The organism is Psychrobacter sp. H27 (genome assembly GCF_059072655.1).
The window spans coordinates 115,344-346,029 of the sequence record NZ_JCACRX010000001.1; the positions used below are offsets into that span (position 1 = coordinate 115,344).

The 230,686-nt window shown below is 44.4% G+C and carries 175 protein-coding genes, 1 tRNA gene and 2 pseudogenes (2 of these 178 only partly in view); 95 read left to right on the forward strand and 83 right to left on the reverse strand.

Features of this window, described 5'->3' with window-relative positions:
- A protein-coding gene (gene katG / locus AC5JPY_RS00455; RefSeq protein WP_443524822.1) for a catalase/peroxidase HPI crosses the window boundary here: on the reverse strand, positions 1-1,520 show its 5' portion. It extends 673 nt beyond the left edge of the window; 1,520 of the gene's 2,193 nt are visible here — the first part of the coding sequence; it begins with the start codon at positions 1,518-1,520; its stop codon lies off the left edge, out of view.
- 801 nt (positions 1,521-2,321) lie between these two features.
- On the opposite strand from katG, the gene AC5JPY_RS00460 reads away from it, so the two are divergent.
- The 5 genes from AC5JPY_RS00460 to AC5JPY_RS00480 all read left to right on the forward strand — a co-directional run bounded on the left by AC5JPY_RS00460 (position 2,322) and on the right by AC5JPY_RS00480 (position 7,761).
- Complete coding sequence (locus AC5JPY_RS00460) at positions 2,322-4,217, forward strand: AmpG family muropeptide MFS transporter (protein WP_443524116.1); 1,896 nt, start codon at positions 2,322-2,324, stop codon at positions 4,215-4,217.
- A gap of 44 nt (positions 4,218-4,261) precedes the next feature.
- Positions 4,262-5,134, forward strand: a complete 873-nt coding sequence (gene prmC, locus AC5JPY_RS00465) for a peptide chain release factor N(5)-glutamine methyltransferase (RefSeq protein ID WP_443524114.1) — start codon at positions 4,262-4,264, stop codon at positions 5,132-5,134.
- Between the two features lie 48 nt (positions 5,135-5,182).
- A complete protein-coding gene (locus AC5JPY_RS00470; RefSeq protein ID WP_493851716.1) occupies positions 5,183-5,974 on the forward strand; it encodes a HesA/MoeB/ThiF family protein in 792 nt (263 codons plus the stop codon).
- An 84-nt stretch (positions 5,975-6,058) separates the two neighbouring features.
- The gene (locus AC5JPY_RS00475) at positions 6,059-7,402 is read left to right on the forward strand and encodes an ABC1 kinase family protein (RefSeq protein WP_493851717.1); all 1,344 of its coding nucleotides are present in this window, start codon (positions 6,059-6,061) and stop codon (positions 7,400-7,402) included.
- A gap of 164 nt (positions 7,403-7,566) precedes the next feature.
- Complete coding sequence (locus AC5JPY_RS00480; protein ID WP_493851718.1) at positions 7,567-7,761, forward strand: hypothetical protein; 195 nt, start codon at positions 7,567-7,569, stop codon at positions 7,759-7,761.
- On the opposite strand, the gene AC5JPY_RS00485 is transcribed toward AC5JPY_RS00480, so the two are convergent.
- Complete coding sequence (locus tag AC5JPY_RS00485; RefSeq protein ID WP_493851719.1) at positions 7,742-8,230, reverse strand: Lrp/AsnC family transcriptional regulator; 489 nt, start codon at positions 8,228-8,230, stop codon at positions 7,742-7,744. The two genes, AC5JPY_RS00480 and AC5JPY_RS00485, sit on opposite strands and share 20 nt — an antisense overlap.
- A gap of 220 nt (positions 8,231-8,450) precedes the next feature.
- Here AC5JPY_RS00485 and leuA point away from each other — a divergent pair, with 220 nt between their 5' ends.
- Positions 8,451-10,235 carry a 2-isopropylmalate synthase gene (leuA, locus tag AC5JPY_RS00490; RefSeq protein WP_493851720.1) on the forward strand — a complete coding sequence of 595 codons (1,785 nt, stop codon included), beginning with the start codon at positions 8,451-8,453 and terminating at the stop codon, positions 10,233-10,235.
- A gap of 312 nt (positions 10,236-10,547) precedes the next feature.
- Positions 10,548-11,165: a hypothetical protein gene (locus AC5JPY_RS00495; RefSeq protein WP_493851721.1), complete on the forward strand. Its 618-nt coding sequence runs from the start codon at positions 10,548-10,550 to the stop codon at positions 11,163-11,165.
- A gap of 203 nt (positions 11,166-11,368) precedes the next feature.
- On the opposite strand, the gene accC (AC5JPY_RS00500) is transcribed toward AC5JPY_RS00495, so the two are convergent.
- The 4 genes from accC (AC5JPY_RS00500) to AC5JPY_RS00515 form a co-directional block, all read right to left on the reverse strand.
- Positions 11,369-12,724 carry an acetyl-CoA carboxylase biotin carboxylase subunit gene (gene accC / locus AC5JPY_RS00500; protein WP_493851722.1) on the reverse strand — a complete coding sequence of 452 codons (1,356 nt, stop codon included), beginning with the start codon at positions 12,722-12,724 and terminating at the stop codon, positions 11,369-11,371.
- 122 nt (positions 12,725-12,846) lie between these two features.
- Positions 12,847-13,278 (reverse strand): acetyl-CoA carboxylase biotin carboxyl carrier protein, encoded by a 432-nt coding sequence (accB, locus tag AC5JPY_RS00505; protein WP_493851723.1) that lies wholly within the window; start codon positions 13,276-13,278, stop codon positions 12,847-12,849.
- Between the two features lie 239 nt (positions 13,279-13,517).
- Complete coding sequence (locus AC5JPY_RS00510; RefSeq protein WP_319050438.1) at positions 13,518-14,885, reverse strand: MATE family efflux transporter; 1,368 nt, start codon at positions 14,883-14,885, stop codon at positions 13,518-13,520.
- A 408-nt stretch (positions 14,886-15,293) separates the two neighbouring features.
- Positions 15,294-15,788 carry an EVE domain-containing protein gene (locus tag AC5JPY_RS00515; RefSeq protein WP_319050350.1) on the reverse strand — a complete coding sequence of 165 codons (495 nt, stop codon included), beginning with the start codon at positions 15,786-15,788 and terminating at the stop codon, positions 15,294-15,296.
- A 316-nt stretch (positions 15,789-16,104) separates the two neighbouring features.
- Between AC5JPY_RS00515 and hemW the strand changes: the two genes are divergently transcribed.
- Positions 16,105-17,406: a radical SAM family heme chaperone HemW gene (gene hemW / locus AC5JPY_RS00520; RefSeq protein WP_493852704.1), complete on the forward strand. Its 1,302-nt coding sequence runs from the start codon at positions 16,105-16,107 to the stop codon at positions 17,404-17,406.
- A gap of 122 nt (positions 17,407-17,528) precedes the next feature.
- Here the strand turns inward: hemW and AC5JPY_RS00525 are convergent, their stop codons facing one another.
- Positions 17,529-17,669: an entericidin A/B family lipoprotein gene (locus AC5JPY_RS00525; protein ID WP_057759705.1), complete on the reverse strand. Its 141-nt coding sequence runs from the start codon at positions 17,667-17,669 to the stop codon at positions 17,529-17,531.
- A 261-nt stretch (positions 17,670-17,930) separates the two neighbouring features.
- Here AC5JPY_RS00525 and AC5JPY_RS00530 point away from each other — a divergent pair, with 261 nt between their 5' ends.
- Positions 17,931-18,491, forward strand: coding sequence for a tRNA (cytidine(34)-2'-O)-methyltransferase (locus tag AC5JPY_RS00530; RefSeq protein WP_493851724.1), 561 nt, complete (start codon positions 17,931-17,933; stop codon positions 18,489-18,491).
- An 87-nt stretch (positions 18,492-18,578) separates the two neighbouring features.
- On the opposite strand, the gene AC5JPY_RS00535 is transcribed toward AC5JPY_RS00530, so the two are convergent.
- From AC5JPY_RS00535 to tusD, 4 genes are read right to left on the reverse strand one after another with little or no spacing between them, the layout of a single operon-like run.
- Positions 18,579-18,905 carry a TusE/DsrC/DsvC family sulfur relay protein gene (locus AC5JPY_RS00535; RefSeq protein ID WP_319050440.1) on the reverse strand — a complete coding sequence of 109 codons (327 nt, stop codon included), beginning with the start codon at positions 18,903-18,905 and terminating at the stop codon, positions 18,579-18,581.
- 32 nt (positions 18,906-18,937) lie between these two features.
- The gene (locus AC5JPY_RS00540) at positions 18,938-19,267 is read right to left on the reverse strand and encodes a hypothetical protein (protein ID WP_493851725.1); all 330 of its coding nucleotides are present in this window, start codon (positions 19,265-19,267) and stop codon (positions 18,938-18,940) included.
- A 48-nt stretch (positions 19,268-19,315) separates the two neighbouring features.
- Positions 19,316-19,639: a hypothetical protein gene (locus AC5JPY_RS00545; protein WP_319050353.1), complete on the reverse strand. Its 324-nt coding sequence runs from the start codon at positions 19,637-19,639 to the stop codon at positions 19,316-19,318.
- Positions 19,640-19,691: 52 nt separating this feature from the next.
- Entirely contained in the window at positions 19,692-20,150 is a 459-nt protein-coding gene (tusD, locus tag AC5JPY_RS00550) for a sulfurtransferase complex subunit TusD (protein ID WP_493851726.1), read from the reverse strand.
- A 429-nt stretch (positions 20,151-20,579) separates the two neighbouring features.
- Between tusD and glnE the strand changes: the two genes are divergently transcribed.
- From glnE to AC5JPY_RS00580, 6 genes are all read left to right on the forward strand, one after another.
- On the forward strand, positions 20,580-23,444 hold the full coding sequence (glnE, locus tag AC5JPY_RS00555; protein ID WP_493851727.1) for a bifunctional [glutamate--ammonia ligase]-adenylyl-L-tyrosine phosphorylase/[glutamate--ammonia-ligase] adenylyltransferase: 2,865 nt from the start codon (positions 20,580-20,582) through the stop codon (positions 23,442-23,444).
- 308 nt (positions 23,445-23,752) lie between these two features.
- Complete coding sequence (locus AC5JPY_RS00560) at positions 23,753-24,682, forward strand: branched-chain amino acid transaminase (RefSeq protein ID WP_493851728.1); 930 nt, start codon at positions 23,753-23,755, stop codon at positions 24,680-24,682.
- 106 nt (positions 24,683-24,788) lie between these two features.
- Positions 24,789-25,625, forward strand: a complete 837-nt coding sequence (locus AC5JPY_RS00565; RefSeq protein WP_493851729.1) for a glycosyl transferase — start codon at positions 24,789-24,791, stop codon at positions 25,623-25,625.
- A gap of 108 nt (positions 25,626-25,733) precedes the next feature.
- Positions 25,734-26,600, forward strand: coding sequence for a glycosyltransferase (locus tag AC5JPY_RS00570; RefSeq protein ID WP_493851730.1), 867 nt, complete (start codon positions 25,734-25,736; stop codon positions 26,598-26,600).
- A gap of 64 nt (positions 26,601-26,664) precedes the next feature.
- Positions 26,665-27,744 carry a glycosyltransferase gene (locus tag AC5JPY_RS00575; protein ID WP_493851731.1) on the forward strand — a complete coding sequence of 360 codons (1,080 nt, stop codon included), beginning with the start codon at positions 26,665-26,667 and terminating at the stop codon, positions 27,742-27,744.
- Positions 27,745-27,809: 65 nt separating this feature from the next.
- The gene (locus tag AC5JPY_RS00580; RefSeq protein WP_493851732.1) at positions 27,810-28,919 is read left to right on the forward strand and encodes a glycosyltransferase; all 1,110 of its coding nucleotides are present in this window, start codon (positions 27,810-27,812) and stop codon (positions 28,917-28,919) included.
- Positions 28,920-28,989: 70 nt separating this feature from the next.
- Here AC5JPY_RS00580 and AC5JPY_RS00585 read toward each other — a convergent pair whose 3' ends face one another.
- The 4 genes from AC5JPY_RS00585 to AC5JPY_RS00600 form a co-directional block, all read right to left on the reverse strand.
- Entirely contained in the window at positions 28,990-29,757 is a 768-nt protein-coding gene (locus tag AC5JPY_RS00585) for a hypothetical protein (protein WP_493851733.1), read from the reverse strand.
- 83 nt (positions 29,758-29,840) lie between these two features.
- Positions 29,841-30,854, reverse strand: coding sequence for an NAD-dependent epimerase (locus tag AC5JPY_RS00590; RefSeq protein ID WP_493851734.1), 1,014 nt, complete (start codon positions 30,852-30,854; stop codon positions 29,841-29,843).
- Positions 30,854-32,020 (reverse strand): nucleotide sugar dehydrogenase, encoded by a 1,167-nt coding sequence (locus AC5JPY_RS00595; protein WP_493851735.1) that lies wholly within the window; start codon positions 32,018-32,020, stop codon positions 30,854-30,856. Before AC5JPY_RS00595 ends, AC5JPY_RS00590 begins: the two co-directional genes overlap by 1 nt.
- A 110-nt stretch (positions 32,021-32,130) precedes the next feature.
- Positions 32,131-33,132 (reverse strand): capsular polysaccharide biosynthesis protein, encoded by a 1,002-nt coding sequence (locus AC5JPY_RS00600; protein WP_493851736.1) that lies wholly within the window; start codon positions 33,130-33,132, stop codon positions 32,131-32,133.
- Positions 33,133-33,444: 312 nt separating this feature from the next.
- Between AC5JPY_RS00600 and AC5JPY_RS00605 the strand changes: the two genes are divergently transcribed.
- A complete protein-coding gene (locus AC5JPY_RS00605; protein ID WP_493851737.1) occupies positions 33,445-34,572 on the forward strand; it encodes a glycosyltransferase in 1,128 nt (375 codons plus the stop codon).
- Positions 34,573-34,580: 8 nt separating this feature from the next.
- Here AC5JPY_RS00605 and AC5JPY_RS00610 read toward each other — a convergent pair whose 3' ends face one another.
- The 4 genes from AC5JPY_RS00610 to aspS all read right to left on the reverse strand — a co-directional run bounded on the left by AC5JPY_RS00610 (position 34,581) and on the right by aspS (position 39,295).
- Complete coding sequence (locus AC5JPY_RS00610) at positions 34,581-35,438, reverse strand: WaaZ-like lipopolysaccharide core biosynthesis protein (RefSeq protein WP_493851738.1); 858 nt, start codon at positions 35,436-35,438, stop codon at positions 34,581-34,583.
- A 52-nt stretch (positions 35,439-35,490) separates the two neighbouring features.
- Positions 35,491-36,291, reverse strand: a complete 801-nt coding sequence (locus AC5JPY_RS00615) for a glycosyltransferase (RefSeq protein ID WP_493851739.1) — start codon at positions 36,289-36,291, stop codon at positions 35,491-35,493.
- A gap of 156 nt (positions 36,292-36,447) precedes the next feature.
- Complete coding sequence (locus AC5JPY_RS00620; protein ID WP_493851740.1) at positions 36,448-37,401, reverse strand: lysophospholipid acyltransferase family protein; 954 nt, start codon at positions 37,399-37,401, stop codon at positions 36,448-36,450.
- Between the two features lie 67 nt (positions 37,402-37,468).
- Positions 37,469-39,295, reverse strand: coding sequence for an aspartate--tRNA ligase (gene aspS, locus AC5JPY_RS00625; RefSeq protein WP_493852705.1), 1,827 nt, complete (start codon positions 39,293-39,295; stop codon positions 37,469-37,471).
- 374 nt (positions 39,296-39,669) lie between these two features.
- Between aspS and sohB the strand changes: the two genes are divergently transcribed.
- From sohB to AC5JPY_RS00650, 5 genes are all read left to right on the forward strand, one after another.
- Complete coding sequence (gene sohB / locus AC5JPY_RS00630; RefSeq protein ID WP_493843279.1) at positions 39,670-40,650, forward strand: protease SohB; 981 nt, start codon at positions 39,670-39,672, stop codon at positions 40,648-40,650.
- 270 nt (positions 40,651-40,920) lie between these two features.
- Complete coding sequence (locus AC5JPY_RS00635; protein WP_493852706.1) at positions 40,921-42,168, forward strand: acyl-CoA dehydrogenase family protein; 1,248 nt, start codon at positions 40,921-40,923, stop codon at positions 42,166-42,168.
- A 183-nt stretch (positions 42,169-42,351) separates the two neighbouring features.
- On the forward strand, positions 42,352-43,593 hold the full coding sequence (locus AC5JPY_RS00640; protein WP_493851741.1) for a phosphotransferase family protein: 1,242 nt from the start codon (positions 42,352-42,354) through the stop codon (positions 43,591-43,593).
- Between the two features lie 37 nt (positions 43,594-43,630).
- Positions 43,631-44,395, forward strand: coding sequence for a histidine phosphatase family protein (locus tag AC5JPY_RS00645; RefSeq protein WP_493851742.1), 765 nt, complete (start codon positions 43,631-43,633; stop codon positions 44,393-44,395).
- A gap of 143 nt (positions 44,396-44,538) precedes the next feature.
- Positions 44,539-45,408 carry an SDR family oxidoreductase gene (locus tag AC5JPY_RS00650; protein ID WP_319050374.1) on the forward strand — a complete coding sequence of 290 codons (870 nt, stop codon included), beginning with the start codon at positions 44,539-44,541 and terminating at the stop codon, positions 45,406-45,408.
- A gap of 98 nt (positions 45,409-45,506) precedes the next feature.
- Here the strand turns inward: AC5JPY_RS00650 and AC5JPY_RS00655 are convergent, their stop codons facing one another.
- The 5 genes from AC5JPY_RS00655 to AC5JPY_RS00675 all read right to left on the reverse strand — a co-directional run bounded on the left by AC5JPY_RS00655 (position 45,507) and on the right by AC5JPY_RS00675 (position 52,568).
- On the reverse strand, positions 45,507-47,207 hold the full coding sequence (locus AC5JPY_RS00655) for an AMP-binding protein (RefSeq protein WP_493851743.1): 1,701 nt from the start codon (positions 47,205-47,207) through the stop codon (positions 45,507-45,509).
- 647 nt (positions 47,208-47,854) lie between these two features.
- The gene (locus tag AC5JPY_RS00660) at positions 47,855-49,552 is read right to left on the reverse strand and encodes an AMP-binding protein (RefSeq protein WP_319050376.1); all 1,698 of its coding nucleotides are present in this window, start codon (positions 49,550-49,552) and stop codon (positions 47,855-47,857) included.
- A gap of 584 nt (positions 49,553-50,136) precedes the next feature.
- A complete protein-coding gene (locus AC5JPY_RS00665; protein ID WP_493851744.1) occupies positions 50,137-50,931 on the reverse strand; it encodes an ABC transporter permease in 795 nt (264 codons plus the stop codon).
- A 194-nt stretch (positions 50,932-51,125) separates the two neighbouring features.
- Positions 51,126-51,887 carry an ABC transporter ATP-binding protein gene (locus AC5JPY_RS00670; RefSeq protein ID WP_493851745.1) on the reverse strand — a complete coding sequence of 254 codons (762 nt, stop codon included), beginning with the start codon at positions 51,885-51,887 and terminating at the stop codon, positions 51,126-51,128.
- 78 nt (positions 51,888-51,965) lie between these two features.
- Positions 51,966-52,568 (reverse strand): hotdog domain-containing protein, encoded by a 603-nt coding sequence (locus AC5JPY_RS00675; RefSeq protein ID WP_493851746.1) that lies wholly within the window; start codon positions 52,566-52,568, stop codon positions 51,966-51,968.
- Between the two features lie 219 nt (positions 52,569-52,787).
- Between AC5JPY_RS00675 and xthA the strand changes: the two genes are divergently transcribed.
- The 3 genes from xthA to AC5JPY_RS00690 all read left to right on the forward strand — a co-directional run bounded on the left by xthA (position 52,788) and on the right by AC5JPY_RS00690 (position 55,704).
- Entirely contained in the window at positions 52,788-53,612 is an 825-nt protein-coding gene (gene xthA, locus AC5JPY_RS00680) for an exodeoxyribonuclease III (protein WP_493851747.1), read from the forward strand.
- 68 nt (positions 53,613-53,680) lie between these two features.
- Positions 53,681-54,904: a bifunctional glutamate N-acetyltransferase/amino-acid acetyltransferase ArgJ gene (gene argJ, locus AC5JPY_RS00685; RefSeq protein ID WP_493851748.1), complete on the forward strand. Its 1,224-nt coding sequence runs from the start codon at positions 53,681-53,683 to the stop codon at positions 54,902-54,904.
- 401 nt (positions 54,905-55,305) lie between these two features.
- Complete coding sequence (locus AC5JPY_RS00690; protein ID WP_319050382.1) at positions 55,306-55,704, forward strand: DUF4377 domain-containing protein; 399 nt, start codon at positions 55,306-55,308, stop codon at positions 55,702-55,704.
- Between the two features lie 154 nt (positions 55,705-55,858).
- Here the strand turns inward: AC5JPY_RS00690 and AC5JPY_RS00695 are convergent, their stop codons facing one another.
- Complete coding sequence (locus tag AC5JPY_RS00695; protein ID WP_493852707.1) at positions 55,859-57,295, reverse strand: L-serine ammonia-lyase; 1,437 nt, start codon at positions 57,293-57,295, stop codon at positions 55,859-55,861.
- Between the two features lie 537 nt (positions 57,296-57,832).
- On the opposite strand from AC5JPY_RS00695, the gene AC5JPY_RS00700 reads away from it, so the two are divergent.
- A complete protein-coding gene (locus tag AC5JPY_RS00700) occupies positions 57,833-59,281 on the forward strand; it encodes a solute carrier family 23 protein (RefSeq protein WP_493851749.1) in 1,449 nt (482 codons plus the stop codon).
- Between the two features lie 131 nt (positions 59,282-59,412).
- Here AC5JPY_RS00700 and AC5JPY_RS00705 read toward each other — a convergent pair whose 3' ends face one another.
- A complete protein-coding gene (locus AC5JPY_RS00705) occupies positions 59,413-60,345 on the reverse strand; it encodes a DMT family transporter (RefSeq protein WP_493851750.1) in 933 nt (310 codons plus the stop codon).
- 411 nt (positions 60,346-60,756) lie between these two features.
- Between AC5JPY_RS00705 and AC5JPY_RS00710 the strand changes: the two genes are divergently transcribed.
- Positions 60,757-61,788, forward strand: a complete 1,032-nt coding sequence (locus tag AC5JPY_RS00710; protein WP_493851751.1) for a WG repeat-containing protein — start codon at positions 60,757-60,759, stop codon at positions 61,786-61,788.
- 117 nt (positions 61,789-61,905) lie between these two features.
- On the opposite strand, the gene AC5JPY_RS00715 is transcribed toward AC5JPY_RS00710, so the two are convergent.
- A complete protein-coding gene (locus AC5JPY_RS00715) occupies positions 61,906-62,955 on the reverse strand; it encodes an alpha/beta fold hydrolase (protein WP_319050386.1) in 1,050 nt (349 codons plus the stop codon).
- Positions 62,956-62,982: 27 nt separating this feature from the next.
- On the reverse strand, positions 62,983-63,147 hold the full coding sequence (locus tag AC5JPY_RS00720; protein WP_057759803.1) for a rubredoxin: 165 nt from the start codon (positions 63,145-63,147) through the stop codon (positions 62,983-62,985).
- 423 nt (positions 63,148-63,570) lie between these two features.
- Between AC5JPY_RS00720 and AC5JPY_RS00725 the strand changes: the two genes are divergently transcribed.
- Positions 63,571-64,086 (forward strand): adenine phosphoribosyltransferase, encoded by a 516-nt coding sequence (locus tag AC5JPY_RS00725; protein ID WP_493852708.1) that lies wholly within the window; start codon positions 63,571-63,573, stop codon positions 64,084-64,086.
- A gap of 104 nt (positions 64,087-64,190) precedes the next feature.
- Here AC5JPY_RS00725 and AC5JPY_RS00730 read toward each other — a convergent pair whose 3' ends face one another.
- Positions 64,191-64,643: a surface-adhesin E family protein gene (locus AC5JPY_RS00730; protein WP_493851752.1), complete on the reverse strand. Its 453-nt coding sequence runs from the start codon at positions 64,641-64,643 to the stop codon at positions 64,191-64,193.
- 105 nt (positions 64,644-64,748) lie between these two features.
- Positions 64,749-65,690 (reverse strand): transaldolase, encoded by a 942-nt coding sequence (locus AC5JPY_RS00735; protein ID WP_493843267.1) that lies wholly within the window; start codon positions 65,688-65,690, stop codon positions 64,749-64,751.
- Between the two features lie 518 nt (positions 65,691-66,208).
- On the opposite strand from AC5JPY_RS00735, the gene pheA reads away from it, so the two are divergent.
- The 7 genes from pheA (at position 66,209) to AC5JPY_RS00770 (ending at position 74,104) form a co-directional block, all read left to right on the forward strand.
- The gene (pheA, locus tag AC5JPY_RS00740; RefSeq protein ID WP_319050389.1) at positions 66,209-67,381 is read left to right on the forward strand and encodes a prephenate dehydratase; all 1,173 of its coding nucleotides are present in this window, start codon (positions 66,209-66,211) and stop codon (positions 67,379-67,381) included.
- A gap of 92 nt (positions 67,382-67,473) precedes the next feature.
- Positions 67,474-68,616 carry a histidinol-phosphate transaminase gene (hisC, locus tag AC5JPY_RS00745; protein ID WP_493851753.1) on the forward strand — a complete coding sequence of 381 codons (1,143 nt, stop codon included), beginning with the start codon at positions 67,474-67,476 and terminating at the stop codon, positions 68,614-68,616.
- 165 nt (positions 68,617-68,781) lie between these two features.
- The gene (locus tag AC5JPY_RS00750) at positions 68,782-71,070 is read left to right on the forward strand and encodes a bifunctional prephenate dehydrogenase/3-phosphoshikimate 1-carboxyvinyltransferase (protein WP_493852709.1); all 2,289 of its coding nucleotides are present in this window, start codon (positions 68,782-68,784) and stop codon (positions 71,068-71,070) included.
- Between the two features lie 225 nt (positions 71,071-71,295).
- Positions 71,296-72,249: an EamA family transporter RarD gene (rarD, locus tag AC5JPY_RS00755; protein WP_493851754.1), complete on the forward strand. Its 954-nt coding sequence runs from the start codon at positions 71,296-71,298 to the stop codon at positions 72,247-72,249.
- 54 nt (positions 72,250-72,303) lie between these two features.
- Positions 72,304-72,729, forward strand: coding sequence for a dihydroneopterin aldolase (gene folB / locus AC5JPY_RS00760; RefSeq protein ID WP_493851755.1), 426 nt, complete (start codon positions 72,304-72,306; stop codon positions 72,727-72,729).
- Between the two features lie 19 nt (positions 72,730-72,748).
- Positions 72,749-73,252 (forward strand): 2-amino-4-hydroxy-6-hydroxymethyldihydropteridine diphosphokinase, encoded by a 504-nt coding sequence (locus AC5JPY_RS00765; protein WP_493851756.1) that lies wholly within the window; start codon positions 72,749-72,751, stop codon positions 73,250-73,252.
- Positions 73,253-73,660: 408 nt separating this feature from the next.
- Positions 73,661-74,104 carry a hypothetical protein gene (locus AC5JPY_RS00770; protein ID WP_493851757.1) on the forward strand — a complete coding sequence of 148 codons (444 nt, stop codon included), beginning with the start codon at positions 73,661-73,663 and terminating at the stop codon, positions 74,102-74,104.
- Positions 74,105-74,609: 505 nt separating this feature from the next.
- Here the strand turns inward: AC5JPY_RS00770 and cysE are convergent.
- From cysE to ggt, 5 genes are all read right to left on the reverse strand, one after another.
- Entirely contained in the window at positions 74,610-75,521 is a 912-nt protein-coding gene (gene cysE / locus AC5JPY_RS00775) for a serine O-acetyltransferase (protein WP_493851758.1), read from the reverse strand.
- 188 nt (positions 75,522-75,709) lie between these two features.
- Positions 75,710-76,594: an RNA methyltransferase gene (locus AC5JPY_RS00780; protein WP_493851759.1), complete on the reverse strand. Its 885-nt coding sequence runs from the start codon at positions 76,592-76,594 to the stop codon at positions 75,710-75,712.
- A gap of 2 nt (positions 76,595-76,596) precedes the next feature.
- Positions 76,597-76,974 carry an Hpt domain-containing protein gene (locus AC5JPY_RS00785; protein WP_493851760.1) on the reverse strand — a complete coding sequence of 126 codons (378 nt, stop codon included), beginning with the start codon at positions 76,972-76,974 and terminating at the stop codon, positions 76,597-76,599.
- A gap of 71 nt (positions 76,975-77,045) precedes the next feature.
- Positions 77,046-80,765, reverse strand: coding sequence for a DNA polymerase III subunit alpha (dnaE, locus tag AC5JPY_RS00790; protein ID WP_493851761.1), 3,720 nt, complete (start codon positions 80,763-80,765; stop codon positions 77,046-77,048).
- A 294-nt stretch (positions 80,766-81,059) separates the two neighbouring features.
- Positions 81,060-83,009, reverse strand: coding sequence for a gamma-glutamyltransferase (gene ggt, locus AC5JPY_RS00795; RefSeq protein WP_493851762.1), 1,950 nt, complete (start codon positions 83,007-83,009; stop codon positions 81,060-81,062).
- 325 nt (positions 83,010-83,334) lie between these two features.
- Here ggt and AC5JPY_RS00800 point away from each other — a divergent pair, with 325 nt between their 5' ends.
- On the forward strand, positions 83,335-85,359 hold the full coding sequence (locus tag AC5JPY_RS00800) for a hypothetical protein (RefSeq protein ID WP_493851763.1): 2,025 nt from the start codon (positions 83,335-83,337) through the stop codon (positions 85,357-85,359).
- Between the two features lie 55 nt (positions 85,360-85,414).
- A complete protein-coding gene (locus AC5JPY_RS00805; protein WP_493851764.1) occupies positions 85,415-87,004 on the forward strand; it encodes a hypothetical protein in 1,590 nt (529 codons plus the stop codon).
- A 150-nt stretch (positions 87,005-87,154) separates the two neighbouring features.
- Here the strand turns inward: AC5JPY_RS00805 and AC5JPY_RS00810 are convergent, their stop codons facing one another.
- Positions 87,155-87,667: a Spy/CpxP family protein refolding chaperone gene (locus tag AC5JPY_RS00810; RefSeq protein ID WP_493851765.1), complete on the reverse strand. Its 513-nt coding sequence runs from the start codon at positions 87,665-87,667 to the stop codon at positions 87,155-87,157.
- A gap of 247 nt (positions 87,668-87,914) precedes the next feature.
- Between AC5JPY_RS00810 and AC5JPY_RS00815 the strand changes: the two genes are divergently transcribed.
- From AC5JPY_RS00815 to AC5JPY_RS00830, 4 genes are all read left to right on the forward strand, one after another.
- Positions 87,915-88,601: a response regulator transcription factor gene (locus AC5JPY_RS00815; protein WP_443524028.1), complete on the forward strand. Its 687-nt coding sequence runs from the start codon at positions 87,915-87,917 to the stop codon at positions 88,599-88,601.
- Complete coding sequence (locus AC5JPY_RS00820; protein WP_493851766.1) at positions 88,601-90,244, forward strand: sensor histidine kinase; 1,644 nt, start codon at positions 88,601-88,603, stop codon at positions 90,242-90,244. Before AC5JPY_RS00815 ends, AC5JPY_RS00820 begins: the two co-directional genes overlap by 1 nt.
- Before the next feature lie 411 nt (positions 90,245-90,655).
- The gene (locus tag AC5JPY_RS00825) at positions 90,656-97,450 is read left to right on the forward strand and encodes an ESPR-type extended signal peptide-containing protein (protein ID WP_493851767.1); all 6,795 of its coding nucleotides are present in this window, start codon (positions 90,656-90,658) and stop codon (positions 97,448-97,450) included.
- Between the two features lie 270 nt (positions 97,451-97,720).
- Entirely contained in the window at positions 97,721-98,893 is a 1,173-nt protein-coding gene (locus AC5JPY_RS00830) for a TonB family protein (RefSeq protein ID WP_493851768.1), read from the forward strand.
- On the opposite strand, the gene AC5JPY_RS00835 is transcribed toward AC5JPY_RS00830, so the two are convergent.
- From AC5JPY_RS00835 to maiA, 5 genes are all read right to left on the reverse strand, one after another.
- Positions 98,890-100,035, reverse strand: a complete 1,146-nt coding sequence (locus AC5JPY_RS00835; RefSeq protein WP_493851769.1) for a HupE/UreJ family protein — start codon at positions 100,033-100,035, stop codon at positions 98,890-98,892. The genes AC5JPY_RS00830 and AC5JPY_RS00835 overlap by 4 nt on opposite strands.
- Positions 100,032-101,336: a tetratricopeptide repeat protein gene (locus tag AC5JPY_RS00840; protein ID WP_493851770.1), complete on the reverse strand. Its 1,305-nt coding sequence runs from the start codon at positions 101,334-101,336 to the stop codon at positions 100,032-100,034. Before AC5JPY_RS00840 ends, AC5JPY_RS00835 begins: the two co-directional genes overlap by 4 nt.
- 78 nt (positions 101,337-101,414) lie before the next feature.
- Positions 101,415-101,684 carry a hypothetical protein gene (locus AC5JPY_RS00845; protein WP_493851771.1) on the reverse strand — a complete coding sequence of 90 codons (270 nt, stop codon included), beginning with the start codon at positions 101,682-101,684 and terminating at the stop codon, positions 101,415-101,417.
- Positions 101,685-101,711: 27 nt separating this feature from the next.
- The gene (locus AC5JPY_RS00850; protein WP_493851772.1) at positions 101,712-103,244 is read right to left on the reverse strand and encodes a DUF4331 domain-containing protein; all 1,533 of its coding nucleotides are present in this window, start codon (positions 103,242-103,244) and stop codon (positions 101,712-101,714) included.
- A 163-nt stretch (positions 103,245-103,407) separates the two neighbouring features.
- On the reverse strand, positions 103,408-104,052 hold the full coding sequence (gene maiA / locus AC5JPY_RS00855) for a maleylacetoacetate isomerase (RefSeq protein WP_493852710.1): 645 nt from the start codon (positions 104,050-104,052) through the stop codon (positions 103,408-103,410).
- A gap of 203 nt (positions 104,053-104,255) precedes the next feature.
- Here maiA and AC5JPY_RS00860 point away from each other — a divergent pair, with 203 nt between their 5' ends.
- Positions 104,256-105,113: an IclR family transcriptional regulator gene (locus tag AC5JPY_RS00860; RefSeq protein WP_493851773.1), complete on the forward strand. Its 858-nt coding sequence runs from the start codon at positions 104,256-104,258 to the stop codon at positions 105,111-105,113.
- Between the two features lie 42 nt (positions 105,114-105,155).
- Here AC5JPY_RS00860 and AC5JPY_RS00865 read toward each other — a convergent pair whose 3' ends face one another.
- The 4 genes from AC5JPY_RS00865 to AC5JPY_RS00880 form a co-directional block, all read right to left on the reverse strand.
- Complete coding sequence (locus AC5JPY_RS00865; protein WP_493851774.1) at positions 105,156-105,731, reverse strand: VOC family protein; 576 nt, start codon at positions 105,729-105,731, stop codon at positions 105,156-105,158.
- A gap of 172 nt (positions 105,732-105,903) precedes the next feature.
- The gene (gene fahA / locus AC5JPY_RS00870) at positions 105,904-107,193 is read right to left on the reverse strand and encodes a fumarylacetoacetase (RefSeq protein ID WP_493851775.1); all 1,290 of its coding nucleotides are present in this window, start codon (positions 107,191-107,193) and stop codon (positions 105,904-105,906) included.
- A gap of 295 nt (positions 107,194-107,488) precedes the next feature.
- Positions 107,489-108,685 carry an amino acid aminotransferase gene (locus AC5JPY_RS00875; protein WP_493851776.1) on the reverse strand — a complete coding sequence of 399 codons (1,197 nt, stop codon included), beginning with the start codon at positions 108,683-108,685 and terminating at the stop codon, positions 107,489-107,491.
- A 169-nt stretch (positions 108,686-108,854) separates the two neighbouring features.
- Positions 108,855-109,802, reverse strand: a complete 948-nt coding sequence (locus AC5JPY_RS00880; protein ID WP_493851777.1) for a LysR family transcriptional regulator — start codon at positions 109,800-109,802, stop codon at positions 108,855-108,857.
- 181 nt (positions 109,803-109,983) lie between these two features.
- On the opposite strand from AC5JPY_RS00880, the gene hppD reads away from it, so the two are divergent.
- From hppD to AC5JPY_RS00900, 4 genes are all read left to right on the forward strand, one after another.
- Positions 109,984-111,099 (forward strand): 4-hydroxyphenylpyruvate dioxygenase, encoded by a 1,116-nt coding sequence (hppD, locus tag AC5JPY_RS00885; RefSeq protein WP_493851778.1) that lies wholly within the window; start codon positions 109,984-109,986, stop codon positions 111,097-111,099.
- 149 nt (positions 111,100-111,248) lie between these two features.
- Positions 111,249-112,178 (forward strand): phenylalanine 4-monooxygenase, encoded by a 930-nt coding sequence (phhA, locus tag AC5JPY_RS00890; protein WP_493851779.1) that lies wholly within the window; start codon positions 111,249-111,251, stop codon positions 112,176-112,178.
- A 137-nt stretch (positions 112,179-112,315) separates the two neighbouring features.
- A complete protein-coding gene (locus AC5JPY_RS00895; protein ID WP_443524006.1) occupies positions 112,316-112,657 on the forward strand; it encodes a 4a-hydroxytetrahydrobiopterin dehydratase in 342 nt (113 codons plus the stop codon).
- Positions 112,658-112,773: 116 nt separating this feature from the next.
- Entirely contained in the window at positions 112,774-114,171 is a 1,398-nt protein-coding gene (locus AC5JPY_RS00900; RefSeq protein WP_493851780.1) for a Na+/H+ antiporter NhaC family protein, read from the forward strand.
- Between the two features lie 76 nt (positions 114,172-114,247).
- Here AC5JPY_RS00900 and AC5JPY_RS00905 read toward each other — a convergent pair whose 3' ends face one another.
- Both AC5JPY_RS00905 and AC5JPY_RS00910 read right to left on the reverse strand, forming a co-directional pair.
- The gene (locus AC5JPY_RS00905; RefSeq protein ID WP_493851781.1) at positions 114,248-114,994 is read right to left on the reverse strand and encodes a siderophore-interacting protein; all 747 of its coding nucleotides are present in this window, start codon (positions 114,992-114,994) and stop codon (positions 114,248-114,250) included.
- A gap of 205 nt (positions 114,995-115,199) precedes the next feature.
- Complete coding sequence (locus AC5JPY_RS00910; protein ID WP_493851782.1) at positions 115,200-117,449, reverse strand: TonB-dependent siderophore receptor; 2,250 nt, start codon at positions 117,447-117,449, stop codon at positions 115,200-115,202.
- 368 nt (positions 117,450-117,817) lie between these two features.
- On the opposite strand from AC5JPY_RS00910, the gene AC5JPY_RS00915 reads away from it, so the two are divergent.
- Positions 117,818-119,311 carry a PepSY-associated TM helix domain-containing protein gene (locus AC5JPY_RS00915; RefSeq protein ID WP_493851783.1) on the forward strand — a complete coding sequence of 498 codons (1,494 nt, stop codon included), beginning with the start codon at positions 117,818-117,820 and terminating at the stop codon, positions 119,309-119,311.
- A 101-nt stretch (positions 119,312-119,412) separates the two neighbouring features.
- On the opposite strand, the gene AC5JPY_RS00920 is transcribed toward AC5JPY_RS00915, so the two are convergent.
- Together AC5JPY_RS00920 and AC5JPY_RS00925 are read right to left on the reverse strand one after the other, a co-directional pair.
- Positions 119,413-121,194 (reverse strand): ATP-binding cassette domain-containing protein, encoded by a 1,782-nt coding sequence (locus AC5JPY_RS00920; protein WP_493851784.1) that lies wholly within the window; start codon positions 121,192-121,194, stop codon positions 119,413-119,415.
- An 83-nt stretch (positions 121,195-121,277) separates the two neighbouring features.
- Positions 121,278-123,569, reverse strand: a complete 2,292-nt coding sequence (locus AC5JPY_RS00925) for a TonB-dependent receptor (RefSeq protein ID WP_443523999.1) — start codon at positions 123,567-123,569, stop codon at positions 121,278-121,280.
- A 504-nt stretch (positions 123,570-124,073) separates the two neighbouring features.
- Here AC5JPY_RS00925 and AC5JPY_RS00930 point away from each other — a divergent pair.
- The 12 genes and pseudogenes from AC5JPY_RS00930 (at position 124,074) to AC5JPY_RS00985 (ending at position 142,921) form a co-directional block, all read left to right on the forward strand.
- The gene (locus AC5JPY_RS00930; RefSeq protein WP_319052366.1) at positions 124,074-125,042 is read left to right on the forward strand and encodes an OmpA family protein; all 969 of its coding nucleotides are present in this window, start codon (positions 124,074-124,076) and stop codon (positions 125,040-125,042) included.
- Positions 125,043-125,124: 82 nt separating this feature from the next.
- Entirely contained in the window at positions 125,125-129,327 is a 4,203-nt protein-coding gene (locus AC5JPY_RS00935) for a cadherin-like domain-containing protein (RefSeq protein WP_493851785.1), read from the forward strand.
- A 28-nt stretch (positions 129,328-129,355) separates the two neighbouring features.
- A pseudogene (locus AC5JPY_RS00940) lies at positions 129,356-129,430 on the forward strand (hypothetical protein); the annotation flags it as partial.
- Positions 129,431-129,489: 59 nt separating this feature from the next.
- Positions 129,490-129,789 carry a hypothetical protein gene (locus AC5JPY_RS00945; RefSeq protein ID WP_493851786.1) on the forward strand — a complete coding sequence of 100 codons (300 nt, stop codon included), beginning with the start codon at positions 129,490-129,492 and terminating at the stop codon, positions 129,787-129,789.
- 105 nt (positions 129,790-129,894) lie between these two features.
- Positions 129,895-130,917 (forward strand): tandem-95 repeat protein, encoded by a 1,023-nt coding sequence (locus AC5JPY_RS00950; protein ID WP_493851787.1) that lies wholly within the window; start codon positions 129,895-129,897, stop codon positions 130,915-130,917.
- A 14-nt stretch (positions 130,918-130,931) separates the two neighbouring features.
- Positions 130,932-131,504, forward strand: a pseudogene (locus tag AC5JPY_RS00955) (Ig-like domain-containing protein); the annotation flags it as partial.
- An 8-nt stretch (positions 131,505-131,512) separates the two neighbouring features.
- On the forward strand, positions 131,513-133,138 hold the full coding sequence (locus AC5JPY_RS00960) for a tandem-95 repeat protein (RefSeq protein WP_493852711.1): 1,626 nt from the start codon (positions 131,513-131,515) through the stop codon (positions 133,136-133,138).
- Complete coding sequence (locus AC5JPY_RS00965; RefSeq protein WP_493851788.1) at positions 133,089-133,628, forward strand: cadherin-like domain-containing protein; 540 nt, start codon at positions 133,089-133,091, stop codon at positions 133,626-133,628. Before AC5JPY_RS00960 ends, AC5JPY_RS00965 begins: the two co-directional genes overlap by 50 nt.
- Positions 133,561-136,392 (forward strand): beta strand repeat-containing protein, encoded by a 2,832-nt coding sequence (locus AC5JPY_RS00970; protein WP_493851789.1) that lies wholly within the window; start codon positions 133,561-133,563, stop codon positions 136,390-136,392. The genes AC5JPY_RS00965 and AC5JPY_RS00970 overlap by 68 nt, the downstream gene beginning before the upstream one ends.
- 56 nt (positions 136,393-136,448) lie before the next feature.
- Complete coding sequence (locus tag AC5JPY_RS00975; protein WP_493852712.1) at positions 136,449-141,140, forward strand: cadherin-like domain-containing protein; 4,692 nt, start codon at positions 136,449-136,451, stop codon at positions 141,138-141,140.
- Between the two features lie 238 nt (positions 141,141-141,378).
- The gene (locus AC5JPY_RS00980; RefSeq protein WP_493851790.1) at positions 141,379-142,026 is read left to right on the forward strand and encodes a glutathione S-transferase; all 648 of its coding nucleotides are present in this window, start codon (positions 141,379-141,381) and stop codon (positions 142,024-142,026) included.
- A 79-nt stretch (positions 142,027-142,105) separates the two neighbouring features.
- Positions 142,106-142,921 (forward strand): hypothetical protein, encoded by an 816-nt coding sequence (locus AC5JPY_RS00985; RefSeq protein WP_319051859.1) that lies wholly within the window; start codon positions 142,106-142,108, stop codon positions 142,919-142,921.
- Positions 142,922-142,951: 30 nt separating this feature from the next.
- Here the strand turns inward: AC5JPY_RS00985 and AC5JPY_RS00990 are convergent, their stop codons facing one another.
- The 7 genes from AC5JPY_RS00990 to AC5JPY_RS01020 all read right to left on the reverse strand — a co-directional run bounded on the left by AC5JPY_RS00990 (position 142,952) and on the right by AC5JPY_RS01020 (position 152,104).
- Positions 142,952-143,929 (reverse strand): glycosyltransferase family 2 protein, encoded by a 978-nt coding sequence (locus AC5JPY_RS00990; RefSeq protein WP_493851791.1) that lies wholly within the window; start codon positions 143,927-143,929, stop codon positions 142,952-142,954.
- A 46-nt stretch (positions 143,930-143,975) separates the two neighbouring features.
- The gene (locus AC5JPY_RS00995) at positions 143,976-145,268 is read right to left on the reverse strand and encodes a hypothetical protein (RefSeq protein ID WP_493851792.1); all 1,293 of its coding nucleotides are present in this window, start codon (positions 145,266-145,268) and stop codon (positions 143,976-143,978) included.
- On the reverse strand, positions 145,268-146,566 hold the full coding sequence (locus AC5JPY_RS01000) for a glycosyltransferase (RefSeq protein WP_493851793.1): 1,299 nt from the start codon (positions 146,564-146,566) through the stop codon (positions 145,268-145,270). The genes AC5JPY_RS00995 and AC5JPY_RS01000 overlap by 1 nt, the downstream gene beginning before the upstream one ends.
- 130 nt (positions 146,567-146,696) lie before the next feature.
- Complete coding sequence (locus AC5JPY_RS01005; RefSeq protein ID WP_493851794.1) at positions 146,697-148,205, reverse strand: glycosyltransferase family 2 protein; 1,509 nt, start codon at positions 148,203-148,205, stop codon at positions 146,697-146,699.
- 612 nt (positions 148,206-148,817) lie between these two features.
- Complete coding sequence (locus tag AC5JPY_RS01010; RefSeq protein WP_493851795.1) at positions 148,818-149,744, reverse strand: homocysteine S-methyltransferase family protein; 927 nt, start codon at positions 149,742-149,744, stop codon at positions 148,818-148,820.
- 423 nt (positions 149,745-150,167) lie between these two features.
- On the reverse strand, positions 150,168-151,295 hold the full coding sequence (locus AC5JPY_RS01015; protein WP_493851796.1) for a zinc-binding dehydrogenase: 1,128 nt from the start codon (positions 151,293-151,295) through the stop codon (positions 150,168-150,170).
- A 131-nt stretch (positions 151,296-151,426) separates the two neighbouring features.
- Complete coding sequence (locus tag AC5JPY_RS01020) at positions 151,427-152,104, reverse strand: glutathione S-transferase family protein (RefSeq protein ID WP_493851797.1); 678 nt, start codon at positions 152,102-152,104, stop codon at positions 151,427-151,429.
- A 205-nt stretch (positions 152,105-152,309) separates the two neighbouring features.
- Between AC5JPY_RS01020 and AC5JPY_RS01025 the strand changes: the two genes are divergently transcribed.
- Positions 152,310-153,224: a LysR family transcriptional regulator gene (locus AC5JPY_RS01025; protein ID WP_493851798.1), complete on the forward strand. Its 915-nt coding sequence runs from the start codon at positions 152,310-152,312 to the stop codon at positions 153,222-153,224.
- Positions 153,225-153,307: 83 nt separating this feature from the next.
- Positions 153,308-154,396, forward strand: a complete 1,089-nt coding sequence (locus AC5JPY_RS01030) for a hypothetical protein (RefSeq protein WP_443527253.1) — start codon at positions 153,308-153,310, stop codon at positions 154,394-154,396.
- A 71-nt stretch (positions 154,397-154,467) separates the two neighbouring features.
- On the opposite strand, the gene AC5JPY_RS01035 is transcribed toward AC5JPY_RS01030, so the two are convergent.
- The 3 genes from AC5JPY_RS01035 to AC5JPY_RS01045 all read right to left on the reverse strand — a co-directional run bounded on the left by AC5JPY_RS01035 (position 154,468) and on the right by AC5JPY_RS01045 (position 158,126).
- Complete coding sequence (locus tag AC5JPY_RS01035; protein WP_319051849.1) at positions 154,468-155,313, reverse strand: IclR family transcriptional regulator; 846 nt, start codon at positions 155,311-155,313, stop codon at positions 154,468-154,470.
- Positions 155,314-155,599: 286 nt separating this feature from the next.
- Positions 155,600-156,850 carry an MFS transporter gene (locus AC5JPY_RS01040; RefSeq protein WP_493851799.1) on the reverse strand — a complete coding sequence of 417 codons (1,251 nt, stop codon included), beginning with the start codon at positions 156,848-156,850 and terminating at the stop codon, positions 155,600-155,602.
- A gap of 121 nt (positions 156,851-156,971) precedes the next feature.
- Positions 156,972-158,126 (reverse strand): acyl-CoA dehydrogenase family protein, encoded by a 1,155-nt coding sequence (locus AC5JPY_RS01045; protein ID WP_493851800.1) that lies wholly within the window; start codon positions 158,124-158,126, stop codon positions 156,972-156,974.
- A 373-nt stretch (positions 158,127-158,499) separates the two neighbouring features.
- On the opposite strand from AC5JPY_RS01045, the gene AC5JPY_RS01050 reads away from it, so the two are divergent.
- From AC5JPY_RS01050 to AC5JPY_RS01075, 6 genes are all read left to right on the forward strand, one after another.
- The gene (locus AC5JPY_RS01050; protein ID WP_493851801.1) at positions 158,500-159,276 is read left to right on the forward strand and encodes an enoyl-CoA hydratase; all 777 of its coding nucleotides are present in this window, start codon (positions 158,500-158,502) and stop codon (positions 159,274-159,276) included.
- Between the two features lie 74 nt (positions 159,277-159,350).
- Positions 159,351-160,928 carry a 3-hydroxyacyl-CoA dehydrogenase gene (locus AC5JPY_RS01055; protein WP_493851802.1) on the forward strand — a complete coding sequence of 526 codons (1,578 nt, stop codon included), beginning with the start codon at positions 159,351-159,353 and terminating at the stop codon, positions 160,926-160,928.
- Positions 160,929-160,993: 65 nt separating this feature from the next.
- Positions 160,994-162,196 (forward strand): 3-oxoadipyl-CoA thiolase, encoded by a 1,203-nt coding sequence (locus tag AC5JPY_RS01060; RefSeq protein ID WP_493851803.1) that lies wholly within the window; start codon positions 160,994-160,996, stop codon positions 162,194-162,196.
- A gap of 168 nt (positions 162,197-162,364) precedes the next feature.
- Positions 162,365-164,038, forward strand: a complete 1,674-nt coding sequence (locus AC5JPY_RS01065; protein ID WP_493851804.1) for a fatty acid--CoA ligase — start codon at positions 162,365-162,367, stop codon at positions 164,036-164,038.
- Positions 164,039-164,202: 164 nt separating this feature from the next.
- Positions 164,203-164,682 carry an acyl-CoA thioesterase gene (locus AC5JPY_RS01070; protein WP_493851805.1) on the forward strand — a complete coding sequence of 160 codons (480 nt, stop codon included), beginning with the start codon at positions 164,203-164,205 and terminating at the stop codon, positions 164,680-164,682.
- 221 nt (positions 164,683-164,903) lie between these two features.
- A complete protein-coding gene (locus tag AC5JPY_RS01075; protein ID WP_493851806.1) occupies positions 164,904-165,938 on the forward strand; it encodes a hypothetical protein in 1,035 nt (344 codons plus the stop codon).
- 145 nt (positions 165,939-166,083) lie between these two features.
- On the opposite strand, the gene AC5JPY_RS01080 is transcribed toward AC5JPY_RS01075, so the two are convergent.
- Entirely contained in the window at positions 166,084-166,998 is a 915-nt protein-coding gene (locus AC5JPY_RS01080; RefSeq protein ID WP_493851807.1) for a LysR family transcriptional regulator, read from the reverse strand.
- Between the two features lie 321 nt (positions 166,999-167,319).
- Between AC5JPY_RS01080 and AC5JPY_RS01085 the strand changes: the two genes are divergently transcribed.
- The 4 genes from AC5JPY_RS01085 to AC5JPY_RS01100 all read left to right on the forward strand — a co-directional run bounded on the left by AC5JPY_RS01085 (position 167,320) and on the right by AC5JPY_RS01100 (position 172,268).
- Positions 167,320-168,879, forward strand: coding sequence for an ABC transporter substrate-binding protein (locus AC5JPY_RS01085; RefSeq protein ID WP_493851808.1), 1,560 nt, complete (start codon positions 167,320-167,322; stop codon positions 168,877-168,879).
- Positions 168,880-168,948: 69 nt separating this feature from the next.
- Positions 168,949-169,884, forward strand: a complete 936-nt coding sequence (locus AC5JPY_RS01090; RefSeq protein ID WP_493851809.1) for an ABC transporter permease — start codon at positions 168,949-168,951, stop codon at positions 169,882-169,884.
- A gap of 108 nt (positions 169,885-169,992) precedes the next feature.
- A complete protein-coding gene (locus AC5JPY_RS01095) occupies positions 169,993-170,796 on the forward strand; it encodes an ABC transporter permease (RefSeq protein WP_493851810.1) in 804 nt (267 codons plus the stop codon).
- Entirely contained in the window at positions 170,793-172,268 is a 1,476-nt protein-coding gene (locus AC5JPY_RS01100; protein WP_493851811.1) for an ABC transporter ATP-binding protein, read from the forward strand. Before AC5JPY_RS01095 ends, AC5JPY_RS01100 begins: the two co-directional genes overlap by 4 nt.
- An 80-nt stretch (positions 172,269-172,348) precedes the next feature.
- Here the strand turns inward: AC5JPY_RS01100 and AC5JPY_RS01105 are convergent, their stop codons facing one another.
- The gene (locus AC5JPY_RS01105) at positions 172,349-173,344 is read right to left on the reverse strand and encodes a phosphatase PAP2 family protein (RefSeq protein ID WP_493851812.1); all 996 of its coding nucleotides are present in this window, start codon (positions 173,342-173,344) and stop codon (positions 172,349-172,351) included.
- A gap of 441 nt (positions 173,345-173,785) precedes the next feature.
- Between AC5JPY_RS01105 and accB (AC5JPY_RS01110) the strand changes: the two genes are divergently transcribed.
- From accB (AC5JPY_RS01110) to AC5JPY_RS01155, 10 genes are all read left to right on the forward strand, one after another.
- Positions 173,786-174,298, forward strand: a complete 513-nt coding sequence (accB, locus tag AC5JPY_RS01110; protein WP_493851813.1) for an acetyl-CoA carboxylase biotin carboxyl carrier protein — start codon at positions 173,786-173,788, stop codon at positions 174,296-174,298.
- A gap of 68 nt (positions 174,299-174,366) precedes the next feature.
- Positions 174,367-175,713 (forward strand): acetyl-CoA carboxylase biotin carboxylase subunit, encoded by a 1,347-nt coding sequence (accC, locus tag AC5JPY_RS01115; protein WP_493851814.1) that lies wholly within the window; start codon positions 174,367-174,369, stop codon positions 175,711-175,713.
- Between the two features lie 200 nt (positions 175,714-175,913).
- Positions 175,914-176,567, forward strand: a complete 654-nt coding sequence (pxpB, locus tag AC5JPY_RS01120) for a 5-oxoprolinase subunit PxpB (protein WP_493851815.1) — start codon at positions 175,914-175,916, stop codon at positions 176,565-176,567.
- Between the two features lie 52 nt (positions 176,568-176,619).
- Positions 176,620-177,543: a 5-oxoprolinase subunit C family protein gene (locus AC5JPY_RS01125; protein WP_493851816.1), complete on the forward strand. Its 924-nt coding sequence runs from the start codon at positions 176,620-176,622 to the stop codon at positions 177,541-177,543.
- Positions 177,533-178,270, forward strand: a complete 738-nt coding sequence (gene pxpA, locus AC5JPY_RS01130) for a 5-oxoprolinase subunit PxpA (protein WP_493851817.1) — start codon at positions 177,533-177,535, stop codon at positions 178,268-178,270. Before AC5JPY_RS01125 ends, pxpA begins: the two co-directional genes overlap by 11 nt.
- 41 nt (positions 178,271-178,311) lie before the next feature.
- Positions 178,312-178,743 (forward strand): acetyl-CoA carboxylase biotin carboxyl carrier protein, encoded by a 432-nt coding sequence (locus tag AC5JPY_RS01135; protein WP_493851818.1) that lies wholly within the window; start codon positions 178,312-178,314, stop codon positions 178,741-178,743.
- 368 nt (positions 178,744-179,111) lie between these two features.
- Positions 179,112-179,567: a DoxX family protein gene (locus tag AC5JPY_RS01140; RefSeq protein WP_493851819.1), complete on the forward strand. Its 456-nt coding sequence runs from the start codon at positions 179,112-179,114 to the stop codon at positions 179,565-179,567.
- Positions 179,568-179,720: 153 nt separating this feature from the next.
- Complete coding sequence (locus tag AC5JPY_RS01145; protein ID WP_493851820.1) at positions 179,721-180,545, forward strand: DODA-type extradiol aromatic ring-opening family dioxygenase; 825 nt, start codon at positions 179,721-179,723, stop codon at positions 180,543-180,545.
- Between the two features lie 411 nt (positions 180,546-180,956).
- On the forward strand, positions 180,957-181,259 hold the full coding sequence (locus AC5JPY_RS01150; protein ID WP_493851821.1) for a carboxylesterase family protein: 303 nt from the start codon (positions 180,957-180,959) through the stop codon (positions 181,257-181,259).
- Positions 181,260-181,359: 100 nt separating this feature from the next.
- Complete coding sequence (locus tag AC5JPY_RS01155) at positions 181,360-181,539, forward strand: hypothetical protein (RefSeq protein WP_493851822.1); 180 nt, start codon at positions 181,360-181,362, stop codon at positions 181,537-181,539.
- A gap of 26 nt (positions 181,540-181,565) precedes the next feature.
- On the opposite strand, the gene AC5JPY_RS01160 is transcribed toward AC5JPY_RS01155, so the two are convergent.
- Complete coding sequence (locus AC5JPY_RS01160; protein WP_442967672.1) at positions 181,566-181,658, reverse strand: transposase; 93 nt, start codon at positions 181,656-181,658, stop codon at positions 181,566-181,568.
- Positions 181,659-181,679: 21 nt separating this feature from the next.
- Here AC5JPY_RS01160 and AC5JPY_RS01165 point away from each other — a divergent pair, with 21 nt between their 5' ends.
- The 5 genes from AC5JPY_RS01165 to AC5JPY_RS01185 all read left to right on the forward strand — a co-directional run bounded on the left by AC5JPY_RS01165 (position 181,680) and on the right by AC5JPY_RS01185 (position 187,354).
- Entirely contained in the window at positions 181,680-182,987 is a 1,308-nt protein-coding gene (locus AC5JPY_RS01165) for an RNA-guided endonuclease InsQ/TnpB family protein (protein ID WP_493851823.1), read from the forward strand.
- 26 nt (positions 182,988-183,013) lie between these two features.
- A complete protein-coding gene (locus AC5JPY_RS01170; protein ID WP_319051827.1) occupies positions 183,014-183,568 on the forward strand; it encodes a carboxylesterase/lipase family protein in 555 nt (184 codons plus the stop codon).
- A gap of 300 nt (positions 183,569-183,868) precedes the next feature.
- Positions 183,869-184,996, forward strand: a complete 1,128-nt coding sequence (locus AC5JPY_RS01175) for a M14 family metallopeptidase (protein ID WP_493851824.1) — start codon at positions 183,869-183,871, stop codon at positions 184,994-184,996.
- Positions 184,997-185,344: 348 nt separating this feature from the next.
- On the forward strand, positions 185,345-186,199 hold the full coding sequence (locus tag AC5JPY_RS01180) for an SDR family NAD(P)-dependent oxidoreductase (protein WP_493851825.1): 855 nt from the start codon (positions 185,345-185,347) through the stop codon (positions 186,197-186,199).
- A 105-nt stretch (positions 186,200-186,304) separates the two neighbouring features.
- Positions 186,305-187,354 (forward strand): zinc-binding alcohol dehydrogenase family protein, encoded by a 1,050-nt coding sequence (locus AC5JPY_RS01185; RefSeq protein ID WP_493852713.1) that lies wholly within the window; start codon positions 186,305-186,307, stop codon positions 187,352-187,354.
- 142 nt (positions 187,355-187,496) lie between these two features.
- Here the strand turns inward: AC5JPY_RS01185 and AC5JPY_RS01190 are convergent, their stop codons facing one another.
- The 7 genes from AC5JPY_RS01190 to pqqA form a co-directional block, all read right to left on the reverse strand.
- Positions 187,497-188,453, reverse strand: a complete 957-nt coding sequence (locus AC5JPY_RS01190) for an EamA family transporter (protein WP_493851826.1) — start codon at positions 188,451-188,453, stop codon at positions 187,497-187,499.
- 117 nt (positions 188,454-188,570) lie between these two features.
- The gene (locus AC5JPY_RS01195) at positions 188,571-189,620 is read right to left on the reverse strand and encodes a dipeptidase (RefSeq protein WP_493851827.1); all 1,050 of its coding nucleotides are present in this window, start codon (positions 189,618-189,620) and stop codon (positions 188,571-188,573) included.
- Between the two features lie 2 nt (positions 189,621-189,622).
- Complete coding sequence (pqqE, locus tag AC5JPY_RS01200) at positions 189,623-190,780, reverse strand: pyrroloquinoline quinone biosynthesis protein PqqE (protein ID WP_493851828.1); 1,158 nt, start codon at positions 190,778-190,780, stop codon at positions 189,623-189,625.
- On the reverse strand, positions 190,777-191,073 hold the full coding sequence (gene pqqD, locus AC5JPY_RS01205; RefSeq protein WP_493851829.1) for a pyrroloquinoline quinone biosynthesis peptide chaperone PqqD: 297 nt from the start codon (positions 191,071-191,073) through the stop codon (positions 190,777-190,779). The genes pqqE and pqqD overlap by 4 nt, the downstream gene beginning before the upstream one ends.
- Complete coding sequence (gene pqqC, locus AC5JPY_RS01210; RefSeq protein WP_493851830.1) at positions 191,070-191,828, reverse strand: pyrroloquinoline-quinone synthase PqqC; 759 nt, start codon at positions 191,826-191,828, stop codon at positions 191,070-191,072. Before pqqC ends, pqqD begins: the two co-directional genes overlap by 4 nt.
- Positions 191,829-191,870: 42 nt before the next feature.
- On the reverse strand, positions 191,871-192,782 hold the full coding sequence (pqqB, locus tag AC5JPY_RS01215) for a pyrroloquinoline quinone biosynthesis protein PqqB (protein ID WP_493851831.1): 912 nt from the start codon (positions 192,780-192,782) through the stop codon (positions 191,871-191,873).
- Positions 192,783-192,861: 79 nt separating this feature from the next.
- Positions 192,862-192,936, reverse strand: a complete 75-nt coding sequence (pqqA, locus tag AC5JPY_RS01220) for a pyrroloquinoline quinone precursor peptide PqqA (protein WP_075107140.1) — start codon at positions 192,934-192,936, stop codon at positions 192,862-192,864.
- 258 nt (positions 192,937-193,194) lie between these two features.
- Between pqqA and AC5JPY_RS01225 the strand changes: the two genes are divergently transcribed.
- The gene (locus AC5JPY_RS01225; protein ID WP_493851832.1) at positions 193,195-194,058 is read left to right on the forward strand and encodes a LysR substrate-binding domain-containing protein; all 864 of its coding nucleotides are present in this window, start codon (positions 193,195-193,197) and stop codon (positions 194,056-194,058) included.
- Between the two features lie 518 nt (positions 194,059-194,576).
- Entirely contained in the window at positions 194,577-196,001 is a 1,425-nt protein-coding gene (locus AC5JPY_RS01230; protein ID WP_493851833.1) for an aspartate ammonia-lyase, read from the forward strand.
- A 202-nt stretch (positions 196,002-196,203) separates the two neighbouring features.
- Here AC5JPY_RS01230 and AC5JPY_RS01235 read toward each other — a convergent pair whose 3' ends face one another.
- The 5 genes from AC5JPY_RS01235 to AC5JPY_RS01255 form a co-directional block, all read right to left on the reverse strand.
- Positions 196,204-197,025, reverse strand: coding sequence for an alpha/beta fold hydrolase (locus AC5JPY_RS01235; RefSeq protein ID WP_493851834.1), 822 nt, complete (start codon positions 197,023-197,025; stop codon positions 196,204-196,206).
- Between the two features lie 416 nt (positions 197,026-197,441).
- Positions 197,442-199,085: a BCCT family transporter gene (locus tag AC5JPY_RS01240; protein WP_493851835.1), complete on the reverse strand. Its 1,644-nt coding sequence runs from the start codon at positions 199,083-199,085 to the stop codon at positions 197,442-197,444.
- Positions 199,086-199,181: 96 nt separating this feature from the next.
- On the reverse strand, positions 199,182-201,689 hold the full coding sequence (locus tag AC5JPY_RS01245) for a CoA transferase (RefSeq protein ID WP_493851836.1): 2,508 nt from the start codon (positions 201,687-201,689) through the stop codon (positions 199,182-199,184).
- A gap of 216 nt (positions 201,690-201,905) precedes the next feature.
- Entirely contained in the window at positions 201,906-203,396 is a 1,491-nt protein-coding gene (locus tag AC5JPY_RS01250) for a CoA-acylating methylmalonate-semialdehyde dehydrogenase (RefSeq protein ID WP_493851837.1), read from the reverse strand.
- Between the two features lie 74 nt (positions 203,397-203,470).
- The gene (locus AC5JPY_RS01255) at positions 203,471-204,652 is read right to left on the reverse strand and encodes an iron-containing alcohol dehydrogenase (RefSeq protein ID WP_493851838.1); all 1,182 of its coding nucleotides are present in this window, start codon (positions 204,650-204,652) and stop codon (positions 203,471-203,473) included.
- A gap of 241 nt (positions 204,653-204,893) precedes the next feature.
- Between AC5JPY_RS01255 and AC5JPY_RS01260 the strand changes: the two genes are divergently transcribed.
- Positions 204,894-205,667, forward strand: a complete 774-nt coding sequence (locus AC5JPY_RS01260; RefSeq protein WP_493851839.1) for an IclR family transcriptional regulator — start codon at positions 204,894-204,896, stop codon at positions 205,665-205,667.
- Between the two features lie 218 nt (positions 205,668-205,885).
- Here AC5JPY_RS01260 and AC5JPY_RS01265 read toward each other — a convergent pair whose 3' ends face one another.
- The 4 genes from AC5JPY_RS01265 to AC5JPY_RS01280 form a co-directional block, all read right to left on the reverse strand.
- A complete protein-coding gene (locus AC5JPY_RS01265) occupies positions 205,886-206,782 on the reverse strand; it encodes a 3-hydroxyacyl-CoA dehydrogenase (RefSeq protein ID WP_493851840.1) in 897 nt (298 codons plus the stop codon).
- A 474-nt stretch (positions 206,783-207,256) separates the two neighbouring features.
- Positions 207,257-207,332: transfer RNA gene (locus tag AC5JPY_RS01270), tRNA-Arg, on the reverse strand.
- Positions 207,333-207,400: 68 nt separating this feature from the next.
- Entirely contained in the window at positions 207,401-208,210 is an 810-nt protein-coding gene (locus AC5JPY_RS01275; protein ID WP_493851841.1) for a hypothetical protein, read from the reverse strand.
- 72 nt (positions 208,211-208,282) lie between these two features.
- Positions 208,283-208,741 (reverse strand): hypothetical protein, encoded by a 459-nt coding sequence (locus AC5JPY_RS01280; RefSeq protein ID WP_493851842.1) that lies wholly within the window; start codon positions 208,739-208,741, stop codon positions 208,283-208,285.
- 491 nt (positions 208,742-209,232) lie between these two features.
- On the opposite strand from AC5JPY_RS01280, the gene AC5JPY_RS01285 reads away from it, so the two are divergent.
- The 3 genes from AC5JPY_RS01285 to recD all read left to right on the forward strand — a co-directional run bounded on the left by AC5JPY_RS01285 (position 209,233) and on the right by recD (position 220,530).
- Complete coding sequence (locus tag AC5JPY_RS01285; protein ID WP_493851843.1) at positions 209,233-213,726, forward strand: exodeoxyribonuclease V subunit gamma; 4,494 nt, start codon at positions 209,233-209,235, stop codon at positions 213,724-213,726.
- Between the two features lie 60 nt (positions 213,727-213,786).
- On the forward strand, positions 213,787-218,268 hold the full coding sequence (locus AC5JPY_RS01290; RefSeq protein WP_493851844.1) for a UvrD-helicase domain-containing protein: 4,482 nt from the start codon (positions 213,787-213,789) through the stop codon (positions 218,266-218,268).
- 69 nt (positions 218,269-218,337) lie between these two features.
- Positions 218,338-220,530, forward strand: coding sequence for an exodeoxyribonuclease V subunit alpha (gene recD, locus AC5JPY_RS01295; protein WP_493851845.1), 2,193 nt, complete (start codon positions 218,338-218,340; stop codon positions 220,528-220,530).
- Between the two features lie 92 nt (positions 220,531-220,622).
- On the opposite strand, the gene AC5JPY_RS01300 is transcribed toward recD, so the two are convergent.
- A complete protein-coding gene (locus AC5JPY_RS01300; protein ID WP_319051655.1) occupies positions 220,623-221,186 on the reverse strand; it encodes a hypoxanthine-guanine phosphoribosyltransferase in 564 nt (187 codons plus the stop codon).
- Between the two features lie 102 nt (positions 221,187-221,288).
- Positions 221,289-221,957 (reverse strand): hypothetical protein, encoded by a 669-nt coding sequence (locus tag AC5JPY_RS01305; protein ID WP_493851846.1) that lies wholly within the window; start codon positions 221,955-221,957, stop codon positions 221,289-221,291.
- 299 nt (positions 221,958-222,256) lie between these two features.
- Between AC5JPY_RS01305 and AC5JPY_RS01310 the strand changes: the two genes are divergently transcribed.
- From AC5JPY_RS01310 to AC5JPY_RS01320, 3 genes are all read left to right on the forward strand, one after another.
- Positions 222,257-223,939 (forward strand): carbon starvation CstA family protein, encoded by a 1,683-nt coding sequence (locus tag AC5JPY_RS01310; RefSeq protein ID WP_443526499.1) that lies wholly within the window; start codon positions 222,257-222,259, stop codon positions 223,937-223,939.
- Between the two features lie 115 nt (positions 223,940-224,054).
- Positions 224,055-224,348, forward strand: a complete 294-nt coding sequence (locus tag AC5JPY_RS01315) for a cory-CC-star protein (RefSeq protein ID WP_493851847.1) — start codon at positions 224,055-224,057, stop codon at positions 224,346-224,348.
- Positions 224,349-224,400: 52 nt separating this feature from the next.
- Positions 224,401-225,444 carry an ArsA family ATPase gene (locus AC5JPY_RS01320; RefSeq protein ID WP_493851848.1) on the forward strand — a complete coding sequence of 348 codons (1,044 nt, stop codon included), beginning with the start codon at positions 224,401-224,403 and terminating at the stop codon, positions 225,442-225,444.
- Positions 225,445-225,492: 48 nt separating this feature from the next.
- Here the strand turns inward: AC5JPY_RS01320 and AC5JPY_RS01325 are convergent, their stop codons facing one another.
- The 3 genes from AC5JPY_RS01325 to AC5JPY_RS01335 all read right to left on the reverse strand — a co-directional run bounded on the left by AC5JPY_RS01325 (position 225,493) and on the right by AC5JPY_RS01335 (position 229,808).
- Positions 225,493-227,169 carry a DUF3482 domain-containing protein gene (locus AC5JPY_RS01325; protein WP_493851849.1) on the reverse strand — a complete coding sequence of 559 codons (1,677 nt, stop codon included), beginning with the start codon at positions 227,167-227,169 and terminating at the stop codon, positions 225,493-225,495.
- 115 nt (positions 227,170-227,284) lie between these two features.
- Positions 227,285-228,259 carry a sterol desaturase family protein gene (locus AC5JPY_RS01330; RefSeq protein ID WP_493851850.1) on the reverse strand — a complete coding sequence of 325 codons (975 nt, stop codon included), beginning with the start codon at positions 228,257-228,259 and terminating at the stop codon, positions 227,285-227,287.
- A 172-nt stretch (positions 228,260-228,431) separates the two neighbouring features.
- The gene (locus AC5JPY_RS01335; protein ID WP_493851851.1) at positions 228,432-229,808 is read right to left on the reverse strand and encodes a DUF2868 domain-containing protein; all 1,377 of its coding nucleotides are present in this window, start codon (positions 229,806-229,808) and stop codon (positions 228,432-228,434) included.
- A 158-nt stretch (positions 229,809-229,966) separates the two neighbouring features.
- Here AC5JPY_RS01335 and AC5JPY_RS01340 point away from each other — a divergent pair, with 158 nt between their 5' ends.
- On the forward strand, positions 229,967-230,686 hold the 5' portion of the coding sequence (locus AC5JPY_RS01340) for an SDR family oxidoreductase (RefSeq protein WP_319051663.1). 30 nt of this gene lie beyond the right edge of the window; 720 of the gene's 750 nt are visible here — the first part of the coding sequence; the start codon lies at positions 229,967-229,969; the stop codon falls past the right edge of the window.

The window sequence follows — 230,686 nt, forward strand, 5'->3', positions numbered from 1 at the left end:
TCAAGTACACGTTGTAGCTGCTCTGGCTCATTACCCGCCCAGTCTTTTTGAGGGGCCAAACGGATACGTGCACCGTTGGCACCGCCACGATAGTCTGAGGCACGGAATGTACGTGCGCTATCCCATGCGGTAATGATAAATTCACGGCGGTTCAACTCACTATCTAATACCTGCGATTTTAGCGTTGCAATATCATCAGCAGTTAACTCTGCATTGCCTGCTGGGATAGGATCTTGCCAGATAAAATCTTCGCTTGGTACATCGGCACCTAAATAGCGAGCTTTAGGTCCCAAATCACGGTGAGTCAGCTTGAACCATGCTTTGGCAAATACTTCATCAAAATACTCTGGGTTGTTGTGGAATTTCTCAGAGATCTCACGATAGATAGGATCTTTAATCAACGCCATATCGGCATCAGTCATGATTGGATTGCGGCGTACACTTGGATCATGAGCATCTAATGGACGATCTTCTTCTTTGATGTCGGTTGGTTCCCACTGCCATGCACCTGCTGGACTTTTGGTCAATGCCCAGTTTTGGTTTAATAATAGCTCAAAGTAGCCGTGATCCCACTGAGTAGGATTGGTCGTCCAGGCGCCCTCAATACCACTTGAGACCGTGTTACCTGCATTGCCGTTACCTTTAGGGTTGCGCCAGCCTAGACCTTGCTCTTTCACATCAGCGGCTTCTGGCTCATCCTCTAGGGTTGTTGCATCACCATTACCATGACATTTACCCACGGTGTGACCACCAGCTGTTAATGCCACAGTCTCTTCATCATTCATTGACATACGAGCGAAGGTAGTACGCATATCTTGAGCTGTTTTTAGTGGGTCAGGGTTGCCGTCCACACCTTCAGGGTTAACATAGATCAAGCCCATTTGTACTGCTGCTAGTGGGTTTTCGAGCGAGGTACGGTCTTCATCATTGTCGTAACGGTTCTCTGTATCTGCTAACCATTCACGCTCAGAACCCCAATAGATGTCTTTTTCTGGATGCCAAGTATCAGCGCGACCACCAGCAAAACCTATGGTTTTGAAACCCATAGACTCATAAGCCATGTTACCTGCCAAAATCATCAAGTCAGCCCAAGATAGTTTGTTGCCGTATTTTTTCTTAATAGGCCATAATAAACGGCGCGCTTTGTCTAGGTTGACGTTATCTGGCCAGCTGTTCAATGGCGCAAAACGCTGGTTACCCGTGTTAGAGCCACCGCGACCATCAGCACCGCGATACGTACCGGCTGAGTGCCATGCCATGCGAATCATCAAACCGCCATAGTGTCCCCAGTCTGCTGGCCACCATTCTTGTGACTCAGTCATTAGGTTCTTTAGATCTGTTTTTACCGCTTCTAGATCAAGTTGCTTAAATGCTTCGTTATAGTCAAAATCCGCTCCCATAGGATCGGTCTTTTTGTCTTGCTGATGCAATATGTCTAAATTCAAGCTGTTTGGCCACCAATCGGTTGCAGCAGAAGCAGTAGTGGTGTGAGCTTGGTGTATGACAGGACAGCCGCCCATGCTAGGACGCTGAGGCGCGTGTGTTTTGTCAACGTTTTCACTATGAATCGTTGGTCCCTTGTCATCTCCTTGATCATAAGTGGTATTGGTTGGTGCGTTGTTGTGATCCACAGGGCAACCAGCAGTATCCTGCGTAGCGTCTTTGTTAGTTGGGGTATTGGTCGAATCGGACATGGTAAAACTCCTGGGCTATGATAATAGAAAGAACAAACAGTTAATCGAAATAATCATTGTTTATACATAGAGCATAGCGAAGCACTGTGTATTTATAAAACTAATATATAAGAATTATAAGTTTTAAATTATTAATCGTAAAAAGCTTGATGTTTTGTTTATCTAAATCGTCATTAACGCCTGTACTCGTTATCGCTAGTTGAGAATAAACCAGCAGATTACGCTCAATCAATTAGATCTATTTCAATTTTATAGCTACCTTTATATTACCTATATATCATGACGTTGTCAGGTATGGCTTAAGAGAGAATGTAGCAAGAAAAATAAGGGATAATTTAACCTTAGAGAAATATTGTTATAATCTGCGTGACTACTACGAAACATAAGCTATCGTACAAGCAGTATAGTCAGTGAGTTAGTGCAAAAACATCTAGTCAAGGTGAAGGTTCTCAAGTACCATAACTGGATTTTGTTGTCATATCTATATTGGTACAACTTTATATTGGTACAACGTCGAGCAGTTTCTATCGATTCTTTTTTATCGCTACTTTATTGAGTAACTGATTTTGAAGAGTGATAAGAATTGTGTGCAGTTGTGTTCCTTGTCTCAATTGTTGGTGAGTTATTATGTCTGCTGTCAAATCTGTGCCGCCCAATCAATCAATTGCTAAAAAATCATGGGGCGAGGCGACAAAAGCCTATCTAGACCCTCGTGTGATTATCATGTTGTTTTTGGGTTTTTCAGCGGGTATCCCTATTCTGCTTATTTTCTCAAGCTTATCATTATGGCTCAGAGAGGCAGGAATTGATCGTAGCGTCGTTACCATGTTTAGTTGGGCGGCATTAGGATATTCATTTAAGTTTATTTGGGCACCATTAATCGATGCGCTACCTGTACCATTTTTGACAAAATGGCTCGGGCGCCGCCGCAGTTGGATGGTGGTATCACAGCTGCTCATTGTGCTGGCCATCGTTCTAATGGCAAGGGTAAACCCTGTCAGTGAAGATGTTTTGGTCTATATGGCAGGTGCGGCCGTGTTGCTTGGCTTCTCTTCTGCGACGCAAGATATTGTGATTGACGCCTACCGTATCGAGCTTGCACCGCCGTCTATGCAGTCTATTTTGTCTTCTATTTATGTGTCAGGTTACCGTATTGGTATGATCGTTGCTGGGGCAGGCGCGTTGTATTTGGCGGACTATTTTGGCTCAAATGAGACTTTTTACAGTTACGAGGCATGGCGCAATACCTATTATATCATGGCAGGGGTCATGACTTTAGGGGTCTTGACGACATTTGCCAGTTATGAGCCGACGGCTGACGTTTTACAAAACAACAAGCAAAAAGGCAATTTGAAAGTATTTCTTATTTATTCTGCGTTACTGCTGATACCAGGGCTGCTATTCGGTTTTATTTACTTAATTAATATCTTAATCAATACAGTATTTGATAGCACAGTGGCGTTGATACCGTTAATGATAATGCCGGCTATCAAGTTTTACTTTTTGGCTTTGGTTGCTTGTGCCCCATTATTACTACTGTACTTCATCGTCAACCAACCCAAAATCATCAACAAAGCCCCACTGGTCGCTGAGACTCGTGAGGATTACGTCAGACTGGTGGCGTTGTTTGTGTTTTCAGTGATTGCCTTTATTGCTGCTTACATAGTGATGGGACAAGTCCTACCAGAATTTGAAGGCGCGTTTTCTAGTTTCTTTGTAGAAACTTTCCATTTACTGGTGAGTTTAGGGGCGGCGATGGTAGCAGGCTACGCATTGGTACAAGTAGGATTAGTCAAAAAAGAAGTGGCGATGGCCACATGGATTGAGCCTGTTTTAGACTTCTTCCGTCGTTATGGCAAAAAAGCCCTGTTGCTGCTGGCGTTGATTGGTCTGTATCGTATATCTGATATCGTAGCCGGCGTGATCTCAAACGTCTTTTATCAAGACATGGGCTTTAGTAAGACGGACATTGCGAATGCCGTGAAGCTTGTCGGTGTGATTATGGCGATTGGAGGTGGGTTTTTGGGCGGGATTTTAGCCCAGCGCTTCCGTATTATGCACGCTATGATGATTGGTGCTATTTTAGCCTGTGCGACCAATTTGTTATTTGTACTATTGACGTATAATCCAGGCAGCTTACCATTCATGTATTTGGCGGTCATTTTTGATAACTTAGCTGCAGGACTGGCAAGTGCTGTATTTATTGCCTTCTTGTCGGCACTGACTTCTATTCGCTTTACTGCCGTACAGTATGCTATTTTTTCTTCACTGATGACGCTTATACCTAAGGTCATGGGTGGTTATTCTGGTGCTATCGTCGATAATATGGGCTATCCGTTCTTCTTTATTTTTACCTTTGCGATTGGTATTCCTATCTTGGCACTGATTTATTTCGTTGATAAACATATTGTCATTGGTGATAACGATGACATTTATGGCGACGATGATGGCAGCGGTGATAAATTAGCCAAGGCAAACCCAAACCTGACTGATACCAAAGAGCCACCGCGCGCATCAGAGTAGTTTAGGCTCTTTACTGATCTTTCTATTATTTTTAAGAGTGACTTATGTCAGCATCAACCATCGGTCAAATTAAGCAACACATTGGACAACTGACGAATGATAATACGAGCAACCGGCTGCCGTCGTTTTGGCTAACTGACTGGTTGTTACATGTCACTGATAAGCCCGCGATAGCGTTGATGACGGATGAAGATTACCAATTGAGTGACAGCGAGCTTGCACAGTTCAGTGATGGTGTGAATAAGATGCAGCAAGGCATACCGCTTGCGTACTTGACTGGGCAGCAAGAATTTTGGTCACTTAATTTTAATGTCAATGAGCATACTCTGATTCCTAGACCGGATACCGAGGTATTGGTCGAGCAGGTACTACAGTGGATCAATGCTCAGCCGACATGTATTAATAATAAGCGTTTGCTAGATTTGGGGACGGGTTCAGGTTGTATTGCTATCAGTCTTGCTCATGAACTTAAGCACGCTAACTGGCAAGTTGTTGCGGTCGATTTATCGCTCGACGCGCTGAAGGTTGCTCAGCATAATGCTGTGAGCAATGACGTTGCTGATATTGAGTTCGTCCAAAGCAGTTGGTATCAGACACTCGCTACTGGTGCTGAACAGCAGTTTGATGTGATTGTCTCTAATCCACCATATATCGATGAGACAGATGAGCATTTGGCTGCGTTAAAGGCAGAGCCGATAAGCGCACTGAGTGCGCCCAATCATGGCTTGGCGGATATTGAGCATATTATCCAGCAGGCACCGATATACCTATGTACAGATGGGTTATTGGCTATCGAACATGGCTATGATCAAGGTGCTGCTGTTCGACAGTTGTTTTTGGATAATGATTTTGAGTCGGTGCATACGGTACAAGATTATGGTGGTAATGACCGTGTCACGTTAGGGCAAGTTCAATAGACAAGTTTTTTGGTAGTAGATTTCTTTGATTATAGGTTGTAGATAAATATGGTAGAAGAGGTGGTACCGCTATCCGATGATGAGCTGCTCCGTTATGCTCGACACGTTTTATTAGACGGTTGGGATATGGATGCTCAGCTGCGATTAAAATCAGCACGCGTGGTTATGATAGGGGCAGGCGGTCTTGGATGCCCAGCGTCTGAGACACTAGTACGTGCAGGGGTAGGCTATGTTCATCTGATTGACGATGATGAGATTGAGGCGAGTAACCTACAACGACAAACGTTGTTTTTGCCAGAAGATATTGGCAAATCTAAAGCACTGAGTGCAGCTGCCATGTTAGCGCGTATCAATCCTCTGACACAAGCTCACGGGACAGTCGCACGTTTAGATGAAAACAATGCTTATGAGCTGCTAGGTATGGCAACAAACAAGCCTGATTTACTTTTAGACTGTACTGATAATTTTGCGACGCGTGATAGTATCAACCGTATCAGCGTCCGCTATCAAATCCCGCTGTTATCAGCTTCAGCAATTGCAATGCAAGGACAGTTGGCGTTGTTTGAGCCTCAGCTCGATACAGGCTGCTACCACTGCGTGTTTGGCTCAGTTGTGCGCGATGATGCCGCTGATGAACGTACCTGTGCCAATTCGGGTGTGCTCGCCAGTACTACAGCCGTCATGGGTAATCTGCAAGCCAATGCCGCCTTACAGTATTTGGGATTAACCAAAAATCCACTGACAAACAAGCTGCTCATATGGGATGGTAGTCAAATGCAGCAGCGGCTGATGGGTTATAGAAAAGACCCCCAATGCCCTGTCTGTAGCAGTGTTAATTAATATGCTAGTGCTGTAACCCTTTATAAATACTTTTATCATATTATCTATTTTCAAACATCCTTCTTATTACCATAGTTGTTTTTTATGAAAATTCATCGTCCGCATTTATTAAAACATACCTTTAATGTCGTCAACCGTGTTCGCCAGACAGCGAGTGTGGCAGGTCTGTCTGCGCTGAGAGTAGCAAAAGGGGAAAAACCTGACGCGATGCTCCTCAAAGAAACCTTTGAGCAACTCGGCACTACTTATATTAAGATTGGTCAGTTTATTGCCAGTACACCGTCGCTGTTTCCACGAGAGTATGTCAAGGCATTCCAGAGCTGTCTGGATCAGACCACGCCATTGTCTTATGCTTATATTGAGCAAGTGTTAAAAGAAGAACTAGCGACTGAGGGTATGACCCTTGATGATACGTTTGCACATATTGACTCAGAGCCCCTCGCATCAGCTTCTATTGCCCAAGTGCATGCAGCACGGTTGCATAACGGTGATGAAGTGGTGCTAAAAGTGCAAAAACCTGGCGTCGAGACCATCATGCAGACCGATTTGGGTGTCTTGCACGGGGTGACTAAACTGCTCGAAATTGTAATGCCGTCGATGAAATTTGCCAGCATCGCACCGATCATTGATGAGATTCGTCTGCGTATGCTTGCCGAAACTGACTTTATCGCTGAAGCACAAAATATCCGTGATTTTCAGCAGTTCCTAACGGTGTCAGGTAATACGCGCGTAGTGGCGCCGCAAGTATACGAAGCGTTGACGACTAAGCGTGTACTCACAATGAGCCGACTATATGGCGTCTCGATGGTCGATGAGTCACTCATGCGTCAGTACTGTAGCGATCCTGCGCAAGTGATGGCAGATACTCTAAACACATGGTTTGCCAGTCTCATGCTGTGCAACAGTTTCCATGCTGACTTACATGCTGGTAATTTGATGCTATTGACCGACGGCCGTATTGGCTTTTTAGATTTTGGTATCGTTGGTAAACTAAAAGCTGAGAGCTGGCGCGCGTGCATGGGTATGATGCAAGCGATGCAAGACAATGACTATCAAGCGATGGCCCGTCATATGATTGATATGGAAATGACGCATGGCGACAACAAAGTCGATGTGGCTGCATTGGGCAATGACTTACAGCGCATGATGACAACCATCATGGCAGAAGATAAGGCGTTTACCAGTGGCGTGCCTTTCAACAGCAAAGAACAAGCAGATGAGCTGAATCAAATGATGCTTGAGATCGTCGAAGTGGGTAAGCGTCACGGTATTCATTTCCCGCGTGATTTTGCGCTGTTGACCAAGCAGATGCTGTATTTTGATCGGTTTATGCGTACGTTAGCCCCTGATATGGATATGTTCAGTGATCAACGTGTACAGATGCTAGGACAAGATGAGACAGAAATGCCAACGCTAAACGTCTCGTAAATGTTGATTCGATTAGTGAATCATAGGTTTGTCGTTTTTGCTATTGATGAGTGCCTGAATATCTGGTTTGATGGGACATTTAGGCTACATGGTAATGCCGCTATTGTAAGGTTGAGATTTTTGTAATTAATCTTTGTTGGTAGGGTAGCGATGATACTCACATTGTGTCAAATGTCACTGCTGCCCACTCTGACTTAGTGATTGCATTGGTGACGCTGTTCTATGCACTAGGGCAGTTTTTTGGCTTATTGGTCACAGCCTTGCTGGCAGGGCAGGATAATAATGCTAACACTCCGTCGTCCTACACTAGCAGTGGCTTGGATCAGTGGCTTAGATTCTCTAAACCACGCTCCGACTAAACACTTCTCGCAACTCAAAGCTGGTATGTACTTGGGCAACGCCTTCGATACGATTGAGTCGATGTAACAAAAACTCTTCGTAATGTGCCATATCGCGTACTCTTACCTTAATCAGATAGTCCTCTGTGCGTCCTGTGACAATACTACAGCTAATCACTTCCTCAAAACTTTGAACTTTGCGCTCAAACTGCTCGAAACGCTCGGCTGTATGACGATCCATACTAATAGCGATAAACACAGCAAGTGGATAACCGAGTTTTTGTGCATCGGTCTTGGTTTGATACCCTGTGATAACATTTGCATCTTCTAAGCGTTTGATTCGCCGCGCGCAGGGCGTGGCAGATAGATTAACGCGCTCAGCAAGTTCAGTCACACTCATGCGCGCCTGTGTCTGTAATAAGCGCAGTAGTTGCCTATCGATCTCGTCTATATCTGCTACTACTGTATTCTCGATCTGGTTGTCTTGCATTTTTATTGTCTCAATAGTGAATTAACTCCATTATAGAGCCTACTATAGTATTATCCACTAAAATAACAATAAATAGAGTGAAAAAAAGCAGGTTTCTGAGCATCAAACTTTGCTATTATTGTGATATAAACACTAGCTATCTTGTATGATTAGTATTGATCTAACCAGCAGCTAATCGCCCACTAAATATACAAATAACGATACCGTCTAAGGATTGATTATGTCTGACCAAGCCACTCGCACTGCAGTCTCAGGGACTGTAAAGATCACACCAAAAAGTGCTGCTTTTGACTTTCGTAAATACCGTCCATTTGCATTTGCACCCTCGTTGCCAGATCGGACGTGGCCGAGCAAAACAATCGAAAAGTCACCGATATGGGCAAGCGTAGATCTGCGTGATGGTAACCAAGCATTGATTGACCCGATGACTATTGAACAAAAAATGCGTTTTTTTAAGACGCTAGTCGATGTTGGTTTTAAAGAAATTGAGATTGGTTTTCCATCAGCGGCACAGGTTGAGTTTGACTTTGCTCGTAAGCTCATTGAAGAAAACCACGTACCTGATGATGTGACACTGCAAGTATTGGTACAAGCGCGAGAGCATTTGATTGCCCGTACCTTTGAATCATTGAAAGGCGCAAAACGCGCAGTCGTTCATGTTTATAACTCAACCAGTCGTGTACAACGCGAAAAAGTCTATGGCAAAGACAAAGCTGAAATCAAAGAGATTGCTATTGCCGGTGCCAAGCTACTACAAGAGTATGCGGCAAAGTATCCTGAGACGGATTGGGTATTTCAATACTCTCCTGAGAGTTTTAGCCAGACAGAGACTGAGTATGCTGTAGAAGTCTGCGACGCAGTTTGTGATGTGTGGCAGCCGCAGAACGGTCAAGAAGTTATTTTTAACCTACCAGCGACTGTTGAGGCATCTATGCCCAATGTCTTTGCTGACCAAGTCGAGTACTTCTGTCGTCATCTTGCCCAGCGTGAGCATGTCATTATTAGTTTGCATACGCACAACGATCGCGGATGTGCAGTAGCGGCAGCTGAATTGGGTGTACTTGCAGGCGCTGATCGTATCGAGGGTACTCTGCTTGGCAATGGCGAGCGTACCGGTAATATGGACATCATGGTCATGGCTATGAACTTGTTTAGCCAAGGTATCGATCCTGATCTTGACTTTAGTAATATGAGTGAAATCGTACAAGTCGTGAGTGAGTGCAATAATTTACCGTTGCATCCACGTCATCCTTATGTAGGCGAGTTGGTCTTTACGGCATTTAGTGGCTCACACCAAGATGCCATCAAAAAGTCTCTCGATTATAATGAAAATCATCAAAACGAGACGGATAACGTTTGGGATGTGGCTTACTTGCCAATCGATCCTGCACATATTGGTCGTAGCTACCAAGATGTGGTGCGTATCAATAGTCAGTCAGGAAAAGGTGGCGTTGCTTATATTCTACAGCGCAATTATGGCTTTAATTTACCGCGCTGGATGCAGATTGACTTTAGTCGCGTGGTACAAAAGCAGGCTGAAGCGGTGGCCCGAGAATTACAAAACGATGAAATCCTACAGACCTTTGAAGATACTTACTTACAGCAAGGTAAATTTGAGCTATTAGACTATAGTGTCAATAACAAAGGCGGCGAGGTGTATTTTAGTGGTCAGGTACAGATGAATAGTGACACTATTGATATTGATGGTACTGGTAACGGCCCATTATCATCGTTTATTGATGGTCTTGCACAGCATACGGGTAAGTCTTTGCATATCATTAACTATGCTGAGCATGCGATTAACCCGCACCATAACAGCGGTAATGGCATCGATGACGATACCAACAGTGACAACAAGACTAATGCCAATGCTGCTGCCTATATTCAGCTAAATGTAGATGGTGAAGTATACTCTGGTATCGGTACATGTAGTAGCACGGTATCAGCGATGCTCAAAGGGGCGCTGTCAGCTTTTGCTCAAGCATTGAGTACAGAGGTAGCCTAATACTAAAAAGTGTACTAAACAGCAATCACTGAGTAGTCCGGTGACCTGCGCTGATCTTAACTTCATAAATATATAGCGCCATAGCTCCTTGTGTCTAACAAGCAAAGTTATGGCGTTATTTTTTGGGTAAAAAGAAGACTGAGCGTTGGTCAATGTTCTATCTTCTTATGGATATAGCCTACGGTTATGCAGATATTTTTGAATACTTTTTATATATGATGCTGCGACTAATAGCATAATGTTACTTGTGTTTTTGGTGTCTACGACTTACGCTAATGTATATATTAAAACATTATAAATAAAAGGTTAACCATGGAACCTACCACATTTGCTTCGTTCACATTGGCATCTATTCTAGCTTCATTACCTGCAAACGGTGAAGCGGTTACTGAGCCAACAATCACTACTCATATCAGCCCTGCTATTGCAGGACAATGGGAGATTGATTTGGATAGTCCTATCACTATGACTAAAGAGGCGAGGGCTAAGCAACCGGCTGTGAGTGAGCAAAAACCCAGCAGCGTAGAGCCTAAAGTGATGGCTAGGATAGATGGCGGTATACTGACCCAAAACGAAGAGCGAGTTTTAAAGATTCCGCCCACTACTAACAAGAACCTTATTAGTTCAGCAAATAAGTCTGCGCAGTGCCGCGAGTTGTACAATTTTGGTGCTGATAACGAGATGCGAGCGTCTAGTGGCAAGGAGTGGACCTATGGTCGTTACTTAATCACTCATCGCGAAGAGGGGCTGCCTATTATCGCGATCAAGACCGTCTATGATAATAACGAGGTAGACTGCTCGGGCAATCAGATAGACCAGACTGATGAAGCGTTGATTGCCTTTATCAATCATGATGGCAATCAGATGCAGTGGTGCGCTGACCCTGATGGAAAAGAATGCTTTATGAATTTCAATAGAGTTTTGCCATAGTAGGTGGTATTAATAGTAAATTATCTATCACATAGAATTCTAATCGTCCTGTTCTAAAACGACAGAAAAAAGCCGCTATCGATATAGCGGCTTTTTCGTATTAAGTTTCTAATAAGTCTGGTTTACAGATTACTAATAAGCGGATTAAAGTCTTTAACTATCTAGCCTCTAGCTATCAAAGCTCTAACTATTGTAATTTATGATTATTTCTTGGTTTTGTCCGCATTCAACATCTCTCTTTCAAGATAGTGAATGTTTTGTGCTTCTTGAACAAACTGATCATCCGCCAAAATCACATCACGATGAAGTGGGATATTGGTCTTGATACCTTCGATGATTAATTCATCAAGGGCATGTACTGTCTTAGCGATAGCTTGCTGACGCGTTTGACCGTGACAGATAAGCTTACCGATCAGTGAATCATAATAAGTCGGTATTTCATAACCAGGATATAAATGCGAGTCAAAACGAATACCAGAACCACTTGGTGTGAACAATTGGCTAATAGTACCAGGGCACGGCACAAAGGTCGCTGGATCTTCAGCATTAATACGGCACTCGATCGCATGACCTTGGATTTCAATCTCACTTTGGCGATAAGATAGACCATAACCAGCGGCGATTTTGAGCTGCTCGACAACGACATCGATACCAGTAATCATCTCAGTTACGGGATGTTCAACCTGCACTCGAGTGTTCATCTCAATAAAGAAAAACTCGTTGTTTTCAAATAAAAACTCAAACGTACCAGCACCGCGATACTTCACAAGCTCACAGGCTTTCACACAAGCTTTTAGAATTGGTTCGCGTACATCATCTGGGATATCTGGTGCAGGCGCTTCTTCTAGTACTTTTTGGTGACGACGCTGCAATGAGCAGTCACGGTCATACAGATGGATGGCATTACCATTCCCATCACCAAGTACCTGTACTTCTACGTGGCGTGGGTTTTGTAGATAGCGCTCCATATAGACCGTATCATCACCGAACCATAGCTCAGCTTCTTGTTTTGCAGCTTGTACTTGACCAACCAACTCATCAAAGCGCTCAACCACACGCATACCGCGTCCACCGCCACCAGAGGCGGCTTTGATCAGTAATGGAAAACCGATATTACGTGCCTGCTCTTCAGCATTGTGGAGTGTCACAGCGCCAACAGAGCCCGGCACAGTCGGTACGCCTGCTTTTTTCATCGCGTTGATAGCAGAGACTTTATTGCCCATCAAGCGGATGTGATCAGCATTTGGACCAACGAAAGTCAATCCTGCTTCTTCTACTCGTTCAGCAAATTCGGCATTTTCAGACAAAAAACCATAGCCTGGGTGGATAGCATCTGCGCCAGTGATTTCAGCAGCGGTTAAGATGGTATTGATATCCAGATAGCTTTGGTTGGCATTAGGTTTGCCAATACAAATTGCCTCATCAACAAAGCGCAGGTGCATCAAATTGGCGTCAGCGGTAGAGTAGACACCTACTGTTTCAATACCTAGCGCTTTACAAGCTCGAACGATGCGCAGGGCAATCTCACCTCTATTGGCAATGAGCAATTTTTTTATCATGGGTTCATCCTTGTCGAAGCGTCAGTCATTGACCAAGTTTAATATAGCATCGTGTTATTCAATATTGATACGATAAGTACACCAAAACTCAGCCATTATGAAATAAAGTATGGCAAATATCGTTACGCTTTATAGCGTATGACAGGTTGGCCGAACTGTACGACTTCAGAGTTGTCTACCAAGATTTCATCAATGATACCGCTTTGAGTCGCTTCAAGTGGATTCATGATTTTCATGGCTTCGATAATACCTAAGGTATCACCTGCTTGAACTTTTTGCCCGACTTTTACAAATGGTGGATCATTCGGCGTTGGTGCTGAATAGAACACACCTACCATAGGTGAGCTTTCGACGTTTCCAGCTCTTGCCGCAGGTTTTGCATCAGCAGCTGCCATTGGTGCAGTGCCAGCAGTAGGGGCTGCCATCATAGCTGGTACAGGCGCATCATAGTGACGAGTCAAACTAATATGTTCATCATCTGAACTGATTTCTAAATTCACCAGTTCACTTTCTTCCATAAGGGCGATGAGGGTGCGTATTTTTTCAATATCCATAGTTTTTATCTGGCCTTGTACTAAATTCGAGAAATAGTGTAACTAAATATTGTCTAATTAGTTGCTAATGATACCTAGATTCAGGTCAATGAGCAATCAATGTACAGTTGTTAACTGAGAATTTTTACATATTTTGACGTAAGCGCTTTGTTTAGCAAGAAATCTTCTACGATTTATCATAGTCTATGTCACTAAGTAGCGCCAGTCATGTTGTGAGATAAGGTGCTCTATCATCGATGTTAGCCCCACAGTGCTGTCAGACGTTTTTGTTGGTAACGTAGACGCAGTGTCAATAGGATAGAGGATAAAAACAGACCAGTTATGAGTGCCATCCAAAACCCCTGTGCACCAACATCAGTGAAACGCACTAAATAAATACCCAGCGGTAATGCAACCAACCAATAGCAAAAGAGCGTCACCCACATCGGTATCGTCGTATCTTGCATACCGCGTAATATGCCAGCGACATTGACCTGCCAGCCATCAAAGAGCTGGTAGGCAAGGGCAAAGATAAGCAGGTGCATAGACTGAGCTCTCACAACGGGGTTATCAGTAAATGCAGCTGCCAATTCTGGCCTAAATAACCATATACCGAGCATGCAAACAACAGCAATCAGGACTGTCCAAATAAGCCCAGTAGCTTGCACTTGGCGTAGTGCCAAGAGATTTTTTTGACCAAATCGATTTGAGATCATGATAGTGAGTGCCATAGCAACGGATATAGGTATCATGAACAGTTGTGAGGTCACGGATAGAGCCACCTGATGCGCTGCTGTCGCAATCTCACCCAATGGACTAATAACCAAGGCTCCCAAACTAAATAAGCTGGCTTCAAAAAAGATAGAAATACCAATAGGTATACCAAGCTTTAAAAGTTTTTTAATCTGTGTACGATTTGGACGTGTAAAACCATAAAAAAAGCGAGTAGTGGCAAATTCTTTTCGCTTGGTAAAGCCCGTATAAGCGGCTAATAAAAGCACATTTATCCATAATACTAATGCGGTCGCTACACCGCAGCCAGCTCCGCCCATCTCAGGCATACCAAATAAACCATGAATAAAGATATAGTTGAGCGGTATGTCGGCCATCAGACCAATAATACTAATGACAGTCACAGGCTCAGGTCGACCCAGTGCCTCACAGTAGCTGCGCAGTACGGCATAGACTGCTAGTGCAGGGAAACCAAAGGACACACCATGCAAATACTGTGTTGCGATCGGCTGAATATTCTCAGGTACACCCATGAGACCCAGAACATTGGGTGCCAAATTGACAACAATAAACCCAATAATCCCAATCACCCCTGCGGTCCATAAGGACTGCTGCGTGATATGTGGAACCTGATCATGCTGGTTTTGACCAACCGCCTCACCAATCAGAGGGGTCGTCGCGATTAATATACCTGTCGCTAACAAAAACAGTGGGAGCCAAATACCAGACCCAACTGCCACTGCTGCCAAATCAAGCGCAGACACCTGGCCTGCCATGATAGCGTCAACAACACCAAGTGCTGCTTGGCAAAACTGAGTGATCAAGATAGGTAGGGCGAGTACGCCTAGGCGTAAACTGTAGCTTTTAAAATCTTTGAAAGACAATGGAAAAACCATGGTGAGCAACTTTTTATTCTTTGCGGTAATTGTTATTAAGAGCGTTATTATGAATAAGCCAACACTGTTATGAATCCTAAGAGAGCAATGCATCAAAACTAAAGTGGTAGCATGAGCAGAAAAGTGGTGCCAATGATGATGCCCTGATAAACGATATGAGTAAGCTTATAGAGACCACGCACAGCAATGAAAATCAAGGTCTTAAAATAAGGGTTCTAAAATAAAGACACTAAAATAAAAATAACCCGTCGATCCAAGCAGTGGATTGACAGGTCATATATAGATAAGATGGTAAAGAAGCGGCGCTACGATGTCAACGCTTTGAAGGGTCTATATACATATTAATCATAGACGCTTTGTACTTCACTGCTTATCACAGATAAGTGATATGTTGAATCAATAAGTTAATCAATGATTCGTTGTCTGCTCTGGTAATATCTCAAGTGTCTCCGCCATATTCATAATCGCGCGCCAGTGCTTGGGTTCTAATGGGATCACTGTTAATTGTTGACAGCCTTTTCTCAGTAGTAAGGAATCTTCGAGCGCAGGCAAGAATTTTAGCTCTGATAAGGGCAACACCTCGGTAAAAGCGTGCTCAAAAGTGAGATCTACCATGTACCAACGCGGCGCTTCTTCGGTCGCAATAGGGTCGTAGTGTCGATGCTCAGGGTGAAACTGGCTAGGGTCAGGATAGCCTGCTTGGCTCACGGTCATAATACCAGCCACACCAGAGGGTTTGGCACTAGAGTGATAAAAGAAAACCTTGTCACCAACTTTCATATCATCACGCATAAAGTTACGCGCGCGGTAGTTACGAACACCGTCCCAACCGTCGGTGCCCAAGCGCTGCAAATCTTCAATACCAAAAAATTTAGGGTTGGATTTCATTAACCAATACGCCATATATCTATCCTTTGAATTTTTGTTTATTCTTTAATTCGTTCTTAAAACTATTAGGGTTAGTTTCTATTAACTCACCCTCAAACATGTTTTAAATCGTGTCTATTCTTAGTAGAGGCTGTTTTTAATAGAGTCTCTATATACTGCCCATAAGTTGTCATGGTGAATAGAGCGTTTATACGTGTTTTTGTTAATAGTTTTATGATAGATAGGCTTTTCTTTATCCCATCTAGTCGCTATCCTAACGTTACTTTTGATATCGATTATTATTGCTCACTACAAAATAAGTTTATTTATGCCCAAAGTGAATACAGAAAGCATGCCAAACGACCTAAATACATTAAGTCTTACTGAACCAACGACGGCTACTATCGCGGTAGACGTGACTGACATTCCATTGTCTCTTTACATTCACATTCCGTGGTGTGTGAAGAAGTGTCCTTATTGTGATTTTAATTCGCATGAGTTGCCTGTAGACAGTCAGATCTCCATGTATGATGACTATGTCGATGCGTTACTGCTAGATGCCGCAATGCAGCAATCACTGGTGCAAGGTCGCAAAATTTCTTCTATATTTATCGGTGGTGGCACGCCATCTTTGTTACCTATTGCTCAGTATCAGCGATTGTTCTCTGGTTTACGGTCATGTTTTGAGTTTGCAGCAGATATAGAAGTCACGATGGAGGCCAATCCAGGTACGCTTGAGCATGCGCCATTTGCGCAGTATCTAGAGGTTGGCATCAATCGGCTGTCTATCGGCGTACAGAGCTTCGCTGCTGATAAGCTGACAGCGCTTGGACGTATCCATGACCCTGTGCAAGCATTATCAGCAATTAAAGCTGCCAAATCTGCTGGATTTACGCGTGTTAATGTCGATTTGATGCACGGTCTACCGCAGCAAACCATGAAAGAAGCTCTTAATGACATTCAAATGGCACACAACGCTGGCGCCACACATATTTCTTGGTATCAATTGACAATTGAGCCCAATACCGTGTTCTATCGCAGTCAGCCGGTCTTACCTGATGAAGACAACTTGGCAGATATTGAACAAGCAGGTCAGTCGCTATTGCAGCAATTAGGCTATAGCAACTATGAAGTGTCGGCATGGGCAGGCGCATCAGACAAGCCATGCCGTCATAATATAAACTATTGGCAGTTTGGCGACTATTTAGCAATAGGTGCAGGGGCGCATGGCAAAGTGACGGTTGGTTATAACCTAAACAATGAGCCGTCAACGCAAAGCAATATGCTAGAGACTGACCTAGTAGCAGAAGCAGGTATTTATCGATTCAGTAAGTCACGTATGCCGAAGGATTACGTGGGTTCTAAAGATATCACTGAGCAGTCTCATATCAAGCAAAGCGCACCCAAAACGGTTGGCTGGCAAGAGATTGATCGTGATGAGCTGGTAAGCGAGTTTATGTTGAATGCGCTGAGGTTGCATGGAGGTGTGGCTTGGTCATTGTTTGAGGAAAGAACGGGGCTGAATCTTGATAGTATCAATGAGCAAGTGGCTGGTTTGATAAAACAAAGGTTGCTGATAGACAGTGATACGCAGTTACAACCGACACTGTTAGGGCAGCGCTACCTTAATCAGATACTACGTGCTTTTTTATAATGTTTAGTATTCACTTTCGTGTGACAAGATGTACTCAAAGGCCATGTAAGAATAAGTGGTCAAAAATAAAAAAGGCTTACCAAAAAATGGTAAGCCCTTAACAAATCTAAAAAAATCAGACCTTAGATTTTGTTTTGTACTTCTTGTGCGCCACCAGTGACAGCATCGCCAGCACTTGATACGTCTTGACCAAAGCCTTTGAACGTGTTGCAACCAGTTAGAACGAACATAGCAGTTAAAGATGCGATGATTACTTTTTTCATAATAGTATCCTCAAAGATAAATGGATGGTTATAAATAACAACAGTGATGCAAAGCGGTCTGCTTAAGCGTCACTGAAGGGGTATTGGATGAGACAGTCACACTTAAATGCTATCGCGTTATCCATTACAGACATCATAGAGAAAGTTAAAAACGCTGCACAGTATCAAAATGTAATTATTGGCAGTAAACTGTAACTTTTAATTACCTGTCGCTCATAAACTTAAATAACAGAGCGTTAACCATTTTTGGAGTAAATAAACATGATCATTCATATCGTGCTGGTTGGCCCAAAGATGCCGAGTAACACAGGCAATATCATTCGCCTGTGTGCCAATAGTGGTGCCCAACTACATTTGGTAAAACCGCTAGGGTTTGAGCTTGATGATAAAAAACTACGCCGCGCAGGACTCGATTATCACGAATATGCGCATCTACAAGTACATGATGACTGGGCAGCAGCGAAGCAGGCGTTACAGATAGCGGACTGCCATGTCATTACCGCGTTGACGACTAAGCTGAGTAAGCCCTTTTACGATTATGATTTTGGCGGGCGAGTAGCTGCTGAAGAGGCTAATGACGACGTAGTACCTAATATCGCACTGGTATTTGGTTCTGAAACGGCAGGCCTTACAGAGGATATACGTGAGGATATTGGTGCTGATAATTGGCTAAGACTACCCATGCTGGCTGATTCGCGCAGTTTAAATTTATCCAACAGCGTTGCTATCTGCCTGTATGAAATATGGCGACAGCAAGGGTTTTTGGGTGATGAAGGTCGTAGTGTCGGTTATGAGAGTTTGACAGTCTACGACCCAAAGTAGTTACTTTAACGAATAGCGATTTGTCTGATAAGACCGATAGGATTGATTATCCTTGTTTCATAAAAACAGAATAAGCAATGATATGTATTATAGGCAGTTTGGCGGTTTGGGTAGACCCGCTAAGCGGTTGACATGACGTGCAACCAAACCAGTATGAAACAGCTGCTGCAACTTTTGATTGCTAATGTCATGTTCTGGCAAGGTTTTTTGTAGCCATTTTATCAATGGGCGTGTGGCTGGCGCGTGGTTGAACTTGTCAAAAAATGCACGCACTTGCTGCAAAACCTGTAAATGCTCAGCTTTCAAATGAACGTCTAATGTGTCAGCCAGTTGCTGCGCGATATCAGGCGTCCAAATGGTGTGGTCACATAAGTGACCATCTTGATCCAATGCAGCCTCAGTGGCTGCTATCATCACGTTGTTACTAGTTTTGGAGTTGTGATCTGTCATAAGGCAATGGTCACCACTTTATCAAATTGACGGTCCTGAGTCAGATTGACCCATTCAGCGTCTGTTAAAGTGCCCGCTAACTTGGTATCTAAATTTAGCTTGCCAGTAGTATTCGCCGAGAGCTGCGCGACATCATCCGTCAAGGCATAAATAGCAGTGATGCCATCTATCTCATTATCATTTAAATAAGCACTTAGCCAGTCGATAAAAGCGACTGTTGTACCAAGTAAAACAATGCTGTCGCCATTGTGCCAAGTGCGAGACATCTCTTCAGTGCTACGTCTGAGCGTGTCCATCGTACTGTGTAATTGATATAAAGTCGCCATAAAAGTATCCGATGATGTGTTTTGTTATTTTTCTGATGATATAGTCATTTAAAAAGTTAAAATCTGCTCAAAGTCTTGCGAGCTGATGATTTCTGGTACCAGTGTAAGCTGTGATGCTAGATCTGTCGGTAGCATACCAATGACCCAACCGCTAAAGACATCGTCAGGTAGCCAAGCTGCGGGCATATCGTAAAGATCAAGCGACTGAATCATACCGTGCAAACGGGACTCCGTTTGCATCAACAAACCAAATACAGGCGCATCCAATGATAACTGCACCTCATGCCCAAATGTTGCTAGTGTTAGCGCCAGTGCACAGCCCTCATAACTAGCCGCTTCAGTGGGCGTATGCAACTGAATTAATAATTTCATGTTATATTCCTAAATAGGTTTGTCGCTGTTGACAGTCGTCATCGTAATGCGATCAAAACTGTATCAATCGGCAGTCATCTTGCATCATTAGAGCAAGCTCACTGAGTCCTACTAGCGTAAATCCTGCAGCAAGATTGGCACCCTTTAGCTGATGTCGTGTGCTGTTGTCAGCGTCACTCACACCGCGGCTCAGTGCAGTGCTGACACAAACGGGTAGTGATAATTGATACTGCTCAGCCAACGATTGCCATTCTTTTGTTAAATCTATTTGATCTGCTGACTGCCAACGTAGACGGTTGGCAGTATGAGCTGAATCGCCGTAAAAAAAGACATTGAGCAACGCCCGTTTGGTGTTAGGATTGTCACTATCGTTTATGTCGTTATCGTCAATTCTACTATTCTCAGAATGGTTTGAGGCCTCTATAAGATAAGCGTGTGCATAACGTAGTGCTAGGTGCGCCAGTGGGTGGGCGGGATCAGCAGTGATGAGCAGTAATGGAGTAGTAGTCATAAGGTGCGGTATCACATATTGTCAATAAGAGTGTTATGAGAATTAGAAGATAGTAGTGAGTGGTTGCGACTGTTTTGTAGACAGCAGTTTGTTTCTTTGATTTGCTTCATTGGTTTATGGTCAGGTATATAGTCTTTAAACACTATTATATCAAAATACTATTTTTATTGGTGAGAAGAGCATTTAGATACATTGCCACGTCGCTATAGTGGTGTAACGACAGTGACGGATCAGCGACGCATTTTAGTATGCTACCATAAAGCGCTTCACATCAAATAGAGCGACTAATTACTAAACGCGCCTTTATCTTTTGTGCTGATATACCGAGTATATCTATTTGACGTTGTGACTGTCTCGTAAGAAAAAACAATAAACTTATGAGCTTGGTTCACGTAGTCTTACCATTCTATGTAAGGAGTTTTTGTCACTATGTTACCTGCTATGCCCTCACGTATGAACAGTGGTACAGATTATCAGCCGACAGCGGAGCAACTACAAGTACTACAAACAGCAAGTGAATTTGCTTATCAGATTTGGGAGAGCCGAACGGTTTCATGTCAGACGTTTTTGCGTAGTTACCCTTTGAGTAGTACGCTGACTCGTCAACAAATTGATGATCTGATACAAGATTATACGCTGGATGAAAACTACCAACTCGCTGATGAAGCCAAAGTCATGAGCGGCTTGCGTAATCTGCGTACACTGTTGATGATGCGCTGGATTTGGCAAGACGCCTTACAGATGATCAGTCTTGAGCAATTGACCGATGAGTTGTCTGAATTTGCAGATGGTTGTATTTCTTTTGCTAAAGGCTATACCTACCAGCACTTAGTTGCCAAATATGGTGAGCCAACCTTTATCAATGTCCAAGGTAATGTACAGATTGATGACATGGCAATCATGGCTATGGGTAAGCTTGGCGCTCAGGAGCTGAATTTATCAAGTGATATCGACCTAATTTTTGTGCATCAAGCGCGCGGTGAGACCAATGGTGACAAAACCAAAGGCACACGTAGTATAGACAACAAGCGTTTTATGACTAGGCTTGGTCAAGGCATTATTAAACTACTCGATAACAAGACGGCTGATGGTTTCGTGTTTCGAGTGGATATGCGCCTGCGACCATGGGGTGATGGTAGTGATTTGGCCATTCACCTGTCGGCATTACAAAAATACTTCACGATGCATGGGCGGGCGTGGGAGCGTTTTGCTTGGTTAAAGGCGCGCGTCGTTGGACAAATAGAACAGCCGTTTTATGATGAGATACAGGCACTGATTAAACCCTTTGTGTTTCGTTATTACGTTGACTATAGTGCATTCTCGGCACTTAGAGAGATGAAGTCTCTCATTCAAAATCAAGTAGCACAGCGTGAAGATCTAGACAATATCAAGCTTGGTGCGGGCGGTATCAGGGATATTGAGTTTATTGTACAAGCATTTCAGTTGATATATGGTGGCCGGCATCCACAGCTACAAACAAAACCTTGTCTACAAGCAATGAAAGTGTTGCGTGAGCTTGGATATCTAGAGCAGTCAACCTACGATAACTTACAAGCTGCGTATCGTTTCTTGCGCCGGCTTGAGCATGGCATTCAAGCCATCAATGATCAGCAAACCCAGCGCTTACCACATGATATGCAGTGGCAGCATAATCTAGCCGTGACGCTCAATTTTGAAAACTGGCGTGCATTGCTAGATCAGCTTAATTGTCACCGAGAGCTCGTCAACGTACCATTTGAGCGTATGGTCACCGAGCGTCAAGTACCTGATAACGAAGACACTGATCTCGAGCCCGAACGCTTAGATGAACAAATTGCTCGTTTAAATGAGGTATTAACAGAAGATAATCGCGAGCTATTGCAGAGCTTTTGGCAATCAAAGATGGTGGTGAATTTAAGTGAGGAAGCAAGAGAGCGCTTAGATGATGCTTACCCTGTTATTGTCCATGCGCTACTGGCCCATCAAGAGCAGCAAAAACTTGCTAATGCCGCCTTGCCTCGACTGATTTCATTGCTTGAAGCGATTTGCCGTCGTTCCATCTATCTGGTCATGATTGCAGAAAACCCCAATGCAACGATTGAGCTGATCCCGATGCTGTCTGCCAGCCCATGGATTGCAAAAGAGCTGGCACAGTATCCTGTATTGCTAGACACCTTTTTACAGCAGCGCTACCGTCATTTGCCAGACAAGCGTGAACTGCGTGATATTTTGCGTCAACAGCTACTGCGCGTCGAGCCGAACGACGAAGAAGAGCTACTAAGCGTTTTACGACTATTCAAGAAAAACCAAATATTGGCTGTGGCTGCGAGCGATGTATTGGCTGAGCGCCCAATCATGAAAGTATCGGACTCTTTGACGTATATTGCCGAAGTAGTACTGGAGGCTGCACTAGAGCGTGCTTTTGCCGAGATCGTCAACCGTTATGGTTATCCTATCGGCCAAGATGGAGACCCTGTCACTGAAGCTGATTGCGGATTTGCTATCATAGGCTACGGAAAGCTTGGCGGCTTAGAGCTCTCATACTCGTCTGACTTGGATTTGGTGTTTTTGCATAAGATAAAAGAGCGGGGCATGACCACAGGCGAAAAATCAGTGAGCGGAATGAAATTTGCTGCGCGCTTGGTACAGAAATTGATGAACTATCTCAATACCCAAACGCGAGATGGCAGAGCATACGAGATTGACATGCGTCTACGCCCTTCAGGCAATGCTGGCATGATGGTGGTGTCTTACCATGCGTTTGAAACGTATCAAATGGACAAAGCCTGGTCGTGGGAGCATCAAGCACTGGTACGTGCCCGAGCAATTTGTGGTGACAGACGGGTGACGGCGCTTTTTTGTGATATTCGCCGAGATGTGTTGGCGCTACCACGGACATTGGATCAAGTACGTAGTGAAGTCACCAGTATGCGTATCAAAATGCAGAAGCATTTGGGTACCAATCAATGGCAACAACAAGCAGGCAAGTTCCATCTTAAACAAGATGCAGGCGGTATCGTAGATATTGAGTTCTTGGCACAGTTTGCGGTATTGGCTTATTCGCATGAGTATCCAAGCTTGACCAAGTGGAGCGACAACGTTCGTATCTTCGAAGAGGTGGCCTTACTTGGTATATGGCAAGAGCAGGTCTGTCAAGACTTAAGCGATGCTTATCTCAGGATACGTGCTGCCACGCATCAACTGGCATTATCGGAGCAGTCGTTGCTGGTCGATGAGTCACTTTGGCAGGAGACACGTGCATTGGTACAAGCACAGTGGCAACACCTAATGGGTGTCGAATCTGCCAACAAGTGATACCGAGGTTTGTATTATTAGGGTCTTGCTGATAGCTACAGAGACGCTTACACTGTAGAGCCCTATGATAATTTAAAAGCGTAATTAAAAGCCATGTGCTCCCAAACCAAAAGATTTCATTTGCCAACACGGCCAGTGATATAATCGGTCGCGCATCGTCATAGCACTGTCAGCCATTTATCATAATAATGCTGGATTTTAAGCAATAAATAAAAGCACTGCAGTGTTATCATAGGGTGTTAATCACTACTGTTAAATAAAACCTACCTAAAAAAGTTAGACGTCAGTGCTAGCATAAGGACTATAAAATGAATATGGCAACACAAGATGGTAAGCTTTGGATGAATGGCACAATAATTGAACAGCCAGATGCTAAAGTTCACGTGCTTACACACAGCTTGCATTACGGCATGGCTGTGTTTGAAGGTGTGCGCGCTTACCAAACGGCTGACAATCGCACGGCTATTTTTCGCCTAAAGGAGCATACTGAGCGTCTGCTTGGTTCAGCAAAAATCTTCCAAATGGATGTGCCTTTTGATGCGGCGACACTAGAGCAAGCGCATAAGGACGTAGTCAAACAAAACAACTTAGCAGAAGCGTATATTCGTCCACTCATTTGGGTTGGTGCAGAAAAACTTGGTTTGTCTTCACGTGAAAACAGCATCAATGCTATGGTTGCCGCTTGGCATTGGGGTGCTTATCTTGGTGAAGAAGGTATCAAAAACGGTATCCGCGTAAAAACCTCTTCATTTACGCATCACATGACCAACGTGACCATGTGTAAGGCAAAAGCATCAAGCAATTATCCTGTTTCTATTATGGCAAACCAAGAAGTTACTCGTAATGGTTACGACGAAGCTATCTTGATGGATCCGCAAGGGTATGTTTGCCAAGGTGCTGGTGAAAACTTGTTCTTGGTAAAAGATGGCGTGTTACATACACCAGATCTAGCGGGCGGTGCACTTGATGGTATCACGCGTCGTACTATTATTCAGTTTGCTGATGACTTAGGAATTAAAGTCGTTGAGCGTCGTATTACTCGTGATGAGTTTTACCTAGCAGATGAGATCTTTATGACAGGTACAGCCGCTGAAGTGACCCCTATCCGCGAATATGATGATCGCATCATCGGTAACGGTGGCCGCGGTGAAATCACTGAAAAACTACAAACCTTGTATTTCGATGTGGTGCATGGTCGTAATGAACAGTATATGGACTGGTTAAGCTTTATTGATTAACAATGTCACTACTTTGAAGACCGAAAAGGCTGAACATAATTGTTCAGTCTTTTTTTTATGCTAATATAGCCATCATATTTATTCATAAGATTAAAGCGAGCAGTCAATGCCAACAGATTCTAATATAGTAGATAATAAAAACATCAAGCAAATTATTTGTATCAAATGGGGCACAAAGTACGGTGCTGATTATGCCAATAAACTTTATGGTATGGTGTCTCGCAATATCACACCGCCGTTTCGTTTTGTTTGTTTTACCGATGATACAACCGATGTGCGTCCAGAGATTGAGTGTCAAGAGTTGCCACCACTTGATGTTAGTATGCCAACCAATACACTTGGTAAATGGCCAAAATCTCGTTTGTGGGGTGAAAAGCTAGGTGATTTGACAGGCACAGTACTGTTTGTAGATTTGGATGTCATTATAGTAGATAGTCTTGACCCTTTCTTTGAATATGGCGCGCCAGATGACGTGATTTTATCTTATAACCCAAGTAATCCATTAGAGCGCTTGGGACAGACGTCTTGCTTTAGATTTCAGGTAGGCTCACTTGTGTCACTACAAGAGAAGTTCAAAGCAGATCCACAAGGTATCGCTGATGAATATCGTTTTGAGCAGCGTTTTGTTACTCGTAATGCGCCAGGTGGCGTGAAACTGTTTCCAAAGGCATGGGTCGCCCATTTTAGACGTAAGTGCCGTCAGCCATTTCCACTTAACTATATTAAAGAGCCAAAGATTCCTAAAGGCGCTCGTATTGTTATCTTCCCAGGCGACTTGTATCCAACCCATGCTATTGAAGGTAGATACAACAAAAACGCGGCCAATAATGCCAAAGACCATCTAAAAAGACTGACTGAGCCCAAAAACCTAAAAAGACCACTACGTCATTTGCGTCATTTTATTTTGCCAGTAGGATGGATTGAGAAGTATTGGAAAGAGTAGGCTGAACGTTATATTTGAGCGTTATTGCATTAGTAGAAGTCAGTATTGAGGTGCTTTATTCTAATGGAAATTAGAATAGAACAAACTCTCCAGTAAGCGGATAAAATTATGAACACAGAAGATACTATTAAAGTCTTTGTTGGCTGTGACCCAAATAACTGTGATCTAGAGCAGATGATGGTATTAGATTATAGTATTCATAAACATACCAGTGTACCTGTTGAGATAGTGTGGATGCAGTTGTCGCGTGATCCTAGCAGCTATTGGTATTCCAATCCTGAGACTGGTGATGGTTGGAATACCATCAAATGGTCAACGCCGTTTTCAGGATTTCGCTGGGCAATTCCGGAATACTGTAATTATTCTGGACGAGCTATCTATATGGATGCCGATGTTGTCATATTAGATGATCTAGTAAAGTTATGGCAGCACCCTATTGAAGGGCAGTCTATAGTAGCTGCCAAGACAAATGCTGATATGACACGACTATGCACGTGCGTATGGGATTGTAAAGCTGCAAAAAGTATTGTTCTACCAACACAAAGGCTCAGGAAAGATCCTAAAAGCCATAAAGAGATGATGGCTGTCTTCAAAAAAAATACACAACTGATTGAGCCTTATCAAGACAGTTACAACTGTATAGACGGTGAGGACCTAGCATTAGAAGATATTAGGATTTTGCATTACTCAGATATGGGTACGCAATTTAGTCATAAATATGCACTGCCAAGAGTGAAAAAAGAAGGGATTGAGCATTGGTTTGATGGTGAGGTAATGCCGCACCCAAGAGAGGATTTGTCCGAGGTTTTTGATATCTATTATAATGAAGCGCTTGATAATAAATATTGTTTAGATAATTATCGGGTTGAGCCTTTTGGTGATTTCCCTAAAAAATCTCAGCAAGGTTATATTGGCAATAAGGTAACTCGTCCACATGCCTCTAAGTCATTTTTCTCAAAACTATTCAAACGCTAGTTTTTAATGAAGCAGTGATAAACCTTTTTAAAAAGTCAAAGATTTATTCTATAGGTTGTCGTTTATGAAGCAGCATAAAAAAATAGCGTTACTCGTTATTAATTGTTTACAAGGCGGCGGTGCGGAACGTGTTGTGTTGACATTGGGGCAAGGGTTTTATGAATTAGGATACGAAGTACATATTCTAAGATTCAAGCCACTGGTACAGTATGATTTGAGCCAGAACCTTAATTATCATGTCCTAAAATTTAAGCCCTACAAATTAATACCAGGGGCACAAAGACGCGATAGAGTGTTTGCGCGCGCTGTTGATAAATACGTTCTGCAACATATCGGTCAGCCTGACGTCATTTTGTCTAATCTAGATCGTGCAGATAGTATTCTAAGTAGTAGCAAGCTGTCTAATATCACTTATATTATTCATAACACAGTGTCATTACTCTACAAGTTTAATAAAAATCACGATGCTGAGCAATTAAAGCAAAGAATGGTGGAGATATACGCAAAGCACCCATGTGTGTGTGTGAGTGAGGGCGCGCAAAAAGATTTTATCAAGAGCTTTGGTCGTATTACGCCAACCACTGCCATTCACAATCCAATTGATAGAGAAAGTATTCAAAAGCAGGCTGATGCTTTTGTTCCTGAATATCAAAACTATATTATTCATGTTGGCAGTTTCAAAGACGCAAAACGTCATGATATCTTAGTAAAGGCTTACGCACAGACTGATCAATCTATGCCGTTATTACTCTTAGGTCAGGGCAAGCACAAGACTGAGACAGAGCAGCTGGTGGCAGAGTTGAGTTTAGTAGGCAAAGTGGTATTTCTAGGGTTTCGTGACAACCCTTTTCCCTATATTAAGCATGCGCAATTCAAAATATTAACCTCTGACTGGGAAGGCTTTGCTTTGGTTATTGCCGAAGCCCTCGTACTAAATACGCCTGTTATTAGTACCAACTGTCCATCAGGTCCAAGTGAGTTACTGCCAGAAAGTAACTTGATGCCAATGGGTGATATTGATGCCATTGCTGAAAAAATGCGTCAAGCTATGAGTGATCCACAAGCATTTTGTGCGCCATTTGATGAAGCGCTGCTACCAGTCAAAATAGCAGAAAAATACGCAGAGTTCACTCAGAAGCAATAACTGAAAAAACAGTGATATCACTGTTTTTTTAAATCGAAATACTTATCTTTAAGAATACCTGATACATGATTAATAATACTATAGAAATAAAAGAAGATCTGAATAAGAAAGAAAAAGTGTTACTTGTGATTAATTGCCTACAAGGCGGGGGTGCCGAACGTTCGGTTTTAACTCTTGGGCAAGGTTTTCATGAGTTAGGTTACGACGTCCATATTCTACGCTTCAAATCTAAAACATCTTACGAACTCAGCGATGATATTTCCTATCATCAGATTGACTTGAACGACTATAAGTCTATACCTACTAAACAACTGAGGCACTGGTACTTTGCAAAAGTATTAGACAGATACGTGATCAAAGAGATTGGCACTCCAATACTGACGCTTGCGAATTTAGACAAAGCTGATATGGTCTTGCGCCACAGCAAGCTACCTAATATTGCACACGTAATTAGAAATAATCTTTCTAAAAAAATTGAGTTGTTTAGAAGCCAAGGCAAAAAAGCAAATGAGAAAAGGTTAAGCAATATATATTCTCGGCATCCTTGCATATGTATTAGCAAAGGAGTCGAAAAAGACTTTCAGTCTACATTAGGTGTTACAAATACCACGACAATATATAACCCGATTGACCAAATACAGATCATGCAATCGGCGTCAGAGTTTGAGCCAGAGTTTAATAGTTATATTATTCATGTCGGTAGTTTTAAGACTCAAAAAGCTCATGAGGTCTTACTTAGAAGCTATGCAAAAACAAGAAAAATGGTTCCGCTTTTGTTGTTAGGTGAGGGAGCGTTGTTAGAGCAAATGAAGATGTTGGTTGCCTCTTTAGATCTAGACCATCATGTACATTTTTTAGGTTTTCAAAAGAATCCGTATCCCTATATCCGGAAGGCAAAGTTTATGGTGTTATCATCAATATTCGAAGGGTTTGGACGAGTCATTGCTGAGTCACTGGCTTTAGGCACGCCTGTCATCAGTACAGACTGCCCATCAGGTCCAAGTGAGCTATTACCATCATACAATCTTGTTCCTGTAGGAGATATTGACGCTTTAGCAGAAAAAATGGATGAGGCAATGATAGATGCTAGTGTGTATGAGTCCACATTCGATAATGAGCTGCTACCAACGAATATTGCTCAACAATATATAGAGTTTATGGCAAGCAGTAATTAGGTTCTTCTTAGTCGTAGCATCGATAAAAATCGAAAGCAGTGGTTCTGAGTAAAAGTATAAAAAAGGTAGCCTAATCCAACCACCATTTAGACCAATCGTCTCTGTGTAATGCTCGTAATGTGGCAAACGCACTATCAGTATGCTGTAGTTTCTCAAAAACAGATAATAGTATTCTAGTGGCTAATTTATCGACTTTCTGAAATTTACTATAACGTTTGCGCATGTTTCTCAAGCTGTCATCAGTGCCGATGCGAAAATAAGTAAGACCATCGTATAGAGGCAGATCACCTGCATAAAGCATATCGGTTTTTTCAGTTAGCAATGGCAGAGATTCAGAAGTAGCGGGTAACTGCAGGAAGTTTTTGGTTTCGTAAGTGCGCAAAGTATTCATGAGAGTCACGACATTCATCAAGATAGCTGCTCTACAAGTATCGTCTGAATGGTCAATGAATGTGTCGCAGGCAGAAACAATCCAGCGTAGCGAGAGGTGCTCTAATAAGTAGCCGCTTTCCGCCTCCCATAATCTCTCAAATTCAGCAAACGTTTTAGCTATCTTATATTTACGGCGTATCAAGATAACAAGAGTATTATGATAAAAGCAGAGCTCAGATTCACCAAGTGATTTATATTTCAAATTATTTAAATGACTTTCTAAATCTGTGCTTTTGCGCTCATCGGTTAACGCTTTAATATCACACATCGACTCAGTAATCGTTGTCGCTTTCATCTCATCAAAACTTTTGTCATTATAGTTATTGACAACCTTACCTGCATTTAGTCTTTTTTCGCTTCGAAACAGTAATAGCAGTTTTTTTTGCCAGTTTGCAGGTGTGGTCATGTCATCAAAATCCTTTGAAAAAATACAAAGATGCTAGCGTTTTAATCTCTATAATATAAGTCTTAAAGATTATCACTGCTTATCTAAACTGAATAATATCGTTGATACCAATCGACAAATTGTTTAATACCCTCTTCGATACTAGTCTCAGGTTTAAAGCCGATATCCTCTACTAACTCATCTATATCAGCATAGGTAATAGGCACATCACCTGCTTGCATGGGTAATAAGTTTTCCTGCGCTTTTTTACCACATGCGTCTTCGATAGCAGTAATGAAACGCCGCAGCGTGACTGGCTGATTGTTACCAATATTATAAATCTTGTAGGGGGCGGTTGCTGTTGTGATAGTAGAACACTGAGGAGAGGGCGCTTTGTTGATTGTACGAATAATGCCGTTGACGATATCATCAATATACGTAAAGTCACGTTGCATAACACCATTATTGAAGACGTTGATGGGTTCGCCCGCCAAAATTTTCTTAGTAAAAGAAAAATATGCCATATCTGGTCGACCATAAGGGCCGTAAACCGTAAAAAAGCGCAGACCTGTGGTAGGGATATTGTATAAATGACTATAGCTATGTGCCATCAGCTCGTTTGATTTTTTCGTAGCCGCATACAAGCTGATAGGAAAGTCAACGCAGTCAGCGGTGGTAAATGGTTGTTTGATATTCATACCATAAACAGAGCTCGAGCTTGCATAAATCAAGTGCTTGATATCGTGGTGACGGCACCCTTCTAATATATTGACGAATCCAACCACGTTTGAGTCGATATAGGCATTTGGGTTTTCGATAGAGTAGCGTACGCCTGCTTGAGCGCCCAGATTAACAACGGTATCGAATTGATGGGTGGCAAAAAGCTCAGACATGGCTTCGCGATCAGCAAGGTCTAACTTGATGAACGTAAATGTGTCTGGCGATGCTATCTCACCTAATATTCTTAAACGCTCTTTTTTTAAATCTACATCATAATAGTCATTGATATTATCGATACCAATAATACAATATTCGCTATCAGATACGCCCATTTCCAATAATGCTTTGATTAAGTGGAAACCAATAAAGCCCGCCGCACCAGTGACCAAAATTTTCATTAATCGTTCCCAAATAGATCTCTAGTAAATACTTTGTCCGCCACATCTTTTATCTCATCAGATAAGCGGTTGGCGACAATCACATCACTCATTGATTTAAAGGTTTCTAAGTCCTTAATAACCCGCGAGTTAAAGAAATTATCTTCTTTCAACACAGGTTCATAGACAACGACTTCAATCCCCTTTGCTTTGATACGCTTCATGATACCTTGGATCGCAGACGCTCTAAAATTATCTGACCCGCTTTTCATTACTAAGCGATGTATGCCTACGATCTTTGGCTGTCTTTCGATAACTTTATCAGCAATAAAATCTTTGCGAGTTCTATTAGAATCGACAATAGCCTTTATCAGGTTGCTTGGTACTTCATCGTAATTTGCCAGTAGCTGCTTGGTATCTTTGGGGAGACAGTAACCGCCATAGCCAAATGAAGGATTATTATAATGATCACCAATGCGTGGGTCTAAGCCGATACCTTCGATGATTTGTTTGGTGTCAAGTCCAAAGGTTTGAGCATAAGTGTCAAGCTCATTAAAATAAGCCACGCGCATCGCTAGATAGGTATTAGAAAATAACTTAATCGCTTCAGCTTCGGTAGATTCTACAAATAATAGCGGTACGTCCTTTTTGATTGCGCCTTTAAGCAATAAGTTGGCAAACACGTGAGCCTGCTCAGACTGTGCACCTACAATGATTCGAGAAGGGTAAAGGTTGTCATGTAGTGCTTTACCTTCGCGCAAAAATTCAGGTGAAAAAATAATGCGATCAGTCGCGTAACGTTCTCTGATACTTGCTGTATAACCCACTGGTACTGTAGACTTTATGATAATAGTCGCTTGCTGGTTGACTAAGAGTACTTGTTCAATGACCGCTTCTACTGTGGAGGTATTGAAATAGTTGGTCTTAGTATCATAATCAGTTGGTGTGGCAACGATGATAAAGTCAGCATCTTTGTAAGCTGTACTGGCATCCAGCGTCGCAGAAAAGTTGAGGTTTTTATGCGATAAAAAGTCTTCAATATCTTCATCTTCAATAGGAGATTGCTTGGTATTTAACATCTCTATCTTTTCAGCAACCACATCGACAGCGATAACTTCATTGTGCTGTGCCAGTAGCATTGCATTTGATAAACCTACGTAGCCTGTACCTACGACTGTTATTTTCATAATATATCCAAGTAATGTTTATGCTTTTATTGGTTCAAACCAAAATTGGCTAGTTCTTATAGTTGTTTAAGATTGGTAGCTGCTCAAGCTTGAGCTAACCTGCTTTAGACTTATTCATTAATGCTTGCTACCACAGACGTAGGTAGATAAGCTGCGAGTTTATGTGTCATGGCTTGGCTGATTTTATTGTGCAAATCTGGCTTGAGTAGGTCCAAGCTTTGAATGCAACCATATTTGATGGTTTTGTCTTCTAATGCAAGAACAAAATCTTCTACGCTACTCTCATTTTTTAGATAATTGACAGAGGTATCAGATTTTAAATGTACTTCACTCTTTTGAATTTTCAGATGATTCATCAGGGTTATAGGATTGACCTGTGCAACATCCCTGAATTTATATTTTATCTGTTCTTCTAGCAGTTTAGGGTTATTTAACAGGTGAGCTTTTAAAATATTTCTATCAACAATATGAGGGTAGTGGTGTATCTCAAAAAATTGATCCATACCTAATATTTTAGCACTTAACATTTGGGCTATAGTATGGCGTGGTTGAACGGGGGTACCAAATAATTTCAAGCGAGATTTTCGGAAATTAAGCTTAGCGCTCAAAACAGCATTATTGCGCCACTGACCGTGAATGATCAGGTGGTTACCATCTAAGAAGTCATCTATCGTCACAGGCTGATTAAAAAAGAAATCATCGTTCATATAAATAAAATAGTCAGATAGCCCTTCGATATTCCATATCATTGTCTCAATTGACCGAGTATTAAACGTAGGCAAAAACTGCTCATAACCTGAAAATATTTCTTTATGATCGACGATACGTATTTTATCTGTCGAGCAGATATTCTGCTTGGCAAACTCATCGATAAATGCAGGTTTCTGTTCATCGGTGACAATATAGATATGACGGCAAAAAGGCATGTATTTGATGATAGAGGCAATATTATAATATATCTCATCGTCGCTTGCGAAACGCGTCGCAGATGTCGCATCTGACGCTACTGCCTTACCTAACTTATAATGCTCTCTTTTTTGTTTGAGGATAGGATCTGCGCCATCCACCCAAGCGATGACAACGTCTACTACTTTTTCATTAAACTGCTTCATAATAGATCCTACCTTTTGGGAATACATTTTATCAAAATGCTATTATTTTTAGTAGTGACGTTAGCTCAGCTACGATATTTACTGATATCAGTGTTACCAAGGCTTCATCAATTTATAAGAACAATGTTTATCACAAGTTTGCTATGGGCAGGCAGACCAGTTACGCCTATACTTAATTAATTAAAATCAGGAGGATAAAGGTAGATGAGACTAGCATATAAAGCCAGAATGCTGCAATAAATATGGCTATTGATACACTTATTTGGTCAATCAATCATACTAATACGCTTACCAAGCTAAGCTGAGACACGCATGCCACCCGTTATTTTATTTATTCTAAAAGCGCTTGAAGGTCGCGGTGCTGAGCGTATGGTTACTACGCTAGCGAGTACTTATGTACAGATGGGCTATAACGTACATATACTATGTCTGGAAGGGACTCAGGATATGCCGTTAGATACTGGTATTCACTATCATGTCGTACCATACGATGAAGTGTTCATTGAGCAAAATCTTGATCCAGGTTCCAAACAGGCACAGGCTTATAAGAAAGTTGCGACGCGTATTGACGATTATGTGCTTAGTCAAATAGGAACACCAAATCTAACCTTGGTTAACATTTATAAATTGAACTGGATCATGACGTATAGCCGATTGCCAAATGTCGTAAACGTGCTACATACAGCGCTATCTAAACAGTTCGAGCATCAGTTATTAGACACACCAGTACAGACTCTTAATCATTTAAAAATGGTGTATGGTGCACACCCTTGTAGCTGCGTCAGTGAAGGTGCACGTAAAGACTTAGTCTCGCTTTTAGGAGAAGTGACTGCTACCACAACAATCTATAATCCTTGCGACGCTGCTTGGATCAAAAGCAAATCATCGCAAACATCACATATTGAAGCATTTGGTTTAACCCATAAACAGTATATGATTCATGTTGCCTCATTTGACACTATGAAGGGGCATCGCGAGCTATTACAGGCCTATGCACAGACGGCGCAGAAGCTGCCGCTAGTACTGGTGGGTAAAGGCACGCTTGAAACAGAGATTAAGGCGTTAGCAGTTGAGCTTAATATTAATAACCATGTTAGGTTTTTGGGTTTTCAGACCAATCCTTATCCTCTGATTGCGTCAGCGGCATTGATGTTAGTCACCTCTAAGTTCGAAGGTTTTGGCTATGTTATTGTCGAAGCGCAAGCACTTGGTGTACCCGTGATCAGTACCGACTGTCCTTTTGGTCCAAGGGAGCTGTTACCAACTAAAAACTTGATAGCTGTTGGAGACATTGAAGGATTGGCCATACTTATCGATCAAGCGGTAGACAATCTTATACGTTATATAGTGCCATTAAATGAGCAACTATTGCCGAAACATATCGCGCAGCAATATTTGGAATTTGGTCTCATATCGAATTTACTAGGTAATGAAAGTTAGAAAAAAGATTATAGACCATTAAATAAGTCTTTGGAGACGGGCGAATGATTGATAACAGTAACCCCATGTGCTCTGTACGCTCTACCCAGTAAGTTAAAGGAAGGCACAATGCGCTCGCTCATAACTTTACTCAATGTACTTGGCGCACTGTTGCCATCGTTTTCATAAAAACGCGGTTGATCACTATTGAGTAAGTCAATACCGTATAGATGAATAGTAGCTGCAAGACGAGAAAAAGCCAGTTGGGTGGCGACATAAGCAACGGTACCTGCCTCGACAAATCCATGAGTGACATTAAGAGAAACGCCAATTTCAGCAGCGCTATGAGTGCTCGCAATGACAAAGTTTGGATGGTTTATAAAGTAAGACAATGGCGTTTTTTTATTCAGTCGTTTTTTCTTAAATATAAGCTTATTGAATGATAGCTTATTTGACTTAACCCCCCACGGTCTATCCACCGGATACAATACTCGCATGGCATGATGGTAAGTGCGCATGATGTCCGGGTGAGTGGTTGCCATTGCTTCAAAGACAGCCAATGTCGCGTATAAAGGTTGCCCCGTATAATGCTGCCGTAGAATTTCAGGTTGATGATTGATAAAGCGGGCATCACTGATAACATAGCCGACGATATCATTGAAATCATGCTCTGCGGTAAGGCTGATACTGCCGTTTACAAAGATAGTTGGTGTGTCTGATAAATCTGACAATACCAGCTGCTGTATTGATGGACCTGAGGCGATAATATTGACGTCTTTTCCAAGCAAACTTTGCTCTGCTTCATTAGCATTAAAAGCATTAATAACGACGAGCTCGTTATCAATATTGAAACTAGCAGTGGTCGGTAACCTTAAATACAACGCCATACCATTTTCCAGTAGTTGACCTCAATTATTTGATATTTTAATGACTAAACGTTTACTGCCAGTGTTCTTTTAACCAAGGACTTGGCTTCACATGCCGATACCATTTGCCGCCGCTACCAGCAATGGCGTCTGGTGGATTAATCTCGCCATGGAATATAACAACCTTTGCATCGTCAGGTAGTGTGGGCGCTCGCACAAAGTTAAACGGAATGGGCGCGATACATTGGTATTTAAAACTCACGCACCATGTTTTATCCCAATACTCTAGATGATGATGCTCACGCAGGTAGTTAGACAGGTAGGCCTGTTCATGACGTACTTGAGTGCGAATGGTCTCAAAATTTCGCTCAAAGTTTGCCAATAGATCAGGGTAGGTGTTCATACCAATATTGAAACGATAGACAGAGCTATTACCAATCATACGCCATGGTTTTTTCCAATCGCGAATGATGACCACACTATCTTCATGCTTTGCTACATAAGTAAAAAAAGCATCGATATTATCAACAATGACGATGTCAATATCCAAAAATAGTGCCACACCTTTTAAATCATACAGCTCAGGCTTAAAGGTTGTGAGCTTTTTCCAGCCACGTTCAGGACCTGCAGGCAAATCCATCTCAGGTATGGGGTAACAAGCAATCGCAGGATCGATACCTGTACTGTCATCGGTCAAACAAACCATTTGAAAATCTAGTGTCAGATGACGGCTTACCATGTTGTAGAGACGATTGACGTATTCGGGACCATATTTATCGCCCCATTTCATACAAATAATATAACGCTGTTCAGTAGTGCCGCTACTGCGCTGCGCTGGGTCTGTAGGTACGGCTTTGGTTACGTCAGATGTCATAATACACTCGTGATGAGATAATGATAAGGTGGATATAGGATCAATAAAAAAGAAAAGAATTTGAAAGTTAGGCAATACTAGCATAACTGTGATTGATGATATGTCTAAATCATTACATGATAGCACGGTTGTTGCTAGCGATTATTAAGCTCGGTGCTATCGCTGAGAGCCGTTAAGATCATTGTTGGAACGATCAGTAGTAGCATGATGTGCTTGAATAAAAGCTGCTAGTTTTGCTTTATCCTTTCGGTAAGGGTTGCCTAAATTAGGTATACGTTTAAACCGTCGGTAGCCCCACATATAATGACTGCAATGATCGTTGATCATGTGCTCCATAGCCTGATTGAGCGCATGAGTCGCCACTTCAGCATTACGGTCGTATAAAGCAGAATTATCGAGCTGATAGCAGTAAATATCAAAACCGCGTCCATCAGTACGACGAATACATGCGAGACCAACTAAGGCGCATTTGGTTTTGCTCGCCAATTTTGAGGCAAGGGTGCTGGTTAATGTTTTGACACCAAAGAAGGGCACGACAACGCCGCCTGAGGGATCTGGGACATGGTCTGGCAGTACAATACTAAAGCCCCCTTGCTTGAGGGTTTTAAAGACGGCTTTTACGCCGCTACCATCGGTAGGTACCAACGTGGCATTAAGACGCGCACGACCTTGCAGGATAAACTCATTAGCGAATCTGCCGTCTACAGGCTTATACATAATAGTTGGCGAACCAAACTGATTGAGCCAGGCGTTCATCATCTCCCAGGTACCAAGATGGGGTACGATGGCAAGCATGCCATTGGGATTGGCAAGCCCTTCTAATAGAATGTCTTTATTATGGACGTCACGAATCTGAGCAATGCTCCATTCAGGTGGCATCGCCCAGCTTTTGATAGATTCGATACTGGTCAAACATTGATGGTAGATGATGTCTTTAGTTAGTGCGCGCTTTTGCTGCTCAGACAAGGTACCAGTAATCAGCGCCATATTGATACGAATGGTGCGCATGATACTTAGATTAGGTATCTTAACGATAACCCAAGCGACAAAACGTGCCAGCATCTGCAGTACAGACAGTGGCACGAATTTGAAAATATGATACGGATTCATAACCACTCACATGGCAATGAATCACGTAACAAGCACGGTAGATAGCAACTACGCATCATCAAAGGTTTTATTGAGCAGGTTTGTTGGCATCAGCCTGTGCTTTTTCACGCACACGGATACCAAGATCACGTAACTGTTTGCTATCAACTTCAGCAGGTGCTTGGGTCAATGGGCACTCAGCAGTTTTGGTTTTTGGGAAGGCAATCACATCACGGATAGAGTCTGCACCTACCATAAGCATAATCAAGCGATCCAAACCGAAAGCCAAGCCACCATGCGGCGGCGCACCGAATTTCAATGCATCAAGTAAGAAGCCAAATTTGTCTTCTGCTTCTTGCTCGCCGATACCTAAAGCATCAAGGACAGCTTGCTGCATATCGTAAGTATTGATACGCAAGCTACCACCGCCAACTTCTGTACCATTCAATACCATGTCATAAGCGATAGAAAGCGCAGCTTCTGGGTTGTTTTTCAACTCTTCAACTGAGCCTTTAGGCTTAGTAAATGGATGATGCATTGATGTCCATTGACCGTTGTCAGTTTCCTCAAACATTGGGAAGTCAGTCACCCAAAGCGGCGCCCACTCACAAGTTACCATTTCAAGGTCTAGACCGATTTTTTGGCGTAATGCGCCGATTGCGTCATTTACGACACTGGCTTTATCTGCACCAAAGAAGATAATATCGCCATCTTCTGCAGCAGTACGCTCAATTAGACTAACAAGCACATCATCAGTCATGTTTTTGATGATCGGAGACTGTAGGCCAGACTCTTTATCTACGCCATTGTTGATGCTACTTGCATCATTGACTTTGATATAAGCCAAACCGCGTGCGCCATAGATACCAACAAACTTAGTATAAGCATCGATTTGCTTACGGCTCAATGAAGCACCGCCAGGTATACGTAGGGCAGCAACGCGACCTTTAGGATCGTTAGCAGGGCCAGCAAATACCTTAAAATCAACGTCTTTCATCAAGTCTGCAACGTCGACCAGTTTCAATGGAATACGTAAATCAGGCTTGTCTGATGCATAGTCGCGCATTGCTTCAGCATAAGTCATGCGAGGGAACTGCTCAAACTCAACGTCCATCATGGTCTTGAACAAATGCTTGATCAGACCTTCGTTGATGTTCATGATCTCTTCTTCGTTTAAGAAAGACGTCTCGATATCCACCTGAGTAAATTCAGGCTGACGATCAGCACGTAAGTCTTCATCACGGAAGCATTTAGCGATTTGATAATAACGGTCAAAACCTGACACCATTAATAATTGCTTAAATAGCTGTGGTGACTGCGGCAGGGCAAAGAAGTTACCAGGACGCGTACGTGATGGTACGAGATAATCACGCGCACCTTCAGGCGTTGCACGAGTCAAAATAGGCGTCTCGACATCCAAGAAACCATGATCGTCTAAATAGCGACGAATTGCTGAAGTTGCCTTGGCACGGAACACCATACGCTCTTGCATTTGCGGACGACGCATATCAAGATACCGATACTTTAGACGCAAGTCTTCTGATACCGTGGTTTTTTCGTCATTCAATGGGAATGGCGGTGTTTCAGATTTAGCCAATACTTCAATTTCTTTGCACAATAGCTCGATCTGGCCACTGGTCATATTATTATTTTCAGTACCTTCATAACGACGACGTACGCGGCCAGTGATTTTTAGTACGTATTCAGGACGTACCGCATCAGCGGTTGCGAAAGCTTCTGGTGTGTCAGGGTCGACCACGACCTGCAAGATACCAGCGCGGTCACGCATGTCTAAGAAAATCACACCACCGTGATCGCGACGACGATGTACCCAGCCCACGATGCTAATGGTTTGCTCAAGTAAGCTCTCAGTTACGGCTCCGCAATATTCGTCTCGGTATTCGCTATGCGTCATAGTGCTTTGCGTCATAATATAGTTATCCAGTTATCAGCCCAATTCGAAATACAGTAATGCAGCCATTGCTGTGCGTTTCAAGCGATTTGCAAAAAAAACACACAAACAACGCGATCAAGACAAAGGGTCATCACGTTGGCTGCAGAAAATTTGATATAAACGCATATTATGCCTAATATGCCCTTGTTATACAACCAGCTGAGTTCAATCAAAGTGCAGCCATGCACTGGTATCGGCTGTATTCATTGAGCGATATCTAGATTAGGTTAAATATTGTCATTTTGCTTGAAAACACCAACAAGCGTGCGCATATCAACCGCACCTGAATAAAAACATCTATATTGATATATCTACTGACTTGAGGATTTGTAATCATGCTATTTCATCCCCCTAAAAACCCGGTTGAGCTAAAAGTAAGACATCTAAATGAAGCCCAAAAACAGCGTCGCGAAGATTTGATGGAAGCGACCCAGGGCAAAGCCGCGCTTAAAGCATTCAAAAAAGCAATGGCAAAAAAAGCCAAGCAAGCCCTAAAGACAAAAAGCAAAAAGCAGAAAAAAAATACTGACACTGCGTCACAAGTTTTTGTACTTGACTTTGACGGTGACATCAAAGCCACTGCCGTCAATCATTTACGTGAAGAAATTAGTACCCTTATCAGTACAGCTAATAAAGGCGATGAAGTGATCGTACGTCTTGAGTCAGGCGGCGGTTTGGTGCATGGTTATGGTCTAGCAGCCGCGCAATTGGTGCGCTTAAAGGACGCCGGTCTAAAGCTGACAGTATGTGTTGATAAAGTGGCAGCGAGCGGTGGCTATATGATGGCGTGTGTGGCAGACAATGTTGTGGCCGCACCATTTGCGATTATTGGCTCAATCGGCGTGGTATCACAATTGCCAAATTTCCACAAATGGCTCAAAAATCACGACGTCGATTATGAAATGTTTACCGCTGGCGACTACAAACGTACGGTGACTGTGTTTGGAGAAAACGACGCCGAAGATCGTGCTAAGTATCAAGAAGAGCTAGAGCAGACGCACGAGCTATTTAAGCATTTCGTTAATGCTTACCGCCCAGAGTTGGATGTTGCCAAAGTAGCCACAGGTGAGCACTGGTATGGCGAAGACGCGTTGAAGCTCAACCTCGTTGATAGCTTGCAGACCTCTGATAGCTATATTTTGGAGCGTATGGAAAACAGTGAAGTGTATTCATTGCATTCACGCCAAAAGCCAACGCTTGCAGAGAAGCTGGGTCTGGCGCAAGCTGCCGAAGCAACCCTTAGCATTGCAGTGGATAAATTACCGGATGCATTAGCACGTTTTGAGTTAAATAGTCGTCTGAATATCTTAAAATAGTGTTAGATATCATTATGATGTCTAATAGTTAGTGTTTTAGTCGCTTTACTCTTAACTACGCATTGTTTGTATTTTGTAAAAGGCGTGTCCTAGCTGGTCGCGCCTTTTTGCTGTTTATTCATAATTGCTGTGTTATAAATGTAGCATACTAAAAACAGTATACGTCCGTACACTAAAGCTTGCGCTAAAGGTCTAACAGCGCTTTTTATCAAAACTCGATTTAGACAATCAATAAAGAAAAGGAAGTCATTTATGTCTAACGACAATTTAATGTTTACCGCAACAGAACATGGTCAAGCCATGCATGCCAAAGTCAAAGCGTTCATTGAAACGCATATTGAACCCATCGAAGCCCAGTTCTGGGAAGAGTGTCATAAGAAAAACCCTGACGGTAACTGGGAGAACTGGGAATGGCCAGAAGCCTATGAAAACTTACGCAAACAAGCGCGTGAGGAAGGATTGTGGAACCTGTTCTTGCCAGATGATACTTTAGGTGCAGGTCTTTCGGTTACTGATTATGCGCCTATTGCAGAGCTGACTGGTCGTAGTTTGCTTGCGCCACATGTATTTAACTGCAATGCGCCTGATAGCGGTAACATGGAGCTACTATGGCGTTATGGTACACAAGAGCAGCAAGACAAATGGCTCACGCCGTTGTTAGAAGGTGAGACACGTTCTGTCTTTTGTATGACTGAGCCTGATGTGGCGTCAAGTGATGCCACCAATATGCAAGCCACTGCTGTGGTTGATGGTGATGAAATCGTTATCAACGGTAGTAAATGGTGGTCATCGGGTCTTGGTGATCCTGCAGTTGATATCTTGATTGTTATGGCATATACCGCTGACGAAACTGCCGGTCGCCATCATCAGCATTCGATGGTATTAGTTCCAGTCAATACTGCGGGTGTTAAGATCAAGCGCATGCTCAAAGTATTCGGTGATTATGATGCGCCGCATGGTCATGGTGAAATTAGCTTTGAGAATGTACGTGTGCCAGTCAGTCACTTTATCGGTGGACCAGGTAAAGGTTTTGAGATTGCACAAGGCCGCCTAGGACCAGGTCGTATTCACCATTGCATGCGTTGTATCGGTGCGGCTGAAAAATCACTAGAATTGGCTGTTAAGCGCGGTATGTCACGTACCGCTTTTGGTAAGCCATTACTACAATTGGGCAGCAACTTTGAGCGTATCAGCGATGCCCGTATCAAGATTGATCAAGCACGCTTATTAACCCTTTACGCGGCGCAAAAAATGGACGCCCAAGGTACCAAAGCGGCATTGACTGAAATCTCTGCTATTAAAGTAGTCGCGCCAACTGTACTACAAGAAGTGGTCGACATGGCGATTCAAATTCATGGCGGCATGGGTGTATGTCAAGACACGATGCTACCAGGGTTCTATGCCCAAGCTCGTGTATTACGCCTCGCAGATGGCCCTGATGAAGTACACCAAACGATGATCGCCAAGCTAGAGCTAAAGCGTCAAGGTTTTAGTCGTTCTAAATCTGACAAAGCTTAAGACTCATCAATAGGTGTGAGTAAACCTAAAGTTGCTCATACCACTATTGCCGAAAATAAAAAAATTGAAAATTCACTATTAACGATTTAGTAGTGAATTTTTCATCACTAACAGTAGCTCATTGCTATTAAATAGTTGACTACTGGCTATAAAAATACATGATCACACGATAAGGAATGTCTCATGGCAACTGATAGTAAAGTACTTGATAAAGGCGGTGCCGTACGTGAAGGTGAAGAGCTTGATGCTACAGCAGTGAGCGAATGGCTTCGCAGTCAGGGTGTCGATGTCGTAGGCGAGCCTAAAGTTACTCAGTTCTCTGGCGGAGCGTCAAACTGGACGTATCGATTACAATATGAAGGTGAAGGTAAAAACCAGGATCTTATCTTACGCCGTCCACCAAAAGGTACCAAAGCAAAATCTGCTCATGATATGGTACGTGAGCATACAGTTCAAAAGGCATTGAAAGACGCTTATCCTTATGTACCTGAAATGGTTGCATTATGCACTGATGAAGCTGTCATTGGTGCTGATTTCTATGTGATGGAGCGTATGGAAGGTATCATTCCTCGAGCCAACTTACCAAAAGGCGTTGAGCTGGATCCTGCCCAAACTCGTCTGCTTTGTACCAATGTTTTAGATGCGTTGGTAGAGCTACACCAGATAGACTATACAGAGCATCCTGATTTGGTCGATTTAGGACGCGGTGATGGTTATTGCGAGCGCCAAATTAGTGGCTGGGATAAACGTTACGTCAAAGCAAAAACACCTAACGTACCGAGCTTTGCATTGGTCAGACAGTGGCTTAAAAAACACACACCTGCGGATAGCAAAACGTGCATTATTCACAATGACTGGCGTTTTGACAATGTCATACTCGATGCGGATGAGCCGACCAAGGTGATTGGTGTACTTGATTGGGAGATGGCAACCCTTGGCGATCCATTAATGGATTTGGGTAGTGCATTGGCCTACTGGATTGAAGAAGATGACAATATTGTTATGCAGCAGTTCCGTCGCCAGCCAACTCACTTAGAAGGCATGATGACGCGTGATGAAGTAGTTGCTTATTATCTAGAAAAATCTGGACTCAAGATAGATAACTGGACCTTTTATGAAGTATTCGGTCTATTCCGTCTATCAGGTATTATTCAGCAAATCTACTATCGCTACTATCACAAACAAACCACCAATCCAGCATTCAAAAATGCATGGCTTGCTATACACGTCATGCACGCCAAATGTCTCAAACTGATTGCGCAATATGAAGGCGAAGCGCTGTTCAATACACACGTTCAGCCGCATTTAGAAGACAGAGGGGTAGACGCTGCTACCATCGAGCAGCTGCCAAGCCCTGTACAGAAGGTTGTTAAAAGTATTTTACCAAAGGGGTATTTTGCAAAATCATCTCACACTCCTGAATAAACTGTACTTTGGTAAATATGATAAAAGGTAGTAAGTTATGACAACCATACTTTTAGCCCGTCACGGCCAGGCTTCTTTCGGTCAAGAAAACTACGATCAACTCTCAGAGTTAGGTAGTATTCAAGCAAAAATGCTAGGTCAGCACTACGCTGCAACGCAGCGCCGTATAGATGCAATATTCACTGGTAATTTGGTTCGCCAGCAAGATTCAGCACGCCATTTTTGGGAGGGCTATCAGCCCTTTGTTTGTACCAATAATGGCGATGGCAAACCTACGATGCCAGCAATCGATTTTGATCAGCCCAATAGCTATATCGTGCCACAACTCGATGAGTTTAATCACAAGGACGTCTTTATTAAGTCAACTGACGGACTCAGTAATCGAGCCGATATCTCAGCTGAAATTGCTAAAGCGGAATCACCAGCCACGCGACTGGCAGAATTATTCGATCAGGCAATGCAGCGCTGGCACGGTGGTAACAATGATCAAGATTATGTTGAAAGTTGGCCACAGTTTAGTGAGCGTGCGCAGCAAGCGCTTGAGCAAGTACGTACAAAAATAGCAAATATGAGCTTAGATCAGGACAGTACAGTACTTGTATTTACGTCAGGCGGTGTTATTGCTGCAATCACTGCGCAGTTGTTACGTCAAGGTAGCCAGACAGCCTACCAGTTGAATAAAAGCTTGGTTAATACAGGTGTGACATCGATCACTCTAAAAAAACAGAGTACTCGCTTGCTGTCTTTAAATGAATATAGCCATTTATTCTCTGAAGGCAAGCCGTTTGTGACATGGCGATAAACTTGTTAGTGATACAATGTTGTGTATACCTAAATGAAGTACATTGTTTGTGCGTGAAGTACACCGTCTGTGCTGATAAGATGCACTGATACAAGCGGACATGACGTTAACGCTATTCATTACTGATATTCAAAGGACTGTATATGCAAAATAAATTGATAAATTTGGTTGCCAAAAGTGCCCGCAATAGTAAAAACCAGTTAGTCGGTGCAGTTCAACCTGCACGTTACTTAAAAGGTCTGAACAGGCAGCAAGTAGGCAAGGGTAAAACGGTACTTATCACAGGGGCAAGCTCAGGTTTAGGCGAGGGGATGGCGAGACTTTTTGCCAAATTAGGGTATAACCTGGCAATATGTGCGCGCCGTACGGATCGTTTAGAGCAGCTAAAGTCAGAGCTAACGGCGCAATACCCTGATATCCGTATTGAGTATCGTGCTTTAGATGTCAGTGACTATGATGCGATTTTCCAAGTATTTGCGGCTTTTACAGAGGACTTCGGTAGTATTGAGCGCGTAGTAGTCAATGCTGGCATTGGTGACAGTCGCCGAATTGGTCAAGGGCATTTTGAGACCAATCGCCGTACCGCAGATATCAACTTTGTGGCAGCATTGGCACAATGTGAAGCGGCAATGAGCATCTTTCGTGCCCAAAACAGTGGACACTTAGTAGTGATATCAAGTATGTCAGCCATGCGCGGACTGCCTAGACATCTAACTACCTATGGCGCGAGCAAGGCTGGCTTGGCTCACTTAGCAGAAGGTATTCGCGCGGATATGCTATTGACTAAATTGCCCATCAAAGTATCTACTATCTATCCAGGGTATATCCGTACAGAGATCAACGAGGGCTCCAAGCCATTGCCATTCGAGGTCGATGCAGATACTGGTACCAAAGCGATTGTGGCAGCGATTGAAGCGGAAGTAGATGAAGCCTGTGTACCAAGTCTACCGTGGTCAATGGTCAGTCATGCGATGAAACATTTGCCATTGCAAGTAATGAGTAAATTAAGCTAGTAGAGAAAAATGACAAAATACTAGATATGACAAACAAAACAGCCCACTATTATGATAGTGGGCTGTTTTGTACTTATCCAAAAATCATAGTATGAGTACTATAGTGTTTGTGGGTTGTCTGCAATATGCTGCTCACGCAGCTTTTGACGTAGTACTTTACCCACATTGCTTTTTGGTAGTTCACTGACAAACTCAATATGACGCGGGCATTTGTAACCGGTCAAATTATCCAATGCAAACTCTTTAATGTCCTCTTTAGTGACATTATTGTCTGCAGGTATGATATAGATTTTGACGGCTTCACCCTGGTTTTCATCAGGAATACCAATCACGGCACAGTCAAGAATACCATCATAATCAAGCATGACCGCTTCAATCTCATTTGGAAATACATTGAATCCTGACACCAAAATCATATCTTTTTTACGGTCTAGTAAAGTGAAGTAGCCTTTTTCATCCATGCTCACAATATCGCCAGTACGGAAGTAACCATCGCTTGTGAAATCATTGGTATTGTCTCGATTGAAATAGCCTGACATGACGTTTGGGCCTTTGATGCACATCTCACCTGCCTCATGCATGGCGACACGTTCACCATTTTCGTCGACGACGATGATATCGACACTAGGAACTGGTATGCCGATTGTACCGTTGAACTTACGATCAGTAATGACGTTGGCGGTACCGCCAGCAACCCCTTCTGTCATACCCCAGCCCTCGACCATAGGGCAACCAGTCACCTCTAACCAACGGGCTGCTGTTTGCTCGGTTGCCGCCATACCACCGGCTTGCGTGATACGCAATGAGCTAAAGTCCAAATCTTTGAAATTTGGCTGATCAAGTAAACCTTTAAACAAAGTGTTTACAGCAGGGAAAATATGGAACGGTTGTTTTGACAAGGTTTTGATAAACCCTGGCATATCACGTGGGTTAGGTATCAGCACAAAGGTATAACCTGAACGCATACCAAGCAAGCTAAGCATGAATGCAAAAATATGATATAGCGGCAATGCCATTACCATATTGATATATACCTCGTTGATATCCGAGGTAACAGGACGATACCATGCTTCTGATTGCATAGCAGCAGCGACGACGTTACGCTGAGTCAGCACGGCACCTTTAGATAACCCTGTTGTTCCACCAGTATATTGCAAAATAGCTTTCTGCTGCATGGTGGCTTTAGGTGCTTGAATAGGGAGGTTCTTACCTTTCTTAAGCACTTCAGGAAATTTGGTAACATGGTACTTAGGATCGTTAAGGTTGTATTTAGGTACTAAGCGTTTCACCTGACGGATAACGGTATTTACCAAAATACCTTTCAAGCCCATCATATCGCCCATTTTTGAGAGGACAATACGCTTGATATTAGTCTCTTCAATGACTTGCTCTAGCGCTTGAGCGAAGTTGTCAACGACAAAAATAACTTGAGCACCAGAGTCGTTTAATTGATGACGCAGCTCACGGCCAGTATATAGTGGGTTGATCGGGGTACAGACGTAACCTGCGCGTAAGATACCAATCATGATTGGTAAATATTGTGGGACGTTTGGCATCATGAGTGCCACGACGCTGCCTTTAGGTAAGCCTTGAGCTTGTAACCATGCCGCCACTGCAAGTGATGCCTTATCAACGTCACCATAAGTATGAGTAACACCCATACAAATAGTCATAGGATGCATACGAAAACGGTTAAAGCACTCTTCATATAGCTCTATGAGGCTTTCATATTGGTCAGGATTAATGGTCTTGGGTACATTGTCTGGGTATTGAGCAAGCCAAGGTTTATCTACTGTCATGCCAAGCGTCCTTAAATTAAAATAAGCTAAGGTTCTATAGAGAAGTAGTCACATCCATGTCAACAATATAAGTCACTGCCTTATAAGCAGTGCATTGTCGAGTGCTATCCTTTGTTTTCACATACTGCTAACGTACAGAGGCCTTTATAAAGTTTTATTTAACTACTAAGAGTAAGCCGTTCGAACAACAGACATCTGAGTAGATTAAACGACTGGTTACTGATTCTACAATCAAAACATTCATTTAGAGCGGTAGCAATAATTTGTCCTGTTTTTAGCTTAGAATCAAATTAAATCGATAGAAAGCATAGTGACACATTGCGGCATTACATTAACACAACTACAACTAATTTTGTTATTGCTATACAAGAACTTAATAGTTTATATTTGAGTTTGATATAACAAAAAAAATATGTTGCAAGCTAAAGAAGATAAGTGGTTATTTTGAATGGATAAAATTATTGTTGAGATCTGAAAGCCTAAAAATTAATACGAGCCAGAAATCAACAGCATCGTAGAGCTGTTACAGCATTATAAGTTCTTGTATATAAAAAATCACTACGAAAAAAGCCCCGCATTTAATGTGAGGCTTTTTTTCTGAAATCATGAATTAATATGACATGATGTTCGGGATCAATATAGACCACTTATAGCTGAGGGTGCTCAGCATTATGTTTTTCACGTAGTTTTTGACGTAGTACTTTACCGACATTACTTTTCGGCAATTCGCTGACAAACTCAATATGACGCGGACATTTATAGCCAGTTAGGTTGTCTAGTGCAAAATCTTTGATAATTTCTTTAGTCACATTGTTGTCTTCAGGAACCACGTATATTTTGACAGCCTCACCCTGATGGCTATCAGGAATACCGATTACTGCACAGTCAAGGATACCATCACAGTCGAGCATGACAGATTCGATCTCATTTGGGAACACATTAAATCCTGATACCAAGATCATGTCCTTTTTACGATCTAATAGTTTGATATAGCCCTTATCATCCATACTAACGATGTCTCCAGTACGGAAGTAACCGTCACTAGTAAAATCACCACTACTGTCTCGGTTTAGATATCCAGAAGTTACATTAGGCCCTTTGATACATAATTCGCCGCCTTCGTTCAGTTTTACCTGATTGCCTTCTTCGTCGATAATAATGACATCTACGCCAGGGGCAGGCACGCCAATGGTGCCATTAAACTCACGGTTTGTAATCACGTTCGCTGTACCGACGGCGACACCTTCCGTCATACCCCAACCTTCAATCATTGCGCAGCCAGTCACCTCTAGCCAACGTTTGGCAGTTTGCTCGGTTGCAGCCATGCCGCCAGCCTGTGAAATACGAAGCGAGCTAAAGTTTAAGTCTTTAAAGTTTGGATTATCTAATAGCCCTTTAAAGAGAGTGTTGACGGCGGGGAAGATATGAAACGGTTGTTTTGATAAGGTTTTGACAAACCCAGGAATATCACGCGGATTGGGTACCAATACGAAGGTATAACCTGAGCGCATACCCAGTAGACTAAGCATAAAAGCAAAAATATGATACAGCGGTAGCGCCATAACCATATTAATATATACCTCATTGATCTCCGAGGTGATAGGTCGTGTCCATGCTTCTGATTGCATTGCCGCTGCCACAACATTGCGCTGCGATAAAATAGCACCTTTAGAAAGCCCTGTGGTACCACCTGTATATTGTAAGAATGCTTTTTGGTCTAACGACATTTTTGGCTGCTGGAAAGGTAGGTTTTTACCTTTCTTCAATACGTCAGGAAATTTGGTGACATGATATTTAGGGTCGTTGAGGTTGTACTTAGGAACTAAGCGTTTGACCTGACGGATAATGGTATTCACTAAAATACCCTTTAGTCCCATCATATCGCCCATTTTCGATAAGATAATACGTTTGATAGAGGTCTCTTCAATGACTTGCTCAAGCGCCTGAGCAAAGTTATCGACCACAAATATTGCTTGTGCACCAGAGTCATTAAGCTGATGTCGTAGCTCTCTTCCAGTATATAGCGGGTTGACAGGGGTGCAAATGTAACCTGCACGCAGGATACCGATCATTGTGGGTAAGTATTGGGGTACGTTTGGCATCATAAGTGCCACGACACTACCTTTGGGTAAACCTTGCTCTTGTAGCCATGCTGCTACTGCCAGTGATGCTTTGTCGACGTCATTATAGGTATGGGTCACACCCATGCAGATGCTCATCGGATGACCGCGAAACCGGTCAAAACACTCTTCGTACAGCTCCATAATGCTACTGTATCTATCAGGATCAATAGTTTTTGGTACACCTGCGGGATATTGAGAAAGCCAAGGTTTGTTCGGCATCATGGTCAGCGTCCTTGCAATTTAGGATGGGTTAAAGTGTTGTAAGAAAGCAGCCATCTGCACGTAAATATAACAAAACAGCAGTAACCTACTTTATCTTCTGCTGTGTTCGACAACGTCCTTGTCTATCGACTGGCTACTCACTTGTGTTGCTGTTGTTCAATGCTTCTTAATTACCAAAGCAATTGGCTAATTAATTAAGTAACGTTGAACGAGTAGATAATCACCTAAGAGAAATTATAGATATTTCAGGTAAGTATTATCTGCTCTTTGCAACTCAGGTATCAAAAAAACGATACATTTAAGCAATACATTAGCATGAATAGCGTTGAAAACAACAACAGAAAGCAAAACTGAGCAGTCTATACATAAAGCTAAAAAAACTGAAAAATATATGACGTACAAGTATCTGGCAGATATGAGAGGTGCTTTTTTATCACAATGGATGTGCGAATAGGAAGTGACTATTCTATAAATCGGCCTCACGATGAGATTTGTCACGGAGCCAGTACTACTCGACGATATTATAAACGCTTTAGAGCGGTGAAGTCTGATCGTTAATTCATAGAGAGGAGAGAAAGAGGAAGCTACTGGGGGAGCATAAATTGCTTGCGCTTATTAAAAAAGCGTCGATAAATCAATAAAGCACTGATAGTACAACCAAGCGTGCTACTTGCACAGATCAAAAACATAGTGACAATCTGATAGCGAACAGCCTGTGTAGGATCAGCACCTGCCAGTATCTGACCGGTCATCATACCTGGCAAGCTGACAATACCGACGACTAGCATAGAATTCAGTGTTGGGGTCATACCATTGGTTATTGCTGCGCGTATCTGTTCATGTACTGCCTCAAATGGCTTCGCAGAAAGGCTGAGCATCATCTCAATACGCCCTTGCTGCTCGTGAAAAGCTTCAATCAACTGGTTGCTGGTCAACGAGATAGCCGTCAAAGAATTGCCCAGTATCAAACCTAGTACAGGAATGATGAATTGCGGTGTATACCAAGGCTGAACCCCTAAAATAACCACAATAGCTATCGCGGTAACGAGCACAGCCGAGGTGCTCACTGCTAATAAGGTGTCAGTTAGTAAACCCTTATAGCTGCGTTTAACACGATTTTTTGCAGCACTGCCGGCAATAAGCGTCATGATGGTCAAAATCAGCAAAACTTCATACCATTGTTCACGTGCAAAAATCCACGCCAGGATCAGACCAATAAAGCTCAACTGCACGATGGTACGGACAGCCGCGATTAAGAGTGTCTTTGTCAGTTTTAAGCGCAGCTGCCATGACACCAAAAGCACGATAATAATTAGACCGCTGGCAAGAGCGATATCACCATAAGTTAGTAATACTTGCATGTCATCTGTACCAATCATAGGTGCTCATTATATTGTTAATCCACTATAAAAGAGCTACAGCGTTAACCTCGCTTAAAGTATGACATATATATCTGTACTCGGTTGTCTTGTAGCAGTCTTAAATTGGATCAACTCTAGATACGAAAAAATAAACGAGTAAAAAAGTGGGGGCAAGGGGGATTAAACTGCTTATCTAGCGTTGGATAATTGTCTCAAGATATCTCAGTTAAGACACCCGCCTGCATTTGCCAATGTCTATTGGCCAGCGGCATGATGTCTTTAGTATCGTGAGTGACCCATAATAATGTGCGCTGTTTATTGGCCTGTAACCAGCTCATCAGCAGAGTTACCAATTGTGCTGAGGTATCAACATCCAGTGCAGCTGTTGGTTCATCTAGTAATAATACTCTTGGATTCAGTTGTAATAGACGCAACGTATTGACGAGTTGACGCTCACCACCAGATAGATGATAGGCCTCTTGCTGCAAAAACTCTGCATTTCTATTGAGCGTCTCAAGCTGGGCAACATGCCAGTCGATATCAAAGCTTTGAGACTGATGTGCTTGTAGTTGATAAGGCATCTTTAGGTTGTCAAGGACACGACCTTCCATCAGTTGCGGGTGCTGAGCAAGTAAAGCAACTTGTTTGCGCCATTCTGTAGGCTCAATGACTTCAATACTGTCACTGCTACAAGACGCGCTGTTACTCTGTAAGAGAATATCACCAGCACTCATTGGCAGTAAGCCTGCAAGTACGCGTAACAATACGGATTTCCCACTACCAGAAGCTCCTGTCAAAACAGTTATTTGACCTGAATGTAGTTCGCCACTTGCGCCATTGATTAGTGCGCTGTTATGGGTCGACCGGTCATCGGGCGTCGTATTGTTCTTTAGCTTATCTGACCAGTTCTGATATATTTTTTGCAGAGCAAAAGCATTTGTTCGTGTGCCTGTTGTAGCTTCATTATCAGACATGCTGACTGCTCGTCTGCCACATACCCAAAGAGTGTCAAATGTAAGTAAGGGCTTACTAGTATCTATACTCATAAAGTACTATTGGTGTCCATTCATTTGCACGCTAATCGCTTGCCCAATACTATCGCGCAGTTGTTTTGGTACACGAATAGGGCGCATTGGTGTTGTATTCACTGTCGTGTCAGTTTTGTTATTGTCTGTTTGCTCATTGGCCATTGGCTCTGGTTTGACAAGATTCTGTACACAGGCGATGACGATCTTGGTGCTGCTTAATAGCTGACTACGGGTTGTTTTGGCAGTGTCATCATCAGATAGGGTTCGATGAATGCTTTGATAAAATATCATGCTGGCAGGTTTTAGCTCTACTTTATCGATACGGACACTGATGATTTCATCTAAGAGAATGGCTCTTTTGTATTGTAAATCTGCCTGACTCACGACAAAATGCTGTACATCACCATCATCAGTCTGCAAAAAATAACCATTAAGACCCAGCTTGGTAAACCAATCGCGGCGACAGTTTTCAAAAAATACTAGGTGGTTGGCGTGATAAACTATACCGCCAGCATCAGTGTGGTTGATGTAGACGTTATAGTCTTTAGCAAACAGTGGTTCGATATTGTTATTAGGGGCTGTGTTATTAAGGGCTGCATTTTTATTTTTTTGATCAGTCATTGTCATAATAGTGCTCAGTATTTTAATAAGTATTGTTTGATGAAGACGCTATATATGTTTGTGCCAATAAAAAAGCGTCTATTATATTATTATAATAAGAGCTACTCTAGCTTAAGATATAAGGCCATGCAACTGCTCGAACAGACGAGGTCTGTTATCATAGACATTTATAGCGCATTCGTTTTTATTAGCATCGTATTTTAACCAATCAGTATAGGACAATTTATGACCCGTTTTGTCAGTTTTAATATTAATGGTATCCGTGCTCGCCAGCATCAGCTTGAGGCGGTGCGCGAAGTAATCGATCCTGATGTCATGGGTCTACAAGAGACCAAAGTTCATGATGATCAGTTTCCACTTGATAATATAGAAGGCTTGGGCTATCACGTAGAGTATTTTGGGCAAAAAGGACATTATGGTGTGGCACTACTATCGAAAACTGCCCCTATATTTGTACAAAAAGGTTTTCCTGGTGAAGATGTAGAGGCGCAAAAACGTTTTATCCATGCGCGCTATGAGATCGAAGGACGTGAGATAGATGTGCTCAATGGCTATTTTCCACAAGGAGAGAGTCAAGATCATCCGACCAAGTTTCCGATGAAGCGCGCTTATTATGCCAATTTGATGGCTTATATTGATACGCTAAAGGCAGAAGGTCGCTCACTCATTGTAATGGGTGATATGAACATTGCACCAGAAGACATTGATATTGGTATCGGTGAGGTTAATGCAAAGCGCTGGCTGAAAAATAGAAAGACCTCGTTTTTGCCAGAAGAGCGTGAGTGGTATTCAGCATTGATGTCACGTGAATTGACTGATACATACCGTTTGCATTATCCCGAGAGCACAGAGTTATATAGCTGGTTTGATTACCGCAGTCGCGGTTTTAATGATGAGCCTAAGCGCGGTTTACGTATTGATCATATTCTATGCACATCTGATCTTATTAGTGAGTGTATCGATGCTGGAATCAGCTATGAGCTACGCGCTATGGAAAAACCCTCTGACCACGCACCAATTTGGTCGGCATTTGATCTAAAAAAACCGTAATATGCCTATAGTGTTTATTACGTTACCCTTAAAAACAACGATAACAATTAAAAAGTAAGGATTTTATTATGGCTGTTGGAAACGTAGCAGTACCTGATACCATCTATCCGATTGACGGCATTAGACTCAGTGCGACCGCAGCAGGCGTGCGCTACAAAAACCGTGATGACTTGGTTGTCATAGAAATTGCGGAACAAGCGACCACGGCAGTTGTCACGACCAAAAATACATTTTGTGCCGCACCTGTACGCATATTACGTGAGCACTTTGCCAAGTCCACTCCTCGTTATTTAGTCACGAATACTGGTAATGCGAATGCAGGTACAGGCGCTGATGGCAAACGCCGCGCCGTTGACATCTGTACAGCCTTAGCTGATAAAGCAGGCGTAGATAATCATGCGATATTGCCGTTTTCTACTGGTGTGATTGGCGAGCCGTTAAATAGTGATGCAGTCATTGCGGGTTTAGATGATGCGTTGGCAACTTTAGCTGATGATAGCTGGCTGGCTGCCGCTAATGGTATTCGAACGACAGATACTATTCCTAAACTTACTAGCCAAAAGATTGATGTGTCAGGTACCAGTTATCATATCACTGGTATGTCAAAAGGCTCAGGCATGATACGCCCAAATATGGCAACCATGCTTGGCTACGTAGCAACGGACGCCAATATTGCCGCTGACTTATTGCAAGAGATGTTGAGCGCTATTAATGAGCAGTCTTTTAATCGCATTACCGTCGATGGTGATACCTCAACCAATGACTGCTGTGTATTGATTGCAACAGGGGCTGCCAGCTCAGATGTTATTGATAGTCCAGCACATCCACATTATCAGCCCATCTTTGACGCATTGACCCAAGTCTTTGTGCGTCTGGCACAGTTGATTGTACGTGATGGTGAGGGTGCGACTAAGTTCATGACGGTCAAGGTAACTGGCGGTCAGACCACGCAAGAGTGCTGCGATGTGGCTTACGCAGTGGCGCATTCACCGCTAGTAAAAACCGCCTTTTTTGCAAGTGATGCAAACTGGGGACGTATCCTAGCAGCAGTTGGTTATGCGGGTATCGACGACCTAGACACTGAGCAAGTTGATGTATATTTAGATGAGGTCATGATTTGCCAAAATGGTGGTGTTGCGCCGAGCTATACGGAAGAGGCGGGCAAAGCTGTCATGAGCCGCGCTGAGATTACTATTCATATTGATCTTGCTCGTGGTGAAGCTAGCGACACAGTCTATACCTGTGATTTGTCTTACGACTATGTCAAGATCAATGCTGATTATCGTAGCTAACAACTCTAACCCAAAATAATTCTCGAATACGTTAAAAAAAGGCCAAAGCAATACTTGCTTTGGCCTTTTTAGTTTCTAATCCTTTTTGCATTCTAATGTATGCCGAGTATCAAAACACTCTGTTATTTAATACGTACTATTAACATGAGTTGCAAAAGCTGACGTTAGTTTACAAAGCAGTCATAGAGAGTAGGTCGGTTTGCAGCATATACTTGCCTAAGTAAATAAATGGCACTGTTTATAAGATACTTATAATATCGATAATAAAAAGAGACTTTGTGAAAAAGTATACTTGGATTGTTATCGCTTAATTAGCAACATAGCTGTCATAGAAAAATAGTTTCAGTAATAAATCTAGACACACAATAAATAATTATTACCACTCACTTGAGGAACACACAATGAAAAAACTAGCACTCGCAGCATTGATGACAACTTTCGCCCTTTCTGGTTGCTCTACTATGAGCATGGATGACGAGCGCACGATGGTTGTTGAAGGGCAGCCTATGAATGTAAAAGTGGTTAATATCCCAAGTTTTGAAGTTGAGATCGCACCGCGCAAAGCAGTTTGTGATCTGACTGCAACAGATGGCAGTATGGTAGAGTCACAGTGCTTACAGTATCGTCAAACCTATCAGAAAAACTACACGACTCTAAATGGTAACATTCAAGGCTTTACTTATGAGCCAAACTATCGTTATGTTCTAGATGTACGCCAAGAAGCAGTCGTTGCTGAAGGATCGAACATGGTGCAGCCTGTTTGGATTCTAAATGAAGTGGTTTCAAAAACTGCTGAGTAATTCTAATACTTAACGTCATGATTTAGTTTTATGAACTTGATGTCATGATGCTATCCATAAAAAAGACCTCTAATTTTTTAGAGGTCTTTTTTTATTGTTAGTACGGTATCTTTTTTCAGTTATTATCTACTATTAGCACAACCAATAACTCAGATTAGCATTGACTGTAGTTAACACTAACACCGCGAGTGGCAGTAGGAATTCTGTTATCAGCGTAAACAGCAAGCCCACCACGTGCAGTCTCTTTATATTTATCAGACATATCTGCGCCTGTCTGCTTCATGGTTTCTATGGCCTTGTCCAAAGAGACAAAGTGCTGACCATTCCCTCTACAAGCTAGGCGTGCAGCATTAATCGCCTTGACCGCACCCATCGCATTACGCTCGATACAAGGTACTTGTACCAGACCACCAATAGGGTCACAGGTTAGGCCTAGGTTGTGTTCAATACCGATTTCGGCGGCGTTTAAGCATTTGGCTGGTGTGCCGTCCATGATCTCTGCTAATGCAGATCCTGCCATCGCACAAGCAGAGCCCACTTCACCTTGACAGCCGACCTCGGCACCAGATATAGATGCATTTTGTTTGATTAGACTACCGATAGCGGTGGCGTTCAGCAAGAACTTACGAACGCCGTCTTGGCTATAGTTGGGCAAAAAGTCACGGTAGTAGTGCAGTACGGCAGGAATAATACCTGCGGCGCCGTTGGTTGGTGCTGTCACGACCTTACCGCCATTGGCGTTTTCTTCATTGACGGCGAGTGCGTATAAGTCTACCCAATCCATAGCGGCGAGTTTATCCGTTTTGGTGATAGGCTGATCTTTTTCAGCGCACAGTTGTACGTGCAAATCTTGTGCACGGCGCTTAACATCTAAGCCACCTGGCAAGATACCACCATTTTCACAGCCTTGCTTTACACAGTCTTGCATGACCTCCCAAATACTATCTAAGTAAGCAAATATCTCTGTTTTATCATGGAAGTGGCACTCATTTGCCAGTACCAATTCGCTAATACTCAAGTCATGCTGACGACATTGCTCTAGAAGTTCTGCTGCGTTGTTGAACGGGTAAGGCACGCTATCGATGGTTGGGCTGGCGTGATCTTCGTCTGGGTCGGTAGCATCTTCTTCATTGATAACAAAGCCGCCCCCAATCGAATAGTAGGTCTGTTGATAGCGAGTGCCATCGTTTGATATGGCACGCAGTGTCAGTGCGTTAGGATGGTAGGGCAATACAGTGTCATCGTACCAATGAATATCCTGCTCTGTATCAAAGGCAATGGTGTGAGTACCTGATATGTTCAATATTTTGTCAGAAAAAATAGGGGACAAGTAACTGCTACTCATACGCGTATCAATAGTGCTTGGCGTATGACCTAGTAATCCTAGTAATATAGCCGTATCTGTGGCATGCCCTTTTCCTGTTGCCGCCAGCGAGCCATAAAGCTCGATTTCTATCTTAGCAACGGCAGTCAATGCTATCTGTTTGGTTAATGAGTCCAAAAACAGGTTGGCGGCTACCATTGGCCCGACAGTATGTGAGCTTGATGGACCAATTCCGATTTTAAATAAATCAAAAACACTAATCATAATAAGTTACCGAAAAATTTAAGAGCCTTAGCAATCCTCACGATTACATTGAGCACTTTTATTGAGAATATAACAGACGGTTATCGCCCGCAGCCACCATTAATAGGGGCATGCGAGACACTGTCTATAAAAGGTTTAACACGAAAGAGTACAAGTGATGACTGAATAATAACTTTTATTTATTTTGAAACTCCGCTATCATGCTCGGAGCCAACGACTATGTAACATCCTGTAAGTAAATATCGCTACTGAGTATGCTAGCGTGCAAAAGGGTAAGTATGTTTTTGACAACACTTTTCAACCTTATGCAGCTATCAAGACTTGGCTATCATACCAAATAATACTTTTGGTTTGTCATATTACAACATAAATGAATGAATTAAGATGACATATTATTGATAGGGGATGTTAGGTTTCTTCGATTTAAATCATCTGTAACTTACGCGGTTTTGTTGGTCAGTCTATCAACCTCATTCAGTTTTTATCTCATTAGTTATTTTAGCCTATTACTTTAGCTCAGCTCACATAGGACAAGCGCGCATGCCATCACAAAAAGATCCATCATCAGCTTCAGAGAACAGCGCTCAAGATCAGTCAGCTCACAATGCATTAGAGGCTGCAGGTATTGATTCAACAGCCATAAACTACCCACACAATCCAGATTTTGAAAATGGTCGCTGGTTTCCGACATGGCGAGCCTATAAAGGTAACTTAGACCGTGATCCAGTTGGTATTAATGAATATCTGCCACCATCAAAGAGTGTCTTGCTAGGGATACAGCATACGTTTGCAATGTTTGGTGCGACCGTACTTGCGCCATTATTGATGGGGTTTGATCCTAACCTGGCTATCTTGATGTCTGGTATCTGTACGGTGATGTTCTTTATGATCACTGGTGGACGTATGCCAAGTTACTTGGGATCGAGCTTTGCGTTTATTGGGCCCGTCATTGCGGTGACCGCTTATGCAGGGGCAGGGTTCAATGATAATTTGAATGTCGCGCTAGGCGGCATCATGGCTTGCGGTATTATTTATGCGCTAATTGGTTTGCTGGTGATGAAAACGGGTACAGGCTGGATTGAGCGTTTGATGCCGCCCATTGTGACTGGTGCCATCGTTATGATTATTGGTCTGAATTTGGCACCAGTGACCATTCAGGGTGTCTCTGCCAATCAGTTTGATGCTTGGATGGCCACGTTGACGGTATTACTCATTAGCAGTGTAGCGATATTTACGCGCGGCATGTTACGTCGTCTGTTATTACTGGTAGGTTTGGTGCTGTCCTATTTTGCTTATTTTGTCATGACCAATATCTTAGGGTTTGGTACGCCAATTGATTTTAGTACGGTCGCCGCTGCCTCATGGTTGGGGTTACCCAGTATTCATACCCCAAGTTTTGAGATGAGCGCTATTATTTTAATTGCTCCTGTTGCCTTTATTTTGGTAGCTGAAAATTTAGGGCATTTTAAGGCAGTAGAAGGCATGACTAAGGCTCGTGTCACCCCTTATATGGGTCGAGCGTTTTTGGCGGATGGTTTGGCCACGACTTTTTCGGCTGGATTTGGTGGTACAGGGGTAACCACTTATGCGGAAAATATTGGTGTGATGGCAGTTACCAAAGTATATAGCACAACAATATTTGTCGTTGCAGGTATCGTTGCAATTATATTGGGTCTATCACCAAAGTTTGGGGCGATTATCCAAACGATACCAGCTGCGTTATTGGGCGGTGCGTCTATTGTGGTATTTGGTCTTATCACGGTGGCGGGGATAAAAATATGGATAGACAGCAAGATCGACTTCAGTAAAAACAGCAACCTCATTATCGCGGCAGTGACCATAATCATGGGTACGGGAAACTTTAGCTTGCACTTAGGTGGTTTTGATCTGGGCGGTATTGGTACGGCTACTTTGGCTGCTATCGTATTAAATGCGTTATTTAACCAAAGCGCTGAGACCAAAGCAACTAAGCAATCATTGGCTAAATAATTAGACTATATAATAAGTAAATCTGAAATGCTTAAATAAAATATAATGTATTATGCCAATAAAAAGCGCCCATACTATTGATAGTGTGGGCGCTTTTTATTGGCTGACCGTATTCAGTCAAAAAAGCAGTTTTACTTATAGTCCCGCCTATAAAATTTTGAGAAAAACCCATAACGACGTAGTGCGCGAGGCTTGGGTTTTAGTGATCCTAAATAAATGGCAAACATAGTCAATAAGGCGCCGCCCCATTGTAAGCTATTGATAGGTTTGTCCAGCCAACTGTAATCAATCACGAGAGCAGCGATAGGTTCAGTCAATAGTAATAATCCAGTCAGTGCCAGAGACAGCTTCGGAATCGAGTAGGCAATCAGACCCCATGCCAAGCACTGCATCACTGTACCGTAGACAAGTACCCAGCCAATCTCAGACCATGTATTGGGCAATATATGACCAGTATCAAATACGAACATTGGTATGATCATCGCTAAAACACCGCCAATACTGATCAGCTGCATCAGCATAAAGATCGGTACAGGTTCGGTATCGTGTGTCTTACGAATAAAGGTCATTGATGCGGCCAGCATCGCGCCTGAAACAATACCAGTAACAAAGCCCCAAGTAGCAGCTGTATTATGCGCAAACTCAGGACTGCCAATCATGGCCACGCCCAACATCGCCAAAAACAAACTGATGATCTGTACGATAGATTGGCGTTCATTGAAATATAAGAACCCGATTGCAGCCAAGAAAAAGATCTGTAAGCTGTTGAGTAGGGTCGAGATACCAGGACCAACGGCATAGATACTCTCGTGCCAAAGCGCCAAATCTAATCCCAAAAAGGCACCTGATAACAAACCATAAAAAATAGCACGCCTTGATTGAGGTATTCGTTGTCCCATTACTTTAGCTAAGATGGCAAATACGACACCTGATATGGCCAGTCGCCAAAACGACATCGCCCAGCCACCGATATCGACATGAGCGACAATCAGACTGCCCAAACCAAAAATAATACAACCAATAACCAATCCAATAGGGGCGGCGCGTGAAGAAGCAATTGCCATAAATCGTCCTTATATTATTATTTTAGCCGGCACATATGTCGGTTGACCAAAGGCATATTGTCGTGGTTTTGGGCGAGAAATGAAATGGTAAAACCAAAATTTATTTTAGTTTTAGAAAGATTACTACGATAGGTAGTGAAAGTGCTTAAATAAAGGGCAGATACAAAGTCAGACATTCACGAGCATTAATTTCCAAAAGTTCAAGTTTTTAAGAACTTATAAACTATTTGAGAGTTTATGCGCTATGTGGCGGTGTTGATATTTATACAACAGCGCTTATATAATCGAGTCACATCCTTACAGGAATGGCGTTGGCGTGCACATGACTATTTGTTAGTCTAATGCCTTATGATGTGGCTAGCGCTCAATGTGCTATACCAAACACTCTATACTATTTGCCTAGGTTTGCTCATGCTCCGACATTTTTTGTCAAATATACCGTCAAATGTAACCTCTAAATCTTCCCTAAGAGTATCGCAGTTTAGCGTTGCTATTGGTGTTCTCTCTAGTGCTATACTTTTGATACCAAGCGCACAAGCAGCCAGCTGTAAGCTTCCCAAAAGCTACTACAAAAATGTCTCCTGTACAGCTAGTAGTCGTTACTTTTTAGCAGAGAAAGATTTTGGTGCGCCAGTGGCTTTGATTGATAGCAAGGGCAAAAGAGTTGTCGACTTATCACGTTATCAAAAAGTTGATGCCAATAAGATATCAGGCGGTCTACTACCTGTGCTACGCAACAGCCATGTCGGTTATCTCAATATGCAGGGCCGTGAGGTTATACCGGTAATGTACGATATGATCACAGGAAACCAAGGATGGGCGCGCCCAGTATCCGATGGGCGTATCGTGGTAAAAAAGGACGGCAACTATGGCGTTATTGACACGTCCAACAGTACCGTTGTCTCGTTTTCAGCGACAATCGATGAGATTGATGACTATCGTAATGGTGTGACGCGCGTCCGCAAAAACAGCACAACCAGCTGGTTGGACAAAAACGGCAATGCGACTAACGATCCAAACGCTCGGAGTAGCAGTCAGACAACTAAACAACCGACCACGTCTAGCAATACCAATGTATCATCATCACAATCGGAGCGACCCACACCTAGACCCTTTACGACGTTGCAACCCCGACAGCAAGATGGAAAGTGGGGTTTTGTAGATGATAGTGGCGTTACGATGATTACCTATTCATTCGATGAAGCCCGAGCATTTTCTGAGCAATTAGCTGGTGTACGTATTGGTGATGAGTGGGGGTTTGTTAATCTTGGCGGTGAGCTGGTCATTCCCTTTCGCTTTACGAGTGATGAGGTATTGGCTAATGATAGCTACAAAGGCAAGCCGTCATTTTTATTCACAGATGGCAAGGCATGGATTGGTAACCTGAAAAATGGCAATAAGATGTGCATTGATAAAGAAGGTACTGCCATCAGCTGTGAGTAGAGTAGCGCCGTGCCTATATAGATAGGCAAAGAAAGAGTGTACCCCCTATCAGCCATAGAATGGGGTACACTCTTTTTCACAACAGCTAGTCGTCAGCTCTTTATCATAGATAAATGATTATTTATCTGATAAATGATTGCTGATCAAATCGACCATATAAGGCTGATAGTACTCCGGAATATCATGCGCCATGCCTTCGATCAGATGAAACGTAGCATTAGGAATGGTTTTGGCGACTACTCGGCCTTGTGATGCAGGTAATAGCCCATCAGCACTACCGTGCAGTACGATAGTCGGTGCTTTGACTTGCTTACTGAAGCGACTGATAGAGCCTGATGCCAAGATCGCGTTGAGCTGCTGTACAGTACCAAGGGGATGAAAGTTGCGTTGATAGCGAATTTTAGCGATTTCGCGGACCATACGCACATTGACATGACCGGGCGTGCCAACTGTCTTCATAAACCAAACACTATGGCGTACGATATCACGCTCAGAGTGGCTCTCTGGGCGATTGATGAGCGTATATAGCTGCTTGGGCTTTGGCGGTTTTAAAAAAGCACGATTGGTTGTGGTGAACATCAGTGCCATACGCTGAACCAAACTTGGATAACGCGCGGCCACAATTTGTGCAATCATACCGCCCATAGAGGCCCCAAGCAGGTGCGTTCTACCGAGTTTTAGAACTTTAATCAGACGTGCGGTATCCTCTGCCATATCAGTCAGGTTATAGGCAACCTGAGTGCTCTTATTTGACAGCCCCGTTTGTAGGCGCATCATCATTTTGAGCTGGCTAATACGGGGCAGACCATCGATCTGAACTTTAGAGGACAGGCCAATATCACGATTATCAAAACGAATCACAAAAAAACCAGCATCAATAAAGCGTTTGATAAAATTATCTGGCCAAAATACCATCTGCGATCCCAACCCCATAATCATTAACAAAGGTGGGTTGTTGGGGTTGCCGCCAGCTTCGATACATAGCTCAATACCATCACCAATATCAATCATCGCTTGGTAGAGGTGTTTGCTAAGATCGGAGTCTCGCCATTGGTGATCCCCAAACTTTTGCCACTCAGGCGCTGGATAAAAATCTGGCGTATTGTCTAGATCTGTGTCTGAAGTTTCACGCAATTTGGCACTATTGATGTCATCTGATTTTGTCATGAAGTGTCCTAATTAGAGGGTCGTCTATTACAGCTCAAGCATCTCAAAATCAAGCTTGCCGACACCGCACTCAGGGCACGTCCAGTCATCAGGGATATCTTCCCATTTGGTACCAGGTGCAATACCTTCTTCAGGGCAGCCAAGCGCTTCATCATATATCCAGCCGCAGACAATACATTCATAACGTTTCATAAATAGTCCTATCGATCATTACTAGTGTTATAGTGCGTCATAAACACTCATGTGTAGCATCACAGCCATCATATTAGACTGCAAAAACGCACGTAGTTTAGCATATAACCGTTATTTTCATAGTTAAGTTTACACTTGTATATTGAGATGACTTGCCTTTTATCAAGGATAGCATATGCTCTATTTTGCTGTGATGTAATACAATCTAAGGCGCCAGTCCGCAATACGAAAGCCAGTTATGCTATAATAATCGCCGCTAAATTCACAGAGTCACCCGTTATTTAACGCTGATATACGATTAACCAATTAGTATAGAAGCCATACCCATTCATCATTCAAACCAGATAAACACATAAGTTAAGGGTTAACATGAGTATTAATGCCGCCGCCGCATCTGCCACTACTGAAAATGAGACGACTACCATGCTCAACACTGACCATCCGTTTTGGCAGATTATTCGCACAGTACCAGACTTTCCAAAACCTGGCATTGATTTTTATGATATTACCCCGTTACTGCGCAGTCATGTTGATGCTGTCATCGATGCACTACTTGATGCGTTACCAGAAGGTTTGATGGATGAAGTGGACTGTTTAGGCGCTGTTGAGGCACGCGGTTTTGTATTTGCCAGTATGTTGGCAGGCCATTTGGGTAAAGGTATGATCTTGCTCCGTAAACCAGGCAAGCTGCCACCACCTGTTGCCAATAAGGCATACGCGCTTGAGTACGGTAAAGATACGCTTGAGATGCAAAACAATCTGCCACCTGAGCGTGTACTATTGGTCGATGATATTTTGGCGACTGGTGGTACGCTGACGACAGCGTATGAGCTGTGTCAATCAGCGGAGCATACGGTAGTAGGTGCATTGGTATTATTAGATTTAGTAGATCTGCATGGCGCGTTTCCAGTCCCCGTCTATACGGTACTAAAAGCCTAAAACCAATACTAAAAGACCAAGATCAATCGCAAGTCATTGCTGTCAGCCACAAAAAAGCGCCCTGAAAATAATCAGGGCGCTTTTTTTATGATTGGTCTAATGTATTATGCTTCATCTTGTTCGTAGCTTTTGCAAGCGCGTTCAACCAGTGTGCGTCCGACTGTCTTTGGTGTCGTGACTTTAAAGTCTTTGGTGGTCAGTATGGGTTTTTCTGATTGCCATGACTTGATGACCTTGTTGTCAGCACCATAATTGACATAAGCCCTTTTGTAGTAACTGGCGTCTTTACAAGAAATCAGGAGCTGCTGGTCACTATGATGAATGGTTTTTTCTTTCACTGTATCTTTTTCTTTTTGCTTAGGATAGGTTCTTAGCATAGAGACAGTGATATTTTCGACCTCTTTTTCATCAATGATCTTGATGTCAGAGCTCTCAATAGAGTCCAAATCTAAACTAAAAACCGATCCAGAGCCGCTCTTGGACACTTCTACCCAATTGGCTGCATGGGCGCTGAACGCTAAAGCACAGCCTGCCAATAACATTGATAGCCGTTTCATACTTAAGCCTTGCTTCTTGTTATCTGAAGTCGCTCATGATAGCCAACTTACTGTGGGCAGGCAAATATCTTTTGTGTGACACCAGTGTGAATCTTGTCTCTTTTATTACCCACGGATTGCAGTTAGTGCTTTGGCAAGCTCATCACGTGCACCAATAAAGCCATCGATACCTTTAGGCAATAAGTCTTGTGTGACTTTATCTTTTTGGTAGGCGGCGCTAAATTCCTCATGGGTTAAGCTGACTTGGGTCATTGCTTGTACGTCCATTGACATACTAGGCGATAGCTGGCGTGTCACCTCAGTGTCCATGGTTGCTAGCTCATCAATGAGATTGGGCGCAATAGTTAACAAATCACAGCCTGCTAATGCCAAAATTTGCTCAGTCGAACGGAAGCTGGCACCCATTACTTGCGTCTGGTAACCATGCTGTTTGTAGTATTGATAGATGAGCTTGACTGATTGTACGCCCATGTCGTCAGAAGCTGGTACGTTTTGACGGTTCTGTTGGCGTTTTTGCCAGTCTAAGATACGTCCCACAAAAGGTGAGATTAGGGTCACGCCAGCATCTGCACAAGCGATAGCCTGATGTTGTCCAAACAACAGAGTCAAATTACAGTGAATACCTTGGGTCTCAAGATAGCGTGCTGCTTCAATGCCTTGCCACGTTGCTGCCATTTTTATCAAGACTCGCTCTGAGTTGACGCCAGCTTTTTGATACGCGTCCATAAAGGCAAGTGCTTTATCTATCGTCGCCCCAGTATCGTAAGACAAACGCGCATCAACTTCGGTTGAAACCCGTCCTTCAATCAGCTCTAAAATATCACAGCCCACTTGAATGGTCAGTGCATCAATCACGGCATCAACATCACCATTATGACGGCTCATTGTCTCTGATAGCATGCCTTGATTGTCAGGGTGAATCATAGCCTTGGTAATTAGACTTGGATTGGTGGTCGCATCGATAGGTTTTAAACGTGCAATGGCCGAAAGGTCACCAGTATCAGCAACAATGGTAGTCATGGTGCGTAGCTGTTGTAATGCGCTCATTAGGTATCCTTTTTTTTGGTAATGATATGATGCTCCTCTTATATGTAGCAGGGTAGGGAGCTGAGTTGAGACTGTAACACAGTTTTGAGCATGTGTTTGTCCAGAGTTGTGCGGTGTGACGCTGTTATGTGCCTTAACTGTGCTAATATTAATGGCATTGGGATATTTATGCGTATTTACGAATGGGCACTGACTCAAGTTTTTGTTATAGTAGAGCCGGCTATATATCGAGCAGCTGTATTTGATGATGCATATAGTATCAGCAGCAAATGACGCTAATGCGTAACTGACTTTCGAATGACTCCATCATGGGGCTATACACAAATACCATTGTATATAGTCATTGATATGTAAAGACAGTCAAAGCACCTAATAGTTAAAACATTTAATGATTGAAGCACCTAATAATTGAGGCGCCTAGCAATTAGAGTATATAAAAGACAGTAAGATTAAGCAGTATTGACACCTAAACAATAGCAATACCTAACAGTGATAAAATCTAAAAAGGATGGGCGGTAATGAGCGAGCAGTCACCAGATCAAAATATGGACAATCTAAATCAAACCACCGCAGGCGCTAGCGATACCGCAACTGAAAAAGAGTTTTTAGACAATATTCGTCAAAATATTGACGCAGTCGACTGCGAGATCCAAACACTCATCAATAACCGCGCCAAGCTGGCTCAGCAAGTCGCTACAGTAAAGAAAAACCATATTGCCACTGATGATACCAGTAACCCTATCTTTTATCGTCCTGAGCGCGAAGCACAAGTACTAAAAGCAGTAATGGAGCGTAATACCGGTCCTATCGCTGACGAAAAAATGGCGCGTTTGTTCCGTGAAATCATGTCAGTATGCTTGGATTTAGAAGCGCCGCAGCGTATTGCTTTCTTGGGACCAGTCGGTACCTTTACGCATGCCGCCGCGCTCAAGCATTTTGGTAAGGCCGCAGATACCGTGCCTATGACGACGATTACGGATGTGTTCCGTGAAGTTGAAGCGGGTACCGCGATGTATGGCGTGGTCCCTGTCGAAAACTCTTCAGAAGGGGTGGTCAATCATACCTTAGATGGATTCTTATCTTCTACCCTAAAGATCATTGGTGAAGTTGAGCTACCGATTCATCAAAACTTCTTAGTTGCTGAACACACCAAAATTGATGGCTTGAGCCGCATTTACTCACATCAGCAATCGCTTGCTCAGTGTCGCCATTGGCTAGATGTGAACTTTCCCAATGTTGAGCGCGTTGCCGTATCGAGCAATGGTGAAGCCGCCCGCCGTCTAAAAAACGAGTGGCATTCAGCAGCGATTGCAGGTGATGTGGCAGCGGCAGAGTATGACCTGCACAAGCTTTACTCAAACATCGAAGACAACCCAAGCAATACCACGCGCTTCCTAATCATCGGTCATGAAGCCATCGCGCCATCTGGGCAGGACAAAACCTCTATCGTGGTGTCAGCGCATGATAAAGCTGGTGCGCTCATCGAGATATTAAAGCCTTTGTCCTATCACGGCGTATCGATGACCAGTATCGAGACCCGTCCTGAGCGTCCTAACAAATGGGCGTATGTGTTCTTTATTGATATGAATGGTCATATCAATGATCCAAATGTCAGTGCAGCTATTAATGATATTCGCCCATTGGTGAAAGATTTGCGCATATTAGGCTCGTATCCAAAAGCCGTCCTATAAAATACTTAGGCAGCACTTATTGGTATAAATATACAATAAGTGGGTATTGTATTTTAAAGGCAGCATTTAGAGACAACATCTAGGAATGAACCATGCAAGATTCTCAATCGACATCGTCAGATTTACTACCACTTGTGCCTGCTTACGACAGTATTCTGGCACTGACACCTTATCAAATAGGTAAGCCGATTGAGGAGTTGACCCGCGAGTATGGTGTCTCAGATGTGGTCAAGCTGGCTAGCAATGAGAATCCAATGGGGTGCTCACCGCGTGTGACCCTAGCAGTGACCGAGCAATTGGGTCAACTGGCACGATACCCTGATGGCAATGGCTATTACCTAAAGCAAGCTTTGGCTGACTTTAATGATGTCAGTGCTGATCAGATTACGCTTGGTAATGGTTCTGACGATTTACTTGATATCTTGGCGCGTAGTTTTGTTGGCACTGATGACGCTATCGTCTATAGCCAGTATGCTTTTGTGGTGTATTCGATGTTAGCGAAGATGCAAGGCGCTATGGATATTGAAGTGCCTGCCCAGCGTTTTGGTCACAATCTAAAAGCCATGAGCCAAGCGGTTCAGGATAATCCTAATACCAAAATTGTTTTTATTGCCAACCCTAATAATCCAACGGGTACTCAGCTAGAGCAAAAAGCACTACGTCAATTTGTTGCCAGTGTGCCACCCTCAGTACTGATCGTATTGGATGAAGCCTATATCGAATATAGCCCTGAAAGTAATAACCGCGCACTATTAGATGAGTTTGATAATGTGGTTATCGTCCGTACGTTTTCTAAAGCTTATGGACTAGCAGGGTTGCGCGTGGGTTATGCCCTAAGCTCAGTCGCTGTTGCGCACTTATTAAACCGTATTCGTCAACCGTTCAATGTCAGCCGTATAGGTCTAGCAGCAGCAGCAGCGGCACTTGCTGATCAAGACTTTATCGAAGAGACTCGTGTGATGAACGACGAGCAAATGCGCTGGTTAGAAAAGCAGTTTGATGCGTTAGGTCTGGGTTTTGTGAAGTCGCATGCCAATTTTATTATGGTTGAGGTAAAAGTTGAGATGGAAGATATAACTGCTGATTCCATTCATCAAGCACTACTTGAGCAAGGTGTCATCGTCCGTCCACTGGCAGCTTATGATTTACCTAACTGGTTACGCATTACGGTAGGTTTGGCTGAAGACAATCTGCGTTTGATAGATACGCTGCGCTCTATATTGACCGAAGATTAAGCTGCCTGATAGAGGGTTTTAACCAAATAATATGATAATGAATCATTAAATTTTATAACGTTAGGGTATGCTTTATCTAAGTTTATCTTAGCGTGTTCAATGAGAAAAGCCGTGAGTCATCAGAAAAAAAACAACATTCGACCATCTTTGAATATACCCCAACCTATGTTTAAACAAGTTTGTGTGATCGGTCTTGGGCTGATTGGTGCCAGCTTTGCGCAGGCCATCAAAGACAATGGTCTCAGTGAGCGTCTGGTAGCAGTGGACAGACATGCACCAAGTATTGCTGAGGCTATTGAGCACGGCTTACTAGATGCTGGTAGCGCCACCCTTCTAGATGTTGCTCGCGGCAGTGATTTGATTATAATTGCTGTGCCAGTACAGGCAGTACAAGCAGTGTTTGTCGATATCAAGCAAGCAATGGATGATGGACAGCTTGCTACCGATTGCATCATTACGGATGTTTGTAGTACCAAGGTCAATATCATTGATGCTGCAAAAGTCGTGTTTGGTTCGTTGCCAGTAGGGCTTGTGCCTGCGCATCCGATTGCTGGGGCTGAAAATTCAGGGTATCATGCCAGACGCGCCAACTTGTTTGTCAACCATAGCGTCATTGTCTGCGAACTACCGACTACCAACACAAGGTCAATCGCAAGGTTGCGTCTATTGTGGGAAGCCGTAGGTGCCAATGTGATGTCCATGCCAGCCGATCATCATGATCGTATACTGGCACATACCAGTCACTTACCGCATTTGCTTGCCTTTAACTTGGTTGAGCAGTTGGCGAGCCATGATGATAATTTAGATATGTTTCGATATGCCGCTGGCGGGTTTCGCGATTTTAGCCGTATTGCCGCCAGCGACCCTAAAATGTGGCATGATATATTTTTTGCCAATCAAAGCGCCATTGTGAGTGCTCTTGATGAGTATGGTGTCTATCTGCAAACCATGCGTCAGCTCATCATTGATCAAGATTCAACCGCCCTGATGGGACTTTTAGGCCGTGCGCAAGCCGCACGGCGACATTTTGGCCATATGTTAGCCAGCACCCCTTATACGGATACTTCTGCCATGTCAGCTTCTTATAATATTACCCCTAGCAACACTGTCTCTGGCACCATTGCGATCCCTGGTGATAAATCCATCTCGCATCGCAGCATTATGCTTGGCAGTCTTGCCACAGGCATAACCAATGTGACCGGATTTTTGGAAGGAGAGGATGCCCTTGCAACGCTGCAAGCATTCCGTGATATGGGCGTCACTATCGAAGGTCCTGACAATGGAAACTTGATCATCCATGGTGTCGGTATGAATGGCCTAAAGCCAAGCAAGACCCCACTATATATGGGCAACTCAGGCACCAGTATGCGTCTGCTATCTGGTATTTTAGCGGCGCAATCGTTTGATAGTGTGTTGACGGGTGATACCAGTCTAAATAAACGCCCGATGGAGCGTGTGGCGGCACCGCTACGGTCAATGGGGGCAGTGATTCAGAGTACGGGTCACAGTGGCACCGCGCCGCTCAGTGTCACTGGTCGTGACACGGTCGGTAAGCCATTGCAAGGTGCTGAGTATGATATGCCAGTTGCGTCAGCGCAGGTCAAGTCTTGCTTGCTCCTAGCAGGACTGTGGGCAGAGGGTACGACAACCGTCACACAGCCTGAGGTCAGCCGCGACCATACCGAGCGTATGTTATCGGCTTTTGGTTATCCTGTGACTGTAGAAGGCAATCGTATCAGCGTCACTGGCGGCGGTGAGTTAACAGGTGGTGATATTGCGGTTCCTGCTGATATATCATCTGCTGCATTTTTTATGGTGGCTGCTGCTATCAGTCAAAATAGCGAACTGACACTGACACAAGTCGGTATCAATCCGACACGTACGGGTGTCATTGATATTCTAAAATTAATGAATGCAGATATTAGCCTAAGCAATGAGACCCACGTTGGCGGTGAGCCAGTGGCTGATATTACCATTCGCAGCTCAAACTTGGTCGGTATTGAGATACCAGAGCATCTGGTACCACTAGCGATTGATGAGTTCCCTGTGCTGTTTGTCGCGGCTAGCTGTGCGCAAGGGCGTACCGTATTGACTGGGGCTAAAGAGCTACGCGTCAAAGAGTCAGACCGTATTGCCGTAATGGCAGAAGGGCTACACACACTTGGTATCGATTGTACCGTGACTGATGATGGGCTGATTATCGAAGGCAAAGGCACTGCTACTGAGAACGGCGATATAAATAACAGCCAGCCTGTTTTTGGTGGTGGTCACATTGTCTCGCATCATGATCATCGTATTGCGATGAGTTTCTCTGTTGCCAGTTTACGTGCATCCAAGCAAATTACCATTGAAGGGGTTGAGACAGTTAATACCAGCTTCCCAGGTTTTGCGACGCTTGCCAACCAAATCGGTATGTCTATTGACGTTGATCAAGTGGATACTGGTGCCCAATAGATTATCAAATGCCAGTTAGTGTCATCTTCTTGATTGACAACACAGCGCATCAATAAAAATTTAATATTACATCGTTAGCAATGTACTCATGTCACTACTGACATGAGTACATTGCTTTTTACCTTATAATCTCACTGTAGTAACCCTGCGCTTTCACCATGGTATCGATAATAGCAATCGAAACTAGGTGAGGGCGCGCTTTGCTCTAAAAAGTTGTCCTATATTATGACTACCCAAAATGTCATCAAAAAACCTGTTGCTCCCATTACTACCACCAGACGCGGTATCGTCACAGCGCTTATGGCGTTTTTTATCTGGGGCGGATTTCCGTTATACTTCAAAAAACTGTCTGACTATGATGCGACTGAGATCATTGGGCATCGTATCGTCTGGACATTTTGTTGCCTACTAATTGTGTTAGTGGCTACCAAACGCTGGGGATGGATAGAGACACTCAAACAAAACCCAAGATGGATTGCGCTATCACTAGTATCTGGTCTGATTATCGCCACTAATTGGCTCACCTATGTGTGGGCGGTCAATCATGACCGTATCCTTGAGGCTAGTTTGGGATATTTTATTGGACCGTTGGTAGGCGTCGCCTTATCAATGGTATTATTCAAAGAGCGCTTGCGCCCTTTGCAGTGGGTTGCTATTGGGTTTGCATTATTTTCTGTCGTCATTCAAGTGGTGATGATTGGTAGCCTGCCATGGATATCATTGATTTTGGCGTTTAGCTTTAGCACTTATGGTACCATCCAGCGACAAACGCCATTAACTGCTGTGGATGCTATGTTTGTTGAGACGGCGATGTTGGTACCGTTATGCCTGTGGTGGTTTTGGCAGTCTGATGTGGTTAGTCACCAGCTAAGCTTTTGGTTTAGCGCAAATATTTGGCTGCTTATGATTGCAGGTCCGATCACCCTGATACCGCTGCTATTGTTTAATAAGTCTACCAAGCTTGTCGCGTATAGTATCTTAAGCTTTATGAATTATCTGACGCCGACGTTTATCTTCTTCTTAGCGGTATTTTATTATAAAGAACCGTTTGATTTACATCGTTTAGCAGTATTTGGGCTGATTTGGTTAGGTCTGCTATTATTTAGCATCGATCTATGGCGACATCGTCCAAGTAAAGTGTTAAAGGCGGCGCGCTTACGAGAAGAAGCTTTGCAATAGTTTTGGACAAAAGATTCATCACTCAAATAAAAATTCGCAAATAAGGATAGACGTATGTTCCATACCCAGTCTGATGTCGTATTTATAAAGGGTTTAAAAGTTGAAGCCGTGATTGGCGTTTTCGACTGGGAGCGAGCCATTACTCAGCCTTTGCTCATTGATATCGCACTTGAGACTGATATTAGCGCTGCTGCACTGTCAGATGATGTGAGCGATGCGCTAAGCTATAAAGAAGTTTGCGATGATGTGAGCGAGTGGTGCAAAGAGATACAAGCAAAGCTGCTTGAGCATTTGGCGGGACAGATCTCTGATAAGCTATTTGCAAAATATGACTGTCAAAAAATCACGTTAAGTATTGCCAAGCCGACTGCTATCACTCAAGCCGACGCGGTCGGGGTGCAAATAACACGCTATGCACCACCGTCAATCAACGAGCCAGCTACTACAGACGCTGATGACAGCCAAGCCGATGATGCATAAAACGTCGATGGAGTTGAATGTGGCAACGCTAACACAATGCGCACCTGAAACTCTGCAAGCGCAGTCTGTGGTAGAGGTGGTGTTAGCGCTGGGTAGCAACTATCAAGCCGAGAAGTATCTACCGCTTGCTCGAGAGAGTTTGGCAGCGCTGGGTGAGGTAAAGCTATCTACTGCTTTTCAAAACCCTGATTTTACCGCGACTATCGAGCTACCAAAACCTGACTATACCAATCAATGTGTCCATCTAACATTGACCACACCGATAAGCCTGCAACAACTACAGCAAACTTTTAAAACGCTTGAAGGCGATTGTAATAGATGCCGACAGACTAAACCGAATCAAGTGCGCCGGGTGACAATGGATATTGATATTCTGATGATTAAATTGGCTAATATAAAAAATAGCCTAAGCAGAAAATTAGCATCCAAACCAATGCCTAGTTGGATAGTAATGGCAGATCGTTATCCGTTTAAAGCGCATGAGGAAGCAGGGGTTGAAGAATTGATTTTAACCAAGCTCTAATTTTTCTAATGAGTAGCCATATCTTAACTGCTATTATATCTTTTCACCTAAAACTATCGCTATTCAGCATTCACTCTGCCTCAGCCCATCATTTTCCTAGACAAAAATCTAATAAAAACTATGCGATTATATAGGCAATTGTTAGTATAAGTGACGATGTAATCTTCAAGACACTACTACCTATGCAAAAACCAATGAACTTTTCGAAGAAAAAGATAGTCACGAGTTTATTAGTAATAATAATCTCTACTTTATCTGCCTGCGATAACACGCCTTCCGAGCACCTTAAAACCCTTACCGAAGATAAATACCCTGTGGTAAAGAACGTTGGTCTATTACATTTAAATATAGCTAGTTTTAAACTAACCCCAGTTATTGATGAAACCTAAAAATTATAAGAAGAGAAGGATGAAAAGTTATAGTAAAAAAATCCGCGGTATCTATCTCGGACATCAAAAACTTATCATCATAACTTTATTATGCGGATACTTTATTTTTGAGGTCTGGGGTGTGCGCTATATCGCTGAAAGAAAAGCAGAAAAACCAAATAATATAAAGGAAGGGTGTTTGTATCTACGAAGTAGTTATACCGACACAAGTAAAATGAAGATATTAAGATTGACCATAGATGGTCATAAAGTTGAGAGTCATAGAACGTTTTCAGGAAATATGCCTTATGGATATAAGTGGAATGGTCAACAGAGGGACGAGTTTTATCAATATCTTGAATACAATAAAGAGAAGTGCCACCCCATTCAGTATGTCGATATCAATTTATTAATTACTAAAAAGATTTTTATTTACGATTACTTGGGCGATTTCAAACCTACTACTAATACTAAAAAGTACTAAATACATGTCGCAGACGGTTAAAATGAAATAATTGATAGCTTTAGTGAAGTAAACAGTGCGGAAAGGCTGCTAAATAATTTTTTCTAATTTTAACAATATGATAAATCAAAGCTCACAAGAAGCGGTGAGGTCAGGATATATTTATTTAGTAAAAACTATTAAATATCTGGTATAGCGCAGGCACAGAGATATAGCACAATCTAATTTTGATTATATCGTTGTTGTATACATTGAGTAATATTGGATATACAGGACGAACAAAGGTCTTCTAAGTTATCAACTCATCAGAGAACTTCTTAGCTTGTGCAGCTTACTCTGAGATGAAAGTCAGCGATTCGAAAGATTGGAATTTGCTAGGAAGTCAAGCAAGTCAATCTACCATGTATGCGGATATGGTAGATTTTATCTAAGACCGCCTTGAATTTATTGTGTCTTTTCTACAATTCGTATAAGCATTTGTTATCAGTTTATACGGTAACAGTACTGCCTACTTCTAACGATTGTCTTAGCGATTTTTTTCATCATTGATATCTTCTACATCAGCACGACCAATCACATCTAAATCCTCTAGACACAGTTTGTCATACTCTTTTTTACAAAAATTGGGATCGATATCGCACATCGCTGACTGTAGTTGATCGAGGCGATTTTCTGACTGTTGGATATGTTCAAGCATTTTAGCAAAAGCTTCCGCAACAGGGTCTTGTGAATAGGGGTCAATACCGTAAGCACGGAAGGTATTAGTGCGTTTGGCAGTAGGGGTAGTATCTTTAGTTTGATCGTTGCTGTCACCTGCTTTCGCAACTTTTTCTTGCTGCTTGGCATCTTGTACCTTAGTCGTAAGCGGATTGCCTTTTTCATCGTGGTAATCTGAGATCATACGAGCCGCACTGCCGACCATCGTTGCACCTGCTGGCACCGGTTTGACTACGACTGCATTTGAGCCAATTTTGGCATTTTTACCGACCGTAAATGGTCCCAAAACTTTTGCACCAGCACCAACGGTCACGCCATCTTCTAGCGTTGGATGTCGCTTGCCATTATTCCAAGATACTCCGCCTAGAGTGACACCGTGGTATAAGGTCACATCGTTCCCAATCTCAGCGGTCTCACCGATAACGACACCGACACCGTGATCGATAAAAAAGCGCTTACCAATCTTGGCGGCAGGGTGAATCTCGATACCGGTAATAATACGTGAGCCATAAGAGATAACACGAGCCGCCAGTTTCTGTTCATGATTCCACAGACAGTGCGCACCGCGATGCAATATCAGCGCATGAATACCAGGGTAGGTCAAAACAACCTCCAAGCTATTACGTGCTGCAGGATCACGGGTAAATACTGCTTCAACATCTTCTTTTAGATCTTTTTTGATGCTGGCAAGTGTTTTGAACAATTTGGCTGGCACTGACATAAAGCGTCCTATCTATTTGTCTATAGAGCACCGTTGCTAACATAGCAGGGTCTCTCATCTGTGGTCATGATATTCGGATAACAATGGAAACGTATAGCCGCTAGTCTCTCTCAAGTTATAACAGCTTTATGCCCTAAAATATAGTAAGGCGCTATCAAATAAACTGAGGTAATGAGCAATAACTTACCTTAGTCTTTTGAGAGTTTCGCAATCAAAGCACTTAATAGTTGATACTCTTTTTGATCAAGCTGCAAACGCGAGCCAAGTCGAGACAGGCGCGATGGCAATGATTTTAGATGTTCGCTATTTGCCAGACCACGATTGATCATAAGATCCGTAGTACGCTGAGTGAGCTGTTGTAGCTGCTGCTGAGTGATAGCAGGCTCGTCCCATTGCTGACGTAAATGCACATTAAGTGTCGGCTGAGTAGTATCATCTGACTCTGTATCTAAATCATCTGCTGTCTGAACGTGTGTCTGAGCATAAGCAAAAATAAAGCTAGCGATAACTTGCACTGCGGAGGCGACATTTAGTACTGGATAGGCAGGATTGGCATCGATTTGGATGTGGTAGTCTGCATAAGCCAATTCTTCATTAGTCAATCCGCGGTCTTCACGTCCAAATAGTATAGCGATATTTGGTTTACTAGAAGGTGCAGCAGATACAGTATCACTATTGCTATCATCTGTACTTAAAGCTGCCTGTGCATCAATAAAGTCAAACATGATCTTGGCGGCCTGCGTGGGTGTCACGACAGGGCGAGGCAGATGACGACTGCGACTGCTAGCAGCAAATACCAACTGACAATCCGAGATAGCAGTCTCTAGGGTAGGCGCGATCGTAGCAGAGGACAACAGATCGCTACCACCTGCTGCGTGCGAGACACTGGTGTCATCAATCGGTAGTTTGGGATCGACAACTGTCAAGCGAGACAAGCCCATTGTATGCATTGCACGGGCCGCCGAGCCAATATTAGCAGGCAAGGTCGTATTGACCATAACGACTTGCAAACAGTCAAGATAATCATTCACTGTATGAGTTTGTTCAGCAGGTAATAAAGCGTCATTACTCATTATTACCCCAATCTTTGATTGATTTCTTGTTCGGCGCGTTGTAATGCGACAGCGATGTCTTCAATCAGATCTGCGTGCTCACTGATATGGCGCTCACGGCAGTGTTCTTGTAGCTCGCTGCTCAGGCGGACTAATTGAGTGGTACCTAAGTTTGCACTCGCACCTTTTAAGGCATGAGCTGCCTCAAAACCAGTAGCATTATCATTCTCTTGCTGGGCAGTGCGTAATGTCTCAATTCTTTGACGACTGTCCACAAAATATACGTGGATTAAATCGACAAAATCTTCTTCTAGTAAGTCACGCATGTCTTCAAACTGTTCATGATTGACAATCTCTTCATCAGTCTGACCAGTTGTATTATTATTTGTCATGTCAGTCATGGCTTTTATCCAATTATTAAAAGTTAAAGCTATAAGATTACTATAGTAAATTTTTGAGGGTATTGTACATTTTAGCTGTAATGAAAGTGTAAATTATCTTCACTAACTAACGTCTTCAGTTGTTGCAAGTTGTCATCATTTGGGTAGACGCGCCAGTGCTCGGACAGTCCTACATTGGCAATACCATATACGTCATAGATGCTTAGTCCAAGTGGTAGGCAGTTGTCATTGATAGAGGCATCCGTATTACTTAATGCATTGTTTGCATAACTTTGGAGCAGGCCGTTTTGGTTCATTGCATCATGGTTCATATCGTTCTCTAGTGCCAACAGATCATTGCCATTTTCATCATATAAGCTGCCGCCCATGGCAGGATCGTAGGCGTTACTGCCAGCACCGCCTTGTTCGTCTTGTTCTTGATTATAAGTTAATCGCGGTTCAGGTATGATGTCAGCTTGGGCTGACTTGAGTAATGGCTGCAAGCGCGTGAGCAGGTCAATGTCACTGCCATGAACTTTGATACTGATTTTTTTGAGCCAACGCAAGCGGGCATCGACCATACTCATGGCACTATCAAGGCGCGCAAACAAGCGCCCGTCACGCTCGCGGATGCTGCCTTTGATGATGACGACTTCATCGATTTTCAATTGTTCTTTGACACGGTTGAATCGCTCAGCGTAGCAACTGACTTCTAGCCTTGATGTGCCATCATCTAACGTAATCACGTTGCGATTACCGAAGTTTGCGATATCTATAATGAGTCCTGAAAAATAGCAGCTGCCGTTGTAGCCAGTATCTGCCAGTTTATTGAGGCGAGCGCCTGAGGTATAGCGTTTTAACTCATCCAAGTATTCATTAATTGGATGACCGGTTAAGTATAGCCCCAGCGTATTTTTTTCCGCTTTTAGGCGATGTTTGTCACCCCAAATCAGCTCTGGCGTCATCACGAGCGGCGGCGCGGCAACAACCCCATCCATCTCACCAAACAAGTCCATCATGCCAAGCTCATTGTTTTGACGGTCTTGTTCAGCCGCTTGTACTGCGCTTGGTAGCTGGCTCATCAATGCACCGCGAATCTCGAAAGCTTCGTCGGCTGGTAAGTCGGGTCGTAGCGTCGCTGCAAAGTCATCAAAACAGCCTGCGCTGACCAATGCTTCGAGCGTACGCTTATTGACCTTTTTGATGTCCACACGGCGGCAAAAATCATATAAGTCTTTAAAAGGTCCATCCGTGCGACGAGCATTAACGATGGACTCGACAGCCCCTTCACCCACGCCTTTAATCGCTCCAAGACCATAAATAATATTGGTTGGGGTGTCTGCGACGAAGTGCCATTCACTGCGATTGACCGATGGATTGACCACCGTCAACTCAAAATTTTCGCGGCAATCATTGATAAAGAACACCACGTTGTCGGTGTTGTTCATATCTGACGTTAATACCGCTGCCATAAATTCGGCAGGGTAGTACTGTTTTAGATAAGCCGTTTGGTAGGCGAGCACCCCGTAAGCGGCAGAATGTGAGCGGTTAAAGCCATAACCTGCGAATTTTTCCATCAGATCAAACACGCCGCCTGAGGTGACCTCGTCGATACCTTGCGAAGTTGCCCCAGTCACAAAGATATCGCGCTGCTTTGCCATCTCTTCAGGTTTTTTCTTACCCATCGCACGGCGCAGCATATCAGCACCGCCCAAACTATAGCCTGCCATCACCTGTGAGATCTGCATCACCTGTTCTTGATAGACAATAACGCCGTTGGTGTTTTCTAAAATTGGCTCGAGATTCGGGTGATCATAAATGACTTCCTCACGGCCGTGCTTACGGTCGATATACATCTCTACCATGCCTGCATCAAGTGGACCAGGACGATAGAGCGCACACATGGCGATCACATCTTCGATGTTGGTCGGCTGCAGTTTGGCCAGATACTTTTTCATGCCCATACTTTCTAGCTGAAAGACGGCTGTTGTTTTGGCATCTTGCAGTAATTTGTAGGCTTTGACATCGTCTAATGGCAAGTCTTCTAAAACTAAGGCGGGCACGTTTTCTTTGACACGGCGCAAGTTGATGTTCTCAACCGCTGCGTTGATGACGGTTAAGTTACGTAGACCCAAAAAGTCAAATTTTACCAGACCGACGGCTTCGACATCGTCTTTGTCGAACTGACTGACGCGGTGCCCATCATCATCACAATAAATGGCGCTAAAATCCGTGATCTTATGCGGTGCAATCAGTACACCACCAGCATGTTTGCCGACATTTCGACAGACACCTTCAAGCTTAATTGCCATCTCCCAGATCTCAATGGCATCTTCATAATCCATATTATCAGGGTTAGAGATTAAGTCTTTAAGCTGCGGCTCTTGTTCAAGCGCTTGGCTGAGGGTGATGCCGGGTGTTTTGGGAATCAGTTTGGATATTTTATTGGCCAAAAAGTACGATTTGCTTTGTACACGTGCCACATCGCGCACCACCGCTTTTGCAGCCATGGTACCAAAGGTAATAATTTGTGAGACCGCATCACGACCATAGGTCTGCGCCACGTAATCAATCACGCGATCGCGACCCTCGATACAAAAGTCGATATCGAAATCGGGCATGGATACCCGCTCAGGGTTCAAGAAGCGCTCGAACAATAGATCGTAATGAATGGGGTCGAGATCGGTAATATTGAGCGCGTAGGCGACCAGAGACCCTGCACCAGAACCACGTCCAGGTCCAACAGGCACGCCATTGGCTTTTGCCCAGCGGATAAAGTCCATTACGATAAGGAAGTAACCGGGAAAGCCCATCGATAGAATAATATCCAGCTCATATACTAGGCGCTCGTCGTATCTTTGACGAAAGTCGCTCCAATTGTCTGTACGTGCCTCGACTGGAAAGAGCTTATCTAAGCGCCGCTCAAGACCGCGCTGGGACTCTGCACGGAAAAACGACTCAATCGTCTCGCCTTCAGGGACAGGAAAGTCGGGCAATACATTAATGCCTAGCGTCAAGGTTACATTGCAGCGAGTGGCCAAACTTAAAGTGTTATCAACCACTTGCGGAATATCAGCAAACAGCTGCGCCATTTGGTCTTGGGTTTTTAGATACTGCTCATCTGAATAGGTCTGCGGGCGGCTGGGGTCTGCTAAGACATAAGAACCTGCAATACACACGCGTGCTTCATGTGCATCAAAATCCTCTTGCGCTAAGAAACGTACATCGTTATGAGCAATGATAGGAATGTTGTGCTTGGCACCTGAGTGAATGGCCGCCCTAATAAAAGCATCTTCGCCTGAGCGGTTGGTACGCTTGATGGCAAAGTATAAACGATCGTCAAATTTTGCTTGCCATTCAGTGAGCAGCTCATCGGCTTTTTCTGGCATCGAGCCAACTAGTGCTTGGCCTACGTCTGATTTTTCGGTCAGTAGTACAATGACACCTGCCGCATGCTCCAGAATATGACTACGCTTAATCACAGGTGTGCCATGATTGACAGGATCAGCGCGACCTTCGGTAAACCCAAGCGACACGATACGGGTAATGTTTTGATAGCCCTCATTGTTCATCGCAAGTAGGGTCAGGCGTGTGTCTTCATTGTCCATGATGACGTCACTACCGATAATGGGCTTGATACCCGCGCCTAGGCAGGCACGATAAAACTTCACTGTGGCGTACAGGTTAGACAAATCAGTCAGTGCTAGCGCGCGCTGATTGTCGGCTGCGGCCGCTTTTACGAGCGGTTTGATACGCACGATAGAATCGGTGATGGAGTATTCGCTGTGGATGCCAAGGTGTACAAATGCCATAGAAGACTCTTACTAGTACGATCAAGAACAAGCTTTAACTATAAATAAATGATTATTATCAATCGGTTATAGCGATGTCGAAAAGTAATTAAGACTTCGACAGCCATCTTGATACGTTTTAAATGGGGTCGTTAATAATATCATTATTTGCGGCAGACAGCCACTGATTGCAAGGGTTTAATCTGAGTGAAATAAGTCACTATACGACTTCCAATAGGCCAAATGGCATATTAAAAAGCCCTCTATACATAATGTATAGAGGGCTATGTTATTGATAATTAAAAACAGTTTGATCTAGTATCCAACCACCGCTGCATCAACTATACGGGGATCAGAAGAGCCATAAACGCCGTTTGGTGTGAGCATAATCGACTGCGTGGAGCCCATGGCTGATTTTGGACTGACCGTGTGACCCATAGATTCCAATTTTTTGATCGTATCGATATTCAGTGCCTTTTCGACTCGAATCTCGTCAGGCAACCACTGGTCATGAATGCGCGGCGCGTGCGTTGCTTCCGCGATATTCATGTCGTGGTCGATGACGTTGGAGATGATTTGGGTGACCGTGGTAATGATACGACTGCCACCTGGACTGCCCGTGACGATATAAGGTTTACTGTCCTTAAACACCAGCGTCGGACTCATCGAGGAGAGCGGACGTTTATTGGCTTCAACGGCATTTGCTTCGCCGCCTAGCAGTCCGTAACCATTGGGTACCCCCGGCTTTGCAGAAAAATCATCCATTTCATTGTTTAACAAAATACCTGTGCCGTCAGCCACGAGACCAGTGCCATAAGAGAAGTTCAACGTATAGGTGTTGGCGATGGCATTGCCGTCTTTATCAACGATAGAGAAATGCGTGGTTTGATCGCTCTCATAAGGTAGCGGGTTGTTGGCTTTGATGGTCGATGCTGGCGTGGCTTTGTTCAGGTCGATTAACGTGCGCAGTTTATCCGCATAGGCTTGTGACGTTAGGCCGCTAGCAGGGACATCGATAAAGTCAGAATCCCCTAGGTACTCAGCACGATCCGCATACGCCAGTTGCATGGCCTCGCTCATCAAATGAATAGTCTGTGCGCTGTTTTGACCGTAGTCCTTGAGGGGATAACCTTCTAAAATATTTAATATCTCAATAATGTGAATACCGCCAGAGGAGGGCGGTGGCATTGATACAATCTCATAATCACGGTAGTTGCCTCTGACAGGTTCGCGGGCGATGGCATCGTAATCGGCTAAGTCCTGCATGCTCATAGTACCGCCTGCTTCATTGACCGCGTTGACAATTTTACGTGCGGTTTCACCTTTATAAAATCCGTCTACTCCCTGTGCCGAAATCCGTTTTAATGATTGCGCAAGCTCAGGCTGCTTTAACCGCTCGCCTGGCTGATAAGCGCTGCCATCTGCTTTGAAAAACACTTTTTTGGTGCTTGGCCATTTTTGCAAGCGATCACTCAAAGCAGTGAGCGACTCGGACAAGCCTGCGGTGACTGTTATACCATCTTCTGCCAAGGCAATCGCTGGTGCCATAACTTGCTCGCGGCTCATCGTACCATGCTCTTCTAGTGCTTTTAACAGCCCCGCTACTGTCCCTGGCACGCCAACGGCTAAGCCATGATAACGAGATAAGTCACTAACTGCGTTGCCCTCATCGTCGAGATACATATCACGAGAGGCGCTACTTGGGGCTTTTTCACGGTAATCAAGGGCGACTGTTTTGCCTTGTTTGGCATCATAAATCATCATAAAACCGCCACCGCCAAGATTGCCTGCGCGCGGTAAGGTCACTGCTAAGGCAAAGCCAACCGCGACCCCAGCATCGACGGCATTGCCACCGTCTTTTAAAATCTGCAAACCAATATCAGAGGCAAGTGCTTCTTGGGTGGCAACCATGCCGTTTTTTACCCATAGCGGATGGTGAATCGCATCTTCAGAGTAGATGGCCTGATCACTATTGGCATTATTGGACGTGGTTTTGAGAGTGCTGGTTTTGGCTCGTGTGATGCGTTTGGTTTCAGATAGGACGGTTGGATTGTCCGCCATAATGGCTAAATTTATTGCACTGGTATTGATAGAGGTATTATTGACCGTCGCGCTATTTGCCGGAACGGTTGGCTCAAGTGCATGGGCTGAAACAGACAGTAGCAAGGCGCTTGTGATTAGCAATATATTAGTTTTTAGCTGGTTTCTAGTTTTTGAATGAATCTGCTGAACAGTCTGATCAGCATGAAAAGGGAGTCGTGACATCGCAAAGTCCTTTTTGGGCGAGTAAAGATAAACCATTAGAGAGATGTCTGAATGATAGCGAAAATAACGAATAGTAGAAAGTTGTTTATTAGCTTCTACAATGAGGTGTTGATACAAGATGAGCAACTCTGTCAGTAATTTCAGTTGTTTTCATTCAAGCACGACCTAGCATAATTGCCTCGTTGTATAGAGGAGATTACTTCTCATTGAAGTTTTCCTTTAAAAAATATACGCTACGCTTACTAAACTGTAACGTCTTGTGATATAAATAACAGTACTACTGTACACTCATTATTGATGAGTCTATCTATAAAAAGAGACTGCTATGCCATTACGTCATTTGAACACCTGCAATCAACAGCGTTTTACTGAGGCTGCACCTACCTGTTTTTCTAATACTAAGCGCCATAATGATCGTTTATATCAAACCTGCAAACTGACTTCTATCGCACTGTTAGTGAGTAGTGCATCGCTTGTGCTCGCAGGTTGTCAATCTGCATCTCTTATATCATCGAATACAGGGTCGACCAGCACACTGATAGACTTTAGCAGTGCAGATACCGCGCAGAGTCAACGCCAAGGACGCGCCTTTACAGCCAGTCAAGACGCTCAGGCCGAGCATTACGCGCAATTGTTTGATCAAGAAAAATACCCTAGTACTGAGAACCAAGCCAAGACGCATTTACTAGCTGCGATTCGTCAGCACTTAGCGACAGAGCATGTGGCCGTCGCCCAAGCGAACTATCAGTCAGTACCGTTCATCGATGCAGACAGTATCGATGCAGGATCAACCAGCTTGCTCAGAACGATCATAGAAACCTATGCCTATCAGCCTGAAGGGATGGCCGATGAATATCAGCCTTATAGCGATGATTATGACGATTCATTGCAGTCTGACTATTACAAAGACAAATACGGTGAGAGTGATCCTGCCGAGGTAGAAAGAAAAGCCATTGCCGCGATATTGGCCGAAGCCGGTGAAAATGAACCAGTAGGTGATCCCAACGCTGACAATAAGTATGGCTATGATAAAGACGGTTATGGCAGCGATGACTACTATAGCAGTGACAACTATGAGGACTATGACTACTATGGCAGTGGCGCAGGAGGTGCGCTCTCAGGTATGTCAAGGTTAAACCCAAAGACAATGGCTGCAAAATATGAAGCCATGCAATTGGCAAAACAGCAGGCTAAGACAGAGGCATCAGCTGATGATAAGCCCTCGATGTCTTCTACTGGGTTGATTGGTAATATACTGACCATGTTCCACCGTACGCCAGAACAAATCGCCGCAACTAACGCCTATCAGTATCAGAACTTGACGTTCAATAGCGTCAGCCAATACAACCCCAAGCAGCGAAAATTACAAAGTGTCTATAGCTACGATTACGCCACACCAACGATCAGCTCATCTATACAGGTTCCTCTCGCATTTGATTTTAATAACAGCAAGGTCACAGTCGACCCATCGGCCATTATGCCACTTGTCGCCATAGTCAATCCTGAAAACACCCCTTTACCTGAACAAATGGCTGCACATACGGTAAGTTTTGGTTTACCTGAAAGTATTACCGCTCAGCTGCCACCAGCAGTACTGTATGACGCCGTGCTCAACGCTATACAACAAAGCATGGCAGAATTGGCACCTGAGCATTTTAGCGCGGTAGATATTGATGGTGATGCATTTGCCAAAGAAGTCGGCGCGACCCGCGTAGTAAAAGTCTATTTTGGTAGTCAGCAAAGCGGTGAGATGATTGGTAAAGTGCTAAAGTATGTGACGCAGTCGCTACAAGCGCATGTCGATGCCAATCCAAAACAATACCCTGATGGCGCTATGCTAAAGACTGCACTTGCCAAAGCGCAGCTGTACAACAAAGGCTATCAAAGTGCTGATGTGGGCTCACTGTTGCAGCTCATCGAAGCTATTGGCCCCATCTCATTTAATCAAATCAATTACTACTACTTAGACAGCTCAGATCGCCTACTTGCCAAGCAGCAGCGTGTCAATATTGGTAGCGATTTTATGGGCTCTACGACGACTATGCTCAGTCAAATACGTTATGACAAAACCAGCTTTAATCGTCATGCATTAACGCCATTATTAGTGGAATCGTTTGGTCCAAAAGCAGCCGCTCCTATCGATGGTAATGCATGGATAGCCGCACAGCGTGAGAAAAAAGACAGACTACAGCTGGCACGCTATGCCCGTTATGACTATCAGAATGGTGAGCTAGAGAATTATTATAATAGTGATGACTATAACAGTGGTGACTATGAGCGTAACTATGGCGAAGAGGCCATCGAGCAGAGCCGTACTGACAACGGCGAAGATGATACAGATAATAAATAACGACTCAGCTGCATTATCTCACTGCATTTACGCTCATATCTATTAGGAATAAATAATGAAAACAATATATAAAACCATCACTCTACGTTTGCCATCTATGATGAAAGCCAATCATTTATTGACCAGTGCCTGTCTATCAGGGGCACTACTACTAACAGGTTGCCAAGCAACTAATATCAGTCAACCAAATACGGCAGCTAAGCCATTACCTAGTACTGCAAAAAAGACATTGGCAAATGCGTTGCAAAAACAGCGCCGTCAATCATTTAGCTACCATAGCAACCTTGAAATAAGTAATGGAATCAGCAATAACCGACCGTTGACTGCTACAGAGCGCCGACACATGGCTGAAGCAGACTATGTGGATCAACACTGTGAGGAGGCGCATGACCAAACGTATGCAGCGCTAATACTGCAGGCAGAAAAACAAAACAAAGAAGTTCTAGCGACTGATTACGATGCTGAGCGTGATAAAATCAAGCAGTCGTACGTCGAATGCGTAAAGGCTTACAATGCTTGGAACGATCATCATTATGATAGCACTATCAAGGTTGCACCAGAGTATCAGGCGCTATTCGATGATTATGAGGACAAACCAAAACCACTAGATAACAAAAAAGCGCAATTGCTTGATGAGTATTTGCTACAACCATTATCTATCGATGCGCAAGGAATCTACCAACCACTCGCGGGTAAGACGACAATGCTCGCCAGCGCCCAGTATCAGGCGCGCAACCACCATAGTAGTATCAATCAGCCTATTTACGTTGATTTAAAAAACGGTGATATTTATCTATGGGCAGATAACCTTGCGCTGATCAACTCTGAGCTGTTAGACGATAAGCTTGGAGAAAAATGGCGTAACAAATGGCTAAAAATAGCCATCGATGATGGTACATTGCCCAAAGGGTTTGGTCGTGCGGTAATAAAAAGCCACTTTGCCGCGTTAGATATGACTTATGATGCAGCCCCAGTTGGTCAGTTTGATTATGTCGCGCCCAACACACTTACGTCGGTATCCCCGAAGCTACCTGCCCATCAGCTATCAGCAATGTTGCCAAGCGAATCCATTATTCGCCGAGTACAGAGTTTTGATGATTATCGTGACGATTATAAGAGTTATATGCAGATTTTCTATGATCGTATCAGCAAGCAATATCCAGAACTCATTGAAGAAGCGGCGCCTATGACAGCCTTTGAGACGATTCAAAACCCACAGGCATTCACTAGCAAAGCGATGGTACAAAAAATACTAGCGATGATAAAAGAACAAATGAACGATGACGTATCAGAGGCGCAAGCAGCTGCCCACACAGAGGTACAAGAGCTATATGGTTTTGATAAAAAGGGTCAGCTCAAATGGCAGCATGTCCATCGCAAGCTTGATATCGACAACGCCTCTGATAAAAGCAATCATATGATGATAGACGTGTTGCAGCAGTACGCTGCTATCAATACCAAAAATATGGCGTTCCCAAATCTACCACGTGATGTTCAGTCGCCGAATACAAGCAATAGTATCGATCTTAGAGAATACGCGCCAGAGTTACTGCAATATTACCGTGATGGTAATGGCACGGTAGTGGGTAAGATGATATTTAACATGCTACCGATGGCCAAAGAGCGTCTTAGTTCGATTGATTAATGCGTAAGACCAGTCGTTGATGAGCAGAAAGATTTTCAATAAAAAAGCGCACCGTTTGTACGATGCGCTTTTTTGTTCATATAGTGATGGGTACTATGTCGATAAGCAATACAAAGACAAATTAGTACCGATCAGTACAGGGGTAACCGCTTACATACCTGGACGTTGCTCATCATGACCTTTACGGTCTTTTGAGTGCTTGCGTCCTTTTTCTTGTCTTTCTGATTTCATTTGTTCCATTTTTGCACGCTGTTCAGCCGTTAGGACTTGAGAGATAGCATGCTGAGTTTGTACACGCTCGATAAAACGTTGTTTGGTTTTGGCAGCTTGTTGATCAGCCAAGCGGTTTAGCGCAGCGTTATTTAGCGTACTTGCGTTGGTCAAAGCTTGTATTTGCTGATCCATCTGCGCGCGCTCTGCTTGATGCTGTGCACGATCAGCAGTACGATCGCCACGCTTTTCTTGCATGATGGCTTTGATTTGGGCTTGCTGTGTGACCGTTAGATCCAGCTTTGACATTGGACCTTTCATAGCGCCATTTTTATGTTTCTGTTGCATTTGAGTCGCGGGTGTTGTATCGGTGGTTGCATTAACACTAGTACAGGCGGTCACGGTAAACACGCTAGAAGCTGCTAATACTGAACCTAATAATAATTTTTTCATGATGAGATCCTTTATGAAGTTGAGTGTGGTTTAGTAGACACTAAAATCTTATCTTGCGAGCATCCTTTTCCAGACTGCGGCACTCGCTGCTGATAGGAGCTATATTACGACAGTTGAAGGTTACGAACATTTATGAAGTATTAAGAAAGGTAACGTTTATAGCGAACTGATACGCGCATGCCTGATAATATGGGTAACCGGACCAATGAAAGCCAATTGAAATCATCAAAAGTAAAAGGAGAGGCGTATGCCAAATATACTGATAGGTGATGATGACGAAGAGTTAACTCAGTTATTACAAGAGTATTTGTACAATCATGGCATCCATTGTGACTGTGTTCACGATGGCGCTGCGGTTATACAGCGATTAAAAGCGGTGGCGCACGACGATGCTGCCTACGATTTACTCGTGCTCGATATCATGATGCCCAAAATAGATGGGCTGAGCGTATTGCGTCAACTGCCAAGTATCAGTGATATTCCTGTGATTATGCTGACGGCAAAGGGGGAGGAGATCGATCGTATTATTGGCTTGGAGTTAGGCGCTGATGATTATATCACCAAGCCCTGTAACCCGCGCGAACTGCTGGCACGTATCAATGCGGTGATCAAACGAACCAATACCACCACATCTGAGCATACACCGCTACCAGAGAGTCGCTTATATCTCGACCAAAACCAGCGTGTCTGCGAGATAGACGGCGTGGCGTTACAAGTGACTGGAACGGAGTTTGACTTGCTTGTGGCACTACTTAAGCAAAAAGGAGAAGTGGTAAGTAAGGCATGGTTATCAGAGAATGTCTTGCAACGTGAGTTGCAGCCTTTTGACCGTAGCCTCGATGTGCATGTGTCTCGTTTGCGCAAAAAATTACAGCCTTTTCATGACGAACCAATTAAAGCGGTGCGTGGAAAAGGCTATCAACTGGTGCTCTAATGACAAACTCATCAATAAAAGCGCCCCAGCAGGACACTAACAAAAACGCTCAAAAGTCACCCAAGCTAAAGGTGCGTGTGACGCTGTTTTGGCGTTTGTTTTTGAGCTTATTGCTGACGATCCTGATTACCTCTATTTTATCCATTGTGGTCGAGCGCTGGTTGGCCGAAAAGGAGCTGACTGCTCGGATGGATGTCCAAATTGAGAGCCTATTAATTAAACGTCAAGAGATGGCTGCAGCACTACGAGTAGGCGATTTGACCACGGTCACGCAGATGTATCGTCAGGACAGACGGCTGATGAATCAAATCAGAGTCTACGACGAGCAGGGCGCTATTATATTCCCGCGATATCGAGACCGAGAGGATCGAACACAAGAGCGGCTACAGAACGGTCAGCAGTCAGTTGAGCGTGCTATACCACCGATGCCGCAGCCCAGAATGGACAACAACGATAGACCAAGAAATTATAATGACGAGGTACCAAAAAAACCGCCAACGGTCTTGCATGAGATTTTGAAGCCATTAACCTCGAGTAGTGCTGCAATTGCAGAGATAGATGCTCGTCCTGAGCTGGCCGATATCTCGGTTGAGCTACCCGATGGACAGTCAGTTATCATACAGCTGCGCCCGCACTTGCGTTTCTCAGATGTCGTTGCGTTGCAACACGGCAATTTTCCTATACGTCTGCTCTTGATTATCGTTTTTAGTGTGTTGATCTGTGTATGGCTTAGCCGTACATTGATCCAGCGTATCGGGCGTGTACAAAGCACGGTTCACCGTATGATTGATGGGGATTATCAAGCCAATCCAGCATTGTCAAAAATGGGTGATGATGAGCTTGGGTTACTGGCCAAAGACGTGGCGCATTTGTCGACGAGACTGGCTGAGAGTGAGCTAGCGCGCAAACAAATGCTAAGCGACATCTCTCATGAGCTACGCTCACCACTTGCACGACTTGATGTGGCAACTGAGCTGACTCGCGACTTTGCCCCTAATGCCAATCGCTATCTTGACCGTATTGACAAAGAGTCCACGCGGATGAATGAGCTGATTGAGCAAATCATTCATATTCAATCACTACAAATGCAGCAATATACGATCGACAATCTAGAAAGTGACGCCGTCGATTTGACTGAAATCATCAGTGATATCGGACAAGATGTGTGTTTTGAGTTTCAGCATAAAGAGGTTTACTGGCAGTGGCAGCCACCTGAAGGTTTGATGTCTACGGGTACAAAAAACGCAAAAGATGCTTGGACAATACAGGGCAATCAGGAGCAATTGCATAGCGCGCTCGAAAACATCATCCGCAATGCTTTTATGCATACTGCTGCAGGTTCGACAGTCATTGCTGAGATGAAAGCAGTTCAGACAGATGATGGTCGATCTGCCATTCAAATCAGCGTAAAAGATGAAGGCGGCGGTATAGCGGATAAAGACCTAGAACGTATCTTTCAGCCATTTGTGCGGTTAGACTCTGCGCGTCATCGTGATACTGGGGGGTATGGGTTGGGATTGGCTATCGTTCACGCTGTTGTGATGGCGCACAAAGGCTCTATCACGGCCTACAACCGACAGGATGGTATCAAAGGATTGATAGTACAAATCGTTTTGCCTATGAAAGAGAAAATAAAGTATTAAAAAGCAGCTTAAATGAATCGTTTTCGCTCATGCATATATGTAGTGTACATAAGTCCATAACCTGTATGAGATTATGGACTTATGTTTATAAAGAAGCATCGTCTTGACAAATACACTCAATAATAAAAGTCTGTTATATTCACTAATATGAATATAAAAGACAAACGGTATTAAATAACGGACGAACGGTATTGTCTCTCTCTATATATTCGGTAATACTAATATATAAGAGAGTGATACATAACTTACAAAACGAAACGTCTTACTTCTTAAACCTTAATATCAGTAATACTTAAAAAGGCTTTACTACCGCACACATAACTCGTCTTATTTTGTCATATCGACTCTCTTGCAAGATGGATTTTATCTCTGATTTTTTAAATCTGACAAATCTGTAAGGGAGTACATATCATGAACCGCATCTATAAAGTCATCTGGAATGAAGCCCTAAATTGCTTTACCGCAGTCGGTGAGTATGCAAAAGGGCATGGCAAATCTTCCAAATCTAGTGTCAGTGCTAACACAACCATCAGCACGACATCTCGTTCATCTACTATCAATACACTACGCCTGAGTGCCATAGCACTTGGGCTCATAACGGCTGGATTCGGCATGCAGGCAAGCGCTGTAGGCACAGAAAATCACCATAATGGTAACTATAGTCACAGTCATGGTAGTCATGGTGTCCATAGCCACACCGCTGGTAACAACAGCCATAACAATTCAGGTCAAGGCAACCCCGGAAGTTCAATAGCACTAAAATTTGAAGGCGATAATGCTACAACTATTACACGCAGTAATGGTGAGACGCTCAATATTTTGGGCGGTGCAACAGGAGCGCTAACGAATGGCAACATCGGGGTCTTTGGTATAGGTGATACTTTGACCGTTAAACTAGCAGAAGATTTGACGGGTTTGGAAAGTACTACCTTTAACAGCGGTATTGTTATTTCATCCACTGGTATCAATGCTGGTAATAAGAAAATAACCAATGTAGATAATGGGCTGGTTAGTGCTAGTAGTAAAGAGGCGGTCAATGGCTCACAACTGCATAGTTTAACCAATACCGTCGCCGCTCACAAAACCAAGTACTATAGTGTCAATTCAACTGCCTCTGGCAATGCCAATAACGATGGCGCAACCGGACCCAATGCTATGGCAATGGGTGGTAATGCTAGTGCTACTGGCGGGCAAGCTATTGCTATTGGTAGCGGTCAAAGCGGTCAGAACACCGTAGCGAGTGGACAACAGTCTATCGCCATCGGTGCAAACGTCGTGTCAACAGGGCATTCTTCTATCGCCATTGGCGGCGATGATCTAGATGATGCCTCAAAAGCCAATATCGATGGGACCTCAGTATCCACAATCAATGGCGGCGATGTCAATACTACTTTCTTCTCCTATACAGGACGTGATTTGGTTGAGACGCCGCGCTATAAGGTAAACACCGAGTCAGGTGGTGCCGCCTCTATAGCTATTGGGGCAAAGTCGTTATCTGAAGGTGCACTATCTACCGCTGTTGGCGTACAGTCCTCTTCATCTGGTGTTGCGTCTTCTGCCTTTGGTATCGGCGCCTCAGCAAGCGAAAAAGGAGCAGTCGCACTAGGTGCAGGTTCAGTGGCTAATGTTGCAGGCGGTGTGGTAGGTTACATCCCAACAGGCGTAAGTACAGCAGATACGATGGCAATCAAAAACACTAAAAGTAATGCAAATTCTGGTGCAGTCTCGATCGGTAGTGCCAACGGCACTCGTCAGATTGTAAATGTTGCAGCAGGTAGTCAAGACAGTGATGCAGTGAACGTATCTCAGCTAAAAGCGTTAGATGCTGTCGTTGCTGACATTGATTTTCCTATCCGCTCTAGCAATGCACAGCCATACACCACATCAGTAACAGGTACTGATGCTCTGGCCGTTGGCTCTAATGCCAATGCAGACGGTAGTAGCTCAACCGTTATTGGAGAAAATGCGTTTGGAAAAGGAAATGCGACCGTCATTGGTGAAGGTGCACGATCTTCATTCAATGGCTTCGCGGGTGGTCAAGATGCAAAAGCAGGTGTTAATTCAGTTGCGATAGGTCAACGAGCCACAAATGGAAATGCAAGTCGTGCAGTTGCAATAGGCTATGAAGCAAAAGCAACTGCCCAAGACACCGTTGCACTTGGTCTTGGTGCGCAAGCTCAGGCTGTAGGCGGCGTTGCACTAGGTAAAGGTTCTAGTGCCAATGCTCTAAACAGCGTGTCTTTAGGTCAAAACTCTATTGCTGCAGTACAAAGTGGTGCTTCATTTTTAACCAACGTTGCTGCTGATGCCAATAACGGCACAGTCTCAGTGGGCGCTGTTGGAAGCGAACGTCGTATCATCAATGTGGCAGGTGGCTCAGCAGACACTGATGCAGTGAATGTATCTCAGTTAAAAGCGGTTGCAGACATTGCAAATGAAGGCTGGGACATTAGCGCACAAGGTAACAGTACTACCGCAAGTACGGTAGAACCTGGCGACGCAGTGGACTTCAATAGTAAGAATAGCAACATCACTGTCTCCAAAACCGCAAACAGTAATGGTGTCTCGTTCGAGCTTAATAACAACCTAGACCTAGGCAATAACGGTAGCGTGGAAATGGGATCAAATGTTCCCTTTGGATTTGGTAGCACTACGACACTTGATCGCTCTGGTCTGACAACAGGCAACTCGTACTTTAGTACAACGGTAGATGGCTTAGGGGTCAAAACAGGTAGTGTACTAGCTAGTACGACAGTCAATGGTGCAGGAGTATTTGTAAATGGTCCATTGGGTATTCCTAGTACTGCTTTAACTGGGAATGGCTTAACCATTATCGGTGGCCCAAGCGTAACAAGGTCTGGTGGTATCAACGCCGGAAATAAAAAGATTGTAAATGTTGACGATGGTGAGAGTCCAAATGACGCCGTCAATGTCAGCCAGCTCAACAGCTCATCTGCTGCTGCTAGAACCAAAGTGGTCAAAGGCACTAATGTGGCCAGTGTGGACTTTTCAACTGACAGTAATACAGGCCAAGACGTTTACACCGTCAATGCTAATGGTACCAAAGTATCAGAAGGATCGTCAGCAGTAAAAGTAAGCAATACTACTGATGGCAATAACTTGACTGACTACGCCGTTGACTTAAGCGATGACAGTAAAGCCAGTTTGGGTAAAGCGGATAGCGCGTTACAAACTGTCGTCACCCAAATCGATGGTAACGAGGTTAAAACCCTGAACCAAGCGGACAATACTGCCAACTTCTTAGCCGGTAAGAACATCGTTCTCACCGATAAGAATGGTGATATCGAAGTTGCAACAGCCGCTGTAGTTGACTTCACTAGCGTCACTACAGGAGACACCTTACTCAATACAGGTGGTGTGAGCTTCTTAGGTGGCAGCAGCGTCAGACTGAGCAGTACCGGTCTTAATAATGGTGGTAACAGAATCACTGAGGTGGGTGATGCTATTGAGTTAGATGACGCAGTCAACCTCAGTCAGCTAAACAGTGTCACAGAAACAGCCAGTAGAGGCTGGGACATTAGTGCACAAGGTAACAGTACTACCGCAAGTACGGTAGAGCCTGGCGACTCAGTAGACTTCAATAGTAAGAATAGCAACATCACTGTATCTAAAACCGCAAACAGCAATGATGTCTCGTTCGAGCTTAATGACAATCTTGATCTAGGCAACAACGGTAGCGTTAGTACAGGTAATATCTTTGGTGGTACTCAAGTTAATCGCTTGGGTATGGTCACAGGTGGCCTAGCTATGGGCGGGGTGACAACGGTTAGCGGGCTTGGCGTGAAAGTAATAGGTACAAATCCACTATCTAAGGCAACGTTGACCAGTGATGGTCTAAGTATGTTCAATGGCCCGAGTATCACGAAAAGTGGCGGTGTCGATGCGGCTCACAAAAAAGTTGTGAATGTGGATAATGGTGATGTCACGGCGACGAGTAAAGATGCTATTAATGGCAGCCAGCTGTTTGATACAAACAAAGAAGTTGCTAAAGGCATCAAATTCAACGTTGATGGTATAGAAAGAACTTATGCCCTTGGTCAGACAATTGGGGTGACAACTGACGACAACATTGACGTGACAGCGACTGCAGACGGTGCCAAATTTGGCTTAGCCAACGTTATCAATATCGGTATGGCTAATCCTGTGCAAATCGACGGTATAGCAGGGACTATCTCAGGTTTGACCAACACAACTTTTGATCCAAACACTGCTTACACTGGTGGTCAGGCGGCTACCCAAGAGCAATTGAATGATCTGAACGACGGTATCAATACTGCGGTCAAAAAAGGTCTGAACTTCGACGGTGATACGGGTATGCCCGTTAACCGTCAACTCGGTGAAAAGCTAACGATAAAAGGTGGTGCAACCACGGCATTATCGGACAATAATATTGGCGTAAATGCTGATGGTAGTGATACCCTAAATATCAAACTAGCTAAAGACTTAACCGGCCTTACCAGCGTAACCACAGGAGATACCTCACTCAATACAGGTGGTGTGAGCTTCTTGGGTGGTAGCACCGTCAGGCTCAGCAATACCGGTCTGGATAATGGTGGCAATCAAATCACCAACGTCGCAAGCGGAGTAGGTGATGAGTTCAATGCCGCAAACATCGGTGATGTGAATCGTGCATCGAGCGCTGCTAGAACCAAAGTGGTGAAAGGCACCAATGTCGCCAGTGTGGACTTTTCAACTGACAGCAATACAGGTCAAGATGTCTACACCGTCAATGCTAATGGCGTCAGCGCTTCAGCTGGATCTGCTGCAGTCACCGTCACAGCGGGTGAAACAGACGAGATGACCAACATCACTGATTATGCCGTTGACTTGAGCGATGACAGTAAAGCCAGTTTGGGTAAAGCGGATAGTGCGCTACAAACGGTGGTCACCCAAATCGATGGTGACGAGGTCAAAACCCTGAACCAAGCGGACAATACTGCTAACTTCCTCACAGGCGACAACATCGTTCTGAGTGCCGAGGATGGTGGTATTAGAGTCGCTACAAAAGATGACGTCACCTTCACTAGTGTCAGTTTCACTGACAGTACAGTTCGTTTGAGTAATGAAGGACTGGGTAATGGCGGTAACAGAATCACTGAGGTAGCCGATGGTGATGAAGATACGGACGCTGTCAATGTTAGACAGTTAAATGCAACCAACAGTACAGTTGACTTGGGACTGAACTTCACAGGAGATGACACCGAAGTCACTGTCAATCGTAAATTAGGACAAACCTTAACGATTAAGGGAGGTGCAACAGCGCTAACTGATAATAACATCGGTGTGGTCGCTGATGAAGATGGTAACCTAAACGTTAAGTTGGCTGAAGATGTGAGACTTGGTCGAAACGGCAGTGTGAGAATGGAAAGCACTGTACTTAACAATGCAGGTGTGACCATCACTGATGGTCCTAACGAAACCATTACCTTAAGCAACGAGGGTCTTGATAACGGTAATAATAGAATCATTAAAGTTGATAAGGGGATTGCACCAACTGATGCCGTAAACTTTGCACAGCTCACTATGACCAATGATGAAATCGCCAAAGGTATCAGGATTGGTGATGGCAATAGTGATAACGATCAGCAGTTTGCATTAGGCGATACGATCAATGTCACAGGTGATAGCAATATAACCACTACTGCTTCTGCGACTGGTGTTGCAGTCCAGCTCAACAACCAGTTAGATCTTGGTAATGATGGTAGTGTGCAAATAGGCAATAGCATCATGAATAACGCAGGCTTTACTTTCATTGATAGTGGTCTGGGCAGAACGGTCACACTCAGCAGTCGTGGTCTGGACAATGGCGGCAACCCTATCAGCAATGTTGGTAGAGGAGAGCTAAACTCTGATGCTGTAAACGTTGGGCAATTGAGAGAAGTGACCATTGCCTTGGATCGAGGTTGGGATATCACCGCTCAAGGTGATATTGCGACTCAGGTAAGACAAGGAGATGCAATCGACCTAAATAGTAGAGATGGTAATATCAAAGTATCTAGAACGTTAGTCAATGATACGGCCACCTTGGATGCTAGCACAGGTTTACGTGCAGCAGCTGTACCTGGCAATCCTAATGACATCAGTTTTGATCTAAATCCAGATATTACCTTGGACAGTGTCACTACTGGTGATACCACCATCAGTGATAATGGACTGACCATAACTGATGGTCCAAGCATCACGAAAAGTGGTATTGATGCTGCTAATAACAAAGTCACCAATGTTCAAAATGGTGAGGTTTCAGCGACCAGTCAGGATGCGATCAACGGTAGCCAGCTCTACACCCAAGGAGTTGGTATCAGTAGCATCATTGGCGGCGGTACTGTCTACAATGCTGAGAGTGGCACCTTCACTAATAGCGATATCGGTGGAACAGGTCAGAGCAATATAGACGGTGCCATTGCTTCTATTAGACAAGGGACGATTGAGATCAACGAAAGTGTGCAAGTGAATACCACAAGTATAGCTACTAACTCGACCAGTATTGCCACCAATACGACGAATATTGCTAATAACACCAGCAATATCACAACCAATACTACCAACATTGAGACCAACACAGATAGACTCGATGCAGGACTTAGCTTTGGTGCAGACAGTGGCGATGACATCAATAAATCAATCGGAGACAGCAGTGTCCTAAGCTTCACAGGTGGCAGTAACATCACCACCACAGCAGAGGGCAGTAGCATTAAGTTTGATCTGAATGGTAATATCAGCGTTGATAGTGTCACAGCTGGGACGACAGTTATTAATAGTAATGGTATCAGTATGCAAGATGGACCGAGTATGACAGCCCAAGGTCTATATGCTGGCAATCAGCGCATGACTGGAGTCGCTGATGGTGTCGAGGCAACAGATGCCGTCAACTATAGTCAGCTGAGTGCGCTCGATAGTAGACTAGGTCGCAATATGAGCGATCTTGGCTATAAGATCGATGAAGTAGAAGATGATGCCAATGCAGGTATATCGGCTGCGATGGCCATGTCTTCACTACCTCAAGCCTATATCTCAGGTAAGTCACTGATCGGCGGCGGTATCGGTACGTACAATGGAGAAAGTGCCGTAGCGATTGGTTTCTCTAAGCTATCTAACGATGGTCGCTGGGTTATCAAAGTGAACGGAACAGCAGATACCCAAGGCAACGTAGGCGGCGCAGTGGGTGCAGGTTTCCATTTTGACTAAAAGGTTTCGGATTATGATGCTTAGTAACCTATAAAAAGCAAGATATTAGATATCTTGCTTTTTTTGTGGCTGATGGATAGGTGTTTAAACCAACGATGGCATAACGATTCTGCTATTAGCTGTTATTGGTTGTTATATTGGTGTTTCTTGCTCAGTCTGCTACGTCTTGTCAGCTGAGTTTATTGAAAATGCAAGAGAATGGGCAGTAGATCTCGCACGCTTTTTTATTTATCAAATCATCAAACAAATCCATATACAGGGTTGTTTTTAATGCGTATTCTATTAGCTATGATGATACCAAACCCATTTGCCCGTCCTATCACTGCTTGGATCACTGTGTTCGTTATTTTACTGCACGGGGTTACGGTGTGGGCAATGGTATCTATGGACAGTCCACCACCGCTGACAGACACTAGCAGCGCCAATGCTATAGAGGTGGAGTTTATTACACTGTCTTCACAGCCCAAAAAACCGCCACAGCCCAAAGAGTCAATCAGTACGGACATGCAACCTAAAACAGCGACGACAAAGCCTGCACAGCCTAATGCGCCTACTATGCAGTCGCCTTCAATAGAGCGACAACCTATTGAAACCATATCAACAGAAGCGCTAGCGCCTACTCAGCCATTGTCAGTTGCAAAAACACCCGAAACCTCTGAGACTGAAACTTTAGAGGTTGAGTCCTCTATGCCTAAATCCTCGACACCTGAACCTTTCATACATCATATACAGCAACAGCAACAGCAACAAAACAAAAATATACTGTCATCAGAAGAATCAGCCAAAAAAAATATGCCGCCTGATACATCATCATCGGTAGCAAACCTCACGATAGTAGAGTCCAAAAAAGTAGCGAAGACCTCTAAGCAAGCAAACCAAGCAGAAGCCGAAGAAGAGGATTATCTGTCCTATATGATTCGTGCTGTGACAGAGAAATACAATAGGGAACAAGCCGTACAGAAGCAGGCAGCAGCCAAACGAGCCAATAGAAAACGCAACGAACAGGCGCAGTGGCAAGAACAAGCAGCTAACGAAACGGTCAGAAAAATGCTAGCGCTGGCTGCTGCTCAAGCTGAAGAACAAACTATGGATCGATCGGCATCAGACAATGATGCTAGTCAGGCAATTGACGAGACTGTTTTTTTGGCAGAGTATGGCAGCTGGATTGAGGGACAGGAACCTATTACTAGTATTCCATCGCTAGTATGGCGTAGTGTCGATAGGGAGTTGGGTGACGTCTTTATTGTAATGCTTGAGCTACACGTCGACACAGCGGGCAGTATTACCGAAGTGCAGTTACTTGAATCGTCGGGCAGTCCTATCATCGATGCCATAGCAACGACCCAAGTAAGAGCAGGGCAACTCAATCCAATACAACAAAATGACGTAGCAGTCGATGCTATCGTACCGATGTCATTGGTCTATGAGCGAGCGAAGCGCTAAAAGGCCCGCTCAAAAAACCACCATAGCGCCACCAAAATACCAATCAATGATCCTATATAAAACACACCCCATTTATAGAACTGCGTGTGACGTAGTAATAGTGCTATCGGAAAGACCACAGCGATAAATACTAGCTGTCCCAATTCGATACCAATATTGAAGCTCAATAGCGCCAATACGCGTGCGCTTGTGGCAAGTGGTAAATCGACCAGTACATTGGCAAAACCAAAACCGTGAATGAGTCCAAAAAAGAAAGCCAAATAAACAGCTCGAACGCGTAGCATCGGTACCAAATTATTTAGCGCAGCAAACGCAATAGACAGCGCGATGACAGACTCAATAAAGCGCGCAGGAATACTAACGATTTGTAATGCTGCTAAGCTCAATGTGATGGAGTGGGCAAGCGTAAAAGATGTGGCGATCCAAAAAACTTCGATTAACGCCGCTTTTGGGTTGGAGACAGCTACCAACTGTTTTTGTTGACGTATGTATACGGCAGGAATGAGGAGTATGAACAAAAACAGCAAATGGTCCAAACCGATTAGCAAATGGTGTATGCCACTTTTTAGGAAGTTTGTTACTATTGCCATCCAACCAGAATCTGCTTCTGTGCCCAATGGGCTTTGTCCGACCGTCAGTACTTGCAAGGGTGTGTCAGTGTTCGCTTGTGTCAATATTAAGCGATGATTGGCATCAATACCTGCCAATATCTGATAATCAAGACTATCGATTGGCTGATCACAGTTCAATGAAAAACGAGTATATAAGTAATTAAAACCGCCACGAGTGTTGACAGCTAATGGTGCAAAACGTGCTACTTGACATGCTTGCGCTGCGTGAGCCAATGTTACTTTAGAGGTTATAAGCTGCTCTATGAGCGGCGTCTGTGACGTCACTTCTGCCCAGCTCACTTGATTATCAGAGTTTGCATCGATATCTATTAATAATGCCAAATCGCGTAGTGATAGCTCATAGGTAGCATCGTATATAATATCAGTCGTGCTGTCAGCATCCTCAAGTGCGAGATTTAGGTAGGCGGTACTAGACTCATGCGCTTGTGCTAGGGTGCAGGTCAGCATGAGCAGTAATACAGTCAAATAGCGGTACGTATGATGCCAAATAAGTCTACAAAGAATGGTCATAAAGTCTCATCCTTAGGCTCAACTGGTATCCATGTATACGCTTTGGTACTCACTTGGTTACTGTGAACTTGGTTGCCGTGAACGTGGTCATTGTGAACAGAAGCGTTTGCCGCTTGTAGGCTTGATTGTCGTTCACTTGCAGCTTGGCAATGTAGACAATCGCTTATGTTGCCCTCACGTAGAGCACGCTCTAATGCAGGATATTCAAACTGCGTATCGGCCATAAACTCGCGTATCAGTTCGATATCTTTTTGGCTGTCAGCTTTTATCGCTGCGGTAGCGTACAGTACGATGTCTGCCGTTTCGCGCTGCTGTTGCCAATTTTCTTTTGCCAGTTGTAGGGCTGAGTCCACTTGATTGGCAAGTAGCGCATAGGTGGCCTGTTCGCGCATATGGGCATCTTCTTGACGTATTTGCCAGACGTTAATGCGCTCTTTCATTAATGCTAAATTTTGCTTGGCTTTTGGGTCATTGAGCGCCATTTGAGCAGTAATCAGACGTAGTAGCAGGGCATCTTTTTCGGTATGCGTCTTTAGCAGCTCACGGACTTTTTTGTATTCACCAATACTGAGTAGCCAATCAGCGCGCGCCATAAGTGCAGGTACGGTCTGATCATCTATCGCATCAAATACTTGAGTGGCAAGCACTGTATCGTGGCTACGTAATGCAGCGTCAGCTTGAATCAGATACACCCAGCGCGCTGTCGAAGCGTCCAGACCAGGTGCAATAGTGGCTAGACCATTGAGCGTTGTTTTTGCAGTGTCAAGCTCTCCTGTCATGGTTTGTATCTGAGCGGCACATGCCAGCTCATAGACACGCAGGTCAGGATCGTCAAGTTTTTTACAGTAGCGCATCGCTTCTGTAAATTGCCCTTGTACAAGCAGTAATGAAGAAAGCGTCAGCAGAGCATCTGGATGAGCGGGTTCTTGATTTAGTATTTGCTGCAACGTCTGTTTTGCTTCAGCGAATTTGTGATCCGATTGGAATGCTCGCGCCTGTAGCATCAAAGCATCTATACTGTTGTCTGTACTCTGGTCTAATTGCGCACGTGCTTGCCCGAGTGCCCTTGGGTCACCTTGTAAATAAGCACGCTCGAGCAATTGACTGGTCTGATTAAGGTTGCTTTCTTGTTTGTCAGAGGCAAAGTCAGCTGAGCTTAGGTAGCGAGGTGGCGGCGAGTTTTCTGGTAGAGTGGCGAGAATTTGTTGATCGTCCGTGGGAATAAATGGGGCAGCATAAACCGCTTGGCTACCGACAAATACTAAAAACAGTAATTTGACAAGTGTCTTAATCCAATGCATAGAAATTACCTTGGCTCAATATATAAAGAAACACCTAATCAGTAGGCTGATTAGGTGCTGGAACAATCTCATATCACACTATAGTGAAGCGTTGGCGTCTGTGACAGCAACAGGCTCAGCCAAATTGGCTTCAGGAAGAATAATTCTATCGATATCCTGAGGCTCATCAGTGTCTGGACGGTTACTAGCGTCAATCACATCAGAGGTTCTTTTAGCAGCCAGCTCAGCTTTTGCCTGGTCTACTGCAACGTCACTTTTCCCTATATTTGATGAACTATCGTTATCATTGAAACAACCAGCAAGCGCAGCTGATCCAGTGATCAATACGGCTAACATTACATAGCGCATAGTATTTCTCCTTGGTTGAATTTCAGCTTATTGGTCATCTGTGGTAGAGCTTCGGGCACCTGGGGTTGGGGTTTTCAGATATGGAAAGACTGAATCAAACCCTTTAGCAGTTTTGAGTGCGCCATCTGTGAACAGACCTTTGCCAGCTTTGGCATCAGTAGGGGCGCAGGGAATAACCTTGGCATCTAAACCAGAATGGCAGAGTGCGCCCATCGATACTCGCAAGGCAATATCAGTGACATCATCACCAGGGCGTCGACCGTTCGGGAATCCGGCAGTATCTGCACCAGCATTGGGGAGACCATCGGTTTGAGCATCAATAATACTGAGTAAGCCTAAGTCATTTTGATTGTCAGCCGCCACAGCTGCGATATTGGTATTCAAGCGTAGCATATCTGCAGGTACTTGATTGTCATTAGCAGGCTTGTTGACAGTAGGTATACCCGTCAAAAATGCCGTGACTAAATCCTGACGTGGGAAGTTCGTTGGCGCTACTGCACCGACATCGCCATACAAAATTTCAATCAATTTTGGCAGCGTTGGATAAAATACATAAGGGGCAAAATTATCTACATCATCTTTTGGCTCTGAGGCATTAAACTTGTCTTTGTCTTTTAGACCAATGACCACTTCGTTGACGAGCGGCATACCCAATCTGGAAACTTGCGTCCAGGCGCCGCCTTTTTTGGCAGTTGTGCTAATACCAGATTCAGGAGATGGATTGACTAGGGTCGCTTGACGGACACTAGCCGTCGTCCAAGCGCCAATCACAGGGTCGTTACCGGTGCTATTGACGAGACAAGATTTGGGTACTTCCATCGCAATAGAGGTGACGTTTTTGTCCGCCAGTATGTTTGTTCCGGAAGTACGCGTGTCTAACGGGTTTAGATTTACTAAGTCAAATACTTTACCTAAATCAATAGCAAAACCTTCAGCGCGCTGACCGACGAATACTTTACCTGTACCACAGCTACCTAGGTTTAATGGTTTAATAAAACTTCGCGCGTATGTAGGGTAGTCTATCTCTTTAAAAGACTTAGTACCGATATAATCGAATGGTTTATCAAAATTGCCTAGTGAGGTGCGCGAGCCACTACGGCGATCGCCTTTGACCATCGTGACATTATAACTTTCACTGGTTTGTACATTGGCAGAGTTTGAAGCATCACCCGCATTAGATAAAGGAATAGCGACATTTGCTGTTGATGGATCGTTATCCGTATCAAGTTCAATACTGTTTAGGTTTTGCGTGAAATCAAACTGAAAGGTAATGTCTTCGACCGCATCGCCGTTATTGTCGATATGAATTTCATAAAGGGCATCTGGATCTAGAGCAAAGTAGTTGGGCCCGCCATACGCATCTTGTAGAGGCAGGTAGTTGGCAATAATCGTCACGTAGTCCGATCGATTATTCTCATAGCTATTGAACATATAAAAGTCAGACGCGTCGACTTTTGGGGTCTTGGTGATGGAAGGGGCTTCGCGGTGACTGGAGGCAAAGGCGCTTGCACTCATACATAATGTCATCGCGGCTATTAGCGCTTTGGTAGTATATTTCATACGGATCCTTGTAGAAAAGCTTTAAGTGATGGGGCAGTTGATATTGAGTCTCACTTGCAATTACCAGTTAACGAAATAATGTCCTTATTAAGTTGGTTTTAACTATACACTTGTTTGCTGTATTGTGTCTACGATTTTATCCGTTTTAACTTTTTGATATCTCTTAATTTTTTGGTGCGTCAGGTTGCATCATAGGAGCGGCATCCATAAAGGCTTGTATGGTTTGGCAATGCGTATCAATAGCCACAATGTTGGGATACGCAGTGAGGTCTACCTTAAAACGTCGGGCAGAGGAAACCTGTGGAATCAAATAGCAGTCTGCGAGAGTCGGTCTATCACCGTAGCAGTAGTTTCCGCGATTTTTATCTGCTGCTAAGCGTGTCTCTAAAGCGGTAAATCCTTCAGTAATCCAGCGATTACACCACGCAATCACCTTTTCCTCATCTACTGATAACTCATTACGTAAATACTGTAAAATGCGGCGGTTATTGATCGGATGAATATCGCAGCCAATCATCGCACTAAGCGCCCGCACGTGCATACGCCCAGTAGTGTCATTAGGCAATAACGCGTGCTCAGGATAGACGTCCTCTAACCACTCCAAGATAGCTGGACTTTGGTATAATAGTAAGTCATCAGCTTGCAGGACAGGCACCAATCCTTGAGGGTTAATAGCTTTAAAGGCTGCTTCTAATTGCTCATCTTGAGCTAGATTGATGGCGATATTCTCGTAATCCAAACCCTTTAGATTCAGGGCGATACGAGTACGATAAGCGGTGCCACTACGAAAATAGCCATAAAGTGTCATCATGATTTATGTCCTTATTGTGATAGGTTATTGGTATATCAAATGAGTGCGTGACGAGTATGTACTGTAAAAAATGACTACTATAGAATGGTCATACAAAAACTCTATGTAGATGAAACTTATCTCTCATTGTTGGTTGGCTAAGTAGTCCATCAGCAAACAACCATCACGCATATAATCAAATAAACATAATTGAGCCCATCATGCCAGCAGCCAAAAACGCTTTAGATAACCTAGGCATCAGTAAAAACCAGAGCGGGGTGCAGTCGCTTGAGATTGGGCTATCGATACTTGATGTGCTCATTGATCACAATGAGCCTATGATGCTAAAAGACATCGCTGAAACCATGAACATGCATCCAGCAAAATCGCATCGTTACTTGGTCAGTCTCATCCGCAAAAACTACGCGTGTAAGCTTGAGGATGGGCGTTATGGGCTCGGTGATAGAGTGCAGGCATTGGCTGCATTGGGATACACTGGACTGAGCCAAAACAATATCTTGGCACGTCTCACACAGGTCGCCAATGAAATCAAAGACACCCTAAACTGCGGTGTACAAATTGCTAAATGGTTTAGCGAAGGCCCAATTATTATTCAGTCCGTTGAGCCTGATAGTCCCATTAGTATCATTACGCGTATCGGCTCACGGATGCCCTTGACGACATCAGCCACAGGGCAACTGTTTGCCAGCTATCAACCTCAGAGTGTGATCCAGCCGCTGGTCATGGCTGAATGGCAAGCGGATGAAAACTCAGCCGATAGCCTAGAGAAATGGCAGCGCTTTACCCATCTACAAACCAAGATACGTACTCAGGGCTATGCGACCGTTACGGGTGATATGCTCATGGGTATTAACGCCATTACCATTCCTGTGATCCTGCCGACGATTGCCAGTCATACTAAGAGTCAGTCCGCGACTGAGAGTAAGATGCCTAGTGACAACCTACCTATAGAGTATGCCATTACTATTATCGGTACCACAGAGCAGTTGCCGATAAGCACGCAAAGCAATGTGGTTGAGCAGATATTGACAATTGCACAGCGCTATCAAATTGCGTAGCCACTATACTAAAGTGCTTTGAGAACACTACAGTATAGCGTGCTACTCACCAACGGGTGCAACGTCGCGTGCTTCGGCCAGCTCATCACTGTGTAAAAACTGCGTATGTGCTGGCGCGCGTTTAGTACGTGACCACTCATCTAACATGTCTTGTTTGATGGCATCTGTAATCATCGAGACCTTATCTTCTGAGGTCGGATCATCATAGGTCAGCTCTAAACGATGGCCATTTGGGTCAAAGAAATAGATGGAGTGAAAGATACCGTGATTGGTTACGCCAATGACGTCAATACCTGCAGCCTCGAGATGTTCTTTGGCAACCATTAGCTCATCACGGTCTTTTACCTTTAGCGCTAGGTGCTGTACCCAGTCTGGAGTATTGGGATCAAAGCCCATTTCTGGTTGGTTAGGTACTTCAAAAAACGCCAATACGTTGCCATTACCAGCATTCAAAAAGACATGCATATAAGGGTCAAAGGCTTTGGTTGACGGCACATGATCTTCTGCGAATGCCAAGATGAAATCCATGTTGAGGTTTTTTTGGTACCACTCGACCGTTTCTTTGGCATCTTTGCAGCGATAAGCCACATGATGGATTTTCTCAATTTGAAAGCTCATATCAAACTCCTTTTGATAGGGCGTGTCACTCATTTGGCTTGATTCACATAACTATGATTAAGTGAATGCGCTTCTCTTCCTATCAGCCTACATGAGCTTTTACACGCCTTTTTACTATTTCTATATCAGTGTCATTCGATGAATACTCTTCTCAGTTACTATTCATCAACTGCTATTTGTTAAAGTCAAAGTTAAGCGCAGGCAGCACGGTGCCGCGTACTTCACCAAACCCAACACGAATGCCGTCTTTTTCGCTATAGCCCTTCATAATGACTGTGTCACCATCTTCGATGAAGCTACGGGTTGCCCCACCTTCAAGTGTGACGGGCTTGGTAGCATTCCATGCAATCTCTAGCATCGAGCCATAAGAATCAGGCGTTGGCCCTGAAATAGTGCCTGAACCCATCATATCGCCGACTTCTACTTTGCAGCCCGTTATAGTGTGGTGCGTCAACTGCTGTGCCATTGACCAGTACATATATTTGAAATTGGTCTCGCAAATGACCGTAGCCGTTTTTACATTTTCAGGCAGTAGCTCAACGGATAGAGTGATATCAAAACTGCTATCGCTGTCTTTTTCGTTTAGATAAGCAAGTGGCTTAGGTTCTTGGACTGGGCACGCGGTACTAAACGGCGCCAATGCCTCCATAGTGACAATCCAAGGGGAGACTTGGGAGGCAAACGTTTTGGCATTGAATGGTCCTAGCGGTACATATTCCCACTTTTGAATATCTCGAGCAGACCAGTCATTGAGTAGTACCATGCCAAAGATATGACTAGCTGCCTCATCGACAGCGATTGGTTGACCGATACGATTGCCTTTGCCCACGATAAACGCCGTTTCTAACTCAAAATCTAAGCGCTTACAGGCAGAAAAAACAGGACGCTCATCAGGGTTTGGCTTTAACTGACCTGATGGACGCACGATATCCATGCCGCTAACGATGACAGTACTGGCGCGCCCGTTGTAACCGACTGGCATTTCGGTCCAGTTGGGGAGTAGGGCATTGTTTGGGTCGCGAAACATAGTACCGACATTGGTGGCGTGCTCTTTAGACGAATAAAAGTCAGTAAATCCTGGTACTTGAACGGGCAGATGCATGGTGACGTCTGCTTGCTTGAGCAGCACCTTTTTTTGCAATTCGGCATCGTCACGCAAGGTGGCATTGTCGCTAGACAGTAGCGTTTGAATAGTCGTGCGTGCGTGCGCCCAATTGTCTGGGCCAGAGTCAATAAAGGCGTTTAAGGTAGGTTGGTCAAAGTAAGGGCCGCCTTGTAAACTCAATAACCCTTCTGTCTCTAGTACGGACAAATCAAGCACATGCTCACCAATGGCAACGCCTGCACGACGAGTGCTATCTTGAGTGTCGCTAAAGATGCCATAAGGTAGATTGTGAATAGAAAAGTCAGAGTCAGCAGCTATATCTATAAAAGAGGTGAGGTTGTTGTCAATCGTTGACATGATTTGCTCCTTGCTAAAAATATAGTGAATTACGTTATAGTTAATTACTTACGTATAATGTAATTTATTGATATATTGATTGCAAGCTTTTTGTGGATTGTGCTTTATGACTCATCCTACGAGGGGCTGTCATTACGCTATTGTAAAAATAGCCTAAGTAAAACGAGTGTTATTTTTAGCATTAACTCTGCTTGGTTGATCAAACACTTCGATTAGAAGGGCAAAAGGTAAGCACAAAAAAGCCGAGCAATTGCTCGGCTTTTTTATTATTTATTACGATAGCTTTCTGATAACGCTAGCCTTTTAGGACGTCTGCCATTGCGTTGGCGACATAGTCGATGTTGCTGGTATTTAGGCCAGCCACACACATACGCGAGTTAGATACCATATAAATACCAAACTCGCTTTGCAAGCGCTCGACCTGCTCAGGCGTCAGACCAGTAAAGCTAAACATACCGTTTTGACGAGTGATGTAGTCAAAGTTACGGTTAGGAATTTTTGCTTCTAAGACTGATTTTAGTTTTAGACGCATGGCTTTGATACGATCGCGCATGGCATAGACTTCGCTCACCCATTGCTCATGTAAGGCTTCATCGTTCATGACGATATCGACCACACGACCACCATGTGATGGCGGGCTCGAATAGATACGACGTACCATCGCATTTAGCTGACCAAATACGCGCTCGGTTTCATCTACGGTGAGACAGACGACTGACAGACCGCCAACACGCTCGCCATATAGCGACAAATTCTTAGAGAACGAGTTGCTGACAAAAAGTGGCAGCTTCATTTCAACGGCTTTACGAATAGCGTAAGCATCGCTGTCCATATCTTCGCCAAACCCTTGGTAAGCGATATCCATGAATGGAATCAATTCACGCGCTTTGATGACATTAAGTACCGTATCCCATTGTGCTTGGGTTAAATCCAAGCCCGTTGGGTTGTGGCAGCAAGGGTGCAGCAAGACGACATCGTTTTTGTTCATTGTTTCAAAAAACGCAATCATTTCATCAAATTTGATGCTGCTATTGGCTTTGTCGTAGTAGGGGTATTTGCCTACTTCAACGTCAGAACCTTCAAAAATAGCGATATGGTTGCCCCACGTAGGATCGCTCACATAGCATTTAGATTGCGGGAACCATTGATTGATAAATTCGGCACCTACTTTTAGAGCGCCAGAACCGCCGATAGTGGCAATCGTTGCGACCAGACCGTCTTTTAAAATTTGGGCGTCTTTACCGAACAATAATTCCTGACAGCCTTTGCGGTGTCCAGGCAAACCCGCCATTGGTAAGTAGGGACGAGGAGAGACAGGATCAGCAATACGCGCTTCGGCTGTTTTTACACAGTCGAGCACAGGTAGTACGCCATTCTCATCATAATAGATGCCAATACCTAAGTTGACCTTGTTAGGATTGCTATCTGCTGAGTATTTTTCCATCAGACCCAAAATTGGATCACCAGCGTAATAATCGATACGTTCAAACATGCCATTTCCTTATAAGAATATAAACCAAGCAGCCGAAAATCATAGAGCAAATTGCCGATGAACTCAACACGAGAGTGCGCTATCTTTGATAATTAACCAAATAAATCACCAAATATCTTTTTTGCGCATCTGTCCATCTATCTAGCAGAAGCGTTTGAGTCGTGATTTATCACTTAATCGCCAGTGTGTCAGACTGATGCAAGTCGTTGTAGTGGGTGGCAAAGTACGTTTGCAAAAACTGCTTAAAGGCAACCGTAGCCGGAGACAAAGCCCGAGAAGCTCGTTGATAGATAAAGAATTGCCGCATCTTGACAGGCTGCGTGAGTGGTCGCATTTGTAGACCATTAGCGCTGACCCAATCAATAACCTCAGGCATATAGGGGAGGCATAAGGTAATGCCAAACCCTTGGCGGGTCATCTCAAGCGCGGTGGACATAAAGTTCACCTTGTATCTAGCTTGTTGAACGTGAGCGGAGATAGAATCATCGAGCTCTGCGGTCACTTGCTCAAGAAACGGACCTTGTAGGGTGATGAGTGGAATATCTAATAAATCCTGCCAAGTGATTTCATTTTGCTCGGCCAATACATGACTATCTGGCATGACCACACAAAAGGGTAGCTGATACAACAAGTCAGCGCCAATATCGTCTTCTACCTCAAAGACACCCAGCTCAGTCCCCACGCCCAAATCAACCTCAATATCTTGAACATGCTTGAGCAAATTTTCTGCTGAACAATCCAATAATGACACGCTGATATTGGGATGCTGTTTGGCAAACTGAGCGATGACCGCCGGCAGGGAGGACGCGGCAAACTGTGATACTGCCAAGCGTACCTGACCTTGTGCCAAGCTGGTCAAGCTGCTCGCTTCGTTTTCGAACAACTGCATCTCATTTAAGATACGCCGCGCTTGTGGCAGTAGGTGCCGTCCCACTGCCGACAGAGACAGCTGGCGGGTAGTGCGATCAAACAGCACGATACCAAGACCAGACTCAAGCTCTTTGATCAGTCCACTGACAGCAGACTGGGTCAGATACATCTGCTCGCTGGCACGAGTGAAACTGCCATTGTCAGCGACTTTGATAAAGGCGTTTAATTGGCGAATGCTAATATTCATAAGTAAACCTGATAAATAAATCATAAAAAACAATTAGTCTTATAAATAAAGCTAATCTAATATAAATACAACGTCAACAATAAAGATTCATTACGAACCGTTTTAGCGACTTTCATTATTGATTGACTATTTACTACTCATTAATCGACTTTACTACTAATTGACATTAAGGATGATTGCAATGGCAGATTTATTTGACAACCCAATGGGACTAAATGGGTTTGATTTCGTCGAGTTTGCATCCCCGCAGCCTTATGCGGTCGATGCATTGTTTAAGCAGCTTGGCTTTTCTCATGTGGCCAATCACAGATCAAAAGACGTTGCGTTATATCGTCAAGGGGACATCAACCTTATCCTAAACCGTGAGCCAAAAAGCCAAGCCAGTTACTTCGTTGAAGAGCACGGCGCAGGCGCTTGCAGCATGGGATTTCGGGTAAAAGACGCCAAAAAAGCCTATGAGCGTGCTATTGAGATGGGCGCGCAGCCCGTAGACGTGCCAACAGGCGTAATGGAGCTCAGGCTACCAGCGATTAAGGGTATTGGCGGCTCATTAATCTATTTGATTGACCGTTATGAAGAGGGGGCGTCTATCTATGATGTTGACTTTGAGTTTTTTGCAGATGTGGACAGAAATCCCGTCGGACATGGTTTTAAAGTCATCGATCATCTGACACATAATGTCTACCGTGGACGCATGGCGTACTGGGCAAAATTCTATGAGCGTATCTTTAATTTCCGTGAGATTCGCTATTTTGATATTAAGGGTGAGTATACAGGACTGGCCAGTAAAGCCATGACCGCGCCAGATGGAAAAATCCGTATTCCACTCAATGAAGAAGCCAAGCAGGGCGGTGGACAGATCGAAGAGTACTTGATGCATTTCAATGGTGAAGGCATTCAGCACATTGCGCTGGCTAGTGATGACTTGTTTGCCAGTATCGATAAGCTAAAAGCCGCTGGTATTCCGCTTATGACTGCACCTACTGCCTCTTATTATGAAATGCTTAGTGAGCGCTTGCCAAACCACGGTGAAAACGTCGCGGATCTACAAACGCGCGGTATCTTGCTAGACGGCACGACAGAGGGCGGCGCACCGCGTCTACTGCTACAGATTTTCTCCGAAACTATCTTGGGTAGCCCAGTGTTCTTTGAATTTATCCAGCGTAAAGGTGACTATGCAGATGGGTTCGGTGAAGGTAATTTCAAAGCGTTGTTTGAATCGATAGAGCGTGACCAAGTGCGTCGTGGCACGGTCGGTCAGCAAGAGACCAATCAATCAGAAACAGAAACGCCGTAGGCCACGCTACATCTAGAAAAAATTTAAAAAACAAACGGACAAGGCAAAAGGAGTTTGGCTTGTCCGATATAAGCACTCTTCAATAAGTACATTACTGACAAGTGTAAGTATAAAGGTAATGTACTCACTGCGATAAAAGGAACACAGGCATGGAACGCCTCTCACAGATAGATTCTCCTAATACAGCCATCGGTGTCAATAGTTCTGTGGCCAATCAGCAGGGCGGTGATACGTCTGCTCATCATAACGCGACCGATAAAAAGCAGCCCTATATCTCACATCAGCCAGATGCCAACGGTCATATTCATTATAGTGATAATGAAAATTCAATGTGGCAAGCGTTGCTTACGCGTCAAGCTGAGCAAATCCCCAACCGCGCATGTAATGCGTATCTAGAGGGTTTGACCAAATTGAATCTATCGGCGACTCGTATCCCGCAACTGCAAGACATCGATGAGGTATTGCAAGCGACCACAGGTTGGCAAACCGCAGCGGTGCCTGCATTGATTAGCTTTGGTAAGTTTTTTAAACTGCTCGCCAATAAATCTTTTCCTGTGGCGACGTTTATTCGCAGGCCCTGCGATATGGACTATATCGAAGAGCCAGATATTTTTCATGAAATTGTTGGCCATTGTCCGCTATTGACCCATCCAGCATTTGCGACGTTTAACGAAACCTATGGTAAGTTGGGTCTGAGTGCGACCAAGGAAGAAAGATGGTTTTTAGCACGGCTCTATTGGTTTACTATCGAGTTTGGGTTGGTCGGTAGTCAGCTTGAGGACCGTAGAATCTATGGCGGCGGTATCTTAAGCTCACCTTCTGAAACAATCTATGCGCTTGATCAGACGGTACAAGATACATCCAAACAGCAGCCTAGCCCCCAACCTGAGCACCGTGCATTTGATTTGCTTGATGTATTGCGTACGCCTTATCGTATCGATCAAATACAGCCGATTTACTATGTGATTGACGAATTAGACATGCTATTTGATATCGTCGATAGTGACATCATGGGGACGGTCAAGCAGGCGATGTCACTTGGGTTGTTTCAGCCGACTTATCCAGAAAAAACTCGTTAAAATTCAAATATAAACATAAACATCAATGCAGTCATTTCAGTACGGAGTATTGAAGTAGCGCTAAAGCTATTTCAATATGGATATACGAGTATTAGAGAAACAGCTATTAAAAACAAACAACTTAAAAGGATTTTATTATGACAGCACTATCGCAAAGCAGCTGCGAAGCCTGCCGCATTGGCGCACCGAAAGTCGACGATGCTGAGGCACGTGAGCTATTAACACAAATTCCTGATTGGTCATTGATTGAGATAGATGGCATCCAGCAATTGCAGCGTCAGTACAAATTTAAAAATTTCGTCGCAGCGATGGCATTTGCCAATCAACTGGCAGATATCGCTGAAGCAGAAGGGCATCATCCGGGCATACTGGTAGAGTGGGGCAAAGCGACCGTCACATGGTGGTCACATAGCATCAAAGGGTTGCATCGTAATGACTTCGTCATGGCGGCTAAGACCGATAAACTACTTGATAAGTAACGCATAAGCCATTCGGTTATTCGCTAGCAAACCCGTTTTTTAACGCTATAAAATTAACACTCCCAAATTCAAACCCACTCTAATGCCAGTATCTACTGGCATTTTAAGGATGTGTCATGCCACCAAAACCACTTACCGAGATCAGTGCCAAGCTCGCCTTTATCATCTCCGCCATCGTCATCGGTATCATGGGCATCACCATGATCGGCTTTGGCTGGGTACCACACCTGTCTCTTATCCTTGCCATCTGTGTGCTACTGGCTATCGGTATGACTAAAGGTCTCAGCTTTGACGACATGCAAGCGCAAATGGCCTCAGGGGTCATGCGCGGTATCGGTGCCATCTATCTGTTCTTCTTTATCGGTCTCATGGTGGCAGCGTTGATGATGTCAGGGGCTATTCCAACGCTCATGTATGTGGGCTTTGAGCTGATCTCACCTGAGTACTACTATATCTCTGCCTTTGTCTTAACCTCTATTATCGGTATTGCTCTAGGCAGTAGTTTGACGACTGCTGCAACGCTTGGTGTGGCATTTATCGGCATGAGTAATGCCTTTGATGCCAATGTGGCGATAGCGGCTGGGGCAGTGGTATCAGGGGCGTTCTTCGGTGATAAGATGTCGCCCTTATCTGATACTTGTACGATTGCGTCCTCAGTAGTCGGTATTGATCTGTTTGAGCACATTCGCAATATGATGTATACGACAGTCCCTGCATGGATACTGACAGTGATATTGTTTTGGATGTTTTCAGACCAGACGACCGGCGCTGATCTGAGTCAAGTGACTATATTACAAGGACAGCTGATAGACAGTGGTTTGGTACATGGGTATTCGGTACAGCCGTTTATCATACTAGTTGGATTGGCACTGTTTCGGGTCAATGCGATTTATACAATTATCTGTACGATTGCAGCAGCATTGATTATTACTTATATCCACAGTTCACCAAGCTTTGGTCAATTGGGTGGTTATTTGTTTGCAGGCTATGCGCCTGCTGAGTCATTAGAGCTGGGTGAGGTGGGCGGTATGCTGTCGCGTGGCGGTGTACAGAGTATGTTCTTTACACAGGCGATTGTGATATTGGCGCTGAGTTTAGGCGGTCTGTTAACGGCACTGGGTATTCTGCCAGCATTACTGTCTGGTATTAAGAATACACTGACGACATCAGGACGAGCGATCTTTGCAGCAGCGATGTCGGCACTCAGCATCAATGTGCTGATTGGTGAGCAGTATTTAAGTATTCTATTATCCGGTACAGCATTTCGTTCGACGTTTGAGCGCCTGCAATTGCATCCTAAGAATTTGTCGCGGACGATTGAGGATGCAGGGACGGTGATTAATCCACTGGTACCATGGAGTGTGTGCGGGGTGTTTATCAGTCAGGCATTAGGAGTGCCAGTATTAGAGTATCTACCGTATGCGTTCTTTTGTTATTTGTCACTGCTACTGACGCTGCTATTTGGTTTTACGGGGCTGACGATTAGTCGGGTGGAAGAGGGGGAAGGTGATTGAGGCATGATAGGTGAGGTTTAATAAAAAAAGGCGTGACTCATATGAGCTACGCCTTTTTTGAATTTAAAATCTGTATTTATTGCTCTGCCGTTTGGGCATCCTGACTTTTCACCACTTTATGCTGATCCTCTGTGCTGTCGACTTTCCAGTAGCTAGACACATATAAATGCGTCTTTGGTATGTCGCGCTCCATTTTAAAATACTGGCGCAGTGCGCGCATGCTATGGAACTCGCAAGCCGCCCAAGCTGCAGGCTGTCCCTTAAGCCAAGTCAATGATTTGACCGAGTCAAACAAAGGGCTGCTATCTGCATTTGGATGCGCGTTAATTACCCAATGAATCTCGACGTTATCTGGTTTTTTGAGTGCTTGCTTATCAGCTTCAGAGGTGATCTCAAGTACCGCATAGCCACGTGCATCAGCAGGCAATTGTGCCAGATTGACCGTGATTGCTGGTAGCGCCGTCATATCACCGACTAACAAAAACCAATCGGCGTCACTGTTGATGAGTTTTTTGGGTCCGGGTCCGCCTACTAGTACTTGATCACCAGCTTGAGTGTTGCGTGCCCACGTCGATGCAGGGCCTGCAGCCTCATGTAAGGCAAAATCAACGTCTATCTCATCATCGCGCTGAACGCTGACGGTGTAGGTACGTACCACTGGCTTTGCATCCTCGCCTTGAGGAAACATCAGTTTGATATAAGCGCTTTCTTGATCCACTGGAAAATCAGTCAGTCCTGTGCCACCAAGCGTGACACGGCACATGTTTGGGGTGAGGTATCTGCTACCAATAACATCAAGTAATCTAGGGGTTGGTTTTGCCATATATTATCTTCCTTCTTTTAGCGCGTGTAGCTTTTCGCGTATAACATTGGTGCTCAAACTATTATGTACGTTCGTTTGATAGTTTATAAGGCAAGAGCACTGCTTTGATACTCTATTATCTTAAAAATCTATATTATCTTAAAAACACATCGCTAGAATGGTCGACTGCCAAACACCATTCTAACGATAACTGAGCTCATAAGGTTTAAAAATTGGCTTTTAGACTGACGGACATTTGGCGTTCAGGTCCCATCCAGCAGTTCTCGGTATCGTAACAAGCGCCGACGTAAGTCTTGTCAAACAGATTATTGATACTAGCACCCAGCGCGAGCATAGGGTTAATCTGATAACTACCACCAATATCGACCAACGTCACGCTTGGGAGCTCGTCTGAGTTTTGCTTATCGATCTGCATGCCATCTTCATAGCGAACGCCAGCATTTAGAGTCAGTTTGTCTGTCGCATAGTAGTCTGCCCATAGCGTGGCTTTGTGCTTCGCCGTTTGGGCAGGAGTGTTGCCGACCACATCTGGATTGAACTCATCTTCGGTAATCTCAGCATCGGTATAGCTGTAGCTTGCAGCCACGTCTACCCAGTCATTAAGCATGCGACTGCCTGATATCTCAAACCCTTGTGATTCAATCTCACCCGTTTGAACTTTCTGTCGATAGTCAGCGGGATTGGTGACGACGACATTTTGCTGTGTGATATCGAATACGGCTAACGTTCCTTTGGTCGCACGATCTGGAGACAAGTACTTCACCCCAGCTTCGAGCTGATCAGCAGTGCTAGGGTCAAAGGGTTCATTGGTAGTAAAGTTGCTACCAACCACAGGCTGGAACGACTCTGAATAGCTGACAAATGGGGAGAGTCCATTGTCAAAATCATAAATCGCAGCAAAACGGCCGCTGGTCTCTGATGCATCATTACCAAACGTCTCGTTATTATAAACTGCACCTTGAGAGGCGTCAGTTTGCTTAGTCGTACTCTCAAAGTTGTCGTGACGTAGTCCAGCGACAACGGTTAAATCTTGCCACTTCATTTCGTCTTGCACATAGAATCCAAGCTGGCTTTGTTCGATATCTTGTGTCTGACGATAGGTATCCAGCGGTAGCGTAGCCGTATTTATTTGTGAAAAGTCTGGATTAGACAAGTCAAGATTTGGCGTGCCATTTGCACCAGCATCATAGTAAATCGCGCTGCTGTCTGTCTCTTGATATTCAGCACCAAACAATAAGTTATGTGAGGTGTTGCCAGTATCAAATGTATAGGCCAGTTGATTGTCTGTGGTCCAGTTATTCATGTTCTCATCAGTGGTATAGGCGACGCGATTGAGAATCGTGTCACTACCTTCTACAAACCCTCTATTGTACATATTGCGCTGCTGCGCCTCAGCATCGGTATAGCGCGTGATGTGTTTAAAGGTCAACTGATCATTGATATCCCAGTTCACGGTGACACTTGGCATAAAGACTTCTTTGCTAAATTTATTCCATTCATCACCTGCATAGGCGTCACTGTTCAATTTGCCATAGCTTGCTTTGTAGACCGTACCGATAGCAGGTAATGGGGTAGAGGGCACCATCTCTGGATCATCTTGATAAAACAAATTAGCAAGTACAGAGACATCGTCGGTCGCTTGCCATTCAAGCGATGGGTTAATCAGCAATCGCTCTTCTTCAGTGGTTTGCATTTGACCGTCTTTTTGACGTTTTAGCGCCACTAGTCGGTAGTTCAGCGTGTCTGTGATGGGACCTGTGCTATCGACGGCGACTTCCTTTAGGTTTTGATTACCGAATCGCAGCTGTACTTCATTTTCTTGTGTGCTTTTGGGTGTCTTGGCTATTTGGTTGACCATACCTCCAGGTGCTGCGTAGCCATAAAGCGAGGATGCTGGTCCTTTGATAATTTCTACTGCCTCTGTCGCATAGACGTCGACTTGCGGCATAAGGTTCCAAGCGCCATCGTAGGGTAGTCTCAGTCCATCATAAAAATTAGAGTAAGTTTTGAACCCGCGGATGTTGTACTCATCAAATATCGATACTGTGCCACGGCTTTCAGTGCTCACGCCTGGCTCATAACGTAGAGCCGCATTAACGCTATCTGCTTGTCGTTTTTGTAATAAGTCTTGATCGATTCTGGTATAGCTCATTGGCGCATCGTCTGGGTCCAATGCAGTTTTGGTACCGGTACTGCGATAGCCATCTGAATAGACGGTAATAGCGTCTAAGGTAGTCGATGGCGCTATGTCATTGCCCACTTTATTAGTATCTAGAGAGTTTTCTACGCTTGTCTCAATTACGTTATTTTCAGTATTGTTAGCCGTATTGTTTTCGATACTGTTTGTGGGGTTCTCAGCATAGGCTGAATGGCTCAGACCCATTGCTAGTCCCAGTTGGACGGCTAAGGTTAAACGTTTTTGGCGAATGGATTTGGACGTTGAGACAGAACGCATCATGTTTCCTTGTAAGGTGTTATTGAGTACCAGAAATAGAAGAAAAGGAATAATAACATTAACGATAATCATTATCATTAAAATTTACAAATAAAAAGGTTGTAGAGGGATATTAAGCGAGATGGTGCTGTGTCTATAGTCTGTACATGACCAGTAGTTATCATCATCAACGCTAGTAGGTACCGTCTATCCGCTAAAAGGCGTAACTTATCGATAATTACTGCCACAAGTAATAGCGTTTATAGGGCTTTTCTCGTATGATGCAGGCGTCTATTTGGGCTTAAGTAAACCAGTAAGCATTGTTAAGGGCAACTACTGATAGAGCGCTCTTGTTTATCAGTGACTAAAAAGCGCTAAAGGCCATATTTATGAACGAACCTATGCCGAAACCCACGAACAACCAACGCTACTTTACGGTATGGCGTTGGCACTTTTATGCTGGGATATTCGCGGCGCCTTTTTTGATTGTTTTGGCCATCACTGCACTTGGTATGCTGTTCATGTCCAACACTGCAGGCCGTGATGATGATCGTCTCACCGTGGCTATACCAGAGTTGACCAGCCAAGCACCTGTTTCTATCCAAGCCAAAAACGCGCTGAGCACTTTGCCCAATAGCACACTGGTTAAGTATATCGCGCCTCGCGATACAGATACGGTCGCCTTGTTTCAGATAAAATCAGACGAACACAGCAACATGGTGGCGGTCAATCCCTATACGGCTGATATCGTCCAAAGTACACCGTCTAATAGCGGGCTATATAGCACCTTTAATGATATTCACAGTGATTTGTTGATTGGAAAAGTTGGTGATTACCTCCTAGAGACCGCGGCGTCCTTGACTATATTGATGATATTGTCTGGCTGGTACCTCTGGTGGCAAAAACGCAAGTCCGTCAAAGCGATGTTAATACCTAACGATACGGCAACCAGTAAGAAAAAACGGTCTTTTATGCGTACCATTCATGCCACGCTCGGCAGTTGGGTCTCTATATTACTGCTGTTTTTTTGTATTTCAGGAATGGCATGGGCAGGCGTATGGGGCGAGAGAGTCGTGCAAGCATGGAGCCAGTTCCCTGCGGGTAAGTGGGGTGTGGCACCAGTGCCAGTATCTATTGATCATAGCCAACATAGCACCATGCAGGAATCTGCAGCAGCACCACATGTACATGGTGCAGCCGCGTCTGACGTACCTACACATGGTAGCGCCTTAAACTCAGGAAGCACTAAAGAAGTGCCTTGGGTCCTTGAACTGACGCCGATGCCAGCATCAGGCACAACTATGGGTGAAAATGGTATCGCTACCAATATACCTATTATGATAGATACGGTAGATCGGTTCGCTCGTGAGATGGGGTTTGTAGGGCGCTATCAACTAAACCTACCACAAGGCAGTAGAGGCGTCTGGACCATTAGCCAAGATTCAATGAGCTATGATATGAAAAGTCCAACAGCAGACCGTACGGTACATATCGACCGCTATTCGGGCAATATCTTGGCGGATATACGCTTCGATGATTATAATGCTTTTGGTAAATTTATGGCGGCTGGTATTGCGCTGCATATGGGTACGCTTGGATGGTGGAGTGTACTTGCCAATGTGCTATTTTGCCTTGCAGTAATCGCTATCTGTGTCAGCGGTTATGTCATGTGGTGGCAACGTCGCCCGCGTCATGCTAGTCAGAGCAGTGGGTTAAACCCGCCAGCACGTGGGCAGCACTTTACAGTGTGGTGGCCGCTCGCCATTCCTTTATTAATAGTGGCTATCATATTCCCAACCGCTATTATTGCGATTGTGGTGATTGTGCTATTAGACTTTTTAGTGATTTCTCGTGTTGGGTTTTTGCACAGATTATTAAAATAAATGGTTCAAAAAATTATTCTTATTTAAAAAAGCGGGGCATCTTGTTAAGAGACGCCCCGCTTTTTTCTATTGTTTAAGTTGGCTCTGTACCGAGATGGTCTTTATGACAACATAGCAATGGCGTCCTTACTAGCGCGTTGTCTTTCTTCAGCATTGAGCTCAGTGAGGCGACCTTCTTTCATTAGCAGTAACCGATCAGCGTGCTCAAAGTAACCATCATCGTGGCTGATGATAAACAGCGTTTTACCCAATGCTTTTAGTTCAGGTATCAGTGTCTGGTAGAACACGCGGCGAAACGCAGGATCTTGGTCAGCCGCCCACTCATCGAGTAGTAAGATATCTTTTTGTTCAGCGACCGCGATGAGCATAGCCAAGCGTTTGCGTTGTCCTTGTGACAGCTTGTCTGTAGACAATTGATTGTCAGTCACACTGACTTTGTCTTGTAAGTTCAACTTATGCAGCCACGCACTTACTAGAGACTCATCAGGCTGCTGTCCTTGCTGACCAATCAGTTGCTTAAATAGATGCTGATCGCTAAAGATAGCAGAGTATAGCTGTCTATAGTCAGCATTGTTGTGCGGCTCAACGCGCAGTGTATCGATATACACTGCGCCCGTAGTAGGGGTAAAGATACCCGTAATAATCTTGGCAAGCGTAGATTTCCCGCTTCCGTTAGCCCCAATAAGGAACACCACGTCGCCTCGTTTGAGCGTCAGATTAACACCTTTTAAGATATTGCTAGTAACGTTGCCAGTGGTATGGTCACCCTCGCTGTCATTGAAAGCGGTATTGTTCGAGGTACTGTCACTAGGAAGACCGTTACTGGAAACACCGTTACTGGAAACACCGTTACTAGAAACATGGTAGCGATAGTTTACATCAGTTAGCGAGATGGTCTGCCAATGCTGGCTAGTACCACTTGTTTGAAATGTAGGCTGGTGCTCAGCTAACGCTAGTGATTGTATTTTGTCTAGGGCAACTTGAGCTGTTTGTAGGGTTGGATAGGCACCGACAGCATGGAGCAGTGGTGACTGCATAAATAGGATGGTCAAAGAAAAGGTAGTGGCGATACCCATCGAGATACCCAGGTAATTGGCCACCGCAAATACCACACCAATCGCGGCAAACATCATAATATTAGACCAGTTCACGGCTGACAAATGATAAGTGTCAGACTTGATCACTCGTTCTTTATAAGCTGCCGCGTGTTCTAAAAAGTCATGCGTGTATAGTTGCTCGGCACGGTGATGGTTGAGTGCCAGCTCTTTACGACCATCGATGATTGACTGATAGTCTTGATACAGCGCATCGTTAATCTCTCTAATGGCTCTTAGATGATGATACACATGCTTGACCAAAATAGTGCTGATCCAAATCGTCATTGCAATCCAAAACATCACGATCAGTAATAGTGGTAGCGAAAGCCAGCCCAGATAAAACCCAACACCAACAGCCAAAATAACACCTTGTACCAACTCCGGCATACGCACGAAAGCGACGGTAATAGACTGAATATCTGCGGATAGACTGGCGAGTAGCCGTGCACTACCCAGATGATCGATTTGAGGAACTGTGGTATCGATGATTTGCTTGACCAGTTTGGTTCTGAGCTCATAGACGAATTTGTGCCCCAAGCATGTCAGTGCATATTGCGATACAAAGGTGGTCATCAACAATAATAGTACCAGTAATACAAACTGTCCTAAACTTGCCCACGATAAGGTATTGAATACAGGCTGGCTGATAAAGGTATGATTGATATAAGCAATAATACCGACACTAACAGCAGCATTGATTAAGTTGAGTAAGATGACTTTTAAAAAGGGCGAGCGATACTTTGCCCAAATCATATGATACAAAGAAGTGCTGGCACGAGAAGACATAATGACTCAGTAATAGTATAAATTTTTGATAGCAGAAAAGGGAGTAGGTCGCGCCTAGTCCCTTCTATGGAACTCAATGATGTCTAGAAATCGAACGTTGCGGATACTTTTAATGCAGTGGGTTCGCCAGCATTTAAGTAACCATAACCTGGCAGACCACCGACTGATTGCCAATAATCTTCATCCGTGACATTAGTGACCATGCCTTTGAGGGTGACATCTTGTCCGCCAAGCATCGTGCGATAGCGGGCCCCTAAATCTAAGGTCGTATAACCATCAACTTTTAGAGTATTGGCAGCATCTGCGTAACGTGCCCCTGTGTGGATAATATCGCCTGTTAACGTTAACCCTTCAACTGCGGCTAAATCATACTCTAGGTTGACATTGCTTTGAAGCGTAGGAATGCCGATGACTCTATTGCCATCTAGTGCGTCATTGCCCGTGTCTCTTTGCTTAGCACTTAAGTAGCTGACACCAGCATTGAGGCGCATGTTCTCACTTGGACTACCAAAGACCGTCAACTCAGCACCTTGGTGACGGTTTTCACCCGCTTCGACAAACGTACTGGCGTCATTGATATAGGCACGTGGCTCATCAGTACTAAATAATGCTAGACTGCTGCCAATCATACCATTGTCATATTTAACGCCCACTTCAGTTTGTTTACTGACATATGGATCTAAGTTTTGCCCGGCATTAGTCAAGGTATTACCATCGATGTCATTCAATGGTGCTGTAGCACCTTTAGCCAAGCTTTCGATGTAGTTGCTATAAATAGACCAATCCATACTCGGCTGATAGACAATGCCGATACTTGGGGACCATTTACTCTCATCATATGCAGACAGTTGAGCTTGAGTATTATAGTCATAGCTTGTCGTTTTTATATTCTGATGACGCACGCCTACCGTAGTCTTTAGCTTGTCATCAAAAAATGAGAGCGTGTCAGCGAGCGCAACGCTCTGTAGCTCGGTCTCAGACGTACGTTTGGGATTATCTAGATCACCACCAAAAATAGCAGCACTTGACCACGCGTTATTAGCATAATCAATAGGATCATAGAGGTTGGTCGCGAGTTGGTTACCAAAGTCAAAAGCGTAAGCGCCTTTTTCTTCTTGATCATAAAGATCAGCGGCTAGTACCCAATTGTGATCAATCTTACCTGTTTGCCACTTACCCCGTAGTCCAAGCTGGGCACTTTGCACCAGATCTTCACGAGTATTATCGAAGCGATAAGTCGTGCCTGTGCCGTCGGCATCCGTGACGGTGAGGTTTGCCAAGGAGTTGGACTCGTCACTGCTTCGAATACCATAGGCACCGTAGCCTGTGATACTGTCATTAAAGTCATACTCACCTCTAATAGTACCAAAGATGTCTTCCTCGTTAGAGTAGGTCCAAGGCTGTGCCCAGTTTTTCGTACCTTTTGGCGCTTTTGGCACATCTGTGACACCATCTAACGTGACATTGGTACGCGTCTCATTGAGCTTATTATCTTGCCAACCAAGATCGGCGGATAAACGGTACTTGTCGGCTCTGTAATCCAAACCAAGCGCTGCTAGTCCTAAAGTTGAGGATTCATCATCGATAGCGCTGTCACCATCTTGATAGGCGGCATTGAAGCGCACACCAATGGCGTCACCCGTACCAAAGCGATTACCGACATCTATTGCGACTTTACCTTGATCACCTTGACCATAGCCAACCGTTATCTCACGCAGAGGATCATTGTCAGCCCGTTTAGGTAGTAGGTTGATAGTACCGCCCGCATTATTACCGCTAGGTGCAGCACCATTTAACATCGCTGATGCTCCGCGTTGAACCTCAACGCGCTCGAACAGTTCAGTTGCGATGTATTGTCTTGGTAGAATACCGTATAGACCATTGAACATGGTGTCATCTGAGGTAGTCACAAAGCCGCGCATAAAGTACGCTTCTTGGAAATTACCATAACCTCTAGCGACACGCACGGTTGGGTCTTTTTTGAGTAGATCGCCTACGCTTTGTGCTTGCTGGTTGGTGATGTATTCATTGGTGTATGAGGTGGTGGAGAAAGGAGTATCCATAATATCTTGATTACCCAAGAGTCCAACACGGCTACCGGTTGCGACTTGTCCGCCCTCATAAGCGCTCGGTAGTCCAGACGCTGACGCATCGGCGCTACTGGTGACGACGATGGTATCAAGCACCACACTGGGAGAGACAGACGAAGAATCAGTGTTTATATCTGTCTGCGCCCATGCTGCATGACTTGCGCCTAATAATAGTATTGATGTAGACAGATAGGCTGAGTGCCGCGCGCTTGATGATCGCGTGTGGCGAGATGTTTTTACAGTATTGATGCGAGATAAAGCAGAATATAAGCGAGACAGTTGCATTGGGTTTTCCAGCAAGTATGTTAAGCGTCTATTGTAATGATAATCATTTTCGTTATCAATATTATTACGGCATTAATGCTAAATATACTTTTAGGTTGTAGGGTAGAGTCTTTTACCATTGGGGTTTGAGAAAGTCACCAATCATAAGCAGGCTGTAGTTTGTGGGAAGTTAGCTATGCATTGGAATGGAATAGTATAGTTCTGGCGCTAAAACCTTAGTAAATTGCCAATTGCTAAGTATCAGTGAATGCGGCTCAGTCTAAATGCATAAGATCCGTTTTATAGTGTTGATGACACAGTGATGGACTTACCATAAGAGTACATAACAGTCGGTTAGTTTCTTTTATTTGTATCGTCTATGTCAGATAATGAACCGCGAATATTTTGCAGCTTGCGTATATTTAAAGGTTTTCATCACACAAACACATGGCATGATTTGTGCAACAACTGAAGTTAAAGTAAGACTTAAATACCTACCCAAAAATTATTAATCAGGAAATCATCATGGAAAAAGTACTAAAGAAAGCTATGGCTACTATTGTTTTACCTACTATTCTACTTGGTGTTTCTGGCTGTGCTGTCACAGGCAACAGTGGTATTGATAATGAAGGTGACAGTCGTAGAGTGAATAACGTCATGTGGAATAATCAAGTCGACATGGATTTTCGTGATGTGCTAGCAAAAGAAGTCAATGCTAATGAAACGAGACTGGTGTTTATTCGTAAAAGTGATGATGACCTAGAACAAACCAGTGCCAATATTTCTGTCAATAATAGATATCAGGTGAGCTTGCACCCTGGCAATTATACGGCCGTTAACTCTTGCGTTGGTAGCAATCAGTTAAGTGCTCATGCTACTGGTTTTAAAGACAATGATTTGTTGGCAGATAAGACAGACTATAAACTTGATGGTGGACAAACATACTTTTTCTATGTTGACATGGATGCTTTTGGCAAAAGCACACTGGAACAAATAACGAGTGATAGTGCTTTACCATTACTAGAAACCAAACGTTATCAAACTCATCAAATTAGCCGAGTGGTACCCAACTGCGCAGTACCAACAGCAGTTATAACGCCGATACCTGAGGCTTTGCCAGTAGTACCAGTATTAGCTGAAAAAGTGACCATCGAACTTGAAGTGCTGTTTGAAACGGACAAATCTGTAGTACAGCCTGAATACTATTCTAAAATATCTGAAGTCGCAGAATTCATGGCTCAATACCCAAACACTATGGTTACTATCGAGGGGCATACCGATAGTCGGGCAAGCGAACGCTATAATCAATCACTATCACAACGACGCGTAGATGCCGTAAAAGAAGTATTGATTACTCAGTTTGGTATCGATCCTGAACGTCTAAATGCTATCGGTTATGGTGAACTACAGCCTAGAGCTACCAACGATACAGCTGCTGGCCGTCAGCTTAACCGCCGTGTTGTCGCTGTGGTCGAAGAACGCGTGGGTAATTGATACAAGTATATTTATATTATAAATAAAGCCGCATCATAAAAGTATTTCAAGCGGCAACAAAGCATTTAAAAAAGGGTAACCAATGAATACTATCATCGTAAAAACTAATAATACTACTGAGACTGTAAGCCAGATAGAAGTCGTCACAAAAGATGGCATACCTACAGTTATTCAAGCCTCAGAAAGAGTGAATTACGAGTTTCATGACAATGCCATAAACCGTGCTCCTAACCATATTATTACTAAACGTATTAAGAACGACCTCCATGTCTCATTTGAAAAAGAAGGCGAAGAGAGCGATCTTATTGTTGAAGGTTTTTACGACAGTGCAGATAGTGCTCTACTAGGTATTGCTGAAGATGGTGAGTATTACTACTATATTCCAGATACTGGTGAAACCTATGATTATGTTACTCAATTAGAAGTGGGTGACGTGGAAGGGCAAGCATTGGGCGGGGAAGTCTATGCAGCTGTCATCCCTTGGTGGATACCTGCTGCTGCTGGATTGGGAATTGCCGGACTATTAGCGAGTACAAGTAGCAACAGTCGAGATGACACCCTCATTGAAGATAATACGCCGCCATTGGTAGAAAATGAAGTTATAGCTGGTAGTTTGGGGCAGTCGGTTACTATTACTTTGTTAAGTAGTGCTATCGACCTTGAGGGCGATATTGACCCAACTAGTGTCAAACTAATCAATCTAAACACTGGACTTGAAGTCACCAGTCTAACCGTACCGGGTGAAGGCACATGGAGCGTGAATCCAGAAACAGGAGCAGTCACTTTTACCCCAGAGGCGGGCTTTACTGCTGATCCAACTCCAGTGGCATATATAGTGTCTGACTTGACTGGCAACAAATCCAATCAAGCCACTATAACCGTCGACTACCCACCAACGGCGCCAAACGTTGAAGATGAGATTCAAACAGGCAGTGTTGGTCAGCCAGTCGTCATCAATGTGCTAGATAACGCCACCGACCTTGAGGGCGATATTGACCCAACTAGTGTCAAACTAATCAATCCAAACACTGGACTTGAAGTCACCAGTCTAACTGTACCGGGTGAAGGCACGTGGAGCGTGAATCCAGAAACAGGAGCAGTCACTTTTACCCCAGAGGCGGGCTTTACTGCTGATCCAACTCCAGTGGCATATATAGTGTCTGACTTGACTGGCAACAAATCCAATCAAGCCACTATAACCGTCGACTACCCACCAACGGCGCCAAACGTTGAAGATGAGATTCAAACAGGCAGTGTTGGTCAGCCAGTCGTCATCAATGTGCTAGATAACGCCACCGACCTTGAGGGCGATATCGACCCAACGACCGTCAAGCTAATTGACCCAGACAATGGTGATGAAGTAACTACGTTGACGGTCACAGGCGAAGGAGAATGGGTCGTTGATCCTACCTCAGGCGCTGTGACCTTTACACCAGAGGACGGTTATACAGGTGATCCAACACCTGTAGACTACATCGTAGTGGACAGCACCAACTTAAAGTCTGACCCAGCTACCATCACCATCGACTACCCACAAACCGCCCCAGTGGCACAGAACGATGCAGACACTGGTGACTCTGGTGAGACTGTCGTGGTAGACGTGGTGGCCAACGACACCGATGCTGAAGAAGATCTTGACCCAACCACCGTCATCATCACCCAATCACCAGCCGGTGGCATCATTGCCGCTGATGGCAAATCAGTCGTGGTAGATGGCGAAGGCAGCTGGAATGTGGATGCAGACACTGGGGCAATCAGCTTTACCCCAGAAGATGGCTTTACCGCAGACCCAACCCCAATCAGCTATAGCGTTGAAGACATCAACGGTTTGGTATCGAACGAAGCCACGGTCACCATCGACTACCCACAAACCGCCCCAGTGGCACAGAACGATGCAGACACTGGTGACTCTGGTGAGACTGTCGTGGTAGACGTGGTGGCCAACGACACCGATGCTGAAGAAGATCTTGACCCAACCACCGTCATCATCACCCAATCACCAGCCGGTGGCACCATTGCCGCTGATGGCAAATCAGTCGTGGTAGATGGCGAAGGCAGCTGGAATGTGGATGCAGACACTGGGGCAATCAGCTTTACCCCAGAAGATGGCTTTACCGCAGACCCAACCCCAATCAGCTATAGCGTTGAAGACATCAACGGTTTGGTATCGAACGAAGCCACGGTCACCATCGACTACCCACAAACCGCCCCAGTGGCACAGAATGATGCAGACACTGGTGACTCTGGTGAGACTGTCGTGGTAGACGTGGTGGCCAACGACACCGATGCTGAAGAATATCTTGACCCAACCACCGTCATCATCACCCAATCACCAGCCGGTGGCATCATTGCCGCTGATGGCAAATCAGTCGTGGTAGATGGCGAAGGCAGCTGGAATGTGGATGCAGATACTGGGGCAATCAGCTTTACCCCAGAAGATGGCTTTACCGCAGACCCAACCCCAATCAGCTATAGCGTTGAAGACATCAACGGTTTGGTATCGAACGAAGCCACGGTCACCATCGACTACCCACAAACCGCCCCAGTGGCACAGAATGACGTAGGCGTCGGTCCTTTGAATGCCCCTGTGACTGTCGACATCTTGAATAACGATAGCGATGCTGAGGGTGACCTTGACCCAACGACCGTCAAGCTAATTGACCCAGACAACGGTGATGAAGTAACAACGTTGACGGTCACAGGCGAAGGGGAATGGGTCGTTGATCCTACCTCAGGCGCTGTGACCTTTACCCCAGAGGCGGGCTTTACTGCTGATCCAACTCCAGTGGCATATATAGTGTCTGACTTGACTGGCAACAAATCCAATCAAGCCACTATAACCGTCGACTACCCACCAACGGCGCCAAACGTTGAAGATGAGATTCAAACAGGCAGTGTTGGTCAGCCAGTCGTCATCAATGTGCTAGATAACGCCACCGACCTTGAGGGCGATATCGACCCAACGACCGTCAAGCTAATTGACCCAGACAATGGTGATGAAGTAACTACGTTGACGGTCACAGGCGAAGGAGAATGGGTCGTTGATCCTACCTCAGGCGCTGTGACCTTTACACCAGAGGACGGTTATACAGGTGATCCAACACCTGTAGACTACATCGTAGTGGACAGCACCAACTTAAAGTCTGACCCAGCTACCATCACCATCGACTACCCACAAACCGCCCCAGTGGCACAGAACGATGCAGACACTGGTGACTCTGGTGAGACTGTCGTGGTAGACGTGGTGGCCAACGACACCGATGCTGAAGAAGATCTTGACCCAACCACCGTCATCATCACCCAATCACCAGCCGGTGGCACCATTGCCGCTGATGGCAAATCAGTCGTGGTAGATGGCGAAGGCAGCTGGAATGTGGATGCAGACACTGGGGCAATCAGCTTTACCCCAGAAGATGGCTTTACCGCAGACCCAACCCCAATCAGCTATAGCGTTGAAGACATCAACGGTTTGGTATCGAACGAAGCCACGGTCACCATCGACTACCCACAAACCGCCCCAGTGGCAATTCCAGAAGTAGAGAGTATTAATGAAGATGTCACTTTAATAGATAACGTATTGACCAATGACACTGACGCGGAGGGTGGTCTATTGATCGTACAATCAGCCACCGTAGACGTTAATGGCAGTGGCGACCAAGTTGCTTTAGAGCTGGGTGTTGCAACAACCATCACTGATGACAATGGTGATGCAATTGGTGACTTGACCCTAAGCGCAGATGGCAGTTACACCTTTGATCCAGCGCCTAACTTCAACGGCACCGTGCCCCAAGTGAGCTATACAGTGACCGACCCTGAGGGCAACACTGACAGCACCACCTTAGACATCACTGTAACGCCAGTAGAAGATATACCGGTCGCGAGCCCTGAAGTTGAAAGCACGCCTGAGGACACTGACTTAACCGGCAATGTCCTTACTAACGATACTGATGGTGACGGTAACAACACCCTAACTGTAGATTCAGCCACCGTAGACGTTAATGGCAGTGGCGACCAAGTTGCTTTAGAGCTGGGTGTTGCAACAACCATCACTGATGACAATGGTGATGCAATTGGTGACTTGACCCTAAGCGCAGATGGCAGTTACACCTTTGATCCAGCGCCTAACTTCAACGGCACCGTGCCCCAAGTGAGCTATACAGTGACCGACCCTGAGGGCAACACTGACAGCACCACCTTAGACATCACTGTAACGCCAGTAGAAGATATACCAGTCGCGAGCCCTGAACAACACCCTAACTGTAGATTCAGCCACCGTAGACGTTAATGGCAGTGGCGACCAAGTTGCTTTAGAGCTGGGTGTTGCAACAACCATCACTGATGACAATGGTGATGCAATTGGTGACTTGACCCTAAGCGCAGATGGCAGTTACACCTTTGATCCAGCGCCTAACTTCAACGGCACCGTGCCCCAAGTGAGCTATACAGTGTGGATGCAGACACTGGGGCAATCAGCTTTACCCCAGAAGATGGCTTTACCGCAGACCCAACCCCAATCAGCTATAGCGTTGAAGACATCAACGGTTTGGTATCGAACGAAGCCACGGTCACCATCGACTACCCACAAACCGCCCCAGTGGCAATTAATGGCAGTGGCGACCAAGTTGCTTTAGAGCTAACAACCATCACTGATGACAATGGTGATGCAATTGGTGACTTGACCCTAAGCGCAGATGGCAGTGATCCAGCGCCTAACTTCAACGGCACCGTGCCCCAAGATATACAGTGACCGACCCTGAGGGCAACACTGACAGCACCACCTTAGACACTGTAACGCCAGTAGAAGATATACGGTCGCGGCCCTGAAGTTGAAAGCACGCCTGAGGGTGGTCTATTGATCGTACAATCAGCCACCGTAGACGTTAATGGCAGTGGCGACCAAGTTGCTTTAGAGCTGGGTGTTGCAACAACCATCACTGATGACAATGGTGATGCAATTGGTGACTTGACCCTAAGCGCAGATGGCAGTTACACCTTTGATCCAGCGCCTAACTTCAACGGCACCGTGCCCCAAGTGAGCTATACAGTGACCGACCCTGAGGGCAACACTGACAGCACCACCTTAGACATCACTGTAACGCCAGTAGAAGATATACCGGTCGCGAGCCCTGAAGTTGAAAGCACGCCTGAGGACACTGACTTAACCGGCAATGTCCTTACTAACGATACTGATGGTGACGGTAACAACACCCTAACTGTAGATTCAGCCACCGTAGACGTTAATGGCAGTGGCGACCAAGTTGCTTTAGAGCTGGGTGTTGCAACAACCATCACTGATGACAATGGTGATGCAATTGGTGACTTGACCCTAAGCGCAGATGGCAGTTACACCTTTGATCCAGCGCCTAACTTCAACGGCACCGTGCCCCAAGTGAGCTATACAGTGACCGACCCTGAGGGCAACACTGACAGCACCACCTTAGACATCACTGTAACGCCAGTAGAAGATATACCGGTCGCGAGCCCTGAAGTTGAAAGCACGCCTGAGGACACTGACTTAACCGGCAATGTCCTTACTAACGATACTGATGGTGACGGTAACAACACCCTAACTGTAGATTCAGCCACCGTAGACGTTAATGGCAGTGGCGACCAAGTTGCTTTAGAGCTGGGTGTTGCAACAACCATCACTGATGACAATGGTGATGCAATTGGTGACTTGACCCTAAGCGCAGATGGCAGTTACACCTTTGATCCAGCGCCTAACTTCAACGGCACCGTGCCCCAAGTGAGCTATACAGTGACCGACCCTGAGGGCAACACTGACAGCACCACCTTAGACATCACTGTAACGCCAGTAGAAGATATACCGTCGCGAGCCCTGAAGTTGAAAGCACGCCTGAGGACACTGACTTAACCGGCAATGTCCTTACTAACGATACTGATGGTGACGGTAACAACACCCTAACTGTAGATTCAGCCACCGTAGACGTTAATGGCAGTGGCGACCAAGTTGCTTTAGAGCTGGGTGTTGCAACAACCATCACTGATGACAATGGTGATGCAATTGGTGACTTGACCCTAAGCGCAGATGGCAGTTACACCTTTGATCCAGCGCCTAACTTCAACGGCACCGTGCCCCAAGTGAGCTATACAGTGACCGACCCTGAGGGCAACACTGACAGCACCACCTTAGACATCACTGTAACGCCAGTAGAAGATATACCGGTCGCGAGCCCTGAAGTTGAAAGCACGCCTGAGGACACTGACTTAACCGGCAATGTCCTTACTAACGATACTGATGGTGACGGTAACAACACCCTAACTGTAGATTCAGCCACCGTAGACGTTAATGGCAGTGGCGACCAAGTTGCTTTAGAGCTGGGTGTTGCAACAACCATCACTGATGACAATGGTGATGCAATTGGTGACTTGACCCTAAGCGCAGATGGCAGTTACACCTTGATCCAGCGCCTAACTTCAACGGCACCGTGCCCCAAGTGAGCTATACAGTGACCGACCCTGAGGGCAACACTGACAGCACCACCTTAGACATCACTGTAACGCCAGTAGAAGATATACCGGTCGCGAGCCCTGAAGTTGAAAGCACGCCTGAGGACACTGACTTAACCGGCAATGTCCTTACTAACGATACTGATGGTGACGGTAACAACACCCTAACTGTAGATTCAGCCACCGTAGACGTTAATGGCAGTGGCGACCAAGTTGCTTTAGAGCTGGGTGTTGCAACAACCATCACTGATGACAATGGTGATGCAATTGGTGACTTGACCCTAAGCGCAGATGGCAGTTACACCTTTGATCCAGCGCCTAACTTCAACGGCACCGTGCCCCAAGTGAGCTATACAGTGACCGACCCTGAGGGCAACACTGACAGCACCACCTTAGACATCACTGTAACGCCAGTAGAAGATATACCGGTCGCGAGCCCTGAAGTTGAAAGCACGCCTGAGGACACTGACTTAACCGGCAATGTCCTTACTAACGATACTGATGGTGACGGTAACAACACCCTAACTGTAGATTCAGCCACCGTAGACGTTAATGGCAGTGGCGACCAAGTTGCTTTAGAGCTGGGTGTTGCAACAACCATCACTGATGACAATGGTGATGCAATTGGTGACTTGACCCTAAGCGCAGATGGCAGTTACACCTTTGATCCAGCGCCTAACTTCAACGGCACCGTGCCCCAAGTGAGCTATACAGTGACCGACCCTGAGGGCAACACTGACAGCACCACCTTAGACATCACTGTAACGCCAGTAGAAGATATACCGGTCGCGAGCCCTGAAGTTGAAAGCACGCCTGAGGACACTGACTTAACCGGCAATGTCCTTACTAACGATACTGATGGTGACGGTAACAACACCCTAACTGTAGATTCAGCCACCGTAGACGTTAATGGCAGTGGCGACCAAGTTGCTTTAGAGCTGGGTGTTGCAACAACCATCACTGATGACAATGGTGATGCAATTGGTGACTTGACCCTAAGCGCAGATGGCAGTTACACCTTTGATCCAGCGCCTAACTTCAACGGCACCGTGCCCCAAGTGAGCTATACAGTGACCGACCCTGAGGGCAACACTGACAGCACCACCTTAGACATCACTGTAACGCCAGTAGAAGATATACCAGTCGCGAGCCCTGAAGTTGAAAGCACGCCTGAGGACACTGACTTAACCGGCAATGTCCTTACTAACGATACTGATGGTGACGGTAACAACACCCTAACTGTAGATTCAGCCACCGTAGACGTTAATGGCAGTGGCGACCAAGTTGCTTTAGAGCTGGGTGTTGCAACAACCATCACTGATGACAATGGTGATGCAATTGGTGACTTGACCCTAAGCGCAGATGGCAGTTACACCTTTGATCCAGCGCCTAACTTCAACGGCACCGTGCCCCAAGTGAGCTATACAGTGACCGACCCTGAGGGCAACACTGACAGCACCACCTTAGACATCACTGTAACGCCAGTAGAAGATATACCGGTCGCGAGCCCTGAAGTTGAAAGCACGCCTGAGGACACTGACTTAACCGGCAATGTCCTTACTAACGATACTGATGGTGACGGTAACAACACCCCTAACTGTAGATTCAGCCACCGTAGACGTTAATGGCAGTGGCGACCAAGTTGCTTTAGAGCTGGGTGTTGCAACAACCATCACTGATGACAATGGTGATGCAATTGGTGACTTGACCCTAAGCGCAGATGGCAGTTACACCTTTGATCCAGCGCCTAACTTCAACGGCACCGTGCCCCAAGTGAGCTATACAGTGACCGACCCTGAGGGCAACACTGACAGCACCACCTTAGACATCACTGTAACGCCAGTAGAAGATATACCGGTCGCGAGCCCTGAAGTTGAAAGCACGCCTGAGGACACTGACTTAACCGGCAATGTCCTTACTAACGATACTGATGGTGACGGTAACAACACCCTAACTGTAGATTCAGCCACCGTAGACGTTAATGGCAGTGGCGACCAAGTTGCTTTAGAGCTGGGTGTTGCAACAACCATCACTGATGACAATGGTGATGCAATTGGTGACTTGGGTGTTGCAACAACCATCACTGATGACAATGGTGATGCAATTGGTGACTGACTTAACCGGCAATGTCCTTACTAACGATACTGATGGTGACGGTAACAACACCCTAACTGTAGATTCAGCCACCGTAGACGTTAATGGCAGTGGCGACCAAGTTGCTTTAGAGCTGGGTGTTGCAACAACCATCACTGATGACAATGGTGATGCAATTGGTGACTTGACCCTAAGCGCAGATGGCAGTTACACCTTTGATCCAGCGCCTAACTTCAACGGCACCGTGCCCCAAGTGAGCTATACAGTGACCGACCCTGAGGGCAACACTGACAGCACCACCTTAGACATCACTGTAACGCCAGTAGAAGATATACCGGTCGCGAGCCCTGAAGTTGAAAGCACGCCTGAGGACACTGACTTAACCGGCAATGTCCTTACTAACGATATTGATGGTGACGGTAACAACACCCTAACTGTAGATTCAGCCACCGTAGACGTTAATGGCAGTGGCGACCAAGTTGCTTTAGAGCTGGGTGTTGCAACAACCATCACTGATGACAATGGTGATGCAATTGGTGACTTGACCCTAAGCGCAGATGGCAGTTACACCTTTGATCCAGCGCCTAACTTCAACGGCACCGTGCCCCAAGTGAGCTATACAGTGACCGACCCTGAGGGCAACACTGACAGCACCACCTTAGACATCACTGTAACGCCAGTAGAAGATATACCAGTCGCGAGCCCTGAAGTTGAAAGCACGCCTGAGGACACTGACTTAACCGGCAATGTCCTTACTAACGATACTGATGGTGACGGTAACAACACCCTAACTGTAGATTCAGCCACCGTAGACGTTAATGGCAGTGGCGACCAAGTTGCTTTAGAGCTGGGTGTTGCAACAACCATCACTGATGACAATGGTGATGCAATTGGTGACTTGACCCTAAGCGCAGATGGCAGTTACACCTTTGATCCAGCGCCTAACTTCAACGGCACCGTGCCCCAAGTGAGCTATACAGTGACCGACCCTGAGGGCAACACTGACAGCACCACCTTAGACATCACTGTAACGCCAGTAGAAGATATACCGGTCGCGAGCCCTGAAGTTGAAAGCACGCCTGAGGACACTGACTTAACCGGCAATGTCCTTACTAACGATACTGATGGTGACGGTAACAACACCCTAACTGTAGATTCAGCCACCGTAGACGTTAATGGCAGTGGCGACCAAGTTGCTTTAGAGCTGGGTGTTGCAACAACCATCACTGATGACAATGGTGATGCAATTGGTGACTTGACCCTAAGCGCAGATGGCAGTTACACCTTTGATCCAGCGCCTAACTTCAACGGCACCGTGCCCCAAGTGAGCTATACAGTGACCGACCCTGAGGGCAACACTGACAGCACCACCTTAGACATCACTGTAACGCCAGTAGAAGATATACCAGTCGCGAGCCCTGAAGTTGAAAGCACGCCTGAGGACACTGACTTAACCGGCAATGTCCTTACTAACGATACTGATGGTGACGGTAACAACACCCTAACTGTAGATTCAGCCACCGTAGACGTTAATGGCAGTGGCGACCAAGTTGCTTTAGAGCTGGGTGTTGCAACAACCATCACTGATGACAATGGTGATGCAATTGGTGACTTGACCCTAAGCGCAGATGGCAGTTACACCTTTGATCCAGCGCCTAACTTCAACGGCACCGTGCCCCAAGTGAGCTATACAGTGACTGACCCTGAGGGCAACACTGACAGCACCACCTTAGACATCACTGTAACGCCAGTAGAAGATATACCGGTCGCGAGCCCTGAAGTTGAAAGCACGCCTGAGGACACTGACTTAACCGGCAATGTCCTTACTAACGATACTGATGGTGACGGTAACAACACCCTAACTGTAGATTCAGCCACCGTAGACGTTAATGGCAGTGGCGACCAAGTTGCTTTAGAGCTGGGTGTTGCAACAACCATCACTGATGACAATGGTGATGCAATTGGTGACTTGACCCTAAGCGCAGATGGCAGTTACACCTTTGATCCAGCGCCTAACTTCAACGGCACCGTGCCCCAAGTGAGCTATACAGTGACCGACCCTGAGGGCAACACTGACAGCACCACCTTAGACATCACTGTAACGCCAGTAGAAGATATACCGGTCGCGAGCCCTGAAGTTGAAAGCACGCCTGAGGACACTGACTTAACCGGCAATGTCCTTACTAACGATACTGATGGTGACGGTAACAACACCCTAACTGTAGATTCAGCCACCGTAGACGTTAATGGCAGTGGCGACCAAGTTGCTTTAGAGCTGGGTGTTGCAACAACCATCACTGATGACAATGGTGATGCAATTGGTGACTTGACCCTAAGCGCAGATGGCAGTTACACCTTTGATCCAGCGCCTAACTTCAACGGCACCGTGCCCCAAGTGAGCTATACAGTGACCGACCCTGAGGGCAACACTGACAGCACCACCTTAGACATCACTGTAACGCCAGTAGAAGATATACCAGTCGCGAGCCCTGAAGTTGAAAGCACGCCTGAGGACACTGACTTAACCGGCAATGTCCTTACTAACGATACTGATGGTGACGGTAACAACACCCTAACTGTAGATTCAGCCACCGTAGACGTTAATGGCAGTGGCGACCAAGTTGCTTTAGAGCTGGGTGTTGCAACAACCATCACTGATGACAATGGTGATGCAATTGGTGACTTGACCCTAAGCGCAGATGGCAGTTACACCTTTGATCCAGCGCCTAACTTCAACGGCACCGTGCCCCAAGTGAGCTATACAGTGACGGTAACAACACCCTAACTGTAGATTCAGCCACCGTAGACGTTAATGGCAGTGGCGACCAAGTTGCTTTAGAGCTGGGTGTTGCAACAACCATCACTGATGACAATGGTGATGCAATTGGTGACTTGACCCTAAGCGCAGATGGCAGTTACACCTTTGATCCAGCGCCTAACTTCAACGGCACCGTGCCCCAAGTGAGCTATACAGTGACCGACCCTGAGGGCAACACTGACAGCACCACCTTAGACATCACTGTAACGCCAGTAGAAGATATACCGGTCGCGAGCCCTGAAGTTGAAAGCACGCCTGAGGACACTGACTTAACCGGCAATGTCCTTACTAACGATACTGATGGTGACGGTAACAACACCCTAACTGTAGATTCAGCCACCGTAGACGTTAATGGCAGTGGCGACCAAGTTGCTTTAGAGCTGGGTGTTGCAACAACCATCACTGATGACAATGGTGATGCAATTGGTGACTTGACCCTAAGCGCAGATGGCAGTTACACCTTTGATCCAGCGCCTAACTTCAACGGCACCGTGCCCCAAGTGAGCTATACAGTGACCGACCCTGAGGGCAACACTGACAGCACCACCTTAGACATCACTGTAACGCCAGTAGAAGATATACCAGTCGCGAGCCCTGAAGTTGAAAGCACGCCTGAGGACACTGACTTAACCGGCAATGTCCTTACTAACGATACTGATGGTGACGGTAACAACACCCTAACTGTAGATTCAGCCACCGTAGACGTTAATGGCAGTGGCGACCAAGTTGCTTTAGAGCTGGGTGTTGCAACAACCATCACTGATGACAATGGTGATGCAATTGGTGACTTGACCCTAAGCGCAGATGGCAGTTACACCTTTGATCCAGCGCCTAACTTCAACGGCACCGTGCCCCAAGTGAGCTATACAGTGACCGACCCTGAGGGCAACACTGACAGCACCACCTTAGACATCACTGTAACGCCAGTAGAAGATATACCGGTCGCGAGCCCTGAAGTTGAAAGCACGCCTGAGGACACTGACTTAACCGGCAATGTCCTTACTAACGATACTGATGGTGACGGTAACAACACCCTAACTGTAGATTCAGCCACCGTAGACGTTAATGGCAGTGGCGACCAAGTTGCTTTAGAGCTGGGTGTTGCAACAACCATCACTGATGACAATGGTGATGCAATTGGTGACTTGACCCTAAGCGCAGATGGCAGTTACACCTTTGATCCAGCGCCTAACTTCAACGGCACCGTGCCCCAAGTGAGCTATACAGTGACCGACCCTGAGGGCAACACTGACAGCACCACCTTAGACATCACTGTAACGCCAGTAGAAGATATACCGGTCGCGAGCCCTGAAGTTGAAAGCACGCCTGAGGACACTGACTTAACCGGCAATGTCCTTACTAACGATACTGATGGTGACGGTAACAACACCCTAACTGTAGATTCAGCCACCGTAGACGTTAATGGCAGTGGCGACCAAGTTGCTTTAGAGCTGGGTGTTGCAACAACCATCACTGATGACAATGGTGATGCAATTGGTGACTTGACCCTAAGCGCAGATGGCAGTTACACCTTTGATCCAGCGCCTAACTTCAACGGCACCGTGCCCCAAGTGAGCTATACAGTGACCGACCCTGAGGGCAACACTGACAGCACCACCTTAGACATCACGGTTGAGCCGGTGAATGATGCCCCAGTAGCGGTAGATGATAAAAAGTTAGACCAAACATTTGGTTCTGATGTGACTCTTGATGTATTAAGTAACGACACCGACCCTGAAAATGACATTGACCCAGCAACCGTCATTATTACCCAGGCCCCAGTTGGAAGCATCATTGCCACTGATGGTAAATCGGTTGTTGTAGCGAATGAGGGTAAGTGGAGCGTTAATGAAACTACAGGTGTCATTACATTTGAGCCAGAAGAAAGATTTGTAGGTAACCCAACACCTATTAGTTATACCGTATCTGATAGTACGAACCTCACCTCTGATCCCGCTACCGTCACCATCGACTATGATCAACCTACTAGAACTGAAGTTGCGACTCCTGGTCGTGTTTCTGAAGAGGGGCTAGAAGGTGGCAATCCAGATAGCGATCCAAACTCAACATTAGATACCACTGACTCTGCATCTGATACGGTTGATAATTGGATTAGAGTAACCGACACCGATACAGACTTAGCAGATGCCGTGGTTGGATTTACATTGCCAACAACTGGCAACAATATTATGAGCCAAGGTAACCCTGTTATTTTTAGAATTGATTCAGCCACAGGAAATATCATTGGTGAATATGAATACATAGACAGTAATAACGTCACCCAAATACAGAATGTCCTGACCATAAGCCTAAATGGTAATAAAGAAGTCATTACTGACGGTTATCAATTTGGTTATGATGTTACATTGGCCGCTCCTGTAGATCATACGCAAGGTGATGATGTAGAAGGTATATTGTCTATCAACTTCGGTGTTGAGGTGTTCGAAAATGCGTCGGCTATTGAGTCATTAGTACAATCTGATGAGCTGTTAGCTATCATTGAAGATGACTCTCCAGCGTCTCAACCTGTGGTGTGGAATATTGATGTACAGCAAGAGACTATTACTATTAGTGGTTTACAAACGGGCTTTACTGACTCATTGTTTACTGAGCCAACAACTTCTGGTTATTTGATTGCTAATAATCCGTCATCTGCAAACCCTGGTAATACTGTCTCATCTAGAGATTATGGCGGTACAGTTGGTGAATTGTTTGCTGAACTAGATGCCACATATCAGGCGGCAGATGGTAATACTTACGTAGATACGCTCGACGAAGCTATTTATTGGGGTGTACCAGCTAATCAAAATGGAGAAGAGACACCTCCTGCTGGTTATACAACTCGTGAAGATCTTGACTATCAAGGTGCTGGTGAAGAGATTAAGTTCGAAACCGATCTTGATTTGGGTGACTTCTCACATATCAACTTTGGTGTATTTGGAAATGGTGGTGTTTTAATTGAGACAACGCTAAACATTGATTTCACAATGGATGTAAATGGTAACTCTGAGCCGGTAAATGTCGATTACTTATTAAAACACAATGAAACAATTAATAGCTTCACGACTGCTACCTTTGGGTTGGACACTGACACTTACTCAGATGTTTTTGTACAGAGCGATTTTATTGTGATACCAAATGCTTCGAAAATTATTGATATCGCTGGTCAACAGTATCAACTTGATATCACACTTGCCAATCAAGATACAGATTCCAGTATTGACTCCGATAAAAACAAAGATTTCCTGAAAATATATCAAGGCTATGATGGTGTTGATAATGACGGTGATGGTAGAGTCGATGAGTCAATATATTCTGCAGTCGGGAACTCAATAGGTGGGTTTATTGATCAAGCCGCGAATGGCACTTTCTACTATGACTTAAATGGTAATGGTATTTTGGGTGATAGAGGAGATGCAGAATATACACGTAATACACCAGATGGTTATAGATATACTATTCTTGGCAATAACGATATTGCTTATATTGATGCTGATAGAGACTTAGTTTCAGATGGTATTGATTTTGACGGTGATAACATAAATGATGCTGTCGATATTAATGGTGATGGCAGACTTGACTATATTGTGTATAGTACTACAGGTCAGCGTGCTGAGGACACTGATGGTGACGGAGTCATAGATAGAGTTGATACAAATAATGATGGCATCGTTGATACGGATCTCGTGTTAGATGGTTCTGACTATAACCCTGCATTGGATGACGCAGGTACTTTCGTGGTCAATAGTGAAGAAGGTCAAGAAAATACTTATGATGTTATTGGCAAGTTAACGCCGCTAAATCCGCTACCAAAGTTAAGTAATAATATTGTCGTTGAAGGAAAAGTTGCAGTTGGTGCTGATACAGTTAACTACCTTAACTCGACTGGAACTGGTATTGTTTGGTCTGGTGTATCGACAACAGATAGTGATGGCACAATTACCACCATTAATACTGACAGCGATGCAACTAATTATGAGTTCCAAACTGATTATGGTGTGTTTATTGGTTATGCCGATGGGAGCTATACATTTAATGCAGCAGACAATATCGCTGATATCGTGAATCCCAATGCAGACGACATTGATGTATTCTCGTTCGAATATCAGGACTCTGATGGTGACACAGCCAGCTCAACGGTAACGCTAAACTACAATGAGTACGCAGCGCCTCAAAGCCCAGACTCAATTAACAGTATTCCATCGCGCACTACTGCCGATAATGATTACTTAGTAGGAACTAACCAAGCTGAAGTGATAGAAGGTGGCGATGGAGACGATACTCTAATTGGTTTGAGCGGTATAGACTCGTTGTTCGGTGGTAGTGGTAGCGATACTGTAGTATTTGACAGGAACGATCTTGTCGTTGATGGAGGCGAAGGCGAAAGCTCAGCCAATATTCAAGATAATGATACGTTGTTAATTAATGATCTCAATGTTGTTGCTGGTAATGATATGACTCAAGTCGTTAATTTTGAGACTATCGATATGACCAATGACACCTCTCAAACCCTGAGCTTGGGACTGAGTGATGTGGTTAGTATCACTGATAATAACAATGAGCTATTCATCAAAGGCGATAGTACAGACACGGTTAATATATCGGGCATGACTAAATCAGCTACATCTGATCAAGTGGGTTATGACTTATATCAAGATGGTGCTAACTCTGCCAAGCTATATGTACAAACTTCTATAGATGACAATGTGATTTAAGAATCATTAGCCACTAGTAAATAACAAAGAAAGCGCTCCCAAATGGGGGCGTTTTTTGATATGTGCCTACAGAGATATTATAATTTGATAAGATTACTCAAAATCTATCTTACTTATAGTCAAGAACAGTTATAACTAGAGGTAAAGACAGTACTACCTTTGCTGTAAAATAGAGTCTATAAACTCATACAATAAAAAGTCAGCGAAATATAACCCGTTGTTTATTATGGAAATAACTATGAATGCTTCACTGCCACGCCTATACACCTTTCGCCGTTGCCCCTATGCTATGCGCGCTCGTCTTGGTCTAATATTCGCCGAGCTGTCCGTAGAGCTACGAGAAATCACGCTAAAGAACAAACCAGAGAAAATGCTAGCGATTAGTCCAAAAGGCACGGTCCCTGTGTTACAGCTTTTAGATGGATCCGTCATTGAAGAGAGTGCAGAGATCATGACGTGGGCGCTTGAGCAAAACGATCCTCAGGGGCTGCTCGACGAAAAGGTTTCATCTGAGGCTAATGCACTGATAGCACAAAACGATAATGAGTTTAAACAGTGGCTTGATCGGTACAAATATGCCGATCGTCACCCTGAGATGACTCAGTCCGAGTACCGAGAGAAGGGAGAAGTGTTTTTACAAGTCTTAGAGAGCTTGTTGACTGATAATATCTATTTATTAGGAGATAGTCCAACCATTGCAGACATCGGTATCATGCCTTTTGTGCGTCAGTTTGCCCATGTGGATCGTGAGGTTTTCTATAATTTGCCCTATCCAAACTTACAGCGGTGGCTACAACATTGGCTTGAGCATCCATTATTTGTCCAAGCTATGACTAAGTTTCAACCATGGCAGGAAGGTGATGAGGTGGTTGTTTTTCCTACTTAGTATGGGTGCCAAATCGATCCATGAAAAATTACAGTGAGAGTAGAGTAGTATATAAAACGCTATATCAAATAAGGCTACTATGTCTAATATAAATACCCCAATGCACCAACGCAGCGTATCGATATCGGATAAAAATAAATATATATCCAGCACCACAGATAAGGTGAAAGAGGCTTTTTTAACGCTACCAGTCGTCATACAAACAGCACTAGAACAATCCAAGCGAGTTGTCGTAATTGCAAACAATCCTGCAATCACGACAGCGCAGCTTGAGAGATTGTTACAACCTGATGATGTCCTAGTGCTATTTAACCATTTTATCCACGCTGATTTCTTTGCCAACCATCAGGCAATAAGTTTATTACCTAAGCTCTTATTTTTTCGGCAAATTGGCGATAGCAAACTGCATTTTGGCTTACCGCCTAGAAGCAATAACCTCTCCATGATGGAGCAAATGGCAAAAACAGCCCCGTTAGGTATATTGACGAGCAATCAATCTTATCCGTTTCCATCGCTGACTGACGACCCAAACCCTGACGATGACCCTATTGTCACTCATCGCGTTTTGAATGTTCCTTTGCCAATGCAAGAGTTGTTGATGAGCCCTACTTATTGTAGCGTGCTATCAGAACGTCATGCAGTTGTTGCTGACTATCCATATTTTGTAGATATTCATTCGTCAGCACCTTCGTCAGGTTTTTTGTTATATCGATTGATGCTAGCAGCTCGAGAGTATGTGCATCATACCCAAAAAACAGAGCTACCGTTAGAGCTACTCTTAATCGGCTTTAACAACAATGATAAAACGGCTCATTTTTGGCACGGTCACAACTGGGCGTTTGAACGTCAGGAGATGAGCGCATTACCGCCTAGGGTATCTATCCATCGATACTAAGATCGTTATCACCGAGCGTGTCGGTTACAGTTAAACATAAGGCGCATTTGGACAGTGGGCATGCTTTACTTCATCGTCGCTAGGCTGCCGTCTCACAGCTATGGGTGAAGACTGTTCTTCTGCCCAATCAATCAGCCCCATGTCAGCAAATTGTGACAGCCATCCTGCCATGGGCCAACACTGCCATTTTTGATAAAAACGATCGGCATTGATAATGATACTATCTAAGTGATTGAGGGGCGGTCGATACACACTATGCTGCTGATGATAGATCACATCGGCAGTAAGGTAAAAATCAATATTCAACTGACGCGCGCTAAAGGCAAAATCTGTGTCCTCTGCTCCGTAGCCTGTATATTGAGTATCAAAGCCACCAATATCGTCGAAAGTCTGTTTTTTAATAGCAAAACATAAGCTCCAAAACGCCCCGTAATCATCAGTTCTCTTGATCGCTGTTATCCCAGTTTCGGTAGGAATTGAGTCTGCCTCATCGAAGTTATACCGATAAGGGTTATAAACAGACAACTCATTTAGAAAAGAAAGAGACAAGTGATTGCTTTGTAATTGTACACTCTCTACATCTGACAAAGGTCGGGTAAGATAGCGTGGTTGTCCCATCAGTAGCGCATCGGGATGTTGCATGAGCTTGTGATACATGTGCTCAATAAATGTAGGGACGACGATACAATCGACATCTAAGAATATCAGGGTGTCATGAATAGCATGCTGCGCCCCAAGATTGCGATTGTGACCGATATCAAACGCTGCAGTCTGTGTATCGCAGTTATCATTCGTAGATGATTGAATAGTAGTCGGTAACTTTATGATATTCAATGAAAACTCAGCAAGTCGGTCACAATCGGCATCATCATTGACGATGATGACTTCAGCTGGTTTTATGCTACTGTTCTCTAGACTGCTGAGCAAGTTATAAAGGTGGCGGTTACGACCATAGCAAGTCGTGATGACAGTTATTGGTGCTATGCTGGCATTATTAATAGTGGTCATTGTGTATGCTCGTCTCGCTATTATATTACTTATTGTGTTTGATGCATTAGTACTCAGTGGTTGATTCAGGCTTTAACCGAATATTAGTAAGTAGCCAATTCTCAAACCAGAGTTTTGTACTAGGATAAGCATATAGACTGTTCATAAAAACTTGAGCAGCCATCAATGTACGAGTCTCATCTATGTCATCATTACTCACTGGTTCCCTATATTGTTTTTCTGATGTTTGGCTCAATGCTTGGCTAATAGGATCAGAATATTCAGATTTACCGTGTTGAGCTATCATCAAGGCTTTAAACTGCTCCCAGTTCAATGCCTTGTCTTGTGCGAGTAATGCCTGTGCCATGACCACTTGTTCTTGATGTGGTCGGTCATCAGGTATAACGACAAGAGGGGTTGCATAATGATACGCCTGCGCCACGGCATTCAAGCCGCATGCCATAATCAAATAATCGCTATGATTAATAAATGGTGTGACGTCATCTACTTGCGCTGAGATATCGACATAACCTCGTTTATCATCATCAATAGGACCAAGAGAGACAATCAGTGCTTGAGGCAGCAGTCCACGAAGTTCGGGCAACTTTTCATCGATTGATTGATGTCCACCATAGCCTTTTATAACCGTGACGATAGGCTGAATAGTCGCTATAGGTATGGCCGATATCGTAGGCTCGGACTCATATATTGATGCAGGTTTGGTAGATTGAACCGTTGTAGAGAGATGCTTATTCGTGTCTAGCTGCGTCAGTATGTCTATAAAGTCTTCACGAGTGTGTGACTGGGTGTTGTGTGTATAGATAAAATCAAGATATAGCGTCTTATCGCAGACCCACTCAGCAGTATGGGTGGATTCCAGGCTCTGAGGATAAGGTGCCAGCAAGGCAAGCGCGCCCGCGAATGTCTCTAGATGGGCAGTATCATCGCGGATACCTGGCAGTCTAACGTACAGATAAGGGACACTGGCCACACGGCATAGCATAGCGATTTCGGCACTGACATCAATAATCATGAGATCAATATCATAGTGATGAATAGCATCGAGTATTTGATGGCTGCGTCTTTGAATATCAGTATTACCTACAGGAGAGTAGTGCAGACCTGCAGGTTTCCAGTATTCTCCAGCCCGTCCTGTTAGCACGTCATCACGACGCTCATCTTCTGGGTACAGCCGCATGATCTGCTGCTCATTGATCGAAGTGAAGCGATAAGTATCCGCTTCTAAGCTTGTGAATACTATCAGTTGTTCTCTGACATCATCAGGTAGTAGCGCTGCGAGTTTGTCGGCTTGTCGGCAGTGCCCTGAGCCATGATGATGAGCATAATAACCAATACGCATTATGCTCCTCCTGCAATACTGACCAGCTCATGGTCTGTTGCAACGGATGAATGAGTGTCATCATTAGAAACCTCAAAAGAGTCATGCACCATATCAGACTGTATTTGATGGCTACTGGTTTGATCACTACTATCAGCGCTCGGATAATCTTTTATGGAATTATCTTTTTTTAGCGCTGCTTTATAAAGTGTCAAGTAACCTTCGACCATAGCCGCCACGGAACAAAATTGCAATGCGCGTTTGCGACAAGCCTTACGTGATATTTGCTTAATCATAGAAAAGCCACTAATAAAAGCAGCTTTATCGCCTTTAGGTACAATGATGCCGGTATCTGGGGTAATGATTTCGATACTGGCGCCAACATCAAAACCAATGACTGGCGTACCACATGCTAAACTCTCAGCCAAGATCAATCCATAAGGCTCGTCCCAAGTACTGGTGAACAGCATGGCGGTTGCTTGACACAAATAGTGATTAATCTCGTCTTTAGTGGCGTGACCGACGTAGCTAAATAGTTTGTTATTGCCACGTTCACTGTCTTTAGATAATAAGGGAGCGACATATTGATCGAAGTACGCTTCGTTGCTTTTAGGTCCTGCAATGACGAGATTTTTTCCTGCTTCTAGGCAGTACTGCATGGCTAAGTGAGTGCCTTTTTCGGGGCAGATACGTCCATACCAGAAATAGGTTTCTTTATCACTATTTTTACTCGATTCAGTATTGGCAACAAAAGACTCGACGTCGATACCGTTATAAACGGTGTGTGAGGGGACAAACTCAGAAAATAGTCGCTGTTGGTGGTTGCTCACGGCTGTAAATTGAGTGGTTGTACCAGCACGAAGGGTCAACAGTGCCAACCGCAGTTGCGGGAAGATAGGCGTATGAAAAGTGGTGAAAAACCTTTTGCCAAGCGCTTGACCTGTCATCATTGGGATGTGATGCAAACTATGGTTGTGTACGATATCGATCTCACCGCGCTCGTCACGTTCGATGATATCTCGTAGGGCTATCTGATAAGCAAGATACTGATACATCTCCTCGCGATCCATAGCTACTGCTTCGTGCTCATTGTCATAGACCATGTCATCAAATTCATGACGAGTCAATAATGGTACCAGCGTTGCGTTGGTCTCGCTATCTTCGTGCGCATAAAGTAGTACGTCATGCCCTTGTGCCACCAGTTCATCACAAATGAGTTGGGTGATCATCTCTAGACCCCCCGCATAGGGCTGGGCAATAGGATACAGTGAGTGCGCAATGATAGCGATGCGTAATGGCGAGGTTGAAGACCGAGTCATGTTATTAAGACCTTTATAATGATAAACGTTTTGGCTATCGGTAAGACGATACACAGTAGCCCTAATATACAAACAATAAAAAACAGGCTGATATAGTAAAAAACAAGCTAATAATGCTTAAAATCCACCTCTATGAGTCGATGGTTTTTTTGTCTTTGAATAACGCTGACATATAAGAAGTGGTTACGACTTTGTTCCTATTATGCGCTGTTCTCAAGGTGTACTTGAGCGTTTCATTCATACTAGGCGTGCCTGATGCGATATCAGTAAAATTGTTTATGGCTACACTGGCTGCTGCAAGCTTCAAAATACAAACCAGCATGGCACATATGAATAAGACAGGGGAGTAAAGCGGTGAGAACGGGGCAACAGCCACTGCGGTAATGATATTTACGATCAGCAGTAATTTTGGTAAGGCTGTGATGTTCTTTAGAAGTAATGAATAACGGCTACGGACGTCCTTGTGCTTTGGTGTACAGACAAACGGTTTGTTCTGACCCCACAACACAGGTAGCCATGACAATGCACCAATCTCCCAAAAATTTAAGTGCATCAGCCAGGCTCGTACGCCTTTTACAAAGCGTGGTTGATGACTGCGGTCTAGTTGTTTATTCAAAGGCGTCTGATCACGGCAGTATGCCCATAGACGCCTGATAATAAAAAACGCGTACCCTGCATAGACTAGGTATAAGGGGGCAATCATAGCTGTATCAGAATTACCCATCGAAAGTAGATTGGCGATTAAAAACAAAGAGCAAACATGCAAAAGGATAAAAGATCCTGTGAAATTTACCCAAGCGCTCAGCTGAGACAGATGAGCCCGTATGTATCCTAGATGGTCACCAATGCTTTTGTACTTAGAAAGAGGTGTTGATTGAGAAGAGTGTGGCGTTGATAGATAATCAGTAAGCACTTGCATATTGCCATATATCCAGCGTCGTCGCTGACAGATGAGATCATGTAGTGTATTGGGCAGTAGACCTGTGGCAATCACCTCTGGTATGAACTGACTGCGAAACCCTTGTTGATGCATGAGGACGCCCATCTGAGCATCCTCAGTAATAGACGCCCCTGACCAGCCACCTATGGTCAGAAGATCCGAACGCCGAATCACTGCGTACGTACCCGTTGATAAAGCACGTGTACGATTAAAAGGGCGATATAAGTGATGATTAAAGTAATGATTTAACTCGCTATGGGCATCTACTTGTCCCTCATTACGATAGAACTGCGGAAACTGGAGTAGCGTATGGTCAGGGTGCTGTGCGATAGCTTGCGCGATAGCATGTCTAGCATGTGGTAATGCCTGATAATCACTATCGACAACGACAATATGAGTACATCTTGGATCCATCAACCCCAGTGCTAAGTTCAAAGCCCCTGCCTTAAATCCTGCGACATGATCGACATGATAAAAATGAACATTTAGCGCATCATCCAAGCCGTTACAAAATGCTGCTAAGGGCTCATATAGCGCCGACTCTGTATTGTTGTTATCGATAATAAGTATTTCATCGTGAACGTTTTTAACTGCTAATAAAGACTTGATAGTGGCAATAACTAGCTCTGGAGGCTCAGCCCGCGTCATCAATTGAAAACTGAGCATTGCTGTTGTCAAAGCTTCTGGTTTGGCAGTCATATCTAGTCCTTAGGCATATGAAGCAGGTGAAAGTTATGTATAGAAATAGGGCTTTTATAGACATAATGTGCTTGTAGCAAAGGTAGGGGTGTGTATCTCCAACGACTCAATCAATATCAATGAATACTAATACAAAATTAGGTAACTATTTAGCCGATAATTGTTTATGGTGAATTAACGGTGTAAGTCTGTGTAATATGACTGGACGACAGTCGATGTTTGGTCAAATAGAAAAACAGGAAGTTGGTCTATAGAAAATTGATCTATAAAAAGTTGGTCTATAGGGAATCAAGCTATGTAGAGGAAGGTGTATTGAAGTTCTAGGTTATAGCGTTGAGTTTGTGAGAGATGCAAGAGTAAAAGGGTTGTCAGGCAGGCAGTATCAGTTAGTGATAAATATCGGAATAATTATTGTATTGTTTATCGAAAGCTAAAATACTGGTACTTGCCACTTTGAGCACGTCTTGTCATCAGCCAAAATATCTATACTGCCATCGATCTAACCGCGATGGCAGTGAGGGTAATCAGCTTCGATATTATAGATATTGTGAATTGTAGAGAGTCATACTCAATAGCATTGTGCTTAAGCATTGTGCTTAAGGGGTGTTGTATCTATGCAGAAGGCGTACCCGAAAAGTAGCTGCTCAACTCCTGAATGTGCTCAGGACCAATACCGCAGCAGCCTCCGATTAATGAGGCACCTTGTGCTTGCCATTTTTGTGCCCAATGCAGATAGGCAGGTGGCGTTAGGTCATCACGTACCTGATTGAGCGTATCATTTGCTGCGGCGTTTTTCGGTTGCGGCGGAAAGGCATTGGCATAGGCACCAAGCTCAATATGGGTCGCATTTTTATCTTGCAACGTGCTTTGGGCAACATCTAATGCTTGATCGATAACATCAGGCTGACAGCAGTTAAACAGGATCGCTTCGACGTCGCGGTCTGCCATTGCCGCAACTGCTTCTGCTACTGTCTCTCCTGAACGCAAGCGTGGTACATCGATATCCATGTTATCTTCTAAAGTAAAAGCAATCCAAATTGGCTTATTATCCGTGTCTAGCGTACTTAGTAATTCACGAACAGCGATAGATTCTGCGATCAGACTTTGGGTTTCAGCGAGCCAAAAATCTACATACGGGCTCAATCCATTTATAAGCGGAGCCCCAATGTCTTCTACATGGTCAGCATCAAACAAATCGGCACGGTAAGAGCCAAATAATGGCGGGATAGACCCTGCTATTTGGGTTGTAGTGCCTTCTAGGATAACTGCTGCACGTGCCATTTCGCCTGCTGATGCGGCTAACTCTTGCCCCTGCTGCGCAAAGCGTTCTGCGCCAATATGAAAGGGCACAAGAGCGTAGCTGTTGGTGGTGATAACATCGGCGCCGCTTTTGATATAAGCGCGGTGTACGTCGCGAACGACTTCGGGCGCTTCTATCATCGCCAGTGCTGACCATTCAGGTTGACGAAACGGTGCGCCGCGCTTCGCTAATTCTCGTCCCATGCCGCCATCGATAATTGTGGTTTTTTTGGTTGGCATAACGCATCCTTCTTGATAATAAATGTATATATCTATTGAGTCTGTATCTTAAAAAATAGAGTGTTTTGACGGGGCGAAATACTAGGCGCTATATGCAATAGATGCAACCAAAAGTTTGGTAAGAATGTTAACGGATGGTTTTTCAAAGATAGTATGACGCTGGTTACAGTAAAATGGCGATGAGAAGTGCTTGGTTAAACTTGTTATGCCGACTTGTCATGTCGACGCTGTTTGGTTGATTGAGCGCATAAGACAGCGTTAGAGTAAGAAAGTTTTAAAGTAGGACAGTGTTAAGGAATTTTTAGTCCAAACACAAAATAAGGCAGATACTATGATCAGTATCTGCCTTATCTCACTTTAGGTGTATCGTTTCACTCTCTATAGGTAGCAACCTGTTGCTAGGGGCTTAATGTATAGATGTGATTAGCCTTGAGGTGTGATCAAGTATTTCTCACCAGTGGCTTGCTTGCCATAAGTGGCGATTGACTTTAGCTGCAGTGTTTCCTCTAACGTCACTTCATGGGTATAGCTGCTTGCAAACGTGGTGGTGATTTCTTCTGCAACTCTCTGACGCATCGACATAACGGTTTTGGTGCCTAGTTTGCCGAGTGCATTGAATAGTAAGAAACCATTAACACCCCAAGCAAAACCAAAGTTACGATTTAGCGTGATAGGTCCACGGTTGAGAGCGCCATAAATATAGGCTTGTTTGAAGGTGTTTGAGCCGTATACGCTATACTCTTCCACATCGCGAGTGATGGCCGCTTCCATGCAGTTTAGGATATCGCTGGTCAATTGACCACCGCCCACAGGATCAAATGAAATAGTAGCCCCTGTTTCGACAATCGCTGCTGTCAGATCTTTCAGGAACGTATCATTGCTTGAGTTGACCACGTACTTTGCGCCCATATCACGCAGTAGTTTTTCTTGTTCTTCTTTACGCACGATGTTGATCAAATCGATACCATCTGCCATACAGATGCGGTTGAGCATTTGACCTAGGCTAGAGGCAGCGGCGGCATGAATAATGGCTTTGTGACCTTCAGCGCGCATGGTTTCGACCATTGCTAGCGCAGTAAGTGGGTTCACAAAAGAAGACGCACCTTCTTTGGCAGTCGTGCCTTCTTTTAACTCAAGGCAGCTCTTTACATTGACACAGTGGTACTGACGATAAGTACCACCGCCGATCACAGCAACCATCTTACCCATCAATGTTTGCGCCGCCTCTGACGACCCTGCTGCAACGACGGTACCGGCGCCCTCATTACCTACTGGAGTGTCTTCATTGACACGTGTTTTCAGCGATGGCATAAATTTGGCAGGTATATCGGCAGTAACGACTGGGCTTTGCTCGGTGCCTGACTGCACAGCAGTTGACATATCAGCGGCGCTGAACATCACCCCAAAATCAGAAGGGTTCAATGGGGCGGCTTCAATGCGTACAACGACTTCATCTGCACCAGGGGTTGGCATCTCGATATCTTGTAGCGCTAGGGTTAATTTATTGTCATCACTAACGGTCGAGGTCAGTTGGATATTTTTATCAGTCATAAGATTTGCTCCTGCAAATAATTATAGGTATTGGGCCACTTATATTAGTGTGTTGGTTAGGTCTTGAATGTTGTTTAATCAACGCACTTATTTTAATAGTGGGTGTTTTTGTTGCTCATTACTTTCATACTTTATTTAGCTTGGGTCGCTTGTATCTGAGCTTGTACATGCTGCATAAATTCAGGCATATTTGCCAAACGATCTTTTTCGACAGTCTGGGCAATATCAGACTGACTCATAGAGGTGCTCCACTCTTTCATACCAGGGATTTGTGCCAGTACATCCCATTCGAGCTGGCTTGAGGCAAAGGTGTTAACAATAAGGTTCACGTAATGGACGTAGATGTCAGCCATGGTGAACTGCTCGCCTGCAATCCAAGGTGAGAACTGGCACAAGCTATTTAAAGCGCCGATACCGCGCTCCAACACTTGGCGTACTTCAGCTTTGAGTGGCTCAGGCGCTGCAGCACCCGAAAACACATACGGTATGAGTCGGCGACTTGGCAGCTCAAAGTAAAGCTCTGCTATTTTCATAATTTGACGTACCACAGCACGCTCACCAGCATCTGCAGGGTATAGCGGTATATCAGGGTGAGTCTCTTCGATAAAATCACAAATCACGCTCGACTCTGAAATGTTGAGTCCGTCATCAGTGGTGATGGCTGGTACTTTACCCACGGGGCTGACTGACAGTAGCTCGTCGCTACCAGCGAAGATTAGGTTTTCTTCAAAAGGTATCTGTTTGTACAGTAAGGTATGTTTGACGATGTTGTAATAGTTGCTTGCAGCAAAACCGTGCAAAGTAATCATATGTCATTCTTCCATTGTTGACGTGATGGGTTATTTTTAGTCGTGTTTTAATCGCGTTTTAGTCGTGACGCTCAAGTTAACCACATTATTACTGGTTTTAACATGGTTATATATAGGATAAAACGTCAATCACTATTGCTTTTAAGACAACAATAGAGCCAAAATACTTGGCTACTCAAGCTTAGATAGTGAATGGAGAAGTTAGTTGGATCAATTACGTGCAATACGATATTTTAGTAAAGTGGTCGAAACGGGAAGCTTTACCGAGGCTGCAAAGGCATTCGACGTACCGCCATCTTCACTATCAAGACGCGTGTCTGATTTGGAGAAGAGTTTGGGCGCGACTCTATTACAGCGTTCGACTCGAATGGTTAAGCTGACCGAAGTGGGGCATGTCTACTATAATGATGTGCAGCATATACTGAACCAACTAGAGCAAAGCAAAGAAACGGTTCGGAGTTACCAAACAACGCCAATGGGGCGTTTGCGCATCAGCTCAATGGTAGGGTTTGGTGAAAGGATATTGCTGCCTTTACTAGATGATTTTAGTGCTCTATATCCTCAGATTATATTGGATGTCAGCTTGAGTGACGAGCTATCGGCACTCGGACGTGATGACGTTGATATTGCGATTCGCGGTGGCTACGCGCCAAACGAGCGTGTGCTGGCCATCAGGCTTATGGACAATAGCTTTATTCCCGTTGCCTCTCCTAGCTACCTAGAGAAGCATGGTACTCCCAAACATGTGATGGAACTCAAGGATCATCGTGGTCTATACTTTAAAGCGCCAAACGGCCCAACACCGTGGCTGTGTCATGTAGATGATCAGTGGCACGATGTCTCAGGGCCTGCGGTTGCGATCTCAAATAACGGACCATGGCTGGCACAGAAAGCCAGTAATGGCGAAGGTATCTTAATGTCCACTCGGTGGGCGCTGGCGTCGTATCTTGAGTCAGGCGCACTGCAAGAGCTAACCTTTGAACACAAGTTAACCATCACTCAGCATTCGGATATGGCGGTTTATCTGCTGTATCAAAAACAGCGCTACCTAGTACCCAAGGTAAAAGCGGCGGTAGATTTTTTGGTTGAGAGAATACAAGTAGCAGGTGTAGATAAATAGCCTAAGTAATGTTATGAGTTAAAGTTTAGCTAGTCCGAGCTGAAGGATGTATACCTTTTAACCAATTATAAGGTTAGTAATAAATGGGAAATGTCATTAGTATTGATAAGATCGGAGACTTCCGTGATTTAGTAAATTCTAACTCAAGCTTTGTATATCAAATATATAAAGATAAAGGTGGTAAGAATCTATTTAATCTAGTCTGTTCTTGTTTGGACTGGATCACAGTATCAGTTCGTCATTTGGAAAACATAATTGAGTTTGATAAAAATATAGATAGAAAATCTATGCAGGTCTATTCTCTGATATCTTCGATTGACCTTATATTTGAATCAATCAAACAGCTACACAGAGTATTTATAAGCGAAAAAAGTATACCATTTTCAGGTGAGAAGAAGTGTTTTGATGAGCGATTGTTCCCTAATGAAGATGATAACAATTATTTCAAGACAATAAGAGCTTGTTTTGGCGCTCACCCCGTATCTTTAAATCAATCGAACTCGAAACGCTTTGCTAGTTGGCCTTTTGAAAGTTTTTCCAATAACGGGGATTTATGTGTCCACTTATACAGTAGAGACGTAAACGAAGAGGATCTATTGCTAAGTCTTAACATAAATGAGTTATTAGAATTTCTCCTTATTCGGTATGAATATCTAGATGTTATTGCTGACAAAATAGAAAGTTTATTCAGTGAATATCAGAAAAGCCTTTCAAGCCAAACGATTGAAATAAAATCCGATCCACTTGAACAGCTTTATATTCTTAGGAATGAGTCTAAAAAACGCTTAGACAACGATTATTATAATGGCGAAATTAATGATCTAATTATGATCTTCGAAGCGAAAGTTACTGATCCTAAACTTATGGAAATAGCTGATAATTACAAAGATTCCCTCTTGCCTATAATTGAAGAAATTAAGACTAATCTTCAAGTAATGAACATCGTTGATTTAGAAGATGATGCTATGCTTAGAGTTCGCTCAAATCTTAGCATGCAGTTAGGCTATGAACTGTCAAAGTTCTATAGTTGGGTACACAGTGATAAATATGACCCACTCCTTAACTATTATTTTGAAAGATTCAATGAAGTCACAAAGGGTAAGTTTAACTTCACCAGCAGTGATGAAACTAACCTTACATTTCTCAAAGTAAAGTTGATGTTAGCTCTATAGAATGTGCTATGAAAGAGTAAGTACCAACTTCTAGTCAGCTACTGATACGAAGGCGATCTTACTATCAACAACTAACTAATATACAAATTACTCTCAATCATGTTTTTCATATGCAGTAGACGAGGGGCAATATCTTCTTCTAGCTTGGTACGGCTCAGGATAAAACTGGGCGCGCCACAGTTAAAGGTGAGTAGCCCTTCCGTCGGATGCATCAGCGCAATAGCGACCGCATTGACGTCCTTTTGCCATTCACTAATCGAAAAACAGTAGCCGTACTCTTCGTAATCTTGAAAGGCTTTATCTAATCCTCGTCTGATTTTGAGCCAATCATCCTTATACTTACTACGAATAGCATTTAAGATAAACTCTTGCTCAGCAGGTGGCATGCTGGCTAGGCAGGCCCGTCCCATCGAGCTTAAATGAATAGGTAAATAAGAGCCGACATTGCGCTGCATGGTGGTGCTACCAGCACCTTGTACGACATTGAGGTAGACCATCATCAGACGATCGCGGGTCGCCATGGCAACAGCGCTATTGGCATAATCTGCCAGCTCTTCCATATAAGGGGTGGCAAGGTTATTGATAGAGATGTTGGTCATCATCGTATAACCAAACCCAAGTACACCTGTAGAGAGCTGGTACTTACTGCTATTGGTAGACTGTTTTAGATAGCCTAATTTGACTAAGGTATAAGTCAGACGAGTGATGGTCCCTTTGGGTAGCCCTGTCAGCTGACTTAAGTCTTGATTGCCCAGATAGGGACGCTGCGGGGTAAAACAGCGCAGCAGCTCTAGCCCTCGAGCGAGCGCAGTGACAAACTGTCTGTCGTTTTTGTCACGCATCTCTGCAATGGGCTCTAACAGCTCGATATGCATCTCATTGTTAGCATCTTCATTGGCAAGGGTATCATTCGTCATATGCAGTCTACTATTCCCAATTAAGTCCATACGAACATCATAATTTCACTACCTAGCGCATCTATGAGCCAATACAAGCGTTTATATTGATTCTTACAATGGCTGATAGTATAAGTCTATAGCCACGTGCTGAGGGCAGTCTATCCATCCAATTATACTATAATAAGTTATCATTGAACCCTCAGCATAGCACGATATGTATAGATTGTTTCGCTATGCGGTATGAGTGGTAGCGATATAAGCTACTAAGAGCATCGTTACAAATGCTCCTACACTCAACGTGCGACTACGCTTGTTGCGGGTCATACTGCTTTTCTTTGATGAATAGCGTTGGGATAAGACCACATAAGAAATAAGCACCTGCCATCAGTAGTAGACCAGCACCGATAGAATTGTGCATCGCCATATAACCAATCGCAACAGGCGCAATTACAGAACCCAGTCGACCAATATTGAACGCACCACCAATAGCCGTACCTCGAATAGCAGTAGGGAAGCTTTCGGTTAAATAAGTGGCGTTAATCGCATAAGGAATACCATATAAGAAACCAAAGGTGATCATGAGCCAACCAATATTGGCTGGGGTATGCATATAGACCAATATCGGGATAAACAATGCGGTACCCATGGTGCCAAAGGCAAAGACGATTTTGCGACCGATCTTATCTGCCATGTATCCTGCGACTACTTTGGCAAACATCATGGTCAAGTACGTACCGGCCATATATAACGCCATTTCTTTAAACTTAATTCCAAGCTCGGTCTCTAGGTAAGAGGGTAACCAGTTGCTTACGCCAAAATAACCGAACAGTAATAGCCCTGAGCTCATCGACCACAGAATAAACATGATACGGTGTCTTGGGTTGTCTAATATTGCCTTGTATGGGTTCTCGGCTTTTTTGAGTGGGTCTTGTGCGCCGCTCAACTTCAATGCTCGAGCGTCCTTCCAAGATTGAGGTTCAGGAACCAGAAAATACATCGCGACGGCGAGAATAAGGGGCAAGAAAGTCAACAGATATAATGTGCGCCAACCATAACTGGGGATGATCCAAGCGGATACACTGGTGATAACCAATGAGCCTAAAGTAAATCCAGTCATCAAGGCAGCAAGGACAGTAGTACGATGCTTGGTAGGCACCATCTCTGACATCAGTGTATTAGTAGCGATATAAAGACTGCCCAGACCCAAGCAAGCAAAGGTCCGTAGGGCTATAAACTGCTCGTAGCTCTGTACCATGCCACTAAACCCAGACAGTATTGAGAACATCCCAGTAGCCAGAACAATCACCCGTACTCGGCCAAACCGATCGCAAGCCCAGCCACCAAAAAACCCACCGATAGCCATACCAAATAGAGACCAGCTGCCGAGCGCCCCTGCCTGCACATTGGTCAATGCAAACTCCAGTTTTAGGCTGGATAAGGTAAAGGCGAGAATACCAATATCAGCCCCATCACATAACAGAACCAAAAAACAAAATACAAAGGCCAGTTTCCAAGGTTGTTTTTGGACAGCGCTTGCGCTTGGGTCTGACGTCATAACCGCACTTTTCACAATGTATATCCTTATCGTTGTGAGAACAAAAGAGTAACGAAGTACAAAAAAAGACGGTACCGGCATCCTAGCCAATACCGCGATACATCCTAATGGTCAATCAAGACTACTCGCTGGCTTCCTTGATCATGTTGCGAGCGATGATAACTTGCTGGATCTGAGTGGTACCTTCATACAAACGATAGAGACGCACATCACGATAAAAACGCTCGATACCGTAGTCAGCGATATAGCCTGCGCCGCCATGAATCTGGACAGCTCGGTCAGCCACACGGCCACACATCTCGGTGGCAAACATCTTGGCACACGACGATTCGGTGATGACGTCTTTGCCTTCATCGCGCAGACGTGAGGCATCTAACACCATAGAACGAGCCGCATAAATTTCTGCTTTTGAGTCAGCAAGCATGCCTTGGATCAGCTGAAAACTGGCAATAGGCTGACCAAACTGTTTGCGATCGACGGCATAGTGTAGGGCGTCGTCCAACATACGAGTGGCAGCACCAGTACTGGCGGCAGCAATATGTAGGCGACCTTTATCAAGCACTTTCATTGCGGTCTTAAACCCAACACCTTCAACACCGCCAATTAGCGCGTCTGCTGGCACGACACAATTATCAAAGATCACATCGCAGGTATGCGCGCCTTTTTGCCCCATTTTTTTGTCTATCTTGCCCAAGGTAATACCAGGTGTGTCACTCTCAACGATAAACGCTGAAATCCCGCCAGAACGTTTGTTTTGTGGATCTGTGCGTGCCATGACGGTAAATATGCCAGCCTGCGGGGCGTTGGTGATATAGCGCTTGGTACCGTTGATGATATAAGTATCGCCATCTTTTATAGCAGTCGTCTTCAGTGACGCCGCGTCTGAGCCCGACTCAGGTTCAGTCAAACAAAACGAACCGATAATCTCACCACTGGCCAACCTGGGTAAGTATTTCTGCTTTTGTGCTTCAGTACCGTCGATCACCAGTCCAGATGAGCCGATACCGTTATTGGTCCCTATAAGCGAGCGAAACGCAGGGGAGGTGCGGCCTAGTTCAAACGCCAATGTAACCTCCTCTTCCATCGTGACACCTAGTCCGCCGTACTCTTCAGGAATAGTCAGCCCAAAAAGCCCCAGCTCACGCATCTGCTCAATAATCTCTTCTGGGAGACGATCGTTCTCTGCCACCCAATGCTCCAATGGGACGAGTTGATCGTTTACGAAGTTACGAATGGTTTGGGTAATGTGGTCGAGAGTTTCTTTATCTCTAATCATGTGAATCTTCCTTGTTTGATTAACCGTTACTCTTAGTAGTGGTTTTATGAGCGTCCTGAGTTGGGAGAAATCTTAGATTTTGATAAACAATATGATTAATACTGAACAACAATCTAATTGTCTTAGGCAAACAGCATAATCGATGATTTATTAAATTACAATAGTTTTGGTTTAAAAAACCGCATTGCGGTTTAAATACAAGTAGTATTCATAAGAGATTGAACAAATATTTTGAAATTTAGCCAGTTTTTACTTCACAAATGAAAATAAACGCTATATATTGGTATCAAATATCGCTGTGCGGTATTATTAATTTTGAAGAGATGGTTTTTATTATCTTGGATAAAGTAAACAAATGTAAAAAGAGGCAATCATGGAAGAACAACTCATTATTTGTGAAAAACAAGGAGAGGGTGTCAGTGTTATCACATTGAATCGCCCCAAAGTGCGCAATGCACTAAATACTGAATTGCGCCAACAAATGGCAGAGCTGTTCATTCAATTAAATGACGATCCACAAACCAAAGCGATCGTGCTGACGGGTGGTGATAAGGTGTTTGCCGCAGGTGCTGACATCAATGATTTCTTAACGGCTAAGACAGTCGATGTGTACTTACGTCGTAGTGAGCGATATTGGCGTGCGATTACTGATTGCCAAAAGCCGATTATCGCCGCGGTGAACGGCTATGCGCTTGGCGGTGGCTGTGAGCTTGCCATGCATGCTGACATTATTGTGGCAGGACAGTCTGCTAAATTTGGACAGCCCGAGATTAAAATAGGACTTATGCCAGGTGCAGGCGGCACTCAGCGATTGTTTCGTGCTATTGGCAAACACAAAGCCATGAAGATGATACTGACAGGGGACATGATTGGCGCTGATGAAGCTGACCAAATGGGATTGGTATCTGAAGTGGTCGCAGACGACAATACGCTCACCCGTGCGATTGAGATTGCTAAGCAGCTGGCAGGTTATTCGCCTATTGCATTGACTCAGATTAAAGAAGTATCGATGCTCGGTCCCGACATGCCTTTAGATAGTGCGCTGGCGTTAGAGCGTAAGGCATTTCAAATCCTATTTGATACTCATGATCAAAAAGAAGGTGCCAAAGCTTTTTTGGAGAAGCGTCCTGCAGAGTATAAAGGCTATTAAACGCCATCACGCCCCTTATTTCTGTTGAGGTCCACGCCGACCAAATCCTATTATAAATTATATAGAGAACGATTATGACTGTGAACACATTGGCCATTGTTGGCACTGGCATCATGGGCATGGGCATTGCCCAAATTGCTGCCCAAGCGGGTATCCAAGTCCTTTTATATGATGCCAAAGCAGGCGCAGCTGAACAAGGGCGAGCATCACTACAGGGTACACTTGAAAAACTGGCTGCCAAAGGAAAATTCAGCGATGATGAGCTACAGTCGATGTTAAGCAACTTAACCGTCGTCCAAGAACTGAGTCAGATTGCTACCGCTGAAATTGTGGTTGAAGCCATTATCGAAAATCTAGACATAAAAAAACAGCTGTTTGCCCAGTTAGAAGAGGTTGTTAATACCGATGCTATTTTGGCGACCAATACCTCATCGCTATCTGTCACAGCGATTGCCGCTGACTGTGACCATCCAGAGCGCGTGGTCGGTTTTCATTTCTTTAACCCAGTGCCACTGATGAAAATCGTGGAGATTATCCCAGGAATATCTACGCAGCATTCAGTTGTTGAGGCTTTGAGCGATTTGGCCAAACGCATGGGACATCTGGGTGTGGTCGCAAAAGATACACCAGGATTTATCGTCAATCATGCAGGCCGAGCGTATGGTACTGAATCCTTAAAAATACTGGGCGAGGGCGTCGCAAATTTTGAGCAAATCGACCGTATCTTGCGTGATAGCGCTGGGTTTCGTATGGGTCCGTTTGAGCTGATGGATCTGACTGGCGTTGATGTGTCGCACCCTGTAATGGAGTCGATCTATGAGCAATACTACCAAGAAGCGCGCTACCGTCCGCATCCATTAACCCGTCAGATGCTAGTAGGAAAAAAGCTCGGCCGTAAGGTTGGTGAGGGGTTTTACCACTACGAAAACGGTCAAAAGGTTTCAGTGGATAGCGCTCACAATCAAACGTCCAAAGTACTAGCATCTGATGCCACTATCACCTCAGTTTGGATTGGGGTTGATTTGGCAGAAGACAAAACACAGCTGGTCGACTATCTAAATAATCGTGGTGTCCTTATTGATAACAACGACAAGCCGAGTCCTGATAGTTTGGTGCTGCTCGCCATCTACGGAGAGGATACGACCAATGCGGCGATTCGCTATCACATCGATCCCAAGCAAGCGATTGCCATTGATATGCTCACCGAGCTTACAAAACATCGTACGTTGATGCCAAGTCTTGTGACACAAGAGCAGTTTGTAGCACAGGCCTACGCGCTATTTAGCAACACAGGTAATAGAGACTCAGATAGTAGCAAAGCAGATATGCAAGATACGGGAAGTGCCACGCTGGTTACCGAAAGTATAGGTTTTGTGGCGCAGCGTGTGGTTGCGATGGTGATCAATCTTGGCTGTGATATCGCAATGCAAGGGATTGCCACGCCAGAGGATATTGATAATGCCGTCAAGCTTGGGCTAGGTTATCCGCATGGTCCTATCTCTTGGGGTGATCACCTTGGTGCCTCGCGTATATTACTCATTTTAGAGCGTATCTATGCGCTTACAGGTGATCCGCGTTACCGCCCAAGCCCTTGGTTGCAACGCCGTGCCAAACTAGCTGTGTCATTGTTTACTCAGCAAACCACCTATTAATACGAACGACAAAGTATTGTCGCCAAACCATTATTTAGAGTTAAAAAATACGACAAGGAAACGTTATGTTAGATGCCTATATTTATGACGGATTAAGAAGCCCATTTGGTCGCTATGTTGGTGCTTTAGCAACCGTGCGCCCTGATGATCTCGTTGCTGCAGTCATGAAAGCGTTGGTCGAAAAGCATCAGTTGTCTAGTGATGTTTTTGATGAAGTGTTGCTAGGCAGTGCCAACCAAGCTGGCGAGGACTCTCGCAATATCGCACGTAACGCGGCTCTATTAGCAGGATTAGATGTCACAACGCCAGGTCAGACCGTCAATCGTCTATGTGCGTCAGGTCTATCTACCGTGGTCGATGCTGCACGCAGTATCACGTGTCATGAAGGAGACATTATATTGGCAGGTGGTGTTGAATCCATGACGCGTGCGCCCTTCGTCTTTGCAAAGACAGAAAAGCCCTTTAGCCGTGACTTTAAGGTATTTGATACGACTATCGGTAGCCGTTTTCCCAACCCAAAGATTATTGAGCAGTTCGGCAGTGATACCATGCCGCAGACGGGTGACAACGTTGCTCATAAATATGGTATTACGCGCGAGGAAGCCGATAAATTTGCAGCCGCATCACAAGCCAAATACCAAGCTGCCAAGCAAGCAGGGTTTTTTGACAATGAGATAACGCCTATCACAGCCCCCCAAGGTAAGAAATTGCCCGAAAAAGTCGTTACAGATGATGAGCACCCTCGCGCCAGCTCCGACATTGCAGCGCTAAAAAAGCTTAAACCTTTAAATGAAAATGGTGTTGTTACGGCAGGTAATGCGTCTGGTATCAATGATGGTGCTGCTGCGCTCATCATCGGCTCAAAACAAGCAGAAGAAAAGCTAGGCTTCAAACCGATTGCCAAGATCTTATCATCAGGGGCGATGGGTGTTGAACCCAATATTATGGGTGTGGGTCCTGTTGAAGCGATTAAGCTGGCGCTAAAACGTGCGAATTTAACCCTTGATGATATGTCTGTCATTGAGATTAATGAGGCTTTTGCCTCACAGGTACTGGGTTGTCTAAAAGGATTGGGTATTGATTTTGATGATAAACGCGTTAACCCCAATGGCGGCGCTATCGCGGTTGGGCATCCGCTGGGTGCATCTGGTGCAAGAATTGCCTTGAGTACCGCTCGAGAGCTACAGCGTACGGGCGGTAAATACGCAGTGGTTAGCTTGTGCATTGGCATCGGGCAAGGACTTGCCATGGTGATAGAGCGCGTCTGATATTAAAAGGGCGCACACCGAATTACTGATTATAGTTGATTTAGCTTAAAAGAGAGACCAGGCAACCAAGCGCAGATGACTATGTGATACTTCAAGTGAGGGCAGCGCGGTAACTCTTTTATAGAGGATTGACTATATCAAGGACTATTTAATATCAAGGAAGACATTATGACAACCATACTCAACCAACACGATAACTACCATCAAGCCGAAGACGCGTATGGGTTTCCGTTAATTATTAAACAGCTGCTCAACCGTGCCAAAATCGCCTCTACTAACCAAACCATCAGCTATGCGGACAAAGTCACTTATACTTATGCTGAGTTTTTTAAGCGTATTAATCGCTTGGCCAATGTCCTAAAAAACATGGGATTGCAGGCAGGTGATGTGGTCGCGGTCATGGATTGGGACAGTCATCGTTATCTTGAGGCGTATTTTGCCGTACCGATGTCGGGTATGATTTTACAGACCGTCAATGTGCGTCTGTCTGAAGAAAAAGTGCTGTACACCGTCAACCATGCTGCCCCAAAAGCCTTATTGTTAAATGCTGAATTTGCACCAATGATCAAAGACTACCGTGACGATGCGCCTTCTATTGAGCATGTGATGTGGGCGGATGATGCAGAGGGTGAGAAAGCAGCGCTACCTGACTATGTCGATGGTGAGTACGAGGCGCTGTTGGCAGCCGCTAGTGATGAGTTTGATTTTCCAGATTTCGATGAAAACACCATCGCCACCACATTCTATACCAGTGGCACGACAGGTGATCCAAAAGGAGTTTTCTTCACTCATCGTCAGATCGTACTACAGACGATGGCAAGTACACTGGCATCAGCGCTCAATGCTGAAGGTCAGGGCGCGCGCTATAACGATGTTTACATGCCAATGACGCCCTTATTCCATGTCCATGCATGGTGCTGGCCGTACGGCGCTACCATGATCGGGCTAAAACAAGTATATCCAGGACGGTATCTGGCACCAAAGTTAGTCGATTTGATTGAGGAGCACAAGGTCACGTTGTCACACGGTGTCCCTGCAATATTACAAATGCTCCTCAAAGAAATGGCAGAACGTGGCCGCAAATTTGAGAATCTAAAACTACTGCTAGGTGGCTCAAAGCTAAATGAAGGCTTGGCCAAAGCAGCTATCGAGTGCGGTATCGAGTTTATGTCAGGATTTGGGATGTCAGAATCATGCCCTGTACTGTCTCGAGCAGTATTCGATGACAAAACAGAGTCGATGACCTTGGAGGACAATCTCAATTATCGCTGTCTGTCAGGCTCGCCCATCATGTTGGTATCGATGGAGATCTGGGATGAGAATGGTAAACCTCAACCAATGGATGGCAAATCGACGGGCGAACTTGTGATACGAGCACCGTGGCTGACCCAAAGCTATTTCAAAAATCCCGATGCAGGTAATGAGCTGTGGAAAGGTGGCTGGATGCATACGCAGGATATTGCTTGTATGACTGCTGATGGCACGCTCAGCATTACCGATAGACTAAAAGACGTCATCAAGTCAGGTGGTGAGTGGGTATCCTCGCTTGAGGTCGAAACAATTCTTTCCTTTCATCCGAGCGTCGCTGATATCGCAGTGATTGGTGTTCCAGATGAGCGTTGGGGCGAGCGTCCTCTCGCATTGGTCGTGCTAAAGCCAGATTATATCGATACAACATCGACAGATATTTTGGCACTGGGTCATCAAGCGGTTGAGAGAGGTCATTTGCCAAAATATGGCGTCCCAAGCGAAGTAAAATTCTTATCAGAAATGCCAAAAACTAGCGTTGGAAAACTTGATAAAAAACGCATGCGCTCGATGTACTCAGAACATTTAATCTAACCGAACAACCTTATTACCATCATAGTGACGCTAATAATAGAAAAAACCTACATCTCCCTAGTGTCTGACTAAATGCTAGGGACGGGGGAGGTGTGTGTCACGAGCACCCTGAGTCACATTCATCATCTATATAACAGAATCTGTCTAATAAAAAGAGAAAAATTATGGAAGCTGCACCAGCGTTCCCAGAAATACAAGAGACTGTCACAAGCAATGACAATCACCCATTGCATGACTTTACGGTTATCTATCCTCAGCAAGTGGAATGGGGAGATATGGATTCCTTTGGTCATGTCAATAATGTGGTTTATTACGAATATGCTCAAAACGCTCGTATTTATTACAACAGGCGACTTGGTTTATTTAACGAACAGACGTCTTCGGTGATGGCAGCCTCGTCATGTCGATATCTCAAATCGGTTGCTTATCCTGATGAGGTATGGATTGGCATCAAGGTCAAAAAAATCGGTAACTCAAGTCTAATTCACGAATATACCTATTATAGTACGGCGCAAAAGGCAGTCGTTGCAATTGGTGAGTCAGTGCTGGTCTATCTCGATAAACTGAGCGGACAAAAAAAGCCAATTGATGAGTCGCAAAAAAACGCAATAGCAGCATTAGAGAGTATTGACCAAGAAGCATAGCGCCCAATACGTCGATCACATCGTGATTGTTTTTGTGAAGAGGAGCTAACCTTTGTACAAAAGGTAATGCAGCGCAAAATAGCTACTGATAGTGGCAGAGCTGATAGCGACGGAGCTGATAGTGACGAGGTTAATGGTGACGAGGTTAATGGTGACGGCGCAAAAAACGTTACAGCAATTTGGATTGATAAGGATATCAACATAAAACAGGGAATGGATGAATGATGCTTTTTACAAAGAAGCTATCTGTAGGTTTGGCTATAGCGGCAACATGTGCCTCTGCACAAGCGATAGATATTGTGACGACGGGTGATACCACGTTGAGTATCGGTGGTTATATTAAGGCGGAGGGATTGTTTAACTCTCCTGATGGCAAGGATTCGGAGTTTAAGGGCAACTTACGCCAGTCACGCATTAACGTCAAGACGACTAAATCTGTCGAGGACAAAAAACTAACCGGGTTTATAGAAGGTGATTTCTATGGAGATTATGCCAAGGGTGGATCGAACCTACGTTTGCGCCATGCTTACATTCAAGTAAATGATCTAACAGTGGGTAAAACGTGGAATGGTCAGTTTTTGGCAGTCGCGCCACTCTCCACCGAGCAGCTTGACTTCTGGGGTACAGGTATCGGCACAGCCTCAGGTGGAGGCTCATATATTCGTCCAGATTTGACGGTGCATTATACTTATAAGGGACTGCGTTTTACCGCTCAAGATCCTGTCTATGACGATGCTAGCCTGCCTGATATGGTGGTCAGCTACAAAGATAAGGTAGCTGATTTTGATTATAATGTGGCGGTGACCGCTCGTGAAGCTGAGAATGGAGATGATTCAGATGTGGGCGTTGGTATCTCATTAGCAGGCAAGCTGGCTTTGGGAGAGCATTCGCTTCATGGCAGTGTGTTCAATGGTGAAGGCATGGGTGCCTATTCTGCCGTCTGTGTCGGTGGACCTCTTATTATGAATGGCGGTGCCGATTGTGACGCTGAGAATGGCAAACTGATCTCACAAACGGGCTATAGTGTCGGTTATAAGCATCAATTTACTCAAAAGCTGCGTGGTAACTTGCGTTATGGTGAGGTGAACGTAAATGATGCTGCAGACACCTCTGCCAGTGTCAAAAGCGCCAATCTTATCTATGAGTATCTACCAGATTTGGATTTGGGTATTGAGTGGAGAAATCAAGATGTCACGACCTTTCCATGGATGCCAGCAGGTCAGCAAATAGAAGTGATGGCCAAATACGAGTTTTGAGAGTGATGAATTGAGAGGGGTGCTATTTTTAATGACATTTATAATACAGCTCACGATAGATTTGTCATGCTACCAAGCGCATTAAACAACACCCTAGATATTTATCAGTGCATAGGGTGTTTTGGTGAGGGTCGCTAATAGTTATCTACAAGTGTTGTATCGATTCATCCCAATAGGGCGGTGAACCGTAATACCCTTCGATAAAGTCAATAAAGCACCTGATTTTGTGCGGCAACAGTTTTCTATGGGCATACACTGCATACAATCCTAGCGTCTCGGGTTCGTAATCAGGTAAGACCATCATAAGCGCTCCTTTACTCAGTGCTTCACTCGCAATAAATGTGGGCTGTAATGCTATTCCAGCGCCAGCCACTGCGGCATTGACAAGCAAATCCCCGTTATTACTGGTCAGCTCTGGGCTTAGCTGATGGGTGGTATCTAGCCACTGATAAATATCTTCTTTGCCATATTTTTCCATATAACTGTAATGCAAATACCGATGGTTTTTTAGGTCTTCAGGTTTACTAGGCACGCCATATTTGTCAAGATAGTCAGGCGCGGCGCACAAAATGACGCGGATAGGCGCCACTTGCTTAGCAATCAGTGATGAGCTTTTGAGCTGACCGATGCGCAGCGCCACATCAAACCCTTCCTCGACGATATCTACTTTGCGATCGTTCAGTTGCAAATCGACATTAACCGAAGGATAAAGTACCTGAAAATCTGTGACCAATTGTGCCATGTGTTTGAGGGCAAAGGATACAGGCGCGCTTATTCTCAATGTACCTTTTGGGTTCTGCTGCAGCCCACCTAGTTTGGACTCCATATCATCGATACTGAGTAACACTTGCTGTGCATGCTCAAAGTAATGAGTCCCTGCTTCAGTCAAGCTAACCTGACGGGTAGTGCGGTTCAATAAACGTATACCCAAACGCTCTTCTAACTTTGACACATATTTGCTCACCAGTTGCGGCGACAGCTGCATGGCTGTTGCGGCATTACTAAAACTGCCCTCAGTCACTACCGATACAAATGCCCGCATCGCATCAATTCTATCCATTATTCAGGTTTTCCTTACAGCGGTTATCAATATTCTCTCGTCAGTTATCTTACGCTTTTGCTTGACTCATAGTAAAGCGTGTCGCCGCACCAGAATTATGCTCTTTTAATAGAAAACCAAATCAACCCCATTGATAGTCGTCCATTTAAAATAAATAAAGCCAAGATAGGATGTGGTTCAACGTGACATATTAGCAATGCCTTCAGATAACAAGGCAGGTTAGGGTCTATCACGTAGCCACAAGAGAAAAAGGTTTACCTTAAATAGGTTTCGTTATAACATAACGATTTTTTTGAAATGTTATATTATAACGGAATATATATGAAGAAAATGGGCTTGATTTCGGTACTGGTGGTGTTGGCAGGACTGGTGTGGTATGTCATTGCTGGCGCGAATACCGCAGGTAACAACGCGGCGAATACCGCAGCAAAAGATGACACCCAAAAAGATTTAATCGTGGTGACGCCGTGGGAGCTGACTTCTACTGATCCCAGTAAGTCTGGATTTATTTTTCAGCGTTTGCAGATTGCTGAAACGCTAGTAGATGCCAAACAAAATGCAGAGCTGCAACCCATGCTGGCGCAAAGCTGGTCAGCCAATGAGAAAGGGGATATATGGACGTTTGTGTTGCGTGATGGGGTGAAATTTCATGACGGCTCGCCATTGACAGCGAATGCTGTGGTCAAAAGCTTGCAAGTCGCGCTCAGTAAACCCACTGCTCTAGAGTCGGCTGCAATATCAGACATCAAAGCCATTGATGACAAAACGGTTGAGATTAGCCTAGAGCGTCCGCTGATGTCTTTCCCTGCTTATTTGGCGCATGCAACCAGTATCATTTTGGCGACCTCGTCGTTTGATGAGAATAACGAGGTCACTCAGCTTATCGGTACAGGGCCATACTATGTCACCAAATTTGAGCCACCACAAAAAATCGAGCAAAAAGCGTTTGCTGATTACTGGGGTGAGAAAGCCAAAATTCAGGACATCACTTACTTAGCCAATAGTCGTAGCGAAATGCGTACTCTGTTGGCGCAGAGCAAACCCAACTATCTGGTTTTTACCTTAGATTCAGCGAGTCTAACCCGCCTAAAGCAAAACCCTAACCTACAAGTTCAGTCAAAGTCGCTGGCGCGTACTATCGAATATAAAGTCAATGCGGACAATCCGTTTTTTAGCGATGTGCGTGTCCGTCAAGCGCTTAGTGATGCGATTGATAGACAAGGCATTGCCCAATCTGTGATGCATACTGACAATGCCGTCGCCGCGCAAATACTGCCACCGATATTTAAAGACTGGCAAATCAATACCCCGACTCAAACGCCTGACCCAGTCGCCATCAAGCAGCGCTTATTAGACGCAGGTTTTATCGAGGGTAGTGATGGCATGCTCCAAAAAGACGGCATGCCCTTTGCATTTACGTTGCGTACATTCTCAGATCGTCCTGAATTACCCATTATCGCCACCGCCTTACAAGCACAGTGGAAAAAAATCGACGTTGATGTGGATGTGTCCGTAGGTAATTTTTCAGAGATTCCATCAGGTCATCAAGACGGTACGCTGGAGATGGGACTCTATGCGCGCAACTACGGCATGATACCTGATCCAGTGGGCTCACTCGTTGAAGATTTTGACCCACAAGGTAGCGATTGGGGCGTGATGAATTGGCAAAACCCAGAGCTGACCGAGCGTTTATTGATGCTTGAGACGACTAAAGGCAATGATGTAACGACCAAACAGCGCGTCTCGCAAATCATCTTTGATAAGCGTCCTATCGTGCCTGTGGTGTATTACCAACAAAATGCCGCTGCGCATAAGTCACTGAAGGGCTTAGAAATCGATGGTCTGGAGCGAAACTTTTATTTAAACAAGTTGTCTTGGTAAGTCGTGTTTACTGTCATTTGATTTGTAACGCCAATTCTTTATAACACCAGAAAATTGTAATGGATAACTATGTTTAAATATATTGCTCATCGAGTGCTGCAACTGCTCTTGGTTATCTGGTCGGTCGGTACATTGACCTTTGTACTGACTCGCAGCTTACCCGGTGATATGGCGTACCGCATCGCGGCCAGTCGCTACGGTTACGATCAGACCGATGCCGCCGCCGCACTGGTGCGCTCAGAGCTTGGTTTGGATCAACCGTGGTGGCAAAGCTACTTTAATTGGTTGTTTGATTTGGTTCAGTTCAATCTTGGTCACTCCTTAGTCAGTGGCGAGTCAGTATGGGCTGAGATTGCGCATCAGTTCGGGCATACGCTGTCCTTGGCGCTGACGGCATTGGTGATATCGGTTTTTATTGGGCCGCCGCTTGGCCTGCTTGCTGCACAAAAACCCAACGGTCTGTTTGATCGTCTGACGTTGGTGGCCAGTACGGTACTGCGCTCTGTACCGATCTTTATCATTGGTATTGCGCTCATCACACTACTCGCGGTCCAAATAAAATGGCTACCCGCAGCAGGTTATGGCACGCCGCAACATTATATTTTGCCAGCATTGACCTTGGCGATTGGGCTGTCTGCGGTGTCGATTCGCGTCAGTCGCCATGCGATGGTACAGGTACAAACGTCTGAGTATTATGATTTTGCCAAGCTAAAAGGACTGAATAAATGGACGGCGTTTTGTCGGCATGGTCTGCGTAACGTCACCATTCCGATTTTGGCTTATCACTCAGTACAGCTCGTGTATTTGGTAGAAGGGGTGGTGATTGTGGAGAGTTTGTTCGCTTGGCCCGGTAGTGGTCATGCGTTGGTGCATGCCATCGTCGCGCGTGATGTGCCGATGATACAAGGCACCGCGTTGATTATGGGCGGTATGTTTGTGGTACTCAATATGGTGGTGGATTTGCTCAGTGGGTTGATTGATCCGCGTATTGATTTGGCACGTTAATCATTACTGTTAAAGCCGTTATCAAAACGCTTCAACAGTAATGGCAACTACAAACCCAAGCCATAAATTAAAGCCACAAACCAAAGCCACATGAGGAATTATGATTTTATGACTATTTTTAGCGGGGTTCATGCCCTACAACCAGTACAAAAATTTGGTGGATTGCTACTCATCTTGTTATTGGTGTTTGCGTTTTTGCAGCCGCTGTACTATCCGATAGATGCTGATATACAAGACCTTGGCAATATGCTGCAATCATCCAGTATCAACCATTGGTTTGGCACCGATCATTTTGGTCGCGACATGCTGGCACGGGTTGCGTCTGCCATCCGTCTGTCATTTTTACTGATTGTCCTATCGGTGGGTTTTGCGCTGTTTTTTGGACTGTTGATGGGCGTGCTCAGTGGCTATTTTGGCGGCTGGGTGGACAAGGTTTGTACCTTTTTATGCGATATTATCATGGCGCTACCGGGGCTGCTGTTCGTCTTATTGTTTGCAGCGATTGCGCCTAACACCTTTTGGTCGCTCTATCTTGGCATTTCTTTGGTGCTCTGGGTTGAGTTCTTTCGCATGGTGCGTGCCATGACCCAAACGATCGCCAGTAGTCGCGAGATCGAAGCGTCGCGTTTGATGGGTATGGATTTTTTCTATTGTTTTAAACGACATTTTTTACCCAAGATTTTGCCCGTTGTTGCCACTCTAAGTGCTTTTGCGGCAGGTAATGCGGTGTTGGCACTTGCCACGCTAGGCTTTATCAATGTTGGTTTGCGTCCGCCGACCGCTGAGCTGGGACTGATGATGACGGAGCTGTTTCCGTATTATTATCAAGCGCCGTTTGTGTTTCTCCAGCCTATCATTGCCGTCTTTATTTTGGTATTAAGCCTACAATTACTCTCAGGAAAAATGAAATGATCACGCATACTACAGGAGACAATGCTCTCAATGTTGCCAATGTTGATAAGGTCGCCACCAATGTATTGGTAAAAACGGACGACTTGGCAGTGTTTACCAAGTCTGGGCTGGGCTTGGTTGAACCCATCAGCGTTACGTTATATAAAGGCCAAAATCTGACTATTTTGGGTGAAACAGGCTCGGGTAAAAGTTTGCTAGCGCAAGCCATCATGGGCGCACTGCCTGATGAGCTAGTGAGCCGCGGCGATATTTTGATCGAAAACCAAGCGTTGACTAAGCCGCAACTGCGCGAATACTGGGGACGCCGCATGGCGATGCTGCCACAAGAGCCAAGCCGTTCGCTGAACCCCACCATGGATGTGCTCAGTCAGGTGTGGGAGAGCCTGTATTTTGTCGCCAAGCAAGACAGTAAGGTCAGTAAGCAATTGGCACAAGAGAAGATAGAAGCACTAGGGCTAGGTAAATTTGCCGATTACTATCCGCACGAGCTGTCAGGCGGTATGGCGCAGCGCGCGTCTTTTGCGATTGCCACCTCGGGCGGCGCGTATATTGTTATCGCCGATGAGCCGACCAAGGGTCTAGATGAGATAAACAAACAAGCAGTGATTACCCTACTAAAAAACGTCTCCCGCGATGGCGGTACGTTGCTCACCATCACCCATGATATCGATGTAGCAAGAGCGCTGAGTTTGGGTGCTGATGATCGCATCATGGTGATGAAAAAAGGCAAACTACTAGAGCAAGGTAAAGGCGAGCAGATATTAAGCCAACCAACATCAGACTATGCCAAACAACTCATCGCGGCTGCCCCTGATAATTGGCCCGCAAAAAAGAGCGCAATCATCGCAGAGCACCCCTTATTGACCGTTAAAGATGTGAGCTTGGCACGCGGCAGACAGGTGTTGTTTGAGGGGTTGAGTTTTAGGCTCAAGCGAGCTGAAGTACTTGGGGTGATTGGTGGTAGCGGCATTGGCAAAAGCTCACTAGGGGACGCGCTCTGCGGCCTGCTTAAACCTGCCAGCGGTTCCATCTCGTGGCAAAGTAAACCCAAGCGCCATCAAGTGCTCAAGCTATATCAAGATCCGCCTGCTGCTTTTTCCTCGCATGTACCACTGCAAATCTTGCTTAATGATGTTATTAAAAAGCATCGTTTAGATGCCAGCCGCGTGCCTGAATTATTGGAGAAGTTAAAGCTTGATAAGCAGATTCTTAAACGTAATGCGCTCAATGTCTCGGGCGGGGAGTTACAACGGGTAGCCATTTTGCGTGCATTGCTCTTCAACCCTGTACTGCTTTTTGCTGATGAAGTCACCTCCAGACTCGATCCCATCACTCAAAAAGAAACGCTGGATTTGCTGGTGGCACAGTGCCAAGCTCAGGATTGTACGTTAGTGATGGTCAGTCATGATCACCACATCATGCGCCATTACTGCCATCAAGTGATTGATTTGGAAGATTTTGCCAAATCGTAAGGAGCACTGCATCTGATCAATTGTAAAGCGCTAAGCATCTCGTAAACTTTAATACTGTTAAAGCCATTCAGTTTCCACTATTACCCAAGTAGCGGAAACTGATAAATATTGGCATAAACGAAGATAGCAATCAGCACAGCGACGACACTGAACCACACCATATAGCGCTGACGCGCTGACCATACAATACGCCAATTAATTTTGCCCCGCGCGGTCAGCCACTCCATTATGCTAATAGCGATGATTAGCCACAATGACCCTACCAAAAACCCACCCATCACATCGCTAAGATAATGCTCATTGAGTACGATTCGACTCAGTCCTATAAGCAAGAATAGCAATAGAGCAAGTGACAAGACACGTACTTGTCGAACAAAACTTTGGCTAAAACGAATCATCATGTACGCAAGAAACCCATACAGTGCAATGCTGATGGTGGCATGTCCACTTGGAAACGAATAGGTATGCTCTTGCAACAAAATATCAATCGGGCGAGCACGCTGAAAGACCATCTTATTTATAAAAGTAAAAGCAGTGCTGCCAATGGTCGAGATCAGCAAACCGGCGATGATATAAGGCTGACGCAACATCATGCATAAAATAGCAGTCAGTAAGATGATCAAACAGGTGACGGGAGTAGAGCCTGAACTGGTAATTAAAATAAAAAAATCTATAATGCCGGATTCGCGCAGTACACTCATATGCTGCGACACAAACAGATCGGTGGTCACGATAGAGTCAGCACTCACCACATCCTCAACCAACCCTGCAAACAGCGCCAAAATATAGATATTCAACAGCGTTGATACAGTGAGTATCAAGCCCGAAAAGTGACCACGTGCAAAACGTTCTGCGACAAAGCCAAATAGCGCTGGGTATCTACGTTGTAGTCGTACCATCATTGGCAGGCGTGCCAGATGCTCTCTTAGCCAAAAATCAGCGCGAGAGATCAATGCCAATGCGCGCTTACCATAACGAATCAATAAGTGCTGTATCAGCCATAATAGTGCCATAATAAAAATAAGTACCATGCCCAAGCTAATTAGCTGAGGATGTCGTTCAATAAATTGGATCATGGATAGACTTATTCCTTTTATCATAATGGTTCGGTATCCAAGTACCGAACCGTGTGCTTATGGTCATGATTACTATGGCGACTGAATAAATTCGAGAATTGAAAGTATAGGTCATGCATTAGGCAGTCCCAGCATAACCAAACAGCAGACACTGTAACAGAGCTTGTGATCGTTGCTGTCTAATTTTCTTTACAGGCTGTCGTTATTTAAATAAGTGATGATTTTATTGAGCAGCGTTTTGAGAAAATTACTTTTTTGGGTCCAATAGTTGTTTGAAGGGATAGGGTGCGTTATGGTTTTAGCCAGATCATTGTTTTTAGTTATTGTTCTTATCTGACGTCCCATAGATTAAGCTCAGGTCATTGAGGACACAAATCAAATAGTACTTTTAAAGACTTAGAATAATAATTTTTACTTCACTCTAATGGAATGCCCAATCATATGAATATCAATTTTGCGGATCTAGAAAGACTCATCGAACTGGCAGAAAGTGCCGATATACAGTCATTAGAAGTGAGTGAAGGTAATGCATGTATCTCTATCGTTTGTCAGTCTAACCATAGTGAAGACAGCTCAAACCACACCAATATCAATAATAGCCACCCTAAAACAGCACATCTAAAGCCGCAAACTGATGCGCATCAACATAGCAGCGCTACCAACACCGATGTAGAGGGTGAACATAAGGCTGGCGTCAAGGCAGCAGACACTCAGCCCAAAGTACTGTCTCCCATGCTCGGTACGTTCTATCTTCGTGCTGAGCCAACCGCTGAGGTGTTCTTTCAGGTAGGCGATCATGTGGAAGCTGGGCAGACATTATGTATCATTGAAGCTATGAAAATGATGCATGAGGTAAAGGCGGAAGCTAACGGTACGATTCAAGAAATTCTGATCGAGGAAGGTGACGTCGTAGAATATGCCCAGCCCTTATTTACTATAGCGCCAGACAGTTAAAGCGAACTGACATCGCATAAACATTACACAAACGCTGTATTTGATACTATATTTTTAGGGAAATAAATATGTTCACAAAAATTTTGATTGCCAATCGTGGTGAGATTGCGCTACGTATCATTCGCGCTTGTAAGCAGCTGGGTATTCAGTCAGTCATTGCTCACTCTGAGTCGGACAAAGGTTCGCTACCTGTACGTTTGGCAGATGAAAAAGTATGCATCGGTCCTGCTAGTGCCACTCATAGCTATCTGAATCAAAGAGCGATTGTTTCAGCTGCCAAGCTGACCAACGCGCAAGCCATACATCCAGGCTATGGGTTTTTGTCCGAAAATGCGGATTTTGCCGCTTTGGTTGAAGACTCAGGTCTCGTATTTATCGGCCCAACGGCTGACAATATCAGAAACATGGGCGACAAAGTCGAAGCAAAAAAACAAATGACGATGGCAGGCGTGCCTTGTGTACCTGGTTCTGACGGCGCGTTGCCTACCGATTCAGATGAGGTTATTAAGATTGCCAGTGACGCGGGTTATCCAGTCATTATTAAGGCGGCAAGTGGTGGCGGCGGACGTGGTATGCGCGTGGTCGAAAAAGAGTCTGATTTGTTGTCTGCTATTGCTATGACCCAAACAGAAGCCAAAGCCAACTTTGGCAGTTCCATCGTTTACTTGGAGAAGTACTTACAAGCCCCTCGTCATATTGAGGTGCAAGTTCTATCCGATACTCACGGCAATGCACTGTATTTGGGCGAGCGCGATTGCTCAATGCAGCGTCGCCATCAAAAAGTCATAGAAGAAGCGCCAGCTCCCGGCATTACAGAAGCACAGCGTGAGCAAATAGGGCAGTCATGTGTGACCGCTTGCGAACAAATGCAATATAGAGGCGCAGGCACGTTTGAGTTTCTATACGAAAATGACGAGTTCTTCTTTATCGAGATGAATACTCGTGTGCAAGTCGAGCACACTATCACTGAGATGGTGACGGGTATTGATATTGTCCAAGAGCAGATCAGAGTAGCGGCAGGGCTCACGCTTGCTCACAAGCAAAGCGATATTGCCATGACTGGACACGCTTTTGAGTGTCGTATCAATGCTGAAAACGCGCAGACGTTTTTGCCCAATGCGGGGCGCATAGACTACTGCCACATGCCAGCAGGGTTTGGCATCAGAGTAGATAGTCATGCTGAATCTAACTACACCGTGCCGCCCTCTTATGACAGTTTGATTGCTAAGATATGCGTACATGACCGCTCAAGAGAACAAGCGATAGAAAAAATGCGTGCGGCATTATTAGAAGCGCAAATCACCGGTATTGATACCAATATTGGTTTGCATCAACGACTCTTTGAAGATGAAGTGTTCTGCACAGGTCTAATGAGCATCCATTATTTAGAACAGTGGATACAAGACAATATATAAAATCAGGTATTGCCCACAAAAATGAAAACCAAATCTGACATTAGCATCAGAAGCGTCAGAATCAGGATACAGTCGGTCCAATATAATTTGGAAGGAAGGTGAGTGAAAGTACTACAAGTCGTAGACTAATCGAGCCTGACACCGTATACAATTTATAGATGATTTGACTATAGCAGATAAAAATAATGGAGAACGTGCTAATGGAACTACAATGGCAAATATGCAGTGAGACCAACCTCGCGTTGTTTTTTCCTAAACCAACCACCTTAGAAAAACAGCAAAAATGCTGGGCGCTATCAGACAGTATCCAAAAAATGCCAGAAGTCGTCGAAGTGGTGATTGGGATGAATACGCTTAGTGTATTTACTGTGCCATTGACATGGGCTGAGCTGAATTATTTTAAAGACAAAATATCAGCGCTACTTAATGACATCCCTTCCAAAACTATTGATGGTAAGCATGTCGAGATACCAGTGCACTACGGTGGTAAATACGGCCCCGACCTGGCAGCCATGGCAGATAGTCTAGATCTCTCAGTCGAAGACGTTGTTGAGCTGCACACCAAAGCCACTTATACCGTTTATTTTATCGGTTTTCAGCCAGGGTTTCCTTATCTTGGCGGCTTATCTGACTCGCTGTATTTCCCAAGACATGCCATACCTAGGACCCAAGTGCCAGCAGGCTCAGTTGGTATAGGCGGCGAGCAAACAGGGGTTTATCCTTTTGAGTCTCCAGGCGGTTGGCAGTTACTAGGTCAGACGGATACTGCTTTATTTGACTTGACCAAGTCTGTGCCAACGTTGCTGAACGCTGGTGATACCTTGACCTTTACCGCGATTGATATTCATCAATAAGCGGTAAATAAAAGCCACATAAATTCAAAAGATATATAGACAGGTGGTATCGATGAAAATTTTAACCGCGAGTGCCCTTGCCAGCATTCAGGATTCGGGTCGAGTAGGTTACCGAAGCATGGGCGTGGGTAGAAACGGCGCAATGGATAACTGGGCGCTACAAGCTGGCAATGCTTTGATAAAAAATGAGCTAAACGAGCCTGCTATTGAAATAGCGCTTGGCGCGCTGACCATACAGTTTGAAGAAAACGTCAGCTTTTGCTTAATAGGTGCTTTATACGAAGCCTATCTAGACGACAAGCGTATTCCCTGTTATTGGCGTATCAATGCGACAGCAGGGCAAACGCTTAAGCTGTTGCGACCGCTACAAGGCATGTATACCTACCTATGTGTGCATGGTGGCTTTGATATTGAGCCAGTATTGCAGTCGGTTAGCACCAATCTCAAAGCAGAATTTGGCGGATTTGAGGGCAGGTACCTAAAAGCCGATGACACCTTAACAGTAAAAACCGAATCAAGCCTACCTGTGATTGGCGTTGCCCGCATTGTACCAACCGATATTATTAGAGTGATAAAGAGTAGCGAGTATGATTGCTTCACTGAGTCGTCTCAACAAGCCTTTGAAACACAGCCTTGGAAACTACAAACCAGTAGTAACCGTATGGGCTATCGCTTCCAAGGGGCAACCGCACTTGAATGTAGTAAGCCTATAGAGATGAGTTCACACGGTGTTGATATTGGCATGATTCAAGTACCGCCACAAGGCCAACCTATTGTGCTAATGGCAGACGGTCAAACGACTGGCGGCTATCCCAAAATCGCGACTGTCATCCGCGCAGACATAGGCCTAATGGCACAGATCAGATTTGGCAAAACCTGTCAGTTCGTCGTTGTGTCATTAGAGCAAGCGTTAAAGGAACAGCAAAACAGACAACACTATATCGATCAAATAAAGGAGTATGCCAATGAAAATTGATTTAAATGCTGATGTGGCGGAAGGCTGCGGGCAAGACGATAAATTATTAACGATAGTTAGCTCAGCGAATGTCTGCTGCGGTCTTCATGCTGGTTCTTACAGCGAGATGCTAGCAACGTTGCAGTTGGCAAAAGAAAACAACGTGAGCGTAGGCGCACATCCTGGTCTAAACGATAGAGAAAACTTTGGCCGTATTCATGAGCCGTTAAGCGAAGCCGATTATCGTGCTTTGTTAGCATACCAGTTGGGTGCAACCAAAGCGCTCTGTGATTTGGTCAGCGTGACTTTGGACTACGTAAAACCGCATGGTGCGTTGTACAACCAAGCCGCTATTGCTGAAGACTTATCCGATATCTTGGTGAGTGAAATCAAACGATTTGATCCAAGCCTAAAGGTCATGGGTTTGTCCGGTGGCTATTTGGTCAAATCAGCCAAAAAACATGGTTTAGAAGCCATATCAGAAGTATTTGCCGATAGAAACTATGAAAAAGACGGCTCATTGGTCTCTCGTAGCAAAGACAATGCCCTGATAACTGACACAGATGATGCGGTCAAACATGTGTTACAGATGATTACTACAGGGACGGTCACCAGTGTCTGTGGTCAGACCGTACCAGTAGAGGCGCAAAGTATTTGCTTACATGGTGATGGCGAACACGCTATTTTATTTGCACAAGAAATCAAGAAACAACTAGAACTCAAAGGTATCACTATCTCTGCCTACTAAATATCTCGGTCTCAGTTAAACATTAAGTAAAGGAATCTATTATGGATATAGAGCAAATAGCGCGTGTGGTCACATTGGTTGAAAATAGTCAATTGCACGAAGTCACTATTGCTGATGGTGATCAGTCCATTAGAGTGGTCAATACTCTAAAAGTGCCAAGTAAGCCAAGTCATATAGCTATTAACGATGTTACTAGCGCTACTGTTAAGCCCAACAAACCAAACAGTAAAATAAGGCAAGTCTGTGCGACCTATGTGGGGCAGGTCTATTTAAGTGAGGACGCTACAACAGATGATCTTATTAAAGAAGGCGACCATATTCAAAAAGGTCAAACCGTTTGCTTTATTGATGAGTTGACCCGTTTGCTACCAGTTGTAAGTGATAAGAGTGGTATTGTCACGGCAATCTTGGTTGAAAGTGGGCAGGGTGTTGAGTATGGGCAGCCCATCATGGTGCTCGCAGACAACACGTAATTTAGATGCTCCTATATCAGTATGGTTGTTCTTTTTGTCTTTATTGCTTTTGTTGCCTTAAGCGTTCAAGTAGTGCGGTGATAGCTTGTCATTGAACACCGATAAGCTATCATCTTACAGTCTTAAGCTACCAACTCTAGTCTCGCTAGAGGTCTTCTAAGCATCACTACACGTACACACATCACATCACATCACATCAATATCCTTCCCCATGTTTTTTATACATCCTAATACCAGGCCAACTATAAACGCTGTGTTGATAATCATTCAATATAAGTGGGCTTACTCTTTTATAGCGACGATAGTAAAGTATGTTTATACCAATATTAAATCACTTATCGCACTAATACGTTATGGAGTAAGCACCAATGAAATCATCGCTACTAAATACAATATTGACCTCTAAAACTGGGGTTGCTGCCCTAATTCTTCGTGTACCTGTCGGCATAATCTTGATGGCGCACGGTGCCCAAAAGCTCTTTGGCTGGTTTGATGGCAATGGGCTGGCAGGAACGGCACAGTGGCTGAGCAGTATGGGCATGGAGCCTGGGTTGCTGCTGGCCATATTGGCTGGCGGCGCTGAGTTTTTCGGTGGACTCGCTCTAGTACTCGGGTTACTCACACGACCTGCTGCACTGGTCTCTGCATTCACAATGCTAGTGGCGATTTTTTCTGTCCACATCAGCAATGGGCTATTTTCTGCTAACGGTGGCTACGAGTATGCATTGACCTTGATGGTTGCCTTACTGTCTTTGGCCGTACAAGGTGGTGGCTCCTTTAGTATGGACAAAGTATTAGCAGCAAAGCTAGGACGCGCGTCATAGTTGGCTTTAGAGATCACCTTTTGACAGTTATGTTTAAGAGCTTACCTGTAATCGTAATCAGTACAGATAAAAGTCAGTAAAAACCAAAGCCAGTAAATATAAAACGACCTACTATTAACAGTCACCTTTAATGAATAGGACAAGGAGAGAATTATGACAGCACATTCATCTGGCCAGACAGTTACTCAGCCTGTCCTATTTATACCGCATGGTGCCGGACCTTGTTTTTTTATGGACTGGCAGCCTACGAACACATGGGATAGTATGGCAAACTTTTTGACAGGTATTCATACTCGACTTCCGGAGCGTCCAAAGGCTATCTTAATCATTAGCGCGCACTGGCAGGTGCCTGAGTTTACAATTACTACGAGCATAGCGCCTGATCTCATTTATGATTACTATGGTTTTCCTGATCATACGTATCAGCTGACTTATCCTGTATCAGGTGACCCTGTACTCGCCGATCAAGTTAGTAAGCTGTTGGACGGAGCAGGTATACAGCACCAACAAGATGCGTCACGCGGTTTGGATCACGGGGTCTTTATACCGCTAAAGGTGATGTTCGCCGAGGCGGATATTCCAGTAGTACAACTGTCACTGCGTAATGATCTAGACCCAAAAGCGCATCTGGCGGCAGGTCAAGCACTGCAGGCATTACGTCAAGAAGGCGTATTAATCATCGGAAGCGGTATGAGCTTTCATAATATGAGGGGCTACGGTGATGCGCATTTTACAGCGCCATCAGAGATTTTCGATGACTGGTTGACCCAAACGATTGAATCTGACTCAGAGCAGCGAGATGTAGCGCTTAGAGACTGGTCGATGGCGCCTCACGCGCTTGACTCACATCCATTAGGGGCAGAGGAGCATTTACTGCCGCTGATGGTGATAGCAGGTGCGGCAGGTAATGATAAAGGCGCCAAAATTTACTCCGAGCAAGTGCTTAAAACGCAGTTATCGGCTTTTCAGTTTGGCTAAATGTTGATACAGCAGTTCTGCGTTTTCTCAGTAATGTATAGTGGTAGTCTCTCAAAAGTTGCGAGTATGACTCTTATCGTCTCATCAGAACGGACTCGCAAACGATAAAACCCTTACGTTTGTCTCATAAAAACCTGCACAAGAAAACAGTATTATTCTAGGGCGTGTCTTCAATTCAATCGATGGTCATCTAAATGGACTAAAAATGGCTAAATTTTGTCAAACCGCGTCAAATAGCTGGTTAATATCTCGATATTATCTACACTATTTTCCTTGTTTGACGGCAATTTATCTCATTTTTATTACCATTTTTAAAATGAAGACACGCCCTAGAGGAAAGTCGCTGTTTTGATGGTTATTCAGAAGATAGCAGGTAGGCAATCGACATAAAATAAAAAGGGAGTAGCAGCCATGATGAGTAACAGGGTAAGTAGGGTGTGTCAAAAGGTAGGCGTTGTACTGTTGAGTGTTAGTATGGTTTCTGCATTTGCTGCAAATAATGAAGGGGAAGAAATGAACATTACTGTTTCTCAAGGTGAGTTAAAAGGCAAAGCAGATAATGGCGTTACTACCTTTTACGGTATTCCTTATGCACATAATCCTTTCACAAAAGCGCTTAGATTTAAAGCACCGCAGCCTTACGAGCAGATGCAGGCGAGGAAGCCTATAACGGTACTAGCTTTGCAAAAAACGACACGATTGTTGTCACGGTAAACTACCGAGTCGAGTCAGTACACTTTTTGCTGAAGCGCTTGGGGTAGCACCTACGACGACCGATATCTCTCAGGTACCACTTGACGATTTGGTCTCTGAAGTGATTAATATTGGCAAAACAGTAAAAGATAGAGACGAGTGGGGCATGATGTCTTGGGGTGGTACGGCGTTTTTGCCTGTGAACGATGGTGATATCATCAAAGAATCACCAATGAAAGACCTGATAAAATATGCAGATGCATCTACCAAAAAAGCGAAATTCACCTCCACCCGACACTAGGGTGGAAGTGAATTTCGCATCACTGGCTAGCATCGCTGATTCTGAATATACTGTTTAATAATATCTAATGGCGTATCACCACAAGCGCTTGTAAAATAGGAACGCGACCAAACACACACTCATTAATAAAGAAAGCATTTATGAAAATCAACAAAGCGTACAAATTTAGGCTTGAGCCTAATGCAGAGCAGGAGATTATTTTAAATAATCTTGTCGGCTCTGCACGTTTTGTTTGGAATCAAATGCTAGCGATCTCATTTGAGATGTTTGCTAAAGATGAGTTTATCAATGCCACCAACCTTGTTAACAAAATTATAGGTTTAAAGAACAACCCTAATTTCGAGTTCTTAAAAAGCAGCTCAAACGCGGTGTCTTTACAACAAAAAGTACGTGATCTGGCATCGGCTTGGTCACGTTTCTTTGATCCTAAAGCACATGCCAGATTAAAAGAAAATAAAAAGAAACCTCGCAAACCCAAGTTTTTTAAACTGGCTGATGGCACAGAGATTCAACGACGACCATTGATGCCACAATTTAAGCGCAAATCCGATGGCTGCGACTCAATTCGCTTGGTGCAGTTTGATAAATACTGCCGTATTGAGGGCAATCGAGTAAAACTGCCTAATGGCATTGGTCTGGTGAGGTTTAGAAAATCGCAAGACATTACTGGCACGATTAAAAACATCACCATCAGCAAGAAATCGGGGCATTGGTACGTGTCGTTTGGCACAGAACGTGAATTGACTGAGAACCCTCGCCACCCCTCTAAAAGCGCCATTGGCTTGGATATGGGTATCAGCAAACTACTGACCACCTCAAACGGTGATGTCATCAAACCTAAAAACAGCTTTAAAACTAATCAACTCAAACTTGCCAAACTGCAACGAGGGCTAGCAAAGAAAGTAAAATTCAGTGAGAACTGGAAAAAGCAAAACCGCAAGATTCAAAAGCTCCACAGCCACATTGCCAATATTCGCCATGACTACTTACATAAAATCACCACCAGTATCAGCAAAAGCCACGCCATGATCGCTTGTGAGGATTTAAAGGTCGCTAATATGTCGAAATCAGCCAGCGGGTCGGTGGAGAATAAAGGTCGTCAGGTCAAAGCCAAGTCAGGATTAAACAAATCCATCCTAGATCAAGGCTGGGGCATGCTGGTCAATATGCTTGAGTACAAGCAGCAATGGCGCGGAGGGTTACTGATTAAGGTAAACCCACGATACACTAGCCAGACCTGCTCTCAATGCAAGCATATCGCCAAGGAAAACAGACAAACTCAGTCCAAATTTGAATGCGTCAAATGTAGGTATGTTGCGAACGCTGATTTTAATGCGGCTCGTAATATATTAGCGGCAGGACATGCCGTGTTGTCTGCGGAGGGAGGATGCGGTAAAGGTCGCCCGTTGAAACAGAAAACAAGTGACCTTCGTGAGAAAGTCGCCTAAGAGCATTTGCTTTTAGAATCCCCCACTTGAGCTTCTCGAAAGTGTGGGAGTATGTCAATCCAGTGATTGTCGGTAGTACCGATCAAGAGGCAAGGCTTTACTCTGTACCAGGAGGTGCTATTGATAAGATTACCTCTACACAAAGATCTCAATTGCTAAATGACTTATCATTGAATGGTAAGCCACTTAAGGTATATGCACCTACCAATAGCGACAAGTCTGTTGGCGATAGCTTTGCTGAGCATTTAATCAAAAACGGTAATAAAGTATGGCATTATAACTTTTCGTGGTTGTCACCAGCATTCGATGGACGGCTAGGCGCGGCACACTTTGTGGATGTGCCTTTTACCTTTAACGCGCTCGGTAGCGAGCAAGCCAAAAATTTCGTTGGCGATGAGCCACCGCAAAAACTTGCCAATACCATACACCAAAACTGGATTGAGTTTGCTCGTACTGGGCAGGTGAGCTGGGATAACTATAAGCTTACAGATCGAACAACCATGAGATTCGATGTAGACTCTGAAGCGGTTAATGACCCTGAGCGCGACGTCAGAATGTTATGGACCGATTACTCTTTCTAAATGGATTGTATAGCTGATGACGGCCTTGCTAATGTAAGGCCGTTATTTTGTTGTGGGGATATAAATGTTTGATGGTATGAGAAGCAATCTGACTGAGCAATAGTGGGTGTAATATCCTAGTGTTTTTAGACATAGGGCGCTAGTACCGTCAGCTTAGCAAGCTTTTGACTTGAAAAGAATTGTACCATGACCAATTAAGTGTAACGGTTATAGACGCTAGCAAAATAAGTGTTGAGGTAAAACCATCAGCTTATAACAAACCGATAGAGTACGATCATAATAATGAGATAAGGAGCCATTATGCATATTACGGACAATTTCGACGCCGGTAACATTGAGGTTATCACTGTAGATGATAACAAAAACATTCAACTGGCTATTCGTCCGGACGTTGGTGAAGAATTTTTTCAGTGGTTTAACTTTCGCCTCTCAGGTGAGGTTGGAGAAGAGTATGTTCTCAACATTATCAATGCAGGAGAGGCGTCTTATGTAGAAGGGTGGGAGGGTTACCAAGCAGTAGCGTCTTATGATCGTCAACATTGGTTTCGTCTGCCAACTTCTTATAAGGAGGGCACATTGACCATCGTAGCAGCGTTAGAGTGCGAAACCATCCAAATTGCTTATTTTGCCCCTTATAGCTATGAGCGTCATCAAGACTTATTGGCCGCCGTCCAGACGCACCCGTTAGTTACTCTAGAACATTTAGGTGACACCCTCGACAAGCGTGATTTGACTCTGGTAAAAATCGGTGACGGTGATGCTAATAAACGCAATATCTGGATCACAGCGCGTCAACACCCTGGTGAAACGATGGCTGAGTGGCTGGTTGAAGGTTTGCTGTATAGCTTGCTAGACAGCGATAACGCAACAAGTAGACAGTTATTGGACAAAGCCAATTTCTATATCGTACCCAATATGAATCCCGATGGTAGTGTGCGCGGGCATCTACGTACGAATGCTGCCGGAACCAATCTGAATCGCGAATGGGCAAATCCAAGTTTAGACAAAAGCCCTGAAGTGTTTTATGTGATCAAGAAGATGGAAGAGACGGGCGTTGATCTGTTTTATGATGTGCATGGTGACGAGGCACTACCTTATGTATTCCTTGCTGGCTCTCAAGGCACGCCAAGTTACAATGAGCGTCTGGCACATCTTCGTGATCGGTTCTCAGAGGTATTGACACTCGCCAGTGCAGACTTTCAGACGGAGATCGGCTATGACGTTGACGCTCCAGGTAAGGCAAATATGACACTTGCAACCAACTGGGTCGCTGAGCGTTTTGATTGTCTGGCCAATACGTTAGAGATGCCGTTCAAGGACAATGATAATTTGCCTGATGAAGAGAAAGGGTGGTCACCGGAGCGTTCTATGCAGCTAGGGGAGGCTTCGCTCATTGCTATGCTGGCTGTCATTGATGATCTGCGATAGTTGACGCTAACTGAAGATTTGGACAGACAACTCGTAAAAGGCACTTAAGCCGTTATTTAAACGCTAGTAAGTACTCACTTACTAGCGTTTTTTTGTCCATCATATCTTTATATATATAGATGCCCATAGATAGGCAGTCGACATTGGCTATCTTTATGATTTTCATATAGTAAACAGTTAGATAGAGCGTTCGCTATTTTAAAAATAATACTGAAAAATGATCAGTAGTAGCGGTATGAAGTACAACACTTTGATAACAATGGATATCATGACGGCGGATAAAATGTAGCGTGTACCTAATAAGATAACCATAAGTTAAATAATCAAATAATAAGGATGGTTGCGATCATGAGTAAAAATAAAACTATTTTAATCACTGGTAGCACGGACGGCATTGGTAAGTTGGCTGCTTTACATTTGGCAGAAGCTGGACATCACGTTTACCTGCATGGCCGCGATGCTGACAAACTTGCCAGTGTCATTGCAGAAGTCCAAGCAGTGGCAACAGGCGACGCGGTAGATCATATTGATGGGTTTGTCGCTGATTTCTCCGACCTAACCGCTGTATTGAAGATGGCCGCAGACATTAACGAAAAACTACCAACGCTGGATGTATTGATAAATAACGCAGGAATTTATACCACGTCATCAGCAATGACTAAAGAGGGTCTAGATGTACGCTTTGTGGTCAATTACCTTGCGCCTTACGAATTGACTAATGCGCTACTACCTTTACTCAAGCAGTCTAGTAAAGCGCGTATTGTGAATCTAAGCTCGGCTGCTCAAGTTCCAATATCATATAAGGCATTTATAGGACAAGAGCGTCTAGATGATAAAGCCGCCTATGCGCAAAGCAAGCTGGCACTAACGATGTGGAGTATGCACTTAGCGGATAGGGTTGCCAGCGATAACATTAACGTGATTGCGGTCAACCCAGGGTCGCTATTGAATACCAAAATGGTCGATGAAGCGTATGGTGAGTATTGGTCATCAGCAGACAAAGGCGCAAATATCCTAACAGCATTGGCTGTCTCAGATGAGTTCGCGGACGACACGGGCAAATACTTTGATAACGATATCAAAGATGGCGCACATGGTGATGCCAGAGGCGAATTTGGAAAACCGCATGCCGATGCGTTAAATAAAGACACCATTGCAGAGCTAGAACGCCAAACACAGAAGGTGTTACAGTCGTTGTATTAGAAATATATTGCCTCCTGTTAAACGCTATGTATTTCGGTACTGTTCGCGTGAGGACTCTACTCAATTTATTTATTATTAGGAATAAAAACAATGCAAAATCAGACAATAAGAGCCATTGGCTATCAAGACAATCTCGCCATCGATAACGAAAAAGCGCTACAAGACATTACCCTTGATAAGCCAACTGCGACAGGCCATGACATTCTGGTAGAGGTCAAAGCCATATCCGTAAATCCAGTGGATTATAAGATCCGCCAATCACGTCCTGCACCAGAGGGTGAGTATGTAGTGATTGGTTGGGATGCCGCGGGCATCGTGACAGCGGTTGGCGAAGAAGTCAGCTTATTCTCAGTCGGGGACAAGGTGTATTACGCGGGGGATCTGACCCGTTCAGGCAGCAACGCTGAGTATCAACTAGTTGATGAGCGCATCGTTGGGCGCATGCCAGCATCGCTATCATTTGCTGAGGCAGCGGCATTACCACTCACCACAATCACGGCTTGGGAGATGTTGTTTGAGCGTCTGCAAGTGCCTGTTACTAACAGCTCGGCAGATAAAAACGGTAGTGATGAGCGTGCTAATGACGTTTCAGTATTGGTCATTGGTGCAGCGGGCGGGGTTGGTTCTATTTTAACGCAGCTATTAAAAACACGGACCTCTGCCACAGTCATCGGTACGGCATCACGAGAGGAGAGTGTACAGTGGTTAAAGGGTCTAGGCGCAGATCATGTGATCAATCATCGTAACCCATTGTTTGATGAGCTACAGAAGACAGGTATCAGAGAAGTAGATTATGTCATCAGTCTAAACAACACTGATGAGCATTATGCAGAGATTATCAAATGCTTAAAGCCACAAGGTAAATTAGGACTCATCGATGATCCTGAATCATTAGACATTAAGGCGCTTAAAACTAAATGTCTGAGCCTACATTGGGAATTTATGTTTACGCACTCTATGTTCCAGACACCAGATATGATTGAACAGCATCGTTTATTGACGGACGTTGCCAACATGATTGATGCAGGCGAGATCAAAACCACCGTTGCTCACAATCTTGGCGCTATCACGGCTGAACATGTGCGTCATGCGCATCAAATGCTAGAGAGTCAACAAGCGCATGGCAAGATAGTGTTGGAAGGTTGGACTGCGTAAGACTTAGAGATGTATTAGAAAGCACAATTTTAAAAACAAAAAAAACCACCCTCGCTTGCATGGCTAGGGTGGTTTTTTTGTGTGTAATGAGAGCACATGTTTTTAACGCATTTTTTACTTCTTTTAAGTAAAGTAGCTAACGTCATATTGATTGATGCTTTCTTTGTAATTTTAGCTTCACATTCGCCAGTAATAATCCGGATAAAATCAATAACATTGCTAACATCTTCCACCATGTTACGATTTCTCCTGTGAGCAGCACGGAGGTCACCATGCCAAACAAGGGTACCAGTAGGGCAAAAGGCATAACCTTGGACGCAGTATTTTGACTGAGCAAATGCGCCCATAGTCCAAAGCCGATGAGTGTTGAGATGTACACAATAAATGCAAGCGATAGCCAAGATTTTAGTGAGGCTTCGGTAAACGTTGCTACTTGCCAGGCTTCGGGCTCAAAGATGAGAGAAGATAGAGTCAATATCACGCAAGCAATGAGACCGCCCCAAACTACTAATGCTAGAGCAGATAATGCAGATGCCTTGTTTTTGTCAGTGCTAGGCGAGACAATACTCATTTTTGAACCCTGTTGCGCAGTTTTTAAGGCTGCTTGCGCTGATGCTTGCTTTGATGCGATATTGCCAAAGCTCCAACCTATTGCTGCAATCAAAATACAGATAAATCCAGCTAAAGGCATATCACCACCAAGGTTTAGCGCAATCACACTGAGTCCAAGTACACCAACCAACATACCAATGATTTGCACTCGACTTACTGCCTCACCCAATATAAAGTAAGCCAATAATACAGTGATAAAAATCTGAATCTGGAGTAATAGTGCCGTTAGTCCCGGTGATGAGCCCAAATGCATGGCAGTGAATACAAAAGCGTACTGCATAACAAATGTACCGATGGCGTATATTAATAAAGTACGGTTAAATTTAGGTGGTTTTAGAAATAAAACCAATGGCACAGCAGTAAAGAAAAAACGAAGTGCAGTGAGCATCAATGGTGGAAAGCTCTCAAGCCCCCATGCAATAAAGGTAAAGTTTACGCCCCAAATAAAAGTAACTAGTATAGCCAATGCGGTATATATGGGAGTCATGTAATTGACCTAGGAAGTTATGGTTGGTTATGATTTTAATAAACTATTTAGGAAGTATAGAATTGTATATGAATTTATAATGTGCCAGCCACTCTTATGGATTCCTTATATGGCTTATTACCGCCATATCTCACCTAGCACACTAAACCAATTCTTTGAAGTAACCTTTTCAATAAGCGTATCAGAGAAGTGTCGTTGTTGCATCCGCCCAATCAGCTTGGAGATTTGACTGATATCAGATAAGTCATCAGGTGATAAGCACCCATCGAAATCAGAGCCAAATCCAACGTGATCTTCGCCTAAATGGTCGATCAGATAAGCAAGATGATCGACAATTACATCAAGTGAGGTCTGCGTATCTCGCTGTCCATCCGCACGCAAAAAGGCCACATCGAAGTTCACCCCAACTAGACCACCATTTTGTTTGATGGCAGCCAGCTGCTGGTCAGTCAGGTTTCTGGCTTGCGGACATAAGGCATGCGCATTGGAATGGGTTGCGACAATGGGCTGATTCGCAATCTCTAACGTATCCCAAAACGCGCGCTCATTCATATGTGACACATCAACCAGCATATGCTTATCACGGCATGCCAAAATAAGGTCTTTGCCTTCGCGGGTTAGACCAGAGCCTGTGTCTGGAGAATGCGGAAAAGACGCATTTAAACCATCACCGAATAGACTTTTTCTATTCCACAGTGGGCCAATACTTCTAAGCCCCGCTTCATAAAAAACATCCAGTAAGTCAGGCTCAATAGCCAAAAACTCAGCACCTTCAAGATGCAGCACGATAGCTAATTGCTGGTTCTGCTGACAGGCTTGAATTTGTGCTAGCGACGTACAAATTTGAATCTGACCTTCCGATCGCGCTTGTAATTGCTGAGCAAGCGCCAATTGCGCACAGCAAATATCAACGATTTCTTGCGGAGTAAAGTCTGAATTTGACAGGTTGGATAACTTGTCAGGATGGTTATTTTTTACATAAGCGTAGGGCGGTAAGAAAATAGAGAATAAACCGCCCATCCAACCTGCTTGCTGGCAGCGCTGCAAATCTAAATGCCCCGGTAGCGTACCATAAATAAAATCATGCACAGGATCATCAGCCGAGCTTAACCATAGGCGGGTTAACAGATCGTTATGACCGTCAAAAATTATGGGCTGGTTATTCATCATTAATCCGTGACCGTATGCGTGGGAATCAGTTGCTCTTTGCTCATACTTAATCGTTTAGAGTTTTTAGGGTTCCTAAAGCGCAGCTCCTCAAACGGAGTTGGCGTCTCGCTATTGATACGTGCTTTTTCGATCAGGTAGTGATATGGCGATTTGCCGCACACAGGATCAGCGTTCTTGGCATCGCCCGTCAGCATAAACGCTTGGCAACGGCAGCCGCCATAATCGCGCTCTTTATCGGGGCAGCTTTGGCATATGTCAGGCATCCATTCATCACCGCGATATTGATTGAAACTGTCTGAGTCATACCAAATATCTTTGAGTGGTTTTTGACGCACATTAGGAAACTCTATAGGCAGCTGTCTGGCAGCATGACAAGGTAGGGCAGTGCCATCAGGCGCGACGGTCAAGAAAATCTTGCCCCAGCCATCCATACAAGGTTTTGGTCGCTCTTCGTAATAATCAGGCACCACAAAGATCAGTTTGCATTTGATACCACGTGCTTCGATTTTTTGGCGATATTCGTTGGTAATGCGTTCGGCGTGAACCACTTGCGCTTTGGTCGGTAGTAAACCTTCAATGTTTTCAAACGCCCAACCATAAAACTGACAAATAGCCAATTCAACCGTATCGGCCTCTAGCTCTAAACAGAGATCAATAATCTGGTCAATCTGATCGATGTTTTGTCGATGAATCACAAAGTTAAGCACCATCGGATAGTCGTACTGCTTGACCAGGCGTGACATCTCATACTTCTGCTCAAAAGCATGTTTGGAACCCGCTAAGGCATTGTTCACCGATGGATCACTGGCTTGGAAGCTGATCTGAATATGCTGTAGGCCGGCTTCTTTTAAACTGGCGATGCGTGCTTCAGTGAGTCCCATACCTGAGGTGATGAGGTTAGTATAAAAACCTCGCTTGTGCGCATAAGCGACCATTTCTTCTAAGTCTTGACGCACCAGCGGCTCACCGCCAGAAAACCCAAGTTGCACTGCGCCCATTTGCCGCGCCTGATCAAACACATCAAACCATTCCTTTGTCGTCAGCTCTTGTTTGTACTGAGCATAGTCAATGGGGTTGGAGCAATACGGGCATTGTAATGGGCAGCGATAGGTCAACTCAGCGAGTAACCATAGCGGCAGTCCGACGGGTGCAGTCATACTAAGTCAATCCAATGTTCACGCTGGGCGACCAGCATATATTCGATAATGTCTTGCTCGATTTCAGGCACGTCGCCAAACATGGCTTTCACCTTTTTAATAATATCAGCAATGGATGCCTGACCATCAATATGCTGTCCGATAATACTGGCGCTGTCATTGAGTTTTATCATACCCTCAGGGTAGAGCAGGACATAAGCGTTTTGTGCTGGCTCAAACTGAAAGCGATAGCCATGACGCCATGTGGGAACCAGAGATTGATCCAGCTCAGGTAAACTCGCGGGTATACTCATTTGAACAATCCTTTATGCCAGACATGGTCAGTGGTGACGCTTTGATAAGGCGCTTGGTCATGCACATAAGCGAGACTTAAGGCATCCAATATCGTCCACAAAATATCGAGTTTAAATTGTAATATCTCAAGCATGCGTTCTTGCTGCTCTGCCGTCTTGAATGAGTCAAGGGTAATGGTCAGACCATGCTCAACATCGCGGCGAGCTTGGCTGAGGCGCGAACGAAAATAGGTATAGCCTTCTTCTTTGATCCAAGGGTAGTGCTTGGGCCAAGACTCTAAGCGCGACTGATGAATCTGCGGCGCAAACAGCTCGGTCAATGAACTACTCGCCGCCTCACGCCATGACGTACGGCGGGCAAAGTTCACATATGCATCAACCGCGAAACGTACACCGGGCAAAACCAATTCTTCCGAAATCACCTGCTCACGCGTCAGTCCAACCGCTTCAGCCAGACCGAGCCACGCTTCGCGCCCGCCACCATCAGGGTAGACGCCATCTTGATCAATCATGCGCTGGATCCACTCTTGACGCACGCGCTGATCAGGGCAGTTTGCCATAATCGCAGCGTCTTTTAGCGGGATATTGATTTGGTAATAAAATCGATTGGCAACCCACGCTTGGATTTGCTGCTGCGTCGCGCGCCCTTCATGCATCATGATATGAAAAGGATGGTGGATATGATAATACTGACCTTTTGCCATAATCGCTTGTTCAAACGCTTCTGGGCTGAGTGCTGCGGTTTCTTCTTGCATTATTTTTACCTTGCGATTGCTGTCTTTGTCTTACCGTTTGTCTTAAAGCTCTATCTGCATACCATCAAAGGCCACTTCAACACCATGCTGTTTTAATGTCGCCGCTTGTTCAGATTGCTCATTTAATATCGGGTTGGTATTGTTGATATGAATAAGTACCTTACGAGCATTATCGAGCTGATCTAAGTAGTGCAGCGAGCCATCGTCACCACTAATATGCAAATGCCCCATGTCTTGACCCGTTTTAGTGCCAACGCCGCGCTCTTGCATCTCGTTGTCTGTCCATAGCGTACCGTCAATCATTACGCAATCAGACGCTTTCATGATTTGCATGACTTCATCATCAATTTTGCCTAGACCTGGCGCATAGAACAGCTGCTTTTGTGTTTTCAAATCTTTCACAATCAGCGCGATATTATCGCCATCATGAGGATCATTGCGATGCGGCGAATACGGCGGTGCTGAACTTCTAATCACTAAAGGTGTTAGCTCTAAATTACTATAACCGTCAATTTGAAAGCTTTGTTTTGGGTCAATTTGATTGTATTGTAGGCCGCCGTTCCAGTGCTTTAGCATATTAAATAGCGGAAAGCCTGTGCTGAGATCTTCATGCACCATGTCCGTACACCAAACAGAGATGGGGCAGCCTTCACGTAAGGTTAATAGCCCCGTGGTGTGGTCAAGCTGACTGTCCATCAATACCACATCGGTGATGCCTGTGTCTCTTAGATGACGAGCTGGCTGAGCGGCTTTAAAGTCAAATAGCTGCTGGCGAATGTCAGGGGATGCGTTAAATAAAATCCAATCGGTACCATTTTCTGAGATGGCGATCGAAGACTGGGTACGGGTATGTGCGTCGATGGTGCCTTGGCGTACACCGTGGCAGTTTTCGCAGTTACAGTTCCACTGCGGAAAGCCGCCGCCTGCTGCTGAGCCTAAAACGTGAATATACATAGATCAATATTTCCAAATTGCTAAAAAAGTAAAAGCCCTAATCATCTAGGGCTTTTAATGTATTCAGGTTTATGAGTTTTTAGCGTGCTTCAAAATACATAGTGATTTCGAAACCGATACGGATGTCTTGAAAAGCTGGTTTAGTCCACTGCATGAGGTTACTCCGAAACGATCTTACATGTGATAGGTAAGATTAATAAAGTGAGTTTTCAATGGTAGTATAAGCCAACCCTTGCTGTCAATTTGTTAGATGTTAATGAAGCGTTAGCTTATACTACTTAACGAAGTATTCATTTATACGCTAACTTCAATTGCTATTGCCTTTTGCTATTGCCTTTGTACAGAAGTGATAATAGCCGTAGAGCCTAAAAAAAGTCTGAAGCAAATATCAACACTACATGCGGTGACACCAATGATAAGAGAGCTTAAAACCTTTGTTGCAGTTTGCGAATTGGACAGTTTTGCAGCGGCTGCTCGGCACATCAATCTTACCCAGTCCGCTGTGAGTGCGCAGATAAAAAGTCTGGAGGATACGCTGGGTTTGGCGCTCTTTACTCGCTCTGCTCGTGCTGTCACGCTTAATCCGCAAGGGGCACGGGTACTACCAATCGCTAAAGAGATATTGCAGCTCTATGCAACCATGCAGTCGCCTTCAGACACAGATATTGCCAGCTATTATGGTCAGCTTAGAATTGGTGCGATCAACTCAGTTCAAGTTGGTATTTTGCCAGAGGCACTAAAAGCCATTACGATATTGGCGCCGCTGATGCAGACAGAGATCATCCCAGGGCGTTCTATAGAGTTGTTTGAAAAACTGGCAGTAGGGAGTATCGACGCTGCCATTACGATACAGCCGGCTTTTACCTTGCCCAAAGACATCGTTACTCAGTCTATTATGACTGAGCCTTATGTACTGATCACACCCAAGAAATGGCCTTTTCATAGCTTAAAGCAAACGTTTGAGCAACACCCTTTTATTCATTACAGTTTGCAGTCTTCTTCTGGGGCAAAATTGAGTAAGTTTTTTAAGCAGCAAGATATCAAAGTAAACACTATTATGGAGATCAATGATCTTGATGCCATTGTCAGAATGGTTGAGTCTGGTTTGGGCGTGGCGCTGATTCCGTATGCTGGTCTATGGATTAGGAGTGCGGCACCAGTCCAGATTCATCATTTGGGTGATAATAGTCTGGCTCGAGAGGTGGTGCCTGCCTACCGTTACGTAGACCGTCAGCAGCCACAAATTATTGCCTTAAAGCAAGTATTGGGTCTGTGATAACCAGTTTTTTATATCTAGTCTCGTGCCAGTCGTTGTCTGTATGGTCATTCTCCCTACAGCGTTTCTTTATCCGCTATGCTCAAATCATAAAACGTTTATTGTTATAAGTAAGAGCGTCTATAAATTCTTTTCCTATTTATTGTGTGCCTCGTATTTTCTACGCTTTATTCTTCCAGGAAATCTCTTAAAGCAGCTGTAAATAACATTGTTCTCTTTGTAGGACAATCTTATTTGCTACCTATGTCAATGAGCACCAAAAATTTTGGGGCTGAGAGCAGAATGTTTACGTTTTTCTTGTTACATCTTCTCCGTTACGATGGCTCTGTTTTATGTGATTGAGAGCATTTGTTGATTGGTTATAGATCTAACGGCTATAGCACACGGTGCTGAGCATACTCATGTTCGTCTAGTCCTTTATGCTTAGCAACTGGTATCAATTAGCTGTCAAATGATCAGCATATAACAATCATATTGCCACCTTTTCTATTTGATTAATTTATAAGAAGAACGAATATATGAACCATACTGAACGTCTAAGTAACGACCAAACACCCACCCGTATTGAAAAAGACCTACTTGGCAAGCAAGCTGTGCCAGCGACTGCCTTGTATGGTATTCAAACGCAGCGAGCGTATCAGAACTTTAATATCACAGGAGTGTCAATCAGTCATTTTCCTGAGTTGATTAGAGCGCTGGCTATGGTTAAGTCAGCGGCTGCCAAAGCCAATCACCGTTATGACTTGCTCAGCGATGCTAAGCTTAGCGCTATCACCGATGCATGCACAGACATCATCAATGGTGAGTATCATGAGCAGTTCATTGTTGATTTGATACAAGGCGGGGCAGGCACGTCCACAAACATGAATGCCAACGAAGTGATTGCTAACATTGGACTTGCAAAAATGGGGCTGAAGTACGGTCAATATGAGTACCTACATCCCAATAATGATGTCAATCGCTCGCAGTCTACTAATGACGTCTATCCTAGTGCCGCGCGTTTGGCTATTGTATTTGTAGCAGCGCCTCTAAAGGAGACGATCATTAATCTACAGCGCAGTTTAATGGATAAAGCAGAAGCGTTCAGTGGTGTTCTAAAGATGGGGCGTACGCAATTACAAGATGCTGTACCGATGACATTGGGTCAAGAGTTCCGTGCCTTTGCCAGTGATATCGGTAGCGAAATCGCACAAATCGAACAGGCTTGCCTGCAGTTGTGTGAGCTGAATTTAGGAGGCACCGCTATTGGAACGGGTATCAATGCACCAAAGGGTTATGCTGCGGTAGCAATTGATGAGTTGGCTGCTATCAGCGATCTACCTGTAAAGACAGCTGAAGACCTCATTGCAGCGAGTGCGGATATGGGTGCGTTTGTGGCGTTTTCTGGTACGCTCAAACGCTTGTCTATCAAGTTGTCTAAGTTGAGCAATGATCTGCGATTGCTATCGAGTGGACCGCGTACAGGACTTGGAGAGATTAATCTACCTGCCATACAGCCTGGCTCATCCATTATGCCAGGTAAAGTCAATCCTGTGATCCCTGAGGCCATGAACCAAGCGGCATTTCAGGTTATGGGGACAGACACGACGATCACTATGGCCGCAGAAGCAGGTCAGTTGCAGCTAAATGCAATGGAGCCGCTAATCGTTTATAACCTCCTCAACAACACACGTATATTGGAAAAATCGATTCGTATGTTGGATCAACGCTGTATTCAAGGGATTACAGCAAATGAAACGCGCTGCGCACAGCATGTCGAAAACAGTATCGGTATTGTCACTGCACTAGTGCCGCATATTGGCTATGAAAACGCCAGTCGCATTGCAGGACATGCATTGCTGAGTGGTTCAGGTGTAGCAGAACTGGTCAAACAAGAAAAACTACTCAGTGATGAGGCGTTAGCCGCTATTTTATCGCCTGATACTATGGTGAGTAGCCTATAAAACAGACAATATCGATGATAGGTAATATCAGTAAAAGACCGTATTGATAACGGTTTGCTAACGATAAAAAGCAATGCCGAAAATAGCCATATCGGAAACAGTAAGCCATATAACAGAGCGCTGTATCAAATAGTATAATGTCATTACTATTTGGTACAGCGCTCTGTCGGGTAGGGTAGTATATTTATTTACCGCTCATACGTTAGCCAAGGAATTGAATAACGTGTTCACCAATCTCAGTTGGTTTTTCATCAATCAGCCAATGACCAACGTCATTGATCCAGATGAGCTGAGCATTTGGAATGGCCTCTTCTAATTTTGGCGCATATTTTGGCTTTTGGAAAGGGTCTTGATCGCCCCATAATATTAATGTCTGATGGGGTAGATTGCTCAATTCGTCAGTGATGGCCTGAGTATATTCTTTGTTTAACCGTCTCAAATTGCGGAAAAACGCCTGCTTACCGTCCTCAGTTGACCAAGGCTGGATATAAGTCTCAATTAGCTCATCAGTCATGACACTTTTATCTTCTACGCCTTTTGGCATAAAACCTTGCATCATGCTAACAAAGTCCTCAAGACTCATGTCTGATTCAGCGCCAGGCTCTTGTAGCGGCTCAAAATCTGGGATAGGCCATGAATCAAAACAAATACTATCGATCAATACAAGCTTGCGAACTTTTTCTGGATAATTGACTGCTATCAGTTGAGCAACCCCTCCACCAATATCATGTCCAATAACATCGGCTTGAGGCGCACCTAGCGCATCCATGAGCTTTACAATCATACTACTTTGCGCATTGATAGACACGTCTGCATGTTTTGGTTTCGCAGATTCCCCGTAATTGAGAAGGTCAGGGGCAATGACACGATGTGTTTTGGCGAGCTGTGGAATGATATTGCGCCACATAAGGCTATTGGTCGGAATACCATGTAACAAGATAACTGGACTACCAGACCCTTGCTCTAAAAATGAAATTTCATGCCCATCAATATATGTGCTGTTTCTGGTTATGTTAGTGCTCATACCATTCTCCTAAAGATGAATATCAATAATCGTGGTTTTATAAAGTGATTATTCAGGAAGTGTATGGTCTTGTCTCACTATCATTCTTTGTGCTTAATCAAATATTTCATTTCAATAGAACACCAAACTTATCAACCTTAATAAACAATGATGTTGCCTAAATCATAAGCATGTGAAGTGGCAAAGATGAAGTAGCAAATGTATAGGACAGCATAATGTTATAAAGAGCGACCTTGTTGACATGAAACAAACCAACCTGACGAAATCCATAATACATTAATGCTAAAAGTATTATGGCCTTCGCCGTTATGGGTTTGTATGTCAACCGTTATTGATTTGTTGAACGATCAATCAAGTTGCCTTAAGGTAGAAACATTAAGGCGACTCATAGCAATACAGGATGCGCTTTAGAATGATTATTCATCGACCGATTTTACGTTGTCCGCGCGATCATGACTGGTGTCGTAGAGAATGGCTTTTATAAGCGCTATGCCCATCAGCACCATAACGAAGCTAAAGGGCAGGGCACCAATAACCATTGCGGTTTTGATCGCACCCAAGCCACCACTGATCAAGAGCACGCCAACAACCAATGCCAGTATGACGCCCCAAAAGATGATATGTGGACGACCTTTTGGACCTTCGTTACCGCCTGAGTTTATCGTATTGATAACCAAAATAGCTGAATCTAACGTGGTCACTAAGTAGGTTAGGAGTAACACTAAAACCAACAAGGCCATTGCCCAAGCAGCAGTCGGTGAGAGCATGACATCGAGCATCGCTAGTAATTGAGACTCCTGTCTTACGCTTGATATGGCATCCGTACCACCTAGTGTTAAGTCAATCGCGGTACCGCCCACAATTGAAAACCAAATAAAACACATGAGTGCGGGTAGAACGACCGTACCAAGTAGATAAGCGCGAATACTGCGACCGCGTGAGATACGGGCAAAGAACACACCAACAAAGGGACCAAAGGCAATCCACCATGCCCAATAAAACACTGACCAGTCCTTTTGCCAGGTAGCAAGGGTCTCGCCAACAGGTGTGCCATCTGGCTGCCAAACGGTCACGAGCAATTCAGGCAACGCGACAACATAGTCAAACAAACCGACGAAAAAGGACTGTAAGCCAAAGAATGTTGAACCAAAGATTAAGAAAAATGCAAAGAGAATAACACTTAAGCCCATATTGAGGTTGGAAAGCCATTTTACGCCTTTACCAAGACCAGAAAGTGCTGAGAGCGTGGCAACCCCAACGATAACAACAAGCGCAACGATAATCGCTGCTGCTGACGACTTTCCATCAGTGTTGATCAACCAATCACCCATACCGACACGGTGCATACTAGATACAAACTGCTCAACCCCAAACCCGAGTGTCTGAGCCACGCCCAAAATAGTCGCAATAACGGCGACAATATCGATTGCATCACCAAGCCTACCGGAGAGTTTTTTGCCAAATAACGGCGCAAGTCCCGAACGGATAGTAAGCGGAAGTTTGCGCCGAAAAGAAAAATACGCCATCGACAGACCAACTAAGGAATAGCAAATCCAAGCGCTAAAGCCCCAATGTAGAAAAGCCCATTTGTAAGCGTATCGCACGTTATCAGCACCATAACCAGTCGCCATACCTTTGATGACTTCAGGGTTATTGGCAAAGTGATACATGGGCTCTGCGGTCGCAAAGGTCAACATACCAACGCCGATGCCTGCGCCGAAGATCATAGAAAACCATGAAAAATTAGAGAACTCAGGCGTGTCACCTGAATCTCCCAAAATCAGCTTGCCATAGCGTGGAATAAAGGCCAAAAGCATCGCTAAAATCAAGAAAAAAGCGACGGCCAGGATGTACCACGTCGAGAAGTGATTGAGTAAAAAGCTATTAATCGAACCCAATACGGTCATCGAGTTTTTAGGAGATATTACAGCCCAAACAATGAGTAGGCCAAGCAATATTTTAGCGGTGATGGTAACGTCTTTGTTAAACCCTTCATAAAAGCCTTTGGTTGCGACTTTTATTGGCAGTTTGGTTAATGGGGGTTTGTTTTTATATCTCATGACTAATCCTTTAGATGATATCTCTTTGCTTAAGTGAGCATCAAGTTCCACAATCCTTTGGGTCACTTGATGCTTTGTTATGGGCTAAATTTTGATTCAACTTGGTAAAAACTCATCACCCCAACTGTCACTCAAACTGCCACTGGCGATACCCGCTTCAATGTCCGCCTCACTATAGCCAAGATCTAGCATTATTTGACGGGTCGATTTCCCAAACTTTTCAGGTCTAGAAAGCGCATATATCGTGCTGTTAGAGGGTCGAATGGCATAGGGATCAAGCTGCGTAACTCTATGACCGCTTGGATGGTCTTCGTAGATTGAGAAAGAGTAACTACCACGATCAGTGCCTGGCGTATTGTTTGCAGGGCGGCTGTATTCGGCACGCAACGCATTGATATCTGCACAAATGACCGCAGCAATATCAGCTGCTTGCAAGCGTTCTATCCAATCATGAGCAGGTGCTTTTTGGAAAACGTTAGATAAGAAGGCCGCGCGATCATCTTTATCGAGCTGACTAAAGCCTTCCAAACCTTCGACTTTCTCAAAGTTTTTGACGTCGCCTTCATAAGCATTCAGTAGCAAATAATTCCCTGAAGAGGTGTAGTAAAAACGCGTCAATTCATCGTGACCATTGGTCTCTCTGCCTGAGGGTTCTTCGAACAACCCTCGTTTTTCAAAGTCGTAGCAGTATGGAATTTGCAGCAATGCGCTGTTTGCGACTAACGAGGTGCGACCACGCCCAATTTGACCTGTGCGATACTTTTGATAGAGCGCAACCCCAATGCTCATTGCACCCCCAAAACCGCACATAACATCGATGGTACCGACGTGCGCATGTTCTTCAGGCGTATCCATAGCGCCGCCGCAGCGTAACATGATGCCAGTAGATGCTTGCACGACGTCATCATAACCAATGAAGTCACTGCATGGACCTTTGCGAACACCACTGAAACAATCTAGCTTGCAGAAGATCGCTTCAGGATTTAATGCTTTTAAACCCTCAGCATCCAATCCCACTTTTTTGATTTGTGTGTCTGTTGCATTCCAAACAATGACATCAGCTGAACGAACCAGTTGTTCGAATACGTCTCGTCCTTGTCCATAGCGAATATCAGCAAGTATCGACTGCTTACCTACCATTTGAGACATACCGTAAATAACGGTGTTCCAGCTATCGTACAGTGGTGACGCAGGATCGAGCTTGATGACTTCTGCACCAAACCGTGCCAAGTAAGCTGCTGAATGCGGTCCGGCAATCACATTGCATAGATCGAGAACTTTGATACCATCTAGCCAGCCATAGGTCTCATCACTGTCCTTCACTGAAGGCAGCTTGGTCTTGATGCTCTTTAGTTTTTTAAAGGCATTATCAAAATCTACCGGCATCGGTGGTTTGGGTTGCAGCATTTGTTCGCCGCACTCTTCAAGCCACACAATTGGGCCTGGCTGAATCATCTTGCCATAAGTGGGGTCTTCGACTTCGATCATCAGTCCTGTGGTTTCGGCATGATCATCATGGATCCACTCCTGTAGCCAACGTTGGGGCGCCCCAGGTATACCGCGTTTCCCAAAGATCTTTTGCCACTCTTTTGAGGTGCGTTTTAAGAATGCGCCTTTCATTTTTTCAGCGATATGATCTGCCCAGTATTTTGGCATCGGATAAACACCAAGCGAGGTATCAGACTGCCACTGACTAGAAGGTACATAAGTATCCTCCTCTTCAGTTAATCCTTCCTCAATTAACTCATCGTACAACCCTAAAACCTCTAGGCAACGCTTTGCATGATATTTGTGGCTAGGGCATACCACGTAAAACATGCGCCCATCTTTGCACATATAGCTGCGATAAAAAGGGTCTAGCAATTCTTGTAGCTCTTCATAGCCCATGTTCATTGGAATACCTTCGACACGGCGGCGCTGAATCTCAACCTCACGCTGAGTCAAATAACGCTCAGGTAAGTCCTCGATTTCTATCGAATTGTAACAAAGACCTTCCATAACAGCCGCTGCAAGCGGAACTTCAATAGCGTCGCCAAGCCCTGTGTTTTCACGAGCTTGTAGAGCAAAGACAACGGCAGAACCTGCCAGCATGGCACCATAAGCAGAAGGCAGCGGTAGCGGCGAGAATGACGGGTTGATACCCATGAGTACGCGATTGAGACCCATATCAGTAAATACCCCTGAGCTTGCTGAAATGATGCTCTCATAGGCACGAAGCTCACGGCGGTTTTCATCGTTTGAGGCAAATCCAGGAATTGATAAGGCAATCAGCTGTGGACGTTTTTTGCGCAGTGCTACCAGATCGAGTCCCATCTCTGCCATTTTTCCAGGGCGAAAGCCTTCAATCACAATGTCACTTTCCAAGATCAACGCTTCAGCCTGCGCTACTCCCTCAGCAGTCTTAAGATCGATTTTTAGCATTAATTTATTGCGGTTTAATACAGCATTAGCCGGACTACGCCATTTTGGACCAGACGGCGGGTCTATATGAACCACGGTAGCGCCTAGATCGCCAAGCATCATGCCAACAGCAGGACCTGCAATATATTGACCAAAATCGATGACTTTGACACCTACGAGGGGTAATTCAAAAGTTTCTCGCATAGTTATCTATCCTTAGAATATTATGGTGTTACTACAAAAAGTCAGAACGTCATGGGTTTTGATAGCCGATATACGAAAGGCCATCAAACTGACACAGTCAGAGTGCTCGCTATCTATCCACGAGTGATGTGGGTAAGACGCAAGCACCATTTTTTGACATACTATGTAATGTTTTTGAGAGCAACGGTGAGGTGATGCTCTTAAGAGGTAATAGGGTTAAGTGGGCATGGAGAATTGCTTCTCATCTCTCACTGCCGTACTCGGCCAGCGCTGAGTGACAGTTTTACGTCGAGTGAAAAATCTCACACCGTCTGGTCCGTACATGGCCAAGTCACCAAATAATGAGCGTTTCCAGCCACCAAAACTTTGTGATGCTACGGGTACGGGTAGCGGGATATTAATACCGACCATGCCAACTTCAATATTGTCGATAAAGTGACGCGCCGCCTCACCATCGCGGGTATAGATGCAAGTACCATTGCCGTATTCATGATCATTAATGAGCTGTATTGCCTCGGCCATGGTTCGTACGCGCATGACTTGCAGTACTGGACCGAAAATTTCAGACTTGTAGCTGTCCATGTCTTTTGTGACATGATCAATCAGCGTTGGACCTACAAAAAATCCAGCTTCATAACCTTCTGGTTGTACATCAGAGCCATCTGTCACTAAAGTGGCACCTTGATCGGCAGCACTCTTGATATGCTCGACGACTTTAGATTTATGTGCCTTGGTAATGACAGGACCAAAGTCGTTATTTTTCTCTGAGTGAACCCCGAACTTGAGTGCGTCGATAGCTGGCTGCAGAGCGGCAATCATTTTATCCGCGGTTTCATCACCGACAGCCACAGCGACAGACAACGCCATACAGCGCTCACCTGATGAGCCAAAAGCTGCGCCAAGTAAAGAGGTCACAACATTATCCAAATCAGCATCTGGCATCACGATCGCATGGTTTTTTGCACCGCCTAATGCTTGGCAGCGTTTGCCTTGTGCCGCTGCGGTTGTATAGATATATTCAGCAATAGGGGTAGAGCCGACAAAGCTGACAGCCTTGACATCTGGATGATGCAAAATGGCATCAACGGCTTCTTTGCCACCATTGACCACGTTGATAATGCCTTCTGGAAGCCCTGCTTCGTGCAATAGCTGCGCAATAAATAGCGTTGAGCTTGGGTCGCGCTCAGAGGGCTTTAGGATAAAGGTGTTACCACAAACGATCGCCATCGGGAACATCCACAGGGGCACCATCGCAGGGAAGTTAAATGGTGTGATACCAGCGACAACACCTAAGGGGTGAAATTCACTCCAAGAGTCTATATCTGTACTGACATTACGGCTGTGTTCTCCTTTTAGTAATTCAGGTGCGCCGCACGCATATTCGACGTTCTCAATACCGCGTTGTAGCTCACCTGCCGCATCATGGACGATTTTGCCATGCTCTTCACCGATTAGGCGGCAAATCTCATCCGCATTTTGCTCGAGCAATGTCTTGAACTTGAACATCACGCGCGCACGTTTTAGGGGTGATGTTTTGCTCCATGCTGGAAACGCCGCTTTCGCCGCAGCGACCGCTTCGCCGATGGTTTTTGTACCACCTAACGCAACTTTTTTACTGACGCCACCCGTTGAAGGGTTGTAGACGTCTTGAGTTTGGCTGTCGTTATTGACTAAGCTACCGTTAATGAAGTGTCCGATAGTTTGCATAGTTTATGTCCTTTAAACAGGTGTGTTATTGGGTTGTCGATAGTAAATGGAAGTAGTGTTGGTATCACAGAGTGCTAGGCGTGATCCGTGCTGCTGTCATCCCACAGCATGGTGTAAAGCTGAATCATTTCTTCCAGATTGGGTATGCGTGGGTTGTTATTGGGTGAGCCCGACGCAAATGCTTGCTCGCACATGGTATTGACGAGCTTGTCAAAGTCGGCTCTCTGCACACCAAACTCTGCCAATGTGGGCACGTGCAATTCTTTGTTTAAGTTTTTGAGAAAATCGATCAAACGGATGTTGGCGTCATTATCTGTATCACTAGAGTTAGCGACGCCTAATGCGCGTGCGCAGTCAGCATAGCGGTCGGGCGCGCTTGAGATACCAAATTCGGTAATCGTTGGCAGTAGCATGGCGTTCGATAGACCATGTGGCACATGGAAAAACGCACCGATCGGACGGCTCATACCATGTACCAGCGCAACTGAAGAGTTGCAAAAAGCGATACCAGCCAAGGTAGAGCCGAGCATCATGGTCTCGCGAGCCGTGTCATCTTTGCCATCGTGATACGCCGTTTGGATATTGGGTCCAATCAGGCGCAGCGCCGCCAATGCTTGCTGATCACTGTAGGCATTGCGTTTGGGACTGATGTACGCTTCGATGGCATGGGTCATCGCGTCTATGCCCGTATCTGCGGTGGTGCGCGGCGGTACGCTAAGCGTTAGGGTATAGTCGATAATCGCTGCTATAGGCATGAACCCCATACCCACGCACAACAGTTTTTCGTTGTTCTCATCATCAGTGATGATGGTAAAGCGGGTGACTTCTGAACCTGTGCCAGCAGTCGTTGGGATAGCGATGATAGGTAAACCAGCTTCATCGACTTGACGAGGAAACTTGTAGTCACGCATGACCCCGCCAAACTTACCCAGTATTGAGATAGCTTTGGCGCTATCGATAGGGCTACCGCCACCTAATGCAATAAGACCATCATAGTCTTGCGCTTTGACTTGCGAGACGCCTGCGCTGATAGACATCTCAGTAGGTTCTGGAACAGTGTCCGAAAACACATCAGCACTGATTTTCGCTTCTTCTAAAATGTGTTGAATATTATCGACATAGCCAAGTTTGACCATCATATCGTCAGTGATAATCAGGGGGTTTTTGATACCCAAACTCTTTAATATCTGCGGTAGCTTTTGGCAAGCATCGCGTCCGATCTCCATGGTCCTTGGCAGAAGGATACTGTGCGACATAATTACTAATCCTTGTATTAATGACTTCCATTATCAGCTTGCTAGGTCGTTTATTTGTCATGCGTATTACCGACAAAATCAATCATACCTAACAATTAAATTTCACATAACGATAAATATTTTCTCGTTATGTGAAAGGTAACAGAATATGTTTATAATGACAAGACGCAAAAGCGTAAATTTTATCGTTATAATGAATAAATTTATTTGCTGAGCGTCAGCTAAAGGTTTGGAGTAATTAATGAGTGAGGCTAAGAAGAAGAAAGGATCGAGTGTTGAACGTGTTTTGCAGATTGTAGAGGTGCTGGCAAGCTCTCAAAGGCCAATGAGTGTGAGTGATTTATCAGAAATCTTGGAAGTGCCTGTACCCAGTATGTATCGATTACTGGATCAATTGCAGGGTCTTGGATTTATTCAATTAGACCTGCCAGGGAAAGTCACTTGCGGAAAGCGCACGTATAAGCTTGCTATGAACTTGTTGCAAAACAGTGATTTTAAAAATGAGAGATTGGCAATACTAAATGAGCTATCAGCGAAAATAGGGGAGACAGTTGGTATTGCGATTTTGCAAGATTTAGATGTGGTTTATGTTGATCGCGTCATGTCAGACTGGCCATTGCAAATATTTTTACCTTCTGGTACTCATGTACCCGTGTGGGCCAGTGCCAGTGGCAAGTTACTACTGGCACAGCTGTCAGATGACAAGTGTGAGCGTATCATTGAAAAGATGTCGATACATGCGCTCACGACCCATACCCAAACGGATAAAAAGCAACTCATGCAGACAATTGTAAAAACACGTGAGACCAAGGTGGGTATAGATAACGAAGAGTTTATTCCGGGGATGGTCGCCTGTGCGGTGATGATTCCCAATGGCGAGCAGCAAGCATTTGCTACGCTATTTACTCATGGTCCAACCGTTAGAAAAAGTATGGATGAGTTACTCAGCTATGTGCCACTGATGCAAGAGGCCGCTAGTGAATTGTCTGTTATCTTTAATCAGAATTATGAATAGATCATTAGTTGATGGCATTGGTAGTTGATGAAACTGAGCAATGAGTTTTGATACTTTAAAAAATGGTATACCCAAGCTATAGATATCAAAAAAACCCTTGTAGATTAAATACTACAAGGGTTTTTATTTGTTTAAATAGTTATCAGTGTGACTCTACTAATCTACTAAGCGATGACTGGTGGAGTTACCGCTTTATTTAGCAGGTTTTATACCGTTTATCATTTCAAAAAATCAGGATTCATAAAGGCAGGGTTTGGATAAGTATAAAACCCTTCACCAGTTGCGGACCCTAGTTTGTTTTGATCAATCAACTGCTCTTTTAAATACTTAGCAGCCTTAAACCTTACTGGGTTTTGAGTGGCTTCAGCAGATATTTTGGTGATGTTGTAGGCAGTGTTGATACCGATAGTGTCCAATATAGCAAATGGACCTGACGGCGCGCCAGTGACTATCATCCATGTCTTATCTATCGTATGCGGGTCGGCAACCTCTTTTGCCACCAATTGCAGAGCTGCATCTATAAAAGGCGCTAATAAACTATTCATGATGTAGCCAGGCTGCTCTTTATCAAGCGGCGTTGCTACCATGCCAATGGCAGTAGCAAAAGCAACAACATCATCAAACACTTGAGGATCTGTGCCAGGATGTCCCATGATTTCAGCGACATTGTGCATCCAGATTTTATTGGCAAAATGAAGCGCTAAAAACTGGGCAGGGCGTCCTGTTGATTCTGCAAAATGGCTAGGAAGCAAGGTTGAAGTGTTGGTGGCAAAGATGGTTTTCTCTGGGGCTAGCTTGGCCAGCTTTTCATAAAATTCGATTTTGATCTTGGGGATTTCGGGAATGGCTTCTATCATGAGATCGGCATCTTTGACCGATTCTGCTAGATCTGAAGTATAGCTCAGATTGTCAAAGGCTTTATCTAACTGCTCTTGGGTTGCCCTCAAGTCTTTTCGAAAAGCCTTACACATCAATTGAAATTTTGATTTTGCCTTTTCTAAGACCTCATCATTAATGTCATAAACACTGACATTAAAACCATGAAACGCGGCTTGAAAAGCGATTTGGTAGCCTAGGACGCCGCTTCCTGCGACAGTTACATTCTTATACGTCATTGTAGTCATTTCCTAAATATAGTGGATATAAGTTGCTAGATAAATGTCTAGAACCTATGAGCCTATTATTAGATTGTTTTGCGCGATTATTCAACCTTAATTTTTATCAGTGTACCGAAAGTATTACTAGTTAAGTACCCAATATGCGAACTTATCTTGACTTTTATATTGTTAAACAATTCAACAGCTTACTTTTGATATTATAATTTTTATGACTTATTTTTTTGTAGTGATTGATATCGTAACGATATTTTTAATGACTATCGATATCAAAAAACTATCAATAAAGTTATGGAGGAGGGAAAAGGGTGGTATGGGTATTAAGCCATGTATTAGTGATTCGCTACCAAATTAATGGTGATAAAAGAGTGGGCATTAGTGCTGTTGGGTAGTGATAGGCAGTCAACAAAGAGAACCATAGAATATGAGCGGGATAAAACAGGCTGAGATAAGATTATGTCTAAATACAATGATTGGTGCGCCCACCAAGACTCGAACTCGGATCGATCGCTTAGGAGGCAATTGCTCTATCCTGTTGAGCTATAGGCGCATTGTGGAGTGACATTGTAGAAAAAAGCAGTCGTAAAAGCAATCAGCAAAAAGGTAAATACAAATAATTTATTGCGATTCGCTATTACCAAGCGCATCAGCGACATTTACTGGGTTATTACCGGATGCCTTGCTCGCCTGTGAAGATGGTTCAAATAAGTCATTTACACTGTTCTCATAGCCATTGATATTATAGTAATCGTATTTTTCTAATATAGTTTGACCAGCACTTGAGAGTAAAAAGTTACGGAAACTAACGGCAACAGGATTATCGGTCAAAACCACACCTTCAAGTGCTTGATCATCTTTTAGAGCATAATTGAAAGAGGTTAGCGTGCGTGCTTCTTTGTTGGTGCTATTGGCAGTAATGTCAGCCTTATCAGCCTTATCAGCCTTATCGTTATCCGTATTGCTATTGACCGAATTAGCACCTGTTTGATTTTGATTACTACTATGTTGAGTGGCCTTTAGCTTGTCTTGTAGGGGCGAGAGACGCTCTTTGGACAGCTCGTTATTGGCAATAATAATATCTGTATCAGAGATAAGATCAGAGCGTTCGTCGTTCGATATCGTTAGTAACGTATTAGCAGGAATATAATTCGCCAAAACTTGTATATGAGGATAGCGAGACTCAAAGCTTACAATAACGTCATCTATCGGTACTTGTAGGCTTTGTTCTGCACGAATAGAAAGCGTACTGTCAGGGGAGGTGTCCGTGCTTTCTTCGTTTGCGGCAGGTGCAGGTTGCGTCTCACTGGTTATGATAGGCAGCGGGTCTGTATTTTTGTGATTACTGGTCCACAACCAAGTAAAGAGAGCGATAAAAATTGCTACTAGCAGCGAAATTAATCCAACCAGTAGCAGTTTGTAGTCTTTCATATATTACTGCTCTCTATCTATTAATGGGGTCATCTTAAAATTTGTATCAGGCACTATATATTAGCGTTGTATTCAAAGCTTGTGATCCATAACTTCATCAGTTAACTCTGCCAACATATCCGCAAACACATCTTTTTCCGTGGAAAGTGATGAAATGATTTCGCTATCAGTCACTTCTTCAGAGCCCATTGCTTGATGAGCTGCTAATGGTGATTGTCCCGCTGTCAGTCTGTCTTTTAACCATTTAAAGCCATGTGTCTCCCACCACAACTCAAAACGCGATAACGTGCTACCACGCACTGCAGCAGGTAAATCTAATGTGCGTAGTTTTTGTGCCAATATAGGATCGCTAATAGCTTGATGAATACTAAGATATAGTGAGCGACTGTCATCAATATACGGACGCCTATTTTGCCATGATCTGTCATCGATTTTCATACGTGGTAGGCACCAAAGCTCACCACGATAATAAACAACGTACGACCGCTGCTTAGGATGGACAAAAATAGCATCAATAGGACGTAATGGCATAATATTCAATTACCCTGTAAAAAGTATCGTTTTAGTATAGGGTGTAACAGCTGATTTGAAAAAAGCCACGCCCTTCATCTTGTCATAGTCAAAACACTTATAACTATATTCATGCTCAATGCGACAATGGGTGTCGCAAGATATTACAGTACTGGTATTTATACTAGCAAACGATAACCATCAATGGCACACTGATAAATAGAGTTGTTTTTTATCATCTCAATATCTATTACTATCGTTACCAAGACGCTTAGGTCGTCAATATAATGACTTTTGCTCATGATGATTAGCATGAATGACCTACATACTAGCAGAAATACAGTACAGTAACGACTACCAAATATGTATTATGAGTGTTGTCTTCAGCGCTGTTCATGCAGTGACTGATTGCTGATACGAGGATTTTACGAGTATATATCAGTCCATAAATTACAATAAACAGCCTTTCTTAGCATTCGTATTCTACGCCTACTTTAATCAGATTATTGTCTATGTTTACCATTATTCAGTCACACCGTACCGAAAACCTTGTCGATCAACTACTTGAACAATATCAGTCAAAAAGCCAGCATGTTTTTGAGCCCTTTATTGTTATTGTGCCCTCGATGGTATTGGGTGATTGGTTGGATAAAACAATTGCCAGCCGCGCTGGGATTAGTACATTGGTGCGTACCAAGTTTTGGGGTCAGTATCAATGGACACTCATGCAAGATGTGCTCACCCGGCACAATGCCTATTTGTTAGAAGCAGATCCTGAAGCGGCTACATTGAATGTGCCAGAAGTTGCTGTGTTGTCGCCCACGGTGATGCAGTGGCGCCTGTTTGGTTACCTCACTTACTATCAAGAGTTGATTGTTAAGGATGACACCCACCCAGTACATCCGCTACTGGCATCCTTGATTGATGATCCGCAAGTAGGAACGACGCAAGAGGGCGTACAACAAGACAATGCGCAAAAAGATAAAGCGCAACAAGACGCCCGTATTTGGCAGCTGGCAAGTGATTTAGCAAGAGTGTTCAACCGTTACTTGACCCACCGTGAGGATTGGCTTGCGCTATGGTCACATAATACGCCGCTCAATGTAGATGCATTGATAGCAGATAAAGATGCGTTATCATTACGCTTTGATCAGTACGCACGCGGCACGCCGGAGTGGTTGGTGGCGCATTATGTAGAGCTTGAGGCAGCGCAGCGATTCTTATGGTCGCATCTGTTTGCCGACGTGCATCAACACCGTGTAAGCATTGAAAACACTTTTTGGTCAGCTCTGGAAAATAATAACGCGAATGAACGTGCTCAGTTGCCCAAAGTATTGCGTATTTTTACTATTCAGCAACTGCCGCAAACCGAGCTCGATTTTTTGCAGCAGTTGTCTAAATATATGAAGATCACCCTATTACATTATAATCCTTCTAAGCTATTCTGGGCGGATATTGTCGATAAGTCTTGGCTACAGCGCCAGCAAATCATTAACCCTGAAAGCGTATTTTTACGTGATTATGGACATAGCTTACTGTCACGTCTGGGCAAGCAGTCTCGTGATACTTTTGCCATGCTTGCCAATTTATCAGGTAACGAGCAATATCAAGAGGATTTGGTAGAGTGGCACGATAGTTTTGATGATAATCTGAGCCGTATCAGTGATGAAAGTGAGCACAGCATGGCTGATTTTGGTCGCTCTCAAGACATACAAAACAGCCCAAGTTTATTGCGACGTTTGCAAAATGACGTATTGATGCTTGATGAGCAATCGACCCAGCAAGCTGCGGCAACAACAGTCTCTCAAGCCGTAAATGAGCAAATAGTGTTGGGTGCTGAGCCAGAGTCGCCATGGTATGACGATGACGTACTAGAAAACAAGCGTTTTGAAAAGGATCGTTTGTGGGCAATCTCTGCTCAAGATAATAGCCTAAGTATTCACTCCTGTCATAATTTGCAGCGTCAGCTTGAAGTACTACGTATTATGATTGGCCGTTGGCTCAATGAACCTATTAAAGCTGGTGAAAAAAAACGCCATATATCAGATATCGTGGTGTTATTGCCTGATGTCGAGCGTCATCATGCGCTGATTGGCTCTATTTTTGTTAGTGGCAAGGGTCAAGATGGCTTAACCTTGCCTGCGAAGGTGACGGGTGTTGTCGATGCAGATATCCGTCAGTTATGGGAAGCGATTATTGGGTTTTATAAGCTGCTCGGCAGTCATAGTGCCCGTTTTGAGGCGGCCGAGGTTTTAGACTGGCTGATGCTGCCGCCCTTATTCGAGAGTTTTGGATTGACCCGTGAACAGATGAGCCGTGGCTGCGATCTGCTGCTAGAAGCAGGCTTTGTCCGTGGTTTTGATGAATGGCATCTGAAACAAACTCTAGATATTAACGACTATGATTATCGCTTTAGTTTTGCTCAAGCATTAGACAGATTGACTTTAGGCCTTGTGATGCCAGAAGCGAGTCTTAGTGACTGCTTGTACCCTTTAGAGGAGGGGGAGTGGCCAAATACTACTGTGCCCGAGATGAGCTTGCCACTGGCGCAGGTCAGCCTAAATGACGCCATGATTGTAGAGGCGCTTTGCCGTATCTATACAGGCTTAGTGGCAAGGCGTGATGATCATACACAAAAAATGAAAGCAGAAGATTGGTTAGATCAGATTGAGACCCAAGTGATCCACCGCTACTTTGGTGAAGTTGACCAAACGCGTACCATGCGTGCCATCTACAATGCGATGAATGGTTTTAAATCAAGCTTACGTGCCAATCGTCACTACAGACAGTACTCTAGTGGTGATATTGACAACAGAGAAGTGGAGCAAAAGCTGGCAGGCGTTGAGCAGTTGCCACTAAAGCTGAGCTTTATGCTAGACAGTATCGAAGCTGAGCTTGAGAGTCAGCAGGTCAGTGCGGAGCCTACTGGAGTGATTACTTTTGGGCGGTTTGGTGCGCTTAGAAACGTACCATTCGAGCTAGTGGTGATGCTCAATATGGACCTCTCTGAGTTCCCAGGACGTGATCGTGATAACCGGTATGATTTGATGAAAGCGACTAATTCACGTCGCGGTGACAGAGTCAGCGAAGATGACGACAATGGGGCATTTTTGGATGCGCTGCTATGCGCTCGCAGTGCATGCTGGATGTTCTACAATGGTCAAAGCTTGACCGATACCCATGAACACCTACCTGCCAACCCAGTGAGTGAGTTGCTACAGTTTTTACAAGGTGAGGTACAGTGGCAGGTGAACTCACTTGAGACGTTGTCTGAGGATGTCGATCCAACGACAGAAAGCCTTAAACGTTATCTACCAAAGCTCATCAAGCAGTGGCTGGTTACTGAGCATCCAGCCCTGCCTTTTCATAAGAGTTTGTTTGAAGTAGATATTGAAGGAGTTTCTGAGCGAAAGACTGATGCGTCTAATGTCAATGCTGATCCAAGCAATACGTCTCATAATATTAGCGATAGTAACCCTGATACTGCAGCAGCCGATGAGCTAGATAGGTTGCTAAATAAAGCCATGCGCAAAACCAAACTGGCTCAGAAAAAACAATTTCCGCCTGCACCCCTGTGGCAAGCAGTGTTTGAGACACTGCAGAAAAGAAGATCTAGCGATTATCCACAACTGATTGGCTTACCCACAAAAGCACAGTACGAAGCCGTTGCTCAAATGCTGGGTCATCGCTTGGGTGGACTGGGGAGCATAAATCATCAAACCGTGTCTACATTAGCCAATATGCTAGGACTCGATACTTCTACTGCTGCTAATGATATGAGCGATAGGACTCAGGCGCTCACCCGAATGGTGCGTGATACCGTATTTAACATTGGCGAGATAGATATTGAGGGTATGCTGGTGTATCAAGTGCGCCATCCTGCCAAAGCGTTTTTGCGTACTCAAAAAGTGCATGTGGTACAAGGTGAGGAAGCGATGGCGCATCAAGAGCCATTGTTTTTGGATCACCTGACAACTTATCAGATTAAAGATCATTTAATTAAAGGGTTGGCCATCGATAAGCGTACTGATAACACGGCTCAGCAAGATAGCTCAACGTTAATGTATCAAAAAATCATACCAGCAGGGGTGGCGCGCCAAACCACACTACCCAATCAACAACAAAAATTACAGCAGCAGTGTCTAGAATTTGAAGAGCAGTTGATCGCTAATGGTTTCGGTGAGAGTATTGTACCTAATATAGGTAGAACAGAGGGTATGGCAGATTTGCAGTTACTTACCCCGACCATAGAAAAACCAGTTGAATTGTCAGATTTGGCGGCTGTGCTCAATCATGTGAATAACGACTCAAACAGTCAGATAGACATAGATGAATGGCTTACATTACTGCCTAAATCCATTAAGATAAAAGGCCCCGTACCAGTATCGGCACAATCGGATGTTCATACTCAAGAAACAAGTGGCTATGCTGAGCAATCGCCCAAGCAGTGGTTAAACATACTACCCAATTCTGCCAGTCCAAAACATCTACTTAAGTTTTGGTTGTCCCATCTATATTGGCAAGTAGCCAGATGCACCACAGCTGAGCAAGTGGTAGCAAATGATGGCGTGAGTATTTGGCGTTTTAATAAATCTAGCTCAAAAGTAGATACCTACAAAAATTTCATCGCATTTAAACTAAGCCCAATCGTCTATGAAGATGCAGTGATAGAACTGATGAAATGGGCAATTTTTGGCAACCTATCGGGTCAAACCCCAATCACATTATTACCTGAGTATGCGCTCAATTATCTGGCTAAGTGCTCAAAATCGCAAGCAGATGATAATGAAAGTGGCAATTATTGGCCAAAACGAGCAGATTTTAAAGATTGGTTAAGGTCTGATGATCATTTAGATACGGTATACGATACTTGCTCGCAGCATGCTATTTGGCAATATGTGCTGCGTGATCAAGACGCCTTTAGAGCCTTATCAGCGGCGTTGACCACCTTGGCGCAGCCGTTGTATGCGCCGATGTTTACGGCACTAAAAGGATTGGATAGCTAGTGCTTAGTGTCTTTTTTATTCTTTTGATCTCATTAATAATAATTAAAAGTATGCGCTTATATGACAGATTTTACTGATACAGCCGATATTATTGAACCTTCTGTACAACCAAATTTATTTGATGATCATTCAGATGTTTTGGGTGACTCAGGGGCTATAGCTGAAGAAAAAGAAGAAATAGCGCCAGCGGTTGCTGTTGCATTAACGGGTCGGCATCTTATCGAAGCCTCAGCGGGGACAGGAAAAACGTGGACGCTGACTGGCATTGTGCTACGACTATTGATTGAAGCGCGGCGTGCGCCAGAGCAAATCATCGCCACAACCTTTACTCGAGCTGCCGCCGCCGAAATGCGTCAGCGCATCCACGACCGTCTGGTAGAGTTCTATCAGCTATTACAGTGGGTCAACAACCTGAGTGCAGATACCAATAATAAAGATAAATTATATCCCAACCTATTGCAGGTGCTGCCTGACAGTAACGATAACAATAATAACAAGGGTAAGTCGGAAAGCAATGATTCAAGCGTCGAATCAAATACCGAAATAGATGTTGATGAGTTTAATCAGGATGCTAGCCATGATAAGCAGATGGCTAGAGAAAAGCGCGCACAAGTCAAAAAACAGCGTGAAGAGTGGTTAATAGAGCAAGCCGAACATGTACGCCTAGATGGCATCATGCAAGATCCCGTGAATCTGCACTTGGTCGGTTATTTGCTTGATCATGTGTATAGCTATCCTATGGCAGAGGCGATTCGGCGCACTGCATTAGTATTAACGACGTTAGATAAGCTATTCGTCGGTACGCTCGATAGCTTGGCGCAAAAGTGGCTGGTCGAGTACAGTAGCGAAACTGGTCATCAGCAAGGTATGACGATTATCGAAGACAGCAGTATCGAGCAGGTTACTGATAGTATTATTCACGATGAGCTGCGTCAGTTTCAAAGCCGTTTGTATCATGAGCAGCCCAAACTATATGCGCTTATGGACCAGCAGGGTAAGCTGACTGCAGTAGGTGATCATAAAAAATTCGTTTCTCGCTCGCTAAATTTTATTTCTGCGCCGATTGATGAGATTGTGATAAGTGACTTTTCATTCGAGGGTTACGAGCGGCTTATAAATACTATTATTGAACGCAGCGATGAGCTTGATATTTTTTTCAAACCTAACGGCGAGTATTATGATGTTCCAAAGGGACAGCTGCAAAACAATAGAGATTCATGGCCTAAAATTATTCAAGCATTAGAAGATTTTGGAGCAGCTGCATATAGGTTTATATGCTCAAGTAAATACCCAGAAAGATTGATTCAAGCTTTTCTAAAAACTGACAATATTGGTAATCAATTTCGTGTACAACAAGATGGAAAAAGAATTAATTTAATATTTAACGAGCTGCAAGTCGTTCGTGATTTTAAACGATACATCGAACAAAGCAAAAAGCTGGATGAATACATAATTACTATTTTAGCCAACCTTAATCGTCATATCGTTCTTGCCGTACGCAACAGACTGCCCGTCATATTAGAGGAGCGAGGGGAGACCACCTTTAGTCTACAGATGGTGCGCTTAAACCAAGCATTAACGGGTCGGCAAGGCGATAAGCTGGCGCGTTATATACGTCACCATTACCCAATTGCATTAATTGATGAGTCGCAAGATATCAATGGCGAGCAAGCCATTATGATCGAAAGTATCTATTTGCCAAAGAGTAAACGCAAACAGTCGGATAATGACAAGAAATCCACCACCAAAAAATCCAACCATGAGTTTTTGCTACTGGTTGGTGACCCAAAGCAGGCGATCTACGGGTTTCGTGGCGGTGACGTGACCAACTATAATTATATGAAAGCGCAGTTTGACAAAAGTACCATTTGGACGCTCAACACTAACCGGCGCTCCACTCTCAGTTTGATTAATGCCCTCAACTGCTGGTTTGGTATACCTACAGCAACAACTGCTGAGAACAAGCTGGCGCAGCTAGGCAGTGGTATTTATTATCAGCACAGCAAAGCCGCAAAAAAGCAGAGTGAATTGTCTTGGTTTAAGAATTCAGACGCAAAAGATAGTAGTTTGATGACAGAGGTGCTCTCCACTCAGCCAGTGAGTGTACTGCACTTGCCTAATGGAAAAGATAGCGAGCTTGACTATGGTGAGTATGAAATCACCGCACGTCATATTGCTAGCTTGCTCAGTAGTGGTCAGACATTAAACGATCAGCCGATTCAACCCAGTGATATTGGGGTGCTGGCACGTACCAAAAAAGATTTAAAACAGGTTGAAGACGAGCTGGTAAAACTTGGCGTGCCAACCTTGACCACCAGTGATGTCAGTATCTTCGAGACAGTTATGGCAGAGGATGTCGCAGCGCTACTCAGTGCCATGCTCTATCCATATCGTCATGACATGATCAATCGAGTGTTGACCAGCCATCTGTACGGACTGAGCATCAAAGATGTCCAAACTATGATGACGGACCATGAGTCAGGTGTGGTTGAGAGTGATGACGGACTTAATAGTATTAATCCAAATAGTAGCGATGTTCGAAACATAGAATATAAAAAGAGCTATCAGGATTTTATTACGTATCTAAAGGAAGGGGTACAGCGCTGGCAGCATTTTGGTATCTTGTTAGCGCTGCACTATTTATTGGATAGAAGCCCCATACAGTCACAAGGCGTTTGGCAAGCTCTAGCCGCTCATCCAGAAGGTGATCGACATATCATGGATTTACGCCATGTGATGGATGTATTGGCACAGTATGGCTTAGGCATGGGTGAGCATGAGCTGCTGGCTTGGTTTAGGCAACACATAGAGACCGCACCCAATAGTGATTGGGCGAAGCAGTATCCGCTACCGACAGAGTCTGGCGTGCAGCTGATGACTATTCACAAGTCAAAAGGACTGGAGTTCCCCATCGTCTATGTACTGGGTATGGGAGACGCCAGTAGGAAGTCGGGCAATAATGAAAAATATGGGCTGTATTTATATAATGCCCAGCAATCGCCTTCAGCGTTAGTACAGCAATCCACAGAAGGTCAGTCAATAGGCAATCAGCGCCGTTTTTCTGCGTTACAAGGATCTGCCACTAAAGAAGCTTACTTCACTGATATCGAGACAAATGAAGGTTTTGATGAGCTACGCCGTCTTGGATATGTGGCATTTACGCGGGCTAGTGAGCAACTTTATGTGGTGTTGCGAGATCCTAAGAAGAATACAAATCCTGAATTAAGGCCAGTATTTTATTGGTTTGACTCTGCAGACGCAAAATTTGAATTACCTGACAGGCTAAAAGGCACGATAGGCATGCTTAGAGGGCATAATATCAATGAGTTTTATAATAGCAATCATGCTAAAACAGTAACGTCGACAGATACCAAGCTTACCATCGTACCCACGACAGAAACTATTGAGTATGCTGCTTTTATTGATGTCATGAAAACGAGCTATTTTTATGGTTGGGCGAAGACCAGCTTTACGGCATTGGCTCGTCAGCTAGATGAATCAACGCAAGCAATGGCTGTCGTAGATGAGCGTATTGATGATGCGATAGATATTGATATGGCAGACACTGCAGTGTCGTTAGAGCCTTATCCTAATAGTAGCCTTGATAGTAATGCGTCTCTCGAAAAAATTGATGAGATGAGTCTCAAGTCTGAAGACGATATTCGCTTTACCTTCATAAAAGGCGCTAATGCAGGTACGTTTTTGCATGAGATATTCGAAAAAATTGACTTTAATAACAAATTGCAGTGGTCTGGCGTGATCGATAGAGCTATCAGTAGTTATCAGCTACCGCTGGTGTATGGCAGTGCTGAATATCAAAGCCGTAGAGCACAAGGCAACCGAGAAGAGAGTGCTGTCTCACTTAACGCTGACGCAATAGATACAACGAAGCACGAGGCGTTGATTGCTTGGATTGAAGAGGTACTAAATACCCCCTTATTGGCGTCCAATCAACCCTTATGTGCTCTGGATGCAAATCAGCGTTTTGCCGAGTTAGAATTCAATATGGGACTGTCAGAGCGCTTTAAAGCAGAGGATATCAGTCAATTATTTCAACAGTATCTACCGGATGACACAGACAAACATGTCAATCTCGTGCCGCAAAATAGAACGCACTTGTATCGTTACTTGCGCGGTGAGATTGACTTGGTTTATGAACATGCTGGCAAGTATTACGTAGTCGATTATAAGAGTAATTATTTAGGAAATAGCCTAAGCGATTATAATGAAAATACGCTCAAAAAAGCCATGTCTAAAGCAGGATACTGGTTACAAGCAGCAATTTATCAAGTAGCACTACATCGATTCCTTTCAATGAGAATCGCTGATTACGCAGGTAATGAGGACAAGTATCTGGGAGCGGTAGAGTATGTTTTTCTACGAGGAGTATACGATCCCAGCGCTCAAGCTGCTGCTACCGTATCACAAGAGACTAATGAAACGAGCGAACCACTACACAACGGTCACTACGGACTTGTGACTTGGAATATCCCAATTGATTTTGTTAAGGGGTTGGATGCGTTGTTTGGTATGCCTGATTAGCGAGCGCTGCATAACGATTCGACACCCAAAACGTTATATTGATTCACCAGATCATTAAAGAGATATACCATGAGTAATAATAGCAACAATAAAAGCAAAGCGGCGGTTGGCCTACAACAAAGCTGGGCCAATACTATTAGTGACTATATTCTACTGCGTCGCGGACAAACCTACTCATCGTATCAGACCACAGACATAGAAGCTGATACTGGCAGCAGCCTAACCGATGACCCAACAGATAAATTAGAAGACAGCTACTTATTTACGGCTGTATTTATGATGCTAGCGACTCATTTAGAGGAGGGGCATACTGTATTGACAATCAAAGCTACTGAGCACGAAGTACCGTTACAATGTCAAATTAACCATGAAGTAGTCACGCTATATGGCTGGCAGCAACAGCTACTAGAGATGCTAGCCATGCCGCTTTTTGTTCTGATAGATGATGTGCAGCCAAGTGATGATGCTGGAACCGAGGTGTCTTTGTTTGATTTATTAGATATTTTATTTAGCAGGCGAGATCAGCTTTGGACACAGCTCGCGCTCAGCAATCATGAAAAGGACATGCTAAACAAGCGTTTTGATACGGTTGCTATGCTATATCAAGTACTAAAAGATACGGATTTAGTTTCCTTCATGCATTTAATTAGTACTCATGATTTATTCGACGAGGCTGATACTAATAACTACAATAAGAAAAATAGCCTAAGCATAAAAAATAAACCAATCGTTTATAAGAAAACCAGCGATAAGAATTCTGAAAAGTCTGTGACCTTCTGGCTTCATCGTACATGGCAAGCTGAATTTAATTTAGCAAAAAATATCAACAATATTTTGAATCAAAAAGTAAGCCCTCTACAAATAGCAATACCTAAGAGTCTTCACGAAAATCAAATAAAGGCGATTAATGTCGCTAACAATAACGCGTTTAGTATTATTACCGGTGGCCCAGGGACGGGCAAGACATATACTGTGGCTCAGCTAGTGATCGCGCTACAACAGGCTTCAGAGGGTAAGGGTACTGAAGAGAATATTAAATTCAGTACAGATAGTGCCAGTTTAGCGTTAGCAGCACCAACTGGGAAAGCAGCGCAGCGTATGCAAGAGTCTCTACAAGCGGCTCTAGATGCAGCAGATGTAAAGCTGCAATTGCAAGAAGCGAAAACGATTCATCGTTTATTAGGTATTGGTCGAACGGGTAGTCCACGCTATGGCGCTGATAATCCACTGGGCGAAGATATCATTATCGTTGACGAGGCATCAATGTTAGGGGTTGAGCTTGCAAATTATCTTGTCAGTGCGGTAAAACCAGGCGCAAGACTTATATTATTAGGAGACGCCAATCAACTAGCAGCAGTCGATGCAGGAGCAGTATTGGCAGACCTGTGCCGCATTCCATTACTACAACCTATACATGCGGAGTTAACTGAAAGTCGCCGATTTAGTGCCGATTCAGGTATCGGTAAATTAGCTTACGAAATCAACAATACAAAAGCAGACACAAAAGCAATTTGGCAACTCCTAAAAAATGATAACGCATTGAACTTTCAACATATAAATATGATCCAGACAGAAGACTCTAAAAATAACAAACTAAAAAATAGCCTAAGCGGTAGAAAGAATGTTTTAGAAGTCACAGAGGATTATAAGAACTATCTGAGAAAAATAAGGGGTCTTTTAGAAATTCCAATAGAAAAATCTGTGCCACATTCGGTAAAAACTACAGTCGCATCACTAACAGAAACCTTCAACGAATTTAGAATTTTGAGTGCTGGTCATAGTGGAGAGTGCGGCGATCATTATATTAATAATTACCTTACCCAGTGGCATCTGACTGAGCTAAAACTACCACTCGGTCAAAACACATGGTTTCATGGTCGCCCAATCATGGTGCTACAGAACAATTATGAGTTAGGACTATTTAATGGTGATATTGGGTTTTGTTTACAAACCTCAGATGATAAGAGCCGTTTAGAGGTGTTTTTTGAAAATAAGACGCAAGGGATTGCGGTCAACTTACTGAATGAGGAACTGATTGCTACGGCATATGCAATGACTATCCATAAGTCACAGGGCTCTGAGTTCGATCATGTGGCAATTACTTTTGACAACAGCCATACTAGATTACTGAGCAAAGAGCTTATTTATACAGCAGTCACACGTGCCAAGAAAAAGGTGACGATATATAGCACCAAACATGCTTTTGAAATAGCAGTTAAGACACCAACGGAGCGTCATACTGGTTTAGCCTTGCAGTTTTAGCTATTGTAGTATTTATTCTGTTTTTCATACAATAAAAAAGCATCCAAGTTGGATGCTTTTTTATGATTGACACATTTCAAAGAGTATAAGGCTTAAACTTTATCTTCTTTGATAGCATAAATACCGGGTAGGTGACGCAAGTAACCGTGGAAATCCATACCACAGCCATATACATAGCGATCCGCCACGTTGATACCTACAAAATCAACATCAAAATCTGCAACTTTACGCTCGTGTTCTTTGTTTAATAGTACACAGCACTCAAGCGATAAAGGTTTTTCTTTACTTAGCTCTTCGACAACGGCTTTTAGGGTAATACCTTCGTCAAAAATATCATCAATCAACAATACGTGCTCGCCTTCAATGCTCACGTCAGGCTTGAATTTCCAGTCGAGGTCATTAGTACCTTCGTTGTCACGATAACGCGTCGCATGGATATAGTGCATACGATGATAGAACGTCAGGTGGGTAAGTAACTGGCCAGCTGGAATCAATCCGCCATTCATAACAACCATTACAATTGGGTTTAGACCAGCGTAGTGTAGATTAAGCTGAGCGGCTAGGCGCTCATAAGCAGCGGCTACTTCGATACTGCTGATAAGGCACTCTGAGTTGCGTAATGTTTTTTCGATTTCTTGGTTACTGATTTGGGTCATCGGGTGCGCCTTTGGTAAAAAGTGCCGCTTATTTTAGCAAATTTTAGTGAATTTGCCCAACGTCATAAAGCGTTTAGGACAAAATTAATCTAACTTTTGGGGTTATTCTGGCTTTTCTACAATAAATGGACGGTAATAATTTGCTAAACGGTTAAGCGAGTCATTGGGTAAGTCGGGTAATAGCTTGTTGAGTGCCATATTCATTCCCTTATCAATTGCCGATTTCGCAACCGGTACTGACTTACGCTTGATCATACCGAGCTTTAGCGTTTCGGCATAGCGAGTCACAAAATGGGTTAGTGTGGCATCGTTCATCGTTTCTAGTGCTGTCTTGAATTTGGCTCTATCGACGTGCTCCGGTGTGATAGCAGCAAACCCTTCGACAATGGTTTTTGCATTTGCTTCAGACAGCTTGAAGCCTACCCGTTTGGTACCTTCATTATCGATAAATGTCGCATGATCTCTCAAAAAATGAAAGCTCGGTAATACTTCTTCGTTATTTTCTTTACCCAATAAGATATTGAGTAGGGTATCGGTGGTACTTTCAATCGTTCCAACGATTTTACGCATAGATGCTTGACGCTCAGGGTTTGGAATAATCTCTACCAAACCAATTAATAAATTGTCTGTCAAGTCACGAGCGGTCTGGTGTGTAAGCGCGTCGCGATAAGGATAATATTCTACGTGTTCATCTGAAGCAACGATTTGTTCGGCCTCACTAATTAATTCTTTTAATTTATCTGAAGGGTGGAATCCAAAATAATGTGCCATTGCGCTTCCTTTATTTGTTGTTTTTCATCTCTTACATACGTTACATTTGTCGCGAAATCGGTTACTATTCAACCAGAATTTTTAAATAAAGACTCACCACACTACGTGCTACTTAGTGACGTGCTCTAATTGTAAAATGCAAGATTGTACTGATATTTGTCTTTCAACATTCCTACGATTTATCCAACTATGGGTGAGATGAGTCACTCACCGCACACTAATTTAGCATATTTTTTATATTTTGATTTAAAAAGCTTGAACTTATACGGCTACCTACTACTTGTCTAGGGAGAGATGAGATGAATAGTGCTATTGTACTTCTATTCGGCGTTGCTGCCATGCTGTGCGGCTACGTGTTTTACTCAAAATTCATTGCTACTAAGATATTGGCATTGGATAACAGCCGTCCCACGCCAGCACACACTATGAAAGATGGGGTCGATTATGTCCCCACCAACAAGTATGTGCTTTGGGGACATCACTTTACATCGGTGGCAGGTGCTGCACCTATTATCGGTCCTGCAATTGCTGTCATTTGGGGCTGGGTACCTGCCGTTATTTGGGTAGTATTTGGTACCATCTTTATGGCTGGTGTACATGATATGTCTGCCATTTGGGCAAGTATGCGCAACAGAGGTCAATCGATTGGCTCTATTGCTGGTACTGTCATGGGCACACGTGTCCGTAGTCTGATGATGGTTGTGATTTTCTTGCTATTGCTGATGGTCAACGCCGTATTTGGTGTCGCTATTGCAAACATGATGATCAAAACCCCATCTGCTGTACTGCCAGTTTGGGGTGCCTTGGTAGTTGCGCTTATCATCGGTCAGTGTATTTATCGCTACAAAATGAATCTCGTTTGGGTGTCTATCATCGGTGTTAGTGCACTATATGGCCTTATTTATCTTGGCCCTATGTTCCCGATTGTATTGCCTGAGACTGTCTTTGGACTGCCTGATAATGCGGTCTGGATTATTATTTTGTTCAGCTATGCAGCTATCGCCTCGTTATTACCTGTATGGATGCTGCTTCAGCCTCGTGATTACATCAACGGATTGCAGTTGTTTGTCGGTTTGATTCTGTTATATGCTGCTATTTTTATTGGTACGCCAGACATCGTGGCACCAGCAATAAATACAACGTTGCCCGTTGATACACCGTCACTTATGCCACTATTGTTTGTGACCATTGCTTGTGGTGCGATATCTGGGTTCCACGGTCTGGTTGCGACAGGGACGACATCTAAGCAGATTGATAAAGAAGAAGACGCGCGTTTTGTTGGTTATTTTGGTGCATTAGGTGAGGGCATGTTGGCGCTTGGCGCAATTTTAGCAGCAACAGCAGGCTTTGCGACACTCGGAGATTGGCAAGCGGTCTATCAAAAATTTGGTGATGGTTCTATCGGTGCCTTTATTGATGGCGGTGCAACGATTTTGAATGCTGGTGTGGGTATCGATATGGTGTTATCACAGACGATGCTTACGGTTATGGCAGCATTGTTTGCAGGTACGACCATGGATACTGGCGTACGCTTACAACGTTATATTTTCCAAGAGTTTGGTGAGTTTTATAATTTACCAATACTGAATAAAAGCGTCGTAGCGACGTTGCTTGCTGTTGGCAGCTGTTTGCTATTAGCCTTTGGTGCTGGTGGTATTGATGGTGCTGGTGGTATGATTATTTGGCCATTATTTGGTACGACCAACCAGCTCATGGCAGCCTTGACCTTAATGATTGTAACGGTCATTTTACTACGCAAAGGCAAGCCAGTCTGGTACACCTTAGCACCGTTGTCGTTCCTGTTGGTCATGACTGTCTTTGCATTGCTAATTCAGCTAAAAACCTTCTTTACTGATGGAAATTGGCTGCTGATCATTATGGATATTATTATCTTGATCGCTACGGTCTTAGTGACGTTTGAGAGTCTATCCGTACTCCGTAAAGAGTGGTCGATACATAAAGGTAAAGGCGGAGAAGTTTAAGCCTTTAGCTGTCTAACATATTTAACAAACAAAAACGCTAGCAGCGATTGCTGGCGTTTTTTGTATCATATAGGCATGATAGATAACAATAAATGGGAAAAGGGGCGAGTATATTATGGAAAATAAAAATATCCTAGCAGACAACAAAAGTGTCCAACCATGGTGGCAACGGTTTGCTGCTGGTCTAAATGAGTTTTATCATGCGCCTTATCGACAGACGATGGCACGAGCTGCGCGTGATGAAGAAGATTTTTTTATGCTGCTCATGTTTGCTGAGAGTCTAGGTATCGATAATCCTGCCAGCTTTTATACGTTAGAGTTGCAGCCATTGTTTTTAGAGAATTTTCATGAGTGGCATACGCGTATGGGTATGGATAGATGTCCATTTGATCATGTTGGTTGTTGCTAGTGGTTTGGTAGCTAGAGAAAAATAAAAACAGTTTGAAAAATGAGATAGAGATATGGCATTACATCCCTTACATGGATTCGTAGAACAGCTGACGACACAACCCATTATATTTATCGGGGGCAAGGGCGGTGTAGGAAAAACCACCACTGCTGCTGCACTTGCCAGCTATTACGCAAGCCAACAGCAAAAAACATTGATTGTCTCAACCGACCCTGCACACAGTTTGGGCGATGTCCTAAATACCCGTTTAAAAAACGAAAAAACAGTCATCTCTCCCTACCTAGATGCCATCGAGCTAGACCCTGATGTCATCGTTGACGAGCACTTTGCCCAAGTTGAACGTACGATTAAGTCCTATGCCAATCCAGATATGATGCCCAAAATTCGTGAGCATTTGAGACTATCAAAGTCAGCACCTGGTGCCCAGGAAGCAGCGATGCTTGAATCAATGTGTCAGCATTTGGTTGCAGCCGCGAGTGCAGGTTATGAACATATTATCTTTGATACCGCACCAACGGGACATACCTTAAGATTATTGGTACTACCAGAGATGATGGGAGCATGGACAGATGGTCTACTAGCGCAGCAGCGTAGACAAGCCAAACTGCGCTCAGTGGCGACGCATTTGGACAGTCATAATCAGAAAAGTAATCAAAAGAGCAATCAAACCGACTCCCTTACAAAAGAAGTGCCAAATCCATTTGCAGCAAAAAAATCTGATCGCTGGGAGCAAGCGGTATCGGTATTAGAGAAGCGCAAGCAATTATTTCGACAGGCAGGGTTACTACTACATGACCGCACCCAAACCGCAATTGTATTGGTTATGACTGCGGATGTTCTGCCATTGGCAGAGACTAAGCGAGCTATTGAGCAACTAGAAGAGAGTAAGCTCACACCAGCAGCGATAGTTATTAACCAGCTGATAACGCCCACTCAATCGGATGAGTTTTGGCGCCGCCGTGCAGAGCGCCAACAGCAGTTAATGCAGGATATTGAAAAGAATTTTTCCAAGTATCCTTTGTATCCGATTTATCTACAGCAAACAGACGTACGCGGCACCGAGGCATTAAGTGCTTTATTGGAGGCAAAAAACTAGCGGCACAAAACTAATGTAGCCCTATTAGGTTTTGCTTACTGTGTATGGTTACGATTCGCGCTTATATGATTGCAGCTTACCTGACAGCGACCATGCCATGTCTGTGCGTAGCAACTGCGCTTGTTCGGACTTGCCACTGCTAAGCGATGACCATTGCGGTTTGCCGCGAGCTTTTTTTAGCTCGCTTGGCAATTTGTGTGTGGGCCATACGGTAATAGATTGAACCTCTTCATTATCGTCATCATTATTTAACGATGTCTCAAGGCTATCTCTTTCGCCTTTGTATAACAGTTGAGTGGCGTCTGTCGCCGCATGACCGCGATGGCGTAAGGCAGTGAGTAAGTCTATCGCTCGGGTCGCAAGCAATGTCAATGTCGCAGGATCAATATATAAGCGTTTTACCCCTGTGATCCTATCAGCAATACTACTGGTGTTAGACAGTAACCCGCCTGCGATACCGCCAATTGCAGCACCTAAACCCAATGTCGTGCCAAGCGCCGCTGCATCAATACCCAACCCTAGTAGCGCACCCGCTGCGGCACCAGACGTAGTGCGGATACCGTAGCTCTTGAGCAATTCAGGGTCAAACGGATCTTGCTGGTAGGCTTGCAGCTCAAGTGGGGTAGCCGCGACAGCATTATCATAGAATTTATAAAGATTAAGGAGATTGTGCTGCATCGCACGCTCACTTTGTCTAACCGCTTCTTGCATTTGTGCCAATATAGGCATCGGGTCATCGTCTTCATTAATCTCACGTACGAATGCGGCGACATTCAATAAAAAGTCCGCAATGATGATATTGGCTTCATCATATAGTTGCGCCCAGTCCTCAGTCCGGCGCTGCATCAATTGCTCAAGCATTTCAGAGTGAGTAAGCATGGTGGCAAGATTAGTCCACAAACGCATCTCGTCCTCAAACTCAAACGCAACGGAATCAAAACGTGTAGAGATATGTAGATTGCGTCTTGCTAGCATGGTCTGCCAGTCATCAATATTGGCATCTTGACTGTCGGTAAAGTTAAAAACAGGCATGACAGGAATAGCCGCCCAAGATAAGATAGCCAGCTCGTCTTTATATTTACCCAGCACCGGCTCACGCGCATCTACCACATATATGGCCATATCACTTGACAGCAGCTGTCGAATCACCTTGGCTTCTTGGCTATAATCATATGGCAAGTCATAGCTATCCGCACCTTGAGCAACATCGGCAGCCAAAAATTGCTGCAAACGCTCAATACCATCACGGCGACTGGCGGTATTATCCTCTAACCAGTCCATCAGTCCTGATGCATCCTCTAGACCTGGTGTATCGTACAATGCTACCAGTATCTCCCCCGTTTTACTGTCTGTCAGGCTTGCTTGTTCTACATGGCGTGTGGTTGCTGCTTCGTTTTTGACCTCACCAAAATACGCGTCACGCAGTAAGGTGCGCAGTATGGACGTCTTACCAGTATTGGTATGACCAACCACTGCTAATTTTAGTGCTTCGCCACTGGCAATGGTTTTCTTTGTCGTATTTTTGGTTGCAGTTGGCGCTGCTGATTCATTTGATACCGGTTGATTGTCATCAGTCAGCTTTGGCTGATCGATTGCCGCTTGCGAGCTATTGGGGCTACTATTGAGATTGTCGTAGTTATTTGAGTCACGAGGCAACGCCTTATCTGCAAAGAGACCAACAGGCTTATGGTTTTCGTGATCATCTTTTTTATTGTCATTATTCATAATTGCGTCTTATCATTATTGATGACTAAAATAGCCATATATAGTAAAAAAAATCTGGTTGAGTGTTGGTTATGCATACGTACTATTGCTTCGATACATCGCCGTTATAAATCACCTATGAGATTGCGCTAGGCGGGCGTAATAGTACCTTGAGCTTTTTCTTAAACCCTTTAGCACGAAAAAACCGCTGCCACATGCGGTAAAAGACCCCAAATATCAGACTAATAATCTTGTCATGGCTATCCTCACCAACTGCACCATATCTGACGGGATTATTGCTTATATCTTCTTCTACATAAGTACCAAACCAACGGTCAAAAATAATAAGGACGCCGCCGTAGTTTTGGTCAATATATTCGTTATTGGTGCCATGATGGGCGCGGTGATTGGATGGTGTGTCAAAAATATACTCAATCCATTTTGGGAATTTCCCAACCGTCTCGGTATGGATAAAGAACTGATAGATCAAATCTAACGCGTAAAAGAAGAATACCCAGACAGGATGTACGCCCAACATCATCAGTGGGACAAAAAACAACCACCATCCCGTTACTGAGTACAGCAGACTCTGGCGCATAGCAGTCGATAAATTCATATTATCATCTGAATGATGTACCACATGCGCTGACCAAAACCAATTCATACGGTGTGATGCACGGTGAAACCAATAGTAGCTAAATTCAACAGCGACAAATATAGGGATGGCCGTCAGCCATGTCACCTCGATGGTGAACAATCGATACTGATACAGCCACAGGCAAATAGGTAGCACGATCAGTGCTTGGACAATCAGCTCAAACCCTAAATAAGAACCGCCCAAACTAAAATTGGTCATCGCACGGCGCCAGCTAAAGTGCTTACCGTTACCACGTCTAGACTGATAGAACCACTCCGCCAAAAACAATAAGAAAAAAGGGCCGCCTGCCAGCGGCAATAACCATTCTTGCCAGTGTGCAGGTAAGATACTTGCCAGCATCGGCTGCCATGACTCGGGGGAGGCCGCTAGTATGCTTTGGTTTAGTGCCTCTTTGTAATCGTCTAATACCTGACCATACTGACCGAGCGTCAAGAGAGTATTGTCTGCTGCCATATCGGGCTCCTAGCCACTATAAAACATCCTTGTTAACTCAATGACCTTTATCGCTAATTTTTATCGGGTCATGAGAAATCCAACCGTTTATCCATCATACTTGTTTTAGTTACGATGACAATTGCCATGAAAAAAGTGCCGTTAAAAATACGACTCTAAAAGAGTCAATAGTCTAATAATTAACGTCAACTAAACCAATTTTTCGCGCAGAGAGTGCGGTTTGCCACTGCTGATAGCGAACGGCTTGTTTGTCTATTGGGGCATCGTTAGGTGTAAAATCAGTATCAGTAAGTGGTTGAGTGTCACTGAGTAGCTGTACAATCAGTCCATCTGTTGCATGAGCGGCGATTTGGTCAAGCTTACGTAGCGTACCACGGTCAGGCAATGCCTTGCTATGAATACCCAGTAGTACTTGTACTGGATGCTCATCCAAGTAGTCTTTGAGACGTGCCATGTCCTCACGGTCATCCACAATACCGAAATTCTCAATGCTTTCTGATTTTTCAAGACCTGACTGCCACCATGTTTGCTGATCTGAGGGGTATTCGAGTAGGGCAACCAGTTTCTTGCCAGCACTCACCGTCGCTTTAGGTGCGATAGGTGCTGGCGCTTCTGTAAAGTCATCGGCATCAACCACATGGCGCTGCCAAAAATTGATTATCTTTTGATAATACGGCTGCTTGATGTCCAAACGCATTTTTTTGCGGCGGAACATCAAGGCACAAAATGCCCATGCGATCGCGCGCGGCACAATGCCGTACATAAGCAAGCTACCCACTAGTAAGCCTGCCCATTGCCGTGCAACAGACAGTGGCATGGCGTCTGTCACAAGGCGGCTTTGTGCAATGGCGGTACTGTCTGGCACATCGAAGCCAACCATACTTGGCAACCAGCCGAGGATTTGAGTCAAGCTTACTAGTGCCTGATCAGAGAGCAAAGTCGACTCCCAGCTAAAGCTATACTGGCGCACAATCAACAAAAATATAATCGCAAGCAGCATACCCGCCAGCGTTGCAAGCCACAACTGATGGCTGAATCTGCCCAAGTACCAGCGCATACCGCTATGCTGCAATTGTCGCTCATATAGATCGACGGCCGCTTTGGTCACATCATCTTTACCGCGTATGAGGTAGCTTGGACTGACAAAGCTGGCAAACCAACTGGGTGCTTGTTGGTCTCGGTTGATGAGTGTCATGACCAGCCAACCGCCAAGCATAATAGTGTGGAACCCAAGCAAGCAGACCAGTACATAAAAGAAATTCACGACGTTGGACTGCAAGAGGGTAAACAATCCCAAAAACCCTGATAGGCACCACACCACACTCATAACAATCATAATGCCTTTTATGCGACCATCAATTTTACCAAGTACCCGAGCGAGCGCCCCATTGCTATCGATACGAGATGCACGTCTGTGCAATTTTTGGATAGGTGTGCCATCCTCACCCTGTAGTTTTTCAGTGATAAGTAACGGGTCAGTAGCAAACACATGCTGATCGCTCTCTAAGGCACGTACTAGTTCGGTCAATTGGTCTTGAGGTGATAGCATAAGGCGCTGATATCCGTATAAAAACATCAATATAAAAATAAGATACAACAAAACGTCGGTCTAATCGCTAGCAATTATTGTAGCCTATATTGACTATAGCAAACCCTCATAAAATCAGCCAAAATAAATAAAGACTTATAAACAAGGAAAAGTATCATATGAATGACAAAATTTACCTGATTATCGGTGGTACAGGCGGTATTGGTCAAGCTATGGTCCAGCAGCTGGTGCAAACCAATCACAGCCATAGTGTACAAATATTTGCCACTTATCATCGCACTGAGCCTGATATCGAAACAGAAAACCTGCACTGGCTACCGATGGATATCAGCGATGAGGACAGCATCAAAAGAGCGGCCGATACCATTAAGCAAACAGTCGGTCATCTAGATTGGGTCATCAACTGCGTGGGGTTATTGCATACAGATACCGCGCAGCCAGAGAAAGCGTTGCGACAAATAGATACCGAGTTTTTTTTGCAAAATATGCAAATCAATGCGCTAGCAGGGTTGCTCATCGCCAAGCACATCAAGCCATTGCTTGCCAAAGCTGAACGTAGTGCTGAGCATCCAGCGATTTTTGTGACCATATCGGCCCGTGTTGGCAGTATTACTGACAATCAGCTCGGCGGTTGGTATAGCTATAGAATGAGTAAGGCGGCGCTCAATATGGGTATGAAAAATCTAAGTATCGAATGGGGCAGGTCACTAAAAGAAGTGTGCGTGGTTGTCATGCAACCAGGCACTGTTGATACTCAGCTCTCCGCGCCGTTCCAAGGCAATGTCGCTGAAGGACATCTGTTCTCACCAGCATATAGCGCGAAGTGCTTGTTAGATGTGCTATCAGGTATGACAGCTGCTCAATCAGGCAGTTTCGTC

Excerpts from the sequence above, each read along its gene's own strand:
- AC5JPY_RS00460 (WP_443524116.1), top strand. The coding sequence starts at position 2,322 with ATGTCTGCTGTCAAATCTGTGCCGCCCAATCAATCAATTGCTAAAAAA.
- prmC (WP_443524114.1), top strand. The coding sequence starts at position 4,262 with ATGTCAGCATCAACCATCGGTCAAATTAAGCAACACATTGGACAACTG.
- AC5JPY_RS00470 (WP_493851716.1), top strand. The coding sequence starts at position 5,183 with ATGGTAGAAGAGGTGGTACCGCTATCCGATGATGAGCTGCTCCGTTAT.
- AC5JPY_RS00475 (WP_493851717.1), top strand. The coding sequence starts at position 6,059 with ATGAAAATTCATCGTCCGCATTTATTAAAACATACCTTTAATGTCGTC.
- AC5JPY_RS00485 (WP_493851719.1), bottom strand. The coding sequence starts at position 8,230 with ATGCAAGACAACCAGATCGAGAATACAGTAGTAGCAGATATAGACGAG.
- leuA (WP_493851720.1), top strand. The coding sequence starts at position 8,451 with ATGTCTGACCAAGCCACTCGCACTGCAGTCTCAGGGACTGTAAAGATC.
- AC5JPY_RS00495 (WP_493851721.1), top strand. The coding sequence starts at position 10,548 with ATGGAACCTACCACATTTGCTTCGTTCACATTGGCATCTATTCTAGCT.
- accC (WP_493851722.1), bottom strand. The coding sequence starts at position 12,724 with ATGATAAAAAAATTGCTCATTGCCAATAGAGGTGAGATTGCCCTGCGC.
- accB (WP_493851723.1), bottom strand. The coding sequence starts at position 13,278 with ATGGATATTGAAAAAATACGCACCCTCATCGCCCTTATGGAAGAAAGT.
- AC5JPY_RS00510 (WP_319050438.1), bottom strand. The coding sequence starts at position 14,885 with ATGGTTTTTCCATTGTCTTTCAAAGATTTTAAAAGCTACAGTTTACGC.
- AC5JPY_RS00515 (WP_319050350.1), bottom strand. The coding sequence starts at position 15,788 with ATGGCGTATTGGTTAATGAAATCCAACCCTAAATTTTTTGGTATTGAA.
- hemW (WP_493852704.1), top strand. The coding sequence starts at position 16,105 with ATGCCAAACGACCTAAATACATTAAGTCTTACTGAACCAACGACGGCT.
- AC5JPY_RS00525 (WP_057759705.1), bottom strand. The coding sequence starts at position 17,669 with ATGAAAAAAGTAATCATCGCATCTTTAACTGCTATGTTCGTTCTAACT.
- AC5JPY_RS00530 (WP_493851724.1), top strand. The coding sequence starts at position 17,931 with ATGATCATTCATATCGTGCTGGTTGGCCCAAAGATGCCGAGTAACACA.
- AC5JPY_RS00535 (WP_319050440.1), bottom strand. The coding sequence starts at position 18,905 with ATGATAGCAGCCACTGAGGCTGCATTGGATCAAGATGGTCACTTATGT.
- AC5JPY_RS00540 (WP_493851725.1), bottom strand. The coding sequence starts at position 19,267 with ATGGCGACTTTATATCAATTACACAGTACGATGGACACGCTCAGACGT.
- AC5JPY_RS00545 (WP_319050353.1), bottom strand. The coding sequence starts at position 19,639 with ATGAAATTATTAATTCAGTTGCATACGCCCACTGAAGCGGCTAGTTAT.
- tusD (WP_493851726.1), bottom strand. The coding sequence starts at position 20,150 with ATGACTACTACTCCATTACTGCTCATCACTGCTGATCCCGCCCACCCA.
- glnE (WP_493851727.1), top strand. The coding sequence starts at position 20,580 with ATGTTACCTGCTATGCCCTCACGTATGAACAGTGGTACAGATTATCAG.
- AC5JPY_RS00560 (WP_493851728.1), top strand. The coding sequence starts at position 23,753 with ATGAATATGGCAACACAAGATGGTAAGCTTTGGATGAATGGCACAATA.
- AC5JPY_RS00565 (WP_493851729.1), top strand. The coding sequence starts at position 24,789 with ATGCCAACAGATTCTAATATAGTAGATAATAAAAACATCAAGCAAATT.
- AC5JPY_RS00570 (WP_493851730.1), top strand. The coding sequence starts at position 25,734 with ATGAACACAGAAGATACTATTAAAGTCTTTGTTGGCTGTGACCCAAAT.
- AC5JPY_RS00575 (WP_493851731.1), top strand. The coding sequence starts at position 26,665 with ATGAAGCAGCATAAAAAAATAGCGTTACTCGTTATTAATTGTTTACAA.
- AC5JPY_RS00580 (WP_493851732.1), top strand. The coding sequence starts at position 27,810 with ATGATTAATAATACTATAGAAATAAAAGAAGATCTGAATAAGAAAGAA.
- AC5JPY_RS00585 (WP_493851733.1), bottom strand. The coding sequence starts at position 29,757 with ATGACCACACCTGCAAACTGGCAAAAAAAACTGCTATTACTGTTTCGA.
- AC5JPY_RS00590 (WP_493851734.1), bottom strand. The coding sequence starts at position 30,854 with ATGAAAATTTTGGTCACTGGTGCGGCGGGCTTTATTGGTTTCCACTTA.
- AC5JPY_RS00595 (WP_493851735.1), bottom strand. The coding sequence starts at position 32,020 with ATGAAAATAACAGTCGTAGGTACAGGCTACGTAGGTTTATCAAATGCA.
- AC5JPY_RS00600 (WP_493851736.1), bottom strand. The coding sequence starts at position 33,132 with ATGAAGCAGTTTAATGAAAAAGTAGTAGACGTTGTCATCGCTTGGGTG.
- AC5JPY_RS00605 (WP_493851737.1), top strand. The coding sequence starts at position 33,445 with ATGCCACCCGTTATTTTATTTATTCTAAAAGCGCTTGAAGGTCGCGGT.
- AC5JPY_RS00610 (WP_493851738.1), bottom strand. The coding sequence starts at position 35,438 with ATGGCGTTGTATTTAAGGTTACCGACCACTGCTAGTTTCAATATTGAT.
- AC5JPY_RS00615 (WP_493851739.1), bottom strand. The coding sequence starts at position 36,291 with ATGACATCTGACGTAACCAAAGCCGTACCTACAGACCCAGCGCAGCGC.
- AC5JPY_RS00620 (WP_493851740.1), bottom strand. The coding sequence starts at position 37,401 with ATGAATCCGTATCATATTTTCAAATTCGTGCCACTGTCTGTACTGCAG.
- aspS (WP_493852705.1), bottom strand. The coding sequence starts at position 39,295 with ATGACGCATAGCGAATACCGAGACGAATATTGCGGAGCCGTAACTGAG.
- sohB (WP_493843279.1), top strand. The coding sequence starts at position 39,670 with ATGCTATTTCATCCCCCTAAAAACCCGGTTGAGCTAAAAGTAAGACAT.
- AC5JPY_RS00635 (WP_493852706.1), top strand. The coding sequence starts at position 40,921 with ATGTTTACCGCAACAGAACATGGTCAAGCCATGCATGCCAAAGTCAAA.
- AC5JPY_RS00640 (WP_493851741.1), top strand. The coding sequence starts at position 42,352 with ATGGCAACTGATAGTAAAGTACTTGATAAAGGCGGTGCCGTACGTGAA.
- AC5JPY_RS00645 (WP_493851742.1), top strand. The coding sequence starts at position 43,631 with ATGACAACCATACTTTTAGCCCGTCACGGCCAGGCTTCTTTCGGTCAA.
- AC5JPY_RS00650 (WP_319050374.1), top strand. The coding sequence starts at position 44,539 with ATGCAAAATAAATTGATAAATTTGGTTGCCAAAAGTGCCCGCAATAGT.
- AC5JPY_RS00655 (WP_493851743.1), bottom strand. The coding sequence starts at position 47,207 with ATGACAGTAGATAAACCTTGGCTTGCTCAATACCCAGACAATGTACCC.
- AC5JPY_RS00660 (WP_319050376.1), bottom strand. The coding sequence starts at position 49,552 with ATGATGCCGAACAAACCTTGGCTTTCTCAATATCCCGCAGGTGTACCA.
- AC5JPY_RS00665 (WP_493851744.1), bottom strand. The coding sequence starts at position 50,931 with ATGATTGGTACAGATGACATGCAAGTATTACTAACTTATGGTGATATC.
- AC5JPY_RS00670 (WP_493851745.1), bottom strand. The coding sequence starts at position 51,887 with ATGTCTGATAATGAAGCTACAACAGGCACACGAACAAATGCTTTTGCT.
- AC5JPY_RS00675 (WP_493851746.1), bottom strand. The coding sequence starts at position 52,568 with ATGACAATGACTGATCAAAAAAATAAAAATGCAGCCCTTAATAACACA.
- xthA (WP_493851747.1), top strand. The coding sequence starts at position 52,788 with ATGACCCGTTTTGTCAGTTTTAATATTAATGGTATCCGTGCTCGCCAG.
- argJ (WP_493851748.1), top strand. The coding sequence starts at position 53,681 with ATGGCTGTTGGAAACGTAGCAGTACCTGATACCATCTATCCGATTGAC.
- AC5JPY_RS00690 (WP_319050382.1), top strand. The coding sequence starts at position 55,306 with ATGAAAAAACTAGCACTCGCAGCATTGATGACAACTTTCGCCCTTTCT.
- AC5JPY_RS00700 (WP_493851749.1), top strand. The coding sequence starts at position 57,833 with ATGCCATCACAAAAAGATCCATCATCAGCTTCAGAGAACAGCGCTCAA.
- AC5JPY_RS00705 (WP_493851750.1), bottom strand. The coding sequence starts at position 60,345 with ATGGCAATTGCTTCTTCACGCGCCGCCCCTATTGGATTGGTTATTGGT.
- AC5JPY_RS00710 (WP_493851751.1), top strand. The coding sequence starts at position 60,757 with ATGCTCCGACATTTTTTGTCAAATATACCGTCAAATGTAACCTCTAAA.
- AC5JPY_RS00715 (WP_319050386.1), bottom strand. The coding sequence starts at position 62,955 with ATGACAAAATCAGATGACATCAATAGTGCCAAATTGCGTGAAACTTCA.
- AC5JPY_RS00720 (WP_057759803.1), bottom strand. The coding sequence starts at position 63,147 with ATGAAACGTTATGAATGTATTGTCTGCGGCTGGATATATGATGAAGCG.
- AC5JPY_RS00725 (WP_493852708.1), top strand. The coding sequence starts at position 63,571 with ATGCTCAACACTGACCATCCGTTTTGGCAGATTATTCGCACAGTACCA.
- AC5JPY_RS00730 (WP_493851752.1), bottom strand. The coding sequence starts at position 64,643 with ATGAAACGGCTATCAATGTTATTGGCAGGCTGTGCTTTAGCGTTCAGC.
- AC5JPY_RS00735 (WP_493843267.1), bottom strand. The coding sequence starts at position 65,690 with ATGAGCGCATTACAACAGCTACGCACCATGACTACCATTGTTGCTGAT.
- pheA (WP_319050389.1), top strand. The coding sequence starts at position 66,209 with ATGAGCGAGCAGTCACCAGATCAAAATATGGACAATCTAAATCAAACC.
- hisC (WP_493851753.1), top strand. The coding sequence starts at position 67,474 with ATGCAAGATTCTCAATCGACATCGTCAGATTTACTACCACTTGTGCCT.
- AC5JPY_RS00750 (WP_493852709.1), top strand. The coding sequence starts at position 68,782 with ATGTTTAAACAAGTTTGTGTGATCGGTCTTGGGCTGATTGGTGCCAGC.
- rarD (WP_493851754.1), top strand. The coding sequence starts at position 71,296 with ATGACTACCCAAAATGTCATCAAAAAACCTGTTGCTCCCATTACTACC.
- folB (WP_493851755.1), top strand. The coding sequence starts at position 72,304 with ATGTTCCATACCCAGTCTGATGTCGTATTTATAAAGGGTTTAAAAGTT.
- AC5JPY_RS00770 (WP_493851757.1), top strand. The coding sequence starts at position 73,661 with ATGAAAAGTTATAGTAAAAAAATCCGCGGTATCTATCTCGGACATCAA.
- cysE (WP_493851758.1), bottom strand. The coding sequence starts at position 75,521 with ATGTCAGTGCCAGCCAAATTGTTCAAAACACTTGCCAGCATCAAAAAA.
- AC5JPY_RS00780 (WP_493851759.1), bottom strand. The coding sequence starts at position 76,594 with ATGAGTAATGACGCTTTATTACCTGCTGAACAAACTCATACAGTGAAT.
- AC5JPY_RS00785 (WP_493851760.1), bottom strand. The coding sequence starts at position 76,974 with ATGACTGACATGACAAATAATAATACAACTGGTCAGACTGATGAAGAG.
- dnaE (WP_493851761.1), bottom strand. The coding sequence starts at position 80,765 with ATGGCATTTGTACACCTTGGCATCCACAGCGAATACTCCATCACCGAT.
- ggt (WP_493851762.1), bottom strand. The coding sequence starts at position 83,009 with ATGTCACGACTCCCTTTTCATGCTGATCAGACTGTTCAGCAGATTCAT.
- AC5JPY_RS00800 (WP_493851763.1), top strand. The coding sequence starts at position 83,335 with ATGCCATTACGTCATTTGAACACCTGCAATCAACAGCGTTTTACTGAG.
- AC5JPY_RS00805 (WP_493851764.1), top strand. The coding sequence starts at position 85,415 with ATGAAAACAATATATAAAACCATCACTCTACGTTTGCCATCTATGATG.
- AC5JPY_RS00810 (WP_493851765.1), bottom strand. The coding sequence starts at position 87,667 with ATGAAAAAATTATTATTAGGTTCAGTATTAGCAGCTTCTAGCGTGTTT.
- AC5JPY_RS00815 (WP_443524028.1), top strand. The coding sequence starts at position 87,915 with ATGCCAAATATACTGATAGGTGATGATGACGAAGAGTTAACTCAGTTA.
- AC5JPY_RS00820 (WP_493851766.1), top strand. The coding sequence starts at position 88,601 with ATGACAAACTCATCAATAAAAGCGCCCCAGCAGGACACTAACAAAAAC.
- AC5JPY_RS00825 (WP_493851767.1), top strand. The coding sequence starts at position 90,656 with ATGAACCGCATCTATAAAGTCATCTGGAATGAAGCCCTAAATTGCTTT.
- AC5JPY_RS00830 (WP_493851768.1), top strand. The coding sequence starts at position 97,721 with ATGCGTATTCTATTAGCTATGATGATACCAAACCCATTTGCCCGTCCT.
- AC5JPY_RS00835 (WP_493851769.1), bottom strand. The coding sequence starts at position 100,035 with ATGACCATTCTTTGTAGACTTATTTGGCATCATACGTACCGCTATTTG.
- AC5JPY_RS00840 (WP_493851770.1), bottom strand. The coding sequence starts at position 101,336 with ATGCATTGGATTAAGACACTTGTCAAATTACTGTTTTTAGTATTTGTC.
- AC5JPY_RS00845 (WP_493851771.1), bottom strand. The coding sequence starts at position 101,684 with ATGCGCTATGTAATGTTAGCCGTATTGATCACTGGATCAGCTGCGCTT.
- AC5JPY_RS00850 (WP_493851772.1), bottom strand. The coding sequence starts at position 103,244 with ATGAAATATACTACCAAAGCGCTAATAGCCGCGATGACATTATGTATG.
- maiA (WP_493852710.1), bottom strand. The coding sequence starts at position 104,052 with ATGACACTTTATGGCTATTTTCGTAGTGGCACCGCTTATCGTACTCGT.
- AC5JPY_RS00860 (WP_493851773.1), top strand. The coding sequence starts at position 104,256 with ATGCCAGCAGCCAAAAACGCTTTAGATAACCTAGGCATCAGTAAAAAC.
- AC5JPY_RS00865 (WP_493851774.1), bottom strand. The coding sequence starts at position 105,731 with ATGAGCTTTCAAATTGAGAAAATCCATCATGTGGCTTATCGCTGCAAA.
- fahA (WP_493851775.1), bottom strand. The coding sequence starts at position 107,193 with ATGTCAACGATTGACAACAACCTCACCTCTTTTATAGATATAGCTGCT.
- AC5JPY_RS00875 (WP_493851776.1), bottom strand. The coding sequence starts at position 108,685 with ATGTTTGAACGTATCGATTATTACGCTGGTGATCCAATTTTGGGTCTG.
- AC5JPY_RS00880 (WP_493851777.1), bottom strand. The coding sequence starts at position 109,802 with ATGAATATTAGCATTCGCCAATTAAACGCCTTTATCAAAGTCGCTGAC.
- hppD (WP_493851778.1), top strand. The coding sequence starts at position 109,984 with ATGGCAGATTTATTTGACAACCCAATGGGACTAAATGGGTTTGATTTC.
- phhA (WP_493851779.1), top strand. The coding sequence starts at position 111,249 with ATGGAACGCCTCTCACAGATAGATTCTCCTAATACAGCCATCGGTGTC.
- AC5JPY_RS00895 (WP_443524006.1), top strand. The coding sequence starts at position 112,316 with ATGACAGCACTATCGCAAAGCAGCTGCGAAGCCTGCCGCATTGGCGCA.
- AC5JPY_RS00900 (WP_493851780.1), top strand. The coding sequence starts at position 112,774 with ATGCCACCAAAACCACTTACCGAGATCAGTGCCAAGCTCGCCTTTATC.
- AC5JPY_RS00905 (WP_493851781.1), bottom strand. The coding sequence starts at position 114,994 with ATGGCAAAACCAACCCCTAGATTACTTGATGTTATTGGTAGCAGATAC.
- AC5JPY_RS00910 (WP_493851782.1), bottom strand. The coding sequence starts at position 117,449 with ATGCGTTCTGTCTCAACGTCCAAATCCATTCGCCAAAAACGTTTAACC.
- AC5JPY_RS00915 (WP_493851783.1), top strand. The coding sequence starts at position 117,818 with ATGAACGAACCTATGCCGAAACCCACGAACAACCAACGCTACTTTACG.
- AC5JPY_RS00920 (WP_493851784.1), bottom strand. The coding sequence starts at position 121,194 with ATGTCTTCTCGTGCCAGCACTTCTTTGTATCATATGATTTGGGCAAAG.
- AC5JPY_RS00925 (WP_443523999.1), bottom strand. The coding sequence starts at position 123,569 with ATGCAACTGTCTCGCTTATATTCTGCTTTATCTCGCATCAATACTGTA.
- AC5JPY_RS00930 (WP_319052366.1), top strand. The coding sequence starts at position 124,074 with ATGGAAAAAGTACTAAAGAAAGCTATGGCTACTATTGTTTTACCTACT.
- AC5JPY_RS00935 (WP_493851785.1), top strand. The coding sequence starts at position 125,125 with ATGAATACTATCATCGTAAAAACTAATAATACTACTGAGACTGTAAGC.
- AC5JPY_RS00970 (WP_493851789.1), top strand. The coding sequence starts at position 133,561 with ATGCAATTGGTGACTTGGGTGTTGCAACAACCATCACTGATGACAATG.
- AC5JPY_RS00980 (WP_493851790.1), top strand. The coding sequence starts at position 141,379 with ATGAATGCTTCACTGCCACGCCTATACACCTTTCGCCGTTGCCCCTAT.
- AC5JPY_RS00985 (WP_319051859.1), top strand. The coding sequence starts at position 142,106 with ATGTCTAATATAAATACCCCAATGCACCAACGCAGCGTATCGATATCG.
- AC5JPY_RS00990 (WP_493851791.1), bottom strand. The coding sequence starts at position 143,929 with ATGACCACTATTAATAATGCCAGCATAGCACCAATAACTGTCATCACG.
- AC5JPY_RS00995 (WP_493851792.1), bottom strand. The coding sequence starts at position 145,268 with ATGCGTATTGGTTATTATGCTCATCATCATGGCTCAGGGCACTGCCGA.
- AC5JPY_RS01000 (WP_493851793.1), bottom strand. The coding sequence starts at position 146,566 with ATGACTCGGTCTTCAACCTCGCCATTACGCATCGCTATCATTGCGCAC.
- AC5JPY_RS01005 (WP_493851794.1), bottom strand. The coding sequence starts at position 148,205 with ATGACTGCCAAACCAGAAGCTTTGACAACAGCAATGCTCAGTTTTCAA.
- AC5JPY_RS01010 (WP_493851795.1), bottom strand. The coding sequence starts at position 149,744 with ATGCCAACCAAAAAAACCACAATTATCGATGGCGGCATGGGACGAGAA.
- AC5JPY_RS01015 (WP_493851796.1), bottom strand. The coding sequence starts at position 151,295 with ATGACTGATAAAAATATCCAACTGACCTCGACCGTTAGTGATGACAAT.
- AC5JPY_RS01020 (WP_493851797.1), bottom strand. The coding sequence starts at position 152,104 with ATGATTACTTTGCACGGTTTTGCTGCAAGCAACTATTACAACATCGTC.
- AC5JPY_RS01030 (WP_443527253.1), top strand. The coding sequence starts at position 153,308 with ATGGGAAATGTCATTAGTATTGATAAGATCGGAGACTTCCGTGATTTA.
- AC5JPY_RS01035 (WP_319051849.1), bottom strand. The coding sequence starts at position 155,313 with ATGACGAATGATACCCTTGCCAATGAAGATGCTAACAATGAGATGCAT.
- AC5JPY_RS01040 (WP_493851799.1), bottom strand. The coding sequence starts at position 156,850 with ATGACGTCAGACCCAAGCGCAAGCGCTGTCCAAAAACAACCTTGGAAA.
- AC5JPY_RS01045 (WP_493851800.1), bottom strand. The coding sequence starts at position 158,126 with ATGATTAGAGATAAAGAAACTCTCGACCACATTACCCAAACCATTCGT.
- AC5JPY_RS01050 (WP_493851801.1), top strand. The coding sequence starts at position 158,500 with ATGGAAGAACAACTCATTATTTGTGAAAAACAAGGAGAGGGTGTCAGT.
- AC5JPY_RS01055 (WP_493851802.1), top strand. The coding sequence starts at position 159,351 with ATGACTGTGAACACATTGGCCATTGTTGGCACTGGCATCATGGGCATG.
- AC5JPY_RS01060 (WP_493851803.1), top strand. The coding sequence starts at position 160,994 with ATGTTAGATGCCTATATTTATGACGGATTAAGAAGCCCATTTGGTCGC.
- AC5JPY_RS01065 (WP_493851804.1), top strand. The coding sequence starts at position 162,365 with ATGACAACCATACTCAACCAACACGATAACTACCATCAAGCCGAAGAC.
- AC5JPY_RS01070 (WP_493851805.1), top strand. The coding sequence starts at position 164,203 with ATGGAAGCTGCACCAGCGTTCCCAGAAATACAAGAGACTGTCACAAGC.
- AC5JPY_RS01075 (WP_493851806.1), top strand. The coding sequence starts at position 164,904 with ATGATGCTTTTTACAAAGAAGCTATCTGTAGGTTTGGCTATAGCGGCA.
- AC5JPY_RS01080 (WP_493851807.1), bottom strand. The coding sequence starts at position 166,998 with ATGGATAGAATTGATGCGATGCGGGCATTTGTATCGGTAGTGACTGAG.
- AC5JPY_RS01085 (WP_493851808.1), top strand. The coding sequence starts at position 167,320 with ATGAAGAAAATGGGCTTGATTTCGGTACTGGTGGTGTTGGCAGGACTG.
- AC5JPY_RS01090 (WP_493851809.1), top strand. The coding sequence starts at position 168,949 with ATGTTTAAATATATTGCTCATCGAGTGCTGCAACTGCTCTTGGTTATC.
- AC5JPY_RS01095 (WP_493851810.1), top strand. The coding sequence starts at position 169,993 with ATGACTATTTTTAGCGGGGTTCATGCCCTACAACCAGTACAAAAATTT.
- AC5JPY_RS01100 (WP_493851811.1), top strand. The coding sequence starts at position 170,793 with ATGATCACGCATACTACAGGAGACAATGCTCTCAATGTTGCCAATGTT.
- AC5JPY_RS01105 (WP_493851812.1), bottom strand. The coding sequence starts at position 173,344 with ATGATCCAATTTATTGAACGACATCCTCAGCTAATTAGCTTGGGCATG.
- accB (WP_493851813.1), top strand. The coding sequence starts at position 173,786 with ATGAATATCAATTTTGCGGATCTAGAAAGACTCATCGAACTGGCAGAA.
- accC (WP_493851814.1), top strand. The coding sequence starts at position 174,367 with ATGTTCACAAAAATTTTGATTGCCAATCGTGGTGAGATTGCGCTACGT.
- pxpB (WP_493851815.1), top strand. The coding sequence starts at position 175,914 with ATGGAACTACAATGGCAAATATGCAGTGAGACCAACCTCGCGTTGTTT.
- AC5JPY_RS01125 (WP_493851816.1), top strand. The coding sequence starts at position 176,620 with ATGAAAATTTTAACCGCGAGTGCCCTTGCCAGCATTCAGGATTCGGGT.
- pxpA (WP_493851817.1), top strand. The coding sequence starts at position 177,533 with ATGAAAATTGATTTAAATGCTGATGTGGCGGAAGGCTGCGGGCAAGAC.
- AC5JPY_RS01135 (WP_493851818.1), top strand. The coding sequence starts at position 178,312 with ATGGATATAGAGCAAATAGCGCGTGTGGTCACATTGGTTGAAAATAGT.
- AC5JPY_RS01140 (WP_493851819.1), top strand. The coding sequence starts at position 179,112 with ATGAAATCATCGCTACTAAATACAATATTGACCTCTAAAACTGGGGTT.
- AC5JPY_RS01145 (WP_493851820.1), top strand. The coding sequence starts at position 179,721 with ATGACAGCACATTCATCTGGCCAGACAGTTACTCAGCCTGTCCTATTT.
- AC5JPY_RS01150 (WP_493851821.1), top strand. The coding sequence starts at position 180,957 with ATGATGAGTAACAGGGTAAGTAGGGTGTGTCAAAAGGTAGGCGTTGTA.
- AC5JPY_RS01165 (WP_493851823.1), top strand. The coding sequence starts at position 181,680 with ATGAAAATCAACAAAGCGTACAAATTTAGGCTTGAGCCTAATGCAGAG.
- AC5JPY_RS01175 (WP_493851824.1), top strand. The coding sequence starts at position 183,869 with ATGCATATTACGGACAATTTCGACGCCGGTAACATTGAGGTTATCACT.
- AC5JPY_RS01180 (WP_493851825.1), top strand. The coding sequence starts at position 185,345 with ATGAGTAAAAATAAAACTATTTTAATCACTGGTAGCACGGACGGCATT.
- AC5JPY_RS01190 (WP_493851826.1), bottom strand. The coding sequence starts at position 188,453 with ATGACTCCCATATATACCGCATTGGCTATACTAGTTACTTTTATTTGG.
- AC5JPY_RS01195 (WP_493851827.1), bottom strand. The coding sequence starts at position 189,620 with ATGAATAACCAGCCCATAATTTTTGACGGTCATAACGATCTGTTAACC.
- pqqE (WP_493851828.1), bottom strand. The coding sequence starts at position 190,780 with ATGACTGCACCCGTCGGACTGCCGCTATGGTTACTCGCTGAGTTGACC.
- pqqD (WP_493851829.1), bottom strand. The coding sequence starts at position 191,073 with ATGAGTATACCCGCGAGTTTACCTGAGCTGGATCAATCTCTGGTTCCC.
- pqqC (WP_493851830.1), bottom strand. The coding sequence starts at position 191,828 with ATGCAAGAAGAAACCGCAGCACTCAGCCCAGAAGCGTTTGAACAAGCG.
- pqqB (WP_493851831.1), bottom strand. The coding sequence starts at position 192,782 with ATGTATATTCACGTTTTAGGCTCAGCAGCAGGCGGCGGCTTTCCGCAG.
- AC5JPY_RS01225 (WP_493851832.1), top strand. The coding sequence starts at position 193,195 with ATGATAAGAGAGCTTAAAACCTTTGTTGCAGTTTGCGAATTGGACAGT.
- AC5JPY_RS01230 (WP_493851833.1), top strand. The coding sequence starts at position 194,577 with ATGAACCATACTGAACGTCTAAGTAACGACCAAACACCCACCCGTATT.
- AC5JPY_RS01235 (WP_493851834.1), bottom strand. The coding sequence starts at position 197,025 with ATGAGCACTAACATAACCAGAAACAGCACATATATTGATGGGCATGAA.
- AC5JPY_RS01240 (WP_493851835.1), bottom strand. The coding sequence starts at position 199,085 with ATGAGATATAAAAACAAACCCCCATTAACCAAACTGCCAATAAAAGTC.
- AC5JPY_RS01245 (WP_493851836.1), bottom strand. The coding sequence starts at position 201,689 with ATGCGAGAAACTTTTGAATTACCCCTCGTAGGTGTCAAAGTCATCGAT.
- AC5JPY_RS01250 (WP_493851837.1), bottom strand. The coding sequence starts at position 203,396 with ATGCAAACTATCGGACACTTCATTAACGGTAGCTTAGTCAATAACGAC.
- AC5JPY_RS01255 (WP_493851838.1), bottom strand. The coding sequence starts at position 204,652 with ATGTCGCACAGTATCCTTCTGCCAAGGACCATGGAGATCGGACGCGAT.
- AC5JPY_RS01260 (WP_493851839.1), top strand. The coding sequence starts at position 204,894 with ATGAGTGAGGCTAAGAAGAAGAAAGGATCGAGTGTTGAACGTGTTTTG.
- AC5JPY_RS01265 (WP_493851840.1), bottom strand. The coding sequence starts at position 206,782 with ATGACGTATAAGAATGTAACTGTCGCAGGAAGCGGCGTCCTAGGCTAC.
- AC5JPY_RS01275 (WP_493851841.1), bottom strand. The coding sequence starts at position 208,210 with ATGAAAGACTACAAACTGCTACTGGTTGGATTAATTTCGCTGCTAGTA.
- AC5JPY_RS01280 (WP_493851842.1), bottom strand. The coding sequence starts at position 208,741 with ATGCCATTACGTCCTATTGATGCTATTTTTGTCCATCCTAAGCAGCGG.
- AC5JPY_RS01285 (WP_493851843.1), top strand. The coding sequence starts at position 209,233 with ATGTTTACCATTATTCAGTCACACCGTACCGAAAACCTTGTCGATCAA.
- AC5JPY_RS01290 (WP_493851844.1), top strand. The coding sequence starts at position 213,787 with ATGACAGATTTTACTGATACAGCCGATATTATTGAACCTTCTGTACAA.
- recD (WP_493851845.1), top strand. The coding sequence starts at position 218,338 with ATGAGTAATAATAGCAACAATAAAAGCAAAGCGGCGGTTGGCCTACAA.
- AC5JPY_RS01300 (WP_319051655.1), bottom strand. The coding sequence starts at position 221,186 with ATGACCCAAATCAGTAACCAAGAAATCGAAAAAACATTACGCAACTCA.
- AC5JPY_RS01305 (WP_493851846.1), bottom strand. The coding sequence starts at position 221,957 with ATGGCACATTATTTTGGATTCCACCCTTCAGATAAATTAAAAGAATTA.
- AC5JPY_RS01310 (WP_443526499.1), top strand. The coding sequence starts at position 222,257 with ATGAATAGTGCTATTGTACTTCTATTCGGCGTTGCTGCCATGCTGTGC.
- AC5JPY_RS01315 (WP_493851847.1), top strand. The coding sequence starts at position 224,055 with ATGGAAAATAAAAATATCCTAGCAGACAACAAAAGTGTCCAACCATGG.
- AC5JPY_RS01320 (WP_493851848.1), top strand. The coding sequence starts at position 224,401 with ATGGCATTACATCCCTTACATGGATTCGTAGAACAGCTGACGACACAA.
- AC5JPY_RS01325 (WP_493851849.1), bottom strand. The coding sequence starts at position 227,169 with ATGAATAATGACAATAAAAAAGATGATCACGAAAACCATAAGCCTGTT.
- AC5JPY_RS01330 (WP_493851850.1), bottom strand. The coding sequence starts at position 228,259 with ATGGCAGCAGACAATACTCTCTTGACGCTCGGTCAGTATGGTCAGGTA.
- AC5JPY_RS01335 (WP_493851851.1), bottom strand. The coding sequence starts at position 229,808 with ATGCTATCACCTCAAGACCAATTGACCGAACTAGTACGTGCCTTAGAG.